Origin of the sequence: Achromobacter sp. ACM05 (genome assembly GCF_019218915.1) — a bacterium.
Lineage (GTDB): Bacteria > Pseudomonadota > Gammaproteobacteria > Burkholderiales > Burkholderiaceae_B > Achromobacter > Achromobacter animicus.
Genome location: NZ_JAHUWQ010000002.1, coordinates 226787 through 457472, shown reverse-complemented (window position 1 = coordinate 457472; position 230686 = coordinate 226787). Strand labels below are relative to the sequence as shown.

The window sequence follows — 230686 nt, the reverse complement described above, 5'->3', positions numbered from 1 at the left end:
CCTTGCCCTGCTCGCGCAGTACCCCGAAGCGGCCCCGGCCGTGCAGGGACGCGCGCCGCTGTGGAGCGCCGACGCGCAGGGCGGACAGCAGGCGGGCGGTGCGGCTCCCGGCGGCCAACCCGCCCCGGCCCAATCGGGTCAGCCCGCGCAGGCAGGTCAGCCCGGCCAGCCCGCCGCGTCGACGACCACCCCGCTTCCGGCTTCGACCACCCTGCCGGCTGGCGCCCCTGCCGCCGCGCCGTCGGCCACCGCAACCGCAGACGCCGCCAACGCCAAGCCGGGCGCCGGGCACGCGGCGGGCCAGGCCGGTGGCGCGAAAGGGGCCGAAGCCGCAACGCATGCCTCGCTGGCCGCAGGCGGCCCGTCCGCCCGCGCGCTGGGCCAGGCGTTGCGCACTGCCCTGCAGACCAGCGGGCTCTTTTACGAATCGCACCTGACCGACATGGTCTTCGGTCGCAAGAACCCGGCCACACTGGAAAGCGAACCCCAGGCCAGGATGTCGCGCGACACCGCCGCGCACGCCAGCACCCAGGCACGCAGCCGCGGCGAAGCCGCCGGCGCCGGCCGCTCCGGCGCCGGCGCGGATGCACCCTCGGCCTCGGGAACGTCGTCTTCATCATCCACGCCCGGCGCGCCGATCACCGGCATCCATCAGGATCTGACCGTGCTGGTGCGCCAGCAACTGGACGTGCTGGCCAACCAGACTTTGAACTGGCAAGGCGAAGCCTGGCCCGGCACCCCGATGGAGTGGGAAGTCGAGCGCGACCCGTACGGCGAGGACCGCGAATCGGCCGTGCCGACCTGGGCCACGCGCGTGAAGCTGGACCTGCCGCGCCTGGGCCTGGTCGACGCCCGCCTGAACCTGGCCGGAGACCAGATCGTGCTGCAGCTGATTGCGCCGCACAGCGCGGCCGAGATCAACGATTCGTCGGACATGCTACGCTCGCGCCTGTTGGCCGCCGGGCTGACCCTGAGCAATCTGACCGTGAACGTGGTTGAACCCCGTCTCGTCATCCCCAACGATTTCTGATGAACACCCCTCCCTCCCCCGCGGACGCCGGCCCGAACGCCAACCGCAACGCGGCGGTCGCCATCTCGTACGACGAAAGCGACGGCGCGCCGCGCGTGGTCGCCAAGGGCTATGGCCAGCTGGCGGACACGATTGTCCGGGCGGCCGAGGAAAACGGGCTGTACGTGCACGAATCGCGCGAACTGGTTGGACTGCTCATGCAGGTCGACCTGGATGCACATATTCCTCCCCAACTCTATGTCGCGGTGGCAGAATTGCTCGCCTGGCTGTACCGCCTGGAATCGCGCGACATCCCCCAGGCCGCGCGGCCCGAAATCTCTACCTAAGGACGATCACCGTGTTGGATGCCGCCGATCCGGAATTCCTGCTGACCCGGCCGGAAGACATGCGCTCAGCGCTCTTCGAGCTGACGCACCCCGACAGCCACATCCTGGTGCGCGACGCCGCGGACCGGGAGATCGCCGTGCTGATCCTGGGGGCCGACAAGCAGACCCGCCAGTTCTTCTGGCGGCCGCGCGACTACGACGGCGCGGACTTTGAACAGTCCGACAGCATGGGGCTGCTCAGCGGCACGACCTTCCACTTCAATGCCACTGCCTATGGCGGCGTGCAGATCCGCTTCCGCATCCAGCGCCCCGAAGTCATCCATTTCGATGACGGCAGCGCGGCGCTGATGTCGCCCTTTCCCGATCGTCTTGCCCGCATCCAGCGCCGCAAGATGTTCCGCGCCTCGATGATCTCCAGCGCCAGCCGCTGTCTGGCCACGTGGCAACCGGCGCCCGCGGACAAGCCCGTGGGCTTTACCGTGCGCGACATCTCGGTGGACGGCGTGGGCTTGCGCGTGGGCCTGGCGGTGGGCGAACTGCCCGAGCGCGGCGCGGTGATGGAAGACGTTGAGCTGGATTTCGGCGAACTCGGCAAACTGAGCGCCGACCTGGAAGTGCGCAACATCTATCCGGTATCGGGGCAGCCGATGGCCTCGGCCGAAGGCAGCAGCGACGGCGAAGCGCCCAAGCACGTGTCGCTGACGGGCGAGCCGCCGGTCAGCCATGTGGGCGCGCTGTTCATGAACCTGAACGCGCGCCAGGAGAACTGGCTGCAGCAAGTGGTGTGGCGCCTGGAGAAAGGCGCGCAGCGCAACTGACGGCGCGCTGCCGGAAGGCGCAACCCAAAGGACGCGACTGAAACGCAAAAGGCCTTCCCGCGGGAAGGCCTTTGTACAAGTCGTGGGTCTTACACGGCCATCGACGAGATTTCCTTGTAGGCCGCCACCAGCTTGTTGCGCACCTGGACCGCCGTCTGGAAGCCGAGGCTCGCCTTCTGCAGGTCGATCATGACGTCGTTCAAGGAAATATCGGGAGCGCCCAGCTCGAAGGCCTTGGCCTGATTGCTGGCCGCGTTCTGCGCGGCGGTCACGCGACGGATGGAGCGCTGCAGTTCCGCGGCAAAACCGTCGGGTTGCGCCACGGCGTCGCCGGCGCCCAGATTACCGGTCTCCGCCTTGCTCACGACCGCGCGCATCTGCTGGAGCATGCCTTCGATGCCGGACAAGCCTGATACAGCCATTACCTATTCCTTGCTGGTGGGGGATTACGCCAAAGTGCACACGCAGCGTAACGCCGATCGGACCGGTCCATAGCCGACAAGAACCGCCAAAAAACCCGACATTTCAACGAATGCGGACACCCCTTGCCGGGGATACGGCCCCGCTTTGCGCCTCGTCATCGACATAGGGCTTAAGTAACGCCAAAAAACGGCTGTTTTCATCGATTGGGATTGCTGTCTCAGGGGCAATAATCCACGCTCTCCCCAGACCAGAAGCACGTTGCATGTGTAATCGGCCCTACCCAGACATGAAGTCATTTTCCCTGCTCCGCGAAGCCAGCGGGAGCCGTCAATGAATCAGCAGGCTACCCTGAGCTCGTCGCTTCTGGCCAAGTTCCCCGTGCTGGAACGGGTCCGTGCGCTTCCCAAGCCCGTCCTGATCGGCGCCGCCGCAGCCCTCGTCGCGGTGATCGTCGCCGTGGCTATGTGGAGCAGCGAACCGAAATACAAGGTGCTGTTCTCGAACCTGGACGACCGCGATGGCGGCGCCATCGTGACCGCCCTGGGCTCGATGAACGTGCCCTACCGCTACAACGAAAACGGCACTGCGCTGCTCGTGCCGGCCGACCGCGTCTATGACGCCCGGCTGCAGCTTGCGTCGCAAGGCCTGCCGCGCGGCGGTTCCGTCGGCTTCGAGCTGATGGACAACGCCCGCTTCGGCGCCAGCCAGTTTGCCGAACAGATCAACTACCAGCGCGGTCTGGAGGGCGAGCTGGCCCGTTCGATCGAAGCCATGCACACCGTGCAGCACGCCCGCGTCCACCTGGCCATGCCGCGCCAGTCGCTGTTCGTGCGCGAGCGCCAGGCGCCCACCGCCTCCGTGCTGCTGAACCTGTACCCGGGCCGCAGCCTGAGCGACGCCCAGGTCTCCGCGATCTCGTGGCTGGTGGCTTCCAGCGTGCCGGAACTGACCGCCGAAAGCGTGTCCATCGTCGACCAGAACGGCCGCCTGCTGTCCTCCCCGTTGGGTGAAGGCCGCGGCATGGACGCCGATCAGCTTCGCTTCGTGCGCGAGATCGAGCAGCGTACCGTCGAACGCATCCTCACCATCCTGAATCCCCTGGTCGGCCCCGGCAACGTGCACGCCCAGGCCACGGCAGACGTCGACTTCTCGCGCCGCGAGGAAACGTCCGAGGTCTATCGTCCCAACCAGGAACCTGGCCAGGCCGCCGTGCGCAGCCAGCAGACCAGCGATTCCACGCAGCGCGGCGTCGGCCCCGCTCAGGGCGTGCCCGGCGCGCTGTCGAACCAGGCCCCCGCCAACGCGCAGGCGCCCATCGCCAATCCGCCGCAGCAACAGCCGCCGCGTCCCGGCCAGCCGCCGCAGGCCAACGCGCAGCAGCAGCAACAACAACAGCAGCAGACCGGCACCCAGGCTGCCGCCGCCAACCTGAACGAACGCCGTGACGCGACGACGAACTACGAAGTCGACCGCACCATCAGCCACATCAAGCAGCCGACGGGCAACCTCAAGCGCATGTCGGTGGCCGTGGTCGTGAACTACGTGCGCGACAAGGACGGCGAACTGCAGGCCCTGCCGCCCGAGGAACTGAACAAGCTGACCAACCTGGTGCGCGAAGCCATGGGCTATTCCGAAGGCCGCGGCGACTCGCTCAACCTGGTCAACAGCCAGTTCAACGACGGCCCGCCGCCGCTGCCGATGTGGCGCGATCCGGAAATGATCTCGCTGTTCAAGACGATCCTGCTCTGGCTGGTCGGTGGCGTCCTGGCCCTGTGGCTGTACCGCAAGATTCGCCGCTCGGTCACAGAGTACCTGTACCCGCCGGTGGATCCGGAGCAGGCCGAAGCCGAGCGCGCCGAAGCCGCCCGCGAAGCGCAGGACCTGGCCCGCGCCAAGGAAACCGACCGCTATCAGGACAACCTTGAGCGCGCACGCACCATGGCCAACAAGGATCCGCGCGCTGTCGCGATGGTCCTGCGCACCTGGATGACCAAAGATGAAAAATGATTCCCTGCCGATGGACGGCATGACGCGCAGCGCCGTCCTGATGATGTCGCTGGGCGAAGACGCCGCGGCTGAAGTGTTCAAGTACCTGAGCGCCCGAGAAGTCCAGCAGGTCGGCGCCGCGATGGCCAGCCTGAAACAGGTCACGCGCAACGACGTCGCCGTCGTGCTGGAGGAGTTCCGCCTGGAAGCCGACCAGTTCATGGCCGTGACGCTGGGCTCGGACGACTACATCCGCAGCGTGCTGACCAAGGCGCTGGGCAGCGATCGCGCCGCCGGCCTGATCGAAGACATTCTGGAAGCCGGCGACGGCGGCAGCGGCATCGATGCGCTGAACTGGCTGGATCCGAACACCGTGGCCGAACTGATCGGCGACGAGCACCCGCAGATCATCGCGACCATCCTGGTTCACCTGGAGCGCGACCGCGCGGCCGGCGTGCTGGCCCTGCTGACCGACCGCCTGCGCAACGACGTGATGCTGCGTATCGCCACGTTCGGCGGCGTGCAGCCGGCGGCGCTATCCGAGCTGACGGAAGTGCTGAATTCCGTGCTGGCCGGCCAGGGCGCCAAGCGCAGCAAGATGGGCGGCGTGCGCACCGCGGCCGAAATCCTGAACATGATGAACTCGACGCAGGAAGAGACCGTGGTCGCCAGCCTGCGCGAACGCGACAACGACCTGGCGCAGAAGATCATCGACGAGATGTTCGTCTTCGACAACCTGCTCGACGTCGAGGACCGCGCCATCCAGCTCATCCTCAAGGAAATCGACAACGACACGCTCATGGTCGCGCTCAAGGGCGCCCAGGAAGAGCTGCGCGCCAAGTTCCTGCGCAACATGTCCAGCCGTGCGGCCGAAATGCTGCGCGAGGACCTGGAAGCCCAGGGCCCGATCCGCATGTCGAAGGTCGAGACCGAACAGAAGAAGATCCTGCAGATCGCGCGCCGCCTGGCGGAAAGCGGCCAGATCGTGCTGGGCAATTCCGGAGACGACGCGTATGTCTGAAGCGGACAACGGCGCGGCGACGCTCATCTCGCGCAGCGCCGCCTGGCGTCGCTGGCAGATGCTGTCGTTCGACGAGCCGGCGCCCGTCGAAGTCGAACCCGAGCCCGAACCCGATCCGGGTCCCGATCCTGCCGTGGTGATGGCGCAGTTGCGCGCCCAGGCCATCGCGGAAGGTCACGAAGAAGGCTTGGGGCGCGGTCACGCCGCGGGCATGGAAGCCGGCCAGCAGGCGGGCTACGAGGCCGGCCTTGCCGCCGGCCGCGAAGCCGGTCATGCGGAAGGCCTGGCCCAGGGCCGCGAACAGGGCGCCGCCGAAGCGCAACGCCTGCACACGCTGGTCGAAGCCTGCGCGGTGTCGATTGGCGCGCTGGAAGAAAAGATGGGCCAGAGCCTCTTGACGCTGGCCCTGGACATCGCCCAGCAAGTGGTCCGCACCACCCTCGCGGAACAGCCCGAGACAGTGGTGAACGCGGTTCGCGACGTTCTGCACATCAATCCGACGGCCGGCGGCCAGATGCGCCTGTGGGCCAATCCGGAGGATATCGAACTGATCCGCCTGCACCTGGCCGACGAACTGAAAGAAGGCCATTGGCGCGTGCTGGCCGATGAATCCATCCTGCGCGGCGGCTGCCGCGCCGAGACGCCTTTCGGCGACATCGACGCCACCCTGCAGACCCGCTGGCGCCGCGTGGCCGCCTCGCTCGGCCGCAACGCAACCTGGGAGGAGCCGGTGTGAACGGCAATCCGGCCTCCGAGCAATCCGGCCAGGCGCCCCTCGCGGGCGCCGCAGCCGCTTCCGCGGCGGCCAAGCCGACCGCGCCCGTGCTCGACCGCTGGCAGACGCAGCTTGAGATCGGCTCGATCCGCGCGGCGTCCACCGATCCGTGGCTGGTCAGCGGCAAGATCACGCGGGCCACGGGCCTGGTGCTGCACGCCACCGGCCTGCGCCTGCCCGTCGGCGCCGCCGCCCGCATCGAGATCGCGCGCGGCCACGACCATTGGGCCGACGCCGAAGTCGTGGGCTTTGACGGCCACACGCTGTACCTGATGCCGCAGGCCGATATTTCCGGCCTGCCGCCCGGCGCACGCGTCGTGCCCGGCGAACCGCCCGTGCAGCGCCAGATTCCGCTGCCGCGCAAGGCCGAACTGAACGGCAACGCCAAGCCGCAACTTGGCCGCCATCTGCCGGTCGGCAACGCCCTGCTCGGCCGCGTGCTGGACGGCGCGGGCCGTCCGCTCGACGGCCTGGGTCCGCTGACTGGCGCCGAACTGGCGCCCCTGTCTGCCCAACCGATCAACCCGCTGTCGCGCGCTCCCATCGATACGGTGCTGGACACCGGCGTGCGCGCCATCAACGGTCTGCTGACCGTCGGCCGCGGCCAGCGCATGGGTTTGTTCGCAGGGTCCGGCGTGGGTAAATCGGTGCTGCTGGGCATGATGGCCCGCTACACCAAGGCCGACGTCATCGTCGTCGGACTGATCGGCGAGCGGGGCCGCGAAGTCAAGGAATTCATCGAGCACAACCTGGGTCCCGAAGGCCTGGCGCGCTCGGTCGTGGTGGCAGCACCAGCTGACGTGTCGGCGCTGCTGCGCCTGCAGGGCGCCGCCTATGCGACGCGCCTGGCCGAGCATTTCCGCGACCAGGGCCTGGACGTGCTGCTGATCATGGACTCGCTGACCCGCTACGCAATGGCGCAACGGGAAATCGCGCTGGCCATCGGCGAACCGCCCGCCACCAAAGGCTATCCGCCGTCGGTGTTTGCCAAGCTGCCCACGCTGGTGGAACGCGCGGGCATGGGCGCGCCCGGTCCGTCCGGCAAGGCCGGGTCCATCACGGCGTTCTATACCGTGCTGGCCGAAGGCGACGACCAGCAGGACCCGATCGCCGACTCGGCGCGCGCCATTCTGGACGGTCACGTCGTGCTGTCGCGGCACCTGGCCGAATCGGGTCACTACCCCGCCATCGACATCGAAGCGTCGATCTCGCGGGCAATGACTTCGCTCATCACGCCGCAGCAGTTCTCGATCGTGCGCCGCTTCAAGCAAAGCCTGTCGCGCTACCAGCGCAATCGCGACCTCATCGCCGTCGGCGCCTACGCCGCCGGCAACGACCCGCAGCTGGACGACGCCATCGCGCGCTACCCGCGCCTGGAAGCCTTCCTGCAGCAGGACATCGGCGAGAACGTCGGCTACGAAGACGCCGTCAATCAATTGCGAGCCAGTTTCGAATCACGGGACACCTATGCCTAGCCAACTGCCTCTGGACATGCTGATCAACCTGGCCAAGGAGAGCACGGACGAAGCCGCGCGCCTGCTGGGCCGGCTGACCGCCGAACGCAGCAATGCGCAGCGCCAGCTTTCCATGCTGCACGACTACCGCCAGGACTACCTCGAGCGCCTTCAGACGGCGATGACGAGCGGCATGGCGGCCAGCGACTGCCACAACTATCAGCGCTTCATCGGCACGCTGGACGACGCGATCGGCCAGCAGCAAGGCGTGTTGCGCCAGGCCGAGGAAAACCTGTCCAAGGGCCAGCTCTACTGGCAGCAGGAAAAGCGCAAGCTCAACTCCTACGATGCCCTGGCGCAGCGCGAGCAGCGCGCCCAGGCCCTCGTGGAATCGCGCCGCGAACAGCGCGCCAACGACGAATACTCCGCCCGCCTGGTCCAGCGCCAGGCCAGCGGCATGCATTAAGCAGTTCCTCACAGGAAGCCCCAGATGACCGCTCCCCTGCCCTTGACCTTGCTCGCACCGGCCGCCCCGACGTCGCCCAACGGCGCGCTCGGCGCCAAACCGGCTGCCGCGGACAAGAAAGATAAAGGCCCCTCGTTTTCGGACGTGCTGGCGCAAAAGCGTCCGGCGCAGCAGCAGCCCAGCCAGTCCGCCGACGCACGTCCCGCGAATGGCAACAGCAAGACGCCGTCCAAGGACGGCAAAGCCAGCGATCCGGCCAGCACGGCCGAAGGCGCAGCCGCCGGCGCCATCAATGATGCGGTGCAGACCGCCGCCCAGGCCGAAGCCGGCGCGCTCGCCGTCGCCGCGCAGCAGCCGGTGGCCGCCTCTGACCTGCCGCAACAGGCACTGGAGATTGCGGCCCAGGCCGCCGAGCAGGTGCAGCTCGCGCGCGGCAATGCCGCTGCCACCGCCACCGCCATGAATCAGGGCGCCGCCGTGCTGACGGCCGCGCTGAACGCCGCCGACACGCTGGTGCCGCAGGCCGCTCAGCAGACACCGGCAGCCGCGACCGCCGGTCAAGCGCAGGCTGCCGCCGCGCAGATCGCCCGCGAAGCGCAAGCCGCGCTGCCGGTCGTCACTGCCGCCGTCAAGCCGGGCTCCGCGCCGGTTGCCCAGGCGCCCGTCGACGCCAAGGCAACGGTCAAGGCCGACGCCCCGAAGGCCGCCCTGGCCCTGCCGCTGCCGCGCGTCGCGCGCGACGTGCCCGCCGACCAGAAGGAAGCCGCTCCGGCGCTGCCCGCCCACGTTGCCGACGAAGAGCAGCCCGACCTGCTGGCCGGCTCGGCCCCGCAATTCCAGGCGCCGCAGCATGGCGCCAATCCGCAGGAAGCGCTGGCCCACGCGCTGGCCGCCGCCACGCAACGCCAGGCGCTGCCGGTCGTCAACCAGGCCGCCATCGCGCAGCCCATCGTTCCCGTCGTCATGCAAGTGGCCACGCCGGTCGGCGCCACGCACTGGGGCACCGAACTTGGCCAGCAGATGGTCATGATGAGCAACAACGTGCGCCAGGGCATGCAGACCGCCGAACTGCGGCTGGATCCGCCGGACCTCGGTCCGCTGCGCGTCAGCCTGAACCTGGCGGACGGCGTGGCTAGCGCCTCGTTCGTGTCGGCGCATGCGTCGGTACGCCAGGCGATCGAAGTCGCCATTCCGCAGTTGCAGCAGGCGCTTGCCCAGGCCGGCATCTCGCTGGGCCAGACCAGCGTCGGTGAACAAGCCGCGCAGCAGGAATTCGCGCAACAGAACGGCAATGGCTCGCAGCGTCAGCAAGGCGGCGGCGTCGCCGTGGCGGACAGCGGGGCAGATGCCGCGCAGCCCGCAGTGACGGCGTCGCGCAACGCCAACGCATTGGTCGACACGTTCGCGTAATGATCCGGCGGCCCGTGTCCGGCAACGGATGCGGGCAGTGCAGCAATAGCTTGAGATACGCGGCTTTCGCCCTGTTTTTCGCCTCCAAGCGGCGGCATGAATTCGGGCAGAATGCTTTCATCCACTAAGAATCCGTTTTCACCAGCGGCAAACACGCATCGAACTCCAGATGGCGACAATCAAACCCATTCCCGCGCCAGCGCGCGACGCGAAGTCCTCCGGCGGCATTGGCCGCATCCTTCGGCCGCTGCTGGCGATCCTGGTGCTGCTGCTGGTTGCCGCGGCCAGCGCCGGCGCGACCTGGTTCATCACGCAGCGTCTGCAGCAACCGCAAGGCGGCGCTCCGGTGCAGCTTGGCGTGGGCCAGGTGCCTGGCGGCCAACCCGGCCAGCCGGGTCAGCCCGGCCAGGCCGGCGGCGTGCAAGGCCAGCCCGGCCAAGGCCCGCAGGCCACGCCGACGACCTTCGTCGCGCCGTCTGCCACCCCGATCGCCGTGCCCGCGCCGATCTTCGTGCCGATCGAAGCCTTCACCGTCACGCTGCAGAACGCGGACACGGAACGCATCATGCACGTCGGCCTGACCCTGCGCGTGAGCGACGAACAGACCCGCACGCGCCTGGAAAAGTACATGCCCGAAGTGCGCAGCCGCATCCTGATGGTGCTGTCGTCGCAATCGCCCACCGCGGTGCAGACGCAGCAAGGCAAGACCGACATGATCACGGCCATCAAGCAGGCGGTGAACCGCCCCTTCTCGCCCCTGCCTGACGGCCAGTACGTGACCGACGTGCTGTTCACGGCGTTCGTGGTGCAATAAGCATGGCCTACGAGGCATTTCTTTCGCAGGACGAAGTCGATGCGCTGCTAGCCGGCGTCACCGGCGAGAGCGATAGTAAAAAGGAATCCGACGGCCAGAACGGCGGTGCGCGTGCCTACGACCTGAGCTCGCCAGAGCGTGTCGTGCGCCGCCGCATGCAGACGCTGGAGCTCATCAACGAGCGGTTTGCGCGCAACATGCGCAACGTGCTGCTGAACTTCATGCGCCGCAGCGCCGACATCACCGTCGGCTCGATCAAGATCCAGAAGTACGCGGACTTCGAACGCAACCTGCCGGTTCCCAGCAATCTGAACATGATTCAGATGAAGCCGCTGCGCGGCACGGCGCTTTTTACGTACGACCCGAACCTGGTGTTCCTAGTCATCGACAGCCTGTTCGGCGGCGATGGCCGCTACCACACGCGCGTCGAAGGCCGGGACTTCACCACCACCGAACAGCGCATCATCCGGCGCCTGCTCAACCTGACCTTGGAAAGCTACGGCAAGTCCTGGGATCCCGTCTACCCGATCGAGTTCGAATACGTCCGCTCGGAGATGCACACCAAGTTCGCCAGCATTACCGGCAACAACGAAGTGGTGGTGGTCTCCTCGTTCCACATCGAGTTCGGCGCGACCGGCGGCGACCTGAACATCTGCCTGCCCTACTCCATGATCGAGCCGGTGCGCGATCTGCTGACGCGCCCGCTGCAGGAAACGACGCTCGAAGAAGTGGATCAGCGCTGGTCGCAGCAGCTTTCCCGCCAGGTGCGCAGCGCGGACATCGACGTGGTCGCGGAATTTGCCCGCATCCCGTCGTCGATCCGCGAACTGATGACCCTGAAGGTCGGCGACGTCCTTCCGGTCGACGTGCCTGAAACCGTCATCGCCCACGTCGACGGCGTGCCGCTGATGGAATGCGGCTACGGCGTCTTCAACGGCCAATACGCCCTGCGCGTACAAAACCTGTTTACCCACGATACAGAACCCAACGAGGCCTCTGACCATGACTGACAAGAACGAGCCCGGCACTGGCTCGTCCCCGGCCGACGACTGGGCCGACGCGCTCGCCGAACAATCCCGCGCCAACCCGCCCACGCAAGCCGACGGTCTGAAGCCACAGGACGACTGGGCCGCCGCGATGGCCGAACAGGCTGCCGCGCCCGCTGCGCCCGCTGCCGCGGCGCCCGCCGCCGCTCCTGCCCCGGCCACGGCGCCGGCCGCCACGGCCTCTGCCGCCGCGTCCGTGTTCAAGCCGCTGGCCGGCGCCACGTCTGGCCAAGGCACCGACATCGACCTGATCATGGACGTTCCCGTCCAGCTGACGGTTGAGCTTGGCCGCACCCGCCTGACCATCAAGAACCTGCTCCAGCTGGGCCAGGGCTCGGTGGTCGAACTGGACGGCCTGGCCGGCGAACCGATGGACATCTTCGTCAACGGCTACCTGATCGCCCAGGGCGAAGTCGTGGTCGTCGAAGAAAAGTACGGCATCCGCCTGACCGACATCATCACCCCGTCCGAGCGGATCAACCGCTTGAACAACCGTCGTTGACCCCTGGCGCCATGACCGAACCTGCCCTGCTGCGCGTCATCATCGGCCTTGTGCTGGTGGTGGCCGCCATCCTGGCCGCGGCGTGGCTTGCCAAGCGCGCCGGACTGGTCCAGCGCGGCGGCGGCAACGTGCTGCGCCAGGTTGCCAGCATGCCGGTCGGTCCGCGCCAAAGCGTCGTCGTCGTCGAGATCGAAGACACCTGGCTGGTGGTGGGCGTTGGCCCGAACCAGCTCACCACCCTGCATACCCTGCCCGCCGGCCAGTTGCCGGAGGGTTCGCCTCTGCCCTCGGCCGCCTTCGCGGCCAAGCTGGGCCAGGCACTCAAGCGCCGCTAGGGCTCAACGCCCCGGCGCGAATCAAGCGATACCCATGAGTTTGCCTACCCGCACGACTACCGCCCGCGCCGCCCAGCGCGCGCTGCCCATGCTGGCCGCCGCCGCGGTGCTGGGCCTGGCCTTTTTCCCGGCCGGCGTGGTGGCGCAGGCCACGCTGCCCGCGCTGACGGCCACGCCGGGCGCGAATGGCTCGCAGACCTACTCGCTCAGCATGCAGACCATGCTGCTGATGACGTCGCTGTCGTTCCTGCCGGCGGCGCTGCTGATGATGACGGGCTTCACGCGCATCATCATCGTGCTGGGCCTGTTGCGCAGCGCGATGGGCACGGCCATGTCGCCGCCCAACCACGTGCTGATCGGCCTGGCGCTGTTCCTGACCTTCTATACGATGTCGCCGGTGTTCGACAAGATCTACACCGACGCCTACAAGCCCTTGTCCGAAGGCACGATCCAGTTCGAGGCCGCGGTCGAACGCGCCGCGAATCCGCTGCGCACCTTCATGCTGCACCAGACGCGCGAGAACGACCTGGCGCTTTTTGCCAACCTGGCCAAGCAGCCCGCGCTGGAAGACCCCTCGCAGGTGCCGATGCGCATCCTGGTGCCGGCCTTCATCACCAGCGAACTGAAGACCGCCTTCCAGATCGGCTTCACGATCTTCATTCCCTTCCTCATCATCGACCTGGTGGTTGCCAGCGTCCTGATGGCGCTGGGCATGATGATGGTGCCGCCCGTCACCGTGGCGCTGCCCTTCAAGCTGATGCTGTTCGTACTGGCCGACGGCTGGAACCTGCTCATGGGCTCGCTGGCCCAGAGCTTTTACCAGTAACGCCGCAAGGAGATCGCCATGACCGCTGAAACCGTCATGACCATGACCTACCAGGCGATGAAGATCGTCCTGGCGATGGCCGGTCCCCTTCTGCTCGTCACGCTGGTCGTGGGTCTGGTCATCAGCATCTTCCAGGCCGCCACGCAGATCAACGAAATGACGTTGTCGTTCATTCCGAAGCTGCTGGCCATGTGCGGCGTGCTGGTGCTGCTGGGCCCCTGGCTGATCGGCGTCATGGTCGACTACATCCGGCAGCTCATCGGCCAGATCCCCATGCTGGTGTCCTGAGCGGCGCCGGCCGCCGGACACGGGTTACGACGCCATGTTCTCTTTTACGCTCGAGCAGCTGAACGGCTGGGTCGGCCAGTTCCTCTGGCCGTTCGTGCGTATTCTCGCGCTCGTGGGCACCGCGCCGCTCTTCTCCGAATCGCTGATCCCCGTCAAGGTCAAGGTGGGACTGTCGTTCGTCCTGGCCGTGGCGATCAGCCCGGCCCTGGATCCCATGCCACCCGTCGCACCCGGTTCCTACGCCGGCCTCTGGATGGTGATGCAGCAGGTGCTGATCGGCATCGCCATGGGGTTCACCATGCGCATCGTATTCGCAGCGGTGCAGACGGCTGGTGAATTCGTGGGCCTGCAGATGGGCCTGTCGTTCGCCTCGTTCTTCGACCCCAGCTCGGGCGCCAACACCGCCGTGCTGTCGCGCATTTTCAACATCGTCGCGATGCTGACCTTCCTGGCGCTGGATGGGCATCTGCTGGTGCTGGCGGCGCTTGTGCGGTCATTCGACACCCTGCCCATCGCGATGATCCAGCTGCACCAGAACGGCTGGGGCGCAGTCGTGGAATGGGGCAAGACGATCTTCGTGTCTGGGCTGTTGCTGGCGCTGCCGCTGATTTGCGCCCTGCTCACCATCAACCTGGCCATGGGCATCCTGAACCGCGCCGCCCAGCAGCTTTCCGTGTTTGCGGTGGGCTTTCCCGTCACGCTCATCGTCGGCGTGACGATCCTGGCGATCGTGCTGCCCCACGCCGGGCCGTTCCTGGAGTCGTTGTTCGAATCGGGGCTGACGGCGATGAGCCGTGTGGTGGATGCGCTGGCTGGGCGGTAACCGCCCGCCGCCAGCAGGCCTGCAATCGGGCGTGACCGCGGGCCCCGGCCCCGCCGCCCTCCGCCCGCAACTCGATCAGTGCTGTCCCACCACGCGGAAGACGCGGATGGTCTCGCGCAGCGCGCCCGACTGATTGCCCAGCTGCGTCACCGCGCCGCCCAGTTCCTGCACGAGTGCCGTGTTCTGCACGGTCATCACGTCCATTTGCGAGACCGCGGTATCCACCTGTTCGATGCCGGTTGACTGTTCCTGCGAGGCGCGCGAGATCTCGCCGATGATGTCCGTGACGCGGTGAACGGCATCCACGATCTCCTGCATGGTCGCGCCAGCCTGCTCCGCCTGCGCCGAGCCTTCGGTCACGCGGTCCACCGAGTCCTCGATCAGCGTCTTCACTTCCTTGGCGGCCTGGGCGCTCTTTTGCGCCAGGCTGCGCACTTCGCCCGCGACCACCGCGAAGCCCTTGCCGGACTCGCCGGCCCGGGCGGCTTCCACCGCGGCGTTCAGCGCCAGGATGTTGGTCTGGAAGGCGATGCCTTCGATGATGGTGACGATGTCGGCGATCTTGCGCGAGCTGTCCGAGATGCCGTGCATGGTGTTGACCACCTGTCCGACGGCCACGCCGCCGCGCCGCGCCACGTCCATGCTGCTGGCGGCCAGATCGTTGGCCTGCCGCGCATTGTCGGCGTTCTGGCGCACGGTGGACGTCAGTTGCTGCATGCTGGCGGCCGTCTGCTGCAGCGACGCCGCCTGCCCTTCCGTGCGCCCGGCCAGTTCCTGGTTGCCCCGGGCGATGTCCACCGCGGCGTGCGTCGTGCCCTCGATGCCGCGATAGACGTCTTGGGCAATGCCGATCAGGCTCTTGCGCATGACCTCCAGCGAAAACTTCAGGCTGCCCACCTCGTCATCCGATTCCGGCACGATCTGCGTGGTCAGGTTGCCCGCAGCGACCTGCCGTGCCATGTTCGCCGCGTCTCGCATCGGGTCCAGCAGCGAACGCGAGAGGCTCCAGCCCATCGCGTAGATGGCGACGATGCCCAGCCCGATCGCGCCACAACCCAGCGCCGCGCCCAACGGGCTCAGGCCGGCCCAATTGGCATGCAGGCCATACGCGCCCGCGGCGCCGACGATGGCCGACGACAGCGTGGCGTGGCGCAGCATGCGGCTGCGCACGCCAGGCCGAAACGGGAACGCCAGCAGGTCCAGGCCGCTGCGCCAGCCGGCGCGCACGGGCCGGCCGTGCAGGATGCGCACGCCCTTGGCCGTGCCCTCGCGCATGCGCGCGTACAGCGCTTCGGCCATCTCGATCTGTTCTTCCGACGGCTGCACGCGCACGGACGAATAGGCCACGACTTCGCCGTTCTCGACGATGGGCGTGGCATTGGCCAGCACCCAGTAGTAGCCGCCATCCTTGCGGCGGTTCTTGACCACGCCGAGCCAGGATTCCCCGGCTTCCAGGGTCTCCCAGAGATCCGCGTAGGCCTCCGGCGGCATGTCGGGATGGCGCACGATGTTGTGCGCCTTGCCGATGAGCTCTTCGCGGGTGAAGCCGCTGACCTCGACGAAGGCCGGGTTGGCGTAGACGATGCGGCCCTTGGTGTCTGTGCGCGAGATCAGGTACTGGTCCTCGCGCAGCTTGGTTTCCACATTGGTGACGGGTAGATTGACACGCATGGTTTGTCTCCAGCTGGCGTCCGATCCCCCGGCCACCGTTGATTACTCTGTTTTCGTCCTGAAAATTCAGGCGTTGACATTATTTACGGTCATAAAGCGGAAAACTTAACGTGCTTATGATTTCCATCAACGCACGCATAACCGTCCGATATGAAACAAGCACATCCGCGGATCGCTGGCCTACAAAAAAGCCGCGCCCGATCCCGCATCTGCAGGATCGGGCGCGGCCCGGGATAACGTCGATCAGTTCAGCGACGGCGCGGCATACCCGCCCAGTTGATGCGCCGGCACTTCAATCACTTCGCCGGCATTGATCTTGAACACGGCAACCGCTTCGGCCAGGCGCTGCGCCTGTTCCTGCAGCGAGCCGGCGGCGGCCGCAGCCTCTTCCACCAGCGCCGCGTTCTGCTGCGTCACTTCGTCCATCTGCGACACGGCGCGGTTGACCTGGTCGATACCGCTGGACTGCTCCTCGGACGCCGCCGAGATCTCACCCATGATGTCGGTCACGCGCTTCACCGAGGCAACGATCTCCTGCATCGTCGCGCCGGCGCGTTGCACCTGCTGCGAACCCGCGCCGACCTTGGACACTGAATCCTCGATCAGGCCCTTGATCTCCTTGGCGGCCTGGGCGCTGCGCTGCGCCAGCGAGCGCACTTCGCCCGCCACCACCGCAAAGCCCTTGCCCTGCTCGCCCGCACGTGCGGCTTCCACCGCGGCGTTCAGCGCCAGGATGTTGGTCTGGAACGCGATGCCGTCAATGACCGACACGATTTCCGAGATCTTGCGCGAGCTGGCCGAAATGCCTTCCATGGTGTTGACCACTTCCGACACCGCCGAACCGCCGCGCTCGGCCACATCCGACGCGCTGGCCGCCAGCTGGTTGGCCTGGCGGGCGTTGTCCGCGTTCTGCTTGACGGTCGAGGCCAGCTCTTCCATCGAGGCAGCGGTCTCTTCGAGCGACGCGGCCTGCTCTTCCGTGCGGCTGGACAGGTCCGTGTTGCCGGCCGAGATTTCACGCGAACCGACGGTGATCTCGTCCACGCCACGGCGCACCGTCGACACGGTGCGCGTCAGGCTTTCCTGCATGCGCTTGAGCGCGGCGAACAGCTGGCCGATTTCGTTGTGCGAACGCACTTCCACGCGGCCCGTCAGGTCGCCTGCGGCAATCTTGTCAAAGTGCTGACCGGCTTCGACCAAGGGGCGCACCACCAGGCGGCCGAACAGGATGCGGGCAAGCACCATCAGCAGCAGCGCCAGCGCAACCGCAATGCCGACGGCGATCATGGCCAGGTTGAAATTGGCCTCGGCCTGTTCGATCGTTTCACGCTGCTGGTCGGCGATGTACTTGTCGAACTGGCTGATCGCCTCGATGAAGGCGGCGCTGCGAGGCGTGCCGTATTCGTTGTTCACCATGTAGAACGTCGAATAGTCTTCGCTGCGCAGGGCTTCGACCATCGTGTCCACGCCGTCGTCGATGTACGAGCGATAGCGGCGCACAAGGTTCATCGACAACTGGCGGCCAGTGTCGTCCTCGAGCATGTTCTTCTGGAAATCGGCGAAGCGGCTGCGCACACCCGTCAACAGGTCCGTCGCGCCCTTGAGCGAAGCGGCCGCGTCACGCGCGGAGTTCTCGCCGCTGCCCCAGCCGGATTCCTGCAGGTGGCGCGCGGCCACCATCAGGCTCACGCGGGCGCGCAGCATGTCGCTGTTGATGATTTCGACCTGCTTGGCCCGCGCCGTCAGCGCGTTGACCTCGCGGATCGATTCATAGTTGCTCTGCAGGAAGTACGCGGCCAGGCCGCCCACCGCCGCGATCAGCAACGCGAAAAACGCCATCACCCACAGCAGCATCGTGCCAACGCGCGCATCGCGCAGCCTCAGTTTGCGCTTGACCTTGGGTGCGCGCGCGGCTTTTTTCTTGCCGGCCTTGCCGGCTTTACCACCGGATTCGAGACTCGCTTCCATTTATTTCCCCATCCCTCAGGAACTGCTCTGACCAAATGAAAAACCACCCTGTGGACATGCCCTGTTACACAGGGGATGCACTCAGGGCGACGAACACCGGGCATGTGACGCCCGATGTCTTCTGCCGAACTGCAGGGCTACTTGCCCTGCGGCGCCAGACCGGCCGGTTCACCCGGGCCCGGAATGTAGATCGTTTGCACCTCGGGTTCCATCGCAGGTTGTGCCCAGTCCTGCGTCAAGGCAGGCGCGGGGGCAGGCCCCAGCAACTTCTGGCGTTCCCAAGGTTCCAGCAGAATATTGGTGCTGTCGACGAGCCGCATCAGCCGGCCGTCGGGGCCGAACTGCAGCAGCGCTTCCTTACGGCTGTACAGGCCGTCGGTGACAAAGGTGATTTTGTGGAACCAGAGCGCCAGCACTGTGCCGTCGCTCTGTTTGAATTGTTGGGCAGGCGGGGCGGTCAGCGCGCGCGCGGCCTCTTCCATGGTCGTCTGCCCGGGCGTCAGGGTCGACAGCTTGCTCGGGTCGAAGTTGTGACCCGTTGCCGCACAGCCAGCGACAAGGGCCGCAATCGCGGCCGCTGCCAGAAGATGTAGATAACCTCGCATACCCTGCCTATTTGCCGGCGGCGCCGGCGTCAGAAAGATTCCCAATCGTCGTCCGAAGGCGCCTGCCGCCGGCTTGCAGCCGGTGCTGGCGCGGGCTTCGAAACGTCCTTTGCCGCGGGCGCCGGACGCGCCGCCGCGGGCTTGCGCGGCGGGCGCGTTGCCGAGGCGCCGGCGGCCGGTTCCGGCTTGGCGCGGGCGGTGTGTGTCAGGCGCACGGCGGCGGCGGGCTTGGCGGCCGGCGCGGCGGGTGGCGGCGCCACCTCGGGCTCGGGCGCCGGTGCGGCAACGCGGGCAGCCGGCCGATGCTGCTGCGCCAACTGGCGCGCCGGCACTTCGATGACTTCGCCTGCATTGATCTTGAACACGGCCACCGCTTCGGCCAGGCGCTGCGCCTGATCCTGCAGCGAGCCCGCCGCGGCCGCAGCCTCTTCCACCAGCGCCGCGTTCTGCTGCGTCACTTCGTCCATCTGCGCGACGGCGCGGTTGACCTGGTCGATGCCGCTGGACTGCTCGTCGGAGGCCGCCGAGATCTCGCCCATGATGTCCGTCACGCGTTTCACGGAAGCAACGATCTCCTGCATCGTCGCGCCGGCGCGTTCGACCTGCTGCGAACCGGCGCCGACCTTGGACACCGAATCCTCGATCAGGCTCTTGATTTCCTTGGCGGCCTGGGCGCTGCGCTGCGCCAGCGAGCGCACTTCACCCGCCACCACCGCAAAGCCCTTGCCCTGCTCGCCCGCACGTGCGGCTTCCACCGCGGCGTTCAGCGCCAGGATGTTGGTTTGGAACGCAATGCCGTCGATGACCGACACGATTTCCGAGATCTTGCGCGAGCTGGCCGAAATGCCTTCCATGGTGTTGACCACTTCCGACACCGCCGAACCACCGCGCTCGGCCACGTCCGACGCACTGGCCGCCAGCTGATTGGCCTGGCGCGCATTGTCCGCATTCTGCTTCACGGTCGAGGCCAGCTGCTCCATCGACGCGGCGGTCTCTTCCAGCGAAGCGGCCTGCTCTTCGGTGCGGCTGGACAGGTCCGTGTTGCCCGCCGAGATTTCACGCGAACCGACGTTGATTTCATCCACGCCGCGGCGCACCGCCGACACGGTGCGCGCCAGGCTTTCCTGCATGCGCTTGACGGCGGCCATCAGGGCGCCGATTTCGTTCGTGGAGTTGACGTCCACGCGTACGGTCAGGTCCCCCGCAGCGATCTTGTCGAAGCTTTCGCCCACGGCGCGCAGCGGACGCAGCACGACCCGATTCATGAACAGGAACGCGCCCAGCGACACTACCAGGATCAGCACGGCCAGGCCGATGTAGACGAAGGTCATCGTCGACGCCTCTGCACGCGACGACTTCACCAACGCTTCGCTGAAATTGTTGATGTTGGCGGCAAAGTCCGTGAGCTGCTTGAAGAAGAGGCCGCTGGCGGCGCCCGCCTTCGTGTTCTTGAGCGACAGGTAGGTCGCGGCGTCGCCCTTGTCCAGGGCGGCCATCATGCCTTCCAGGGAGTCGGCAAAGCCGCTGAAAGCGGACAGCAGGTCGCCTTCGGACTTCCGGCCGATCTCGGTCGTCTTCGGAATCGCCTTGAAGGTCTCCATCTTCTTCTTGGCGTCCGCGATCAGTTGCTGAACGATGCGGGAGTTTTCGGCGGCGCCGCTCGCGTCGCCTGCGGCGCGCTGAGCGGCGGCGATGTCGGCGCGCACGGTGGCGCGCAGCATCTGCGTGTACGAGTCCTTGATCAGATTGCTCTGCTGGACGCTAAGGGAATCCAAGGTGTTGATCGCCCGGGCATTGGACTGCATGCTGTTCCAACCCAGCACAATGGCAACGAGCGCGGCCAAGGCGACTGCCAATTGGGCCAGCATCAAGCCGGTGCGCACCTTCAGATTGCTAAACATTTACGTAGTTCCGGTAATCGTGCTGGCGGCGCGTTCCTGGCCGTCAGCACGTAAAAGGGATTTTCTCTACTGCCTGTTCAATGCACTGGCGGAACGGATCCGTCAGAAGGACTCCCAATCGTCATCCGAGGGTGGCGGACGGCGCGAGGCGGGCTTGGGCGCCGCCGCGGCAACGTCCGCGGCATCCGCGGCGCGCGTGGCCGGCCGGCGCAGCGGGCGCGCGGCGGTCGCGCCCGCCGGCTTGGGCCGGGCAACCTGGGTCAGACGGGGTGCGGGCGCGGGCGCGGCCTTGGCGGCGGGCTCGGGCTGCGCGGCGGGCGCGGCGGCAGCTTCTTGCGCGGGCTTGGGCGCGGACACCAGCGGCGCGCTGCGTTGCTGCGCCAGCTGGCGCGCGGGCACTTCGATGACTTCGCCGGCGTTGATCTTGAACACCGACACCGCTTCGGCCAGGCGCTGCGCCTGCTCCTGCAGCGAGCCGGCGGCGGCCGCAGCCTCTTCCACCAGCGCCGCGTTTTGCTGCGTCACTTCGTCCATCTGCGACACGGCGCGGTTCACCTGATCGATGCCGCTGGATTGCTCCTCCGACGCCGCCGAGATCTCGCCCATGATGTCCGTCACGCGCTTCACCGAGGACACGATTTCCTGCATCGTGGAACCGGCGCGTTCGACCTGCTGCGAACCCGCGCCGACCTTGGAGACCGAGTCCTCGATCAGGCCCTTGATTTCCTTGGCGGCCTGGGCGCTGCGCTGCGCCAGCGAGCGCACTTCGCCTGCCACCACGGCAAAGCCCTTGCCCTGTTCGCCGGCACGTGCAGCTTCCACCGCCGCGTTCAGCGCCAGAATGTTGGTCTGGAACGCAATGCCGTCGATGACAGACACGATCTCCGAGATCTTGCGCGAGCTGGCCGAGATCTCCTGCATCGTGTTGACCACTTCCGACACGGCCGAACCACCGCGCTCGGCCACGTCAGACGCGCTCGCCGCCAACTGATTGGCCTGGCGGGCGTTGTCCGCGTTCTGCTTCACGGTCGAGGCCAGCTCTTCCATCGAGGCCGCGGTCTCTTCCAGCGAAGCAGCCTGCTGCTCCGTGCGGCTGGACAGGTCCGTGTTGCCCGCGGAAATTTCACGCGCGCCCAGATTGATTTCTTCCACGCCACGGCGCACCGAGGCCACCGTGCGGGTCAGGCTTTCCTGCATGCGCTTGATGGCGCCGAACAGGTGACCGATTTCGTTGGTGCTGCGCACTTCGATACGGCCGGTGAAATCGCCAGCGGAAATCTTCTCGAAGTGGTCGCCCGCTTCATGCAGCGGACGCAACACGGTGCGGTTGATGAAGATCCAGCAGCCCAGCGCCAACACCAGAGCGATGGCCAGCATCACAATGGTCACCATGCGCGAAATGTTGTGATCGGCTTCCGCCTGCGCGATGAGCTCGTCGGTGCGCGTGTCCGTGAACTGCAGCACGTTGTTGACGGCCTCGCGGAACGCGGTGTTGGCAGCGCCGCCGGCGTCGTTCAGATCCAGGTAGTCCTGGATGGCCAGGTTCGCCAGCGCGGCGGCCTGGCGGCGGTAGACATCGTCGAATTGCTTGTAGGCGGCGTCCAGCTTGGCCACAAGATCTTCCGAGCCTGCCATGCGCGGCGCCTTGCGGAACCCGTCGAACAACTGGAGGCCTTCAGCCATGAGCGCATCGGCACGCTTGGCTTGCGACGTCGATTGTTCGGTCTTGCCCTGCTGCATGTCCATCAGCGAATTGGCAAGCAACAGACGGCCGCGCAGGAAGGTGCTGTAGGCACGCTGCAGTTGCGTCGCCTGATTGGCATAGGCCTCGTTGACCTGCGCCAGCTTGTCGCTGCCGGAATTCAACCCCATCCACGCCACACCGTTCGAAATGAACATGGCGCCCGTGAAGAGCAACAGCACCAGGATGATGCAGGTGCGAACTTTTAAATTACCAAGCATGAAATATCCGAGCGTTAAGCAACGAAAAACGACACAACCTACCCTACACGCACTACGGACGCCCCGGCCCCGGGCCGGCAGCGTCCGAAAAGTGCGCCACCCGCGGCGCGCGCAAACGGCGCCGCGCAGATAACTACCGCATCACTTGCGGCTGAACAGGCTGGAACCCTGGATGGTCATGAACGCGGCCGAGGCCGCCTGCAATGCCACCTGGCGCAGCGCGAGCTGGCTGGCGCCGGCGTAGTAGTCCAGGTCTTCCAGATCCGACAGCGACTTCGAATACGACAGGCCCTTTTGCGTGCCGGTGGCGTCCAGCGCCTCCAGCTCGTTCAGACGCGCGCCCACGGAAGCGCCCACGGTCAGCACGTTGTCGTACGTGGTGGCCAGCTTCTTGTTCGCCGTCGCCAGTTCGTTGTTCAGACGGGCCAGCGCCTTCTCGTCACCGGCGATGGGCGAATCTAGCACCTTGATGAGGTTGTCCAGCGTGTTGAACATGTCCACATCGGCCGACTGGATGCTCTCGACGTTGATGACGTCGCCGTTCTGCGGCGTGCCCTTGACCACGACGGCGACGCCGCCGAAGTCGATGCTGGCGCCTTCCTTGTATTCCGTGGGACCGGCCGGCGGCGCGGGGGTGGTCACCGGCGGCACGGGCGGGTTGGCGTTCGGGTCGGTCGTGATGACGCGATAGCCCATGTTGCCCGTCGCGGGATCCGCTTCGAACTGCAAGCTGAAGTTCTTGCCGATGTTGGGGCTGCCCGGCGTGACCGAAACGGTGCCGAACTGCGCGGTGCCGCCGTTAGCCGGCGCGGCGGTGCTCACGTACGCGGTCGAACCCGGGTTGGCGCGGTTGAAGATGTCGCTACCCAGGTCGCTGGTGGACAGCTGGCGCGATTGGTCGACCTGCACGGTGCGTTCGCCGGTGGCGCCGCTGTAGACGATCTTGCCGGTGGCGTCCTGGGCGTAAGGCACCACGCCGCCTTCGTAACCCGAAAACAGGTACTGGCCGTTGCCGTCGGTGCTGTTCGCAAGACCCAGCAGCGCGTCGCGGGCGCTCTTGAGCGCCGTCGACAGGGCCTGGCGATCGCTGTCGGCGAACGTGCCGTTACCGGCCTGGACGACGCGCGTGCGCACGTCCTGCAGCGCGGTGGTGATCGAATCCAGAACGTTGGCTTCCTGGCCGAGGTTGGTCTTTGCCGTGTTGCGGTTCAGGCCATACGTCGTGTTCATGCTCTGCGTCTGCGCGACGCCGATCGACAGGGAAGCCGACAGCGGATCGTCCGCGGGGGTCAGGAACTTGCGGCCGCTGCCAACCTGTTCGACCAGGCGATTCATGTCGGATTCCTGAGCGAGAACGCCGCTCAGTCCGTTCGAGTACATCATCGTGGTGCTCAGACGCATGGTGCAGCTCCGTAATGCTTTCTAGTATTCACAGTCAACGTTCTGATCAGCCGCGCAGGCCCAACAGCGTGTCAAAAATGGTGCTTGCCACATCGATGATGCGGGCGCTGGCCTGGTACTGCTCCTGGTACAGCGACAGGCTTACGTATTCTTCGTTCAGGTTCACGCCCGACACTGCCTGTTGGGCAGCGGTCGTCTGCTTGACCAGGTTGACCTGCGCCGTGGCGGCCGTCTTGATCTGCTGCGTCTGCACGCCGACCGTGTTCACGACCTGCGCGAACATGTCGTTGATGCTCATCGTGCCGTGGCCCAGCACCTTGCTGGTCTGCAGCTGCGCCAGCTTCAGGGCGTTCTTGCCGTTGGCGTCGCCGCCTTCCAGGTCCGCCGCGGCAACCTTGTCCGGATCCGTGATCAGGACGTTGATGTCGCGGGCGGCATCGCGCGTGGGCGACAGCGACCACTTGTCGCCGGCCTGGGGCGGCGCATTGATGGTCAGCGTCAGACCCATCTCGCTTTCGAGGTTCAGCGTGGCCGTGGGCGGCGTGCCGGTGGCCGGGCCGTTGTAGACCTGCGAGCCTTCCGGCATGCGCACCACCTGGTAGTTGGTGCCGTCGAACGAGATCTCGTAGTCCTTGGCATTGATGTTTGCCAGGTTGGTGAATTCGCCCGAGATCTGCGCGTTGCTCTTGTTCGTCGTGTTCGGCACGCCCTGGGGCGAACCGATGCCGAAGAAGTCCGTGCCCGGATTGCCGCCCTGGTCCAGGCCCTGCTTGTGCTGCTCGTTGAACGACAGCGCCAGGCCAACGGCCATCTGGCCGAGCTGATTCTGCATGACGTCCAGCGACGAGGCGCGGAACTGCAGCAGGCCGCCCAGCTTGCCGCCGGAGATTTCCGTGTCCTTCATTTCCACCGCGATGGTCTTGCCGGTGCCCGCGGGCAGCGTGTAGGCAATGACCGTGCGGCCGGCGTCCGCGGAGGACGGCACGGCTTGCAGCGGGTAGATCGTGTTGCCCGACAGCAGCGACTGGCCGCCCTTCGTGAGCGAGATGCTGATCTTGTCGCCCTGCTCGTACGTCGTGACGCCGATGAGCTGGTTCAGTTCCATGACGGCCTGATCGCGCTGGTCGAGCAGGTCGTTGGGGGGGCTGCCGCCGGCCTTGCCGGCCGCCAGGGAAATCTGCTGGTTCAGGTCGTCGATGCGGGTCAGGTAGCTGTTGACCTGGTCGACCGTGGTGCTGATCTGCGTGTTCAGGCCTTCACGCTGCTTCTGCATTTCCGAGTAGGCCGAGCGGATCTGCGTCGTCAGGCTGTTGGCCTGGCCGAGCAGGTCGGCGCGCGCGGCGGGGTCCGCCGGCTTGCTGGCCACCGTGTTCATGCTGGTGAAGAAGTTGGTCAGGCCAGGGGCGATGCCAACCGTGCGGTCGGAGAACAGGTTGTTGATCTGCGAAACCTGGTCGAGCTGAGCCTGGAGCTGGGCGCCGCTGCCGGTCGCGCCGACGAGCTGCTTGTACAGGAAGCTGTCGTAGCTGCGCACGACGGTGTCGACCTGGACGCCGCGGCCGATGTAGCCGTTGGCGGTCGCTTGCGCGCCCGCCGTCGAGGTCATGACGCGCTGACGGTTGTAGCCGACCGTGGTGGCATTGTTGATGTTGTGGCCGGTGGTTGCCAGGCCGGCTTGCGCCGCGTTCAACCCGCCCAGTGCCGTTTTGTACAAATTCATGCTGACAATGCCCCGTATGTAACCGCAGCTGTTATCTCTGGATACCCCGTTTACGGCAGGAGATCACCCAAATTTAGAGTCCTTCCAACATCCGCCGTGAATTTTCCACGTTGGATGCCGCGCCCCGCAGCTGCCCCATGATGCCGATGAGCTTCTGGGCATAGCGCGGGTCGGTCGCGTAGCCCGCGTCCTGGATCCGGCGGGCCGCCTCGATCTCGTTGCGGGCCGTCGTCACGCTCTCGTACCGCGGGCTGTTGCCGATCAGGCGGGCGTAGTCGGCAAACGATTCCTCGTACGACGCGTAGGCCCGGAACGGCTGCGTCACCTTGCGGGCGACGCCGTCTTCGTATTCGGTGGTCAGCACGTTGACGACCTTGCCCTTCCAGCTCGAACCTGCCTTGATGCCGAACAGGTTGAAGCTGGTGCTGCCGTCCTCATGCTTGATTTCGCGCTTGCCCCAGCCGGATTCCAGCGCCGCCTGGCCCATGATGAGACGGGCCGGCACGCCGCTCTGCTGCGACGCCAGATTGGCCGCGCGCGACATCTTGGACACGAAGTCGACCACGTGCTCGGGTGCGCCTTCGGCAGCGGCCAGCGCGCGGTCGGCCGGCCGGTTGTTGCGCATGACGTTCAATAGCGCCGACACCTCACGCGAGCCGCCGGTCTGGAAGTCCAGATCGCCGCCCTGCCCGATGCGTTTGATCGCTTCGTCCGGGATCTCGCCGGGTTTGCCCTGCTGCATCTGCGCCAGGATCGCCTGCGACAGGCCGATGCCGGGCGAGGCCAGGTGCAGGGCCAGTTGCTCGTCCGCCATGGACTGCAGCATCTGCGTCTGCTGGGAATCGAACAGCCCTTCCTTGGGCGTGGCCTCGCGCATGCGCTTGACCATCATCTGCAGGAACAGCGCTTCGAACTGCTTGGCGACCTGCTTCTGCTGCTCGGTGCCGGCGGGATCCTTCTTGACGTCACGCTTCAGGTCCGACAGGCGGCCCATGTCGAAGACCGAATCCTGCCGGGCGCTGCCGCGTGCCGCGTCGTTGGTGTAAGCCATGGCCGTCAGATGATCTCAAGTTCGGCGCGCAAGGCGCCCGCGGTCTTCATCGCCTGCAGGATGGCCAGCAGGTCCTGCGGGGTGGCGCCCAGGGCGTTCAGGCCCTTGACCACGTCGGCCAGGTTGGCGCTGGTGCTCACGCGCTGCAGCGAGCCGTTGTCCTGCCGCACTTCGATCTGGGTATTGGGCACCACCACCGTCTGGCCCTGCGTGAACGGCGTGTCCGGCTGGACGACCTCGTTCTGGCGGTTGATGATGACCGACAGGTTGCCGTGCGCCACGGCGGCCTCTTCGATCATGACCGTGCGGTTCATGACGACCGAACCGGTGCGGGCGTTGATGATGACTTTGGCGACCGTCGGCGCGCGCGTGACCTGCAGGTCTTCCATCTGCGACAGGAAGCGGGCCTGCGAGCCCTGTTCCATGGGCGTGCGCACCTGGATGACGCGGCCGTCCAGCGCCGTGGCCGTGCCCTGTCCGAACTGGCGGTTCAGGGCCGTCGCCACGTTCTGCGCGGTGCCGAAGTCGGTATTGTTCAGTTCGACATGCACGTAGCCGTCGCGGGCAAACGTGGTCGGCACGCCGCGCTCGACGATGGCGCCCGCGCTGATGCGGCCGCCGTTCAACTGGTTGATCTGCACGCTGGAACCGCCCGCGGACGCGCCGGCGCCGCCGACCAGGATGTTGCCCTGGGCAATGGCGTAGACCTGGCTGTCCGCGCCCTTGAGCGGCGTCATCAGCAGCGTGCCGCCGCGCAGGCTCTTGGCGTTACCCATGGACGAGACCACCACGTCCAGCGTCTGGCCGGGCCGCGCGAATGCCGGCAAGGTGGTCGTGACCATGACGGCGGCCACGTTCTTCAATTGCATGTTGCTGCCGGCGGGCACCGTGATGCCCAGCTGCGACAGCATGTTGGTCAGGCTCTGCTGCGTGAATGGCGTCTGGCGCACCTGGTCGCCGCTGCCGTCCAGGCCCACGACCAGGCCGTAGCCGATGAGCTGGTTGCCCCGGACGCCCTGGATGCTGGCCAGATCCTTGAGCCGTTCGGCGTGCGCCGCACCGGCGCCCGCGGCCAGCCCGACGGCCACGCACACCCGCGCCATCAGGGACAGCAAGGTGGATATCGGAGTCTGTTGTTTCATGATTTAGAACGGCGAAGCGATCAGGAAGAAGCGTTGCAGCCAGCCCATGGTCTGGACTTCGTCCATGACGCCCTTGCTGCGGTATTCGATGCGCGCGTCGGCCACTTGCGTGGACGAGACGGTGTTCGTGCCCGTGATGGAGCGCGGATCGACCACGCCGGCAAAGCGCACGTACTCGCTGCCGCGGTTGATGGCGATCTGCTTTTCCCCGGCGACCTGCAGGTTGCCGTTGGACATCACGCCCACCACCGTGGTCGTGATGGTGCCGGTGAAGGCATTGTTGGCGCTGCTGTCGCCCTTGCCCTGCGACACATTCCCGCCATTGGCTTCGGTGTTCAGGTTGGCGTTCGCCCAGCTGTCCATGAAGGACGGCGCCGCGGCGATGCCCAACGTGGCCGAGCCGCTGCGATTGGTATTCGTCGCCACGTTCTTGGACGCATTGGTGCGCTCGTTCAGCACGATCGTGACGATGTCGCCGACATTGCGGGGCCGGCGGTCTTCGAACAGCGGGTAATTGCCGTAAGTCGTGGGCTGGTAGATGGAGCCCGTGGGCTGCGCCATGGGCATCGGCGGCGGCGGCGGGGCGGCCGTCGTCGGCCCGGTCACGATGGGTTCGGGCGGGATCATGGCGCAACCAGCCGCCAGCAGAGCCAGCGCAGACGCAAGTACCAGGCGCAGGACAGACATGAGCATCACAGTTGGGTCAGGCGGGCCAGCATTTCGTCCGACGTCTTGACGGCCTTGCTGTTCATTTCGTAGGCGCGCTGCGTCGTGATCATGTTGACCAGCTCTTCAGCGACGTTGACGTTGGAGGTTTCGACGTACTTCTGCATGATCGAGCCCGCGCCGTCCACGCCGGGCTGCAGCAGGTTCGCCGGACCCGACGAGTCGGTTTCCAGGTACAGGTTTTCGCCGATGCTTTGCAGGCCGGTCGGGTTGATGAAGGTGGCGATCTGCAGCTGGCCGATCTGCACGTTGACGCCGGCCGCGCCGGGTTGCGTCACGGAGACCATGCCGTCGTTGCCGATGGTGATGGACAGCGCGTTGTCCGGCACGTTGATCGGCGGCTGGATGACGTAGCCGCTGACCGTGACGAGCTGGCCGTTCTGGTCGCGCTGCAGCGCGCCGTCACGCGTGTAGGCCTGCGTGCCGTCGGGCAGTTCGACCGGCAGGAAGCCGCGGCCGTTGATCGCCACGTCCATTTCGCTGCCGGTGTTGTTCAGGTTGCCGTCCGAGTGGATGCGCTCGGTGGCGGCCACGCGCGCGCCGGTGCCCAGCTGCAGGCCGGACGGCAGTTGCGTGGCGTCGCCCACCTGGGCGCCAGGCTGGCGCAGCGTCTGATACATCAGGTCCTGGAACACGGCACGGCCGCGCTTGAACCCGTTGGTGGAGACGTTGGCCAAGTTGTTGGAAATCACGTCCATGGAGGTCTGCTGACCTTCCAGGCCCGTCTTGGCGATCCACAGCGAACGCATCATGATGAAAGACTCCGGTTCCGCGGCCTGGCCGCGAACTAAATGTTATTTAAATCAGGCGCTTACGGACAGAATGCCGTTGGCGCGTTCCGCATTGCGGTCCGACTGCTGAATCACCTGCATCTGCTGCTCGAAGCGGCGGGCGTTTTCGATCATGCCCACCATCGATGCCATCGGATTGGTGTTGCTGCCTTCCAGCACGCCCGTCAGCACGCGCAGTGCGGGGTCGGCGGGCACCGGCGCCGCGGGCTGGCCGTTGACCGGCGCCATGCGGAAGACGCCGTCGTCGCCGTGCACCAACTGCTTGTTGTCCGGGTTGACCAGCTTCAGGCGGCCCAGGTTCAGGATGTTGTTCGGCGCGTCGCCGGCGCCCAGCGCCGTGATCGTGCCGTCCGACGTGATGGTCAGCGCGGCCTGGTCGGGCACGTCGATGGGACCGCCCTGGTCCGACAGCACCGGCTGGCCCAGCGACGTCTGCAGCAGGCCGTTGATGCCGACCTGCAGGCTGCCGGCGCGGGTATACGCTTCGCCTTGCGGCGTCTGCACCGCGATCCAGCCGTTTTCGCTGGCCAGCGCCACGTCCAGGCTGCGGCCCGTGGTCTGCATGGTGCCCATCTGGAAGCTGTTGCCGGGCGTGGACGCCACCGTCGAAACACGCGTAGGCAGGCTCACCCCGTCCGTCACGGGAACCGAGCGGTACAGCGCGATCTGCTCGCGAAAGCCCGCCGTGTTCACGTTGGCCATATTGTTGGAGAGCGCGGCCTGATGCTCCGTGATCCGCGCTGCGCCGTTCATGGCGGTGTAGATGATTCTGTCCATTGCCTATTCCGTCGGTGTCGTCGGTTGCCCAGCGGGCATTACTTCAGGTTCATCAGGACTTGCATGATCTCGTCCTGGGTCTTGATGGTCTGCGAATTGGCCTGGTAGGTGCGCTGGGCAATGATCATGTTGACCAGCTCCTTGCTCATGTCCACGTTGGAGGCTTCGGTCGCCTGGCCCACCACCGTCGACATGCTGTTGGTGCCGGGCTGGCCCAGGATCGGCTGGCCGGAAGCCGCCGTTTCCTTCCAGGCGTTGTTGCCCACGGGCTGCAGGCCTTGCAGGTTCGAGAAATCGGCCAGCACGAGCGTGCCGACGACCTGGGTTTCGCCGTTGGTGTAGCTGGCGACCAGGCTGCCGTCGCTGCTGATGTTGATGCCGCTGAACTCACCGGACGTGTAGCCGTCGGGCTTGGCAACCAGCTTGTAGTTGCTGCCGTACTGGGTCGTGCCGGTGTAGTTGATCGCGATGTTCAGCGGATCGGCCGGGGTGGCGGTGCCGCCGGGCTGGGCGAACGACAGATTCACGATCGGCGCGCTGGTCAGCGTGCCGGCGTTGTTGAACGTGAACTGCTGGGGGTTGCCCCACACGCCGCCGGCTTCCGTCGTGGGCGCCATGGCCTGGCCGTCCATCGTGTAGTACACGTCGTACACGCTGGTGCCGCCGGTCGCTTCACGCTTGACGAAGTACTGCATGACCTGGTGCGAGTTGCCCAGGGAGTCGAACACCGTCATGGGCGAGGCGTTCGTGTAGGTGCTGGAGATCTTGGGATCGAACGGCTTGCCGATTTCGGTGACCGCAGCGGTGTAGTCCACGTAGCCGGGAATGCTTTCCAGCGTGCCCGCGGTGACCTGGCCCGTGCCGTCGATCGTGACGGTGTTCGGGGCCGTGCCGTACGTGGCGGCCGGCGGGTTGCCCGGGGTCCACGTCAGCGCGCCGCCGGCGGCCTTCGTGAACGTGTAGGCCGTGCCGCCCAGGGTGACCGAGCCGGGAACGGCGGGCGCCGTCACGGTGTCGACCTGATAGATGACCTTGGCGTTGGCGTCCAGGTTGGCCACGGTGGTGGCGGTGCTGGTGGCCTGCGGCGCGACGTTGGCCGTCGGCAGTTGCAGTTCGATGGGGTTTGCGCCGATGGCGCCGGCCGGGTAGCCGGTCAGGCGGTAGCCCTGGGCGTTCACGATGAAGTTGTTCTTGTCGACGAGGAATTCGCCGTTGCGCGTGTACATGACCGAGCCGCTCTGGTCGGTCACGCGGAACATGCCCTTGGCGCCGTCGATGGCGATGTCGTATTCGCCGCCGCCGCCCGTCACCGCGCCCACCGTGAAGCGCTGGTTGATGGCCGCGACCTTGACGCCCAGGCCCACGCGCGAGCTGGCGTAGACGTCAGCGAACGATGCGGTTGCCGACTTGAAGCCGACGGTGCCCGAGTTGGCGATGTTGTTGCCGATGACGTCCAGGTTCTGCGCAGCGGCGTTCAAGCCGCTCAATCCTTGTCCGAAGCCCATGTTTACTCTCGCTAATCTTTAGTGGAAAAGCCGTCGCCCGTGCGCCGGCACCAATTCATATCCGCCCGTTCAGGCGCCGATCACCTTGCGCACGTCCAGCATGCTGGTCTGGCCGTCCAGGCCCAGATCCAGACGCAGGCCGTTGGTGGAGTACGCCACGCTCTTCACGTTGCCGTAGCTCAATACTTCCGAGTTCACCTTCGCGCCCTCGGCGTCGGTCGCCAGCACGGACACGTTGTATGCGCCCGGTTCCAGCGCCACGCCGGCGTCGTTCTTGCCATCCCATTCCAGCGTGTACACGCCGTTCTTCTGCTCGCCCAGTTCGATGGTGCGCACAACTGCACCGTTCGAATCCGAGATGCGGACCTGGACCTTGGCGGCGTCGCCCTGCAGATCCAGACCGTAGGGCGTGACCACGCGGTCCGCGGGGTTGGCGCTGTCGACACCGACCTTGACCTTCGTGCCCGGGATCAGGACGCCCTTGCCGATCATCGACACGGCGTTCATCGACTGGGACACGTCGATCTGGCCGCTGATGGCCAGCATGGTGTTCTTCAGGTTGGTGATGCCTTCCACCGTGGAGATCTGCGCCAGTTGCGACGTCAGTTCCGCGTTCTGCATCGGGTTCAGCGGGTCCTGGTTCTTGAGCTGCGTGACCAGCAGCTTCAGGAACTGGTCCTGCAGGCCTTGCGCGGTGCTGGCGCTGGTGGCGCCGGTTTGCGCCAGGCCCATGGCCGTGGTGCTCGTGTTTTGATCGACGGTGGTCATGGATGGACTCTGGCTGGAAATTAGGATTGACCGATGGTCAGCGTCTTCTGCATCAACGCCTTGGCGGTGTTGAGGACCTCGACGTTGGCCTGGTAGGACCGCGATGCCGCGATCATGTTGACCGTTTCGGCCACCGGATCGACGTTGGGCATGCTGATGTAGCCCTGCGCGTCAGCCAGGGGGTGCTTGGGGTCATAGACCATCTTCAGGGGCGACTGGTCCTGGACCACGCCGGCCACGCGAACGCCGCCGATCTCCTGGCCCAAAGCCTGGCCTGCGGCCGGGTTGACCTGGAACACGACCTGGCGGGCGCGGTAAGGCTGGCCATCCGGGCCGACCACACTGTCGGCATTGGCCATGTTGCTGGCCGCCACGTTCATGCGCTGCGACTGCGCGCTCAACGCCGAACCGGCGATATCGAAAATGCTCAACAAGGACATTGCCTGTTGCTCCCTTTAAAGATCAATCCTGGATGGCGGTCTGCAGCCCGCGGATACGGTTGGAGATCAGCTGCATCGTGCTCTGGTAATGCAGGGTGTTGTCGGCGAACTGCACGCGCTCGATGTCCATGTCCACCGTGTTGCCGTCCATGCTGGGCTGGTACGGCAGGCGGTACAGCAGATCCGTTGGACCCTGCGACACGGCCTTGGCCGGAATGTGGCGGGCCGACGTCAGCTTGAGCGACGTGTCGGGCAGGCGCATCGTGCCTTCCATGGCGCTTTGCATCGCGGCCTTGAAGTCGATGTCGCGCGCCTTGTAGTTGGGCGTGTCGGCGTTGGCGATGTTCGAGGAAAGCACTTCCTGGCGCTGCGCGCGCAGTGCCAAAGCCTGCTGGTAGAACCGGAAATCTTCGTTGAGCCTGTCGAGCATCGTGGCGCCTTGAATTCGTTGCAGATCAGATAAAGCGAGGGACGCCGGACGCACCGTTATCCCATTGGATGACGGCATGATAGGGGCCGGACCTGTAACACAATCAGCCAAACAACCCGTCATTTCTCATCCAATTCACGTATTGCCGAAAGCCGCCCACTTCTACAATTCATCCATCATGAAAATCTCCGCAAGACTCCTTCTCGCGCGCGCCGGCATCGCCGCCCTGCTCCTGGCCTCGGCAAGCGCCGTCCAGGCACAGGCCGCGGCCACCCAGGCCCCGGAAGCGATCATCATTGCGGCGCAGACCTATCTGCAGGAACAACTGGCCTCCCTGCCCGGCGAGGCGTCCATCGCCATCGACCCGCCGCGCACCGACCGCCTGACGCCGTGCGATGACCTGACCCCCTTCCTGCCGTCCGGCATGAAGCTGCGGTCCCGCATGACTGTCGGCGTGCGCTGCAACTCGGCCAAAGGCTGGACCGCCTACGTGCAGGCCTCCGTCAGCGTGGCCGGCCACTATTACGTCGCCTCGCGCCTGATCGCCGCCGGCCAGGCCCTGACCCCGGCGGATCTGTACGCCCGCGAGGGCGATCTGGTCTCCCTGCCCCCCAACGCCATCACCGACCCGCAGGCGGTCGCCGGCATGACCGCCGCCTTCCGCATCAACGCCGGCCAGCCGATCCGCAGCTCGTCGCTGCGCAACGCCCAGTCGGTGCAGCGCGGCACGAACGTGCGGATCAACGCGCGCGGCAACGGTTTCATGGTCAGCAGCGAAGGCGAAGCCATGGGCAACGCGGCCCCCGGCGCCGTCGTCCAGGTGCGCACCGCGGGCGGCCAGGTGGTCAGCGGCGTCGTCCGGAACGCCACGCTGGTGGAAATTCAGCTATAGACCTGTTACAAATCGCGTTGCGCCTGGCTCGCATATACCCTAAAGTTCCTCCGGCCCTTGTCGTTACAGAGACATAAGTAGGCGGATCCGTCGCAAACCGACCCAGGACGCCCTGCGGAGAAAACCTTGAAAATCAATTCGACCACCAACCGGCCCCTCGCGGCCGACGCCGTCGGTGCCCGCGCCGAGTCCGCGGTCAGTCAAGCGTATGGCGCCGGCAGCGCCACCGGATCGAGCAGCTCGCAAGTCGCGCTGAGCTCGGCGTCGCGCAAGATGCTGGCCATGCAGGACGGCTCGAACGACATCAACGTCGAGCGTGTCGCCGCCATTCGCGCCGCGATCGCCTCCGGGCAGCTCAAGATCGACACCGGCCGCATCGCCGACAGCCTGATCGCCAGCGCCCGAGACCTGCTGAAATAGCCCGTCCCTTCCCTCTATTGAGCCGTCTGTCATGAGCCTCGTCGATTCCCTGCAATCCTGCATGAAGCAGGAAGACACCCTGATCTCCGAGTTCTCCTCGATCCTCGAGGAAGAAACCGAGGTCCTGGTCAGCCAGGGCAGTGTCGAGACGCTGAACCAGATCACCGAGCGCAAGCGCGGCATCGCGCAGCAACTGGTCGATCTGAGCCAGACGCGCGACAACCTGCTCAACGAAATCGGCCTGCCCGCGGGCCACGTCGGCACCGAACAGGCCGCCGCGCAGTATCCGCAGTTGTCCGGCGTGTGGCAGGCCCTGCTGACCAAGTCGGCTTCCGCCAGCGAAATCAACATGCGCAATGGCGCCCTGATCGACGTGCATCTGCGCTACACCCAGCAATCGCTGGACGCCCTGCGCAATGTCGGCGTCGGCAGCGCCTCGACGTACGACGCGCAAGGCCGCGGCGCCCGCAGCGCCCCGGGCCGCCGGCCGATCGTCGCGGGCTGACGCTTTTCCGATCTCCTGCGGCATAAAAAAACGGCGTGCATGGCACGCCGTTTTTTGTTTCCGCGAGACGGGTTCGCGGCCTTACGCCCCACCCGTCATCTCCAGCAGCGCGAACATCTTCAGCAGCGCCACCGGCAGCATCTTGCCCGACAGCTTGCGCTCGGTGCCCACGATGCCCGACAACGGACCACGCACCACGTCTGCCGCCGGCGAATGCGCCAGCTGCCAGCATGCCGCGCCAAGCTGCCCGGCCATCAGCGACTGTCGCGCCAGCGTATGGGCGCCATCGACGGCGGGCAGCGCCTGCCAGGCATTGGACATGTAACGGAACGCCGCCTTGGCCTCTTCCTGCAGGACGAGCCAGCGCGCGATCGTCGCGGCGTCCGCCTGCGACGCCGGCAGGTTCGTCGCGCCGAACAACTGGCCCGCGACCTCGCCGGAGACTGTGTCGATCAGCCGCGCGCAGATGAGGCGGACGCTGGCGCCCTGCCCCTTGCCCGGCAGCACGACTTCGGTGCCGGACGCCCACAGCGCCAGCGGCGCGGTCTTGGCGCCCGGCGCCGGGCGCAGGCCCGGCATGTCGCCGGGCTGGCCGACGGGCAGGTAACCCACGCTCTTGCCCACGGCGTTCAGGTTGGTCGGGCATTCGTCCTGGATCACGCGCGTGCCACCTGCGCAACGCGCTACCCAGGACACGCCCTGCTCGCTCAACGGCTGCCATAGCGCAACGGTGCCGGCCTCGAGCATGTGGACCAGCGGCAAGGACGACAGGCGTTCGCCCAACCACTGCACGCGAGCCTGCAAGGCCGCCGCCGGGTCCGGCTGGGCCGGCGCGGCGGGCGCAAACGAGCTCAACATGCCGTGCGGCAGCGCGAGCTGCTGCGCGGGCGCGGCCAGTGCGGCGCCGCGGTCGCTCATCAACAGCGCGCCCATCAGCGCGCCGCCGGGCAAGGCCTCGCCCTTCATGGCGGTCTTGCCGTGCATCACGAGCAGGTTGCGGCTGCACGCAGCGGAAAATTCGCGGCGCACCATCGCCAGTGGCTCATCGCCCAGCGCGGCCAGGCTGGCGCCCGCGCCGTCGCCGACGTACTCGCGCCAGGCGGTGCGCGATTGCAGGCACGCCGGGTCGCTGCCCAGCCACGAAATGGTGTCGTCCAGGTTCTGTGCTGCTGCGATCGACGCCGCACCGCCCTGCTGCGGCAGGATGGCCGAGGCCAGCAACTGGCGGCGGCGCGCCGGGTCCACGGCGTCCGGTTCGCGCGACGACGACACCAGCGACGCCAGGTCGGCCTCGCTCGGGGTGTACAGCGCGCGGGCGCGATCGACCATCGAGAACGCGCGGTCGATCAGCACGTCCGCGCGGGCCAGTTCCATGTGCTCGGGCACCTTCTGGCCGACGGACATGTAATGGATCGGCAGGCGGTGGCGGATGGCGGTGTCGAGCGCAGCGCCCAGGCGGGTGGCTTCGTCCAGCTTGGTGATGATGCAGCCGGCCACATCCTCGCCCACGCCATTGCGATAGGCGTGCGCCACCTCGTCGAGCGTGTCGCCCTGGCTGGCGGCGTTGAGCACCAACAGCCGGCGAACGGGCTTGCCGGCGTTGCACAGCATCGACGCCTGCTCGGCCACCAGGCGGTCGCGCTGGCTGATGCCGGTGGTGTCGATCAGCACGATCTTGCGGTTGCCCAGTTCGGCCAGAATGCGGCGCAGCTCGCCGGCATCGCGCACTGAGTGCGCCGGCACGCCCATCAGGCGGCCGTAGATCTGCAATTGTTCCAGCGCGCCGATCCGGAACAGGTCGGTCGTCAGCATGGCGACCTGCTCCCGGCCTTCGCGGGCCACGCAGCGGGCGGCCAGCTTGGCCAGCGTCGTGGTCTTGCCCACGCCCGTGGGGCCGACCAGCGCATACACGCCGCCGGCCAGGAATTCGTCTTCGGAACGCACCACCGGCAGGTGGGTCACCAGTTCATTGCGTGCCCAGCTCTGCGCAGCCTCGGTGGAGAGACCTTGCGGCAGGCGCTCGACCAGCGTGCGGACCAGCTTGGTGCTGAAGCCGGCGTCCAGCAGGCTGCGGAACAGCGCGGCGCCCGCGGGCTCGCGCCCCGGACCTTGGCGGCCGCCCCACAGCAGCCCGTCCATGCGGGTTTCCAGCGCGCCGCGCAAGGCGCTGATGGCGTCCTGCAGACCGGCGGCCGTATCGGCCGGCAGATTCGCGGGCGGCAAACCCTGCGGCGGACGCACCGGGGCATCGGGCATGCGGCCCATGGGCGGCGCGGCATGCAGCATGGCCGGTTGCGGCGGCGCTGCCGGCGCCATGACGGGCGCCTGCACGGGTGCGGGCGGCGCGGCGTAGTCTTGGGGCGCGTGATAGGCGGTGGCGGGCGCAGCGGCCATGGCGGCTGCGGGCGCGGCGGTGGCCATGCGCTCGGGCATGGCGGGAGCCGGCGGTGTCATGCGGACTGCCGGCGCAAGCGGCGGCAGCTCGACGCGTACCGGTGCGGCCGGCTGAGGTGCGACCGGCTGAGGTGCGGCCGGCTGAGGTGCGACCGGCTGAGGTGCGACAGCCGTCGGTGCAACCGAAACCGGCTGCGGTGCAGCGGGTACGAATTCTGCCGGCGACGGTTCAATCTCCGGCTGCGCCGACGCCGCATACGCGGACTGGTAAGCGGCAATGGATCGCGCCGGCGGCGCGTACCCGGCTGGCGGCGCGGGCGGCATGGCAAACGGCGCAACCTGCGGTCGCGCCATCCCGGCCGGTGCGCCGAACGACGGCGCCGCGGGCTGACGTTCCTGCGCCGGCGGCGCATAGGCCGGCGCTTCGCGCGGCGGCGTCTGCTGCTGCGGCGCGTCGTCAAAGGCGCCATCAACGGTGGCCAGGACCTCGATCCCGCCCTCGACGCTGCGGTTCGACACGATCAGCGCGTCAGGCCCCAAGGCCTCGCGCACCTGACGCATCACGTCACGGGTGTTTGCCCCGTAAAAGCGGCTGATCTTCATTGCCCATTGCTCCCGCCGATCAGCGCCGTCACGCGGACGATGCGCTCATCGGGAATTTCCGTGTTCGACAACACGCCAAGCTGCGGCAGATGATGCCGCAGGAAGCGCGACAGCGGCGCGCGCAGCACCGGCGACACCAGCAGCACCGGCGCATTGCCCTGCGATTCCTGCCGTTCGACCGCCGCCTGCGCCTCGCGCAGCAGCGTGTCGGCCAGCCCCGGCTCCAGGCCGCCGCTGGTCGTCATGGCCTGCGACAGCACGCGTTCCAGCTTCACGTCCAGGCCAATCACGCGCAGCTCGCCCTCGCCGGGGAACCATTGCTGCGTGATGGCGCGGCCAAGCGCGCGGCGCGTCAGCGCGATCAGCTCGTTGATGTCCGGCTGGCCGCCCGACCCGGCGGCCATCGCCGCCAGACGCGGGCCATGCTCGGACAGCGTATCGATGATGGTGCGCATGTCGCGGATCGGCACTTCTTCCGACAGCAGACCCTGCAGCACCTTCTGCAGCGCGGTGAGCGACAGCGTCTTGGGCACCAGGTCCTCGACCAGCTTCGGCGCGTCGCGGCCGATGCGATCCAGCAGCTGTTGCACTTCCTGGCGGCCCAACAGGTTCGAGCCGTGGCGATGCATCAGGTGATTCAGGTGCGTGGCCACCACCGTGCCCGCATCCACCACTGTGTAACCGGCCACCTGCGCCTGATCGCGCAGCGAGCTGTCGATCCACAGCGCCGGCAGGCCGAACGCCGGATCGGTCGTCGGCGTGCCCTTGATCTGCATGGTCACGCCGCCCGGGTCGATGGCCAGCCACTGGCCCGGCATCGCGACCCCCGTGCCCACTTCCACGCCGGACAGCAGGATGCGGTAATCGTTGGGCTTGAGTTCCAGGTTGTCGCGGATGTGCACGACCGGCGGCAAAAACCCCACGTCCTGCGCAAACTTCTTGCGCAGGCTGCGGATGCGGTGAAGCAGCTCGCCGTTCTGCGCGTGGTCCACCAGCGGAATCAGGCGGTAGCCCACTTCCAGCCCCAGCTGGTCCACCATCGACACGTCTTCCCAGCTTGCCTCGGCAGCCGCGGCCTGCGCCTGGGTGATCGCCTGCGGCGGTATCTCCTCGGCGGCCACGGCAGCGGCTTTCTTGCGTTTGAGCAGCGCCCAGCCGCCCCAGCCCAGCGCGGCGGCCAGCGTCAGGAACGCGATGTGGGGCATGTTGGGGATGAGGCCCATGATGCCGATGATGCCGGCGGTCAGGAACAGCACGCTCGGGTTGGAGAACAGCTGGCTGATGATCTGCTGGCCGATGTCCTGGTCGGTCGACACGCGCGACACGACCACGCCGGCGGCGGTGGAGATCACCAGCGCGGGGATCTGGGCAACCAGGCCGTCACCGATGGTCAGCAGCGTGTAGACGCGGCCGGCTTCGCCCATGGACATGTCGTGCTGCGCCACGCCGACGACCAGGCCGCCGATGATGTTGATCGCCATGATCAAGAGGCCGGCGATGGCGTCGCCGCGCACGAACTTGGAGGCGCCGTCCATCGAGCCGAAGAAGTCCGATTCCTGCGAGACTTCCGACCGGCGCTTGCGCGCCTCGTCTTCGCCGATCAGGCCGGCGTTCAGGTCCGCGTCGATCGCCATCTGCTTGCCGGGCATGGCGTCCAGGGTGAAGCGCGCGCCCACTTCCGCGATACGGCCCGCACCCTTGGTGATGACGATGAAGTTGATGATGGTCAGGATGATGAAGACGATGATCCCGACCGCGAAGTTGCCGCCCACCAGAAAGTGCCCGAAGGCCTCGATCACCTTGCCCGCGGCGTCCGGGCCCGTGTGACCGTGCAGCAGCACGACCCGGGTGGACGCGACGTTCAGCGACAGGCGCAGCAGCGTCGCGAACAGCAGGACGGCCGGGAACGCGGCAAAGTCCAGCGGCTTGCGCGTGAACATGGCCACCAGCAGGATCATCACGGACAACGCGATGTTGAAGGTGAACAGCAAGTCCAGCAGGAACGTGGGCAGGGGCAGCACCATCATGCCCAGCACCATCACGATCAGGATGGGACCCGCCAGCAGCCGCGCGTGCGTGCCGCCGTTATTCTTCAACATGGTGAGCAGAGCGCTCATTCCTTAAACTCCTTGTGCTGCGGTTTTTGCCTGCGGGTCCAGTTCGGCTGGCACGTTCAACTTCGTGGGGGCCGGGGGTTCAAGCCCCCAACCCGAGCGCCAGGATCGTAGCTGGAATACCCATGCCAGCACTTCCGCCACCGCGGTATACAGCTCGGCCGGGATTTCTTGTCCCAGCTCGACGTGTTGATGCAATGCGCGCGCCAACGGCGGCGCTTCCAACGTGGGAATCTTGTTTTCGGCGGCCAGCTCGCGGATCTTCGCGGCGATCAGGCCCGTGCCCTTGGCCAGCACGCGCGGCGCGCCGCCCTTCGATTCGTCGTACTTCAGCGCCACCGCATAGTGCGTCGGGTTGGTCACCACGACGTCGGCCTTCGGCACCTCGGACATCATGCGCCGGCGGGCCGCCTGACGCTGCTGCTGCCGGATGCGCGCCTTCACATGCGGATCGCCTTCGCTTTCCTTGTGCTCCTGGCGCACGTCTTCCTTGGACATCCGCAGCTTCTTCAGATGGCTCCAGATCTGCCAGGGCACGTCCAGCATGACGATGATGAGCAGCGACGCCACGATGAAGGCGCAGCACATTGCCACCAGGGTCAGCGCCTTGGTCAGCGCGGCCGACGGCGCCACGTGCATCAGCCCCATCATGTCGTCGTGATAGCGCCAGATGACCCAGACCGCTACGCCGCCGACCAGCAGCGCCTTGGCCAGCGCCTTGATGAGCTCCACCACCGTCTGCGACGAGAACATGCGCTTCAAGCCGGCCAGCGGGCTGAGCTTCGAAAAATTGGGCGTCAGGGGCTTGGTCGAAATCACCAGGCCGCCCAGCACCACGCTCGACAGCACTGCAACCACCGCGAGCAGGCCGAATATCGGCAGCAGCACCAGCAGCGCATGGCCGAAACCGCTTACCGCCTGCTCGACCATGACGCCGGGATCCAACGCGACGCGCTGATCGAAGGCCAGCCCGTTGCGCAGCACCCCGCTCAGGCCCCTGTAAAGCGACCCGCCGCCCGCCCAGATCGCGGCGACACCGACGGCCAGCATCATGAACGTGCCCAGTTCCCGGGAACGCGCAATCTGCCCCTCCTCGCGCGCCTTTTCCAGGCGCCTGGGAGAGGCGGCTTCGGTTTTCTCGAGGTCGCTTTCTTCGGACATGCTCTACGGGATCGTTGCGGCTCGCTGACGTGGAATGCAAGCCGCCCGCCGAGATTCTAGGAGGCGCGGGGGGTTGGCGATATGCCAAGAAACGGGGGGAAAGCGGCGCTATTCCCGGATGCGCCGCCGGCTGCCGGTCAGCCCCCCTGGGCGTGCGCCTTCAGCCCGCCGCTTCAACTTGCCACATCAAGCCGCCCCATCAAGCCGCCCCATCAAGCCGCAACATGAACGCCCGCGTGACGCCACCCCGTCAACCCGCCACCGGCGCCGCCCGTCCCCCGGCGCCCTGCCCGTCCACGATCGCCTGGAAACGCGCGTAATCCAGCCCGATGCGCACGGCGCCCCAGTGTTCCGGCCCCAGATAAATGGGAAGGGAAATGTCGTTGACGATCTCGCCGGTATCCCGCGAATACGTCTGGAACAACTGCGCGCCCGTGTTGGCAGCCAGCCGGGCGCCCACGGGATCGTCAAAGATCCGCTTGTTGCGCACCCGGACGATGTCGACCTTCGGATCGCCGGTCGGCGCCAGCGAGAACCGGCTGTTGTGCGCCGGTGCGTAACCCCGGTTGTCCACCAGGATCGTGTAGATCGCGCCGGGCACCGCCTGCAGCACACTGTCGAGCAGGCGCGTCAGCGGCTCGTCGATGGCCCGGTCATACGCCGTGTGATACCGCGGCGGCTCGCTGCCGGGAATGCGCTGGTAATGGCGGTCGAACACGTCGACACCCCGCCGCCGGGCATCGTGCAGCAGTCCGGCCGCCGCGTCCGCAAACGCCTCCAGCGACGCCGACAGGCTGTCGAACGCGGTATCGCCGGTGCGCATGTCGGCCAGCACCTCCTGCACGCTTTCGGTCTGGCGGCGGATGCGGTCGATCTCGCCCGACATGCTTCCCACCCGTTCCAGCACGTCCGCGCTCAGTGCCGCGATGCGCCCCACCTCCTGGCTCATGCCGTGATTGGTGGCGTCGACCTCGCCAATCGCCTGGACCACTTCACCCACCTGCCGGTTCATGCTGTCAAAGTCGCGCACGAAGCGCTCGAACCCGTCACAGGTGCGGTTCAGCACCGCGCCCGACGCGTCCACATCCTCGCGCAGCGTGCCGGTCTGGCGCTGGGTGGATTCGACCAGGCCCAGCATCTCTGAGGTATGGCGGCCGATGTCGCCGGTGGCGGTATTGACCCGTTCGGCCAGACGGCCGACCTCGCTGGCCACCACCGCAAAGCCTCGGCCCGCGTCCCCTGCCCTGGCCGCCTCGACGCCCGCATTCAGCGCGAGCAACTGGGTCTGCAGCGCAATGCCTTTGATTGCCTGGCTGATGTCGCCCACGGATTTCGCGCGGGCGGCCAATTGCCCCACCACTTCGGTAAAAGCCGCCATCTCTTGCGTCATGCGGTCGACGCGCGTCTTGACCTCGGTCAGCTCGGCCAGCGCCTGCTCTGCTGCATGCAGGTTCTGGCCGGACACGGCGGCGATTTCGCGGGCATGCGTGGAGGTGGATGCCGACAGGTCAGCGATCTGCGCGCCGCTGGCTGCAAGCGCGTCGGCGGCCCTGGCCTGCTCGCGCGCCAGCAGCGAACAGCGCCCCGCCTGGAACTGCGTGCGCGCCGCGTTCAGCGCGATCTCGATGCTGGACTGGCGCACCGTCATCACCCGCACGCGGATCTGCGCCAGAAAACGGTACAGCGGCCAGGCGGCCGGACTGAAAGACAGGGCGCGCTCCGACAGCATCGCGTCGCCACGATTGAGCCGACGCAACAAACCCCACATGCCGCCCAGGCGGAATACGGATCTGGCCATGATGAACCTCCTCTCCCTGGCCCGGACCGCCTGCTTTGGGCATCCGTGGCCTGACGCGCAAAGCGCGCCTTGTCTCGCGCTGCAAGGCCCCGATTATTGTTGGCAGGAGTCTATCGGGAGGGTCGCGTTTGCGCTCTTAGGGAATACGTCATGCGGACGAGGCGGCAAAGACGGTCAAGTGCAGCAGGCAGCCGCAAGGACGCAGCCGCGCGCGGGTGTCAGACACCAGGGCCATGCGGGGGTCTGACACCGGGACGATGTCCGGGAGCGAACATCGCCCGAGGGCCGGGCTTAGAAGCCCAGGCTGGCCAGCAGGTCGTCGACCTGATCCTGGCTGGTGACCACGTCGGTCTTGCCTTGCGGGTTGATCTGCGGACCGTTGAGCAGGCTGTTGGCTTCATCGCGGCGCTCTTGCGGCACGTTGTCCAGCAGCACCTGCAGCAGTTCGCGTTCGATCGCGCCCACCACGTCCATCATGCGCATGATGACCTGGCCCGTGAGGTCCTGGAAATCCTGCGCCATGATGATTTCCATCAGCTTGGACTGCGTCTGCTGCGTCTGCTTGGGCACGTCGGCCAGGAAGGCGCGCGTGTCCTGCACCAGTTCGCGCGCTTCCGGCATCTCCAGCGGCTGGTCATACCATTGCTGCCAGCGGCTATCCAGCGCCTGGGCCGAACGCGACATGTTGTCCTGGATCGGACCGGCCTGCTCGGTGGCGTTGAGCACCCGGTTGGCGGCCTGCTCGGTCATCTGCGCCACGTACCGCAGGCGGTCGCGCGCATCGGGGATTGCATTGGCGGCGTCCTTGATCGCTTGATCCAGGCCCAGTTCGCGCATGCTGTCGCGCAGCATGCGGGTGAGCGAGGCGATGCGATGGATCAGGTCGGGCGACTCTGCCGGGTCAACTGTTTCCGTTGAGCTCATCGCACACCTCACCCGCCAATTTTCTCGAAGATCTTGTTCAGCTTTTCCTCCAGCGTTGCCGCGGTGAAAGGCTTGACCACATAACCGTTGGCGCCGGCCTGGGCTGCGGCAACGATGTTTTCCTTCTTGGCTTCCGCCGTCACCATCAGCACCGGCAGCGAAGCCAGCGATGCGTCGGCGCGGATCTGCTTGAGCATCTCCAGACCGTCCAGGTTGGGCATGTTCCAGTCGGACACCACGAACTGGAAGCCGCCGTTGCGCAGCTTCTCCAGGCCAATAGCGCCGTCCTCGGCCTCATCCACGTTTTCGAAACCCAGCTCCTTGAGCAGGTTGCGGATGATCCGCCGCATGGTGGGGAAGTCATCCACCACCAGAATCTTCAGGCCCTTGTCTACCATCTTTCACTCCAGAAAAAATTTGCTTGAGACCGATCGTGGCGTCTGTCCGCGTTAAACGCGGTGCCCACGGTCGCCCAGGCGAGTCAGAATGCGTTCGCTCATCGCCGACAACGGCACCACTTCACTTGCAGCCCCGATGGCAATGGCCTCGCGAGGCATGCCAAAGACCACGCAGCTTGCTTCGTCCTGCGCGATCGTGTGCGCGCCCGCCCGGTGCATGGCCAGCATGCCGGTGGCGCCATCCTTGCCCATGCCCGTCAGGATCACGCCGATGGCGTTCTTGCCCGCCGCCACGGCCGCGGAATTGAACAGCACGTCCACGGACGGACGGTGGCGGTTGACCGGTTCGCTGGCTTCCAGCTCGATGACGTAGTTGGCGCCACTGCGGCCCAACCGCATGTGCATCTCGCCGCCCGGCGCCAGGTACACGTGGCCCGGCAGCACGCGCTCGCCGTGCACGGCCTCGCGCACGGTCACGGCGCACAGCGCGTCCAGGCGCTGCGCGAACGACCGCGTGAAGCCGGCCGGCATGTGCTGCGTGATCAGGATCGCGGGGCTGTCCGGCGGCAGCGGCTGCAGGACTTCGCGGATGGCTTCGGTGCCGCCGGTGGACGCGCCCACGATGACCAGCTTTTCCGAGCTGGACAGCGGACGGCGCAGCATGGGCGCCGGCGCGGCTGCCGCCGCATGGGGCGTGGGCGCGCGCAGCTTGGCGCGCGACGCGGCGCGGATCTTGTCGGCAATGAGTTCCGTGTATTCGAGCAGGCCGTCGCGAATGCCCAGTTTGGGCTTGGTCACGAAGTCGATGGCGCCCAGTTCCAGCGCGCGCAGCGTGATTTCGCCGCCACGCTCGGTCAGCGACGACACCATCACGACCGGCATCGGACGCAGGCGCATCAGCTTTTCCAGGAAATCCAGCCCGTCCATGCGGGGCATTTCCACGTCCAGCGTCAGCACGTCGGGGTTGTGACGCTTGATCAGATCGCGCGCGACCAGCGGATCGGGTGCGGTCGCAACCACTTCCATATCCGGCTGGCTATTGATGATTTCGGTCATCAAGCCGCGCACAAGCGCGGAGTCATCCACACACAAAACGCTTATTTTCTTCATCTTGTTTGCTGCCCTGGCCCGTTCAGGCCTTATTTGCGCATTCGTAGACTGTCTGCCCGCGCAGACGGAAATCCCGGCTGATGTACGTGAAGTTCTCGGAGTGGCCGGCAAACAGCAGGCCGCCCGGCTTCATGAGGGGCACGAACCGCTCCAGAATCTTGGCCTGGGTCGGCTTGTCGAAATAGATCATGATGTTGCGGCAGAAGATCACGTCGAACTTTTCGGTGATCCCCCACGACGGCGACAAGAGGTTCAGCGTCTCGTAGCGCACCATCTCGGCGATCTCGGGCCGCACCCGCACATGCCCTTCGTTCGCGCCGCGGCCTTTCAGGAAGAAGCGGCGCAGGCGCTCGCTTTCCATCTTCGCGACGCGTTCGTTCGGATAGACGCCCGTGCGCGCGCGGTTCAGCACGCTGGTGTCGATGTCGGTAGCCAGCACGGTCGAGCCGGCGGCCCGCGGGCCCAGGGCTTCGGTCAGCGTAATGGCGATCGAGTACGGCTCTTCGCCCGTCGAGGCTGCACAACACCACACCGAAACGGGTCCCCCGCGCTTCTTCGCGAAGTCCGCCAGGATCGGAAAGTGATGCGATTCACGGAAAAACGCGGTCAGGTTCGTCGTGAGCGCGTTGATGAAGTCTTCCCACTCCGCGGCGTCGGGCTCGTTTTCCAGGCTGTCCAGATAACTGCCGAAATCCTGCCCGCCCAACGCCCGCAGGCGGCGCGCAAGGCGGCTGTAGACCATCTCGCGCTTGTGCGTGCCGAGCGAAATGCCGGCCCGCGCGTGGATCATCTTGCGGACGCGGGAAAAGTCCGCGTCACGGAAATCAAACTGGCGGTCCACCGAAATGGACGGGGCCGTATTCGCCGAAGTTGCCACGCGTATCCTCAGCGTCCCAGAGCAGGCGCATCGGGCGCATGCAGGCGGGCGTCATCATAGGTGGCGTGCACCGATGAGAGCCGATGCGCCGGCACTTCAATGACCTCGCCCGTATTGATCTTGAACACGGCCACCGCTTCGGCCAGGCGCTGCGCCTGTTCCTGCAGCGAGCCCGCGGCGGCAGCCGCCTCTTCCACCAGCGCCGCGTTCTGTTGCGTCACTTCGTCCATCTGCGACACGGCGCGGTTCACCTGGTCGATGCCGCTGGATTGTTCTTCGGACGCTGCCGAGATCTCGCCCATGATGTCCGTCACGCGCTTCACCGAGGCCACGATTTCCTGCATCGTGGAGCCGGCGCGTTCGACCTGCTGAGAACCCGCGCCCACCTTGGTCACGGAGTCTTCGATCAGGCCCTTGATTTCCTTGGCAGCTTGGGCGCTGCGCTGCGCCAGCGAACGCACTTCGCCCGCCACCACCGCAAAGCCCTTGCCCTGCTCACCGGCGCGCGCGGCTTCCACCGCCGCGTTCAGCGCCAGGATGTTCGTCTGGAATGCGATGCCGTCGATCACCGACACGATTTCCGAGATCTTGCGCGAGCTGGCCGAGATGCCTTCCATGGTGTGCACCACTTCCGACACCGCCGCGCCGCCGCGTTCGGCCACGTCAGACGCGCTGGCGGCCAACTGGTTGGCCTGGCGGGCGTTGTCCGCGTTCTGCTTGACGGTCGACGCCAGCTCTTCCATCGAGGCGGCGGTCTCTTCCAGCGAAGCGGCCTGTTGCTCCGTGCGGCTGGACAGGTCCGTGTTGCCCGCCGCGATCTCATGCGAGCCCACGTTGATTTCATCGACGCCGCGGCGCACCGAGGCCACCGTGCGCGTCAGGCTTTCCTGCATGCGCTTGAGCGCGGCGAAAAGCTGGCCGATCTCATTGGTGTTGCTGGCTTCCACGCGCGCCGTCAGGTCGCCGCCGGCAATGCGGTCGAAATGGTGGCCGGCTTCCTTCAGCGGCTGCAGCACGCGGCGGCGCAGGAAGACGTAGGTGGCAAACACCAGCAGCGCCGCGATGATGCCGCCGGCGCTGACGGCCATCAGCACAAACTGGTAGCGCACTTGCGCTACTTCGAACGCGTCCGTCATCTTGCTGGCGCGCCAGAAATCAAAGCCTTCGACGGCGCGCGCAAAGCGGCCTTCCAGGGCGTCCTGCACCTTCTGGATCTGCGTCTGGTAAGCCGGCATGTCGGCCTTTTCCAGCGCGGCGACCAACGGTGCGACACCCTGCTGCACCAACGCCGCATAGGAGTCGTCGATCTCCTTCAGGGCCTCGGCGGCTTCGGCCGGCCGTGGCAGGGTCTTGAAGAAATCGAACTCGGCCTGGCCCTTGTTCAGCGACGCCTTGGCACGTTCCAGCAGGCCGGCGGCCTCGCTGGACAGACCTTGCGCCAGCAGGGTCGGCTGGCCGACGCTGCGCACGATGTCCGCATAGTTCAGGGTCGCGGCACGGGCCAGGCCGTTCAGCGTGTCCTTGTGGCTCAGCACGACGCGGTTGACGGCGTCGTTCAATTCCTGCGATTGCTTGATCTCGGCCAGCGTCCCATTGCTGATGCGCAACGACAACACGCCCAGCGCGGCACCAATCACCAACATGAATGAGAAGAACGCCAGCACCCACAACAGGCTGCTGCGTATCGTCATGTTCGCGAAAAACTTGCGCATCACAAGAACCATCCCTTGACTGCAATCGTTAAAGGAAAGCGCCACATCGCGATCAATATGGCGCCTTTACCCCGCATTCCGGCCAGACTCCGATCAGGAGGCGACCTTCTCCACCAGCGCCATTTCGTCGCTGGTCATCAGCTTTTCGATGTCTACCAGGATCAGCATGCGCTCATCCACGGTGCCCAGGCCCGTCAGGTACTCGGTGGACAGCGTGGCGCCGAATTCGGGCGCCGGACGAACCTGGCCCGAGTTGAGCATCAGCACGTCCGACACGCCGTCCACCACGATGCCGACGACGCGGCGGTCGAGGTTGAGGATGATGACGACGGTCTGCTCGTTGTAGTCGACGCGGCCCAGGTTGAACTTGATGCGCAGGTCGACGATCGGCACGATGATGCCGCGCAGGTTCGTCACGCCCTTGATGAACGGCGGGACGTTTGCGATGCGGGTGACCGTGTCGGCGTCGTAGCCGCGGATTTCCTGCACCTTCAGGATGTCGATCCCGTATTCCTCGTCGCCCAGCGTGAAGACCAGGAACTCGCTGCCGACATCTTCATTGCGCGCGGCTTGCGCTTGCGGTTTGGCTGCCATGATTTTTTAGTGCTCCATCAATTCAGAACGGCTTCGGGCTGCGACCAGCGCTCCCGGTTGGCGCGCGCGAGCGCAAATACGTCGACAATCAGGGCCACGCTGCCATCGCCAAGAATGGTGGCGGCGGAAATGCCCGGGACCTTGCGGTAATTCGATTCCAGATTCTTGACCACCACCTGATGCTGTCCGATCAGGTGATCGACCAGCAGCGCAAAGCGCCGGTCCTCGGCCTGCATGATGACGGCGATCGCCTGCGTGGGGTCGGTCTGGGCCTCGCCCACCGAGAACACGCGATGCATCTCGACCAGCGGCAGGTATTCGCCACGCACGTGCATGACGCGCTCGTTGCCGGCAACCGAGTAGATCTGGTCGTTGGTGGGCTGCAGCGATTCGGTGACGTGGTTCAGCGGCAGGATGAAGGTTTCTTCACCGACGCGCACCGACATGCCGTCCAGAATGGCCAGGGTCAGCGGCAGCACGATGCGGGTCGTGGTGCCGTTGCCCGGCTCGCACGACAGCTGCACGTGGCCGCCCATGTCCTGGATGTTCCGGCGCACGACGTCCATGCCCACGCCGCGGCCGGAAATGTCCGTGACCTTTTCGGCCGTGGAGAAACCGGGCGCGAAAATCAGCTGCCAGATCTCGTCGTCGGGCGAGTTTTCGTTGACGGCCAGGCCTTGCGCCATAGCCTTCTTCAGAATCTTTTCGCGGCTCAGGCCACCACCGTCGTCGCTGACTTCGATGACGATGTTGCCGCCGTTGTGCTGCGCGGACAGCACCAGCTGGCCAACCGGATCCTTGCCGGCGGCGATACGCTTTTCGGGCGTTTCGATGCCGTGGTCCAGGCTGTTGCGCACCAGGTGGGTCAGCGGGTCGATGATGCGTTCGATCAGGCTCTTGTCCAGCTCGGTCGCGCGGCCGTATGTTTGCAGTTCGATCTGCTTGCCCATCTTGCCGGCGATATCGCGCACCAGGCGCGGGAAGCGGCTGAACACGTAATCCATCGGCATCATGCGGATCGACATGACGGCTTCCTGCAGATCGCGCGCATTGCGCTCCAACTGCTCCATGCCGTTCAGCAGGCGATCGTGCAGCACCGGATCCAGCGTGGAGGCGGTCTGCGCCAGCATGGCTTGCGTGATGACCAGCTCGCCCACCAGGTTGATGACCTGGTCGACTTTTTCAACGCCGACGCGGATCGAGGTCGATTCCTTGTCTGCATGGGCGGCGGCGGAAGCGGCCGGACGCGCGGCGGCACGGGCGGCCGGCGCACCAGCGTCGGCGGCCACTGCCACCTCGGCGGCGGGCGCTTCGGGCGCAGACGGGGCAGCGACCGGCGCGGCAACCGGCGCGGCGGGCGCCGCTTCGGCCGCCACGGGCGCGGCGTCGCCGCTTGCCGGCACTGCCTCGCGGGCGATGTTCAGTTGGTCGCCGTCGACGATGAAGCAGCACACGGCCTCGATGTCTTCCGGCGTGCAGGTGCTATCCACCCAGACCGTCAGCACGCCATTGGCGCGTTCGCTCGCCTTGACGGTGCCCAGGTTGCCCATCTCTTCGAGCAGGGACGCGGCATCCTTGTCGGAAACCTTGGTGATGCGCACACGCAGCGGCAGGCCGCCGGCTTGCTCGCTGGTGGCGGCGGCCGGCGCGGCGGCTTCGACCGGCGCGGCGGGCGCGGGCGCCTGCTGCACGGGTGCGGGCGCCGGGGCCGCGACCGGCGCGGCAGCGGGTGCAGGCGCAGCGGGCGCGGGCGCGGCGGCCGCGGCGGGATCCTTATGCTCCAGCGCAAGCTGCCTCAATACGGCGCAAATACGCTCAAACACGGCATCATCGGGCTCTTCGGAGGCCCGATAGGCATCCAGTTGGCTTTTGAGCACGTCTTTCGTTTCCAAGAAAATATCAATCATGTCCGTGCGCAGCGCCATTTCGCCACGCCGGATCGCGTCCAGAAGGTTCTCAAGCAGATGGGTCGTGCCCGCCAGCTGGTTGAAACAGCCGAACGTCGCCGCACCGCCCTTGATCGAATGCGCCGCGCGGAAAATGGCGTTGAGCTGCTCGATGTCGGGCGCGCCCACATCGAGCTCGAGCAACAGCTGCTCCATTTGCGCGAGCAGCTCGTCCGCCTCGTCGAAAAAGGTCTCGTAAAACTGACTGAGGTCCAAACCAGAACTCATGACCCGTACGCCTTTCTAAATGAACCTGCTACGCGCCGGCCTGCTCGTCGAGCAGCTCGGTCGCCAATTCCACCAGCACATCGGGATCCACCGGCTTGGAAAGCCAGCCGCAAACACCCAGATCCCGGGCTGCCATCTTGCTGTCCACGTCGTCCTCGGTGGTCAGCACCAGCACCGGCACATCCATGTACCGGTCCTCTTCGCGCAACCCCTGGATCAACTCCAGACCGCCCTTCACCGGCATGTTCCAGTCGCTGACGACCAGATCCACCGGGTTGGCCATCGCCACTTCCAGCGCTTCCTGGCCGTTGCAAGCCGTCAACACGTTCCAGCCTGCGCCGGTCAGCGTCGCCTGCACGATCATCCGCATGGTCGTGGAATCATCCGCCACGAGTATCGTTGCCGTCATTGTTGTCGAACCCCTTCAGCGGGCGGGGTGTTCTCCGCCTCGCTCTGCTTGGTTGCCGTTGCGGCCTGGCTGGCGGCTTGCACCGCCTGCACGGCCGTCCCCACCTCGCGCGCATCCTTGGCGCTCAAATCCGCGGCTGCGGCGTTCTCGCTTTCGATGCGCTTCTGGGTGCTTTGGTTGAGCACCACCAGGCTGATGCGTCTATTAACGGCTGCATACGGATCATCTTTAACCAGACTCATGCTGGAAGACAGACCCTGGATGCGCATGACCTTGCTTTCGTTCATGCCGCCCGCCACCAATTCCTGGCGCGAGGCGTTTGCGCGGTCGGCCGACAGCTCCCAGTTGCTATAGGCGCGTTCGCCGCGCGCATACTGCGACGCGTCGGTATGACCCGAGATGCTGACCTTGTTGGGCAGTTCGTTCAGCACCGGCCCCAGCTCGCGCAGGATGTCGCGCATGTACGGCTGCACTTCGGCGCGGCCGGTCGCGAACATCGGGCGGTTCTGGTTGTCGATGATCTGAATGCGCAGGCCTTCGGTCGTCAGATCGATCAGGAGCTGCGGCCGGAAGGATTTCAGGACCGGGCTCGTCTCGATGACGTTTTCGAGGCGCTTCTTGAGGTTTTCGAGGCGATGCTGCTCGCGGCGCTCGGCGTCGCCCATCGGCTGGGACTCGACCCGGTTGCCCTGGCCGCGGCGCACGTCGCCCTCGCTGCGCAGCGGGTCCTGCCCGCCGCCCGGCACGGCGCTCGTTTCCGCCGAACTGCTGGGCCCGCCCGTGATGGCGACGCGCAGCGGCATGCGGAAATATTCCGCGATGCCCTTCAGTTCTTCCTTCGGCACGATGCTGACCAGCCACATCACCAGGAAGAACGCCATCATTGCCGTGATGAAGTCGGCGTACGCGATCTTCCAGCTGCCCCCGTGGTGCCCGCCGCCCTTGACCTTCTTGCGGCGGATCACCACACGGTGATTATTTACCGTGCTCATGGCCCGCTCCGTCAGGCCTTGCCGGTCGACTTGGTCTGGCGGACGTGCTCTTCCAGCTCACCGAAGGTGGGCCGGACCGCCGAGAACAGCACCTTGCGGCCGAATTCCACCGCGAGCTGGGGCGGGTAACCGTTCATGCTGGCCAGCAGCGTGGTCTTGATGCATTCGAGCACCTTCATGGCTTCATCGGTGCGGCGCTCCACGCGGGAGGCCAGCGGACCCACAAAGCCGTACGCCAGCAAAATACCCAGGAACGTGCCGACCATCGCCTTGGAGATCAGGTCACCCAGAATGGCGGGCGGCTGATCCACGGCGGCCAGCGCCTTGATCACGCCCAGCACCGCGGCCACGATACCGAAAGCAGGCAGGCCGTCGGCCATCTGCTGCAGCGCATGCGCCGGCACTTCGCGCTCGTGGCGGTAGGTTTCGATTTCCTCGTCCATGAGCGTTTCGATTTCGAACGAGCTCATGTTGCCGCTGATCATGATGCGCAGGTAGTCCGTGATGAACTCCATGAGCTTCTCGTCTTTGGCGATACGGGGATACTCGCTGAAGATCGGGCTGGAGCCCGGATCCTCGATATGCGATTCGATGGCCATCAGGCCTTCACGGCGCGCCTTGTTCAGCAGCACATACAGGAGCGCCATCAGCTCCATGTACACGTCCTTGCCGTAGCGCGAGCTCTTGAGCGCGTCGGGAAGCGCCTTCTTGACCAGCATCAGCGACTTCTTGCTGTTGCCCGCCAGGAAAGCCCCGAACGCCGCGCCGAAGATCAGCGTCAGCTCGAAGGGCTGGTAAAGCGCGCCCATGTGTCCGCCCAGCGCCATGAAGCTGCCGACGACCGACACGATCACCACAAGAAAACCGATAACAATCAACACAACGGGCCCCTGCCAACGAAGTCTATAACTTGCGTCAATGATCCCCTGTCCCCCCTGCCCCAAAAAGGCGGGTTAGGGGGTGTTTTCCAGGGCTTTTGATGTATTTGGACGCCCGATCAGGTCGGAGCGGCGGTCGCAATGGGGGCTGAACGGCTGCCGGCGCGTGCTTTGGCCGCCGCGCGGGTCTTGCCGGCGCGAGGTGGCGGACGGCAGATGGCGCACACGAAATCGGACTGCGGATCGTGGGCGTGGGCGATGAAATGGCCGCCGCATTGCCGGCACGCAGAGAGCTGCAACATGCCGCTATCGAAGAATCGCACCAGCATCCACGCCCGGGTAAAGCTCAGGACGGGCTCGGCATCCGCGGTTTCCTGCCCCGCGTTTTCGAGATACAGGCGATACGCATCGATGGTGGCGCGTATGCCCTTGCTGGTGGTGCGCGTATTCAGGAACGAATACACGTTATAGAAGAGAGAGGAATGAATATTCGGCAGCCAGGTCATGAACCAGTCAACCGAAAAAGGCAGCATGCCCTTGGGTGGCGAGCAGCCGCGGATTTCGCGATACAGGCGGGCGAGGCGATCATGGCTGAGGCTTGTTTCAGCCTCAAGCACCTGAAGGCGCGCGCCCAGCGTAATCATGGAGCTAGCAAGCAGAATGTCGTCCGCTTCCTGGGAAACGCTCTTGGAGGCCATTACACGTGTATCCGAGTGGAATTCGCGAGGCCGTCAGGCCAGTTCTTCGACAGGCTGCTTGGCGAGCAGGATGGTTGCATGCGCTTGTTGCAGCGCACCACCCAGAACGTCGTGAGTCAGCGCGGACAGCAGGCTGTAATCATCAAAGCGGAAACGGCACAGCAGCGAGCTGGAGCTGGCCAGTTTCACCAATTGCGCCGGCGAAAGGCGCATGAGAATGTCAGCGACTTCGTTGCTGAAACCCAGGCGGAACATCGATGCGGCGAAATCGTCCCGCAACATACGCTGAGCCAGTAACAGATATGACAGATTCACTTCGCGAATGTCTGCCAGCAAAGAATTTTCGACTTGTTGCACGCCGTACTCCCTATCCCTATCCCACCCGAGGGGCTTGATTACTCATAGCGCAGGCAACGATTGTTACCTGACTGCTTGCTGCATCCTGTTTTTATGCGAAATGTATCATTTGTTCGCAAATTAAGTAAAATTTACCACAGGTGATGTCATTTTCTATGACTTATATGACAAATCTTTGTTGATGTTGCGCAACGTGCCTTTCTAGACACACCTTGACATACAAGTTCGTGACAAATTTTCGCCAATTTGCCAAATAAGCATTCAAAACGTTGCGTACTTCCTGAAATGAACGGCGCCCCATTGCCGACAATGCCAACTTAGCGACTCTTAAGATTCGCCCGCCTTACCGTAGCCGCGCTTGTCGACAATGTCGCAAATTGGCAACACGACCGCGCTTCACGATGGACTCCGCCAGAATTCCCGCAATGCCCCACGCAGATGACAGCCTGGTCGAATACGCGCCGCTAGTTCGGAAGCTGGCTTTGCAATTGCTCGCCCGGCTTCCCGCCAGCGTCGAACTCGACGACTTGATACAAGCCGGCATGATCGGCCTGCTCGATGCCGTCCGCCGCTATCAGGAAACCGCAGACGCGCAATTCGAGACCTACGCCACGACGCGTATCCGTGGCGCGATGCTCGACGAGCTTCGCGGGCAGGACTGGCTGCCGCGCAGCGTGCGCACGAAGGCCCGCAAGATCGAACAGGCGATCCAGTTTCTGGAACAGCGTTTGATGCGCGCGCCGACTGAGGCCGAGATCGCCGCGCAGCTTGAACTGCCGCTGGATGAGTACCAGTCGCTGCTGCACGACGCGCAAGGCGTGCAGATCGTGCATTACGAAGACTTCACCACCGAACCTGATTCGGCGTCGGGGCAGGCGGATTGGTCTGCGACGTTGAATCATGGGGCGCCGAGCGGGAATCCGCTGGATTCGCTGCTGGCCGGGGATTTCCGGCAGGCGCTGGTGCATGCGATTGACGCCCTGCCCGATCGGGAGAAGCTGTTGCTGTCGTTGTGTTACGAGCAGGGGCTGAATCTGAAGGAAATCGGCGCGATCATGAATGTAACCGAGGCGCGGGTGTGCCAGCTGCGGTCGCAGGCGACGGCGCGGATCCGGGCTCGGTTGAAGGATCAGGCTTGGCAGGAGTTGCCGCAGGAAGGGCAGATCGCGCAGATTATTTGACGACGCTGTACTGGGAACCGGCTGGTTTGCACTTTGCGAAATTGAGGCCGGCATACCCGAATGCGGATTGAATGCGGCACGAGTGCTTGAAGTCTGCTGCGCAGCTCGTCAATCTTTGCGGTTCGCAACAGCCCATCCCAGCGCGCAAATCGTCGACGTCGAGTTGTCGGCTTAGCCGATCAATATGGGTAGCGCGCGTCCGCAGCCGTTGGCGGAAGAAATCTCGGCTCGCACGCTATGAATCTCACGGCTGTCACTCCAGAGTTCGATGCGTTCGACAACATCATTGCAGTCTCTGCGTTGCTGCACTTTGCCCAAGCGCTGCACGACCATAACGCGACCACTATCAGGGTCACAAATATCCGGTAGCCGTCAACAAGTGCTGTAGTTTTTTGCAGTTCCAGACGCGCGGCAGACTCACCTAGCCTATTAGGCGAATGCCGACTCGCGTTCACAGCTTCTTTTCACGTACCGTTCGCTAGTGGTGCTGGGTCTGACCGAGCTGGCGAGCGCGAACCTAGTCGGTCACCAGAGACGTCTGGATTCCTCACTACTTGAACGGCTTCGCATTGCGCGTCTGAACTGCCCCCCCCTCCGCCGGCCGCTCCAGAGGCAATCCGCAGTGAAACCTGCCGCCCATCGGCCAATTTCACGATTGTCGAAAAAAAAACCTAAAGATTGATTTTTGACTGCCGTAATCCTGGCAACGGAGAAATTCGAAGACACAAGTCAAAGAATTCTTCCCGTTACAAAGATGGGCGGCCCCGCTGCCCGGTTTGAAGAAGCCTTTCTCTCTTGGGAGCCTAAACATGGCTGCAGTCATCAATACCAACTACTTGTCGCTCGTTGCTCAGAACAACCTGAACAAGTCGCAATCCTCCCTGGGCACCGCCATCGAGCGCCTGTCGTCGGGCCTGCGCATCAACAGCGCCAAGGACGACGCCGCCGGTATGGCCATTGCCAACCGCTTCACCGCGAACGTCAAGGGCCTGACCCAAGCCGCTCGTAACGCCAACGACGGCATCTCGCTGGCTCAGACGACCGAAGGCGCCGCCTCGGAAGTCAACACCCACCTGCAACGCGTTCGCGAACTGTCGGTGCAAGCTTCGAACGGCAGCTACTCGCAAGAACAGCTGAACTCGATGCAAGATGAAATCAACCAACGTCTGTCGGACATCGACCGCATCTCGCAACAAACCGACTTCAACGGCGTTAAGGTTCTGTCGGATTCGGCCAAGCCCCTGACGCTGCAAGTCGGCGCCAACGACGGCGAAACGATCACCCTGAACCTGACCGAAATCAGCGTCAAGACCCTGGGTCTGGACGGCTTCAACGTCAACGGCTCGGGCGTGACCCAGAACCGTTCGGCCACCGTGTCGGATCTGCAAGCTGCTGGCGGTGTGACCACCGGCGCCAACGAGTGGACCGTGACCACGACGCACGCTGCGATCAAGGCTGACGACATCTTCGGTCGCCTGGAAAACGGCAACACCGTCCGTGTCAGCGTCGCCGCCGGCAACGACAACACGTACACCTACGACGCCGCGAACAACAACTTCACGTTCACGAACAACAGCGCTTCGAACTCGACCGCCATCAATAACCTGGCCGCTTCGATCAAGCCGGGCACGGGCACCACCACTGGCACGTACAACAACGGCACGTCCGGCTCGACCGAGTTCACCGTTGACGCCAACGGCGACATCACCATCGACGGCCAAGCTGCTTTCGTTGACGCTTCCGGCAACCTGACCACCAACAACGCCAGCGGCACCGCTGCGAAGCTGGATCTGGTCATGCGTACGGCTGCCAGCTCGCCTGTTGGCACCGCCTCTGTCGACATCGGCGGCAAGGTCTACAAGAACAGCACGGCAGGTCAGCTGTCGTTCACCGACACCATCAGCAAGGACGCTCTGCTGGCTGCATTCAAGGCCAACGCAGCTGCTGGCGGCAACACCGTGAACCTGGGCAGCGGCATCACGGCTGCCACGGTCTCCTTCACCGGCGACACCTCCGCTGGCGCCAACATCGCCTACGTGGACGGCAAGGGCACCGTTACTCGCACCCTGAACTACACGACCGTCTACAACGTCGACCCCAACACGGGCAAGACCACGGTCAAGGGCGGCACGGGCACGGGCGACTACGCTCCGAAGATCGGCGCCGAAGCCAAGGTCAGCAGCACCGGTAAGCTGACGACGGAAGACACCAGCAAGGGTACGAAGACCACCGATCCGATGAAGACGCTTGACGCCGCCTTCACGAAGCTGGACAAGCTGACCGGCGAACTGGGTGCTGTGCAGAACCGTCTGGAATCGACGATCGCCAACCTGAACAACGTGGTCAACAACCTCTCCAACGCTCGTTCGCGTATTCAAGACGCCGACTACGCCACGGAAGTGTCGAACATGTCCAAGGCTCAGATCCTGCAACAAGCTGGTACCTCGGTTCTGGCGCAAGCCAACCAAGTGCCGCAAACCGTTCTGTCCCTGCTGCGTTAATTCTCAGCACAAGCAGAACCGGGAACGGGCAACCGCTCCCGGCTCTGTGACCCGGTCCTTCGCGCCGGGCCACAGAGCCGCAGTACCAAGCCTCCCGATAGGGAGGCTTTTTCGTTTCTGGAAGATCGCACGCGCTGCCTGGACATAAAGATGCCGGAAGACGGGCGCAACCCCTGATGCCCCGGAACTGGAGGCGAATTCGGACGCTGCTTGGCGAAATGACCCGAACGTCTGCTTCATAGAATCTGGGTCATTATCCCGAAGCCTCAATTGTTACGCGCCCCATGTCGATTCCGGCCCCCATGCAACCCTGCCAGCGGGCAGACAACCCAGGGACTCTGGCTCCCAGCCACTCACCGCTGCATCTGCGAGCAGTCGCCCATCTATATGGTGTGGAAACGGCTCCGCTGCACCGAGCGCGCGTGCTGGTCTTGGAATGCGGTTCGGCCGAGGGGCTGTTTCCTTTCGCTCTGGCCTACCCGGATGCCGTCGTAGTCGGGCTCGACAGGCGTGCGAACCTTATTGAAATAGCGCGCGGCCGGGCGGAGCAACTCGGACTCAAGAACGTCGATCTGGCCACCGCCGGCATCTCCGATCTGCCGGCTCATACGCCGCCGTTCGACTATATCGTTGCCACCGGCTCTTACGACAGCCTGCCTGAAGAGCAGGCTCAGGAGCTGCTCGAGCGAGGCCAAGCGCTTCTTTCGCCCTTCGGCCTGCTCTACGTCGACTACCGGATCTATCCGGGCGCCAAGAGTCTCGAGGTGATGCGCGATGCCATATTGCTGCACACGCACTCCGCCAAGACCGAAGACGAGGTAAAGGGCGCGGCTCGCGCCGCATTGACGCTTTTCCAAGAAGGCATTGCGCCATCGAATCCCCTGAGCGCCTCCGTCGGCACGCTGGTCGATCAATTCTCTCGTGGACTGGACTCCGACGAGGCCGCACGTCTATTGGCGTGCACGCCCACGTATTTTGTCGAGTTTGCGGGCAAGGCGGCCCAGGCGGGACTGGCCTACGTCGGGGATGCTGATCCCTTAAGCGAAATCCCGCTGCAATTTGGCCAGAATGTGTCGCTGTCCCACAGCTTACTGAGCATGGGGCAACCGGCTGCCATGCGACAGCAGTACCTCGACTTTGCGACCGGACGAGGATTGCGTCAGAGCCTGCTGATTGCGCAACACCGCCAGCCGGAAATCCTGAGCGCCCCCGACCTTACGCGCCTCACCGATCTGAATTGGGCCAGCGGGCTGATCAGGCTCGCGGCCAGGGGGCAGGACAACGTTGTTTCCTACGCTACGCACCTCGGGCGCGGACTGGTCACCACGGACCCGCTGATGGTCGATCTGCTCAGGATCTTCGGGCGCGCTTGGCCGAGCACGCTTCCCTACTCAACACTGTTCAATGAATTGAAGCGCGGCACGTCCAAGGACGATGCAAGTTTGCGAAGCGGATTGGATAAGTGCCTCCGGACGCTTTTGGAAGCCGATCTGGCGCATGTCAGCCTGGGACCCGGCCCCTATGACGATGCCGCGAGCGACTTTCGACCTCTTCGAAGCATTGACGCGTCGGGACCGGATGCGCCATTGTTCAACCTGTGGCATGAGCCTCTGCGGCTGGTCTTCAATGAGACGCAACGCGCGCTGCTAAATGCTCTTTCCTCTGGGCAGTCGTTGCACGGGGCATTGCTTGCGGTGTCCGCGGACGCAGCTCACTCCCATGTGGGCACCTCGGAATTGAACGAGGTCCTGTCACTGGTCAAGCGTTTCGCGCTCGCGGAGGGTTCGGCGCAATCCTGGCACGCGATGCTCGAGAGCGGGCTGATAGATAGTGAAGGCGAAGGCCACTACGCAGGACATTACGTGGACGCGCTTGCGCGTCTCGGCCTGACCGGTCGGCTGCCCTCTCAGCGATCCTTGGCGCCTCCGCCTTCCATCGTGGCCCAGGCGCAGCGGCTGAACCAGGCAATGATGCGCAACGCCTATAGCGAAACAGAACCCCTCGCCCGCACGATCACCAAGCTTGCCCCGCGCTTCTTCGATGGATGGGAAGCGCTTGCCATCACGCTGTGCAACACGCGGCGTCCCGCGCAAGCGATGGTGGCAACGTTGAAAATGCTCGAACTCGAGCCCAACCACTCTCAAAGCTATATCACCTTGACCGTCTGCCTCAGCCAGCTGGAGCGGACTGCCGAGGCGATCAGCGCCGGCCGGCGCGCCGTCGAGCTGGCCCCTGGCGATGCCCATGCTCATGCGGCACTTGCTGATGCGCTAAATGCCGAAAGGCGTTATCAGGAAGCCAAACAATCCTGCGTGCGCGCCCTGGAAATAGATCCGAACCTGCAAAAAGCGCTCGCGAACCTGAGCAAGATACTCATCGACAGTGGGGACGCTGAGGGTGCGATTGCGGCAGCAAGAAACGCCGTCGCGCGTGCGCCGAAGTCGCTCGCCGCGAACAACAATCTTTTGTTCGCGTTGAACTATGCACCAACCGTGAGCCCGGAAGAGGTCTTTCAGGCCTACCAGACCTACGATCAGACCTATTGCGAACCGCTGCGCAGTACGTGGAGACCGCACAAGAACTCGCGCCAGGTGCAACGCAAGCTGAAGATAGGCTTTACGTCGCCCGACTTCCGCCAGCACTCGGGCAATTACTTTATTGAACCCGTCCTTGCTCACCTCTCCCGAGATTCCTTCGAGCTGACCGCCTATGCGGAGTTGGCGACGGAAGATGATACGACCAAGCGGTTCAAGACGTACTTCGATCATTGGGTTCCGACTTCCCCGCTCTCCGATGCTCAACTCGCGGAGCGGATTCGAGCGGACCAGATCGATATCCTGATCGACGTTGCCGGACATACAGCAGGCAATCGGCTTGCAACCTTTGCTCGCAAGCCTGCCCCGGTGTCGATGACCTGGCTCGGATACGGCTACACCACTGGGTTGACGGCTATCGACTATATCCTTACGGACGAAGCGATGGCGCCCCAGGGATGCGAGAGTCTGTTCTCAGAGACGCCATGGCGGCTCCCTGATACGAACTTCATCTATCGACCGGCAACCAGCATGGGCCAGGAAGGCCCCCTGCCGGCTATTGCCAATGAATTTGTGACGTTAGGCAGCCTGACGCGCGCCATTCGCATGAATGACCGTACCGTCAGCGTATGGGCGCAGATCATGCACCGGCTGCCCAATGCGCGCCTCATCGTCGATAGCAGTAGCTATCGCGACCAAGCAATGCAAGATGCCTTGATTGCGCGCTTCGAGAAGTATGGCGTCAATCGTACTCGGCTCGCTATCGGATGCCACAGCCCCCCCTGGGATACGCTCCGAAGCATGGATATCGGCCTTGATTGCTTCCCGCACAACTCTGGCGTCACGTTGGTGGAATCGCTTTACATGGGCGTGCCGTACATCACGCTCGCGGACCGCCCCAGCGTGGGCCGCATCGGGTCGTCTATTCTCCACGGCGTTGGCCGACCCGAATGGATTGCGCAGACGGAATCGGAGTACATCGACAAGGTCGTCGCACTGGCCAGCGACATCCCCGCCCTCGCCAAGATCCGCGCCGGCCTGCGCGACGAAATGCACGCCAGCCCCCTCATGAACGAACCCGCCTTTGCGCGCAAGTTCGAAGGTGCGCTGCGCGAAATGTTCAAGAACTGGTGCGAAACCCAAGCATGAAAGCAATCATCCTGGCCGGCGGCCTCGGCACCCGGATTTCCGAAGAGACCCACACGCGCCCCAAGCCGATGATCGAAATCGGCGGGCGGCCCATCCTGTGGCACATCATGAAGACCTATTCCGCCCACGGCGTAAACGACTTCGTCATTTGCTGCGGATACAAGGGCTACATGATCAAGGAGTACTTCGCCAACTACTTCCTGCACATGTCCGACGTCACGTTCGACATGGCCGACAACCGCATGGAAGTGCATCAGCGCAAGGCCGAACCCTGGCGCGTGACGCTGGTGGACACCGGCGAAAACACGATGACCGGCGGGCGCCTGAAGCGCGTGGCGGACTATGTGAAGGAAGACGAGGCGTTCTGCTTTACGTATGGCGACGGCGTGGCCGATATCGACATCACCGCCCTGCTCGCCTTTCACCGCAAGCACGGCAAGGCCGCCACCGTGACAGCCGTGCAACCCCCGGGCCGTTATGGCGCGCTGCGCCGCGACGGCGATCAGGTCACCGGCTTTGCGGAAAAGCCGCGCGGCGACGGCGGTCTGATCAACGGCGGCTTCTTCGTGCTGTCGCCCAGCGTACTCAAGCTGATCGAAGACGACGATTGCACGTGGGAACTCGGACCGCTGGAAGCGCTGAGCCGCGACGGCCAGCTCCACGCCTATGAACATCTGGGCTTCTGGCAGCCCATGGACACGCTGCGCGAAAAGAATCTGCTGGAATCCCTCTGGAGCACGGGCAAGGCGCCATGGAAAGTCTGGTAACGCCGAATGCCGGTTTCTGGCGCGGCAAGCGCGTCCTCCTTACCGGTCACACCGGCTTCAAGGGCGGCTGGCTGGCGATCTGGCTGCAGCGCCTGGGCGCAAAGGTGACGGGCGTGGCCCTGCCGCCGTGCACGGAGCCCAGTCTGTTTCAGGCCGCCCGCGTCGGCGCGCTGATCGACAGCCATTATTGCGACATCCGCGACGCTGCCGCGCTGCGCGAACGGGTGCAGAGCGCCCGTCCCGAAATCGTGTTGCACCTGGCCGCCCAGGCGCTGGTGCGGTCGAGCTACGCGCAGCCGGTCGAGACCTTCGCCGCCAACATCATGGGCACGGCGCACCTGCTGGATGCCCTGCGCGTCACGCCGTCGGCCCGGGTCGCGGTCATGGTCACGACCGACAAGGTCTACCGCAACAACGAATGGCCCTACCCGTACCGTGAGAGCGACGCGCTGGGCGGGCATGACCCCTACAGCGCCAGCAAGGCCGCCAGCGAACTGGTCATCGCATCCTATCGCGACGCCTTCCTGCGCGAACAAGGCCTGGCAGTCGCCAGCGCGCGTGCCGGCAATGTGATCGGCGGCGGCGACTGGTCGGCGGACCGCCTGCTGCCTGACGCCGTGCGCGCCTGGCGGAGCGGCGACGATCTGCATGTGCGGCGCCCGCAGTCGGTTCGCCCGTGGCAGCACGTCCTGGAGCCGCTTGCGGGTTACATGACCCTGGCCGAAAAGCTGTGGGAAGCGCCCGCGTTGGCCGACGCCTACAACTTCGGCCCGGATGCGGCCGAAGCGGCGCCCGTGCGCACCGTGGTGGACCTGGCCCTGTCCGCTTACGGCAAGGGCCGCGTGGCCTATGCCGAACAGATCGAAGGCCCGCATGAAGCCGGCCTGCTCACCCTGGATACGTCCAAGGCGCGCGCCGTGTTGAACGTGGCGCCCCGCTGGGCGCTGTCGCAGGCGGTGACGCACAGCATGCACTGGTACCGGCGGTTCGACGCCGGCGAAGATGCGCAGGCGCTGTGCCATGCCGACATCGACCGCTACGAGACGCGCGCATGAGCCTCGCCGTCCTCGATACCCCGATCGCTGGCTTGAAGGTCGTGCAGCGCCATCCGCGCGGCGACACGCGTGGCTTTCTGGCGCGGCTGTTCGATGCTACCGAAATGGCCGCATGCGGCTGGACCGGCCCGGTCGCGCAGGTCAACCATACCTATACGGCGCAAGCCGGCACGGTTCGCGGCATGCACTACCAGTTACCGCCCTTTGCGGAAATGAAGCTGGTGAGCTGCATCCGCGGTGTGGTTTGGGATGTCGCCATCGATCTGCGGCAGGGCTCGCCCACGTTCCTGCAATGGCATGCCGAACGCCTGTCGGCGGACAACGGCCGCGCGCTGCTGATTCCCGAAGGCTTCGCCCACGGGTTCCAGACGCTGACGGACGACGTGGAAATGCTGTATTGCCATTCCGCCTCCTACGCCCCGCAGGCAGAAGCCGGCCTGCATTACCAGGAGGCCCGCGTCGGCATCTCCTGGCCCGCCCCCCCTACCCTGGTGTCCGAGCGCGATCAGCAACATCCGCGCCTGGACGCTGCCTATTCTGGAGTTGCACTGTGAAGTGCCGCCATTGCCAGGCCGAACTGCGCCTGCCCTTTCTCGATCTGGGCCATGCCCCGCCGTCCAACGCCTACCTGACCGAAGCGGCACTGCGCGGTCCGGAGACCTGGTTCCCGCTGCGCATCCTCGTGTGTGAGTCCTGCTGGCTGGTCCAGACGGAAGACCACGCGGGCCGGGAAGCTCTGTTCACCGACGACTACGCCTACTTCAGCTCATTCTCGTCGTCGTGGCTGGCGCATTCGCGCCGCTACGTGGATGCGATGATCGGCCGCTTTGGCCTGGGCAAGGACAGCATGGTCGCAGAGATCGCGGCCAACGACGGCTACCTGCTGCAGTACGTCAAGGAAGCGGGCATTGCCTGCTACGGCGTGGAGCCCACCGCCAGCACGGCACAAGCCGCTCGCGACCGTGGCATCGACATCGTGCAGCGCTTCTTTGGCGTGGAACTGGGCGACGAGCTGACTGAAGCCGGACGCGCCGCGGACTTGATTGCCGCGAATAACGTGCTGGCGCATGTTCCGGACATCAACGATTTCGTTTCGGGCTTCGCCGCCCTGCTCAAGCCTCAAGGCGTAGCGACGTTCGAGTTCCCTCACCTGCTGCGCATGGTGCAGGAAGGCCAGTTCGACACCGTCTATCACGAGCACTATTCGTACCTGTCGCTAACGGCGGTATCGCGCATCTTCGCGGCCAATGGCCTGTCCGTGTTCGATGTCGAGCACCTGGGCACGCACGGCGGCAGCCTGCGCGTCTTCGCGCAGCGCCTGGACACCGGCAAGCATAAAGTTGGCGCCGAAGTGGCGCGCACACTGGACGAAGAGCAGCGCGCCGGCGTCGCTGGAACTGATTTCTACGCGCGATTTCAGCAGCAGGCCGAACGCGTCAAGAATGACCTTCTGGCGTTCCTGGTGGAACTGCGCCGCGGCGGCAAGCGCATCGCCGCTTACGGTGCCGCAGCCAAGGGCAACACGCTGCTGAACTTTGCCGGCGTGCGTCCGGACCTGCTGCCGTATGTGGTGGACCTGAACCCCGCCAAGCAGGACAAGTACCTGCCGGGCAGCCACATTCCGATCGTGGCGGAAGCCCGGCTGCGCGAGGACCGGCCCGAGTACATCCTGATCCTGCCGTGGAATCTGAAGACCGAGGTGACGGAGCAGCTTGCCTACGCGCGCCATGAATGGGGCGCCAAGCTGGTTACCGCAATCCCTTCGCTTTCCATTGACAGCGGGCCGCACGCATGAATGGCCGGCCGGTCACCGTTCTGGGCGCCTCGGGCTTCATCGGCCGCCATCTAGTCGCGCGCCTGCGCGCCGATGGCATCGCCTGTGACGCCCCGCCGCGCCAGGACACGGACCTGTTGCGCCGCCCGCTGGGGCACGTGATCTACGCGATCGGCCTGACCTCGGACTTTCGCAGCCGTCCGCTCGACACCGTGGAAGCCCACGTATGCCTGCTGCGCAGACTGCTTGCCCAGGGTGATTTCGACGCCCTGACCTACCTGTCCAGCACACGCGTGTATTCGGGCGTGAACGACACGCGTGAAAGCGCGACGCTGCGCGTCAATCCTAACGACGCGAGCGACCTGTACAACCTGTCCAAACTCATGGGTGAGTCGCTGTGCCTACACGGCGGACGGTCCGCCAAGGTTGTGCGCCTGTCCAACATCGTAGGTCTGCGCGACGCGCCGGACAGCTTTATTGACCAGTTGCTGGAGGAAGGCGCGCGCGATGGCCGTATCACGCTGCGAACCGCGCTGGCCTCCCGCAAGGACTATCTGCACATCGACGACGCGGTCTCGCAGATTCTTGCCATCGCTCTGTCCGACGCCACCGGCATCTTCAACGTCGCGCACGGCGTGGGCATTGAGAATCGCGAGGTCGCAGCACACCTGCAGGACGTCATGGGCTATCCGGTATCCGTCGCGCCCGACGCCCCGGAATGGGCCTTCAACGACATTGACGTGACCCGCACGCAGGCGCTGTGCCGCCAGCCCCTGCGTCCGTTTTCCGAATTTTTCCCGAATTTTCTAGCGCAGTACCGTCTGCACAAAGGAATCTGAATGTCCTACCTTGAAACCACGCCCGACGCGCATCCGGAATACCGCCAGGAGAAGGAAGCCCGCATTGCCGGCTTTGCCAAAGACCAGGAGTTCCGCGAGCTCTCCATCGCCTGGCGCCAGATGGCGCTGGAACGCAAGTACATGAACAACTTCTCGTGGGCAGGCCGGCCGCTCATCCAGCTGCCCATGGACGCCATGGCCATGCAGGAACTGATCTGGGCCGTGAAGCCGGACCTGATCATCGAGACGGGCATCGCCCACGGCGGCTCGCTGATGCTGTCGGCCTCGATGCTGCAGCTGCTGGGCGCGGGCGACGTGGTTGGCGTGGACATCGAAATCCGCGAGCACAACCGCAAGGCCATCGAGTCCCATCCGCTGGCCAAGCGCATCCATCTGATCGAAGGCTCCAGCATCGACCCCGCGACGATCGCGCAGGTGCGCGCACATGCCGAGGGCAAGAAGAACATCATGGTGTGCCTGGACTCCAACCACACGCACGACCATGTGCTGGCCGAATTGAACGCCTATGCGGATCTCGTCAGCGTGGGCAGCTATTGCGTCGTCTTCGACACCTTCGTCGAAGACATGCCGGCCGACTATGAGTGGCCGGGCCGCCACTGGGGCAAGGGCAACAACCCCAAAACGGCCGTGTGGGAATGGATCAAGCAGCACCCCGAGTTCGAGATCGACCGCTCGGTCGAAGACCGCCTGCTCGTGACGTCCGCGCCGGACGGCTTCCTGCGCCGCAAGGCCTGATCGCGGTACGGGCGGCAGCATGATCCAGATCGATTCCACCGCGCGGGTGTCAGCGCTGGCAGACATCGAGGACTCGACGCGCGGCACGCGCATCGTGGTCGGCCCGCGCGCGGTGATCGACTCGTTTGTGAAGATCAAACCCGCGGGGGGCTCGGGCGATGTCGAGATCGGACCGGATTGCGTCATCAATTCCGGCTGCGTGCTCTACACCGGCAATGGCATCCGCATGGGCGCGCGCGTGGCGGTTGCAGCGAACTGCACCTTTGCGCCGGCCAACCATGAGTTCCGCCGCCGCGATTTGCAAATCCGCGAACAGGGCTTCCGGCCCAGCAAGGGCGGGATCGTGATCGAGGACGACGTCTGGATCGGCGCCAACTGCGTGCTGCTGGACGGTGCGGTGCTGCGCGAAGGCTGCGTCATCGCGGCCGGCAGCGTGGTGCGGGGCGAAGTCGAGGCGTATTCGATACAGGGCGGCAATCCGATGAAGCTGCTGGGACGGCGGGAAGCGACGGGGGACTGACGCGGCGGGTTGGATGCGTGACGGAAACTTGGGCCAAGCGGCCGATTTTCGGTCCTATTCCCCGGTTGGCCCCTGCGGACATGCCTCATAATTGCGTCCGCAGCTTTTGTATCTATATCTTTCACGACATGACCGCCACGCCTCCCGATCCCCTCGCTACGCAGCACGACGGCACTCCGGATCAAGATGACCAGGGGTCGGGAGACACGCAGACCCTGCGCCTGCGCGAAGAAAACCGCGCCCTGCGCGAGCTTCTGGCTGCGCAGGTACAGGCGTCGCTACCGCGTCAGGAGCCGGGCTGGTTCAAGCGCCTGTGCTGGTGGCTGATCTCGGCGCCGGGCGCGGCGCTGGTCGGCTGGCGCAGCCTGTTCGGCCGCGAGGACGGCGAACCCATAACGCGCCGCAATGTGGGCCGCGCGACGATGACCGTGATCTACACGCTGGCCATCTATGGCGCACTGGTGCTCCTCGTGGTGTCGTGGAATTCCCCCAACATTGCACCATCGGGCGCGACATCCGCAAGCCCGGTGCGCGTGCCGTTGACGCCGCTGCCTTCCGTGACGCCAGAGTCGGACAAGGCGGGCACGCCATCTTCCGATCGCGGGCACGAAGCAACAGGTTCTGGATCGGCATCGCCGGCTGCGGGCTCGTCGTCTGGGACACCGATTGGAGCGGATCGGACCGACGCATCGCCCGCAACGGCTGAAACGGAACCAGGCACATCCACGCCCTCTGTGCCCGCCCCTGCCGTGTCATCTCGCGCTGCACCGGTGGCCTCCTCGACCGGGCTGGAGCGCTCGACACCAGCAGCGTCCTCCAACGAACCCGCCGCGCCGCAATCAACGCTGCGCATCACCGAAATTCCCGCGCCGGATCCGATGGCATGGGTCGCCACGCTCGATGAAGCACTCGTTCAATGCGCGGAACTCGGTTTCTTTGAGCGCCCCGAATGCGCATGGGCCGCACGCAAGCAATATTGCGAACCGAATCAGGGTTGGGGCAAAGTGAAGGAATGTCCTGCGCAGCCTTAGTGCGCCACTCGGTGAAGGTGTCCATCGCCGTACAGCGCCGACGCGAAACGCTGCGCATGTCACATGCCCGCCACGAACCCCCGCCACAATACATTGCCGTCCACGATCATTGCGAAATGTTTTGCATCATTCGATTGGCGTGCCCCATAATGCGACTTGCTTCGGCCATTGATCCGGCCTCACATCACCAGGACACCTAGACCATGGATGCTTCCGTCAACAACACCGTCAATTCCGCCCTGGCCTTGCGCGACGCGAACCTCATGATGGAAGTGCAGGCATCGGTGACGAAGAAGGCGATCAACGCGCAAGCCGACTCGGTCGCCACGCTGCTGCAATCGCTGCCGGTGCTGGCAATCGACGGCACGCTGGGTTCGCGCATCAACACCCACGCCTGAATTCAAACCGCGCGGCGACCGGCCGCAACGGGATGCAAGGCAGATAAGCCGCCCACGGGCGGCTTTTTCAATTGGACGGCTGTTCGACGGGTCAGGACAACATCTGACGCGCACCGCGCGAGGGATGCCGGCCTCTGTATGGCTTGCGAAGCCTGCGCCGGAGCCGCTGCCCGCTCAATCCGCCGGCTTACGCTCCAACCCCACAATCATCTTCGCCAGCAATCCATCCAGCTGCGCCTGTTCCTTTTGCGTCAACGACGCCATCGCCTGCTGTTCATTCGCCACATGCAGCGGCAGCAGCTTGTCGATGAGCGCCAGGCCCGCTGGCGTAAGCCGCACCAGCGTGCTGCGCCGGTCGTTCGGAGACGGCACACGTTCGATGAGGCCTTTGCGTTCGAGGCGATCCAGCCGGCTCGTCATCGCGCCTGACGACAGCATCAGGCCCTCGTGCAGATCAGTGGGTGTCATGGCGTACGGATTGCCTGACCGCCTCAACGTGGCGATGACGTCGAACTCGCCTTGGTGCAATTCGAACTGCGCGGCCAGCGGCAGGAACCAGTTGCGCTCCAGCAGATGCGTGGCTTGCAGCAGTCGCCCGACCAGCGCCATCACGTTGGCGTCGATGTCAGGACGTTCGCGCTGCCACTCTTCCTGCGCGCGCCGTGCACGGTCATTCATGGTTGTCTCTACATGAAGCTATTTACATTGGCAGCCATGATATCCCGTTGCCGAACCCACCGCCCCGTCTATATACTTCGACATCAAATAACTTGATGTCGAGATATCCATGACGCGCGTGAGGTTACGCCCTTTGTTTGCCATCGTCGCCATCGTGGCCGTGGCGTTGAATCTGCGGCCCGCGCTGGCGGCCATCGGGCCGTTGCTGGACATGATCCAGGCGGCCACCGGCGCGACCAATACGCAGGCCAGCCTGCTGACGACCTTGCCCGTGTTCGTCATGGGGATCTGCGCGCTCGCGGGCGGGCGCCTCAACAAATACCTGAATGAACGCACCGGGATCGCACTGGGCGTGGCGCTGGTGGCCCTTGCTTGCGCCGCGCGCTATGCCGGGACGCAGACCTACGGGTTGCTGTTGACGGCGGTGTTGGCGGGCGTCGGCATTGCGCTGGTGCAGACCTTGCTGCCCGCCTTTATCAAGCGCAATTTCGCGCATGACATGGGACGCGTGTTTGGCTTGTACACCACCGGCATCATGGCGGGCGCGGCCGTCGCGGCGGCCAGCGCTGCGGGGCTTGCGGGTAGTTTCGGGTGGCCCGCCGCATTGGCATTCTGGAGCGTGCCCGCGCTGCTGGCGCTGCCGTTGTGGCTCAACGCAGCGCAAGATCGCGCCGACGCATCATCGCCCCTGCACCGCACCGCGCGCACGGCACCACGCAGCTTCTGGCGCAATCTGCGGGCATGGGAGCTGATGCTGTTCTTTGGCATCGGCACCGGCGCCTACACGCTGGTGCTGGCGTGGTTGCCGCCGTTCTACACCGGTCTCGGGTGGGAACCTTCCGCCGCCGGTTTTCTGCTGGGCGGCCTGACGCTTGCCGAGGTGATGGCGGGTCTGGCCGTGTCGGCGTGGATCGGCCGCTTTCCGGATCGCCGCAAGCCGCTGGCCGCCGTGCTGACCATTCTGATCTGCGGACTGACATGCCTGATCCTTGCCCCGCTCAAGTTGGCGCTGCTGGCGTGCCTGCTGCTCGGCATCGGAATCGGCGCGCTGTTTCCGTTGTCGCTGATCGTGGCGATGGACCACCTGGACGATCCGGCACAAGCGGGCATGCTGGCGGCGTTCGTGCAAGGCGGCGGCTACTTGATTGCGAGCTTCATGCCATTGCTGGCGGGCATCCTGCGCGACCGGTTTTCCAGCCTGACCGAGGCCTGGATCGTGATGCTGGCCGGCGCCGTCATGCTGCTGGCGCTGGCCCTGCGGTTTTCGCCCGCTTCGTATCGACGGATCGACGCCTGAGCGCGCGCCCCTGCCCCGCCCATACATAGGCAGCCGCCCCGCAAACAGCCTACGCACAGCGCTGGCACGTACAGCGTCTGCACAGACAGCCCTCGCATAAGAAACGCCTGGGCAAACAGCACACACATCCACAACGCCCGCGCATAAAAAAGCGCCGCCCCCTCAAAAAGGGGCGGCGCTTTTTGTTGCAACCGCGGCAAGCCTTGATGCGTTACTTCTTCTTCATCGGCGGCAAGTCGGTGCAGACGCCTTCGGCGACTTCCGCGGCCATGCCCACCGATTCACCCAGTGTCGGGTGCGGGTGGATGGTCTTGGCGATGTCGACGACGTCGGCGCCCATTTCCACGGCCAGCGCCAGTTCGCTGATCAGGTCGCCCGCATGGGTGCCCACGATGCTGCCGCCCAGGATGCGATGCGTCTCGGCGTCGAAGATGAGCTTGGTGAAGCCTTCGTCGCGGCCGTTGGCGATGGCGCGGCCCGAGGCTGCCCACGGGAACACGCCCTTCTCGATCTTGATGCCCTGCTTCTTGGCTTCTTCTTCGGTCAGGCCCACCCACGCCACTTCCGGATCGGTGTAGGCCACCGACGGGATGACGCGCGCGTCAAAGAAGGACTTCTGGCCGGCGGCGGCTTCGGCGGCGACGTGGCCTTCATGCACGGCCTTGTGGGCGAGCATGGGTTGACCGACGATGTCACCGATGGCGTAGATGTGCGGCACGTTGGTGCGCATCTGGCGGTCGACCTCGATGAAACCGCGGTCGGTGACGGCGATGCCCGCCTTGTCGGCGCCGATCTTCTTGCCGTTGGGGCTGCGGCCGACAGCCTGCAGCACCAGGTCGTAGCGTTGCGGTTCCTTGGGTGCGCCCTCGCCTTCGAAGGTGACGTAGATGCCGTCCTTCTTGGCTTCGGCGCCCACCGTCTTTGTCTTCAACATGATGTTGTCGAAGCGGTAGGCGTTCTTCTTCTGCCACACCTTAACCAGGTCGCGGTCGGCGCCCTGCATCAGGCCGTCCAGCATTTCCACGACATCCAGGCGCGCGCCCAGCGTCGAGTACACCGTGCCCATTTCCAGGCCGATGATGCCGCCGCCAATGATCAGCATCTTCTTGGGCACTTCACGCAGCAGCAAGGCGCCGGTGGAGTCGACGATGCGATCGTCCTGGGGCAGGAACGGCAGCTTCACCGACTGGCTGCCGGCGGCGATGATGGCCTGCTTGAAACGCAGGGTCTGCGACTTGCCGTCGGCGCCCTTGACGGTCAGGTGGTTGGCGTCGGCGAATTCGCCCACGCCCGTCACCACGGTGACCTTGCGCGCCTTGGCCATGCCGGCCAGGCCGCCGGTCAGCTTGGCGACCACGCTGTCCTTGTAGCCGCGCAGCTTGTCCAGGTCGATCTTGGGCTCGCCGAAACTGATGCCGTGGGCAGCCAGTTCGCGGGCTTCGTCGATGATGGCGGCGTTGTGCAGCAGCGCCTTGGACGGGATGCAGCCCACGTTCAGGCAGACGCCGCCCAGCGTGCTGTAGCGTTCGACCAGGACCACGGACAGGCCCAGGTCGGCGGCGCGGAAGGCGGCGGAGTAGCCGCCGGGGCCCGCGCCCAGCACCAGCATGTCGTATTCGCCATCGGCCGAACCGCTGTAGGTGGCGGCGGCAGGCGCGGCGGCCTTGGCCGCTTCGGCCTTGGGCGCTTCAGACTTGGCAGCCGGCTTAGGATCGGCATTGGACCCAGCTTTGGGAGCCGCTTCCTTGGCGGCGCCAGCGTCAGCACCCGAGGCAGCTTCCACTTCCAGCACGACCGCGCCTTCAGCAACCTTGTCGCCGACCTTCACGGCGATGGACTTGACCACGCCGCCTTGCGACGCGGGGATTTCCATCGAGGCCTTGTCGGATTCAACGGTGATCAGGCTCTGTTCCGCCTTGATCGTGTCGCCCACCGCAACCAGCACTTCGATGACTTCCACTTCCTTGAAGTCGCCGATGTCCGGCACTTTGATTTGAACGGTATTGCTCATAGGGCTCCCCGTTTACAGCGCGATGCGGCGGAAGTCGGCCAGCAGCGCACCCAGATAGGCGTTGAAGCGCGCGGCCGCGGCGCCGTCGATGACGCGGTGGTCGTAGGACAGCGACAGCGGCACGATCAGGCGCGGCACGAACTGCTTGCCGTCCCACACGGGCTTGTGCGACGAGCGCGACACACCCAGTATCGCGACTTCAGGCGCGTTGATGATGGGCGTGAACGAGGTGCCGCCGATGCCGCCGAGCGACGAGATCGAGAAGCAGCCGCCCTGCATTTCGGCGGGCGAGATCTTGCCGTCGCGCGCCTTCTTGGACAGGTCGGTCATTTCCTGGGCGATCTGCAGGATGCCTTTCTTGTCGGCATCGCGGATCACCGGCACCACCAGCCCGTTGGGCGTGTCGGCGGCAAAACCGATGTGGTAGTACTGCTTGAGCACCAGGTTGTCGCCGTCCAGCGAGGCGTTGAACTCGGGGAATTTCTTCAGGGCCGCAACCACGGCCTTGATCAGGAAGGCCAGCATCGTGACCTTGATGCCCGACTTCTCGTTTTCCTTGTTCAGCGTGACGCGCAGCGCTTCCAGGTCGGTGATGTCCGCTTCGTCGTTGTTGGTGACGTGCGGAATCATGACCCAGTTGCGGTGCAGGTTCGCGCCCGAGATCTTCTTGATGCGCGACAGCGGCTTGGCTTCGATCGGGCCGAACTTGGTGAAGTCGACCTTCGGCCACGGCAAGAGGCCCAGCGCGGCGCCATCGGCCGAACCGCCGGCAGCAGCGGCCGCCGGCGCAGCCGACAGGGCCTGCTTGACGAAACCGCGCACGTCGTCGGCGGTAATGCGTTCCTTGGGACCCGTGCCCTTGACCTTGGACAGGTTCACGCCCAGTTCGCGCGCAAACTTGCGCACGGACGGCGACGCGTGCGGCAGCTGGCCGGGCTTGAGGTTGGCGTCTTCCAGCGCGGCGGCGGGGGCCGGACGCGAGGCGGGCGCGGCGGCCTGCGCGGGCGCCGATTCTGCCTTGGCTTCCGGCTTGGCAGCCGGGGCCGGCGCAGCTTCGGACTTCGCGGCCGGGGCGGCAGCGGCTTGCGCGCCGCCTTCCACCACTACCACGATCGAGCCCTTGGCGACCTTGTCGCCAACCTTGACCTTCACTTCCTTGACCACGCCGCCTTGCGAGGCCGGGATCTCCATCGAGGCCTTGTCGGATTCGACGGTGATCAGGCTTTGCTCGGCCTTGATGGTGTCGCCGACCGCGACCATGACTTCGATGACTTCGACTTCCTTGAAGTCGCCGATGTCCGGCACTTCGATCTCGACCGGGCCGCTGGAGGCAGCCGGCGCGGGCGCCGAGGCCTCGGCCTTGGGCGCGGCGGCGGCGGCCTGCTTGGGTTCTTCCTTGGCGGCCGGTTTGGATTCAGCCTTGGGGGCCTCTTCCTTGGCGGCGCCAGCGTCGGCCGCTTCCACTTCCAGCACGACCGCGCCTTCGGCGACCTTGTCGCCGACCTTCACGGCGATGGACTTGACCACGCCGCCTTGCGACGCGGGGATTTCCATCGAGGCCTTGTCGGATTCGACCGTGATCAGGCTTTGTTCCGCCTTGATCGTGTCGCCCACGGCAACCAGCACTTCAATGACTTCCACTTCCTTGAAGTCGCCGATGTCGGGAACCTTGATTTGCACGATGTTGCTCATGTCTCTTTACCCTCAGGCGTATTGCGGGTTGGCTTTGTTCGGATTGATGCCGTACTTCTTGATGGCCTCGGCCACCTTGGCAACCGGCACCTTGCCTTCGTCGGCCAGCGCCCGCAGGGCGGCGACGACGACGAAGTGGCGATCCACTTCGAAGTGCTCGCGCAGCTTGGCGCGGAAATCCGAGCGGCCGAAACCATCGGTGCCCAGCACCTTGTATTCGCGGCCCTTGGGCACGAACGGACGGATCTGGTCCGCAAAGAGCTTCATGTAGTCGGTCGACGCGATGATCGGGCCTTCCGTCTTGGCCAGCTGTTCCGTGACGTAAGCGACCTGCGGCTTCTTCTCGTCGGGATGCAGCATGTTGTGGCGTTCTGCGTCCAGGCCGTTGCGGCGCAGCTCGGTGAAGCTGGTGACGCTCCAGAGGTCGGAAGCGACATCCCAGTCGGCAGCCAGCAGTTCCTGCGCGGCCATGACTTCGCGCAGGATGGTGCCCGAACCCATGAGCTGCACGCGGTTCTTGCCCTTGCCGTGCGACTTGAGCTTGTACATGCCCTTGATGATGCCTTCCTCGTCGCCCTTGGTCAGACCGGGCTGCGGGTAGTTTTCGTTCATCACCGTCAGGTAGTAGTAGACGTTTTCCTGGTCTTCCACCATGCGCTTCAGACCGTGCTGGATGATCACGGCGAGCTCATGACCGAACGTCGGGTCGTACGACACGCAGTTCGGGATGGTCGAGGCCAGGATGTGGCTGTGGCCGTCTTCGTGCTGCAGGCCTTCGCCGTTCAGCGTCGTGCGGCCGGCAGTGCCGCCCAGCAGGAAGCCGCGCGCCTGCATGTCGCCGGCGGCCCAGGCCAGGTCGCCGATACGCTGGAACCCGAACATCGAGTAGTAGATGAAGAACGGGATCATGATGCGGTTGTTCGAGGAGTACGACGTGGCCGCCGCAATCCACGAGCTCATCGCGCCCGCTTCGTTGATGCCTTCCTGCAGAAGCTGGCCGTCAGCCGCTTCCTTGTAGTACATGACCTGGTCCTTGTCGACCGGGGTGTACTTCTGGCCTTCCGGCGCGTAGATGCCGATCTGGCGGAACAGGCCTTCCATGCCGAAGGTGCGCGATTCGTCAGCCAGGATCGGCACGACGCGCGGACCCAGTTCCTTGTCGCGCAGCACCTGGTTCAGGATGCGCACGAAGGCTTGGGTGGTCGAGATTTCGCGGCCTTCCGCGGTGGGTTCCAGCACGGCCTTGAAGGCGTCCAGCGCGGGGGCCTTCAGTTGCTCGTCGGCCTTGGCGCGGCGGCGCGGCAGGTAGCCGCCCAGCGCGGCGCGGCGCTCGTGCAGGTACTTCATTTCGGGCGAATCTTCGGCCGGCTTGAAGTACGGCAGATCAGCCAACTTGTCGTCCGGGATCGGGATGCCGAAGCGGTCGCGGAATTCGCGGATGGAATCCAGTTCCAGCTTCTTTTGCTGGTGGGTCGGGTTCTTGGCCTGGCCGACGTGGCCCATGCCGTAGCCCTTGATGGTCTTGGCCAGGATGACGGTCGGCTGGCCGGTGTGGTCGGTGGCCGACTTGAAGGCCGCGTACACCTTGTGGGGGTCATGGCCGCCACGGTTCAGGCGCCAGATGTCCTCGTCGCTCATGCGCGACACGGCTTCCAGCAGCTTGGGGTGCTTGCCAAAGAAATGTTCGCGGACGAACTTGCCGTCGTTGGCCTTGTACGCCTGGTACTCGCCGTCGACGGTTTCTTCCATGATCTGGCGCAGGATGCCTTCCTTGTCGTGCGCAAGCAGCGGATCCCAGTAGCCGCCCCAGATCAGCTTGATGACGTTCCAGCCCGAACCGCGGAAGTCGCCTTCCAGTTCCTGGATGATCTTGCCGTTGCCGCGCACCGGACCGTCCAGGCGCTGCAGGTTGCAGTTGATGACGAAGATCAGGTTGTCGAGCTTTTCGCGCGCCGCCAGGGCGATGGCGCCCAGCGACTCGGGTTCGTCCATTTCGCCGTCGCCGCAGAACACCCAGACCTTGCGGTTGCTGGTGTCGGCGATGCCGCGGGCGTGCAGGTACTTCAGGAAGCGGGCCTGGTAGATGGCCATCAGCGGGCCCAGGCCCATCGACACCGTCGGGAACTGCCAGAAGTCCGGCATCAGCTTCGGATGCGGGTACGAGGACAGGCCCTTGCCGTCCACTTCCTGGCGGAAGTGGTTCAGCTGGTCTTCGGTCAGGCGGCCTTCAAGGTAGGCGCGGCCGTACATGCCGGGCGAGGTGTGGCCCTGGAAATAGACCAGGTCGCCGCCGTGACCTTCGTCTTCGGCGTGCCAGAAGTGGTTCTGGCCGCAGCCGATCATGGTGGCCAGCGAGGCGAACGACGCGATGTGGCCGCCCAGGTCGCCGCCATCGGGCGGGTTGTGCTTGTTGGCCTTGACCACCATGGCCATGGCGTTCCAGCGCACGTACGAGCGGATGCGCGTTTCCAGTTCCAGGTTGCCCGGGTGCGCCGGCTCCAGGCCGGGGGGAATCGTGTTGACGTAAGCGGTATTGGGCGAGAACGGGATGTGAGCGCCGGAGCGACGGGCTTCGTCGATCAGGCGTTCCAGCAGGTAATGGGCGCGCTGCGGTCCTTCGCGATCAAGGACGGCTGCCAGGGCTTCGAGCCACTCCTGGGTTTCAAGGGTGTCTTCGTCGTTGGCGGCCTGTACGGCGCCAGCCTGGGCGTTAGAGGACATCGTGTGTCTCCTGTTGGGGTTCGTCGTGACCACACACCCGCTTATTGATCTACTCGCGGACATTGCATGGTAGCCGGGATCATCCGGGCTACCATGCAATGCATGGGGTCGGGGTGTTCAAAGGACCTGCCAGGGGCGGGTTTCCTGTCAGGCGGCATTCTAAGAAAGAAGATTAACCGGTCGCAAGGAAAATTTCATGTTGCGGTACGGCATTTCATAATGCGGAAAGTTGAACGGAAGCTGAATCGCTGAACGCCATACTTTTTACGGTCTAGGCCGAATGGTGGACTTGATTCCCGGCAATTCCCTCCCAACACGCACTAAAATGCGCGGTCTACCGGCCCCGAATTCCATGTCCAGCGCGCCCAAGTCCAACATACCCACGCCTTTCCACGACCACGCCCGCACCCGGCGGCGCGGGGTGTACTGGGTCACGCCCGCCATGGTGCTGATCCTCTATATCTGTGTGATGGCGGTGTTCTTCTGGCTGCAGCGCATCCATGACGATAGCGTCATGTTTGTCACGATAGACCAGGAGCTGCGTCAGCAACGCCTGATATGGGTCGTGCTGGCGCTGTCCTGCGTCATCGTCATCAGCCTGCTCATGCTGTGGCGCTACACCCGCTTCCGGTCCACCGCCGAGGCCGCGCTCATTGCCGAAACGGGTTTTCGGCGCGCCATGGAAAACTCCATGTCCACGGGCATGCGCGTGCTCGACATGGAAGGCCGCATCGCCTATGTGAACCCGGCGTTCTGCCGGATGATCGGCTGGAACGAGGCCGACCTGATCGGCCGCAGCCCGCCCTTCCCGTATTGGGTGCCGGGCCGCCACGAACAACACCAGCACACGCTGGACGTGCTGATGTCGGGCAAGACCCCCAGCAGCGGCCTGGAAGTCGAGGCGCAACGGCGCGACGGCTCGCGCTTCACGGCGCGTATGTATGTGTCCCCGTTGCTGGACCCCAACGGCAACCAGATCGGCTGGATGACGTCCATGACGGACATCACCGAGCCCAAGCGCATCCGCGAGGCCCTGACCGCCGCGCACGAGCGCTTCATGACCGTGCTGGAAGGCCTGGACGACGCCATCTCGGTCACGGCCGACACGCACGACGGGCTGGAACTGCTGTTCGCCAACCGCACGTACCGCCGTGTGTTCGGCGCGCAGACGGGTGGCCACGACGAACTGCTGGCCGGCCGCCGCGGCCGCTTCACCGACGAATCGGTCGAGGTCTTTGCGCCGTCGGTGCAGCGCTGGTTTGAAGTGCACCACCGCATGCTGGCCTGGACGGACGGCCGCCGCGTGCGCATGCAGGTGGCGCGCGACATCACCGAGCGTCGCGGCCACGAGGAAGCGTCGCGCGTGCAGCAGGAAAAGATTCAGCTCACCAGCCGCCTGACCACGATGGGCGAAATGGCCTCGTCGCTGGCGCATGAGCTGAACCAGCCGCTGACGGCCATCGCCAACTACAGCATGGGCGCGGTGGCGCTGGTCAAGGCCGGCCACACCAGTCCCAACATGCTGCTGCCCGCGCTGGAAAAGGCCGCGTCCCAAGCCGAGCGCGCCGGCAAGATCATCAGCCGCATCCGCGAATTCGTGAAGCGCAGCGAGCCGCGCCGCCAGCGCGTCGCCATCGGCCGCATCGTCGACAACGCCATCGGCTTTGCCGAAATCGACGCCCGCAAGCGCCGCATCCGCATCGATAGCTTCGTGCCGTCCAACGCGCCCGACGTCCTGGCCGACCCCATCCTGATCGAACAGGTGTTGCTGAACCTGCTCAAGAACGGCCTGGAAGCCATGGAAAAGAGCGAGTCCGACGAGCTTAAGGTTGCCGTAATTCTTCACGAGCAGCATATCGAGGTGGCCGTGGTGGACCGCGGCCACGGCCTTGCCGAACCCGAGCGCCTGTTCGAACCGTTCTTCAGCACCAAGTCGCAGGGCCTGGGCATGGGGCTGAACATCTGCCGTACCATTATCGAATCGCATCACGGCCGCCTGTGGGCTGACCCCAATCCCGCCGGCGGTACTATCTTCCGCTTCACCCTGCCCTGCGCTGCCACCCAGACGCAGGCCCAGAACGATCAGTCCGAGGAGTTGCACGCATGAACACGCCCCACCTGTCGAGCACGGTATTCATTGTCGATGACGACGAAGCGGTCCGCGATTCGCTGCGCTGGCTGCTGGAAGCCAATGGATACCGCGTTCGCGCCTACGCCAGCGGCGAGTCCTTCCTGGAAGACTACGACGCCAGCCAGATCGGCGTGCTGATCGCCGACGTGCGCATGCCCGGCATGAGCGGCCTGGAGCTGCAGGAACAGCTCATCATCCGCAATGCGCCGCTGCCCATCGTGTTCATCACGGGCCACGGCGACGTGCCGATGGCGGTGTCCACCATGAAGAAAGGCGCCGTCGACTTCCTGGAAAAGCCGTTCAACGAATCCGACCTGCGCGAAATCGTGGCGCGCATGCTGGAGCAGGCCACGCAGCGCGTGAGCAAGCACCAGGCCCAGAAGGACCACGAAGCCATGCTGGCCCGCCTGACCGCGCGCGAGCAACAGGTGCTGGAGCGCATCGTCGCCGGCCGCTTGAACAAGCAGATCGCCGACGACCTGGGCATCAGCATCAAGACCGTCGAAGCGCACCGCGCCAACATTATGGAAAAACTTGAAGTGACCACCGTTGCAGATTTGATGAAAGTGGCCTTGGCCAAACCCGAGGCACACGCATGACCGCAAGGATTATTGACGGCGCGGCCCTTTCGCAGCGCATTCGCGAAGAAGTCGCCCAGCGTGTTTCGGCTTTGGCCGAAAAAGGCACCCGCCCCGGCCTGGCCGTCGTGCTGGTCGGCGCGGACCCCGCCTCGCAGGTGTATGTGCGCAACAAGGTCGCGGCCTGCGAGAAGGCCGGACTGCATTCCGTGAAAGAGCAATACCCGGCCGAGATGACCGAGGCCGAACTGCTGGCCCGCATCGACGTGCTGAACCAGGATCCCAGCATCCACGGCATTCTGGTGCAGTTGCCCCTGCCCAAGCACATGGATGCCCACAAGGTCATCGAGGCCATCGCGGCCGAGAAGGACGTTGACGGCTTCCATATCAGCAACGCGGGCCTGCTCATGACCGGGCAGCCGCTGTTCCGTCCCTGCACGCCGTACGGCGTGATGAAGATGCTGGAATCGGAAGGCGTGACGCTGCGCGGCGCTGAGGCCGTCATCGTCGGCGCCAGCAACATCGTGGGCAAGCCCATGGCCATGCTGCTGCTGCAGGCCGGCGCCACCATCACGATCTGCAACTCCAAGACGCGCGACCTGGCGGCCCAGACCCGCCGCGCCGACGTGCTGGTCGTCGCCACCGGCAAGCCCGGCATGATCGACGGTTCGATGATCAAGCCCGGCGCCGTCGTCATCGACGTGGGCATCAACCGCGGCGCCGACGGCAAGCTGTGCGGCGACGTGGACTTTGCTTCCGCCAAGGAAGTGGCCGGCGCGATCACGCCCGTGCCGGGCGGCGTGGGTCCGATGACCATCGCCATGCTGCTGGTCAATACGGTCGAAGCGGCCGAACGCGCTGCCGGGTAAAGCGTAGACCTCGGTGTCTGACACCCGTGTGAGATGCACTTCAGCTTGGACGGGTGCCTCAGGGGTGTCAGACACCTGCCGCGAATTGGTGACGAACACCATCCGATCCTCTGCGACCGCCGGGCATGGCGCCATCCTCTGTCAGGCCTTGCGTTCAGGCCGATCGCCCTCACCTGATCCTTATCGCCTTCGCCGGCGCGCCTGACGCGCCGCCTGCCACTCATAAGCCGGTAACACCATGACCCAGAACCCCCTGCTCGCTCCCGTGTCCGAACTGGTCGATTACGCGGCCGTCAAACCCGCGCACATCGTGCCCGCCGTCGAGGAACTGCTGGGCATTGCCCGCAAGGCCGTCGACCACGCCGCCGACCCCGCGCTCGCGCCCACCTGGGAAGCCGTGGCCGAGCCCCTGGACACCGCGTCCGAGCGCCTGTGGCGCGCCTGGTCGGTGGCTGGCCACCTGAATGCCGTGGTCAACACGCCCGAACTGCGCGAGGCCTATAACGCCGCCCTGCCGCTGGTCACCGAGTTTTCGACCTGGGTCGGCCTGCACGAAGGCCTGTACAAGCAATACCAGCGGCTGGCTGCCGCACCCGACTTCGCGTCTTGGTCGCCGGTGCGCCGCCGCATCGTCGAAATGGCCTTGCGCGATTTCCGCCTGAGCGGCGTCGAACTGCAAGGCGCCGACCGCGAACGCTATGCCGCGATTTCCGACCGCGAGGCCCAGGCGTCGCAGAAGTTTTCTGAAAACGTGCTGGATTCCATCGATGCGTGGTCGCTGATCGTTGAAGACGAAAGCCGCCTGGCCGGCGTTCCGGCGGACGTGATTGCCGCCGCGCGCGCCGCGGCCGAGGAAGACGGCAAGGCCGGCTGGAAGCTCACGCTGAAGATGCCCTGCTACCTGCCCGTCATGCAGTACGCGAAGGACCGCTCGCTGCGCGAGGCGCTGTACCGTGGCTACGGCACGGTCGCGTCCGAACAGGGCGATGCCAAGTTCGACAACTCCCCGCTGATCGAAGAACTGCTGGCGCTGCGCGCCGAGGAATCGGGCCTGCTGGGTCTGGGCACCTTCGCCGCGCTGCGCCTGCAGACGCGCATGGCCCGCGACGCCAAGGAAGTCACCGTGTTCCTGCGCGATCTGGCCGCCCGCGCCAAACCGTACGCGCAGCGCGATCTGGCGGAACTTACCGCCTACGCCACCGGCGAGCTGGGGCTGGACAGCCTGCAGCCTTGGGACGTGGCCTACGCCTCGGAACGCCTGCGTGAATCGCGCTACGCGTATTCCGAAGACGAGGTGAAGCAATACTTCACCGAACCGCGCGTGCTGGCGGGCCTGTTTGACGTCATCCAGACCCTGTTCGGCGTGCGCCTGACCGAAACGCCCGTGTCGTCCTGGCACGGCGACGTGCGCGGCGTGCGGGTCGAAAGCCCCGAAGGCGCGCTGATCGGCCACCTTTATCTGGACCTGTACGCGCGCGCCGGCAAGCAGAACGGCGCCTGGGTCGACAGCGAGCGCACGCGCCGCGTCGTGGCCGGCAAGGTGCAGACGCCGATCGCGTACCTGACCTGCAATTTCTCGCGTCCCAACGGCGACCGTCCGGCCGTGCTGACGCACGACGACGTCATCACCCTCTTCCACGAAACCGGCCACGCGCTGCACGCGCTGCTGTCCGAAGTCGACGAGCCCGGCGCCGCGGCGTTTGCCAGCGTGGAATGGGACGCCATCGAACTGCCCTCGCAGTTCATGGAGAACTTCTGCTGGGAATGGGCCGTGGTGCAGAAGCTGTCGGCGCACGTGGACACCGGCGAGCCGCTGCCGCGCGCGCTCTACGACCGCCTGGTCGCCGCCCGCAATTACCAGAGCGGCATGCAGACCGTGCGCCAGATTGAATTCGCGCTGTTCGACATGCTGATGCACGATCGCAGCAAGGGCGCGTCGATTTCCGAGGTGCTGGCGCTGTTGCAGGAAGTGCGCAAGGAAGTTGCCGTGCTGTTCCCGCCCGAATGGCATCGCCTGCCGCACGCCTTCTCGCACCTGTTCGCGGGCGGCTACGGCGCGGGCTACTACAGCTACAAGTGGGCCGAAGTGCTGTCGGCGGATGCCTACGAGGCCTTCGAGGAAGCCGCGGCCAAGCAGGCCGGCAACGCGCTGGGCACGCTGGATCCGGAGACGGGTGCGCGCTTCCGCCGCGAAGTGCTGGCCGTCGGCGGCTCGCGCCCGGCGGCCGAATCGTTCGCCGCATTCCGCGGCCGCGCGCCGCGCATTGACGCGCTGCTGCGTCATAGCGGGATGACGGCGAGCTGATGGCGATGTCAGACACCTGACGCCTGTCGCACGCCGCGCCTGCCAAGACGGCCCGCCATCGCGCGGGCCGTTTTTTTGCTCCGGACTTGCGCGGGCACAAGGCATGGCGGCCGTATGCCACTCTCTTCAGATCCTGCAGGTAGAATCCGAAAGGTTTACCCCCTTCCGGCTACTGGACCCATGCGACACCTGATTACCGGCCGCTTCTTTCGCGGACTGCTGTTGAGCTTGTGTGTGTTTCTTGCCGCCTGCGGCGACAGGAACGTGGACTGGACGCTTTACAACGTCAAGGGCCACCTGCCCGACCTGAAGTTCTCGCTGCCCGGCGCGGGCGGCAAGACGGTCAGCAGCGACGACCTGAAGGGCAAGACGGTGCTGCTGTTTTTTGGCTACGCCAGTTGCCCGGACATCTGCCCGACGACCATGGCGCAGCTGACCGCGGTGCTGCAGAACCTGGGCGACAAGGCCAAGGACGTGCGCATCCTGTTCGTCAGCGTGGACCCGCACCGCGACACGCCGGACATCCTGCAGGCCTACGTCAACGCCTTCAACAACAACGCCATTGGCGTGACGGGCAACGAACGGCAGGTGGCTGACCTGGCGCGCCGCTATCGCGTGGCCTACCAGATCGAAAAGCCCCGGCCGGGTGACGACGCCGACATGTACGAGGTGACGCACAGCCGCGGCGTGTACATCTTCGACAAGGACGGCAAGGCGCGCCTGCTGGCCTCAGACACCGACAGCATCGAGACGCTGACCAAGGACGTGCGCCAGCTCATCGACCTGACCTCCTGACGCGGCGCGCTGGTCCGCACACCAGTTGTTACAACGGTGGCGTACGGGGTGCGGGTATCCGTGGGTATCATCAATCCACTTCGCCCCCTTTTCCCTAGTAAGGAGTACGCGCATGAGCATCATCATCATGATCATCGTCGGGTTCATCGTGGGTCTGATCGCCCGCGCCATCATGCCCGGGGACCAGAACATGGGGATCATCATGACCACCATTCTGGGCATCATCGGCGCCGTCGTTGCCGGCTTCCTCGGCCAGTCGCTGGGGTGGTACCAGCCCGGCGAACCCGCTGGCTGGATCGGATCCGTGGTCGGCGCGATCATCGTGCTGTTCGTGGTGGGCCTGATCGCCAAGAAGCGCACCTGACGTCTGCGTCCTGCATGCAAAGAAAAACGGGCCGATCGCGAGATCGGCCCGTTTTGCATTGCAGGCGCCAGGAATGGCCCTATAAGCAGCCCATAAGCGGCGCCAAGCGCGCCGCTCCTGGTAGCGTCAGCCCGCCGGCGTGACCGGCGCAGCAGGCGCCGCCGCCGTACGTTCTGTCCACCCGCCGCCCAGCACCTTGTACAGCGTGACCAGATTGGTCAGACGCGCCAGACGCGTGTCGACCAGCGCCTGCTGCGAGGTATAGAGCGAGCGCTGCGAATCCAGCACGCTCAGGTAGTCGTCGATGCCCTGCCGGAAACGTTGCTCCGACGCGTCATACGCGCGCTGATTGGCGTCCACCAGCAGGCGTTGGGCCTGGATCTGCTCGTCCAGCGTGCCGCGGCCGGCCAGCGCATCCGCGACTTCGCGGAAACCCGTCTGGATCGACTTTTCGTACTGGGCCACCTGGATGTTCTTCTGCACTTTCGCCAGGTCCAGCCCCGCCAGCAGCGAGCCGCCCGCGAAGATCGGCACGGTGATCTGGGGCACGAAGCTCCACGCCCCCGAACCGCCGTCGAACAAGCCGCCCAGGCTGGCGCTGGCGGTGCCGGCCGAACCCGTCAGGCTGATGGTCGGGAAGAATGCCGCACGCGCCGCGCCGATGTTGGCGTTGGCGCCCTTGAGCTGATGCTCTGCCGCGCGGATGTCCGGGCGGCGGGTCAGCAGGTCGGACGGCAGGCCGGCGGGCAGCGTGGTCGGCAGCATGCTGTCGTCCAGCTTGACTGCGTTGTCCAACGCCGTGGCCATCTGCGGCGACAGCGGCTGACCGACCAGCAGCACGAGCGCATTGCGGTCCTGCGCGGCCTGGCGCGTGTATTGCGACAGGTTGCGTTGGGCCGTGCGCAGCGAGACTTCGGCCTGGCTCAGGTCCAGCGCCGTGGACAGGCCCTGGTCGTAGCTCTGCTTGGTCAGGTTGTAGGAATCTTCCTGGCTCTTGAGCGTGTCGCGCGTCAGGCTGAGCAGCTCCTGATCCGCGCGCAGCGTCAGGTAAGCATTCGCCACCTCGGCGATCAGCGTGAGCTGCGTCGCCGTGCGCGTCTCGTCCAGCGCCAGGTAGGATTCCAGCGCCTGATCGCTCAGGCTGCGGATGCGGCCGAAGAGGTCCAGTTCCCAGGCGGACATGGCAGCGCCAACCTGATAGCTGTGGCTGGTGGTGGCCTGGCCGCTGGGCGACAGGTCGGCCGGCGTGCGCTGGGCAGAGCCCTGCCCCGCCACGCCGATGCTGGGCGCCAGGTCGGCGCGCTGGATGCGGTACTGCGCGCGCGCGGCCTCGACGTTCAGCGCCGCCACCCGCAGGTCGCGGTTGTTGACGAGCGACTGCTCGATCAGCTGTTGCAGCAGCGGATCGCCGAAAAAGTCGCGCCAGCCGATGTCGGCCACGGCCATGCCGCCCGGCGCGGCCGCCTGGGCCGCGTTGTAGGCGGCGCCCGTGGGATACGCGGCGTCGATGGGCGCATCGGGACGCTCGTACGTGGGGGCCAGCGAGCAGCCCGCCAGGGCCGCCGCCAGGGATACAGACAGCAAGGTTCTCATCTGGAGTTTCATTACGGTTGACCCTCCGCCGGCACGTCGTGCGGCCCCTTGGCGCTGGTGTCGTGTTTGTCGACGTTTTCGCTCATGCGCTTGACCTTGAACACGCGCAGCATGATGACGAAGAAGGCCGGGACGAAGAAGATGGCCAGGAACGTGCCGGTCAGCATGCCGCCGATCACGCCCGTGCCGATGGCGTTCTGGCTGCCCGAGCCCGCACCGCTGGAAATCGCCAGCGGGGTCACGCCCAGGATGAACGCCAGGGACGTCATCAGGATGGGACGCAGACGCTGACGGGCGGCGTGGATGGCCGACTCGGTCAGGCTGGCGCCCGCTTCATAGTGCTCCTTCGCGAACTCCACGATCAGGATGGCGTTTTTGGCCGCCAGCCCGATTGTCGTCAAGAGACCCACCTGGAAGAACACGTCGTTGGACAGACCACGCAGCAGCGTCGCCAGCAGCGCGCCGATGATCCCCAGCGGCACCACCAGCATGACCGCGGACGGAATGGTCCAGCTTTCATAGAGCGCCGCCAGGCACAGGAACACCACGATGAGCGAGATCGCGTACAGCGCGGGCGCCTGGGCGCCGGACAGGCGTTCTTCGAACGACAGGCCGGTCCATTCGAAACCGACGCCGACCGGCAACTTGGCCGCCAGGCGTTCCATTTCTTCCATGGCTGCGCCCGAGCTGTAGCCCGGCGCCGCCTGGCCCTGGATGTTGTACGACGGCACACCGTTGTAGCGGTTCAGCTTCTGCGGACCGAAGCTCCACGTTGCGCTGGAGAACGCCGAGAACGGGACCATGTCGCCATCCTTGTTGCGCACGTACCATTTGTTCAGGTCTTCCGGCAGCATGCGCGAGGATGCCTCGCCCTGCGCGAACACCTTCTTGACGCGGCCACGGTCGATGAAGTCGTTGACGTACGACGAACCCCATGCGGTGGCGAGCGTGCTGTTGATGTCCGACACGGCCACGCCCAGGGCGCGGGCCTTTTCGCGGTCGATGTCCAGCTGGTACTGCGGCGCGTCTTCGATGCCGTTGGGACGCACGCCCGCCAGCACCGGGCTCTTGCCGGCCTCGCCCAGCAACTGGTTGCGCGCGGCAAGCAGCTTCTCGTGGCCCACGCCGGCACGGTCCATCAGCTGGAAGTCAAAGCCGGTGACGTTGCCCAGTTCCATGACGGAAGGCGGCGGCACGACGAACAGTTGCGCGCGGCGTTCCGTCTTGGCGAAGTGCGCGTTGGCGCGTCCTGCCACGGCGGCGGCCTTCAGGCTGGCGTCGCCGCGTTCTTCCCAGTCGCGCAGCTTGATGAACAGGATGGACGCGTTCTGGCCGCGGCCGCCGAAGTTGAAGCCGTTGACCGCGAACACCGAGGTGACGGCGTCCTTTTCTTCGGTCAGCAGGTACTTGGTGGCGTCGTCGATGACGGCCTTGGTGGCTTCAGCGGTGGCGCCGGCCGGCGTCTGGATCTGGGCGAACAGGATGCCCTGGTCTTCGGCCGGCAGGAACGCGGTCGGGATGCGGGTGAACATCCAGCCCATCGCGATGACCAGCGCCAGGTAGACGACCATCAGGCGCTTGGTGCGGTTCAGGCCGCGGGCGACGGTATTGGCGTAACCGTTGCTGCTGCGCTCGAACGTGCGGTTGAACCAGCCGAAAAAGCCCTTCTTGGCGCCGTGATGGCCCTTCGGAATGGGCTTGAGCAGCGTCGCGCAAAGCGCCGGCGTGAACACGATGGCGACGATCACGGACAGCACCATCGAGGACACGATCGTGATCGAGAACTGACGGTAGATCACGCCCGTGGAGCCGCCGAAGAACGCCATCGGCACGAACACGGCCGCCAGCACCATCGCGATGCCGATCAGAGCGCCGGTGATCTGGCTCATGGATTTGCGGGTGGCCTGCTTGGGCGTGAGGCCCTCTTCGGCCATCACCCGCTCGACGTTTTCGACCACCACGATGGCGTCGTCAACGAGCAGGCCGATGGCCAGCACCATCCCGAACATCGTCAAGGTGTTGATGGAATAGCCGAACGCCGCCAGCACGCCGAACGTGCCCAGCAGCACCACCGGCACGGCCAGCGTGGGAATGATGGTGGCGCGGAAGTTCTGCAGGAAGAGATACATCACCAGGAACACCAGGATGATGGCTTCGACCAGCGTCTTGAACACTTCATGGATCGACAGGCTGACGAACGGCGTCGTGTCGTACGGATAGACGACGTCCATGCCCGGCGGGAAATACGGCTTGAGGTTGTTGATGGTGTCGCGCACCGCCTGCGCCGTGTCCAGCGCGTTGGCGCCCGGCGCCAGCTTGATGGCCAGGCCGGAAGCGGGATTGCCGTTGTAGAAGCTGTCGATGGCGTAGGTCTGGCCGCCCAGTTCGATGCGCGAGACATCACGCAGGCGCACCTGCGAACCGTCGGAGTTGACCTTCAGCAGGATCTGGCCGAAGTCCTCGGCCGTCTGCAGGCGCGACGGTCCGATGATGGTGGCGTTGAGCTGCTGGCCGCGCACGGACGGCAGGCCGCCCAATTGCCCGGACGAGACCTGGACGTTCTGTTCCTTGATGGCGGTGGTGACGTCGACCGTGGTCAGCCCGTAATTGACGAGCTTGGCCGGGTCCAGCCAGATCCGCATCGCGTACTGCGAGCCGAAAAGCTGGAAGTCGCCCACGCCCTGCGTACGGCTGATGGGATCCTGGACGTACGACGCGACGTAATCGGCCAGGTCGTCCTTGGTCATCGTGCCGTCGGTGGACACGAAGCCGGCCACGATCAGGAAGTTCTTCGTGGCCTTGGTGACGCGGATCCCCTGCTGCTGCACTTCCTGCGGCAGAAGCGGCTGCGCCAGCGCCAGCTTGTTCTGGACCTGCACCTGCGCGGTGTCGGGGTTGGTGCCCTGCTTGAAGGTCAGCGTGATGGACATGCTGCCGTCGGAGTTGCTTTCCGACGAGATGTACTGCAGGCCATCAAGACCGTTCATCTGCTGCTCGATCACCTGCACCACGGTGTCCTGCACGGTCTGCGCGGACGCGCCCGGGTAGGTCACCGCGATGCCGATGGCGGGCGGCGCGATGTTGGGGTACTGGGCGACCGGAAGCTGCAGGATGGACAGCGCGCCGGCCAGCATCAGCACGATCGCGATCACCCAGGCAAAAACCGGCCTGTCGATAAAAAACTTTGCCATGCGTGGCTCCTGATTACTGCTTGGCCGGCGCGGCGGGGGCAGCGGCCCCCTGCGCATTGGCCGCTTGCGGCTGGGCCTTGGCGCCGGCTTCAGTGGCGACCACTTCAACGCCGGGGCGGACCATCTGCAGGCCTTCCACGATCACGCGGTCGCCGGCGGCCAGGCCGTCGGTGACGAGCCACTTGTCGCCAATGGCGCGGTCGGTCTTCAGGTCGCGGAGTTCAACCTGGTTCTTGGCGTTGACGACAAGCGCCGTCGGCTGGCCGCGCTGATTGCGCGTCACGCCGCGTTGCGGCACCAGCAGGCCGTCGGCGGCCACGCCGTCAGCCAGGCGCGCACGCACGAACATGCCGGGCAACAGACGGCGGTCGGGGTTGGGGAACACGGCGCGCAGCGTGATCGAGCCGGTGCCAGGGTCCACGGTCACTTCGGAGAACTGCAGCTTGCCGGACTCTTTGTATTGCGAGCCGTCTTCCAGCGTCAGCGTGACCTGCGCGGCCTGCTCGCCGTCCAGCTTCTTGAGCTGGCCGGTGGCCAGCGCGTCCTGCAGGCGCAGGAGCTGCACGCTGGACTGCGTGACGTCGACGTAGATGGGGTCGATCTGCTGCACCGCGGCAAGTGCGCTGGTCTGGTTGGCGGTCACGAGCGCGCCTTCGGTCACGGCCGAGCGGCCGATGATGCCGTCGATCGGCGACAAGACCTTGGTGTAGACGAGATTGATGCGGGCCGTGTCCAGCGCCGCCTTGGCCGACAGCACGTCGGCGGCGGCCTGATCGCGCGAGGCGACGGCGTTGTCGTAGGTCTGCTGACTGACCGCGCGGGTGGCGACCAGCGGCTTGTAGCGCTCGGCCAGCAGGGCGGCGGTCTTTTGCTGCGCCTGGGCGCGAGCCAGCGCGGCCTTCTGGCTGTCGACGTTGGCTTGGTAAAGAGCGGGATCGATCTGATAGAGCTGTTCGCCCGCCTTGACCTCGCCGCCCTCGGTAAAGAGGCGCTTCTGGACGATGCCGTTGACCTGCGGGCGGACCTCGGCGACGCGGAACGCAGAGGTGCGGCCGGGCAGTTCGGTAGTCAGGGAAACGGGCTGCGTCGCCAATGTGACGACCGTCACTTGCGGCTTGCCGCCCTGAGGCGCCTCTTGCTTCTTGCCGCAGGCGGCCAGTGTGAGGGCCGATGCCGTCAGCGCGACAACGGCCGCACCGCGCCACATAGCGCTTTTCTTATTCATAGATTGCATTCCCGATTTCAATAAAGGTAGCCCCACGCCGCGCATGCGCCGCGTGCCTGATAGCCGTGAAAGGCCGTTTTGCCTGGGGCGATTCTGCGAAGAACATCAGCCCGTCGGACCGTCTTGGCGCGGTCCGTGGCGTTCGACCTGGGTGGATTCGCGTAGAACACGCAAGACTGGACATTTATCGCATTGCTGCATTGCAGAACTCGCATTCTGAGTTATCCCGCTTTAGAAACAAAGGGGCATGTTGAGAAAACATCATTCCATTTATGGGACAATCGTGCGATCCGCACTGTGACAAAATCGCGCCATGAAACGCCTACAGGGAATGGAACTCTTCGTCGAGGTCGCCAAAACGCACAGTTTTAGCCGCGCTGCGGCAACGCTGGGCGTCCCCAAGTCGACCTTGTCTCGCCAGGTGGCCGAATTGGAGCGGTCCGTGGGGTTGCGGCTGCTCAGCCGCACCACGCGCAAGGTGGAACTGACCGATGCCGGCCGGCTGTATTTCGAACGCTGCCAGCGCATCGTGGCCGAAGCGCAGATCGCCCATGAAGAATTGCAGAAGCTGGTCGACACGCCCACCGGGCCGCTGCGGGTCAACATGCCCGCGGATTTCGGCACGGATTTCCTGGCTGAGTCGTTCATGGAGTTCTCCCGGCGCTATCCCGATGTGACGTTTTTCCTGGACCTCGCGAACCCGGACCACGCGTCTCGCGTGTTCCAGACCTGCGACGTGTCGATCGAAATCGGCGACCTGCCCGATTCGACCCAGATTGCAAGACTGCTGGGCATGCTGCCTGCCTACCTGTATGCCTCGCGCGATTACCTGGAAAAGCACGGTGAACCGAGGCATCCCAGCGACCTGACCCGGCACGAGTGCATCGAGTTCCGCGCGGAAGGCGCAGGCCGCGTGACGCGCTGGCCGCTTACGAACGGCGAGCAGCACATCGAGTTCACGCCGGGCAACCGGTTTTCCGTCAACGGCGTCGCCATGGCCCGGCGCCTGGCCATGCTGGGCGCGGGCATTGCGGTGCTGGTGGGCGGTCAGATGTCGGAACAGCAGTCAGGCCAGTTGCAGCGCGTGCTGCCCGATTGGCAGTTGGGACCGTTTCCGGTGCATGCGGTCACGGAGACGCGGCTGCTGCCCGCCAAAACGCGGATCTTCATCGAATTCCTGATGGAGCGCCTGGGCAGCCACTGGCAAGCGAAGGATACGCCCGGTTTCATGAAATCCCGCTGAGATCGAAACCGACTGAAAAACCCTTCGGACGCTGACAAGTGTTGTCGAGTCAGGTGACCAATGCTGCGAGCGGTGTCTCGCTGTCGGTGTCAGACACCAACTCAGAACGATTCGTCGTCGCGCAAGTAACGCCATTGCCCCAGCGGCAGATCGCCCAGCGCCACGCGGCCAATGCGTACGCGTTTCAGGCCGATCACCTTCAGGCCCACCAGTTCGCACATGCGGCGGATCTGGCGTTTTTTGCCTTCGCGCAGCACGAAACGCAGTTGATCGTGGTTCTGCCAGCGCACCTGCGCGCGCTTGAGCGGTTTGCCGTCCAGCGATAGTCCGTGGTTCAGCAGGGCCAGCCCGTTGTCGGACAGCTCGCCCTGAACGCGGACCAGATATTCCTTGTCGACCGTGGAGTCTTCGCCGATCAGCTGCTTGGCGACGCGGCCGTCCTGCGTGAGGACGAGGAGTCCTTGCGAATCGATGTCCAGGCGGCCAGCGACCGCCAGGCCTTCGAGGTGCGCGCGTTCGAAGCGCTGCGGGGCGCGGTCGTTGGCGAAGCGGGAGCGGGAATCGATCAGGGCGACGGCCGGCGTGTAGCCTTTTTCGGCCTGGCCGGAGACATAGCCCACGGGCTTGTTGATGAGGATGGTGACGCGGGAAGTCTGGCGCGCATGCGCCGCGCGCTCCAGCGTGATTTCCTGGTCCGGATAGGCCCGCGCGCCCAATTCGGACACGACGACGCCGTCGACGCGGACCCAGCCGCGCTCGATATAGCTGTCCGCCTCGCGGCGGGAACAGAGTCCGCGCTCGGACATGAGCTTGGAGATACGTACTTTTTCCATGGGCGGTATTGTATGCGGGTCGGCCGGTGCGGATCTCCAGTGCAGAGGCCCAGTGCAGTCGGCCGGTGCGGCCGTCCAGCGCGGAACGGCCAGCGTGCCCTGCCCTGCGGCATTGCGACGCAGACGGCCTTCGGGTGGGGCTTGGCATAATACGCAGCCATGACGAAGCAACCCGCAGCCCATCGCCCCCCTCTCGCCGCTGGCTGGCTGGCGCAAGCCCCGGCCATTCTGTCCCCCGCCCAACGCCACTGGCTGTTCCGGCCGGGCGCGCTTACCGCTGGTCTCCGCCAGGTCGGGCAGGTGCGTCTGCGGGTGTTGGCCGAGTACGCCGACGGCGCGCCGGCTGACGAGGCGCGTGCGATGCGCATTGCGCCGGGCTCTCCGGTGTGGATCCGCGAGGTGTTGATGTCCGTGAACGGCGTGGACAGCGTGCCGGCGCGCAGCCTGACGCCGCTGACCGCGTCGCACGGCGCCTGGCAAGGGATGCGGCGCCTGTTGACCCGGCCGTTGGCCGACATGCTGTATCACGACAGTACGGTCATCCGGTCACCGTTCGCGTGCCGCCGCCTGGCCTCGCCCGTGCCGTTCCATGCCACCGCCTCGGACGTTCTTCCGCCGGAGGCACGCGCGCTGCAGGCCGGCCGGATCTGGGCGCGGCGCTCGGTGTTCTGGCGCCAGGGCCAGCCGCTGCTCGTGGCCGAGTGCTTCCTGCCGGACTTCTGGGATTTGATCGCCGGCCAGCCCGTGCCGCCGCTCGTGCCGCACCAGCGCACGCCGCGTTAAGGCGGGCTTGCTGAATTCGGGCCGTTGCGTAGACGTTCAGTCCACGCGGCGACCCGCTACTGCCGCACCCGCTCGCACCGTCCCGATACCGGAATCCTGCCCCGGCAGCCAGCGGGTTCAGCCCTCGTACCGCCGCCCCTGCTCCAGCAGTTCCGGCGTGCCGATCACGTCATTCAATCCATCGAAATCCAGCATCCTGTCCTTCCACGGCCCCGTCGTTCCGTGCTCGCGCAGGCTGCCGTAGTAGCCCTGCAGCGTGTGCGCGACCGCGCGCGCCGTGCCGCCCGGGAAGATGACGATGCGAAATCCCGCTGCGGCGAGCGCGCCCGCGTCCTGCACCGGGGTCTTGCCGCCCTCCACCATGTTCGCCAGCAGCGGCACACGCGCTGCGAAGCGGTCGCACGCGGCGCGCATCTGTTCCGGCGTGCGCAGCGCCTCGATGAAGAGCGCGTCCGCGCCGGCTTCAAGATAGGCCTCGGCGCGGTCCAGCGCCGCGTCCAGGCCTTCAGAGGCCAGCGCGTCGGTGCGCGCCAGGATCAGCGTGGATGCGTTGACCCGCGCATCAACGGCGGCGCGCAGCTTGCCGCACATCTCAGCGGCGGGAATCACGCTCTTGCCGTCCAGGTGGCCGCAGCGCTTGGGAAAGGTCTGGTCCTCAAGCTGGATCATCGCGGCGCCCGCGCGCTCGAAGCCACGCACGGTGCGCTGGGTGTTCAGCGCGTTGCCGAAGCCCGTGTCCGCGTCCACGATCACCGCGGCCGACACGCGTTCGGCGATACGGGCTAGCGTGTCTTCGACTTCGGTATAGGTGGTCAGACCGATGTCCGAGCGGCCGAGCCGCGTGTAGGCGATGGACGCGCCCGACAGGTACAGCGCGGTAAAGCCCGCCTGCTCGGCCACCAGCGCCGACAAAGCGTCGTAGACGCCGGGGGCCAGCACCGTGCCGGCCGCCAATTGCGCTTTCAAGTTCTGTGTTTGCATCTGGGGTTTCCTAATCCAGGCGGCGCCCGAGCAGCGCCGCCGCGGTGTCCGCGGCGATATGGCCGCCGGCCACCGCGCTGAGCAAGCCGTTGCCGGACAGATAGCCCGACACGTCGTTGCCCGATACGCCACGGGCGGCCCCGCCCGCAGCCAGCAGGTTGGGCAGCGCCCGGCCTGCGTTGTCCAGGACGCGGCATTGCGCGTCGATGTCCAATCCGCCTTGTGTGTGAAAGAGCGCGCCCGTCACCTTGATCGCGTGGTACGGCGCCTGCAGCGTGCGCTCGAAGCGTCGTCCCTGCGGGTCCGGCGCGCCGGGACGGACCGCGTCCAGCGTCTGGCCCAGCACGTCCGGATCGCAACCGATCAGCGCGGCCAGCGCCGCCACGTCGCCGCACGTCTTCAATGCCTGGCCTTGCTCGGCCTGCACGAAGTCGGGAAAGCTGCGCGCCAGGGCGAGTGTGCGGTCGTCAAAGACATTCCAGGCCACCGAATCCGGCTGCGCCAGCACGTGGACCGCGGCCTCGGAATAACCGTGCGTCTCGTCGTGAAAGCGGCGGCCCTCGCGATTGATCTGCACGCCGCCGTCCATCATCACCGCCCAGGAAATCAGCGCGCCCTGCGGCGTGGCCCAGGAGCCGTGGCCCTGGTAGCCGCCCAGGTCCGCAAGGCGCGCGCCCAGTTGCGTGCCCCACTGGATGGCGCTGCCGTCGTTGCCGACGTGGCCGCCATAGACGGCCTCGCGCATCGCGGGCAGGTACTCGCCGACCATCGCGGCGTTGCCGCCAAAGCCGTTGCAGGCCAGCAGCAGGACATCGCAGCCGATCACGTCGACCGAGCCGTCCGGGCGTTCGCAGCCGACGGCGGTCACGCGGCCGGCGTCGTCCGTCCAGATCTCGCGCGCCAGCGCGCGGGTCAGCAGATAGGCGCCGGCCTCGGTGGCGGCGCGTTCCAGGGCCGCGACCAGCGCCGCGCCGGTGCGCTCGGGCAGCGTGTGCATGCGCCGCGCGGTGTGGCCGGGGTACAGGAACCCGTCCAGCACTTCGAAACGCAGGCCATGCGAGGCAAGCCCGTCCATGGCCGCGGCGGCCGCGCCGGCGTAGGCAGCCACCAATTCAGGTGAGGCCGTGCCGTGCGCCTTGGCCTGGATGTCGGCGGCAAAGCGCGCCGCGTCATCCTCGATGCCCGCTGCCCGCTGCACGGCAGAACCGGCCGCGGGAATGAAGCCCGACGACAGCGCAGTGGATCCGCTGGGCACGGCATCGCGTTCGATCAGCACCGTCTCGATCCCGGCGCTGGCCAGGCGCAGCGCGGCGGTCAGGCCGCAGGCGCCCGCGCCGATGATGGCGACCGGCACGTGCATGGCGTCTGCGCCGGGCGTAACGCCCCGTCTGACGATTGGCGCACTCACGACTTCAGCCTGTCCAGCACGTCCTGGCACGTCACCACGTCGGCCACCGTGCGCAGATCCGCCAGCGCAGCTTCGTGCATCGCAGGCGTGGGCGCGGCGCAGCCGTCGGCCAGCACCGTCACGTGATAGTCGCGCATGTGGGCGTCGCGCACCGTGCTGGCAACGCCGCCGTTGGTGACGATGCCCGCCACCACCACGCTGGAAATGCCCGCGCGCCGCAGCACCCAGTCCAGCTGCGTGTTGAAGAAAGCCGAATACGCGACCTTCCAGACCGACACGTCGACCAGCCCGTCCAGCTCGGCCACGTTGGCCTGCCCTGTTGAACCGGCCACGAAGTCGCCGCGGCGCAGGAACGGGCGCAATTGCTTGAGATGCGGCGAGATCATGGGCTCGCCGTGCGCGTCGGGCCACAGCGTGAACTGGCTGGCGGCCACGAAGCCGCCCTGCCCTTTCAGCGCGCGGGCCACGGGCGCCACGCGCGCCGGCAGGGCTCTGGCCTGCGGGCTGACCGCGCCGCCGCGGTCATAGGCGCCGCCCGGCGCCAGGAAGTCGTTCTGCAGGTCGATGATGACCAGCGCGGTCGTGCGGGGATCGAAGGCGTGCATGGCGGGCTCCTACGATGCGGTGCGGACGATGAGCATGTTGCCCAGGGAATCGACCCGGCCCGCGAAGCCGGGCTCGATCCAGATGGTGGTGTCGGGCTGCTCGAGGATGGCGGGTCCCGCCACCTCGGCGCCGACCGGCAGGTCCAGGCGCGCGTAGCGCACGGCGTTGTGCCATTGCCCGGCGTGAAAGACCCGCTGGGTGCCCAGTGCCTCGGGCATGGCCGTGCTGGTCGGCGCCAGCAAGGCCAGATCGAACTTGGGCCGCTGGCCGATGCGGGCATAGCGCAGATTCAGGATGCGGACCGGAATGCCGGTCAGGCTGCGGCCGAAGGCGGCCTGGTAGGCGCGGTCGAATGCGGCCGCGATGCCGTCGCGGGAGAGGTCCGCGCGGCCCACTTCCACGCGCACGGTGTGGCTCTGGCCTACATACAGCATGTCCAGTTCGATGCTTTCGCGGATGCCCTCGAAGGACACGCCCGCCGAATCCAGACGCGCCTGGCACGCGTCCGCCAGCCCGTCGATGCGGGCCAGCAGGTCGGCCGCATCCAGCGCGTTCAGCGCTACGTTCAGGGTCTGGACGCCGTCGTGGCGCATGTCGGCCATGACGCAGCCCAGCGCCGAGGTCACGCCCGGATAACGCGGAACGATCCCGTGGGCGGCGTCCACCTCGTTCATCATGGCGCACACATGCAGCGCGCCGCCGCCGCCGAACGGCATGTAGGCGAACTTGCGCGGATCGTGGCCGCGTTCGATGGAGACGACGCGGATCGCGCCCGCCATCTTGGCGTTGGCCACGGTCAGGATGGCCTCCGCCGCGGCGTGGACGTCCAAGCCCAGCGGGCGCGCGACGTGCTCGTCAATGGCGGCGCGCGCCAGCTCGACGTCCATCTTGGCCAGGAGGCCGCCACCCAGCGGACGTTCCGCGGCGATGCGGCCCAGCAGCACATTGGCGTCGGTAACCGTGGGGCGGGTGTTGCCGCGGCCGTAGCAGGCAGGACCGGGAATGCTGCCCGCGGACTCGGGGCCCACCTGCAGCAGGCCACCAGCGTCCACGCTGGCGATCGAGCCGCCGCCCGCACCGATGGTTTCGATCTGGATCATCGGGGCGCGCACGACCATGCCGAAGTCGATGGCGGTCTGCGCCGACAGCGAGGCCTCGCCCTCGGCCACCAGCGACACGTCGAACGAGGTGCCGCCCATGTCGCCCGTGACCACGTTGGGAAAGCCCGCGGCGCGCGCGATGGCCGCGCAGGCGATGACGCCGGCCGCCGGACCGGACAACGCCGTGCGCACGGGCACGTCGCACGCCGTCTGGCGCGACATGACGCCGCCATTGCTCTGCACCACCAGCAGCTCGCCTTCGAAGCCGTGCTGCTGCAGGTCCGATTCCAATCGCGTCAGGTAGCTGCCCACCACGGGCTGCAGCGCCGCGTTCAGCACGGCCGTCGAGCAGCGCTCGAATTCGCGGATCTCGGGCAGCACCTCGGTCGCGGCGGTGACGTTGCCGTTGGGCCAGATGGACCGCACGCGAGCCGCGGCCTGGGCCTCATTCACCGGATTGGCGTAGGCATTGACGAAGAAGACGCAGACCGCGTCGCAGCCCGCCTCCAGCAGCGCGCGCGCCGCGGCCTCGACCTGGTCCAGATCGACGGGCGTGTGCAACGCGCCATCGGCCAGCACGCGCTCGCGCACTTCCAGCCGCAGATCGCGCGGCACCACGGGTTCATAGTTGCCGCGCAGGCCCCATGTTTGCGGCCGGTCGCGCCGGCGCATTTCCAGCACGTCGCGAAAACCTTCGGTCGTGATGATGCCGGTGCGCGCCACCTTGCGCTCGAGCAGCGCATTGGTGCCCACGGTGGTGCCGTGCACGATGGTCGCGATGTCGCCGGCGCCGTCAGCCACCCGCGCAATGCCGTTCATGAAGCCGCGCGCTTCCTCGCCGCGCGTGGACGGCACCTTGACCACGCGGGCGCTGCCGCCTGCCTCGTCCAGCACGAACAGATCCGTGAACGTGCCGCCCACGTCCACGCCCACCACCAAACCTTGCGCCGCGCTCATGCCGACTGCTCCTTCTGAATGTCGCTCACATAGCCCATCTTGCGGTCGTGCTCGCGCGCCGCGGCATCGCGCCGCGCGGGCTCGCCGTAGCCGCCGCCGCCCGGGGTTTCCAGGCGCACGCGGTCGCCGCGTTGCAGCCGGATGCCCAGCATCTTCGAGCTCATGGGCGGGGACTGCCACTGGCCGTCCTGCTGATAGCGGAAGACGTTCAGCGCGGCCTGGCCGCCGCCCGCGATGCCCTTGGGCGCGCTGCGGCCGCGTTCGCCGAAGATGAAGGCTTCGGCGCTGTCTTCCAGCAATTCGATTTCATAGATGGCGCCCAGGCCGCCCCGGTGCGCGCCGTCGCCCGCCGAGTCCGGCCGCAGCGCCCATTGCGTGAAACGCACGGGATACGCGGCTTCCAGGATTTCCAGCGGCGGAATGGTGGCGGTGGAGATCGGCGCGTTGCCGTGGCTCAGGCCGTCGCCGTCCGAATGACCGCCGTGGCCGCCGCCGAAGAAGCTGAACATGACCCAGCGCTGACCCTTGCGGGCGGCGTCGCTGCGATAGCCCGCGATCGACAGCGCATTGATCGTGCCGTAGGCCTGCGCCATGGCGCGCTCCGGCGCGGCCTGGGCCATGGCGCAGAAGATCACGTCGATCATGCGCAGGATGGTTTCGGTGTAGCCGCCAACGGGACGCGGGCGGTCGGCCGAGATCACCAGGCCGTCTGGCAGCGTCACGTCCACTGCGTCCAGCACGCCGGCGTTGGCCGGCACGTCCGGGAACAGGTGCTTGAGCGCCACATAGCAGGCCGCGATGGCCGTGGCGCGCGAGATATTGACCGGACCCGCGCACGCCGGCGACGTGCCGGTGAAGTCCAGCCCCAGCCGGTCGCCGGCGATGGTGAGCTTGAGCGCAATGCGCAGCGGCGCGTCGCGCACGCCGTCGTTGTCCAGCATGTCCTCAAACGCATACTCGCCATCCGGCAGGCGGGCGATGTGGTCACGCATCAGGCGGCGCGCGCGTTCGCGCAGCGTGTCCAGGGACTCCAGCACCGTGGCGTCGCCGTATTCGTCGAGCAGGCCGTCCAGACGGCGCGCACCCAGTTCCAGCGCGGCCAGCTGGCCGTTCAGGTCGCCCCACAGGCTGTCGGGCAGACGCGTGTTCGCCTTCAGGATGGCCAGCACGTCCTGGTCCAGCACGCCGGCGCGCACGATCCGCACGGGCGGGATCTGCACGGCTTCCTGCCAGCACTCGGTGGCGGCCGGGTTGTAGTTGCCGGGCACCGCGCCGCCCACGTCGTGCCAGTGGGCCGCCGACGCCAGAAAGCAGAACAGCTTGCCGCCGCGAAACACCGGCTTGACCAGCTTGAAGTCGTTGGCGTGCGTGCCGCCCTCGTACGGATCGTTGAACAGCCACACGTCGCCGTCCGTCATGCCGCCGCGCTCGGCCGCAGTCTTGGCCGCCGCCTTCACGGCGAACGCCATCGCGCCCACGAAGACGGGCAGGCCCGACTTGCCCTGGATCAGCGTGGCGCCGGTGGCGGCGTCGTACATGCCGTGGCAGGCGTCATGGGCCTCGGCAATGATGGGGTTGAACGCGCTGCGGTACAGCGTCGCGTCCATTTCGTCGGCGATCTGTTCCAGGCGGCCCTTCAGGACCGCCAGGGTAACGGGGTCAAGCATGATGTTGTTCCTAAGAGGTTTGACGCTGTTTCAGCAGATTCAGCAGTCCGCCGGCCTGCACCATGTCAAGCAGAAAGCCGGGCACGGTCTCGCAGTGCAATTCGGCGGGCGTGCCCCCGGGGCGTTGGATGCGGCCGGCGACGGGGTCGAACGTGATGCCCTCGCCCTCGGCCAGGGTCTCGGCCTGGCTGCACGTCAGCAGCAGCAGCCCGACGTTAAAAGCGTTGCGGAAATACAGCCCGTTGAAGGACGGCGCGATCACGGCAGCCACGCCCAGGCGCACCAGGGCGGCTGCGGCCTGCTCGCGCGACGAGCCGATGCCGAAGTTGGGGCCCGCCACCAGCACGTCGCCCGGCTGCACCTGCCCGGCAAAGTCCGGCCGGACGCGTTGCAGGCAGTGGCGCGCGATTTCGTCGATGCCGAATTTCATGTAGGCGCCCGGCGCCAGCGCATCGGTGTCGATGTCCGCGCCCACGCGCCAGACGCGGTGCGTCGTGGTGTCTGCATTCATGCCAGGAACTCCCGGGGGTCGGCCACGCGCCCCGCCACGGCCGAGGCCGCCACCGTGTAGGGCGAGGCGAGGTAGACCTGCGCGGTCTCCGACCCCATGCGCCCCTTGAAATTGCGCGCGGTGGTGGCGATGACGCTGGCGCCGTCCGGAATGGACCCGCCATAGCCCGCACAGGCGCCGCACGACGTGGCCAACACCTGGGCGCCGGCGTCGCGCAGCACCTGCATGACGCCTTCGCGGTCGGCCTGATCCTGGTCCTGCCGGCTGGCCGGCGCGACCATCAGCTGCATGCCGTCCGCCAGACGGCGGCCGCGCAGCACGGTGGCTGCGGCGCGCAGGTCTTCCAGCTTGGCGCCGGTGCATGCGCCGATGTAGGCCACCTGCACCGGCACGTCGCTATAGGTGTCCACGCCGCGCGCGTTGGCCGGGCTGTGCGGCGCGGCAACCTGCGGGGCCAGCGCGGCGGCATCGAACTCGTGCCACTCGGCATCGGCGTTGCGGTCGCTCTGCCAGCGGGACAGATCCAGTTCCTCGGTCACGCCCGCCTCCCGCAGCCAGGCTGCGGTGGTCTCGTCCGGCGCGATGAGCCCCACTTGCGAACCGAGTTCCGCGCTCATGTTCGACAGCGTCATGCGCTCCTGCATGGACAGCGCGCGCACGGCCTCGCCGCAGAACTCCACCGCCTGATAGCGCCCGCCGTTCATGCCGTAGCGGCCGATCATGTGCAGCATCATGTCCTTGGCCGTGACGCCGTCGGCCAGCCGGCCGCGCCAATGCATCATCAGGGTCTTGGGCACCTTGACCCAGATCTGGCCGGTGACCGCCACGCCCAGCATCTCGGTGCTGCCGATGCCGAACATGTAGGCCCCGAACGCGCCGCCGGTGGGCGAATGCGAATCGCCGCCCACGCAGAACATGCCGGGCCGGATGTGTCCGTGCTGCGGCACCACCACGTGGCAGATGCCGACGGAGTCATACACGTTGGGCAGTTGCTGCTCCGCGGCCCAGTCGCGTGCAATGCGCACGATGCGGCGCGATTCGTCATCGGATTCCGGCACGTAGTGATCAATGACCAGCACGATCCGCGACGGGTCCCACAGCGTGGCGCCCAGCTCTTCCAGCATGGGCTTCAAGCGCCGCGGACCGCTGGAATCGTGGAACATCGCCAGATCAACCGCACAGGTCACGATTTCGCCCTCGGCCACCGTCTCACGCCCGCAGGCGGCGGCGATCAGCTTCTGGGCCAGGGTTTGAGGCTGGGCCATGATTACATCCCCAGATAGGCGCGGCGCACGTCGTCGCTGGCCAGCAGGTCGGGACAGCTGCCGCTGTACCGCACGGCGCCGTTTTCCAGCACATAGGCCCGCTGTCCCGTTTCCAGGGACTGACCCACGTTCTGCTCGACCAGCAGAATCGCCAGTCCGTCGCCGTGCAACCGCTTGATGAGGCCGAACAATTCCTCGACCATCAGCGGCGACAGGCCAAGCGAGGGTTCGTCGAGGATCAACAGGCGCGGCTCGGCCATGAGGCCGCGGCCGATTGCCAGCATTTGTTGTTCCCCGCCCGACATCGTGCCGGCCAACTGGTCCAGGCGCTCCCGCAGGCGCGGGAAAATGTCGAGAACCTTGTCCAGATTCTGCGCGCGGCGCTCGCGCGCCCGGGTGAAGGAGCCCAACTCCAGGTTTTCGCGCACGCTCAGGTTCGGAAAAACGCGGCGGCCTTCGGGCACCTGGATCAGGCCGGCCTGCACCACCTGCCGGTAGTGGCGGCCGGTCAGATCCTGGCCTTCGAAGCGCACCGTACCGCCCCACGGCCTGCACAGGCCGCATACCGTGTTGTTCAGCGTGGATTTGCCCGCGCCGTTGCTGCCCAGCAGCACCACGATCTCGCCCGCCTGCACGTCCAGGTCCACGCCGCGCAGCACCTCCATGCGACCGTAGCCCGCCCGCAGGCCCTTGACCTCCAGCAGCGCGCTCATGCCGGGGCTCCTTGCGCGGCCAACCGGGCCGCCGCGCCGTGGCCCAGATAGGCCTCGACCACCTTGGGATCCCGTGTGACCTCGCCGGGTGTGCCCGCCGCGATCAACCGGCCCTGCGCCAGCACCCACACGTGCTCGGCCAGGCTCATCACGGCGCGCATCACGTGTTCGATCATCAATACGGTGACGCCATCGTCCACCAGTTTCTTCACCACCGGAATCATCTCGTCGATCTCACTGGGATTCAGGCCCGCCAGCACCTCGTCCAGCAGCAAGAGGCGCGGCCGGGTGGCCAGCGCGCGCGCCAGTTCCAGGCGCTTGCGTCCGGCCACCGTCAGGTCGGCCGCCGGCTTGTCCAGCGAGGCCTGCAGGTTGACGCGCGCGGCCACGGCCTCGGCTGCGGCCAGCGCCTCGTCGCGATCCGCCAGACGCAGGTGGGCGCCCACGGCAATGTTCTGGCGCACCGTCTGCGCGCCGAACGGCTGCACGATCTGGAAGGTGCGGGTCAGGCCAAGCCGCGCGGATTCGTGCGGCGCCTGGCCCGTGATGTCCTGCCCGGCAAAGTGCACGGAGCCGGAACCGGGTTTCAGAAAGCCCGACAGCAGGCCGAACAGCGTGGTCTTGCCCGCGCCGTTGGGCCCGACCAGCGCGGTGAGCGAGCCTTGCGGCACGTCCAGGCTGACGTCCCGCACGGCCTTCAGGCCGCCGAAGGTGATGGAGAGGTTGCGCGCTTGCAGCAGGATCTCAGACACGGGCGCGCTCCTTCATTTTGAACAGGCGGCCCAGCGACTGACCGCCGCCGGTAATGCCGCGCGGCATGAACATCACGATGAGGATCAGCACCACGCCGTAGATGACCATGCTGATGCCCGGCAGCTCGCCGAACAGGTTGCGGGTCAGGTCGGCCAGCGCATGCAGCGTCACCGCGCCCAGCAATGGGCCCCACAGCGTGCCCATGCCCCCGACGATGGCGCCGACCAGCGCCTCCACCGACACGGCCGAGCCGAAAGCAATGCCCGGATCGATGTATTGGAAAACTTGCACATAGACGGCGCCCGCGACACTCATGAAAGCGGCCGACAGCGCGATGCCGCCCAGCTTCACGCGCAGCGGATTCACGCCGATGGCGCGCGCCGCGTCCTCGTTGTCGCGCACGGCCTGCAAGTAGGCCCCGAAGCGCGAATGGCGCAGCCACGCGGTCACCAGCAGCGCCAGCAGCACGAAGGCGAGCAGCAGATAGATGTAGCCGCGGCGCGAACCGAACTGCATGTTGGCCACGCCTTCCTGCAGCGGCACCATCAGTCCCACGCCGCCGCCCGTGAACGACGCCGACAGCGCCAGAATGCGGAAGACTTCAGCGAATGCCAGCGTGACCAGCGCGAAGTACGAGCCCTTCAGCCCGTAACGGAACGTCAGCCCGCCCACCGCCACGCCGACCAGCGCGCCCAGCGCGATGGCCCCGGGCAGCACCAGCCACGGATTCAGGCCCAGGTTGAGCTGGCCCAGCGCCTGCGCATAGGCGCCGACACCGAAGAACAGCGCATGGCCGAACGACAACTGACCGCCATACCCGCCCAGAATGTTCCAGGCCTGCGACAGCAGGGCCGCGTACAGCGACATCATCACGAACGTCAGCAGCACGCCCGATTGGGACAGCGCGGCAACGGCCACCAGCACCACCCCGAACAGCGCGATTGCGCAAAGATCCCGTTTCATCGTCAGCCCCTCGCCCCGAACAGCCCCTGCGGGCGAAACAGCAGCACCGCGATGAAGATCGCGAAGATGCCCATCTGGCCCAGCGAGTCGCCCAGGAACAGGCCTCCGATGGACTCCACCACGCCGATCAGCAGTCCGCCCACCAGCGCGCCCACGAAACTGCCCATGCCGCCCAGCACCACGATGGTGAAGGCGACCAGCACGAAACCGCTGCCCACCTGCGGATTGACGTAGTACGCGGGCAAGAGGAAACACGCCGCCGCGCCCAGGCACGCCATGCCGATGCCGAACGACAGGGCGTAGACCTTTTCAACGTCGATGCCCATGAGCTTGGCGCCCTGCTTTTCCCGGGCGACGGCGCGGATCGCGCGGCCCAGGTCGGTGCTGCGAATGATCCAGAACAGCACCGCCGCCACCGCCAGCGCGCCGCAGAACGCGATGACCTTGGGCAGCGCAATCATGGCCGGGCCGATCTCTACCGTGGACAGCGTGTACGCCGTGTCGATGCTGCGCGTGTCGGACTTGAACCAGACCAGCGCCAGGTTCTCCAGCACGATCGCCAGGCCCAGCGTGACCAGCAGGATGTTCTCGTCCTTGCCGTGGCTGGCGCGATTGATGACGAGGCGCTGCAAGGCGTAGCCCAGCACGAACATGCCGGCCACCACCAGCGGCAAGGCGGCGTAGGGGTCGATGCCCAGCCGGTCCTTGAGCAGGTAGACGGCGTACAGCGCCACCATGAGCGCCGCGCCGTGGGCGAAGTTGATGATGTGCAGCACCCCGTAGATCAGGGTCAGGCCCAGCGCGATGAGCGCGTAGACCGCGCCCGTCGTCAGGCCGTTCAGCACCGAGGAAAAGAGGATGGCGGGATCGAGCATGGGTCTGGTCAGGCCTTCAGCGGAAACACGGCGTCGGCCTGGCGGTATTCGGCCGGGAAGATCACCTTGATGTCGCCCCCGATCACCTGCGTGAGCAGCGGCTGCGCGCCGGTGTTCTGGCCGTTGACGAACTTGGTCGGGCCGTAGGGCATCAGGTTGTCCTGGAAGGTGCTGGCCGCCAGCGCGTCGATGATCGCGGCGCGGTCGGCGGACTTGGCACGCTCCAGCGCGTCGGCCAGCAGCAGCATCGCGGTGTAGGTCATGAAGACCTCGTAGCTGAAGTACGCGCCCTTCTCTTCCACGCGGGCCTTCAGCGGCGCAACGCGCGCGTCCTTCGGGTTGAACCAGTGGTTGCAGTCGATGATGCCGTTGGCAATGTCCGGGAATTCCTTCAGGAACTTGTAGCTGGACGCCGCGCCGCCCAGCACGGAATAGATGGCCTTGGGCTGCACTTTCTGCTGCTTCATGGCGCGCAGCAGCAAGGCGTATTCGTTGTAGTAGTTGGCCGGAATCACGATGTCCGGGTTCACCGAGCGCATGCGCAGCACGATGTTGTTGAAGTCGCGCGTGGGGTTCGGGTGCTTGACGATCTCCTTGACCTCGAAGCCGTGCTGCGGCAGCGACTTGGCCAGCAGCGCCGCCGTGCCCGTGCCGAACAGCGAGTCTTCGTGCACGATCATCACGGTCTTGGCCGGCTTGCCGGCGGCGTCGTTCAGTGCGGCCAGGTCCAGGATGGCGCGTTCGCTACAGGCGCGATAGCCCGGTCCGAAACGGAACGTGTTCTTCAGGCCGCGCTCGACAATCTGGTCGGCCACGCCCACGTCCACCACGTGCGGCAGGTTGTACTTGGCCGCGGTCTGCGTCGTCGCCAGACAGATCGCCGAGGCGTAGGCGCCCACGATGGCCGACACGCCCGCCTCGTTCATCTTTTCCACTTCGGCCGAACCCGCCTCGGGACGCGACTGCGCATCGCCCAGCACTGCCTGCAGCGGCGCGCCGCCCAGCGACTTGATGCCGCCCGCCTTGTTGATGTCCTCGATGGCCAGCAGCGCGCCCAGGCGGCATTGTTGGCCCGAATACGCCAGCGCACCGGTCACCGGATGCAGCACGCCGACCTTGATGGGCGTGGCGCCCTGCGACCGGGCCACCCACGGGGCGGATACGAGGGCCGCGGCGGCGGCGGATTGGTAGAGGAAAGTGCGGCGCGAATTCATGGGCGAATCTCCGAAGGGTTCAATGGAATTGGGCCGACAGCTCTTCGCTGACCCAGACCTTGGCGTCGATGCTGCCGACGCGCGATAGCTGCAACTGATATTGGTAGCGATCGGGCCGGTACAGGCCCTGCAGCAATTGCACGGGCCGGTCGCCGACGTCGCGCACCAGGCGCGTCACCGCCAGCAAGGCCGAGCCCACCGACACGTCCAGATGGCGCGCGACCTGCGCATCTGCCAGGCGTGCGGAAATGGTCTGCGTGGCGCCGCCGAACTCCACGCCGGCCGCTTCCAGCAGCATCAGCAGCGGCTCGCGCTCGAGGTCTTCACGCGTGAAATCGGCCACGGACTGCGGCACGTAGGTGGTGATGTGGGACAGCGGCCCCGCGTCGGTGCTGCGCACCCGCAGGCTCTTGTGCACGGGCGTGCCGGACGGAATGTGCAGCGCCTCGGCCACCGTGGGCGGCGCAAACACCAGCGTGCTGTCCAGCACCTGCACGGACGTGCGCAGGCCCATGTTGACGATGTTTTCCAGAAGGCCGGTCAGGTGCGCCTTCTGTTGCGCGCTGGGGGCCGCCGCGGCGTGGGCGCTGGGTGCGCCGCGCAGGGGCCAGGTGCCCAGGCCGGGCCGGCGCGTAACCAGCCCGTCTGCGACCAGCATCTCCATTGCCTTGCGGATGGTGATGCGCGCCACGTCGAACTGGTCCGCCAGCGCATGCTCTCCGGGCACGCCGTCCTGATCGAACCGCCCCTCCTGCAATTGCTCGCGCAGGACGAGATAGATCTGGTGGTACTTCGGAAGTGGTAATGAGGTTCCCATGACGGGAACTCTAGGGGTGTCCTAATGTACGGTCAATGGAACAAATGGCTGGACGGGTTGTTCTATCGGGAAAACACCGACTCGATCCGATCGCGTCCCCGCTGCTTGGCGTAATACAGCGCGCGGTCGCTGCGGCTGAGCGCCAGCTCGGCGTCGTCGTCCTTGGTGTGGAGGGCGGAAATCCCGATGCTGACGGTCAGCGGAATGTGCCGCCCTTCCGACAGATAGGGCGTATCGGCGATGCGGCGCTGCACGTTGCGGGCAAAGACGCGGGCGCGTTCGATGTCGGTATCGGGCAGCACAACGGCGAATTCTTCTCCGCCGATGCGCCCCACCAGGTCGATCTCGCGCAACTGCGTACGCAGCATGCTCGCAAAATGCTGCAGCACACCATCGCCGATGGCGTGACCCCAGGTGTCGTTGATGTGCTTGAAATGATCCAGGTCGCACATCAGTACGGCCGATCCCAGCCCGCCGTGACCCTTGATCCGCGCCAGCTCCGCGGCGATGCGCGACATGAAATGGCGGCGGTTGGGCAGGGTTGTCAGCGCATCGGTCGCGGCCAGCTCGCGCAGTTCGAGTTCGGCCCGCTTGCGGTCGGTGATGTCGGTGACGAAGCCGTGCCAGACCACGCCGCTGTCTGCGTCCCGCCTTGGACTCGCGTCGCCCTGCCGCCAGCGCACGCCCTGCAGCGGCAGGCACACGCGGAACTCCACATGCCAGGGGGTTCGCGCCGCCGCCGCGGCCTGCAGGGATGTGCGGTAGACAGGCAAGTCTTCCGGATGGATCCGCTGTTCGACGGCGGTCGTGCTGGCCCGCACGTCGTCTGCGGTGAGTTCGAACATGTCCCAGATGCCCGCGCTAACGTACGAGAAACGCGATCCGCCCTCGGGCAACGGCCGGCATTGGAAGACCAGACCGGGCACCGCGTCAGTCAGGTTGACGACAAGGTCCGCCGTGCGCTGGAGCCTTTCGGACATGGCGCGCACGGCGCTGATGTCGGTCGTGGTGCCCATCATGCGCAGCGCCCTGCCCGATTCGTCGCGGCTGACCACCTTGCCGCGGCTGCAGATCCATTTGTAGCTGCCATCCTTGCACCGGATGCGGTGTTCGACTTCGTAGCTGTCGGTCTTGCCGTCGAAGTGATCCTGCATCGCGGCCCGCACATAGACCAGGTCGTCCGGGTGCAAGCGGGTGTAGGCGTCCTCGATGCGTGTGGTGAGTTCGGATTCGCCATAGCCCAGCAAAGCCTTCCAGCCGGGCGAATAAGTGATCTCCCCGGTCACCACATTGCGGTCCCACACCCCCGTACCGCTGCCCGCGATAGCCAGCGACAGCTTGCGGGCCTCATCGCGCCAGGTGTCTTCGTCGGCGCGTTCGCACGCCAGCGCGTGGCGCTTTTCGACGGCCGTGGCCGCCAGGCTGGCTAGGTCCTGCAGAGCCTTGCGGTCTTCATCTGAGAATTCGCGCGCCTGCCCGTGCCCGAGACGAAAGACGCCGAGGAGGCGGCCATCTGCAGCGCGCACCGGAAGCTCGAAGGACCAGGGACATCGGGCACCGGCGCAGGCCGGGCCGGCTGCCGCCTGCCACACGCCATCCGCATCGGTGCAAACGATGGCGGCCAGATCCACGTCAAACATCCGGCAGGCCAGGCGCGCCAGCTTGTCCAGCGGGCCGTCCGGATCGCGCGGCGCGACGCCGGCGGCATCGACCGGCGATGGGATTGGGGACACATCACCGGTAGCGGGCATGTCAGAACCTGATCAATACGACATTCATCGGTACAGCCTGGCGCAACGTGGCTGACATTCTGTCACGGTTCGCACCAAAAATGCATCATTTCGGCAGATATGATCGCGGGCCTATGAGACCCCTTATTTCCGTAACGTTGCCGTGCTGGCGGCCTCGCTGGAAGGCCGCGCTGACGTATCCGCTATGGCTTGCCGCCGCAGCGGCGCTGATGGCTTTCCAGTCCGCCATCGCGGCTGCGCAGCCCTTCGATCGCCACGCGGAAAACGTGCGCTACCAGCAATGGCTGAGCGAATTCCGGGAAGATCTGCGCCGGCTTCGGCCATCCGCAGGCGGGCAGCCGGGGGACATCGACGCCCTGTTTGCCGGAACGGTCGTGCCCGGCTCGCGCGCCGCGGCGTTGCTGGAAAAACTGGCGGCAGCCCAGCCGGGCGGCACATCCGGCGAAATCCATTTCGTGGGCATCCGGCGCGTCTTCCTGGCCGCGCTGTCCGATGCCGTCGTGGCGGGCGACGGCGGGATCTATCCCGAAACGCAACCGGCGTTTCAGCACCCTGCGCTACGCGTGCGGTACGTACATGTGGACGGTGGCGGGCGTCTGGAACGCTACTTCAACGACCCCGAGGTCTTCAAGCCCTACCGGCTGCCGGCACCGGGCGTATTCGCCCGCAACGCGTATCCGTTCCTGCTGTTCGAGGAACGCGATGGAAAACTGCGCCTGGGCGGCGTATCCAGGGAATTCTGGGATCTCGTGACATTCATGGACGCGCTGCAATATGCGTGATCGTCTTGGCCGCATCGCATTTGGCGCGGCGTTGGCCTCGGCCTCGGTGATGCACGCCGACCCGGCCCTGGCGGCCTGCGGTCCTGCGGACGCGGGGTTTTCCGAATCCGGCGCTTTGACGGCGGTTCGCGTTTCCGTCGATGTGACGCAATCGCGCGTCCTGCTGGGCCGCCAGGGCGAACGCGTCGCCACGCAGCCGCAACCGGTCTGGCTGACCGCGTCCGGCGATCCGCACCCGCGCACCTGGATGGACAAGGTGGACTGGACCGCCTATCGCGTGGGCGACGGCGAGGGCGCGGCCCACGCGCAACTGCTTTTCGACGCCGACGGCCGGCTTTGCCGGGTCCAGCACCTGGACCCGCGGGCTTTGGGGACGCCGACGGTATCCGGCGGCCATGCGTTCGAGTACGGCGCTGACGGGTCCCTGTTGCGCGTGGCCGAGTACACGCGCACGCAGGGCGCGGCCTACACGCTCGTCGGCCAGGTCTGCCTGCGGCGCGATGCGCACGGCGCGCTGCAGGCATTTATCGCCGGGCCCTGCGGCGAGGCGATGGACGCGGCGCCCGGGCGGCGCTACGTACGCGATGCAGCCGGCAGGCTGCTGCGTGTCATCGACGCCGCCGCCAACGAGCCCGTCGCGGTGCAAACCTACGATGAACAAGGCCGGCCCGCCGCGCGCTATGTGCGGCGGCAGTCTCCATTCACGTCGCCGGATGGCCACGACGATCCCGGGGCGTATGCGGAACCCGTGGCCCTGCGGGACCGTCTGCACGTGATCGAGCGCGACGCGCTGTCGCGGTTGTCGACCGACGTGGCCGGCAATGCATGGCGCATCGTGCGCCTTCAGGAAGACATCGCTTTGGACGACGATGACATGGTGTCTTGGGATCCAGGCAGCCAGACGGTGCTGGCCGAGGGCGTGACCGGCGACCAAGGTCAATGCGCCCTTGATTCCGCCGCGCAGCAAAAGGTCTGGAAGGCCATGCAGGACGAGCCCGGGCGGATTCTCTGGTACACCGACCCGATGAGCCGGTTGGTGCTGGTGCCGGCCATGCCGGCCGCGACGTGGCGGGCATGCACGGACCCCGCGAACGTGTCGCGGAACGCCTGCCTGTAAACCGCAGGCGCGGAGCGTCCGTCACGGAACGCTGGCCGCGCCTGCCTGGCGCCATCGCGCGTTACGCGGGCCTGGGCCGGGTATCCACCGGCAGGCACAGCAGCGCCGTCAACAGCGCCAGCCCCACGTGCGCGGTGTAGATCGGCGAGAAATCCGCGTGACTGGCGACGCCGTGCCCCAGCAGCAGCACCGTGATCGCCACGCCCAGCACGCCGCCCACCTGGCGCGTCGCCTGGTTCACCGCGCTGCCCACCGCGTAATGCTGCGCCGGCAGCCGGTTCACCGCCGCCCCCGACAGCGACGGCAGCACCATGCCCACGCCGATGCCGCTCAGCAGCAGACCCGGCAGCCATTCAGTCAGATAGGCGGGCTCCGCGCCCGGCACCAGCAGAAACCACAACCCGCTTGCCGCGTACACCAGCGCGCCGCCCACCAGAAAGGGCCGATGCCCCATCCGCGCCGCCAGCCGGCCGGTGATGATCGCCGTCGGCATCACGAGCAGCGGGCCCGGCGTCACCGCCAGCCCCGCGCGCGGCAGGCTGTAATGCCACACGCCCGTCATGTAGAAGAAGAACGCGAAGAACATCATGGCAAAGGCAATGCCGAAGCTCAGCGTCGCCAGGTTCACGTAGCGGTAGGTCCGGTGCTTGAACAAGGCCAGATCCACCAGCGGATGCGGCGTCACGCGCGCCCAGGCCACGAAAGCGATCAGCGCCATCACACCCACCGCCGCCGCGATCGCCAGTTCGCTGCGCTGCCACGTCGGCGATTCCGATTGCACGATGGCCAGCGCCACCGCCCCCACGCCCACCATCAGCAGCGCCATGCCCACGCCGTCCACCCGGCGGCGCGCGTCCGGTTTCACCGACTCCTTCAGCATCCCCGCGCCGAACCACAGCGACACCGCGCCCAGCGGCAGGTTGATGTAGAACGCCCACGGCCAACCCGCCACGTCCACCACGAACGCGCCCAGGCTGGGACCCACCGCCGCCGCCAATCCGCCCACCGCGCCCCACAGGCTGACCGCGACCGACCGCTTCGACGCCGGAAAGGCTGCCAACACGATCGACAGCGACGCCGGCGTCAAGAGTGCCGCGCCCACCGCCTGCAGCACCCGCGCGGCGATCAGCCACTGTTCCGTCGCCGCCAGCCCGCAAGCCGCCGACGCCGCCAGAAACAGCAGCACCCCGCCCATGAACATGCGCTTGCGGCCATGCGTGTCGGCCAGTCCGCCCGACGGGATCAGCATGGCGGCAAAGACCACCGTGTAGGCATTGAGCACCCAGGACATGTCCGCGGCCGAGGCCGCCGGGAATCCTTCGCGCAGCGCGCCGAACGCCGCGAACAGCATCGTGCTGTCCAGCGACACCAGGAAGACGGCGATGCTGGCGATCCAGAAAATGGGCCAGGGGGATGCGTGCGGGGCGCTGGCGGCGTGCCCGGGCGCGGCCGCCGGGCCGGGGCCGGTTGCGGCGTGGCCGGACGCGGTCGCCGCGGCGGGGCCGGTTGCGGCGTGCCCGGGCGCGGTCGCCGGGACGGGGCCGGTTGCGGCAGCCGCGCCGGCGTTAACGGCGTCAGCTCGCAAGGCTGCACCGCCCAATGCGGCGCCCGAGCCTGCTTCGGAAGCGCCGGCTGATGTGGAGTGGTTACGCATGTCGGCCTGGCCCTCGCGCTTACAGATAGACCGCCGGGGTGGCGGTCAGCCCCTGCTTGACCTGGCGGGTCCGCTCGTCGGCCAGCACTTCCTGCTCGCCGGCTTCCAGCGCATCAAACGCCTGGCTCACGATGGCCTGCGGCGTGGACTTGGGCGCATCGATGCCCTTGGTCAGGTCGGTGTCCACGAACCCCATGTGCAGTCCAAGCACCTGCGTGTTCTGACCCCGCAGCTCCTGGCGCAGCCCGTTCGTCAGCGCCCAGGCCGCGGACTTGCTCATCCCGTACACCCCCAGCACCGGGTTGTTCACCCAGCTCGCGATCGACAGAACATTCAGGATCGCCCCGCCGCCATTCGCGGCCAGCGCCGGTGCAAACGCCTGCGACACCAGCAGCGGCCCAAACAGATTCACGTCCAGATGCCGGCGCGCCGACTCCACGCTGCCCGGCGTCAGAAACCCGCCGAAGTCCGCGATACCCGCGTTGTTGATCACCAGCGTCACGTCCTTCGCCAACTCCGCCGCAGCCGCCACGTCTTGCGCGCGCGTCACGTCCAGCTTGACCGGCACCACGCCTTCCAGCGTGATCGAAGACGGATCACGCGCGGCGGCGTACACCTTGCGGGCCCCGCGGGCCAGCGCCTCGCGGGCAAAAGTCAGACCCAGGCCGCGATTGGCCCCGGTGATGAAAACAACGGCGTTCTTGAGTTCCATGATCGGTATTCCTAAAAGTGATGTGTGGGTATGAGCCAGCGTCGGCACGACTAAATATGATGACCATCATATTTAAGGACAGCAAAATGGCCGCGCAACGCGGCCAGAAAAATCATTCAGTGGGAGACTGCGGCGCCCTCGTGGTCGTACTGCGCCAGAACGGCGTGACGGGCAGACGCCAGGACTGCGCGACCGCTCGGGTTATCGCCCAACGCCCGGGCCAGCTGCAACGCGCCCACGAGCGTACTGAGCACCGCCGCCGCCGCGTGTTCATCCACCTGAGCCGGCAGCACCTGTTGCACCGCTTCCAGCAACCGCTGCACCCGGCCGGCGGCCGCCTCGCGCACGTCGTCCGACTGGCGGGGAATCTCTGACGCCAACGCCGCCACCGGGCACCCCCGTTCGCAGCCGGTCAGATGCGCATCGCTGAGATAGGCTTCCACCCAGGCGCGCAACGGACTGGCGCCCTCGGCGCGGCGCCGCGCCATGCTCTGAGACAACCGCGCCGCGCCATCCTGCCCCGCACGCTCCATCGCCGCCGCCAGCAACGCGTCGCGCGACGGGAAATGCGCATAGAAGCCGCCGTGCGTCAGCCCGGCTTCTTTCATGACGTCCGCGACGCCCACCCCCGAATACCCCGCGCGCCGGATTGCGCGGGCGGCTGCATCAACGATGCGTTCGTGGGATTGTTCCTTGCGGGAGGCGGACATGATCGCAACACCGAAATATGATGATCGTCATATTACGCCCGCAATATTCCAGCTTGCAAGCCCCGGCCCCGTTTTTAGCGCCAGCCCTGCGGCGAAATGGTCACGTCGCGTTTTAGCGCCCCGTCTACGGGCCAATGGTCCCGTCGCGGTTTCAGCGGCCGCTCTACGGCTCGACAGTCACTTTGCGTTTTCAGCGCCAAGCTTCCGGCTCGATGGTCACTTCGCCCTTTTCCGCCGAGAAATACACCACGCCGTCCGAGATATTGGCGTTCAGCTGCATCGTGCGCTCGGCCAGCTTGCCCAACGCCTTCGACTGCTCCGAAGGCAGATTCACCACCTTCAGATTGCGCGTGCGCTCCAGCTTATTGCGCACCCCGTCCCACCAGATCTTGCTGGCCGACCCGCCATAGCAATACACGATCACCTCATCGGCGCGGCCACAGGCACGCAGAATCCGGCGCTCTTCAGGCTGGCCCACTTCGATCCACAGCTTGATCTCCCCGGTCAGATCCTTCACCCAAAGATCCGGCTCATCCGTCTCGCTCAGCCCCTTCGTGAACGCCAGTTCCTCCTGCGCGTGCATCGCAAACGCCAAGAGCCGCACCATCATGCGCTCGTCCGTCTCGGACGGATGACGCGCCACGGTAAGCCCGTGGCTGCCGTAATAGTGGCGATCGGTATCGGCGACGTTCAGGTCGGCCTTGTAGATGGTGGCGCGCAGGGCCATGGCGTAAGTCCGTTCAAAAGCGAATTGCAGGAAGGCCGCCATGATAACCGGGCGGTGCGGGCGTCAAGGCGGCTGTGCCGAGTCGGCATCCCCCCCACCTCATGGCAGTCAGGCACCGAGACCGGCGTTACACTTGCCGGGCGCCCGCAACCCCAGCCGGCAACGCCCTCAAGACCCGCCCTCCATGACCGCCACAGCCGCCCTCCTAGCCTTCACCCTGGCCGCCGCCATCCTGACCATCACCCCCGGCCTGGACAACGCCCTGGTGCTACGCACCGCCGCCGTCGAAGGCAGCCGCCGCGCCCTCATGGCCGGATTGGGCATCAGCGCCAGCTGCCTGCTATGGGGCGCCATCGCGGCATTCGGCCTCGGCTCGCTGCTGGCCGTGTCCACGTTGGCTTACGACACCTTGCGCATCTGCGCTGCGATCTACCTGTTCTATCTGGGCGTCAAGCTGCTGTGGAGCACCCGCTCCCGCCGCAAAGCCGCGACGGCGTCGCCCTCCGGCATCCTGGCCACCCCCGCCCGCCCCAGCACATCCGCCACCGGCTGGTTCGTGCGCGGCTGCCTTACCAACGCCCTGAACCCCAAGGTCGGCGTCTTCTACATCACGTTCCTGCCGCAATTCATCCCCGCCGGCGCCGACGTCCTTCGCTTCAGCCTGCTGCTCGCCACGGTCCACGCGATCGTCGGCATGCTGTGGTTCGTCCTTCTGGTAGCCGCCACCCGGCCTCTGGCGCGCTGGCTTTCCCGCCCCGCAGTCACCCGCGGCCTGGACCGTGTGACCGGGGCGGTGTTCATTGCGTTTGGGTTGAGGTTGGCGCTGGAGAAGCGCTGATTCAAAGGCTTGAAGCGACGCTGGCGCTTCGATGGGTGTCAGACACCCGGGAAGGCCAGCTGCAATACCACACACCATCTCGTAGGGGTGTCAGACACCTGAGAGCGGCGCGGGAGACACCCGGGAAGGCCAGCTGCAATACCACGCCCATCTCGTAGGGGTGTCAGACACCTGAGAGCGGCGCGGGCGCGCACAGGCGTCTAACGACAAACACCCCGCCACCAGCGCGCAGCGTCATCACCACGACGCAAGACACCCCAACGCCAAATAAGGCCGCCCGCGCGGCCGATTTTGGCGGCCCCGCAAGACCTTCGCCCCACCCCGCCCGAGGCAAAAACGCAAGAACTCCACCCGCCCCGCCACCCAACGCCGGCAACTCACGGAGCGGCTGGTGACGGGCCGGGTGCGAGCGAGGGGCGTCGATGCGCCCAAGGGAATCCGAAGGCAGGCGCCGAAGGGCGCCAACGAGGATGACGCAGGGGCCGTCCGGAGCGAAGGCTCCGGACCGCAATCGTGGCCCCTCGCTCGCACCCGGCCCGGCGCCGGCCGCGTCTCAAGAACCCCGACCGCCGCAAGCAGCAACAGCAATAACAGCAGCAGCAGCAGCAGCAGCAGCAGCAGCAGCAGCAGCAGCAGCAGCAGCAAAAACCGCCGCCTCAATAAACCCCAATCGCATGCCGAGCCACAAAATGCCCATCCCCCACGGCAACCAACGGCTCCACCAGCGGCTCATCCCCCACCCGACGCATCGGACTGGGAATCTCATCCACCAGCAGCGACCGCTCCCGATGCCGCCGCTGCGGATCCGCGATCGGCACCGCCGCCATCAGCTTCTTCGTATAGGGATGCTGCGGATTTTCAAAGATAGCCCGCCGAGGCCCGATCTCAACGATCTGCCCCAGATACATCACCGCGACCCGATGGCTGACCCGCTCCACCACCGCCATGTCATGCGAGATAAACAAAAACGAAACACCCAACTCACGCTGCAAATCCAGCAGCAGATTCACGATCTGCGCCTGAATCGACACATCCAGCGCCGACACCGACTCATCCGCAATCACCACCTTCGGATTCAACGCCAACGCCCGCGCGATGCAGATCCGCTGACGCTGCCCGCCCGAGAACTCGTGCGGATAGCGATCGATCATCTCAGGCAGCAGCCCGCATTTATCCATCAGCCAGCGCACCCGCTCCTGCGCCTCTTTACCGCGCGCCACCTTGTGGATCAGCAACGGCTCCATGATCGAATAGCCCACCGTCATCCGCGGATCCAGAGACGCAAACGGATCCTGGAAGATGAACTGGATGTGCTGGCGCAGCGTCTGCATCGCACTGCCCCGCAACGCCCCGATATTCTTGCCGTCGAATTCAATGGACCCGCTCTTGCTCTTGACCAGCTGTAGCAAAGAACGGCCAGTCGTCGTCTTCCCGCACCCAGACTCGCCCACCAGCGACAGCGTCTCGCCCGGATACAGGTCGAAGCTGACCTTCTCGACCGCATGCACCCGCTTCTGCACCCGGCCCAGAATGCCGCCGGTAATGTCAAAGCTGGTCGTCAGATCCCGCACCTTCAGCACAGGACCATTCTCGCGCCGCACCGTAGACGGCGCCGCCACCGGCGTGTCCACCAGCCGCGCCGGATCCGGCACCCGCACCGCCTCGTCCACCTTCAACAGCGGAAACGGCGCCGGCTCGTCCGTGCCCTGCATCGCCCCCAGCCGCGGCACCGCCGACAGCAGCGCTCGCGTGTAGGCATGCTGCGGACGCGCAAAGATCTCGTCCGAACCGCCCTCTTCCACCTTGTCGCCCCGGTACATCACCAGCACCCGGTCCGCCACTTCCGCCACCACGCCCATGTCGTGCGTGATGAAGATCACGCCCATGTCCATTTCTTCCTGGAGCTGGCGGATCAGTTGCAGGATCTGAGCCTGGATGGTGACGTCGAGCGCGGTCGTCGGCTCGTCGGCGATCAGCAGTTGCGGCTTGCACGACAGCGCCATCGCGATCATCACGCGCTGGCGCATCCCGCCCGACAACTGGTGCGGATAGCGGTCCAGAATGGCGCGCGCCTCAGGGATGCGCACCCGTTCCAGCATGCGCAGCGTTTCCGCCCGCGCCGCCGCCGCGTCCAGCCCCTGGTGCAGCTGCAGGGCCTCGGCGATCTGATTGCCCGCCGTAAAGCTGGGGTTCAGCGACGTCATCGGCTCCTGGAAGATCATCGCCACGTCCGCGCCGCGCACGCGCTGCAGCGTCGAATCGGGCGCGCTGACCAGATCCAGCACCTCGCCGCTACGCCGGCGCAGCAGCATTCCGCCATTGGCGATGTGCCCGCCGCCATACTCGACCAGCCGCATCAGCGCCAGCGACGTCACCGACTTGCCGGAGCCCGACTCGCCCACGATGGCCAGCGTCTCGCCGCGGTTCACGTGAAAGGAAACATTGCGCACCGCTTCCACGGTGCGTTCGGGCGTTTTGAACCGCACCGTCAGGTCATTGACCTGTACGACACGGTTGGAATCCATGGTTGCCATATCGATTACTTTTCCTGACGCGGATCGAGCGCGTCACGCAGCCCGTCACCCAGCAGATTGAAGCCCAGCACCACCAGGAAAATGGCCGATCCGGGGAAGATCGACATCCAGGGCGCCTGGGTCATGAAGTTCTTGGCCGTGTTCAGCATCGAGCCCCACGACGGCGTCGGCGGCTGCAGGCCCAGGCCCAGGAAGGACAGGCTGGCCTCGGCGATGATGGCCGTGGCGATCGTGATGGTGGCCTGCACGATCAGCGGCGGCATCACGTTGGGGAACACGTGCCGGCCGATGATGCGCAGGTCAGACGCGCCCAGCGCGCGGGCGCTCTGCACGTAGTCCTCGTTCTTGACCGCCAGCACCTGCCCGCGCGTCAGCCGGATGAACTTGGGCGCGGCGGACACGCCGATGGCGATCATCGCGTTGGTCAGGCTGGGTCCCAAAAAGGCGGCCAGCGCAATCGCCAGGATCAGGAAGGGAATGGCCAGGAGCGCCTCGGTGGCGCGCGAGATGAAGCTGTCCGTCCAGCCGCCGAAGTAGCCCGCGGCCAGGCCGAACGGCACGCCCACGATCAGTGCGATCAGCACCGACACCAGGCCCGCCATCAGCGAGGCGCGCGCGCCGTACACCATGCGGCTGTAGATGTCCCGGCCCAGCTCGTCCGTACCCAGCCAATGCGCCGCGGACGGCGCCTTGCGGATGGTGGTGAAGCTGGTCTGCAGGGGATCCTGGCTGACGATGAACGGTGCCAGGATGGCCACCAGCACGAAGAACAGCACGATGCCCAGGCCGAGCATCGCGATGCGGTTGCGTTTGAATTTGGCCCACGCGCGATTGCGGCTGCGGGGCGGCGTGACGGCTGCGGCCGTTGCAGGAATTGCGCTCATGAGTGCCTCAGGCGGGGATTGACCAGGATGTACAGAATGTCGGCCAGCAGGTTCATCAGGATGAAGCCCACCGCCACGCAGAGCACCACGCCCTGCACCACCGCGTAGTCGCGGGTGAACACCGCATCGACCACCAGCTTGCCGAAGCCCGGAATCGTGAAGACCTGCTCGGTCAGCACGGCGCCCGCCAGCAGTTCGCCGAACAGCAGCGTCACCAGCGTGACGATCGGCATCAGCGCATTGCGCAGCGCATGGCGCAGCACCACACTGCGCGGCGACACGCCCTTGGCGCGGGCGGTGCGCACGTAATCCGCCGACAGCGCTTCCAACATGGAAGACCGCGTATGCCGCATCAGATACGCCGCGATCGCCGTGGACAGCACCAGCGACGGCATCAGCATCGTCTTGATCGACAGCCAGAAGTCTTCAGACGGCGACACGTAGCCCGAGGCGGGCAGCAGCTTCCACTGCACCGACACCACCATGATGAGGATGATGCCCAGCCAGAAGTTGGGAATGGACATGCCGGATAACGCCGCGATGTTGGCGCCCATTTCGACGGGCTTGCCTTTACGCACCGCGGCGATGATGCCCATGGGGATGCCCACCAGCAGCGCGAAGAACATCGCCATGGCCGCCAGTTGCAGCGTGACGGGCAGCTTTTGCGCGATCAGCGTCGTGACGGGCACGTCGGTGCGCAGGGACTTGCCCAGATCGCCTTGCAGAACCTGCCCGGCCCAGGCCGCGTACTGCATCGGCAACGGGTCGTTCAGGCGGTATTTGTCGCGCAGGTAGTCCAGGACGGCCGGGTCGCGCTCTTCGCCGGCCAGGGTCAGCACCGGATCGCCGGGCAGGATTTTCTGCAGCATGAACACGATCATCGACACCAGTATCAGTGTCGGGATCGCGACGATCACGCGGCGCAAGATGAGTTTAAGCATGTGGGAAACCGTAAGACAGGAACGACGGACGGCGCCGGCCGGACAGGGCCCGATGCGCGTCCGCCGCAAACGACAACCGGACGCGCAAGGCGCGTCCGGCGGGCGCGGCGGGCATTCGCCGCCCCAACATTACTTCTGCGCGAACGTCACGCCCTTGAGCCGGATCATACCGTCCGGATAGGGCGTGAAGCCCTGGACCTTCTTGCCCATCACGAAGGGCCACGGCTGGTAGTAGTTGTACACGCCGGGCAGTTCGTCCTGGATGATGGCCTGCGCCTGGTCGTAAATGGCCTTGCGCTTGGCTTCGTCCGGCACCGTGCGGGCCTGGTTCAGCAGCTTGTCGACTTCCGGATTGCAGTAGTGGCCGTCGTTCAGTGCGCCCTTGCAGGTGACGAACGCGTGGATGTTGCCGTCGGGATCGACCCGGCCGGACCACCCCAGCATCACGATCTGGAAGTTGCCGCCCGAGGCTTCCTTTTGGAGCGCCGCGTATTCGGTCGGGCGCAGCGACAGGTCAAAGCCCGCCTCGGCAGCCATCGCCTGGACGATTTCCGCGATGGACGAGGTGGTGGTGTTGTTGCCAAACACCAGCTCGGCCTTCACGCGGTCAACGCCCGCCTGCTTGAGCAGGCTCTTGGCCTTGGCCACGTCGCGCTGGGTGACTGGGAACTTGTCGCTGTGATAGGGGCTGGCGGGCGGGAACGGCTGCTGCGCGGGTTCGAAGATGCCGCCGCCGGCCACTTCGTTGATGGCGTTGCGATCGATGGCGTACTGGAACGCCTGGCGCACCAGCTTGTTCTTGAACGGGTTGTCTTCGGCGCGCTTGCCATTGCCCACGTTGAACATGAACTGCTGGAAGCCCAGGCCCGCAACCGGCGCGAACGTCAGGCTGGCGTCGTTCTTGACCTGCGGCGCGTCGGACGGATTCAGGCGTTCGAGCATGTCCAGGTCGCCGGCGCGCAGGTTGGACAGGCGCACGGTGGTGTCCGGGATGGGCAGGAAGGTCACGCGCTTGAACGCGTAGTCCTTGGCGCCGTAGTACTGGTCGAATTTTTCCAGGACGATGCGGTCGTTCTGGATGCGTTCGACGAATTTGTACGGGCCCGAGCAGATGGGCTTGCGGCCCACGGCGGCGACGTCGTCCGAGAAGGTCTTGGGCGACAGCATCATGCCGGCGCGGTCGGACAGTTGCGCGAGCAGCGTGGCGTCCGGTTCCTTCAGGGTCAGCACCAGCGTGGTGGCGTCGGGCGCGTCAACCTTGGCCACCGAGCGCAGTTCGCCCTTGCGCAGGCTGTCCGGCAGGCTCATGGCGCGGTCCAGGTTGGCCTTGGCCGCGGCCGCGTCGAACTTGGTGCCGTCGTGGAACAGCGCGTCGTCGCGCAGCTTGAAGGTCAGCACCTTGTTGTCGTCGCTGAACGACCACGAGGTGGCCAGTTGCGGCACGAAGTGCAGTTTGGGATCGATGTCCACCAGCTTGTCGCACAGCGACGTGAACACGATGCGGCCCACGTAGGTGCGGGCGCGGTGCGGATCCAGGACATCGGGATCTTCCTGCAGGCCGATCCGGATGTTCTGGGCGCTGGCGGCGCCGGCGGCCAGCGCCAGCAGGCTGGCGCCGAAGGTCATGGTCAAGCGTTTCATTGTGTTTATTCCCCTTGTTGCTGCATTTGCCGGTATCAGGAACCGCTTTAGAAACCCACCGCCTGGCCGTCGCGACGGCTGTCGCTGGCGGCGACGTAGCCCAGTTCGTTGTCGCTTTCGGCCATGCGCCAGATGAACTGGCCAGCGCCGAAGTCCATGTAGGGATCGTCAACGGATTTCAGAGCATGGCCCAGATCCTTCAGACCTGCAATCGTCGAGGCCTTCATATTGGTCTCGATATCCAGCGTGAAGTCGCGGTTGACCTTCCAGCGCGGGGCGCAGCAGGCGGCTTGCGGGTTCTGGTGGTAGTCGATCATGCGGACGACCGTCTGCATGTGGCCCTGGGGCTGCATGTCGCCGCCCATGACGCCAAAGCTCATGACCGGCTTGCCGCCGCGCGTGAGGAAGCCCGGGATGATGGTGTGGAACGGGCGCTTGCCGCCTTCGACCACGTTGGCCGACTTGGGATCCATCGAGAAACCCACGCCGCGGTTCTGCATGCTGATGCCGGTGCCCGGCACGACCACGCCCGATCCGAAGCCCATGTAGTTGGACTGGATGAACGAGATCATCATGCCGTTTTCGTCGGCGGCGGTCAGGTAGATGGTGCCGCCCGCGTGCGGACGGCCGGCTTCGAAATGGGTGGCCTGGTCCAGACGGATCAGCTTGGCGCGGCTGTCCAGGTAGGCGTCCGACAGCATCTGTTCGGGCGTGACCTGCATGGCGCGCGGGTCGGCCACGTACTTGTACAGATCGGCGAAGGCCAGCTTCATGGCTTCGATCTGGATGTGCTGCGATTGCACCGAATCCACGGGAATGTCGGCCATGTCGAAGCGTTCGACGATGCCCAGCGCGATCAGCGCGGCGATGCCCTGCCCGTTCGGCGGGATTTCATGCAGCTCGTAGCCACGGTACGACTTGGAAATGGGCTTGACCCATTCCGGGCGGTAGCCGCGCAGGTCTTCCAGCGTCATCGCGCCGCCGCATTCCTTGCTGAAGGCGGCGATGCGCTCGGCCAGCTCGCCTTCGTAGAAGTCGCGGCCCTTGGATTCGGCGATGCGGCGCAGCGTGTTGGCGGCGTCGGGGAAACGGAAGTGCTCGCCGACCTTGGGCGCGCGGCCTTCGGGCAGGAAGGCCTGGGCGTAGCCGGGCTGCGACTTCAGTTCTTCGGCGGCGGCGGCCCACTTGTGCGCCACCACGGGCGGCACGGCGTAGCCGCGCTCGGCGATCTCGATGGCGGGTTCAAACAGCTGTTCGAACGGCAGCTTGCCCAGCTTTTCATGCAGCGCGGCCCAGCCGGCCACCACGCCGGGGACCGTGACCGAGTCCCAGCCGCGCTTGGGCTGGATGGCCAGGCCGTTGTCGCCGGTGCCGTACTTGCGCTTGAAGTATTCGGTGTTCCAGGCGGCAGGCGCGACGCCCGACGAGTTCAGGCCGTGCAGCTCCTTGCCGTCCCACACGATGGCAAAGCAATCGCCGCCCAGGCCGCAGGAGACCGGTTCGACCAGGACGATCGTGGCCGCGGCCGCGATGGCGGCGTCCACGGCGTTGCCGCCCTTGAGCAGCATGCGCAGCCCCGCCTGGGCCGCCAGCGGGTGCGACGTGGAGACCACGTTGCGGGCGAACAGCGGGATGCGAACGGAAGGATACGGGTTGGCCCAGTCGAAGGTTTTCATGTGGCGGGTCTCTTAACGGTTAAGCGGGCGAAGTTACTCTCGTGCTTTAATTAAATCAATTTGATTTTTTGTTCCGTCATAAAAGAAATTTTTATGAGTACGATCCGATTTCTACGCACATTCCTGGCGGTCGCGCACCACGGTTCCTTCTCCGAGGCCGCCGAGCAGGTCGCCCTTACGCAGGCGGCCGTGAGCTTTCAAATGCGGTCGCTTGAAGCCGAGCTGGGACGAGAACTTTTCGACCGCAGCGGGCGCCTGGCCATCCTGAACGCGGCCGGGCGCGAATTGCTGCCCGAAATCAAGCACTTGCTGGATTTATACGACAGACTCAGGCGTCCGAGCACCGCGCCCGGCGAATTGGCCGGATCGGTGTCGGTAGGCAGCATCGTGTCCTGCATGGGCACGCTGTCCAAGGTCATCTCGGGGCTGAAGAAGGCCCATCCCAAGCTGGACGTGCGCATCCTGTCGGGCAAGGCCAGCGAACTGGCGGGCAAGGTGGAGGACGGCGAGCTGGACGCCGCGTTCCTGGTGGAAGCCGGCCGCAAGATGGCCAGCACGCGCTGGACGCCGCTGTATGAAGAACAGATGGTGGTGATCGCGCCGCGGTCTGCAGCCGGCCAGGACGCACGCGAGGTGTTGGCAGGCAATCCCTTCCTGCGCTTTGACCGGACCCAGCGCACCGGGCTGCAGATCGACCGCCTGCTGCGCCGCATGGCGGTGCCGGTCAACGACTTCCTGGAACTGAACGCCATTGAGACGCTGGTGGAATTGGTGCGCCAGGAGGTCGGCGTGACGCTGCTGCCGCTGATCAACGGCGCGAACTGGCAGCACAGCCCGGAACTGCGGATTTTTTATCTGCCCGAGGACCTGGGGCCCCTGTCGCGCTCCATCGGGATGCTGGAACGCCGCGAGCATGCACGCCAGGGCATCACGGCGGCGATCTGCGAAGCGTGCGCGCAGGCTTTCCGCGCACGCGACCCGCAAACCGCCGCGTGAGGCTTACTCGGCCATGGCCGGGTCGGTCACGGACGCCTTGCCCGTTTCGATGCGGCCGGCAAAGCGGCGCAGCCACGACGGATCCTCGGCCAATCGCACCGTGAAGTCGTACCAGGCATGGCTGCCGGCCAGCGCCCAGTGCTGCTCGACCTGCCCGCCCTCCGGGACCGTGAACGTCCAGCGTTCGTGGTTGGCGTAATAGGCGTTGGGCGTCACCTCGAACGTGCAAGGCGTCTTGCCGGCGTTGATGAAACTGACGTAGACGTCGCCGTTGGCGATGTCGTAGCAGACGCGGATCTCGGCATCCTGCTGCGCCGTGCGGTCATGCGCCAGGTCGCCCGCGAAATGGCGGTGCCAGCCGTTGGGGCCCAACACCCACAGGTCGTACTTGCCGCCATCGGCGGCCGTGTCCCAGCTGCCCTCCAACTGCTTGTCAGGCTCCACGGTGTAGCGGCGCGGCAGGCGATCCAGATGCAGGCGGTCGTAGACGTGGAACACCGCGGCCTGCTTTCCCGTGTTCGAGAACACCAGCCACATGTTGCCGGTGCCCGGCTGGCTGCGGCCGCTGGTGTGCAGTTCGTACGGCAAGGCGCGGGAGTTGCGCACGCCCTTTTCCTGGATGCCCTTGGCCTGCGTGGACGGATCCGGCAGCGGCACAGCCGTCAACGCCTGCTGGGCGGCGCGCTCCTGGTCTGCCTCCGAGCGGGTCAGGATGTCGAGGCCCGACGGCTTCTCGTCGTTCGGCGTCGCGAAGTTGAAAGCCGAGGTCAGGTCGCCCAGCACGGCGCGGCGCCACGGGCTGATGTTCTCTTCCTTGACGCCGAAGCGGGCTTCCAGAAAGCGCAGCACCGAGGTGTGGTCGAACGCCTGGGAATTGACCCAGCCGCCGCGGCTCCACGGCGACACCACATACATCGGCACGCGCGGGCCGGGGCCGTAGACGCGATTGTCGGCAGCGTCCTGGGCGGACGCGTGCGTGTGGCGTTCCAGGTCGGTGTTGACGGTGGAAGCGCCGGCCATCGAGCCGTCGGCGTTCAGCGACGGCGCAGCGGGCGGCGGCACGTGGTCGAAGTAGCCGTCGTTCTCGTCAAAGTTGATGAGCAGGACGGTCTTGCTCCAGACATCCGGATTGGCGGTCAGCGCGTCCAGCGTTTCCTGGATGTACCAGGCGCCCTGCACGGGGCTGGACGGGCCGGGGTGTTCTGAATAATTGGCGGGCGCGACGATCCAGGAGACCTGCGGCAGCGTGCCGTTCAGGGCGTCATCGCGCAGGGCCTGCAGGAAGCCGCCGTCGGGCATGGTGTTGGCCGTGCCCTTGTAGAGCGGGTTGGCCGCGTCCATGCTGGGCGTCCAGGCCGGGTACGGCGCACCGTTGCTGCCGTTGCCGGCCAGTTCGTTGGCGCGGCGGTACTGCTGAAAACCTGCCAGGGGGTTGTCGCCGAAGTTTTCGGGCAGGTTCTGGTAGACCTTCCAGGTGACGCCGTTTTCCTGCAGGCGTTCGGGATACGTCTTCCATGTCCAGCCGATGTTCGAGGCGCCCAGGCTGTCCCACTGGTTGCGGGTGGACGGGCCATTGCCCTGCGCCAGCGGGTCGTTGGTGCCGGTCCAGTGGAACAGGCGGTTGGTGTTGGTGCCGCCGTGCGTCGAACAGTGGTAGGCATCGCACAGGGTGAAGGCGTCGGCCAGCGCGAACTGGAACTCCACTTCCTTTTCGCGGTAGTAGCCCATGGACTGGTTCTGCTTGTAGCGCGGCCATTGGTCCATGCGGCCGCCGTCCCAGGCCATCTGGGCGTCGACGTAGTCGTGCGGCGTGCCGGCCACGCGCTGGGCGTTGCCCTGGGTGCTGTCCAGGTGATACGGCATGACGACGCGCGTGCCGTTGGTCTGTTCCCAGACGGAGCGGTTCTGCGGCAGCGGAATGGTGATGCGGTCACCAAAGCCGCGCACGCCCTTGAACGTGCCGAAGTACATGTCGAACGAGCGGTTTTCCTGCATGAGGATGACCACGTGCTCGACGTCGTTGATGGTGCCGGTGCGGTTGTTGGCGGGGATGGCCAGCGCGCGGCGGATGGCGGGCGGGAACATCGACAGCGCGGTCAGCCCGGCAGTGGAGGCGGCGGCGTTGCGCAGGAACCGGCGCTTGCCGGCGTGGATCGTGTCTTTATCGGACTTCACGGATGCTTTTCCTATGGGTCTACAAGAAGCGCGGCTCAGGGCGCGCAACGCAGTTCGGGCTTGGCGGGCGGCGGCGGCGCGGGCGTCTCGGGCTGGGTGGGAGTGCCCGGGTCGGTGGGGGTGCCGGCGTCGTCATCGTCGTCGCCGCCGCCGCAGGCGGCCAGGGTGGCGGTCAGCATCAGCACCGCGCCGGCGCGCAGGAAACCGCGCAAAATCATGGACTTGCTCATGGGGTATCTATCCTTGGGACATCAGGGAAACAGTTCGGAGACGGACTTGCCGGACAGGGCGAGGGATTTCACTTCTTCCTCGGTCAACGCGCGCGACCAGAAGGCGAGGTCGTCAAAAATCATGGTGTACGGGCCCTTGGTGCCGGCGCAGCAGATGCCGTAGGTGCCCTTGCCGTCTTCGTTCAGGCCGATATGCGGCCCGAAGATGCCGGCGATCTGGGTCAGGTCGACACCCGGGTTGGCGGTGGACGTGACGTTGCGCACGAAACCCAGTTCGCTGTCGTAGCGATAGGCGGTCATCGTGCGGGCCGTCTTGTCGATGGTCATGGCGATGTAGACGGGCTTGTTGGCCGTGAACTTGACGCCGTTGATGTCGGCGCGTTTGCCGCCGCCGGCGACGTTGAAGCGCAGCTCGGGGCCGGCCCATTGGGCGATGGTGATGCCGGGGTTGCCGCCGGAGTTGTAGTCTTTGTTGCCTACGATGGATCGGTCGTTGGCGGTGCCGTCGGACTGATACCAGAAGCCGATGGTGAAGGCCTGGACGCTGTCCATGAGGCCTGCGGGGTAGTCGAGCTTGAAGGCGCCCAGGGCCGCCGTGCCGCGTTCGTTCCGGAAGCTTTTGCCGTACACGCCGGGGTCGGCGTAGGCCGGGGCCTGCGCACCGTCGAACGGGGTGATTGCGCCGCCGCCCGCGGCCTTGTCGGTCACGTCGCCTTCGAAGGGGAAGAACATGGTCAGGCCAGTGCGCAGCGAGGCGAGCAGTGGGACCGGTTTGGCGTAGACGACCGAGGCGCGCGCGGCGCTGACAGCGCGGCCGGCGGAGACGCTGTATGCCAGCTCGTGCAGGCCTTCGGTGTCGAAGGTGAAGCCGGTGTCGACGTATTCGGTGGCGGTGCCGGGCAGACGCGCGACTTCTTTGCCGTCGCGGCTGACGACGATGTCGCCGGCGGGTTCGCCGACGCGCACCCAACTGACGGTGACGCTCTTGTTGTCCATGGCGGTGCGGGTGGCGACGCGGCGCAGCGCTAGCGGTTCGGAGAGCGCGGTGCCGGCCATGTCGTAGGCGTCCGCTTGGGGCAATGCAGCCAGGTGCGAGAGGACGGTGGGCGCGACGTCGGCGGCGCTGGGCAGCGCGTACCAATTGGTGTCCCACACGCCGTCAAACGAAGCGTCATCGGCGCTGCCGCCGAGCAGGGACGGTTGATTGGCGGCTAGGAGGATGGTTTTGTTGGAGGAGAACGGCAGGCCGTCGCTGCCGCCGGTCTTGTCGAGGCCGTGGCTGGACGCGACGACCATGAGCCAGTTTTCGTTGGGATGGGCGGCGCGGCGGTCGGCCAGTTGCTTGGTCAGGACACCCAGGGCGGCGTCGGTCTGGCGGATGACGGCTTCGTAGGTGGTGCCGAAGCCGTTTTCGGCGGCGGCGCGTTCGGGCGCGGCGAATTGGGCGACGACGAGGTCGTAGCCTTCGGCGATGCGGTCGCGGGTTTGGGAGGCGACGCAGTCGTCTTGGCCGGCGCAGTCGGTCAGCGTCTGGACGTAGCCGGCGTCGCGGTCGGTGCTTAAGAGGCCGGCCAGCAGCGGCGAGTTGAAGGCGCCGGCGGTGCGCGCTTCTGGCTGCGCGGTCTTGATGCGTTGGAAGAGGCTGGGGGCTTTCATGCCCTGGCCTTGCGCGTTGGAGCGGACGCCGTGGACGTCGGCCCATTGCCCGGTGAGCAAGGTGGCCCAGCCGGGCGCGGTTAGCGTGGGCTGTTGGGTCACGGTGCCGGTGACGCCGCCGGTCCAGGCGCGGGTGACGGTCAGTTGGCTCAGGTTGGGGAGCGTGTTGTCGGCGGCGCCGCGACGCAGCGCGTCGTAGGTGAGGCCGTCTACGCCGACGAACAGCACTTTGTCGACGCGCGCCTCGCCGGGCGTTGTCACGGGGGGCTGGGTCGGAGGTTCCACTGGGGCCTCGTCGTCATCGTCATCGCCGCCTCCACAGCCGGCCAATACGCTGGTCGCCAGCAACATGGCGCACCATCTTCTCCAATTCAATGTCTGCATTGCTTCTCTTCTCTTTTTCATGAAGGGGGTCTTACGCTGGGCGACATGGTGGCGATCGAACGTGAAAGACCCGTGAAGCAAAGGAGAGAAACGTTGATTGCTGAATCAGGATTCTTTTGCGTATGGGGCAATGCTGGGGGGCTTTTTGGATGGGTCGGTTGCTTGTTGGGCAAGGGAGGGATTGGTGGAGGTTGCGGTTCTTGAGGCGTCCGGCACGGTGGCGGCCTGGGCGTTGAGTTCTTGAGGCGTCCGGCACGGTGGCGGCCCGGGCGTTGAGTTCTTGAGGCGTCCGGCACGGTGGCGGCCCGGGCGTTGAGTTCTTGAGGCGTCCGGCACGGTGGCGGCCCGGGGCGCGCGGGGCCACGATTGCGGTCCGGAGCCTTCGCTCCGGACTTCCCCGTCGTCATCGTCGTTGTCGCCTTCGGCGCCTGCCTTCCGATTCCCTCGGGCTTATCGACGCCCCGCGCACCCCGGGCCGCCACCGCACCGGACTCGAGCAATTGAAGCTTGCCGGGCGGCGGGACGGTCAGCGTGCTTGGCGTTCTGTTGGAGATGTGCCCGGGTTAGAAGCGGCTTGCGGGGCCCGTCCCAGTTCGGCCGCGCGGGCGGCCTCCGGGGACTTACGCTGCGTCTTGCGTCGTGGCGATGACGCTTCGCGTGTGGCGGGAGATTCACGGGTGTCTGGCGAAGTTGGCGGTGATCACCGCGCCTGGTGTCTGACACCCGCTGACCCGCTGAGACGTCGCGGCATACCGACGAAGCTCTCCCCTGGGTGTCTGACACCGTCGTATTGCTACCGTCTGGTTGCTGCTATTGCATAGCTGTCATGAAACGCCGCTATAGTCGGCCGCGTCTTGTTGCCCTTGTCTGAATGCCATGCCTTTGTCCTTGCGCCTGCCCCTGCCCTCCGCGCCAGCCGCGCTGCGCGTCCTCGCCGTGCTGGCCTTTGCCGCGGGGCTTGGGGTGTGGGCGTCGATCCTGCTTGCGCCGCAGCCCGGCCCCCTGCCCCCGGCCGTCTCCGCGGCTGCGCCGCGCGCGGCCGACAACACGCCGGTGGCGTTGTGGTTCGGCAAGGATGAGGCTATGCGTACTCAGATCACCGTGCTGGGCGTGATCGCGGCCGGCCCTGACGGCGCGGCGGTGTTGAGCGTGGACGGCGGACCGCCGCTGGCTTGGCGGGCCGGCGCGGAAGTGGCGCCGGGGATCGTGCTGCGCGACATTGCGGCGGATGCCGTGACGGTCGAACAGTCGGGCCGCGCAAGCCGACTGGCGGCGCCGGTGGCCCAGGATGCGCCGGGCGGGATCACGCGGGAGAAGTAGGCGCGGGATGGGGCCGCGACGCATGAGCCAATGGCAGACGGCAGGCTGGCAACGTTGCGCGTCCTGACGAAGGATCAATGAAATCGGCGGCTCGTAAACCTGCATCTCGTGAACTACCAGCTCGAAAACTAGCAGCTCGTGAATTTTCGGCTCGCGACTTAGCAGCTTGTGACTCAGCAGCACGTGAATCAGCATCTAGTAATTCAGTTGCTAGTGACAAAGCCGCGGAAGGACGGACCGGGCGATCTCCCGGCGTGCGCATTACTGTCATATTTCATGTCCACAATCCCGGGCTTCAACAGATAGACCGGAGTTGCAAAGTGCGTCAGTTACCGCGCGGGCTTGCCCGCCAGCAGGGCTTCACCCTCATCGAGATCATGGTGGTGATTGTGATCATGGGGATTCTGGCCGCGCTGGTGGTGCCGCGTGTGCTCGATCGCCCCGACCAGGCGCGCCAGGCCGCTGCCCGTCAGGACATCGGCGGCATCATGCAGGCGCTGAAGTTGTATCGCCTGGACAATGGCCGCTATCCCACCACTGCGCAGGGCCTGCGGGCGCTGGCGCAAAAGCCTGATGGCGTGGCCAACTGGCGCGGCTATCTGGACAAGCTGCCCAACGATCCGTGGGGCCACCCCTATCAATACCTGAGCCCCGGCGTCAAAGGCGACGTCGACGTCTTCTCGTTTGGCGCCGACAACAAGCCCGGCGGAGAAAGCGGCGATGCCGACATCGGTTCCTGGGACCTCTGAGCGCGGTTTCACGCTGGTCGAAGTTTTGGTAGTGCTGGTGATCGTGGCCATTGCCGCGAGCATGGTGAGCCTGTCTGTCGGCCGGGGCGACAACCGCTTGCGGGCTGATGCCGAGCGTCTGGCCGATGCGTTTACTGTGGCGCAGAGCGAAGCGCGCAGCGATGGACGCAACATACGCTGGCTGGCGAACGGCCAGGGCTGGTCGTTCGAGCGCGCGGGCCGTTCCGCGGGCCCCACGGCGCAGGACGATATTCCCGTGCCTGTCGACCGATTGGAAAGCGATGAGGTGCTGCGGCCGCAGTCGTGGTCGGCCGCGCCGGTGCAATGGCGGTTGGATCCGGACCGCCCGCTGATCTTCAATACCGAATGGGTTGCCGCGCCGATGACGCTGACGCTGAGCGCGGCGGATGCGCACGTGACGCTGCAACGCGACGCTGCGGGGCGCTATGAGATTCGCTGAGATGGCTTCCGAGGTGGCCGCGGATGAAGTCGTCAATGAGGCTGTTGATGATGCTGTCGATGAAACTTTCGGTGTGCCTGTCGATGAAGCCGTCGATGACGCCGTCGACAAAGCCAGCAATGCCGCCACCGGTGACGCACGCCACGGCAACGCCGGGGACTCTGCCCCAGGCGCCAGCGGCCAGGCTCACCCGAGCGCGGCGGGCGCCGCGTTTCCCCGTCCGCGCAACCGCGAGCGCGGTTTCACGCTGATCGAAGTGCTGGTCGCGCTGGCGATCATCGCCGTGGCGATGGGCGCGGCGCTGCGCGCTACCGGCGTGATGGCGGCAAACAATCGTGCTTTGCAGGACAAGACGCTGGCGTTGCTGGCCGCGCAGAACGCGCTGACGCAATTGCGACTGGAGCAGGCCTTGCCGCGCGCCGGCACGCAGATGGTGCCGTGTCCGCAGGGCGGGCTGGCGTTGCAATGCGAACTGGTGTTCACCAACTCCATGAACCGAAGCTTCCGGCAGGTAGCGGTGAAGGTCCACGACGCCGCGTCTTCGCGCGAGGGCGCGATCCTGCTGCAGCTCGACGGCCTGCTGTCCAGCCTGCGATGACGATGCGCCGTTCTCCCCAATCGCAGGCCGGCTTCACGCTGATCGAGGTGCTGGTCGCCCTGGCGCTGATGGCGCTGGTCAGCCTGATGGCCTGGCGCGGATTGGCCAGCGTGTCGGGTGCGCGCGATCTGATTGCCGCGCAGGCCGAGGATACGGATGCCATCGTGCGCACGTTGGGGCAGATGGCGCGGGACGTCGAGTTGTCGTACACGGGGCCGGCCTTTGATTCGCCGGGACTGGACGCGGTGGCGTTCACGACGGGCTTGCGCCTGCTCCCGCGCGCGGCGGGCGGGCAGACGCTGGAGATTTTGCGTCCCGATCCGGATGGCAACGGATTGTGGCAGCGCATTCAATGGCAGGTGCGCCGCGACGGTTTGTGGCGGGTGGGCGGACCGTCCGCGCAGCGCAGCCCGTTGCCTGCGGCGAATGACGGCGTGCTGTTGCTGCCGGGCGTGCGGTCGCTCGCGCTGCGCGCTTGGGTGCCGGGCGTGGGCTGGGCGGACGCCAACGCCTCGTTTGCCGCCGCGCCTAGCGGTCTGGAGATCGCGTTCGAACGCGGGGTGCCGGGCGACCTGCGGCGCTATACGCGCGTCCTGGAGCTGCCATGAGCCGGGTGGTCATTCATGGAACTGGCAGAGGTGGCGCGCGCGGCGCAAGGGGCGCAATGGGCGCAATTGGCGCAATTGGCGCATCTGGCGCATCTGGCGCATCTGCTGCATCTGCTGCATCTGCTGCATCTGCTGCATCTGCTGCATCTGCTGCATCCGCTACATCTGCTGCATCCGCGGCATCTGCTGCATCTGCCGCATCTGCTACATCTGCTGCCTCTGCTGCATCTGGCGTACGCAACGGACAAGACACAGCCGCCGTGCACTACACCCCCACCGCGCTCCGCCAACGCGGCGCGGCGGTCGTCAGCGCGCTCATCGTCGTCGCAATCGTGGCTGCGCTGACGACCAGCTTGTTTCAGCGGCAGACTGCCAGCACCCGCCGCGTGGAAAATGAACTGGCGCGGGTGCAGGCGCGCGCGATGCTGGCGGGCGGGATCGACTGGGCGCGGCTGGTCGTGCGAGACCACGGCCGGCGCGAGCCCACCACCCGCGGCGACCAGATCTGGGCCACGCCGGTGCTGGACACCCGCATCGAACGTCCGGGCGACGATCGCGTGGCGGTGTTTTCTGGCGGTGTGCAGGACGAACAGGGTAAGTACAACCTCTACAACCTGGCGCGCAACGGCGTGCCGCAACCGGAGCAGGAAGAAGTCCTGCGGCGTCTGCTGGGCACGCTGGAACTGCCCGATACGCTGGCCGCGCGGATCGTCGACATCGTCGCGTCGGCGCAGCCGCCCGCGCTGGCGGCGAACGCCTCGAACACCGGCCCTAACGCCACCCCTAACGCCACCCCAGACACCGCCCCGAACACCGCCGCGCGGCCCGGCCCGCAGGCGCGCGCGCCGCTGCCGCGCGGGGTCGACGAAGTGGCCGCCCTGCTGGGGCTGGAGCCGCCGATGCGCAATGCGCTGCGGCGCACGATGACGCTGCTGCCTTCGGCCACCACGGTCAACGTCAACACCGCGCCCGCCGAGGTTATCGCGGCGCTGGTGCCGGGGCTGTCGCTGGCGCAGGCGCGCGCGATGGCGGGCGAGCGCGATCGCGGCAACTGGTTCAACAACACGGGCGATTTCGCCAATCGGCTGGCGGGCACGGGCGTGAAGACGCCCGCCCCGTCGGTCTCCACCAACAGCGGCTGGTTCCTGGCCAGCGGCACCGTGGTCTACGAACGGGCGCGCGTCTCCATGCAGGCGCTGATGCGCAGCGCCCCGCCGGCCGCGCCCGAAACCATCTGGACGAGAGAAACACCTTGAAGAACACCCTGCGCATCGCCCTGCCCGCGCTGGAGGAATTTGGCGCCGATTCGCCGCTGCCCTACGCGTGGTTCGACCGGCGCGGCCGCTGCGTGCGGCAAGGCGAGCTGGCGCTGCGCGCGCTCGGGAACGCCTGGCCGCAGGCCATGTGCGAAGCCGTGCTGCACCCTGCCGACGTCATCGCCGCGACGGTGCAGATCCCTGCGGTAGCGCGCGCGCATTTTGGCGCGGCCGTGCGCGGTGCGCTGGAACCGCTGGTGCTGAGCGATCTGGATAGTCTGGCGATCGGGTACGGCTCGCGTGCCACGGACGGCTCCGTGCCGCTGGCGTGGTCGCCGCGTGAACCGGTCAGGCGCGCGTGGAGCCTGCTTAGCCAGCAAGGGCTGCGCGTGCGCGCGCTGATCGCGCCGCAGGCGCTGGCGCCGGCCACGGATGCGCCGTTGCGCGATCCCGCGGATCCGCGCTGGCACGCGCCCTCGCCCGCATGGTCGCTGGCGATGCCGCAGCTTGCCCCGGTCAGCGTGTCGCGCTGGCAGCCGGTGTGGCGCTGGGGCGCGCTGGCCGCCGTGGTGTGGATTGCGGGATTGAATATCTACGCGGCGCAGTTGCGCGGCGAGGCCGACGCCTTGCAGCGCGGCATGCACGATCAGGTGCTGGCGGCCTTTCCCAACGTGCCGGTCGTGCTGGACCCGGCGCGTCAGGCGCAGCAAGGGCTGGACGCGTTGCAGGCCAACCGCGGCGCCGCCAGCGCGGGCGACTTCCTGCCGCTGGCGCGCGCCGCCGCGCAGGCCCTGCCCTTTGCGGCCGACAAGGTCGCGCACCTGACCTACGCCGATCAGGCGCTGACGTTGCAGTTGGCGGACGCCGGTCCGCAGGCGCAACGCGTCGCCGAGACCCCCGCACTGATCCAGCAGGCCGCCGCTTTGGGGCTGAAGCTGGAGCGCGGCGACACCGACAACACCTGGCGCATCGTGCGCAGCCAACCATGAAACCGCTTTACCAACTTCAAACCGCGTGGCAGGCCGCGCGCAAACCCGTGGACCCGGCGCTCGCGCGCGCCCGCCAGCGCTATCAGGCGCTGGCCCCGCGCGAACGGCGCCTTGTCACCGGAGCCGCCTTGCTGCTTGGCGCGGCGATCGGCTTCGTCACCCTGATCGAACCCGCCCTGAACACGGTACGCAAGCTGCAGACGGAGCTGCCGGGACTACGCGCCCAGGCCGCCACCGTGGCCGACCTGACAGCGCAAGCCGCCGCCCTGCGCCAGCGCAGCGCCGCGCCCACGGGTGGGATGCCCAGCACGGCGGAATTGTCGGCCAGCCTGGAACGCGCCGGCCTGCCCGCGGGGCAATGGAAGCTGGCGGATGCGGAAGGCGGTGGCGTGGAACTGTCGCTGGACCAGGCGCCGTCGTCCGCGCTGATGCGCTGGCTGGACGGTGCGGGACGCGACTGGGGGCTGGCCATCTCCAAGGTGGACCTGTCACGCGCCGCGAACGCCAATGGACGTCCGCTGCCGGGCCTGGTCAACGGCAAGGTCGTGCTGCTGCCGCCGCAGGCGGCGGGGAGCCGGTGATGGTCGTGAAGATTCTCTTTGACCGCGCGGCAGGCCCGCGGATGGTTGGCACGGTGTGCGCTGCGTTCGGGAGCTACTCATGCCTGTGAAGCTTCCCTCGCGCCGCGTCGCAGGACTGTGGATCGCCGGCTTCCTATGCGCCGCCGCCGCAGGCGCCGCTGTGCTGCCCGCGCGCTGGGTGTTGACGCTGTTGCCGGACGACGCGCCGGTCACACTGGCCGACGCCAGCGGAACGCTGTGGCGCGGCAGCGCCTGGGTCGCACTGGGCGCCCAAGGGGCGCGCCGCGTGCTGCCGCAACCGGTGCAGTGGCAATGGCGCTGGGACACGCTGGCGCTCGACATCTCGCATCCCTGGCTGCAGGGCACCTTACGCGCGCGCCCCGGGTGGAACGGCCTGGCGCTGCCTGCGTCGTCCCTGCGCGTGCCCGCGACGATCCTGCCCGCGCTCGGCGCGCCTTGGAATACGTTGTCGCCGCAAGGCATGCTGGAAATCAGCTGGCAGCCCCTGCGCCTGGGCGCCCCACTCCCCCCCGGCCCGGCCGTCGATTTGCGCTGGCGCAATGCCGCGACTGCGCTCTCGCCTATCACGCCGGTGGGCACCTACTTGTTGCGCGCGCAAGGCGGAAAGAGCGGCGCGACGCTGGTCCTGAGCACGGAAAGCGGCCTGCTCGACGTGAAGGGCCAGGGCGGCACCGGCCCCCGCGGCTTGAACTTTCAGGGTGAGGTCACGTTCGCTCACACGGCCAGCGAAGCCGACCGCGCCGCGCTGGACGGCCTGATGTCGACACTGGGCCGCCGCTCGGGCGACACGGTTACGTTCAGCGTGGGGAAATCGGCGCGTTAAGTGTCGAAGTTCATTTGAGGCGGAAGCTCGACGCCATGGATGTCAACGACTTAATGAAGTATGGTTCATTTGCTCTGTCCGCAATGGTTCGTTGAACTTGGCATTCTTCCCCAGAAAGTTCATTGAACTTGGTAGCGGATCGAGTCCATCACATCACGATGCTCCCCAATCCCAGCCCCCCTTGCGCACCCTAAAACGGCGGTGAGCCAGACCTGGGCGACCAACGACCACGACTGGCCAGGAGCGGTCCTTGATCGCACCGCTTTACATACCGAGTTCCTAAGGTCTGTCCGTTCACTTAGCGATACATCGCTTGGAGGGAGGTGTTCGACACGCACAATCACCGCGCATGCTGCGCCGGTAAGTCTACCGACGTCCGTGCGAATGACTCGGCATATTTTGCCGTCTGCGGGATTTTCCATGCCTGTGCTCCTGGGCGTCGAAAGCACGGATTCGTACCACCACCGCTGAATGTCCAGCAAGCCGCCGGCTCGCGAGCCTAGGCTGCACTTCAAACCAAGTGCCTTCAATTTAATGGTTCGAGGTCCGGCAGTCGGCATTCAATCGCGAGGAGTGCTGTCCCGTCCGGCAACCGGTAATTGTTATCACCGAGCCATGTGACGGGCTCGCCGTCCCGCAAGCAACAGTAGTAATTAGCCCAGGCCCCGTCGTGGTTTGGAGCAGCCCTGTAGCGACGTTGGATGATGTACGTAATCCCGTTGGCGTCCACCGCTACTATCTCAGTGGCGCGTTTGGTATGGTCTAGTGTCATGACGCGGCCTCTATCTGAGGGGTAGTGCTCACCTCGTGCGGTAAGAGCCTCTCCGCCCGTTGTGCTGACGTGGACGATCCCCGGCGCATGCCCGACGCACAAGCGAAGACGTCCAGAGCCGACTGCACTGGGTACACTTCAAGGTACGCACTTAACCGGCGTAGTGATAGTTGTCCGGCGTCCAAGGGTCATCAATCAGGGGGGTTGCTGCCTTGGGCACGACGGATTGAGCGTTGTGGTTTGACTGTAGCGCCGGAAGTGCGGCGCCCTTCGGTGAAAGATGTTTCTCGGCTATCTGATGCAGACTTGTGACGAGCTGATTGATAAAGGGGAAGGGCATTTAGGTTCCATGGTGTCTGCGGCAGACGAAGCCCGGCAGTATTCATAGCGATTCAATCCTGGGCATGTGCCACAGGTTGTTGTGGCCGACGCCACCCCTTCAGAGTACGCTCGCCACCCCTGATAACCTAAGCCTGAATTGAAACAAACCAATCCCCCGTGAATCGCGAGCTTCACTCTTTCTTTGAGCGCGCGCATGCGAAAACGCACTCGAGTAGAGTGCTAAGGTGCGCGGGCTTCGCGAGCCTGTCATCAACGCCATGAGATTCCGCTCCGAGGTCCGAGGTCGCGATCTCGCTGGATCCCGATTGGCTGAAGTGGCGCCGCGCACGCATCGAGGCCCCGGGGGAAGGATTTCAGAGGAAGTCATCGGAATCTGCGCGGAATTGCGCGGTAATTGGCTTGAAAATCAGGTCGGTGGGGACGGCTCAACCTAAGCGGTGGGGCGATCCATTTTGTGTGTCATTGTGAAACGCTCATATCTTTGTGACCGCCAATCACCCATAGTGGGTGCAGGGATACTTTTCCCTGGAAAATCTAGGACATACATTGAAGATTGAAACTGGTATTGTGAAGTGGTTCAACAACGACAAGGGCTTCGGCTTTATCATGCCGGAGCTCGGCGGTAAGGACCTCTTCGCGCACTACTCTGAGATTCAGGGTAGCGGGCACAAATCTCTCGAAGAGAACCAGCGCGTGACGTTCGTCGCCGGCCAAGGGCAAAAAGGTCCTCAGGCGACAATGATCAAACCGATTTAAGAAACTGGCTGGCTTGTCTGAAGGCAAGCCGTCTGGCACCTAGCAAGTGGGGCCGAATCCTTTGAAACAGGGGATTCGGCCCTTTGGCTTTGGACGACAGCATAGCTACCTGAACTGTCCAGATTAAACAGTCGATGCCTATGGCGACACCCTGCTGTGTTATGTCTCATTGCTAGCCATAAAAACTTCTCCAGACGGCCACTCCTGGACCTTCCTGAGGACGTTGCATTACGTGCAACTGGCCGCGCTTTGCCATACCTCTCGTGCCGAAATCAAGTTAGTTCCCCCCTCGAAATCAGAAACCTTATCCGGAACGATTTACCGGGTGTTTTCTACTTATATCGTCTTGTTGGCGATTTCGATAAAGTGTCGTTTCCATGACCAGTACTTTTCGTGCGGGCGTCGGAAAGCTCGCTCTGACAGGTGAGGCGCTCAATGACCACAAGACGAGAGTTTCTAGGCTCCAGTGCACTTGTAGCGCTCACTGGCACGACGCTTGGTCCGGGCCGGGTACGGGCACAGGCAAGCGCGGATCGCCCTGGGTTCTTCGGGGCGAAGGACATCGCGGAGGCTGGGTTCATTTACGGCCTGCCTATCGTGATGAACTACGCCGTCATGCATGAGTACGCGGTGGATCGCGGCTCGGGGCAATTCAAGGCGCCTTTCAACCACATCAAGAACGAACCCAACGTATTCACCTACAAAGACACGGCGATTGTCACGCCCAATAGCGACACGCCGTATTCCTTCGTGTGGATGGACTTGCGGGCAGAGCCGGTAGTGCTTTCAGTGCCGGCGATCGACCCGAAGCGCTATTACTCGGTCATGCTCTGCGACGGCAACACCTACAATTACGGCTACATCGGCACTCGCACCACCGGAAACGAGGCTGGCGACTACATGGTGGTCGGACCCGAATGGAAAGGTGCCGTCCCGGCGGGCATCAAGCGGGTGTTTCGGTCCAGCACACAGTTTTCGCTCGCCGGCTACCGCACCCAACTTTTTGGTCCAGACGATCTCGACAGCGTGAAGGCGGTCCAGGCTGGATACCAGGTGCGAATGCTCTCGGCGTACCTGAATCAGGCGCCGCCACCGGCTGCAACAGCCATCAGCTTTCCCATGATCAACAAAGAGTTGGCGAAGACCAACTTCTTCGAGTTTCTGGACTTTGCATTGCAGTTCGCGCCTCCACAAGCCAACGAGCTACCAGTCCGCGCGGAACTCGCGCGCATCGGCGTGGGGGCAGGCAAGACTTTCAACTTCAGAGATTTGCCGCTGGACCAAAAACTGGAGATCGGCCTTGGCATGAAAGAAGGCCAGCGCAAAGTGGACGAAGCCGTCGCCAGCACCGGAAAGGCGATCAATGGCTGGCGGCTAAGCGGACTGCCCGGTAACAGCGAACACTACAACGGCGACTGGCTCAAGCGCGCCGTCGCGGCTCAGGCAGGCATATATGGAAATGACCCGGACGAGGCGACTTACCCGTTCACCCGCGTAGACGCAAATGGTCAGACGCTGGACTGCAGCAAGCACAATTACACCCTCACGTTTCCGGCCGGCGCGTTGCCGCCGGTCAATTCGTTCTGGTCGCTGACTATGTACCACGGCAAGTCGCAGCTACTGGTCAGGAACCCGATCGACCGCTACCTAATCAACTCGCCCATGCTGCCCGCGATGAAGGTTAACGCGGACGGGTCATTGACACTCTACATCCAGCACAAGACGCCGGGCGGCGACAGGCAAGCCAACTGGCTCCCCGCTCCCGATGGGCCGGTCTACCTCGTAATGCGGCTGTACTGGCCGAAGATCACACCGCCCTCGGTCCTGCCAGCCGGGGAAGGGACGTGGCAGCCGCCAGGGGTGGAACGTGTCGTATAGGTTCTGGAGAAGAAAGGCCAAGTTCGGTGAACCAAATCTCAAGTTGGATGAACTTCGACATCAAGGGCGGCGACGGGCAGGAGACGGTGTCACGAGAAGGTGTCAGACACCGGGCAGAGTTTGTAGAACGAAGTGAGGTGTCCGACGCCAAGCAACTGCCAGCGTTACGCGTCCCGCGTCACCCGCAAAATTTCCTCCGGCGACGTCTGCCCCGCGTCCACCCACCGCTGTCCGTCCTCGCGCATGCTGCGCATCCCCGACGCGGCCGCGGCGCGGCGCAGTTCGCGTTCGTCGCGGCCTTCGTGAATCAAACGGCGGGCCTCGTCGTCCACCGTGAACAGCTCGTGGATGCCCGAACGGCCGCTGTAGCCGGTATGGTTGCAGGCCTCGCAGCCGACGGGGTGGAACACCTGCACGCCGTCCAGCATCGACGGCGCCTTGCACGCGGGGCATAGCTTGCGCACCAGGCGTTGCGCCAGCACGCCCAGCAACGACGACGCCAGCAGGAAAGGCTCGACCCCCATGTCCGTCAGGCGGGTGACCGCCGAGACGGAGTCGTTGGTGTGCAGCGTGGCGAGCACCAGGTGGCCCGTCAGCGACGCCTGCACCGCGATCTGCGCGGTTTCCAGGTCGCGGATTTCGCCGATCATGATGACGTCCGGGTCCTGGCGCAGGATGGCGCGTAGGGCCAGCGCGAAGCTCATGTCGATCTTGGCGTTGACCTGCGTCTGGCTGATGCCGGCCAGGTCGTATTCGATGGGGTCTTCCACCGTCAGGATGTTGCTGGTGGAAGCGTCCAGGCGGCTCAGCGCCGCGTACAGCGTGGTGGTCTTGCCGCTGCCGGTCGGGCCGGTCACCAGCACGATGCCGTGCGGCTGGCGGATCAGGCGGTCCAGCTGTGACAGCACACCGGGGCTCATGCCCAGCTTTTCCAGTTGCAGGCGTCCCGCTTCCTTGTCCAGCAGACGCAGCACGGCGCGTTCGCCATGGCCGGTCGGCAGCGTGGACACGCGCACGTCGATCGGCCGGCCGCCCACGCGCAGCGCTATTCGGCCGTCCTGCGGCAGGCGTTTTTCGGCGATGTCCAGGTGCGCCATGATCTTGATGCGCGAAATCAGCGCGGCGTGCAGCGCCTTGCGCGGCGACACCACGTCGCGCAGCGTGCCGTCCACGCGATAGCGCACCACCGAATGCGTTTCGAAGGGTTCGATGTGGATGTCGCTGGCGCCGTCGCGCGCGGCCTGCGCGAACAGCGCGTTGATCATGCGGATCACGGGCGCGTCGTCCTGCGCTTCGAGCAGGTCTGCCACTTCGGGCATGTCCTGCATCAGGCGATCGAGGTCGATCTCGTTCTCCGCCACGCCCATGACCGACGCCGCGTCTTCCGAGTGGCTGTAGGCCGCGGTCAGCAGCGTCTCCAGCGCTTCGTCGTCGATCTGCGTGAGGCCGATATCGCCGTGGCAGCGCCGGATTTCGCGCACGGCCCATTCGGGCGTGCGCGGACTGACCGTCAGTTGCGCCTGCCCACCGCGCAGCGAGAGCACCGCGCGCTGAGCGCGGGCCCAGGCGTAGGGCAAGGGGTGCGCGCTCATAGCAGCTTCTCGGGGTCCACCGCCACCGTCATCATGACCGGCCGCGGCGCGCGGATGGGCTGCTGCGCGGGCGCGGGCGGCGCGCCGGGATACTGGCGCACCGCAAAGGTCTCCACCGTGGTGGGCGGCGGGCGGCGCAGCGTTTGCGCCTGCTGTTCAGGGCGAAGATCGTAGGCGTTGTTCGACACCGACGGCGCGGAACCCGGCAGCGGCAGGATCGGCGCCTGCATGTCCGGCAGCGCCCAATGATCGCGCGGCTGCACGGCGCCCTGCGCGCGGCGCATGTAGTCGTAGCGGTCCATCGTGACGCTGGCGCTGCGGTTGGCGTCGCGCACCACGTAGGGACGCAGGAACACCATCAGATTGGTCTTCGTGCGCTTGCGCGTGTCGTAGCGGAACAGCGAACCGATCACGGGCAGCGAGTCGAGCCCCGGCACGCTATTGGACGTCAGCGTCACGTTGTCTTCCAGCAGGCCGCCCAGCACGATGATCTGGCCGTCGTCGATCAGCACGCTGGTGTCGATGGCGCGTTTGTTGGTGACGATGCCGGTCGTGGGGGTCGAGCGGCTTTCGTCGATGCTGCTGACTTCCTGGTAGATGTCGAGCTTGACCGCGCCGCCTTCGGAGATCTGCGGTCGGATGTTGAGCTTGAGGCCCACGTCCTCGCGTTCGATCGTCTGGAACGGGTTCGAGCTGCCGTTGCTGCCCGAGGTCACGTACTGCCCCGTCACGAACGGCACCGTCTTGCCCACCAGGATGCTGGCCGACTGGTTATCCAGCGTCAGCAGGTTGGGCGTAGACAGGATGTTGGCTTCGCCGGTGTTCTGCATGGCGCGCGCCAGCACGCCCAGGTTGATGACTTCGTTGCCCAGCACATCCACAGTCCCCTTCACCACGCCCAGGCTCAGACCGCCGCCCAGCGCGTCGATGGACGTCGGGCCGTTGCCGGTGATGCCGCTGCCGCCCAGGTTCGTGCCGCCGATGAAGCTGGTGCCGTTGCCGTTGATGTTGCCCGCGCCGGTCATCCACTGGATGCCGAATTCCGCGGCCTTTTCCTCGCTGACTTCCACGATCAGGCTTTCCACCAGCACCTGTGCGCGGCGCTGGTCAAGCTGGTCGATCACTTCACGCAGGCTGCGGTACAGCGGCTCGGGCGCGGAGATGATGAGCGAGTTGGTGGCGGGGTCCGCCTGGATGGTGGCGCCGCCCGCGGAATACGACACGGCTTGCGACGAGTTGTCTTCGCGCGCGATGCGCTCCTGTTCGCCGGACAGGCCGCCGCGGGATGAGCCCGACTGGCTGGACATGCCCAGCCCGGCCTGGTTGGACGTGCTGCTGGCGGTGTTCTGCGTGCGCGCGCCGCCCTGCGTGCCGCCGGTGCTGCTGCTGGCGCCGGGGGCCGCGCCGGGCGCGGAATTGGCCTGGCCCGTCAGCAGTCCGCCCAGCACCTCGGCGATGCGCGTGGCCTGCGCGTTGCGCATGTAGACCACGTGCAGGTTGCCCGCGCGGTTCTGCTGCGCATCCAGCTTCTGGATCAGCTCGCGCGCAAGACGTGTGCGGGCCGGGCTGCCCGAGCGCACCAGCACGCTGTTGCTGCGCGGATCCGCCACGATCGCGATGCGCTGCGTCGGATCGCTGCTCTGCGTGTCCAGCAACTGCGAAGCCAGGATGGCGATGTCGGTGGCGATGGCCGACTGCACCGGCACGACGTCGGTGTCCATCGAACTGGGCACGTCGATGCGCGCGATGACGGCGGCGATGCGTTCCAGGTTGTCGGCGTAGTCCGTCACGACCAGCGTGTTGTTGCCGGGGTACGCGTTGATCGGGTTGTTGGGCGGCACCATGGGGCGCAGCACCGGCACCAGGTTCGCGGCGTTCTCATACTTCAGCGGAAACACGCGCGTCAGCATTTCGCCGCTGTTGCCGCCGCTTTTGGCAAAGGCTGACACGGGCACGGGCGCCCTGCCGCCCGCAGCGGTCGCGGCGCCCGCCGGACGGGCACCGCCCACGCCCGGGCCACCCACGACAGCGCTGCCTTGCAGCTTGGCGTCGGCCTCGGGCACCACGCGCGTCACGCCGTCAACATCGACGATGGCAAAGCCCTGCAACCGCAGCGCGCCCGTCAGCATGGAGAGCGCCTGCGCGCTATCCACGGGCCGGTCCGAAACCAGCGTGAGCTTGCCCTTGACGCGAGGGTCCACCAGGAAGTTGCGCTGCGTGAACAGGGACAGCGCGCGCAACACTGCGGGGATGTCCGTGTCGACGAAGTTCAGGCTGACGCGGTTGTCCGCCTGTTGTGCATGAGCCGTGCTGGCGGCGGGTCCGAGTTGGCTTGCGGCAAGCAGGAAAGCGAGGCTGAATTGCGCGATGTGACGCATGACGAAATAGTTGCCCGAGACGTGAAATCGTTTGAGAAAACGTGAAAGCGCGTCGGAGTATACGGGGTGTGACTGCAACACTACGGTCATATTTCCAAGGCAAGGTAACGGGCTGGAAACCCTTTAAATTCGGGGCTCTTGGCGAATTCGGCAGGTGCTTCCGCTTTATTACAGTCATGCCTTCCTTTCGCTATGAAGCCACCGACGCGCTCGGCAAAATCGTGCGCGGCACGATCGACGCCGACTCCGAGCGCGGCGCCCGCAACCAGTTGCGCGGGCGTGGTCTGTTGCCGCTGTCGACCGCGCTGGCGGCGCGCGCCGAAGGCATGGGCGCGGCGCTGCGCACGCGCCTGTCGGACGCCGACCTTGCGTGGCTGACGCGCCAGCTCGCCAGCCTGCTGGCCGCGCGGCTGCCGCTGGATGCGGCGCTCAGCGCCACGCTCGAACAGGCCGAAAAAAAGCACATCGCCGCCACGCTGGGCGGCGTGCGCGACGACGTGCGCGCCGGCCATCGCCTGTCGGCCGCGTTGGCCTCGCGGCCGCGCGACTTTCCCGAGATCTACCGCGCGCTGATCGGCGCGGGCGAAGAATCGGGCGATCTGGCGCAGGTGATGGAAAAGCTGGCCGACTACATCGAGGAACGCAACACCCTGCGCAGCAAGGTCATGACGGCGTTCATCTACCCGGCGGTGGTGGCCAGCGTGTCGGTGGTCATCGTCATCTTCCTGCTGGGCTATGTGGTGCCGCAGGTGGTGTCGGCCTTCAGCCAGGCCAAGCAGGAACTGCCGATGCTGACGCGCGTGATGCTGGGCCTGTCGGACTATGTGCGCAAATGGGGCGCGGTGACCGGCATCGCCATCGTCGCGGTCATCGCGTTGTGGCGCTACACGCTGCGCGCGCCGGCCGCGCGGCGGGCCTGGCATGCGCGCGTGTTGCGACTGCCGCTGGCCGGTCGATTCGTGCTGGGGGTGAATGCCGCGCGCTTCGCGTCCACGCTTGCCATCCTGTCGGGCAGCGGCGTGGCCCTGCTGACCGCGTTGGAGGCGGCGCGCCGCACGCTCAGCAACGATGTGCTGCGCCTGGCGGTGGACGAAGCCGCCGCGCGGGTGCGCGAAGGCGCGGCGCTGTCGTCATCGCTCGGCGCGCAGAAGGTCTTTCCGTCGCTGCTGGTGCACCTGATCGCCAGCGGCGAAAAGACCGGCCGCCTGCCCGAGCTGTTGGACCGGGGCGCGCAGAACCTGTCGCGCGACCTGGAACGGCGCGCGATGGCGATGACGGCGCTGTTGGAGCCGGCGCTGATATTGCTGATGGGGGGATTTGTCCTGCTGATCGTGCTGGCGGTGATGATGCCGATCCTGGAGATGAACCAGTTGATCAGGTAGGGATGCGGGCCGCGGAAGTACCGGCGGCAGGGGTACGGGTCAAATCGATGCGACCCGAATGGATACGGGCCGCACCATGGCGCGGCCCGCGAAATACAGGAATCAGAGCGCCTCTTCGTCGCTCTCGCCGGTGCGGATGCGGATGGCCTGCTCCACCGGGGTCACGAAGATTTTGCCGTCGCCGATCTTGCCGGTGCGCGCGGCCTTGACGACGGCTTCGATGGCGGCTTCGACCTGGTCGTCCGGGAGGACGACTTCAACGCGGATCTTGGGCAGGAAGTCGACCACGTATTCGGCGCCGCGATAGAGTTCGGTGTGGCCCTTCTGGCGGCCGAAACCCTTGACTTCGGTGACGGTCAGCCCGCTGACGCCGACTTCCGCCAGCGCCTCGCGGACTTCGTCGAGCTTGAAGGGTTTGATGATGGCGGTGACTTGTTTCACGTTGGTCGTCCTGGGTTTTTGATGTGTTGCGTCGCCCTGCCGCGCTGCCGATCGTCTTGTCGGGCGGGCGCCGGGCGCAATGGTTAAGAGAATAACACCGGGCAGGCGCGGCTGCGGCTCCGGGGAAACGCGCGCTGGCCCTGCCCCGCAGCGCGCCCCGCTTGCCGCCGCCCCAACTTGGTGCGCGGCGACGCCGTCAGCCCTTGGGCGTCTCGTCGGGAATGGTGTCGGCCTCGCGCATCCAGACCACCGATTCCGAGTCGCTGGGCGCGCGCCAGTCGCCCCGCGGCGACAGCGAACCGCCGGAACCCACCTTCGGCGCGTTCGGGATGCAGGTGCGCTTGAACTGGCTGGTCCGGAAGAATTTGTCCAGGAAGATCTTCAGGTTGCGCTTGATGGCGGCCAGATCGTACTGGTTGCGGGCGACGTGCCCGGCTTCGGGCCAGGCGCCGGCATCGCGGTCGCGCCAGGCCGTCCACGACAGGAACGCGACCTTGGTCGGCGCAAAGCCGTAGCGCAGCGTGTAGTACAGGTTGAAATCCTGCAATTCATAAGGACCGATGGACGCTTCGCTCTTTTGCTCGGGCTTGTCATCCGCGCCCCCCGGCACCAGCTCGGGGCTGACGTCCGTGCCCAGCACGTCCAGCAGCACCTGCGCGCCGTCGTCGCCCAGACGACCCGATTCGGCGACCCAGCGCACCAGGTGCGTGATCAGCGTCTTGGGCACGCTGGCGTTCACGCTGTAGTGCGACATGTGATCGCCCACGCCGTACGTGCACCAACCCAGGGCAAGCTCGCTGAGATCGCCGGTGCCAATAACGATGGCGTTGCTGAAGTTGGCCAGGCGGAACAGGTGGTTGGTGCGCTCGCCCGCCTGCACGTTTTCGAACGTGATGTCGTAGACCGGTTCGCCGTTGGCATAGGGATGGCCCAGGTCCTTGAGCATCTGCAGGCAGCTGGGGCGGATATCGATTTCGGACGCCGTGCAGCCCACCACCGCCATCAGGCGGCGCGCCTGTTGCAGCGTGCGGGTGCTGGTGGCAAAGCCCGGCATCGTGACGGCCAGGATGTTTGAGCGCGGCAGGTCCAGCGCGTCCATCGCCTTGGCGCAGACCAGCAGCGCGTGCGTGGAATCCAGTCCGCCCGAAATGCCGATGACCACCTTCTTCATGCCGCTGGCGGACAGCCGCTGCGCCAGCGCCTGCACCTGGATGTTGTAGACCTCCTGGCAGCGCGCGTCGCGGCGCTGGGGGTCGGCCGGCACGTAGGGGAAGCGCGCCACGCGGCGTTCGAGCGGCAGTTCGGTGTCTTCCAGCGGCGGATTCACCGGCACCGCCACGCGGCGGAACTTGCGCACCTCGTCCTGATGGCGTCGCACCGACTGGCCGAAGGTGCTCTGGCGCATGCGTTCGCGCGACAGGCGTTCCAGGTCGACGTCCGAGAACAGCAGATGGGAATGGTTCAGGAAGCGTTCGGATTCGGCCAGCAGTTCGCCGTTTTCATAGATGAGCGCCTGGCCGTCCCACGCCAGATCCGTCGAGGATTCGCCCCGCCCGGCCGACGTGTACATATAGGCCGACAGGCAGCGCGCCGACTGCTGCGACACCAACTGGTGGCGGTATGCGGACTTGCCGACGACGATGTTGGAGGCCGACAGGTTGACCAGCACCGTGGCGCCGGCCAGCGCGGCAAACGACGACGGGGGAATCGGCACCCAGACGTCTTCGCAGATTTCGACGTGAAACTGGAACAGCGGCAGCTTTTCCAACTGGAACAGCAGTTCGGCCCCAAAAGGGACCGTCTGGCCCAGCAGGTCGATCTGCGCGTCGATGGCGCAATCGGCGGCGCTGAACTGGCGGGCTTCGTAGAACTCGCCGTAATTGGGCAGATAGGTCTTGGGCACCACCCCGAGAATGCGTCCGCCGGCCGCCACCACGGCGCAGTTGAACAACTGGTGGGCAACCCGCAACGGCGCGCCGACGACGATGGCGATATCCAGATCGGCCGTGGCTTCGACCACTTGCGCCAGCGCGGCTTCGCAGGCGTCCAGCAGGGCCTTCTGGTGAAAGAGGTCGTCGCAGGTGTAGGCCGACAGGCCCAGTTCGGGAAACGCCGCCAGCACCGCGCCGCCCTGGGCGGCCTGCTGCGCCAGCGCGATGGTCTGCGCGGCATTGAAGGCGGGATCGGCGACCCGGCACTCGGGCACGCCGACCGCGACCCGGGCGAAGCCGTGGGAATACAGGTTGAAGAACGGGTTCGACATCGGGGATTTCGCCTGGAGTTTCGCTGGGGGTTTTGCCTGGGGCCCTGGAGTTCGTAGGCCCTGGAAACAACCGCCGGATTATCTCACGGCCCTCTGGCGGCGGCGTGCCTTCGCACCCTTGTCCCTAGCGCGGCATCTTGCCGTCCCTCAGCCCCCGCTCGAACGGCAGGGCCGCGTCGCCGTCCACGACAGGCCCCTGCCGGTCGCGCTCGGCGGACAGCGCCGCCTGGATGGCGCTATCGCGCAGGTAACTGCCCATCGCGCCGATGTCCGCGCCGGACGGCTGCTGGTACAGGCGCAGGCCCAGTTCCGGCAGGATCGCCAGGAGATGGTCGAAGACGTCGCCCTGGATGCGTTCGTATTCGACCCAGGCCGTCACGGCGGTAAAGCAATAGACCTCTACCGGAATGCCCTCGGACGTGGGCTCCATCATGCGCACCATCATCGCCATGTCCTGGCGGATCTCGGGATTCTGCTTCAGGTAAGCCAGCGCGTAGGCGCGCAGCGTGCCGATGTTGGTCAGCCGGCGCCGGTTGGCCGGCACGCTGGCCAGTTCACCCAGCGTCTGGTTGGCCTGGACGATGTCCTGGGTCTTGGTCTGCAGGTAGTCGTGCAGCAACCGGAACTTCATCAGGCGCTGCGGCTCGTCGTCGGCCAGGAATCGCACGCTGGCGGCGTCGATGCGGATGGTGCGCTTGATGCGCCGGCCGCCCGATTCGAACATATGCCGGTAGTTGCGGTAGCTTTCCGAGAACAGCTTGTAGGTCGGCACCGTGGTGACGGTGTTGTCCCAGTTCTGCACCTTGACGGTATGCAGGGCGATGTCCTTGACGAAGCCGTCGGCGTTGCATTGCGGCATCTCGATCCAGTCGCCGATGCGCAGCATGTCGTTGCTGGTGAGCTGCGTGCTGGCCACCAGCGACAGCAGCGTGTCCTTGAACACCAGCAGCAGCACCGCGGACAGCGCGCCCAGGCCCGAGATCATCCACAACGGCGACCGGTCGATCAGGATGGAAAGCACCAGAACGGTGCATACCGCCGCAAGAATCAGCTTGCCAATCTGGATGTAGCCCTTGATGGAGCGGGTCTGCGCGCGGGTCGTGGCCGAATAGGTGTCCTGCCAGGCGCTCAGCACGCCCGAAAACGCAATGAACACGCAGATCCAGGCGCCCGCGTGCGCCAGCCGGCCGACGATGCTGACCGCCCGTTCGGCATGGGGCACCAGGTCGATGCCCACGGACACCACTGCAAACGGCACGGCGTACCAAAGGTTCTGATACGCCCGGCGGCGCTGCAGCGCCTTGTCCCAGTCGACGCGGCCGCTGGCGACCAGCAGCCGGTGGGCCAGCAAGAGGACGACGCGGGCGACGACCCACTGCACGAACAACGCGGTCAGGATAAGCACGCCGATCCCGATCAGCGTCTGCGCCCAGATCTCCCGCGGCATGTGGGTATCAAGTTGGGTGACTAGCTCTTCCCATTCCAGGGGCATGGATCCGTACTCGCTTTTCAGGTCTTGAAACTAACCGGGGATTATCCGACAACTCGTCCTGTCCGCGGGTTCCGGCCCCGCATATCCGGCCCCGGCATTACCCGGCGCGGCGCGAGGCCCTATAATCCCGGCCATCATGGCAAAGACTCCCTCCCCCGATCAAAACCAGTTCGCCAACAAGGCGCAGGCCTGGTCCGCCCGGTTCTCCGAGCCGGTTTCCGAACTCGTCAAACGCTACACGGCGTCCGTGGATTTCGACAAGCGCCTGGCGCGCCACGACATTCAGGGCTCGCTCGCGCACGCGGACATGCTGGCCGCCCAGGGCATCATCGGCGCCCAGGATCTGGCCGACATCCAGCGCGGCATGACCCAGATCCTGTCCGAAATCGACGCCGGCTCGTTCCACTGGCTGCTCGACCTGGAAGACGTCCATCTGAACATCGAAAAGCGCCTGGTGGAACTGGTGGGCGATGCGGGCAAGCGCCTGCACACCGGCCGTTCGCGCAACGACCAGGTCGCCACCGACATCCGTCTGTGGCTCCGTGACGAAATCGACACGCTGCAGGTCCTGCTGCGCCAGCTGCGCCACGCGCTGGCCACGGTCGCGCTGGAAAACGCCGGCACCATCATGCCGGGCTTCACGCACCTGCAAGTGGCCCAGCCCGTCACCTTCGGCCATCACCTGCTGGCGTACGCCGAAATGTTCGGCCGTGACGCCGAGCGCCTGGCCGATTGCCGCCGCCGCGTGAACCGCCTGCCGCTGGGCGCCGCCGCCCTGGCCGGCACGTCGTTCCCCATCGACCGCGAACGCGTCGCCAAGACCCTGGGTTTTGAAGGCGTGTGCCGCAATTCGCTGGACGCCGTCTCCGACCGCGACTTCGCCATCGAATTCTGCGCCGCCGGCGCGCTGATCATGACGCACGTCTCGCGCCTGTCCGAAGAGCTGGTGCTCTGGATGAGCCCGCGCGTGGGCTTCATCGACCTGGCCGACCGCTTCTGCACCGGCAGCTCGATCATGCCGCAGAAAAAGAACCCCGACGTGCCTGAACTTGCCCGCGGCAAGACCGGCCGCGTCAACGGCAATCTGGTCGCCCTGCTGACCCTGATGAAGGGCCAGCCCCTGGCCTACAACAAGGACAACCAGGAAGACAAGGAAGGCCTGTTCGACACCGCCGACACGCTGCGCGACACGCTGACGATCTTCGCGGACATGGCCGGCGGCATCAAGGTCAAGGCCGACAACATGCGGGCCGCTGCGCTGCAAGGCTTTGCCACCGCCACCGATCTGGCCGACTACCTGGTCAAGCGCGGCGTGCCTTTCCGCGACGCCCACGAGGTCGTGGCCCACGCCGTGCGCGATTGCGAACAGCGCGGCTGCGATCTGGCCGACCTGTCCACCGCCGAACTCACGGCCTACCACCCCAGCATCACCGAAGACGTGCATCAGGTGCTGACGCTGGAAGGTTCGGTTGCCGCGCGCAAGCATGTGGGCGGCACCGCTCCGGAGCGCGTGGCTGAAGAAGCCCAGCGCGTTCTGGCGGAAACGGCGGAAGGCTGATTGCCGCTGCGGGTGATGGTTTGACTACAAGGCCCCCATTGGGGGCCTTGTTGCATTCAGCGCCGACCGATGCCGTGACTCAAAGCGGCGATGTTCAGGTTCCAACCCGCCGAGTCAGCTAGACCATGGACACGTCCAGCCTTCGGCCCAACTGACCAAGCGCCGCCTCGACCTGTTCGATCCGCGACCCGTGCCGCAGATTCAGCAATCGATCCACTTGCGGCGTATGAACGCCAAGCCTGCGAGCCATCTCGGCTTTGCGCACGCCTTGGCGAATCATTTCATTCGACAGAAACACCTTGCTGGTAACGACCGCCGGCAAGGTGACCGCATACGGCGATGACGTTTTCTCCGACGGCATCGGGATCAAGCGACGTTCATCGAAATAGATCTCCAATGCCGCCTCAAGCGCTTCCAGCGCGTTCACCTGCGCATCTTGCTCATCCTCGCCGACGCTCGTCGCTTCCGGAAAATCCGGAAACAGCACCAGAAAGGTGCCGTTCGTATCGGGAGTCAACGTGTAGGGATAGGTCAGCATGGCAGCCTCACTTCAAGCCCAGTTGCTTCATGATTTGGTTTTCAAGGTTCTTTCCCATTTCCTTGGCGCCATGAAATGGAAAAATGGTGCTCACGCCATTCAGCGTCACTCGGTAATGGCTACTGCCTGCGCGATGCGGCACGAAGATGGCGCCCTGCTTTTCTAGCCACCTTTTGAATTCGCTGTACTTCATGATTTCGAATGCAGCGACGCGGAGTAGATTACAACACAAATGTTTTATACAACAACATTAATGTTGTTTTCATATCGCTGGCTCCTCCCGCCCTGAGGATATGCCGCCCACCACACGGCACCGCGCCGTCCCATGCGAAACCAGACGAACTTACGTCGAGCCCAAACTCGTGGGACGTGGCACCAAGATGGCGCGTCCCCAATAACGTTGGATATGATTGCGGCTTCCCGTAGCTCCACCATCCCCCCATGTCCACCTTGAGTGCGCCATCGAAGCACTTCCGGCATTCCCGCGTAACCCGGATCGTCCTGACTGCGGTCTGCGTGCTCGGAATCGCGGCCATTGATGCAGCCCACGCCCAAACCGCCCGCAAACCCTCCCCCTACGAAAACGGCCGCCCCCTTCGCCCCGACGAGGTCGAGGCGCGCAAGGCGGAGGACGCGCGATGGGGCGGCCCGCGGTTTCTGGAGAAGATCCAGACCCGGGGCGAATTCGATCAACTGGCGCGGGTCTACAACGCCGGCACGCCGCTCGAAATTCCGCATGTGCTGTTCGTGATCGACCGCCAGCGCAAGGACCGCATCTACTACCTGCACACGCCCCGCTACGGCCTGCACGAAACCTTTGCGCGCGAGCGGCGTCTGCTGTCGGGCGACAAGGCCAAGCTGATCGCGCAGTACAAGGATCCGAACCGGCGTCTGCTGTTCGGCACGCTGAGCTGGCAGAACGGCCTGCCGGGCTACACGTTTGAATTCTGGGAAGGCGATCTGCTGACGCCGGAACTGCTGACCCTGACCGCGCAGCGGCTGGCGGCCACGTTCTACGAACCGCTGCGTTTCAAGAGCAACTCCACCTTGCAGGAGCAGACGGCGCAGCGCGCCGGGATGGATGTTGTCACGCAAGAGGCGCTGCTGCGCGAGCAGACCTTCCTGCCGCTGAATACGGGGCGCGCTCAGGGCCGGCTGCGCATCGTCAAATCCGTGGACGAGACGCCTGACCTGTCGCCCACCGACATCGTGGTGCTGGACGAGGTGCCCGTCGCGCTGACGCCCGTGGCCGGACTGCTCACACAGCGCCCGTCCACCCTGCTCTCGCACGTGAACCTGCTGGCCAAGGGCTGGCGCATTCCCAATGCCTATGTGCGGGACGCCGTGGCGGCGTTGCGCGAGCATGACGGCCAGTGGGTCGAGCTGATTGTCGAAAGCAACGGCTATCGGGTGCAACGCATTGCACAGCCTGCGGTCAATGCCAACCAAGCGGCAACGACGCCCGCAAAAGCCGCCACGCCGCTGCCCAAACCCGATCTGTCGGTGCCCGCCGCCAAGCCGCTGTCCGGCATGACCACGCGCGACAGCCGCTACTGCGGCGTCAAGGCGGCGAACCTGGGCGCGTTGAAGGCCGTGCTGCCGCCCGCGGCCAGCGTGCCGGACGGTTTTTGCATTCCATTTGCCCAGTACGCGGCGTTCATGCACAAGCTGGGCGTGCCTGCCCGCTTGGCGGCGCTGGAACAACGGGCCGACTTCGCGTCCGACGCCAATGTGCGGCGCGCCGAACTGGCCAAGCTGCGCCAGGACATCGCCGACGCACCGCCCGACGCCCTGTCGGCCGACTGGCTCGCCCGCTGGAAAAAACAGCTGGGCGGCCGCGGCGTCTTTGTGCGCAGCTCGTCCAATTCCGAAGACCTGCCCGGCTTCAGCGGCGCGGGCTTGTACACCACTGTGCCGAACGTCACGCAGGCCGACGCGCTGGCCCGGGCCGTGCAGACAGTGTGGGCGTCGGTCTACAACTTCGAGGCCTACGAAGCGCGCCGCGCCGCGGGCTTCAACCAGGACGCGGTGGTCATGGCCGTGCTGGTGCAACTGGCCGCGGCATCGGACAGTTCGGGCGTCATGATCACGCGCGATCCCTTCGACGCCTCGCGCCGCCATGTCACGTATTTGTCCGCCAAGCGCGGGCTGGGCATCAAGGTGGTGGAAGGCAAGCGCCAGGCTGAGCAGGTCATGTATTCAAGCTGGTCCAAGGCGGTGCAGGTGTTGAGCCGGTCGGCCGAGGACACGGAGCTCGTGGCCGCCGCGGGCGGCGGCGTGCGCGAAGTGCCCATCGAGGGCGGCCGGCAGGTGCTCAATGACGCGCTGGTCGCGCGCCTGGCCGCCGTGGGACGGCAGGTGAAGAAGCGGCTGGGAAATGCGGACCAGGACATCGAATGGGCCGTCCAAGGCGACGAGATCCTGATCCTGCAGGCGCGGCCGTACATCGACGGAAGCCGCTGACAGCAATCGCGCGGGGCGGTAGGCGGCTTGCCCAGCCCGGACTGCATGAACCGCGTCGCCAAAGGCCGGCCGGATCGCGCATGTTGCATCGGGCGCAGCACATCGGCGCGGTAGAACCGGCAAAGCAACAGAGACCCGGCGCGGACATTGCATCCGCGCCGGGTCCCGCCTTCAGATATGCAACGCGTGCCCCAGCGCCTTGAGCGCGGCCTCCTGCACTGCCTCGCCCAACGTGGGATGCGCGTGGATCGTGCCCGCCACGTCTTCCAGCGTCGCGCCCATTTCCAGCGACTGCCCGAACGCCGTCGACAGCTCCGACACCGCGCGCCCCACCGCCTGCCACCCCACGATCAGATGGTTGTCGCGCCGGGCCACCACGCGCACGAAGCCGTCGGTGGATTCCAGCGTCATGGCACGGCCGTTGGCGGCAAAGGGGAATGCCGCCGTCACGCAATCCAGCCCTGCGCTTTCGGCGTCCTGCGGCGACAGGCCTGCGACCACGACCTCGGGGTCCGTGAAGCACACGGCAGGAATGGACGCCGGCTGGAAGTGGCGGCGCTTGCCCGCCACCAGTTCGGCCACCATCTCGCCCTGCGCCATCGCGCGGTGCGCCAGCATGGGCTCGCCTGCGATGTCGCCAATGGCCCAGACATCTCGCATCGACGTGCGGCACTGGTCGTCGATGCGCAACGCGTTGCCTTTGCGATCGAGCTGCAGGCTTTCCAGTCCCCAGCCTTGCGTGCGCGGGCGGCGTCCCACCGAGATCAGCACGCGGTCGGCGGGCAGCAGCGTTTCGGCGCCGCTGGCGTCCTGCACGCGCACCGCGTCGCCCTTGCCGTTCAGTCCCAGCACCTTGCGACCCAGATGCAGCGCCACGCCCATCTTGCCCAGCGCGGCCGCGACAGGCTTGGTGAGTTCGGCGTCGTAGGTCGGCAGGATGCGGTCCTGCGCCTCGACGACGGCGACTTCTGCGCCCAGCTTGCGGTACACGGTGCCGAGTTCCAGCCCAATATAGCCGCCGCCCACCACGACCAGTTGCTTCGGGATGCTGGTGGGCGACAGGGCCTCGGTGGATGACACCACCATTCCGCCGAATGGCATGGACGGCAGCGGCGTGGGTTCGGATCCCGCCGCCAGCAGCAGGTGTTCGCACTGGATGCGGAAGCGGCCCGCATCAGGCGTTTCGACTTCGGCCGTCTTGCCATCCAGCAGCGTGGCCCAGCCGCGCACGACTTCCACGCCGTTCTTCTTGAGCAGCGCGCCGACGCCGCCCGTCAGCTTGCCGACGATGCCGTCTTTCCAGGCCACGGTCTTGGCGATGTCGATACGCGGCGCGTCGACCGCGATGCCCAGCGCCGATTCGCCGGCGTAGTGACGCGCCTTGTCGAATTCCTCGGCTGCGTGGATAAGCGCCTTGGACGGGATGCAGCCGATGTTCAGGCACGTGCCGCCCAATTGCGCGCCCTCGACCAGGATGGTCGGCACGCCCAGTTGCCCGGCGCGGATGGCGGCCACGTAGCCGCCGGGACCGCCGCCGATCACCAGCAATGTCGTTGTCTTTGTGATCTGGCTCATGCTTACTCCACGAAAAGCAGCGCGGGTTGTTCCAGCAGCGCGCGCACGGCCTGTATGAAGCGTGCCGCGTCCATGCCGTCCACTACGCGGTGATCGAAGGACGACGACAGGTTCATCAGCTTGCGCGCCACCACAGCGCCGTTGCGGAAGGCCGGGCGTTCGACGATGCGGTTCACGCCCACGATGCCGACCTCGGGATGATTGATCACCGGCGTGGTGACGATGCCGCCCAAGGGACCGAGGCTGGTGATGGTGATGGTCGAGCCGGACAGTTCGTCGCGCCCGGCCGAGCCGCTGCGCACCGCCTGCGCCAGCCGCGTGATCTCGGCCGCCATGGACCAGAGATCGCGCGCCTCGGCATGACGCATCACCGGCACCATCAGGCCGCCGTCGCTTTGCGTGGCGATGCCGATGTGCACCGCGCCGTAGCGCGTCACGACGCCGGCCTCGTCGTCGTAGCGCGCGTTGATCTGCGGAAAATCGCGCAGCGCCACCACCATTGCGCGAGCCAGAAGCGGCAGCAGCGTCAGTTTGCCGCGCTGCTCGCCCCATTTGGCGTTGAGCTGCACGCGCAGGTCTTCGAGCTCGGTCACGTCGATTTCCTCGACGTAGCTGAAGTGCGGGATGCGGCGCTTGGATTCGGCCATCTTCTGCGCGATCTTCCTGCGCAGCCCGATGACGGGCACGGCGTCTTCGTCGTTGCGTTCGGCGTAGGCGGAGCCGGCGCGGGCGTTGCTGGCCGAGCCCTGCCCTTGCAGCCAGGCGTCCAGGTCTTCGTGCAGGATGCGGCCGGCCGGGCCGCTGCCTTGCACGTAGCGCAGTTCGACGCCCAGATCCCACGCGCGCTTGCGCACGGCGGGTGAGGCCAGCGGCTTTTCGCCGGGCTGACGGACTGCGGCGGGCGCGCCGCCGGATTGGCGCCCGGCCGGCGACTTGGCCGACACCGGCGCGGGACCGGATGCGGATGCCGAGGTTGACGACTTGGCCGGCGTGGAAGGTGCGGGCGTCGATGCGCCGGGCGTCGATGCGCCGGACGTCGCTACGCCAGACGCCGAAGCGCCGCTCTCCACCAGACTCGGCCCACCAGCCCGCTGCGCCCCGTCGGCAGCAATCCCCTCACCCGCAGACACCGCCGCCTTCGCCGCCGGCGCCGCCGGCGCCGCCGCAGCGCCCGCCTTCACATTGCCTTCGCCTTCGACTTCGAGCCGGATCAATTCACCGCCCACGGCCATCACCTGGCCAACATCCCCGCCCAGGGAAATCACCTTGCCGACCACCGGCGACGGAATCTCGACCGTGGCCTTGTCCGTCATGACGTCGGCCAGCGGCTGGTCCTCGGCGACGGTGTCGCCCACCTTGACGTGCCAGCCCACCAGCTCGACCTCTGCGATGCCTTCGCCGATGTCGGGCATCTTGATGATATGAATCCCCATGTCATGCCTCCATCGCGCGTTTGAACGCTTCGCCGACCCGGCGCGGGCCGGGGAAGTACGCCCATTCCTGCGCGTGCGGATAGGGAGTGTCCCAACCGGTCACGCGCTCGACGGGCGCCTCCAGATGATGGAAGCAGTGTTCTTGCACCAGGGAAATCAGTTCCGCGCCAAAGCCGCAGGTGCGCGTGGCTTCGTGCACGACCACGCAGCGCCCGGTCTTCTTGACGGAGTTGACGATGGCGTCCAGATCCAAGGGCCAGAGGCTGCGCAGGTCGATGACCTCGGCGTCGATGCCGGTCTCTTCGGCCGCGGTCAGCGACACGTGCACGGTGGTGCCGTAGGTCAGCACCGTCAGTTCCGAACCCGGACGCACGATGGCGGCCGATTCCAGCGGCACGGTGTAGTAGCCGGTGGGCACGACGCTGCCCGGGCGGCCGGTCCACGGCGTAACCGGGCGGTCATGGTGACCGTCAAACGGGCCGTTATAGAGGCGCTTGGGTTCCAGAAAGATCACCGGATCGTCGTTCTCGATGGCGGCGATCAGCAGGCCTTTCGCGTCGTAAGGATTGGACGGCATCACCGTGCGCAGCCCGCAGACCTGCGTGAACATGGCCTCGGGGCTCTGGCTGTGCGTTTGCCCGCCATAGATGCCGCCGCCGCAAGGCATGCGGATGGTCATGGGCGCAATGAACTCGCCCACCGAGCGGTAGCGCAGGCGCGCGGCTTCAGACACGATCTGGTCCGAGGCCGGATAGAAGTAGTCGGCGAACTGGATCTCGCACACGGGCCGCAACCCGTACGCGCCCATGCCCACCGCCACGCCGACGATGCCGCCTTCGGAGATGGGGGTGTCGAACACGCGCGAGCTGCCGTACTTGGCCTGCAGGCCTTCGGTGCAGCGGAACACGCCGCCAAAGTAGCCCACGTCCTGCCCGAACACGACGACGTTGTTGTCGCGCTCGAGCATGACATCCATGGCCGAGCGCAAAGCCTGGATCATGGTCATCGGCGCCGAGGCCGGACCAGCGTTGTTATCGATTGCCATGGTCAGACTCCGAGCTGCTGGCGCTGCCGGCGCAGATGCTCCGGCATGTCCTTGTACACGTCTTCAAAAATGCTGGCGGCGCTGGGGACGTGGCCGTCCACCAAAGTGCCGTAGCTCTCCGCTTCCTTCTGGGCCGCCAGGATCTCGGCGTCGAGTTCGGCGCGGACCGCGTCGTGCTCGGCGTCGGACCAGATGCCCAACAGGATGAGGTGTTTCTTGAAGCGCTCGATCGGGTCGCCGAGGGGGAAGTGGCTCCAGTCGTCGCCGGGACGGTACTTGGTGGGGTCGTCAGAGGTGGAGTGCGGACCGGCGCGGTACGTGACCCACTCGATCAGCGTCGGGCCCAGGTTGCGGCGCGCGCGTTCGGCGGCCCAGATCGACGCGGAATAGACCGCCAGGAAATCGTTGCCGTCCACCCGCAGCGACGCAATGCCGCAGCCCACGCCGCGGCCCGCGAAGGTCGCGCCCTCGCCGCCGGCGATCGCCTGGAAGGTCGAGATGGCCCACTGGTTGTTGACGACGTTCAGGATGACAGGCGCGCGGTAGACGTGCGCGAAGGTCAGCGCGGTATGGAAGTCGGCTTCGGCGGTGGCGCCGTCGCCAATCCAGGCCGAGGCAATGCGGGTATCGCCCTTGATGGCCGACGCCATGGCCCAGCCCACCGCCTGGATGAACTGCGTGGCCAGGTTGCCCGAAATCGTGAAGAAGCCGTTTTCGCGGTCGGAATACATGACCGGGAGCTGGCGGCCCTTGAGCGGGTCGCGCTCGTTGGACATGAGCTGGCACATCATCGTCACCAGCGACACATCGCGCGACAAAAGAATGCTTTGCTGGCGATAGGTGGGAAAGCACATATCCCCCTTTTCCAGCGCCATGGCGTGGGCAGTGCCGATGGCCTCTTCGCCCAGGCTCTGCATGTAGAACGAGATCTTCTTCTTGCGCTGCGCGGTCAGCATGCGCCCGTCGAAGATGCGCGTCTTGAGCATTGCCCGCATGCCGGCGCGCAGCTGGTCGTGGCTGATCTCAGGCGCCCACGGGCCGACGGCGCGGCCGTGCTCGTCGATGACGCGGACCAGGCTGTAGGCCAGTGGACCGGTGTCGACCGCGGCAACATCAATGGGGGGTTTGGGCACCTCGCCGGGTGGCGAAAGATGCAGATAGGAGAAGTCTGTCTTGCAACCCGGTCGCCCTGTCGGCTCGGGGACGTGCAACTTCAGCGGCCCATATTGGCTCATGTATTGTCTCCACGCTTGATCGTGTCATGCGTTTTCTTCCTACCAAGGCGTTGCCAGAGGCGTGTGACCTCGGACGCTGCCGTCGACGGCTTGCGCCCGGGGATACTTGGGCAAAGCCGTTGACGAGATTAGCACAGGGGACAGGGCCGATGAGCGGGCCGCGCGGCCTTTTGGGGCCGCATTGGACTGAGGGTTTTCCTCAGGCGGCGCCGGTCCATTCCGTGACGAATTCACGGTAGTCCGGACGCTTGGCGGGCGGCACCGCGCACGCGGGCGTGCCGATGGCCAAAAAGCCCAGGAAGCGGTAATCCAGCGAGTCCAGGCCCAGCGCGTCCTGCACGTCTTCAACGTACGTGCCCAGGCCGGTGCTCCAGAACGCGGCGTAGCCCAGCATGTGGACGGCGTTCAGGATGTTCATCACCGAGCAGCCGGCGGCCAGCAGTTGTTCCTGTTCAGGGATCTTGGTGTTGCCGTGGGCAATCTTCTGGGCCACGGCGATGAACAGCGGCACGCTGGCCATCCATTCGCGGACCGACTTTTCCTTTTCGGGCGTCATGCGCGGGTCGCCGCTGCGCTTGACGGCGTCAAGCGCCATGTCCGCCAGCTTGCCGATGGCCTCGCCCTGGATCACGACATAGCGCCACGGACGCAGCGCGCCGTGATCGGGCGCAGACATGGCGGCCTGCAGGATCTGTTCGAGTTCGTCGGGTTTGGGCGCCGGCGCCCGCAGGAACTTGAAGGAGCGGCGCGAGGTCAGGGCGTGGAGCGGCGTGGCGGTCTGGTTTACGGTCATTGATCGATGCGCAAATGGGAAAGAAACAGATTCTCATAGTACGCGATGACGTCTGACCGGTCGCTGATCCCCCGGACTGCAACAAGGACATCCGGGCAGTGCGCTCAGCCCAGGTGGGTGTGCCGCTCCTGCCGCTCTTCGACCTGCATTTCGCTCAGCCCGTGCAGGATGCCGCAATCGTCCGAGTCGGGCCGCGCCGACACGCAGCGCTGGCGCAAGTCGCTCAATTGGGCTTTCAGCTGCATCAGTTCGGCGATGCGCTCGTCGACATGCGAGATGTGCTCGTCGAACAGCTTGTTGATGGGGCCGCAACCGGTGCGATGGTTGTCGGCCACGGACAGGATGGCGCGGATTTCGTCCTGCGTCATGTCCAGCGCGCGGCAGTTGCGAATGAGGCGGAGGCGCTCCAGATGCGTCTGGCCATAGGTGCGGTAGTTGTTCAACCCGCGCTCCGGGGCGGGCAGCAGCCCCTCTTTTTCGTAATACCTGACGGTTTCGACCGTGGTGCCGGCCGCCGTGGCCAATTCGCCGATACGCATCGCTGCCTCCCGGATCCGATCCGATGATTAGGGGTTGACCCTATAGTAACTCCAAGGTGTGGAATTGCGTCATCAGCTTATTTGAAGGGTCAAGCGGATGTCTTTACCTCCGGTCAAAGAACACAAACATCAGTCGGGCAAGCACGGCAGCGCCTGCTGCGGTGGCGGACACTCGCCTGCGCCGGTCGCCGTCGCGCGCGTTGAGACGCCAGGCGATGCCGCCTGCTGCGGCCACGAACATCCGAAGGCGGCGGGCGAGGCCCCCGGCCGTGGGCATGATGCGCACGCGGGTCACGATCACAGCCACGGGCACGATGCCCACACCGGCCACGATTACCATCACCGCCACGGCCATGACAGCGAACATGGCGCCGACACCTGCTGCGCGCCCGCTGCCACAGCCCCGGCTGCCCAGGACGATTCCTGCTGCGGCCACGCGCATGGCGATGCGGTTCTGCAGCCGGCCGCCGCCGCGACGCTCACCGCCGGCCCCGGCCAGCTGCTTGCGCGCCTGCGCATCGGCCAGATGGATTGCCCCACCGAGGAAACGCTGATCCGCAAGAAGCTCGCCGGCGTGGACGGCGTGCATGCGCTGGACTTCAACCTGATGCAGCGCATCCTGACCGTGGTTCACGCCGACGGCGCGCTGGACCGCATCATCGCAGCCATCAAATCGCTGGACATGACGCCCGAGCCCCTGGCCGACGGCGCGGCGGCCGCGCCCGCCCCCGCCGCCAAGGCGGTGAACTGGTGGCTGATCGGCGGCGCGGGCGTGCTGGCGGCGCTGTCCGAGTTCTCGCATTTTGCCGGCGGCCCGTTGCTGCTGACCGCGGCACTGGCCGTGGCCGCCATCCTGGCCTGCGGGGTCAGCACCTATCGCAAGGGCTGGATTGCCGTGCGCAACGGCAACCTGAACATCAACGCGCTGATGAGCATCGCCGTCACCGGCGCCGTGCTGATCGGCCAATGGCCCGAAGCGGCCATGGTGATGTTCCTGTTCAACGTGGCCGAACTGATCGAAGCCCGCTCGCTGGACCGCGCGCGCAACGCCGTGCGCGGCCTCCTGGATCTGGCGCCCGACACCGCTACCTTGCGCCAGCCGGACGGCACTTGGGCAGAAGTGCCCGCCGCATCGCTGCAGCCGGGCGGCATCGTGCGCGTGCGGCCGGGCGAGCGCATCGCCGCGGACGGCATCGTCGTGAACGGCGCGTCGGCTGTGGACCAGTCGCCCATCACGGGTGAAAGCCTGCCCGTCGAAAAAGCCCAGGACGATCCGGTGTTCGCAGCCACCATCAACACCTCCGGTTCCTTTGAATACCGCGTGACCGCCGCGGCCGGCAACACGACGCTGGCGCGCATCATCCACGCGGTGGAACAGGCGCAGGGCGCGCGCGCGCCCACGCAGCGCTTCATCGACCGGTTCTCGCGCATCTACACGCCTGCCGTCGTGGCCGTCGCGGCGGCCGTGGCCGTGCTGCCTCCGCTGCTGTGGGGCCAGCCGTGGTTCGACGCCATCTACCGCGCGCTGGCGCTGTTGATCATCGCCTGCCCATGCGCGCTGGTGATTTCCACACCCGTCAGCATCGTCAGCGGCCTGACCGCCGCCTCGCGCCGCGGCATCCTCATCAAGGGCGGCGTCTATCTTGAAGAAGGGCGCAACCTGAAATGGCTGGCGCTGGACAAGACCGGCACGCTGACGCACGGCAAGCCGGTGCAGACCGATCTGCAGGACTGGGACGCCCCGGCGCAGAATCCCCACCCCGCCGCCCTGATCGCCGCCAGCCTGGCCGCCCGCTCCGACCACCCCGTGTCGCTGGCAGTGGCCAATGCTGCGCGCGACGCCGGCAGCGCGCTGCTCGAGGTCGACGCCTTCACCGCCCTGCCCGGCCGCGGCGTCAGCGGTCAGGTCGACGGCCAGACATATCACCTGGGCAACCGCCGCCTGATGCGCGAGCTGGGCGTTTCCAGCGATGCGCTCGATGCCCGCTTTGATGAACTGGAAAGCCAGGGCAAGAGCGTCATCGCGCTGTCCGACGGCAGCCGCGTGCTGGCGCTGGCGGCCGTGGCCGATACGGTCAAGCCCACGAGCGCCCAGGCCATCGCCGACCTGCACGGGCTGGGCGTGCGCACGCTGATGCTGACGGGCGACAACACGCCAACTGCGGAGGCCATCGCGCGCCAAGTCGGCATCGACGAAGCGCGCGGCGACCAGCTGCCCGAGGACAAGCTGACCGCCATTGAAGGCAAGCTTGCGCCGGACGTGCGGGTCGGCATGGTGGGCGACGGCATCAACGACGCGCCCGCGCTGGCCCGCGCCGACATCGGCTTTGCAATGGGCGCGGCCGGCACCGGCACGGCCATCGAGACCGCCGACGTGGCGCTGATGGACGACGACTTGCGCAAGATCGGCACCTTCCTGCGCCTGTCTCGTGCCACGCATCGCGTGCTGGTTCAGAACATCGCGCTGGCGCTGGGCATCAAGGTGGTGTTCCTGGCGCTGGCCGTGACAGGCCACGCGACGCTGTGGATGGCGGTGTTTGCCGACGTAGGCGCGAGCCTGCTGGTGGTGGCCAACGGCCTGCGGCTGCTGCGCGCCGCGCCGGCCAGCCGCTGAACGGAACGGCGGGCGGCGCCGAGGCCGGCCAACGCGCTGGCTGCGGCGGGCGGCGCCGAACTGGCACCGCCGCGCCGCAGCCCCCGCCGCGATTGCCCGTATGATGGCGAAAAACAGAGCCGCCCCGCGCGCCATCAAGGAGACTCCCGCTTGTCCGCAGGTTCGCATTCGCCCATCCCGGAAACGTTTCCCACCTTTGAATCATCGGATTTCTCGGGAGAGGGATCCTTTTATTTCGACCTCGTGCGCCTGCAGGATCACGACGACATTCCGCGCGGCTTCCTGCACCGGCACCGCTATTACCATCTGCTGTGGATGACCGAGGCGCAGGGCACGCATCTGCTGGACTTCGAGCAGCACGCGGTGCGCGACCACTCGGTCTTCTTCCTGTCCCCGGGCCAGATTCACGCGTGGACGTCGTCGGTGAAACCCAGCGGCTACGTCATGAACATCAGCACCGAATTCTTCGCGCAGATGTTCCCGCGGGCGGACGACATCGCCAAGTTTCCGTTCTTTCACCTGGCGGGCGGCCCGCCCGTGATCTACCTGACCCGCGAGCAGCACGACGCCATGCTGCCGCTGCTGGCCGAGATCGAACGCGAAACGCGCGACCGGCAGACGGGCCGCTTTGACGTGGTGCGCTCGTACCTGCTGATCCTCCTGACGCAGCTTCGCCGCCTGTATCCGGCCGACGAACGCGAGACCGCCGCCGGTCCCAGTTATTCGCTGGCCAAGCGCTTCACCATGCTGATCGAAGAGCATTACCTGGACTTCTCGGCTATCCGCCAGTACGCCGACGCCCTGTGCGTCAGCGAGCGCCAGCTCAACGACGCGGTCAAGCGCAGCGTGGGGCGCACCGCCAGCCAGCTCGTGCAGGAGCGCATTGCGCTGGAGGCCAAGCGGCTGCTGTGCAACACGGAGTTGAGCATCGCCGAGATCGGATTCCAGCTGCACATCGAGGACCCGGCTTACTTCACGCGCTTTTTCAAGAAGCACACGGCCTGCACCCCGGGCGACTTCCGCAAGAAGTACTACCGCCCCATCGAATGACGGCCCCGTCGGATGGCGGCCGTAATGAATGACGGCGCCGTCGGATGACGGCCATACCGCATGGCGGCCGCGTCGCCCGCCCCGCAAAAAAGTGCAAAACAAGCTCTGATCTGTCCTAACGCGCCCTGACCCGGGCTGCGTAAAGTTCATCCGGACTCAACCCGCCGCGCTGCGGCCAGATTGAAACTGCGATGAATGACACTTCGACATTGATGACGGGCGGCCAGCATGTGGTGCGGGCCTTGCTGGAGCACGGCGTGGACACCGTATTCGGCGTGCCCGGCGAGAGCTACCTGGACGTCCTGGACGCGCTATATGCGCACCGCGAGCAGATCCGGCTGGTGTCCTGCCGGCACGAAGGCGCGGCGGCATTCATGGCCGAAGCGCACGGCAAGCTGACCGGCCGGCCCGGCATCTGCATGGTGACGCGCGGCCCCGGCGCCACCAACGCCAGCATCGGCGTGCAGACCGCGTTCCAGGATTCCACCCCGATGATCGTGCTGGTGGGCCAGGTCGGCAACGACATGGTCGAGCGCGAGGCCTTCCAGGAAATCGACTACCGCCGCATGTTCGGCCAGTTCACGAAGTGGGTGGCGCAGATCGACAGCGCCGCGCGCGTCACCGAATACCTGAACCGCGCCTATTCCGTCGCCACGTCCGGCCGCCCCGGCCCGGTGGTGCTGGCGCTGCCCGAGGACATGCTGACGGACGTGGCCCCGGCCCTGTCTTGCGGCGCGATCCAGGTGCCGCAGGCCTACCCGGCGCCCGACGCGATGGCCGGCATGCGCACGCTGCTTGCCAACGCGCAGCGTCCCCTGCTGATCGCCGGCGGTTCCGGCTGGACGGACGCGGGGCTGGCAAGCCTGACCCGCTTTGCCGAACTGAACGGCCTGCCGGTCGCGTGCTCGTTCCGCCGCCAGGACCTTTTTGACAACCACCACGCGCAGTACGTCGGCGAAGTCGGCATCGGCGTGAACCCGGAACTGGCCGAGGCCGTGCGCCAGGCCGACGTCATCCTGGCCGTGGGCGCGCGGCTGGGCGAGATGGTGACGGGCGGCTATACCCTGCTGCAATCGCCGGTGCCCAGCCAGACGCTGATCCATGTGCTGGCCAGCGCCGAAGAGCTGGGCCGCGTGTATCAACCCGCGCTGAAGATCCAGTCCGGCATGGACGCCTTTGCGGCGTCGGCGGCGGAACTGACGCCCGTGGATGCGACGCCGTGGCGCGACTGGACGCAGACGCTGCGCGGCAACTACCTGCGCTACACCGAGCTGCCCGCCGCGCGCGGAGACATGGACCCGGCGCGCGTCATTGCCACGCTGCGCGACCAGCTCGACCCGAGCGCCATTCTGACCAACGGCGCGGGCAACTACAGCGCCTGGGCGCATCGCTACTACCGCTTCAGCCAACCGCGCACGCAATTGGCGCCCACCAGCGGCGCCATGGGTTACGGCGTGCCCGCGGCCATCGCGGCCAAGCTACGACACCCCGAGCGCCAGGTGATCTGCCTGGCGGGCGACGGCTGCTTCCTGATGACCTCGCAGGAACTGGCCACCGTGAAGCAGCACCAGCTGGGCATCGTCTTCATCGTGTTCAACAACGGCATGTACGGCACGATCCGCATGCACCAGGAGGTGCACTACCCCGGCCGCACCATCGGCACGGACCTGTGCAACCCGGACTTCGTGGCCTACGCCCAATCGTTCGGCGTGACGGCCGAACGCGTGGACACCCATGAAGCGTTCGGCCCCGCGTTGGCGCGTGCGCTGGACAGCGGTTCCCCCTATCTGATCGAACTCAGTCTGGACCCCGAGGTGATCACGCCCCGGGCCACGTTGACGAGCCTGCGCGAAAAGGCGCGCACCGCCGGCGCCTGACAGATCAGGCACGGCGTTTACATAAAAAAATCCAACACTGGAGAGAGACATGACCACAACCCTGACCCCGCGCCGCCTGGCGGCCGCCTTCCTGATGACTGCCGCCTCGCTGGGCGCGGCAGCAACGGCTGCCGCGGCTGATTTCCCCGAGCGCCCCCTGCGCATCATCGTGCCGTTCGCCGCAGGCGGCGCCACCGACGTCATCGCCCGCACCGTGGCGCAGTCCATGTCCACCCGGCTGGGCCAGCCCGTCGTGGTGGAAAACAAGGCCGGCGCCAACGGCAACATCGGCGCCGTCATGGCGGCCCGTTCCGAAGCCGACGGCTACACGCTGCTGATGGCCACATCCAGCCACGCCATCAACGCCTCGCTCTATCACAAGCTGGACTACAACCTGACGCGTGACTTCGCCGGCCTGTCGAACCTGGCCTCGGTGCCGCTGGTGCTGGTGGTGAACCCGTCCGTGCCGGCCAAGACGCCGCAGGAACTGGCCGACTACGCCAAGGCCAACGGCAACCGCGTGAACTACGCGTCCGGCGGCACCGGCACGGCTTCGCACCTGGCGGGCGCGCAATTCAATTCGCTGGCCGGCGCGCAGATGACGCACGTGCCGTACAAGGGCGGCGCGCAGGCGCTCAACGACCTCATGGGCGGACAGGTCCAGATCATGTTCGCCAACCTGCCCGAGGTGCTGTCGCAGGTGCAGGCAGGCCGCCTCACCCCCATCGCCGTTACCGGCACGCAGCGCCACGCCGCCCTGCCCAACGTGCCCGCGTTTTCCGAGACGGCCTATACGGCCATGAACGCGCGCTCGTGGTTCGGCCTGTTCGTGCCGGCCGCCACGCCCGCGCCCGTGGTGGAAAAACTGTCCAAGGCCATCACCGACGGCATCGCCGACCCGGCGGTGCAGGACAAGCTCAAGGGACTGGGCGCCGACCCGGTGGGCGATGGTCACACCGCCTTCCAGAAATACGTCAACACGGAAGTGGAACGCTGGAGCGTGCTGGTCAAGCAGTCCGGCGCCACCGCCGACTGACACCCGTTTTTGCAACCGCCATCAAGGATTCATCATGCTTTACGACGTACGTACCTACACCTGCCGCGCCGGCACCATCAAGAAGCACCTGGCGCTGTATGCCGAACACGGCTACGAGGTGCAGAGCCGCCATCTGGGCAAGCCGCTCGCCTACATGCAGACCGAGACGGGCAACGTCAACAGCTACATGCACATCTGGGTCTATGACAGCGCCGCCGACCGCGAAGCCAAGCGCCAGGCGCTGCAGAAGGATCCGGCCTGGGCGACCTATCTGACCAAAAGCGCCGAGGCCGGCTACCTGATCAGCCAGGAAAACCGCCTGATGACGCCGACGGCATTCTTCAAGCCCTGATGTAAAACGCCGCCTCGCGCATGAAGCGCAGGGCGGCGCGATGGTTCAAAATTCATTCGGCGAAGGCCGCGGCGTGTGATGCTGCGGCCTTCGCCTTTGCAGGCGGCGTCAGCCCGCCTGGTCTTCCTGCGGCCAGTCCCGCAGCACGGGCGCGTCCGGCGCGCCCGGTCCCACGTCGCGCAGATGGTCGTGCTGCAACAGCGCCATCCGATAGGCATCGCGGTACGCGCCGTTGGAAAAGAACTCTTCCTTGAGCAGGCCTTCGATCTGGAAGCCGCAGCGCTCGTACACGTGGACGGCAGCGGTATTGTCCTTGTCCACCACCAGATACACCTTGTGCAGGTTCAGCACGCGGAACGCGTAGCCCACCGCAATGCGCGTGGCGGCCTTGGCGTAGCCGCGGCCCTGGTAGCTGGGCGCGATGATGATCTGGAATTCGGCGCGGCGGTGGATGTAGTCGATCTCGACCAGTTCGACCAGCCCGGCCGGCTGCCCGGTGTCGTGCTCGATGATGAAACGCCGCTCGTTCTGGTCATGCAGGTGGCGGTCGTACAGAGCCACGAGTTCGTCATAGGCCTCGTAAGGCTCTTCGAACCAGTAGCGCATGATGACGTCGTTATTGTTGATCTTGTGCACAAAGTGCAGGTCGCCGCGTTCGAGCGGGCGTAGTTTGATATCGGATGCGACCGACATAGATACCTCGAAATGACCGCTGGGGTGCGGCCATTCTATGTCAAGGCCACGGGTCCTGGGTTCAGGAAACCGTTGCCGGGTTGCGAGCACATAAGTATCTCTAGGAAATACCTAAGAATCTTTATAAAATCCCTGATTCCCCCGCCCGCCGCGGACGCCCACCGCCCACTTTTCTGCGAATCCCATGAGCCGTCCCGACCCTCTCTTCGTTCAATCCCTGGCCAAAGGCTTCGAACTGCTGGAAGCCTTTGCCCAACGCCCGTCCACCATGAGCATGAACGAACTCATGGAAATCACGGGATTCGACCGCAGCACCACGCAGCGCATGACGCACACGCTGGTCACGCTGGGGTATCTGGAACGCGGCGCCGGTGGCAAGGGCTATACGCCGGGCAAGAAGATCCTGCAGCGCAGCTTCGACTACATGCGCAGCGTGCCGCTGCTGGAACGCGCCACCCCGCTCATCGCCGAGATGCAGCGCGAAACCAATGAGCGCGTGGAACTGAGCCTGTTCGACGACCTGTACATCATTTTTGCGCTGCGCCGCCAGACCAAGCGCCAGACCTTCAGCAGCACGCTGGCCGGCCGCGCCCTGCCGATGGTGCAGACGGCCGGGGGCCGGGCCATCATGTCCCACCTGCCCGAAGAGGAAGTCGAGGACATCCTGGCGCGGTCCAAGGACATGCCGCTTGCCACGATTCCAAGCACGCCAAAGACCGACAACGATCCGGACCGCATCCGGGGCCTGGTTCAGCAGGCGCGCCAGGACGGCTATGCGACGGCCATCGAGGAAAGCATGCTGGGCGAGCTCAACCTGGCCGCCGCCATCCTGGATCATCGCCACCGGCCGGTGGCAGCCATCCAGATCGCGGGGCTGGTGTCCGAATGGGCCTCGCCGGCGGAATTTGCGCGGCGTTATTCGCCGCTGCTGCTGACAGCGGCGCGGGGGCTGAGCGGCAAGGTCGGGTTGTCATGACCGCCCTGCCCGCCGCCCCAACCCGTTACTTGCCCCGCCAGAACAACGGCAACGGCGCGGCCACCATGCCGTCGAACTTCTTGTCGTAGGCCTTGAACTCCGAATAGCCGCCCAGCGGCACGAACATCACCTGTTCATAGGCGCGCTGCTGGATCTCGGCGGCGACACGCTTTTGCGCATCCAATCCCGTCACCGACTCGAACTCGGCGCGCAGGCGCTGGATGGTGTCGTCCCGGGTCCAGCCCGGATAACCGCCCTCGCCCCGCCCATCCAGATTGGCGTTCACGATGGGGTTGAGCAGGTCCATGCTGGTCAGGCTGGAATGGAAGATGCTCCAGCCGCCGTCGGCCAGCGGCGCGTCCTTGCTGCGCCGCGACAGCAGCGTGGCCCAGTCCATCGACTGCACTTCCACGTTCATGCCGATACTGCGCAGGGCCTGCGCGGTGACGGGCGCCAGCGTGGACAGGCTGCGCACGTCGGTGGGATGCAGGACGACGACCTTCTCGCCGGCATAGCCGCTGTCCTTCAGCAACGCGCGCGCCTGCGCCAGATTGGCGGGTTTGGTCTGCGTGGCGCCGGCTTCGGTCTGGTAGGCCGAGATGCAGCTCAACATGGCGCCGCACAGCTTGTAATAGGCGGGATCCCCCAGCGACGCATCCAGGTAGTCGGCCTGGTACAGCGCGGCCAGCACGGCGCGTCGCACCTTCACGTTGTCCAGCGGCGGCTGCTTCCAGTTCATGCGCAGCGTGTAGGTTTCCGAAGCGTCGCCATAGCTTTGCACCGTCAGGGTCTTCACGCCATCCAGTTGCGGCAGCAGGTCAGGCGCCACGTTCTCGACAAAGTCGATTTCGCCCTGGCGCAGCGCGTTCACCGCGGTCTGCGCGTCCGGCACGTTGACGACGTCGATCCGGTCGAACATGGCGACCTTGCCCCCGGCGAAGCGGCTGGCGGGCTCCTTGCGCGGCACGTAGTCCGCGTTTTTCACATACGCGGCCTTCACGCCCGCCTGGAACTCGGCCTGCACGAACTTGTAGGGTCCCGAGCCCACGGTTTCCTTGATGGCCTCGGACGGCGGCGTGGCCGCGATGCGCCGCGGCATGATGAACGGCACCGGCGAACCCGGTTTGGCCAACGCGTCCAGCAGCAGTCCGTACGGCTTGGTGAGCACGATACGGAAGGTGTCGGCGGACGGGCTGTCCATGCTTTGGGTGACGGCGGACAGGCGCGAACCGATGGGATCGCGCTGCGCCCAGCGCTTGAGCGACGCCACCACGTCTTCGCCAGTGACCGGCGCGCCGTCGTGGAACTTCAGGCCTGGCCGAAGCGTGAAGACGTACGTCAGCTGGTCGGGCGACACCGTCCACGATTCGACCATCTGCGGCTGCGGGCGCGAGGCCGCGTCCAGCGAAAACAGCGTGTCGTACACCATGTACCCGTGATTGCGCGTGATGTACGCATTGGTCAGGACGGGGTCCAGCACACGCAACGGCGCGTGCATGACCACCTTGGCATTGACCGGCTCGGCCTGGGCCGGGCAAAGGGGAACCGCCGCCGCGAGGACGGCCAGGGCGGCCGCCGCAAAACCACGTTGTCTCATCGTCTTATCCCGTTTCAAGGTGAAGAAGAAATGGCGGCCGCGTCCGGGCCGCGTCTGAAAGCCGTTTCTAGGTTTCGTACCAGTCTTGCGTTTCAGTCTGGCGTTTCAGTCTGGTGTTTCAGTCGTGCGATTCCGTCCTGCGCTTCAGTCTTGCGATTCACTCCTGCAGCGCCTTCACGGCCCCCTGCAGCGCCCCGTCGCCCACGGGAATCCCGCACGCCCGCAGCGCGGCATCTACCCCGCCCAGCGCGCCCAGGATCATGGCGGGATGCACGTCGCCCAGGTGACCGATGCGGAACATCCGTCCTGCAAGCGGCCCCAGCCCGCCCGCCACCGCAACGTGGAAGCGTTCGCGCGCAACGGTCCGCATCGCCTCGACGCCCACGCCGTCGGCGACCGAAATGGTCGTGACCGACACCGCGCGCGCCGCGGGGTCTTCAACGAACAGCTTCAACGCGCCGCCTTGCGACCACGCATTCACCGCCGCATGCACCGCATTCGCCACGCGCCGATGCCGGGCAAACACGGCCTCCTCGCCTTCGGCCGCAATCAGATCCAGCGCGGCCCGCATGCCTGCCAGCAAACTTTGCGGCGGCGTGCCGCAAAACTTGCGGTAGAGCAGATCGCTCTTGCGCCTGGCCCAGTCCCAATAGGCGCGCGGCGTGGGATTGGCCTGCGCGGCCTGCATCGCGCGCGCGTCCACTGCGGTGAAGGACAGCCCCGGCGGTCCCATCAGCGCCTTCTGCGACGCGCCGATCGCCACGTTGACGCCCCACTCGTCCATGCGGAACGGCGTGGCGCCCAAGGATGCGATCACATCGGCCACCAGCAGCGCCGGATGGCCGCTGGCGTCCATGGCCCGGCGCACCGCCGCAATGTCGCTGGTCACGCCGCTGGCCGTGTCGGTGTGCACGGCAAAGACGGCGGCAATGCGGTGCGCCGTGTCGGCGCGCAGCGCCGCCTCGATCGCGGCCGGATCCAGCGCCTGACCCGGACGGGTCGGCGTGCGCAGGGCCGTGGCGCCCATTGCCTCGGCATGCACGGCCCACGCTTCCGCGAAATGACCGCTCCCCGCCACCAGCACCTGCGCGCCGGGCGCGACCAGATTGGCAATGGTGGCTTCCCAGGCGCCGTGGCCGTTGGCGGCATACATCAGGACGTCCGCGTGCCGGGTGCCCAGCAGGCGGGCAAGGCCCGCCTCGCAATCCGCGATCAGATCGGCCAGCCGCGGATCGGACAGATCCATGCATTGGCGGCCCATGGCCTCGCGCACCGCATCGGGCACATGCGTCGGGCCGGGCGTATGCAGGAATTGCGGACCGGCCAATGCGGCGCGGGGTGTCGTCAGGCTGTCTTTCATTCGATTGTCTCCAGGTCCGGCTCCAGCAGGCGCCGCGCGGCGGTCCATACCCGCTGCGTGTAGATCGGGGCGGTGGGCCGTTCAAACTGGCTCGCGGTGCGTTCGCACACCGCCTCCGACGGGAATACCAGCGGCGCGCCGGCCGATTGGGCCTTGACCTGCGCCTGGCAGGCGCGCTCCAGGTAATAGATGTTGACGAAGGCCTCCGCCACCGACGATCCGGCCGCGAGCAGGCCGTGGTTGCGCAGGATCATGGCCTTGTGCCTGCCAAGGCTGGCGACCAGGCTCTCGCGCTCTTCCAGGTCCAGCGCGATGCCCTGGTAATCGTGATAGCCCAACCGGTTGTAGAAGCGCAGCGCATGCTGCGTGATCGGCAACAGGCCATCGCGCTGGCACGCCACGGCGATGCCGTCGGCGGTATGCGTATGCACCACGCACGCCAGATCGTGGCGCGCGGCATGCACCGCCGAATGAATGGTGAAGCCGGCCGCGTTGACCAGCTGGCTGTCGGCGTCGCCGGGATCGACCGGATTGCCGTCCAGGTCGATCTTCACCAGGTCCTGCGGGCGCATTTCGTGAAACAGCACGCCGTAGCGGTTGATGAGGAAATGGTGTTTGGTGCCCGGCACCCGCGCGCTGATGTGGGTGTCGATCAGATCGGTCATGCGAAAGTGCGCGACCAGACGGTACAGGGCCGCCAGTTCGACGCGCACGCGGGCTTCGGTAGGTTCTTGCATGATGAGGCTCCGGTTTCTTCAGGCGTTGTTCGGCGCGTGACCGGCGACGTGGGTCGCCACATCAGCCGGCAAATCCGATGCGAGATCCGACGCAAGATCCGCCGCAAGACCAGCCGCAAGACCAGCCGCAAGATCGGGCTGCGCGCGAATCAACCGGGCTATCGCCACGCTCCCCGCGTCGCCGCGCCGTTCCAGCTGGCGGATCACGCCCACGCGGTCGGCCACCGACTTGTCCTGGTTCAGCTTCATCTTTCCTTCCAGCCCAGCAATCGGAATCTCCAGCGCCGCGATCGCCTTCAGGCGCGGCGCCGTCAGGGTCTCGGGCATGTCCGGAAAGCGCCACGCGCCGCCCAGCGGCGTGTCGTAGCACGCCACCGTCTCCGTCAGCACCGCGCGGATGGCCTCGGGCGCTTCGATCAGCCGCGGCGTGCCGCGCGCGTGAACGGCGGTGTAGTTCCACGTCGGGAAGGTCTGCTGGTTGACATACCAGCTGGGCGAAATGAACGCGTGCGGGCCCTGGAACAGCACCAGCGCTTGCGCGCCGTCCTGCAGGTCGCGCCACTGCGGATTCGCGCGCGCCAGATGGGTGACCAGCGTTCCGCGCCCGCCATCGTCGCGCAGCAGGAACGGCAGGTGCGTGGCGTTCGCGCCGGCCGCGCCCACAGTCACCAGGGTGGCGAAACTGTGCGCGCGCATGAACGCGTGCAGGACGCCGATATCGGCTTCGGCATAGGCCGGCGGGGTATACATGTTGCCCCCTAGGCCTTGGCGTGCAGCCAGCGCGCCGTGTCGTCGAAGGCTTCGCCCGCGACCGCGGCAATGGAGACGGCCTCCAGGAAGCTGTGCGCGGTGCCGGGATACACCTTTGACGCGACGTCCACGCCGGCCTCGCGCAGCTTGCGCTCCAGTTCGATGCTGTCGTCATGCAGCGGATCGCATTCGGTCACCACCAGCCAAGCCGGCGGCAGGCCTTTCAGGTCGGCGCGCAGAATGTCCACGCGCGGATCGAAGAAGTCCTTGCCGTGGCGGATGTGCATGCCGCGGAACCAGATCATCATGTGCAGCGACAGGCCGTATTCGCCGGCGCCGTAGCGCACGACCGAATTGCGGAACAGGTTGCTGCCAAAGCCGCCGTAGTTCAGCACCAGCCCCTTGATCAGCGGCAAGCCTTCATCGCGCAGCGTCAGCGCCGTGCCCATGGACAGGTTGGCGCCGGCCGAATCGCCGCCCACGAAGATCTGGCCGGCATCGATGTCCAGCTCGCCCGCCGACGCGGCAACCCAGCGCAGCACGTCCACGCATTCTTCCAGCGGCTGCGGGAACTTGGCTTCGGGCGCGCGGGTGTAGTCCACCCCCACCACCACGACCCCGGCGCGTTCGGCGTATTCGCGCATCACGCGGTCATGCGTGTCGATGCTGAACAGCACGAAGCCGCCGCCGTGGATGTACATGAACGCGCCCGGCAGCCGGCGCTGCGCGGGGTAATAGACCCGCACGCGCACGGGCCCGTGACGCGTGGCCACCTGATGTTCCACCGTGCGCGCCATCTGCGGGCCACCCTGGGCCCACGGCAGGCGCACCTTCTCGGCATTGGCGCGGCCCTGTTCGATGGACAGGGTGTCGCGGCGCGGATACTGCGACGCGTCCGCCGCCATGCGCCGCAGGAATTCGGCGATCTGCGGGTCCAGAGGCGCAGGCGTGCCGGTCGGAATGGTGAACGCGGGATCTTCGAAATGCATGGAATGTCTCGTCTTGGGTTGGCAATCGGAAAACGGGGTATCGCGGCGTCAATAACCGCGCGACAGGTCGACTGTGTGGGCCAGGGACTCGCCCTGCCCCAGCCGGCGGATGTTGGCCACGACCTGCTCGGCCACGGTGCCAGGCGACGGCATGGTCGCCATGTGCGGGGTGACGATCACGCCGGGCGTGGACCACAGCGGATCAGCGGGATCCAGCGGTTCCTGCGCGAACACGTCAAGCACGGCCCCGCGCAGTTGCCCGCGCGCCAGGGCGTCGATCAGGTCGGCCGCGACCAGGTGTTCGCCCCGGCCGCAATTGACCACCGCCGCGCCTTGCGGCAGCGCGTCGAAGGTGCGGCGGTTCAGGATGCCGCGCGTAGCGTCGGTCAGCGGCACCAGGCACACCAGCACGTCGGTGTTGGCCAGGAATTCGTCAAAGGCGTCCTCGCCGGCATAGACGCGCACGCCATCGATATTGCGCGGCGTGCGCGACCAGCCGTTGACCGGATAGCCCATTCCGGGCAGCACGGCGGCAATGGCGCCGCCCAGTTCGCCCAGCCCCATCAGGCCGATCCGGCACTGCGACGCCGGCGTCTGCGGCGGCCGGCTCCAGCGCGCTGCACGCTGGTTGGACAACGCCAGGTCCAGCTTGCGATGAAACGTCAGCACGCACCACAGCACGTACTGCAGCATGCCTTGGGCCAACTGCGGATCGACCACGCGGCAGACCGGCAGCCCGCGCGTGCGCTGGCCGTCCAGCAGGTTGTCCACGCCGGCGGCGATGCTGTGGATCAGTTTCAGGTTGGGCATGTCGTCGTACACGCCCACGGGCGGGTTCCAGCAGACCGCCACGTCGGCATGCAGGCTGCGCGGGTCCGGCCAGACGGCGACGTCCAGCTCGGGCGCCAGGCCCTGCAACAAAGGCTGAAAGTAGGAAAGATTGGCCGATCGGCTCAACAAGGCAACGCGTGTCATCGGGGTTTCCTTCAAGCGCCGGCCAATGCCAGTCCGGCCGGGGGCCGGCTGCCCAACCCGTCCTTGCCGGGAATGGCGGCCAGCAGTTCCTGGGTGTAGCTGCTGCCGGGCCGCGTGAAGATCTGCTCGGCAGGGCCGATCTCCATGACGCGGCCACGCTGCATGACGGCGATGCGATGGCACAGCCGGGCGGCCACGCGCAGGTCGTGGGTGATGAAGATCATGCTCAGGTTCAGTTGCGCGCGGATCCGCTCCAGCAAGTCCAGGATCTGCGCCTGCACGGACACGTCCAGCGCCGACACCGCCTCGTCCGCGATCAGGATCTCCGGCTCCATCATCAGCGCCCGCGCGATCGAAATCCGCTGGCGCTGCCCGCCGGAAAACTCATGCGGATAGCGCTTGAGCGCGCTGGCATCGATGCTGACCAGTGCCAGCATGTCGCGCATCCGCGCCTGCACGCGGGCCGGGTCTTCGCCGTAGTTCAGCGGCCCTTCGGACAGCGTGGCCTCGATGGTCAGGCGCGGGTTGAAGGACCGATAAGGGTCCTGGAACACCATCTGAATCCGCTTGCACCACTGGCGCCACGCCGCGCGCGACAGGTTCGACACGTCCTCGCCATTCATGACGATGCGGCCCGACGTGGGACGCGCGAAGTGCGCCAGGCACCGGCCCAGCGTCGTCTTGCCCGAACCGGATTCGCCCACGATGCCCAGCGTTTCGCCGCGCGCCAGCGACAGCGACACGCCGTCCAGTGCGTTGACCTCGCGCCGCTTGGACCGGAACAGGCTGGACGTCACGAAGCGCATGCCCAGGTTTTCGACCGAAATGACCGGGTCGCCCTCGGCCAGCGGCGCACCGGCGCCGAACTTGCCCTTGGGCACCGCGTCGATCAGCTTGCGGGTATAGGGATGCTGCGGATTCGCCAGCACGTCGGCGGCGGCGCCGGCCTCCACGATGCGGCCGTGCTGCATCACGATCACGCGGTCCGCGATCTCGGCCACCACGTCGAAGTCGTGCGTGATGAACAGGATGCCGGTGTCGTGGCGCTCGCGCAGGCCGTGCAGCAGCCGCAGCACCTGCGCCTGCGACGTCACGTCCAGCGCGGTGGTCGGCTCGTCGGCGATGATCAGCGCCGGCTCCATCGCCAGCGCCATCGCGATCATCACCCGCTGGCGCTGCCCACCCGACAACTGGTGCGGAAAGGCGTGGCGCAGGGTTTCGGGAGAAGGCAGCCGCATGTCGGTCAGCAGCGCCAGCACGCGCTGGTCGACCTCGCGGCGCGACAGCGACGGGCCGTGGAACTGGAAGATCTCGGCGATCTGATCGCCTACCCGCATCAGCGGGTTCAGGGCCGTCATGGGCTCCTGAAAGATCATGGCCATCCGGTCGCCGCGCAGCGCGCGCAGCTCGGCCAACGAGGCGTGCGTAATGTCGCGGCCGGACAGCAGAATCTGCCCGCTCTCCAGCTTGAGCACGTTCTTGGGCAAGAGGCCCATCACCGCGCTGGCCGTGACGGACTTGCCTGAGCCCGATTCGCCGACGATGCACACGATTTCGCGCGGGCTGACGGTGAGCGCGATGCCCTCGGCGGCGTAACGCCGGTCGCCGGCGCCGGGCAGGCTGACCTTCAGGTCGCGGATTTCCAGAATGGGAGGTGAGGACATCGGCTTCAACCCTTGCGTTGGCGCGCCATGCGCGGGTCCAGGCGATCACGCAGCGCGTCGCCGAACAGGTTCACGGACAGGATCAGCAGCGCCAGGAAGACGCCCGGAAACAGGACGATCCACGGCGCGCGCTGGAAGAACGGGCGGCCCTCGGAAATGATGCTGCCCAGGCTGGGGATCTCGGGCGGAAAGCCCAGGCCCAGGAAGCCCAGCACGGCTTCGATCAGGATGGCCGAGGCGCAGATGAACGTGGTCTGCACCACCAGCGGGTTGATCGTGCTGGGCAGGACATGGCGCCACAGCACGCGCCAGGTCGCCGTGCCCATGCCCAGCGACGCTTCGACGTAAGGTTCTTCGCGCACCGACAGCACCACGCTGCGCACCAGCCGCGCCACACGCGGAATCTCGGGGATCGCGATGGCCGTCACCATCGTAGGAATGGTCGCGCCGCCCAGCGCCACCATGGCGATGGCCAGCAGCAGGCCTGGGATGGCCATGATGCCGTCGATGATGCGCATCACCACCGCGTCCAGCTGGCGGAAATAGCCTGCCAGAAGGCCCAGCAGCAGCCCGGCGCACACCGAGATCACGCTGACCAGCGCCGCCAGCGTGATCGACAGCCGTCCGCCGTACAGCACGCGCGAAAACAGGTCGCGGCCCAGCGAATCGGTGCCCAGCCAGTATTCGGCGCTGACCGGTTTGAGCCGCATGCGGGGCGCCAGCGCGGCGGGGTCATGCCAGGTGATCAGCGGCGCCAGCATGGCCAGCCCCACCAGCGCCACCAGCAGCGCCAACCCGGTGAACATCATGGGATCGCGCGTCAGCGCGGGCCAGAAGGAACGGGGACGATCCAGAGCAGTTGTGGTCATGTCCGGCCTCAGTAGCGGATGCGCGGATCGAGCACGACATACAGCAGGTCGATCGCCAGGTTGATGAAGACATACACGAACGAGAAGAACAGGATCGTGCCCTGCACCACCGGATAGTCGCGCGCCAGCACGGCGTCGACGATCAGGCGGCCCACGCCGGGGATGTTGAAGATGGTCTCGGTGACGACCACCCCGCTGATCAGCGTGGTGAGCGCCAGTCCGATGACGGTGACGATGGGCACCGCGGCGTTGCGCAGGGCGTGGCGGTACAGCACGTAACGTTCGGGCACGCCCTTGGCGCGTGCCGTGCGCACGAAGTCTTCGCCCAGCACTTCCAGCATGCTGCCCCGCGTGATGCGGGTGATCAGCGCCACGAACACCGTTGCCAGCGTGATGGTGGGCAGCGCCATGTGGTACAGAAACGTCCCGAACCCCGACGCCAGCCCCGCGTAGCCCTGCACCGGAAACCAGTTCAGCTTCACCGAGAACGCCAGGATCAGCAGATAGCCCACCACGAACGCCGGCACCGAAAACGCCAGCACCGTGACCGCCAACGTCACGCGGTCGAACAGCCCCTTGTGCCACCACGCCGAAAACACGCCCAGCGGAATCGCGGCAAAGATGGTGAGCAGGATCGCGCAGATGGCCAGCGCCATCGTCGGCCCCAGCCGCTGGCCGATCAGCGTGGTCACCGGGTCCTTCGAAATGATCGAGGAGCCCAGGTCGCCTTGGAGCAGCGCGCTCATCGCCAGGGCGTATTGCGTGGGCAGCGGGCGGTCCAGGCCCATCTCGGCGCGGACCTGCGCCACGGCTTCCTCGCTGGCCATGTCGCCGGCGATGACGCGGGCGGGGTCGCCCGGCGCCAGCCGCAACAGCAGGAACACCACGGTAGCCACCACCAGCATCACGGGGATGGCGGCCAGCACGCGTTTGAAGATCAGATTGAGCATGATGGAGATCCCTTCCCGCTACTTGGGCGAGGTCCAGAAGAGCGGAATCGGCGCGTCAACCATATCCGCGAACTTGGCGTTGTAGCCCTTGAACTTGGAGTACCCGCCCAGCGGCACATACATCACCTGTTCATAGTTGCGGCGCTGGATGGCCTGGGCCAGTTCGCGGCGTTCGTCCTCGGTGCGCGCGGCGGCGAAGCGGCTGCGCAGCTCGTCCATGACGGCGTCGTGCGTCCAGCCGGGGTACGTGGAATCCGCGCGCCCGTCCAGGTTGGGATTGCCCACCGCCGAGATCAGATCCAGGCTGGACATGTTGGACTGGAAGATGCTCCAGCCGCCCTGATCCACGCCCTCTTTCTTGCTGCGGCGGCTGAGCAGCGTGGCCCAGTCCATCGACTGGATCTCGACGTTCATACCGATGCTGCGCAGCGCCTGCGCCGTGACGGGCGCGATGTTGGCGAAGATGGGCAGGTCGGTCGGATGCAGCACCACGACCTTTTCGCCGGCGTAGCCGCTTTCCTTCAGCAGCTTGCGGGCGTTTGCCAGGTCCGGCGGGTTGATCTGCGTGGCGCCTTCTTCGGACGCGTAGGGCGACACGCAGGTCAGCACCGCCCCGCACACCTGGTAGACGTCCGGATCGCCGATCTGCGCGTCCAGGTAGTCCGCTTCATACAGGGCGGCCAGCGCCGCGCGGCGCACCTTCACGTTATTGAACGGCGCCTGCAGCCAGTTCATCCGCAAGGTGAACATGTTGGAGTTCTTGCCGTAGGACTTGAGCGCGATGCCCTTGGCGTCCTTCAACTGCGGCATCAGGTCGGGCGGCACGTCCTCCAGGAAGTCGATCTCGCCGTTGCGCAGCGCGTTCACCGCGGTCTGGCTGTCGGGGATGTTCAGGAGTTCCAGCCGGTCCACCGTGACGACCTTGCCGCCCGCGAACGCACTGGCCGGCTCTTTGCGCGGCACGTAGCCGTCGAACTTTATATAGGTGGCTTTCACGCCGGCCTGGAAATCAGCCTGCACGAACTTGTAGGGGCCCGATCCGATCGTCTCGCTGATCGCCTGCGAGGCCGGCGCGGAGGCGATGCGCTTGGGCATGATGAACGGCACCGGCGAGCTTTCCTTGGCCAGCGATTCCAGCACCAGTCCGTAGGGCGCCTTGAGCTTGAGCGTGAAGGTGTCGGCGCCCGTCGCGGCGAGTTCGGCGGTGGCGTTCTTCAGGCGGTTGCCGATCGTCGCGTCGCCCGCCTGCCAGCGCTGCAGGGACGCGACCACGTCTTCAGCCGTGACCGGCGCGCCGTCATGGAACACCAGTCCGGGGCGCAATTTGAAGACATAGTTCATGCCGTCTTCGGACACCGTCCACGACTCCACCATCTGCGGCTGCGGACGGCCTGACGCGTCCATCGAGAACAACGTGTCGTAGACCAGATAGCCGTGGTTGCGGGTGACGTAGGCCGACGTGAGGATCGGGTCCAGCACGCGCAGCGGCGCGTGCATCACGAACCTGGCGGTGGTCTCGGCCTGGCTGGCGGCGGGCACGGCGGCCAGCGGCGCGGCTGCGGCCAGGAACAGTGCTGCGGAAAACAGAAAGGATCGCTTCATTACTTCCCCTTTATGGTTTGGTCCGGCGCCGGCGGCGTGCCGGCGGGCCTTGATGCGGATCAGGGCAGCAGGATCTGCCGCCCCGTCCAGGGCGCGGCGCGTTCCAGCTCGGCCGCCAGGCGCAGGATCTGGTCCTCGCGTCCGAAGTGCCCGATGAGCTGGCTGGCCACCGGCACCCCTGATTCCGTCCAGTCCAGCGGCAGGCTGGCCGCCGGCTGGCCCGAGGCGTTGATCACCGCCAGGAAGGTCGCATAGCGCGACACCTTTTCGCGGAACGCCCAGAACTCGCCTTCCAGCGCCAGGTCGCCCAGCTTGGCAGGCAGTTGCGCCAGCGTGGGCGTCAGCACCAGATCGACGTCCGTCATGGCCGACTCGATGGCGCGGCCGATCGCATGGAAGCGGTTGATCGAATCCACGTATTGCGTGGCGGTCAGTTCGCGGCCCACCGACAGGCCGTCGCGGATGACCGGCTCCAGGTCGTCGTCGCGCAGCTCGCGGCCGCGGATTGCCAGGCGCGCCTGCACGGCCAGCACGATGTTCGTGGCCAGCACGGTGCCGTGGGCGCGGACGAATCCCGAATAGTCCAGGTCCGGCAACGGCGCGTCGACGACCTCGTGTCCCAGTTCCCGGCACAGGCGGGCCGTGCGCTCCACGGCGGCCAGGCATTCCGGCGCGACGGGGATGCCGTTCCAGGCCTGGCGCCACACGGCGATGCGCAGGGGCTCGCGGCGTTGCTCGCGCACCGAATCCAGATACGAGCCCGGCGCGGGCGGCGCGGCGTAGGGCGAACCCGGCGCATAGCCGCTGATCCCGTCCATCGCCGCCGCGGTATCGCGCACGCTGCGCGTCAGCACGCCTTCGCAGGCCATGCCGCCCCATCCTTCGCCGCGCGCCGGACCCATCGGCACGCGGCCACGGCTGGGCTTTAAGCCAAACACGCCGCAGCAGGCAGCCGGGATGCGGATCGACCCGCCGCCATCGCTGCCGTGTGCCACCGGCACGATGCCTGCCGCCACTGCAACCGCGGCGCCGCCGCTCGAACCGCCGACCGACCGGTCCAGCGCCCGCGGGTTCAGCGTGGCGCCGCCGTTGCGGCGCGCCTCGGTGGACGGTCCCATGCACAGCTCCGATACCGTGGTCCGTGCGAATGGGATCAGTCCCGACGCTTCGAAGCGCTGGGCCAACGTCGCGTCGAACGCGTATTCCGTGTCGTCGAACAGCGCCGAACCCAGGCTGGACGGAAAGCGCACGCTCGGCAGACCCGAATCCTTGAGCAGAAACGGGATGCCGCGGAACAGGCCGCGCTCGGTCCAGCCGCCGGCCAATTTACGGCCCGTTTCAGGCTGCACGTAGGTCAGCGCGTTCAATGGCGCGCCGCGTTCTTCAGCCAACTGCAATGCGCATTCCATCAGCTCGGCCGGCGTCACCTGTCCGCGCGCCAGCAGCCCCGCCAACGCCAATCCGTCCTGCCCTTCGTACTCGTCTGTCCGCATGACTTCCCTGCAACCTTGATGCGCCTGGGTGGCCGGCGCGATAGCCCGCATCCGATTCGATGCCCTGCTTTTGCCGCCTACTTTTTAGGTATTGTTTAGCAATACCGATGTAGTTCATAAAAATATTCTAAGCGAGCAACTTCGGGGCACGCAACGCGCGATGCATCAGGGATTTCCCGCGATGGCGGGCTTGTCGAGACGTTGGCGCGATGTGCCGCGGACATCGGTATTGCCGATCGCAGCGCCGCCCCCAATAATTTCCGCACGCTCGAATTCCCCTCCTCTCATCGGCAAGGAAATACGCTCATGCACATCCTGGTTGCTGGCTTCCAGCACGAGACCAACACCTTCGCGCCCTCCAAGGCGGGCTACGACAACTTCGTGCGCGGCGAAGGATTTCCCGCGATGGTGCGGGGCGCGGACATGCTGGCGCTGCGCGAGGTCAACATTCCGGCCGGCGGCTTTATCAACGAGGTGGCCGCGGAAGGCCACACCGTGCAGACCGTGATCTGGGCAGGCGCCAGCCCGTCTGCCCATGTGACGCGCGACGCTTACGAACGCATCGCCGGCGAGATCCTGGACGCGGTGCGGGCGGGCGGCTTTGACGCCATCTATCTGGACCTGCACGGCGCCATGGTTACGGAACATCTGGACGATGGCGAAGGCGAACTGCTTGCCCGCGTGCGCGAGATCGTGGGATCGGACGTGCCGGTGGTCGCCAGCCTGGATCTGCACGCGAATGTCACCGCGCAGATGCTGCAAAGCGCCGACGGCCTGGTGGCGTTTCGCACGTATCCGCACGTGGACATGGCCGACACCGGCGTGCTGGCCGCGCGGCTGCTCATGGCGCGCATGCAGGCCGGCGGCAAATGGACCCGCAGCGAACGCCGCCTGCCCTTCCTGATTCCCATCAACGGCATGTGCACGATGCTCGAACCCTCGCAGGGCGTGTATGCCTTACTGGGTGAACTGGAACAGACGCCCGGCGTCGCCTCCGTCTCCTTCGCGCCGGGCTTTCCCGCCGCGGATTTCCCGGAGTGCGGGCCGGTAGTGTGGGCCTACGGCACGGACGCCGCCGCGGTCGAGCAGGTCACGGAATCGCTGTATGCGCGCGTGCTGGCGCTGGAACCCGAGTGGTCGCCGGACTTTCTGGAACCGGCCGAGGCGGTGCGCCGCGCGCAGGCCCTGGCCGCGGAAGCGACGCGGCCCATCGTCATTGCGGACACGCAGGACAACCCCGGCGCGGGCGGTGACGCCAACACCACCGGCATGCTGCGCGCGCTGGTGGAAGCGGACGCGCAGAACGCGGCACTGGGCTTGCTGTACGACCCCGACGTGGTGCGTCAGGCAACAGCGGCAGGCGTCGGCGCGACCGTCGCGCTCAAGCTGGGCGGTCAGTCCGGCGTCACGGGCGACGCGGCCTTTGAAGGCGAATTCGTGGTCGAGGCGCTATCGGACGGCAAGCTGCGCTTTGACGGACCGATGATGAACGGCATGGACGTCGACCTGGGCGGGACGGCCACGCTGCGGATCGGCGGCGTGCGGGTGGTGGTCAGCGCCGGCAAGGCGCAGATGCTGGACCGCAATCTGTTCCGCGTCGGCGGCGTGCAGCCCGAGGAAATGGGGATATTGGTGGTGAAAAGCTCGGTGCATTTCCGGGCCGACTTCCAACCCATCGCGCACGAGGTGCTGGTGGCCAAGGCGCCCGGCCCGATGCAGGCCGATCCCGCGGATCTGCCATGGACGCGTCTGGCGCCCGGGATGCGGGTGCGGCCGCAGGGGCGGCCGTTTGCGGCAGCGTGAAAACGACATGGCCGGCGCAAAGGCGCCGGCCATGTTGACTAAGGCGGCCATCGTGGCCGCTATCAATCGGTATTACTTCAGCTTGCCCTGCGGGCTGACGAAGTCTTCCAGCGTCAGTCCCTTTTCCTTCAGGATCGCCTCCAGCAGCGGTTGCAGCTTGCCCAGGCTTTCCTGAACGGTCTCGCGCACGGTGTCGACGATGACCTGCGTGCTGCGCTCGATCTCGATGTTGACCGCGTCGCCCACCTGCTTGTCCTCGAAGACCGTCATGCGGCGCGTCTCGGGAATCAGCCAGACCTCGAACCAGCCTTCGGCGCGGTTCACTTCCGACACGGTCAGGCTGGCGCCGTTGATGGCGATATAGCCCTTGGCGAACACGTATTTGCGGAAGGCCTCGGGAATGCTGAAGCGCATCAGGCGATTGGTGTCCGAGGACTTCACCATCAGCACCTGCGACGTGAAGTCCACGTGACCCGACAACGGATGGCCGCCGATCTCGGCGCCGTCCTTGGCCGCGCGCTCTACATTCGCGCTGTCGCCCTCGCCATAACTGCCCAGCGTGGTGATCGCCAGGCTTTGCAGCATGACGTCGAACGTGGCTTGGTTTTCGGACAGGATTTCCGTGACGGTCAGGCAGACGCCGTCCGTCGACACGCTGGCGCCGATGGCCAGGTCAGTGCAGAAACCAGGGGGGAAATCCAGCGTGAAGGTGCGCAGGCCTTCGCGATCCGCGATCTTTGCGATCTTCGCGGTGCCTTGAACAATACCGGTGAACATACGGATCCTGAATGCGGGGCGGCAGGCCCCGGAAGCAAAACATCAACGTTAACCGATATTTTGTCCGGGTCCTTGCTGGGGGCCGCTGCCCGGGCCATTGCCCGGGTCATTGCGCGAACGCGCCGCCCGCCGCGCCGGGATCAGTGGCGGATCGCGATGGTCTTCAGGCTGGTGAAGCCGTACAGCGCCTCAAAGCCCTTCTCGCGGCCGTAGCCCGACTGGCGCGAACCGCCGAACGGCAGTTCCACGCCGCCGCCCGCGCCGTAGTTGTTGACGAACACCTGGCCGGCGCGCAGCTTGCGCGCGAGGCGCATCTGGCGGCCGCCGTCGCGCGTCCACACGCCCGCCACCAGCCCATACAGCGTGCCGTTGGCGATTTCCAGGGCTTCTTCCTCGGTGTCGAACACCATGGCGGCCAGCACCGGCCCGAAGACTTCTTCCTGCGCCAGGCGGCTGTCGGGCGGCACATCGCGGAACAGGACGGGCGTCTGATAGAAGCCGGCCTCGGGCGTGCCGTCCTTCAGCTTGCCGCGCGCGGCGACCTTCATGCCTTGCGCCTCGGCCTCGGCCAGGAAGCCGCGCACGCGGTCCTGCTGGCGCGCGTTGATCAGCGGACCGACATCCAGGTCCGCCGCCGCCGGTCCGGTCACCGTCGCGGAAAACGCGTCCGACAGGCGCTTGAGCACGGTTTCGTACACGCCGCGCTGGATCAGCACGCGGCTGCCGGCCGAGCACGTCTGGCCGGCGTTCTGGATGATGGCGCCCAGCAGCACCGGCATCGCGGCGTCCAGGTCGGCGTCGTCGAACACGATCTGCGGCGACTTGCCGCCCAGTTCCAGCGTGACGGGCACGTGGTTCTCGGCAGCGGCGTGCGCGACCATCTTGCCGGTCTGCGGCGAGCCCGTGAACGAGATGTGGTCGATGCCCGGATGCGCGGACAGCGCAGCGCCGGCCTCATGGCCGTAGCCCGTGACGATGTTCAGCGCGCCGGCGGGCAGGCCGACTTCGGCGGCGATCTCGGCCAGCTTCAGGAGCGACAGGCAGGCGTCTTCGGCGGGCTTGACCACGCACGCGTTGCCCGCCGCCAGCGCCGCGCCGACGCTGCGGCCGAAGATCTGCAGGGGGTAGTTCCACGGCACGATGTGGCCGGTGACGCCATGCGGCTCGCGCACCGTCAGCACGGTAAAGCCCGGGGTGTAGGGAATGGTCTCGCCATGCAGCTTGTCGACCGCGCCGGCATAGAACTCGAAATAGCGCGCCACGGCGGCGGCATCGGCGCGCGCCTGCTTGATGGGCTTGCCCGTGTCGGCCGATTCCAGCTGCGCCAGTTCCTCCTGGCGGTCCAGCAGCGCAAAGGCAATCTTCATCAGCAGGCGGCTGCGGACGGCGGGCGCCATCTGGCCCCACTCGCCTTCGAACGCCTGGCGCGCGGCCTGCACGGCACGGTCCACGTCGGCCTCGTTCGAGCGGGCCAGTTCCTCGAAAGGCTTGCCATCGGACGGGTTCAGGACGGGAATGGTTTCACCGGTGGCCGCGGCCACCCATTGGTTGGCGATAAAGTTCTTCTGAGTCACGATGTGCGGAGTAAAGTAGCGGCCGAACGGCCGGTTGGGGGAAGCTGCATGTCTCGGTGCGCTTGCCGGCAGCTGGGCCGGCCGCGCCGCCGGCGCGTCGTGCGCGCGGGCGTTGTGGTTTGAATGGCAAGGTACGGGAGGCCTCCGCAACTTGTCAATTGAAATGACAGCTTTAATCCCAACCTTCAGGATATTTTTCTGGATGATCGGGTTATCCCTAATATTTCAGGGGCTTAGCGGCCCGCCGGTTAGTCATGCCGCATGACAACCTGTCCCTACTTGAAGGAGCGCCCGATGAGCAACGTACGTGACCCGCAGCTTGAATCGCTGCTGGCCGCGGCCACCCGCCCCCGTCCCGAACTGGACGTGCTGGCCGAGGTGGCGTCAGGCCTGGGCTATGTCCGCGCCGAGCGCTTTGCCGAGCGCGTCTACGAAAGCCTGTTCTACGCGATCGCCACCGGCAAGATCGCCCCCGGCAACAAGCTGCCGACCGAATTGGAACTGGCCGCGCTCTTTGAAGTGTCGCGGCCCGTCGTGCGCCAGGCGCTGGACCGGCTGCGTGAAGACCAGCTTGTGGACTCGATCCGCGGTTCGGGCTCCTACGTGAAGTCCAAACCGGACCTGATGGGCGGCATGCCCGCCGTGGACCCCGCGCGCCGCGTGGGCCACATCCTGGAAGGCCTGGAACTGCGCATGGTGATCGAGCCCGAATGCGCGCACCTGGCCGCACTGCGCCGCACACCCGAAGACCTGCAGGAAATGGACCGCATGTTGACCGGCTACGAAGAGGCCGACGCGTCCGGCGCCATCGCGCACCATCACGACTATGGCTTTCACCGCGCCATTGCCACGGCCACGGGCAACCAGCGCTTCGTGCAGGTGCTCAAGTCCCTGGAATACGACGTGAGCCACGCCGTGAACGTCATGCGCCATCTGGTCCACAGCGAACCCTGGAAGCGCACGCGCGCCGCCATCGACGAACACCGCCACATCTACAAACTGATCCGCGATCAGGATGCCGAGGGCGCGCGCAACGTCATGCGCGCCCATATCGAAAAAGCCCGCAGCCGCATGCTCAATAGCGGCTCGGAACATTGAGCAGGAAGCCGTACCCCATGTCATCGCAACGCCCGCAACTGAACCTGAACCAGCAACTCGTCATCGTCACCGGCGCCAGCCGCGGCCTGGGCGCCGCCATCGCGCAGGCCTTCCTGCGTGAAGGCGCCAAAGTCGTCATCAACTATCTGAACAGCGCAGAGCGCGCCGAGGCTCTGGCGGCTTCCGCCCCGGACCGCGCCCTGGCCGTGCAGGCCGACGTGCGCGACCCCGCCGCCGTCGCCGCCCTGGTCGCCCGCGCCAGCCAGCACTTTGGCCAGCCGGTCAGCACCATCGTCAACAACGCCCTGCCCGCTTTCCAGTTCAATGGCGACGCCCGCCCCCACGCCGACACGCTGGACTGGGCGCAGATGAACGCCCAGATCGAAGGCAGCGTGCGCGCGGCGCTCAACACCACGCAGGCCGCCCTGCCCGGCATGCGCGCCGCGGGCGGCGGCCGCATCATCAACGTCGGCACCAACCTGGTCCAGAACCCGGTCGTGCCGTACCACGACTACACCGCTGCCAAGGCCGCACTGCTCGCCTTCACCCGCACCCTGTCCCACGAACTGGGCGCGGACGGCATCACCGTCAACATGGTGTCCGGCGGCCTGCTGCGCACCACCGACGCCTCGGCCGCCACCCCCGACGCCGTCTTCGACATGATCGCCGCCGGCACCCCGCTGCGCGAAGTCACCACGCCAGAGCAATTTGCGGATGCCGTGCTGTTCTTCGCCAGCCCCTGGTCGCGTGCGGTGACCGGGCAGAACCTGATTGTCGACGGCGGACTGGTGAAGGGTTGATCGCCGCATCCGGGAAGCCCCCCGGATGACGCTGATGCGTCGTGTGTTACGGTGGACCGGCAAATCCACCGCAACCCAGGAGGCAAGATGAAGACACAGATCAGTTATCGAAAGCTCGACGGCAGCGACGGCGTGGCGCTGGTCAATGGCGGGATTTCCGACAGCCAGCAGGCGAAGCAGGAACTGGCGAATTGGCTGGACCTGCCGGCGGCGGACGCGGCGGGCGGAAATCCGGACGATGTCGACGGCCGGCTGCGGCGCGGCGGAATCGAGCCGGGATCGGTTGAGTTCAATCACATCAGCGAATAGCAAAAGCCAAAACCCCGATTCGCAGGAAACGGGGTTTTTTCTTGTGGGTGTCAGACACCCAATATGCGCAGGCCGGGCAAAAAAACACGTCATGGCGGCGCGGTATCATTCCGCATCTGCATGGGGCGGCCTCGCCCCCCCGAATTGCTCTCGTTTCAACGACACCATCGAAGCCGGATTTGAAGCCATCGGCCCGTCACGCCGACGCGATGCCCCGAGAGCCGCGTAAACAAACATCTGAACAAAACATGAAACTCGCAACTTGGAACGTCAACTCCCTGAATGTGCGCCTGCAACAGGTCCTCGACTGGCTCGCCGCCAATCCCGTCGACGTGCTGTGCATCCAGGAGCTCAAGCTCACCGACGACAAGTTCCCCGAGGCAGCCTTCAAGGAAGCCGGCTACCACGCTGTGTGGGCCGGCCAGAAAACCTATAACGGCGTCGCCATCATTTCCCGCGTGCCCGGCACGACGATGGTGCGCAACATCCCCGGCTACGAAGACCCGCAGCAGCGCGTCCTGGCCCTGACCTTCCCCAGCCCCGAAGGCGACGTGCGCGTCGTGTGCGCCTATTGCCCCAATGGCCAGTCGGTCGGGTCCGACAAGTACGCGTACAAGCTGGAATGGTTTGAAGCCATGCGCAAATGGCTGGCTGAAGAGATCAAGCAATTCCCCCGCCTGGCCGTGCTGGGCGACTACAACGTCGCGCCCGCCGACGAAGACGTGCACAACCCCGAAAAGTGGGAAGGCCAGGTCCTGGTGTCCGAACCGGAACGCCAGGCCTTGCGCTCGCTGATCGACGTGGGCCTGACCGACTCGTTCCGCCTGTTCGAGCAGCCGGAAAAGTCGTTCACGTGGTGGGACTACCGCCAATTCGCGTTCCGCCGCAACGCCGGCCTGCGCATCGACCACGTGCTGCTGTCCGCCCCCCTGGTCAAGCGCTGCACCGCCTGCGTGATCGACAAGGAACCCCGCCGCAACGAGCAACCGTCGGACCACGCGCCGGTCATCGCCACGCTCGCATTTGTCTGAAAAATATCGGCGCCGGCGCGTGTTGCGCAGCCGGGGGGAATTCCTGTATATTTCTGGTCTTGCTTGATTTGGGGCGGTAGCTCAGCTGGGAGAGCGTCGCGTTCGCAATGCGAAGGTCGGGAGTTCGATCCTCCTCCGCTCCACCAAATTCCAGACGGAAAAGCCTTGGGACACTTTTGTGTGCCAAGGCTTTTTTGTTTCTGCAGGCTGGATGTCTACGGCCCGTAGGTGGAACCTACAGCCCGCCTATGGAACGGCAATATTTGTACGGCAAGCGCGACGGCGCTAGGCCGTTTCACCGGCAAGGCTTCAACGTGTGCAGATCCAGCAGCGTGAACCGCCCCCCGTCCTGCCAACCTCCCGTGTCGATGTAATACACATTGCCCAACTGCGCCGGCTTGCGCAGCGTCATGTGCCCGTGGACCACCGCACGGACGTTTCGGACAGGTTTGGCATATTGCATTCGATAGCGGTCGATGGACCACAGGCACGCGTCTTCATCGTCCAGACTGAAGCCGGCGCCATGAATGGCTTGCCAATCGTCATAGGGAAAGTCGGCATGCACCAGACCGACGACACCGCCCGGCGTTTCCACCTCGATGGCCAACGGCAAGGCATTCAGGCATGTAGCGATGCGGACCTGGGTGTCGCCATCGCAGGCGTCCAGCCATTCGCCGCCATGGAGGCGATGATCCACGTCGGGAATGGGGTTGTTCATGGCGCGCCGCCACGTCATGAGGTCGTGATTCCCGCAGATCGCGTGAAACCAGGGGCGCTCCAGCCAAGCCAGCACCTCGTGCGGACTCTGGCCCGCGATCGACGAGATCGCCGACGGCGAACAAGCGGTCATGCTCGGGGGAAAACCGGGCTGCGGCAAGCGCGGCTTCAAGCCGGCCGAAATGGCCGTGTATGTCGCCAACGGCGAGATCGCGGCCTTTGGTGTTTAGACCAAAGCGCTCTACACGCAGATTTCCGGACCTTTGAGCTGCTTCCACCCGACGTCCCCCGAATCATCCTTATAAGTTGAGGGCTGTCCGAAATTTGTAGGCAAATTTCGGACAATATGCGAGTTTACGCGGCTCTGCCTGCCCCCCCCCCTCAAACCGTCTCCTTATCCAACCGCCGCACCGCCGCGCTCAGCGTCGAGAAATCAAACTCCTCCCGTCCGCGCATCACCAGCCGGATCAGCACCGTCGTCACCACCGGCACAAACGCCGCCAGCAGGAACGATTCCAGCAGGAAAGTCGGCTTGTCCCCCGGCGCGGGGAAGAAGAACAGGCCGGCGATCAGCCCCGTGATGGTGGCCGCGGTCGCCGTGAATCCATCGTGCTTGCGGCTGAAAAGCCCGTAAAACACCGGGAAGGCGGCGGCCGAGCACAGCAGGTCGGCCAGCAGGAACAGGTACAGCACGCTGTAGCCTTGCGACGCCACGATCATCACGGGGATCGCCATCAGTAGCACCAGCCACCGCGCCAGGCGTTTCATGGTGGCGCCGCCGGCGTTGGGCATCAGGCGGCGCAGGTCGACCGCGATGATGCTGGACACCGCGCTGATGGCGGTGTCGGCGGTGCTCATGACCAGGGACAGGCCCAGCGGAATCAGGGCGATGACGAACCACGCCGGGGCGTGCGGCATGATGACGCTGAACAGTGCGATCGAGCTGTCGCCTTCGGGCGCCAAACCGACGAACGCCAGGCCGAAAAGGCCCATCAAAAAGATGAACGGCGCCACCAGCACGCCGCCCAGCAGAAAGCCGTTGCGCATCGTGCGGGTGTCGCGGGCGGCGTAGATGCGTTGCCAATTGCCCTGGTGGAAGATGCCGGTCAGCAAAATGGCGACAAAGAAGGTCAGCCCCGCCTTCACGCCCACCGGGTCGGTCAGGTCCAGCAGTTGCGGCGCCTTGGCCTGGAGGGCTTCGATGGTGGGCAATGCGCCACCGGCCGCCTGCCAGCCGACGACGCACAGCACGACCAGCAGCGGCACGATGATCATCATCTGCACCTGATCGGTGAAGATGGACGAGCGCAGGCCGCCGTAGGTGGTGTAGAGCAAGGTCGTCCCCATCACGATGGCGGCGGTGGCCCACAGCGGCACGGGCGCCAGCATCGCGACCAGCTTGGCAATGGCGGTAACCTCGGCCGACAGCGCGATGAACAGGTAGAACAGCATGATGAAAAGCGCCAGGCCGTACATGGGCCGGCCGTAGCGCGCCATCAGGAATTCGGTCAGCGTGTGACCGTGCGGGATCAGTTCGCGCATGCGCCGGCCCAGCGGAATCATGACCAGGCGCGGCGACATCGACCCGAGCGCGTAGCCGATCACGGCGGCCAGCCCGCCCCAGGTTGCGGCCTGCGCCGGCGAAAAGAGAATCCATGCGCCCAGCGTGGACGCCATCAGCGTCAGGATCGTGCCAAACGACCCCTGGCTGTTGCGCGCGACGATGTAGTCTTCCAGGGTGCCGCGCTTGCGCCGGGTGTACAGCACGCTGGCCACGGCGAAGCCGCCCGAGAACAGCAGCAGCCATACCAGGGCAGTGGTTTGGGTCAACATGAAGGTCGGTCCTCCCGCGGGCGGCCTGAGGCCGGACGCGTAACGCGGCGGCCCGCCGTCAGGGAGGCCGCAAGATGAATGGAATCAGGGAGGGCGCGCGAGAGACTTGCGGAGTCCTTCCCTTCGCCGGCATTACCCGGATCAGGTTCAAAGGGTTACCGCATAGACGCGGAATCTCAGCCCATACAGGGCTCCCCCAGGAATTGCCGCAAGGTTAGGAGAGCGGCGCGGCGATGTCAACGCGCGGCGTGAGAAACGTTGCGCCGGGTATGCCGGGCAGGCGCCGCGGCCGCGCAAGCCCCGCCGACCGCAACGGCGCCCGCCCGCCGTTTTATGCTAAGTTCGCCCGCTTGCGGCACCCGCGGGCGTGCCGGACGCGGCAATCAATGACGCAATCAATGACGCAATTGATGACGCAACTGATGAAGCAACTGATGAAGCAATCGACGAGCTGATCGCCATGATGCACCTGAACCTGTTCATTTTCGGCTGCGGCCACCATCGCGCGGCCTGGCGCCACCCGGACTCGGCGGCCGAGCGGCTGGGCGACATCAGCTACTACGAAAGCCTGGCCCGCACGGCCGAGCGCGGCAAGCTCGACGCCATTTTCTTTGCCGACGGCCAGTCGATGGACAACATCGGCGACGGGCCGCGCTGGTATCTCGAACCGCTCACCACGATGGCCGCGATCGCCCGCGCCACCACCCGCATCGGCCTGATCAGCACGGTGTCCAGCACGTTCTTCACGCCCTTTCATGCGGCGCGCATGGTGGCCTCGCTGGATCACATTTCGGGCGGTCGCATGGGCTGGAACGTGGTGACCTCGATGTTCGACGCCGAGGCGCGCAATCACGGTTACGAAGCCATGCCCGGCCACGACTGGCGCTACGCGCGCGCCGAGGAATTTGTCGACGTTGCGCTGAGGCTGTTCGACTCGTGGGACGACGACGCGCTGGTCATCGACCGCAACGGCCACTTCGGCGTGCCGGACCGCCTGCACAAGATAGATCACCACGGCGAACACTTTCTGGTGGACGGCCCGCTTACCGTGCCGCGACCGCCGCAGGGGCATCCGGTGCTGTTCCAGGCGGGCGCCTCGGATCAGGGCCGCGATCTGGCGGCGCGCCGCGCGGAAGCCATCTATGCCGTGGCTTACGACTTGCCCGCCGCGCAGTCCTATTACCGCGACATCAAGCAACGTGTCCGGGCAGCTGGCCGCGACGCGTTCGTGCCCATCATGCCGGGCCTCGTGACCTATGTCGGCTCGACCGAAGCCGAGGCCCGCGCCAAGCGGCGCGAATTGGACGAACTCCTGCCCGCGGACGCCTCATTGCGCCAACTTGGGACGTTCGTCCTGCAGGATTGTTCGGGCTGGGAACTGGACGCGCCCGTGCCGCCCCTGCCCCCGCTGTCCGAGTTCACCGGCCCCAAAGGCCGTTACGGCACCATCCTGCGCATCATCGAAACCGAGCAGCCCACCGTGCGCCAGTTGCTTGGCCGGCTGGCCGCGGGCGGCGGGCACTGCACGATGGTGGGCACGCCGGAGCAGATCGCGGACCGGATGGAACATTGGTTCAGGAACGAAGGCGCCGACGGCTTCAACCTGATGCCCCCGTCACTGCCGGGCGGCATCGACGACTTTGTGGAGCAGGTGGTGCCGGTGCTGCAACAGCGCGGACTGTTCCGTAAGGACTACGAACACGCCACGCTGCGCGGGCATCTGGGCCTAAAACGACCGGGCCGCTGAGAGGGCAGACGCCGGACCGAAACGCGTGGCGATCAGCTTGTCTGGGTCAATGGTCCGCGTTCGGTTTCGGGGACACGCCGCCGGGCAGCCGGCTGCGGCCGGCGCGCGCGGGTGGCGATCCAGTCGTAAAGGCGAACGCCTGGCTCGCGCATCAAGGCGGTGACTACGCCGCTGACCACCAGCCCCAACACGATCAAGGGTAGCCAGGCCATCATGACGCACGCTTGCAGATTGCGGCGGCCGTTCCGCAAGAGCTTGATCGGCACTTCGGCGCGCCAACCGCGATGGATTCGCGGGCTACCGCGCACTGCCTGATCTTGTCTTCAATGATGTTGCACATACAAAAACTGCCGTCGCGGGCAAGCATGACTGCCCACGGCGAAAAATCAAAAATGTAATGTAGCGTAGATTATGTTTCTACAAGCTTCACGAAACGGGGTGAAATCAAAATCCGCGTGACTTTATGGACTGCCCGGCGCAGCGCAGGCATGCACGGACGGACCGCCTGACGCTATGCCCGCTACACGTTGGGAAACTTCTCCACGATCTCCAACACGCCGTTGATGACGAACTGCACGCCCATGCAGACCAGCAGGAATCCCATCACGCGTGAGATCGCCTCGACACCGCTCTTGCCGATGACGGCGACGATGCGGCCCGCGAAATGCAGGCAGACCCAGAACAAGAGCCCCAGCAGCGCAAACACGATGACCGGGGCCACGCCCACCACCCAGCGCGCATAGTCCGGTGCAATGGCCGAATCGACCGACGATGCGCCGCTGATGATCATGGCGATCGTGCCGGGTCCCGCCGTGCCGGGCAGGGCGAGGGGCACGAATGCGATGTTGGGGCTCTGGCGCTCCTGCGCGTCGGCCGCGGCCTCGGCTTCCAGGGCGCGCGGCTGGTCCGACGGAAACAGCATGCTGAAGCCGATGCTGACCACGATCAGTCCGCCCGCAATGCGCAGGCCGGGGATGGAAATGCCGAAGGTGTGCATCAGCAGCGCGCCGGCGTAGTAGGTCACCAGCATGATCCCGACCACGTAGAACGCCGCCTGGGTCACCTGCTTCTGCCGTTCCTTGAACGGTATCTGCTGGCCAAGCGACAGCAGCAGCGTCATGGACGTCAGCGGATTGGCCAGCGGCAGCATCAGCGCCAGACCCAGGCTGACGAGCTTGCCCAGTTGAATCAGTTCATCAATCATGTCCGCTCGCTAGAGTGTGCGCGCCGTCTACTCTACCTCACGCGGCCCAGCAACTCGGTCCACGGGCCGCGGCTGACCAGCGCGACCCAGAACGCGGCTCACCGTGACCACGCCGCGGCCATCGCCATGAGCATCGGCGCGGCTAATCATCAGCATCCATTAAACTGATGCAATTCCCGCAGCGGGCCGTGCTGCCTAGCATACAAGCGCCCGTTGCCTGCGGCTCTGCCGCGGCGCATTGCCATTGCCACCCGGAGTTTCCTCTTGACCGACCTCTTTCAATTCAGCCGCGGCACCGCCCCGCTGCTGATCTCCATTCCCCACCTCGGCAGCCAGATTCCCGACGCGCAGCGTCCGCACATGACGGACGTCGCCCTGCAATCCGGCGACACCGACTGGCATCTGGACACCCTGTATCAGTTCGCCCAGGCGTTGGGCGCGTCCGTGCTGGGCGCGCGCTATTCCCGTTACGTGGTCGACCTGAACCGCCCGCCCAACGACGAAAGCCTGTATCCCGGGCAGACCAAGACCGGCCTGTGCCCCACCCAGGCCTTTCGCGGCGATGCGCTTTACCAGAACGATGCTGTGCTGACCGACGCGGAACGCGCCCAGCGCCTGGAGGCGTACTGGAAGCCGTATCACGCCAAGCTGCAAGAAGAGATTGACCGCATCAAGGCCGAGCACGGCACGGTGCTGCTGTGGGAAGCGCACTCGATCGCCAGCGTGCTGCCGCGCCTTTTCGAGGGCAAGCTGCCCGACCTGAACATCGGCACGTCCGACGGCGCCTCCTGCGCGCCCGACATCCTGGCCGCCGTGCAAGAGCAGTTGAACGGCTGCAAGGATTACACCTGGGCCGTCAATGGCCGTTTCAAGGGCGGCTACATCACGCGCCACTACGGTTCGCCGGCTGACAACGTGCACGCCATCCAGCTCGAGATGTGCCAGTCCACCTACATGGACGAAACATACCCGTACGGCTATCGCCCCGATCTGGCCGACAAGGTCATTCCGGTGGTCGAAGGCATGGTGACTGCCGCGCTGCGCCAGACCACCGCGCGCCAGCGCTAAGCTCTGTTGAATCGCCGCCGGACGCCCACGCCATGAACCGCTTTTCGTTCACCAGCACGGAAAACTATCCGGAATGGAGCCTGCTGCTGACGTGGGTGGCGGTGGTGGAAGCGGCGTCGGTCTCGGGCGCGGCGCGGCTGTTGGGTTTTTCGCAGGCGGCCGTGTCGCAGCGGATCAAGCAGCTTGAAGCCGCCATGTCGACCGAACTGCTGGACCGCAGCACCCGCCCTGCCCGGCCCACGCCGGCTGGCGAACTGCTGTTCGAACACGCCGCGCGGCTGCTGGCGCAGGCCGGCGACATGACGGAAAGCGTGCGCAACCTTAGCCGGGCCAAGCGCAACATCGTGCGCTTCGGCTGCGTGGACTCGTTTGCCGGCACGCTGGGACCGACCCTGATCCACGGCCTGTCCGGCGCGTCGCGCCAGATCCGGCTGTGGTCGGGCATCACGCCCGTGCTGGACAAGCAGCTGGAAGACCGGCAGCTCGACCTCGTCGTCACCACCAGCGCATCGGCAGGCAAGCCCACCATCCGCAAGTACAGTCTGTTCAGCGAACCCTACGTGCTGATCGTGCCGCGCTCGATGAGCATGGACAGGATCGACACACTGAAGGAGCTGGGCCAGCGCGCCCAGTTCATCCGCTACAGCGCACGTTCGTTCATCGGCGCCGAGATCGACCGGCTGGTCGAGTCGCACGGCGTGATGATCGAGCGCACCTACGAATTCGACAATACCGATCCGCTGCTCAGCCTGGTCACGGCCGGGCTGGGCTTTGGCATCAGCACGCCGCTGTGCATCTGGCAGTCGCGCCATTTTTTGGACCAGTTGCGCGTGCTGCCGCTGGCGCCCTTCCTGGGCGCGGCGCGGGCCGACGATCCCGCCCTGTCGCGCACGCTGTATCTGGCCGCGCGCCAGCAGGAGGTGGGCAAGCTGCCCGCCGAGGCGCGCGACGTGATCCTGATGGCGATGGAGCGCCTGATCCAGAAGGAACTGGCCCCGGCGCTGGGGCTGCCGCCGGCCACGCTGTGGCGCAGCCTGCGGCGTTGACCTAAAGCCCGCGGCGCCCCGAACGCGGGGTTCGGCAGCGAAGGGCTGCCTGCGGCGTTGGCGCGTTCTGCGGCGCCAACGCCGCTTCCTTCACGGCAGCGAGGACGTCAGCGCCGGCACGGCTTCGAACAGGTCGCCCACCAGCCCGTAATCCGCCACGCCGAAGATCGGCGCGTCGCCGTCCTTGTTGATGGCGACGATGACCTTGGAATCCTTCATGCCCGCCAGATGCTGGATCGCGCCCGAAATCCCGACGGCCACGTACAGGTCCGGCGCGACGATCTTGCCGGTCTGGCCGACCTGCCAGTCGTTCGGCGCATAACCCGCGTCGACGGCCGCGCGCGACGCGCCCAGCGCCGCGCCCAGTTTTTCGGCCAGGGGATCCAGCAGCTTGAAGTTCTCGGCGCTACCCAGGCCGCGTCCGCCCGACACCACGGCGCGCGCGCCGCCCAGGTCGGGGCGTTCTGACACCGCGATCTCGCGGCTGATGAATCGTGACAAGCCCGCCGCCGTCACGGCCTCGACCGCCTCCACCGTGGCGCTGCCGCCGTCGCCAGACACCGGATCAAATGCCGTGGGACGGATCGTGGCCACGACCACCGGATAACCGCTCTTGACCGTCGCGATCGCGTTGCCGGCGTAGATCGGACGCTTGAACGTATCGGGCGCCAGCACTTCGATGACGTCCGACACCTGCGCCACATCGAGCAACGCGGCAATGCGCGGCGCCACGCTCTTGCCCTGCGCCGTCGCGGCCAGGAAGACGTGCGAGTAGCCGGCGGCCGCCGCCACGGCCTGCGCGGCCACGGCTTCCGGCAGGCCATCGGCAAGCTGCGGCGCCTGCGCCAGCAGCACCTTTGCCACCCCGGCGACCCGTGCAGCCGCCTCGGCCACCGGCTGCGCGCCATCGCCCGCGACCAGTACGTGGACCGGCATGTCCAGCCTGCCCGCGGCAGAAATGGCGTTGAGCGTGGCGCCATTCAGCGCCCGATTATCGTGTTCGGCAATAACAAGGACAGTCATCAGATCACCTTGGCTTCGTTCTTCAGTTTGTCGACCAGCGCGGCCACGTCGGCAACCTTGATGCCGGGTGCGCGCGCCGCCGGCTCTTCGACGCGCAGCGTCTGCAGGCGGGACACCGGGTCCACGCCCAGCGCTTCCGGCGTTTCCACATCCAGCGGCTTCTTCTTGGCCTTCATGATGTTGGGCAACGTGACATAGCGCGGCTCGTTCAGGCGCAGGTCTGCCGTCACAATGGCAGGCAGCGTCAGTTCCACCACTTCCAGGCCGCCGTCCACCTCGCGCGTCACGCGCGCCGCGCCGTCGCCGATGGCGATGGCGCTGGCATTGGTGGCCTGCGGCCAGCCCAGCAGGGCCGCCAGCATCTGGCCGGTCTGGCACGCGTCGTCATCGATGGCCTGCTTGCCCAGGATCACCAGCGCGGGCGCTTCCTTGACCACGACGGCGCGCAGCAGCTTGGCGACTTCCAGCGGCTGCAAGGCGGCATCCGTCTGCACCAGCACGCCGCGGTCGGCGCCGATGGCCAGCGCGGTGCGCAACGTCTCCTGCGACTGCGCCGTGCCGCACGACACGGCCACGACTTCAGCCGCCGCGCCCTGCTCTTTCAGGCGCACAGCCGCCTCGACGGCGATTTCATCGAACGGGTTCATCGACATCTTCACGTTGCCGATGTCCACGCCGCTCTGGTCGGCCTTGACGCGCACGTTGACGTTGTAGTCAACCACGCGCTTGACCGCGGCAAGTACCTTCATGGAAACACTCCTGAGTGAAAGGAATCAACGGACGCCCCGGGTTGTGACTGGGACGGCTGTAGTTTGGTCAGTCCGGGAAGCTTTTCTGGACCGTGATGTCCAGGATCACGGTGAAGTCGGTTTGCGTGGCTAGGGCGCCGGGGGTGGCGACGCCCGGCGTATCGACGCCCGGCATTTCCACGCCGCGCGTCATCTCGTATGCCCCCGCCGTCACCCGCACCCGCGTAACCTCGAGTCCGTCCGAGCCGGCCGGCAACGCGCCGACCTCGCAGCAACCGGACGCCGACCCCGAACAGGTCACCGACGCCATCGCACCGCCTCGCAAGACAAAGAGATTCAGCACCTGCACCGGTCCGTCCACCAACGTGGATTGCAGCAACGCATCGCCGCCAAACACCGCCGGTTCACGCAGCCGCAACGGCACGGCCACACCCTCGCCTTGCAGCATCACGCCCTCTCCCGCCAGCACGACCGACACGCGGTCATAGCCGGGAAAGCGTGAATACGGACCGTCGCGTTCGATATCGGCGATGCTGACGCGCCAGCGCCCGGCCGGATCAGCTGCCAGCGTGCGCGTGACACCCCCGCCGTTCTTCCACGGCTCGGGCGGCAGCGCCAACCAGCTGGCTTGCACCGGACCGCGCGGATCAGGAGACTGCGCCAAGGCCGTACTTCCCGGTCAACAGCGCGCCGCGCTGAAAGCGCCCCAACTCGTAGGGCGTGAGCGACACGTCGGTCGCCAGACCCAGCGCTTCTTGGGCCAGCACGCGACCCACGGTGGGCGACAGCTTGAAGCCGTGGCCCGAAAACCCAAAGCCCACGATCAGCCCTTGAATGCCCGGCACGCGGCCCAGCACGGGGTTCCAGTCGGGCGTCACGTCGTAGACGCCGGTCCACGACGACGCCAGCCCGGCGGTCTCATAGGCGGGGAAGCGGTCCGCCACCTGCGCGCCCACCTCGGCCACGTAGTCCAACGGAATATCGCCCTGCTCGGCGTCGCTCTTTTGCAGCGCCTCGCCGACGACGCCTTCGCTGACCAGCATCTGGTTGCCGCCGTAGCTGCGGCAATACAGCATGCCGGGCGAGGCCAGGTCCTTGAAGACCGGCATCGAATACGTATAGGGCGCCGCCTCGCATTCCAGCGCCAGCACGGCATGCCGCTCCGGCACGACGGGCATGGCAACACCGGTCCAGCCGGCAAGTTCCGGCGTCCAGATGTTCTGCGTGCTGATGACGAGCGGCGCGCTGTAGTCGCCTTCGGAGGTCACCACGCCCGTCACGCGGCCGTTGTCGATGATCAGGCGCTGGACGTTGACGTTCTCGCGGATGGTGACGCCACGGCGGCGCGCGCCGCGGGCAAAGCTGGTGGCCACCAGATACGCGTCCGCAAAGCCCGCCTCGGGCTCATAGCCGATCAGCGCGGCGTTGTCGAAGGACGCAATGGGCAGCAGCTCGCGCGCCTGCGCGGCATTCAGCAATTCCAGCGCGATGCCCTGCGCGTGCTGCTGCGCCAGCGCGCCGCGCAGCGGTTCCAGCTTGTCGTCGTCGGCGGCGGTGATCAGGTAGCCGCACTTGACCAGGCCGCACGAGGCCTCTTCGTCGCCCAGATAGCTGGCGAAATTGTTGAACACGCTCCACGAACGCTGGGCCAGCTCCACGTTCTCGCGCACGGAATAGTGCGTGCGCAGGATGCCGGACGACTGCGACGTGGTGCCCGCGCCGATGGTCTCGCGGTCCAGCACCAGCACGTTCTTCGCGCCGAGTTCGGCCAGGTGAAACGCCACCGAACTGCCGATCACGCCGGCACCAATCACGATCACGTCAAAACTTTTCACGACAAGGCTCCAAGGACAAGTGCGGCGAGTGTGGACCCGCCGTTTCGGAGCTGCAGAAATTTAAGCGCCGCTGATGTTGACCATCGCCGCTCCTTATATTCATGCCGCCGCCAGGCGCTCGGGCGAAAGTCTCGTCTGCCGCACCCCAGAGTGCCGGCGACATGGAATCTATCGGTCAATCTACATTCAAGTAGGGGAAAAATATGAACATGAATCGCCGCGCCATGCTGGTGCGCACCGCTGCACTTGCGGGCGCAAGCGCCCTGGGCTTTCCGATGATCGGCCGCGCCGCCGGCGCGTCCTACACCTATGGCGGCTCGGCCTGGCTGGGCCATTACTCCGCCTACATCGCGATGAAGACGGGGCTGTTCGCCAAGCAGGGTCTGGACATCAAGTGGCAGAGCTTTGCCACGTCGTCGGACCGCATGAGCGCGGTGATGGCGGGCAATGTGGACCTGGCGGGCACGGGCGTGGTGTCGTCGCTGGCGCTGATGGCCGCGGGCGCGCGCCAGTTCCAGGTCATCGCCACCCCCAACAACTTCGGCCGTGCCGAAGGCGTGCTCGTGCGCGACAACGTCAAATCCGTTGCCGAGCTGAAGGGCAAGAAGATCGGCGTCACGTACGCCTCCAGCGCCCACGTGCTGCTGCTGGACGTTCTGCGCCAGGCCGGCCTGAATCCCGATCGCGATGTCTCGATCATCAATTTGCCCGCGACCAACCTGCTGTCTGCCTACCAGGGCAACCAGATCGACGCGGCCGTGGCCTGGACGCCGGCGTTTGACCGCATCAAGGCCGTGCCGGGCACGCACGTGCTGCTGGACGACACCGCGTTCTCGCTCTACAAGCAATACGCCATCACGCCCGGACCCGACGTACTGCTGACGCACGCCAAGGTGGGCAAGGAAAATCCGGACGCCGTGCGCAAGTTCCTGCAGGCGGTGTTCCAGGCCAACGCCATGCTGACGAACCAGCCCGAGGAAGCGGCCGGCGTGCTGCTGGAGCTGACCGGGCTGTCCAAGGACGAGCAGCTGGCCGTCATCAAGCAGACGCAGTGGTATTCGGCTGAAGACCAAAAGGCGCTGATGATCGAGCCCGGCAACTTCGTGAACGGCATGCAGCAACTGGCCGAGATGCTGGTGTCGCTCAAGCAGATCGACCGCGCGCCCACCGTCAAGGACTGGGTCCAGTCCTCGTACCTCTAAACCCAGGACAGTCTGCCTATGTCCACACGTTCGTCATCCCGCGAAACGCGCCTGCTCTGGGTCAGCGTGTTTTCGCTGCTGGGTTTTCTGCTGATGTGGGAAGGCCTGTGCCGTGCCGGCGCGGTCGACCCCATCTTCCTGCCCGCGCCGTCCCAGGTCCTGGCGCGCGCGCTTTCCATGTCCGACCAGGGCACGCTGTTCTACAACGTGCTGGCCTCCACGCGCCGCGTCATGGTGGGCTTTCTGGCTGCTGTGATCGTGGCGATTCCGCTGGGCATCCTGCTGGGCACGTCCAAGGTGGCGCGCGCTGTCTTCGACCCCATCATCTCGTTCCTGCGCCCACTGCCGTCCATGAGCTGGATTCCGCTGTCGCTGCTGTGGTTCGGGATCACCGAAACGCAGAAGTACAGCATCGTGTTCATGGGGTCCTTCGTGCCCGCGTTGCTGTACGTGATGGAGGCCTCGCGCAGCATCGACCCCGTGCTGGTGCGCGCCGCGCGCAACCTGGGCGCTAACCGCTGGCAGGTCATGCGCGAGGTGCTGTTTCCGGGCTGTCTGCCGCAGATCCTGTCGGGCATGAAGATCATCCTGGGCCTGTCCTGGACCTGCGTGATCTCGGCCGAACTGGTGGCGTCCAAGGAAGGCCTGGGCTTCATGATCATGAACGGCAAGGAATTCTTCCAGACCGACACCGTGGTGCTGGGCATGGTGCTGATCAGTTTCACCGTGCTGGTGACCGATCTGTGTTTGCGGCTTCTTGAACGATGGGTGCTGGCATGGCAGCGATGAACGACACGATGATCCGGCTGACGGACGTCTCCAAGGCCTACGGCGAAGTGCCGGTGCTGGACAAGGTCAACCTGGAGGTCAAGCGCGGAGAATTCCTGGTGCTGCTGGGCGCCTCCGGCTGCGGCAAATCGACACTGCTGAACCTGATGGCGGGCTTCATCACGCCCAACACCGGGTCGGTGGAGATCAACGGCAAAAAGGTCACCGACGTGACCGCCGCCTGCGGCATGGTGTTCCAGCAGTACGCGCTGTTTCCGTGGCGCACGGTGCAGGAGAACGTGGAGTTCGGCCTGAAGATGCGCGGCATGTCGCGCCAGGAGCGCGCGCCGATCGCCCGCAAGTTCATCGAGATGGTGGGCCTGAAGCACGCGGCGGACAAGTACCCGCACGCGCTGTCGGGCGGGATGAAGCAGCGCGTGTCGATTGCGCGCGTGCTGGCCAACGACCCGGACGTGATGCTGTTCGACGAGCCGTTCGCGGCGCTTGATGCGATGACCCGGCAGGTGCTGCAGGACCAATTGCTGTCGATCTACGAGCAGAGCGGCAAGACCATCGTCTTCATCACGCACTCCATCGACGAGGCGCTGACCCTGTCGACGCGCATGGCCGTCATGGGTTCCAAGCCCGGCCGCATCGTGCAGGACATCCAGAACGACCTGCCGCATCCGCGCAGCGCGGACGTGCAATTGTCGCCGCGATTCGTGGAACTGAAGCGGGCGATCTGGGAGCGCGTGCAGGAGGAAGTGACGCGCAGCATGGAGTTGACGGCCGATTAACCGCGCTGCGTGCGCGATCCGACTGGACGATCTTGATGCTCGGCGTCAACGTCATGCGGGGCAAGGCTGCCGAATACGCCGTCGGGGCTTTGCCACGCGCCTGTGCTGCGGCCTTCCTCGGCCAGAAACTCCACCAGCGCGGGCAATGACGGATCCATCGGCCGGTTGGCGTGGATGCGCATGACATAGCCCCACGAGCCCGGCATGCGCAGATGCGGCATCAGCGGCACCAGCCGGCCGCTCGCCAGGTCTTCGTCGATCAGCGGCGCGCGGCCTAGCGCGATGCCCACCCCGGCGGCCGCGGCGGCCACCACGGTGCTCAAGCCGCTCAGCACCATCGGATCCTGCCAGTCATCCGGCGCGATCCCCAGCCGGGGTCCCCACGTGCGCCAATCGGTCTCGGGGCTGTCGATGTGCTTTTCTTCCAGCCAGCGGTGGCGCAGGAACACGCGCGGGTCATTGCGGTCGGCCTCGGGCACCAGCGCCGGACTGCATACCGGCACCACGGTCTCGGTCATGAGCGGAATGTCGCCCGGCGCCGCAATGTGCGGCCCCATCGCCCGAACGTGCAGGAAGGCCAGGTCGATGTCCTGGGTTTTCCAGGCCGGGTCCTGGCTGGCGTGCAGATACACCTGGATATCGATGTCCGGATGCAATTCAATGAAGCGGCCGATGCGCGGCGCCAGCCACAGCGCGGCCAGCGACGGGTTGGCGGACACGTTCAGGGTGTAGCGCCGCTTGCCGCGGGCGCTAGCCCGGACATTGCGGCAGGCGGTCTCCAATAGGGTCAAGGCCTGTTGTACGGAAGCCAGCAGCGCAGCACCCGCCTCGGTGGTTTCGGCGCGCCGCACGGTGCCGCCCCGGCGCAGCAGCGAGGTTCCCAGGTCGGCTTCCAGCGCCCGCAACTGATGGCTGACGGCGCTTTTCGTGACGTTGAGCTCGGCAGCGGCGCGGCTCAGGCTCCCTAGACGGGCCACGGCTTCGAAGGCGCGCAACGCGGCCAGCGGCGGCGTGCGGGTAGAGGAATCGGACATCGGTTGAGTTTATCTCAACCCTTGATTGAAAATTCATCGCTTTCGCGCGCGCGCCGGATCGGGGACGATGCAGGCTCTGGATGGAGTAATGCTATGTATTTCGATTCGAGGCTGTGGCGTCTGACCGAGGGTCTGCGTGCCGGCATGGCGGGCGGCATCTTTCTGGGCCTGTTGGCGCTGGCGGCCGGGATTGCGCGGTACGTGTTCCTGGGGCAGTTGCTCGCACGCGTTTTCGACGGGGCGCCGTGGCAGGAATGGGCAATGCCGGCGCTATGCGTGGCGGCCATGGTGCTGCTGCGGGCGTTGCTGGACGACTGGCGCACGGTGCAGGCCAACCGCACATCCGCTGCCATCCAGCACACGCTGCGCGCGAAGCTGTATGACCGCATCGTCGCGTTGGGACCGGCATGGTTCGCCAACCAGCGCACGGGCGGCGTCATGCTGACCGTGGTGGACGGCGTCGAACAGTTGCAGACCTTCTTCGGACAGTATCTGCCGCAGGTCGCCATCGCGGCGGCCGCACCCTTTGCCATCTTTGCCGTCATTGCGTTCTGGGACGTGCCGACCGCCCTCGTCTTCCTGGCCGCCGCCCTCTTCGCATTGTTCGGGCCGATGGCGGTGCACATGCTGGACCGCCGTGCCAGCCTGGCGCGCAGCCGGTCGCTCAACGAATTCGGTGAAGAGTTCCTGGACGCGGTCCAGGGCCTGCCCACGCTCAAGTCGTATGGCCAGGGCAAGGCGTGGGGCGAACGGCTTGCCGCCCGCGCGCGCAGTCTGTCCGACAACACATTCTGGGTGCTGTCCGTCAGCCTGCTGACGCGCGGCATCAGCGACCTGGGCGTGGCGCTGGGCGCCGCGCTGGCGCTGACGCTGGGCGCCTGGCGCGTGACCACCGGCGACATGAGCGTCGAGGCGCTCTTGATCGTGCTGATGGCCGGCACCGAGATTTTCCGCCCGCTGCGCGATCTGCGCGCGGTGCTGCACCGGGGCATGCTGGGCCAGTCGGCTGCCGCCAGCATTCACGCGCTGATGGACGCACAGCCACTGACGCCAGCCCCCGACGCGCGCGCCGCGCAAGCGGGCCCTGCGCGCCTGGCGCCGACCATCGAGTTCGACGACGTCGCCTTTTCGTACACGCCCGAACGCGCCGCCCACCGGGGCCTGGCGTTCCGCATTGCGGCGGGCGAACGGGTCGGCGTGGTCGGCCCCAGCGGCGCGGGCAAATCCACCATCGTGCGGCTGCTGCTGCGCGAATGCGTGCCGCAATCCGGCGCGGTCCGCGTGGGCGGGCACGACGTCAACGCGCTGGACACGCAGTTCCTCTTGTCACACATCGCGCTGGTCAGCCAGGACATCACCCTGTTTCACGGCACCATCGACGACAACCTGCGTCTGGGCCGCCCCGACGCAACGCTTGATGAGGTGCGCGCCGCCGCCCGTGCCGCCAACATCGACGACTTCATCATGGCGCTGCCGGACGGCTACGCCACGCGCATTGGCGAGCGCGGCCTGCAATTGTCGGGCGGCCAGCGCCAGCGCGTGGCGATCGCCCGCGCCCTGCTGCGCGACGCGCCCATCCTGATCCTGGACGAGGCGCTTTCGTCGGTCGACACCGAGAACGAGGCGCTGATCCAGCAGGCGCTGGACCGCCTCATGTCCGGCCGCACGACGCTGATCCTGGCGCACCGGCTGGCCAGCGTGATCGGCGCGGACCGCATCCTGGTGCTGGACCAGGGCCGCGTGGCCGAAGCCGGACCGCATGCCGACCTGATGCGCGAGAAAGGGCTGTACTACCGCCTGATGCACGAACAGGCGGCCGCGCACCGCAACCCGGCCGCAGGCGTATTGCCCTCGGCGCAGCAGGCGGCGGGCAATCCCGCCGCTGAGCCCGACGACGGCAACGCGCCCGGTCCGGCCCTGCGGTCGCTGGACGCGGATGCCGATCACGTCGGCTGGCGCGCCACACTGGGCACCCTGCTGTCGGTGGTGCGCCCATGGCGCGGCACGCTCATCGCGACCATCCTTCTGGGCGTGGCGCGTGTCGCCGCCTTCATCGGCGTGGGCGTGTTCAGCGCCCTGATCGTGGCCGCCATCCGCGACGGCGGCGATACCACCGCGCTGATCGTCGGCCTGCTGATCGCCGCGCCGCTGGCCGCCCTGTTCCATTGGCTGGAATCGTGGCTGGCGCATGCGATGGCTTATCAGCTTCTGGCCGACATGCGCGTCAAGCTCTACGACAAGCTGGAACGGCTGGCGCCCGCATACCTGCTGCAACGCCGCTCGGGCGATCTGGTCGCGCTGGCCACACAGGACGTGGAGATGGTCGAGTATTTCTACGCGCACACCATCGCGCCGGCCATCGTGTCCGTGCTGGTGCCGTTGTCCGTGCTGGGTTTCCTGGGGTTCTACAGTTGGCCGGTGGCGCTGGCGCTGCTGCCGTTCCTGGCCTATGCGCTGGTCTCTCCCGTGCGCGGCCGGCGCCGCGTCGATGCGTTGGGCGACAAGGCGCGCGAGGCGCTGGGTGAAATGAGCGCTCACACCACCGACACCATCCAGGGCCTGGCCGACCTGACCGCCTTCCAGGCGACGGGCCGGCGCCGCGATCAGTTCTTGAAGGTCGCCGATCACTATCGGGCGCGGCGCTTGGCCATCCTGCGCGACCTGTCCCGCCAGACGGCCTGGTTTGAAATCGCGATGGGCTTGGGCGGACTTGCGGTGGCTGTCGTGGGCGCGCTGCAGATGCAGGCCGGTACGCTGGCGGCCGGCATGCTGCCGCTGCTGGTGCTGATCGCGCTGGCGACGTTCCTGCCGGTGTCCGAGATCTCGCAGGTCAGCCGGCAACTGGCCGACACCATCGCCGCCACGCGCCGCCTGCACGTGGTGGCCAACGAACCCGAACCGGTCGTGGATGGCCCCCTGCCCGCGCCGGTGGCGCCGCATGGCCTGTCGCTCGCGTTCGAGCGCGTCAGCTTCGCCTACCCCGGCAAGCGCCAGGACACGCTGCGGCAGCTTAGCTTCACCGCGCCCGCCGGCGCCACGGTGGCGATCGTCGGCGCCTCGGGCGCGGGCAAGAGCACGGTGGCGAGCCTGTTGCTGCGCTTCTGGGATCCCCGCGAAGGCGCAGTCAAGCTGGACGGCGTGGACGTGCGCCAACTCCAGCTCGACGGCCTGCGCGAGCGCGTGGCGCTGGTCACGCAGGACACCTATCTGTTCAACGACACGCTCGAAGGCAACATCCGGCTGGCGCGTCCCGAGGCCAGCCGCGAAGATCTGATGCGTGCGCTGGAACAGGCGGCGCTGGCCGACTTCGTGCAGCGTCTGCCCGAGGGGCTGGCGACGCGCGTCGGCGAACGCGGCATGCAGTTGTCGGGCGGTCAGCGGCAGCGCATCTCGATTGCGCGCGCCTTCTTGAAGAACGCACCAGTGCTGATTCTGGACGAAGCCACGTCGCATCTGGACACGCTGTCGGAAATGCAGGTCCGCGGCGCGCTCGACGTGCTGATGCGCCACCGCACGACGCTGGTGATTGCGCATCGCCTGTCCACCATTCGCGACGCCGACCTGATCCTGGTGCTGGACCGCGGCACGCTGGCCGAGTCCGGCACGCACGACCAACTGCTGCGCAAGCAAGGCGTGTATGCGCGGCTGGCAAGCCATCAGGGCGGGTATACCGCTGCGGGCGCGGCGTCGCTGCCCGGTTAGCGCGGCGGTTGCGCCGCTCGTTGTGCCCGCTGATCCGCTGCGATCGTCTTGATCGCAGCGTTTGCGACGCATGCGGCGTCGGGCGCATTTGCCGCATCCGCCGCGTTGAAAAAAACCGACATCGCATTCTGTCCCCACGCGCGGCCCGTTGATTCGCCTACATCACTTGGATAGAATCGGCAATTCGGGCCTCGCGCCCATTTCCTTTTTTCCCCTCACCCACCGACAGGGAGGCCGCATGATGTACCCCATGCCGAACGCCGTCCCGCGCGTGTCCCCGCGACGCCATTAAGTCGTCGCCCGCGCGGCACCATCGCCAGTTCCGTACTTGGCGACCGGTCCGCCGTGCCCATTTAAACCCTTAACGCAGTTGCCAGCGCCCCTTCCGGCGCACGGCGTGTTTTTCCTCTTTCCTTACAAGGAACCTGGCGTGTTTACTGCCGCCAGGCCATGGCAATGGCTAGAAAAAAAATCGATTTTCGAGGACAAGCCTTCAAGGATGTCCTGGGCTTTACCTTCCGCTATTGGGGCCGGCAGCCGCTGCGCATCGTCGTGATCGTGGCGCTGGCGCTGCTGTCCGCCGTGGCCGACGTGCTGACCCCGATGTACGCCGGCCGCCTGGTCGACGCCGTGGCCTCGGGCGCGGCCGGCGACCAGGTTGCCTGGACCGCCGCCATCACCGCCTTCTGGCTGCTGGTTGCGCTAGGCGTGGGCGGGACGCTGCTGCGCCAGGCGGTGTTCCAGAACATCATCACCTTCACGCTGAAGATGATGAACGGCATCGCCTCGAATGCCTTCTATCGCGTACAGCGCTTTTCGACCGACTGGCATGCCAACAGCTTCGCGGGCTCGACAGTGCGCAAGATCACTCGCGGCATGTGGGCGGTGGACCTGCTCAATGACACGCTGCTGGTGGCGCTGCTGCCGTCGGTCGTCATGCTGGTGGGCGCCACCGCGCTGCTGGGCGCGCATTGGCCGCTGATGGGGCTGGTCGTGGGCCTGGGTTCGGTGCTCTACATCGCCGTCACCGCCACGCTGTCGCTGGCGTACGTGGCGCCCGCCGCGCGCCTGGGCAATGCCTGGGATACGCGCATGGGCGGCGCGCTGGCCGATGCGGTCAGCTGCAACGCCGTGGTCAAAGCCTTTGGCGCGGAGACGCGTGAAGAAGCGCGGCTGGACCGCGTCATCGACAAGTGGCGCCGCCGCACGCGCCGCACCTGGATCCGCGCCACGTTCAACGGCGGCATCCAGGGCGCGATGCTCGTCGCCATGCAGGCCTCGATCCTGGGCGCATCGCTGCTGCTGTGGTCGCGCAACCAGGCCAGCGTGGGCGACATCACCTTCACGCTGACCATGTTCTTTGTGCTCCAAGGCTATCTGCGGGACGTGGGCATGCACATCCGCAACCTGCAGCGCTCGGTCAACGACATGGAGGAACTGGTGTCGCTGGAGAAGCAGCCGCTGGGCGTGGAAGACCGGCCGGGCGCGGGCGACATTGCGGTGACGGCAGGCGAGATCCGCTTCGAAGACGTGACGTTCCGCTATGGCGCGCACAACGTCGCGCTGTACGACCGGTTCTCGGTGCGCATCGCGCCGGGCGAACGGGTGGGCCTGGTCGGCCACTCGGGTTCGGGCAAGACGACTTTCATCAAGCTGATCCAGCGCTTGTACGACGTGAACGGCGGCCGCATCACCATCGACGGGCAGGACATCGCCCAGGTGAAGCAGGCGTCGCTGCGCGGGCAGATCGCGATCGTGCAGCAGGAGCCCGTGCTGTTTCACCGGACGCTGGCGGAAAACATCGCCTATGCCCGCCCCGGCGCGTCGCAAGCCGACATCGAGCAGGCTGCCCGGCTGGCCAGTGCGCATGACTTCATCATGGCGCTGCCCAAGGGCTACGAGACGCTCGTCGGTGAACGCGGCGTGAAGCTGTCCGGCGGCGAACGCCAGCGTGTGGCGATTGCGCGGGCGTTCCTGGCGGACGCGCCGATCCTGATCCTGGACGAAGCCACGTCCAGCCTGGACAGCGAAAGCGAGGTGCTGATCCAGCGCGCGATGGACCGCCTGATGGAAGGCCGCACGACGCTGGTCGTAGCGCACCGCCTGTCGACAGTCCGGGCCCTGGACCGCCTGCTGGTGATGGACCATGGCCGCGTGATTGAAGAAGGCAGCCACGACGCGCTGATCCGCCTGAAGGGCGGCCTGTACCGGCGCCTGTTCGAGCGTCAGGCGCTGGAGCTGACCAAGGGACTGGATCCCGCGGAACTGCTGGAAGACGGCGCCGTCCCGCCGCCCGCCAAGGCTGACGAGGTCGACGCAGCGTCGTTCGCCTTCGGCAAGTAACGCAGGTGCGGTGCTAAGCAATAAGGCCCGGGGCGATTGCGCGCCGGGCCTTATTTTGTTGCGGATTTCGACGCATAGGGCCGGTGTCTGACACCTCATTTGGTCCTACGAAATCCCGGGTGTCTGACACTTCATTCGGTCCTACGAAATCCCGGGTGTCTGACACTTCATTTGGTCCTACAAAAGCCCGGGTATTCATGGGTGTCTGACACCTCATCTGGTCTTACAAAACCATGGATGTCCGACTCCCAACAAGTTGCCGCGCACCTCAGGCCGGGCGGTTGGCGAAGGTAAGGCGCAGGCCGAAGCCGATCAGGGCGGTGCCGAAGACCAGGCTCTGGATCTTTTGTGCGCGCGGGCTGGCGGACATCCAGCGGCCTACCGCGCCGCCCGCCAGCGCGCACAGCACGTCGAACGTCAGGCCCATTCCGACGAGGATGACGCCCAGCACGGCAAACTGCTGGCCAATCGGGCCGCGCTCCGGCGACACGAACTGCGGCAGGAGCACCGAGCAGAACAGCAAGGCCTTGGGGTTGAGCACATTGGTGAGCACGCCGCTCATCAGCGCGGGTCCCCAGCCTGCATGTCGCGGCGCGGCCTCCCCGTCCAAGGGCGGAACGGCAAGCGGCGCGCGCAAGAGACGGATCCCCAGCCAAACCAGATAGCAGCCGCCCACCGTGCGCGCCGCGTCGAACGCCCAGGGGTGCGTCTTGAACAAAGCCGCCAGACCCAGCGCGGCCAGTGTCACGTGCGCCGCACGAGCAATCGCCAAGCCCGCCGCCACGGCCAGCGCCTGCCCGCGACCGCGCAGCAGACCGGTTTCCAGCAGAAGGATCATGTCCGGCCCGGGCACCACGTACACAATCAGCAAGGCTCCCAGAAACAACGCCATATCGGTCATGACCGCGCTCCACCGCAAGATTTCAATGGCGAGATTCTAGAAAAAAGGGGCTGGCATGTGCTTGCCATTCTTGCCAAGTCGGATACCATTCCTGGCACAACCCACCAACCCAAGCCTGAATTCCACACATCCATGCCAAAACGCCAACTCGACGCCTACGACCGCCGGATTCTGGAGGCGCTGCAGAAGAACGGCCGGCTCACTAACGTGGAGCTGGCGGACCAGATCGGCCTGTCGCCCTCGCCCTGCTTGCGGCGCGTACGGATGATGGAAGACGCCGGCGTCATCCAGGGCTACGAAGCGCGGCTGGATCCGCACGAGGTCGGATTGGGATTGACGGTATTCGTGGGCGTGAAGGTCGAACGCCACCATGAGCGCGACGCCGAAATGTTCCGCAACGAGGTCAGCGCGCTGCCGGAAGTGATCGCCGCGCATCTGGTGTCCGGCGAGTCCGACTTCCTGTTGCAGGTCGTGGTGCCCGACCTGCGCGGGTACGAGCAGTTCCTGCTACATACCTTGCTGAAACTGCCCGGCGTCAAGGACATCCGCAGCAACTTCGCGATCCAGACGGTCAAGCCGCAGAGCCCGCTGCCGCTGGACCATCTGGGGCGGTGAGCGGCGCAGCGATAAAGGCTGTGCTACCCCTCTTCAGAGGCAGGGGCACCGCTGTGACGGCATGAACTTCGCCGCCAAGGCATCGCCATCGTCGCGCCACGTCACCCCCGCGGCATGGCCGCCGCCGACACGGCCGAATCGCCGCCCTCTTGCCATGGTCACCGCCTCACCGCATGGCCGCCGCCGCCCGATCCACCGCCGCGCTGCGTCGCTCGAATCGCGCCTGCGACATCGCCAGATAGCGCTCCACAATCGCCGGCTCGGACGTCTTGGGCGTGCCGCCCGGAAACGGCGGCTTCGGATCGTATTCGATCTGCAACTGGATCAGCTTGGCGACATCCTCGCCGCACAGCGACGCCACCACCTTCAGCCCCATGTCGATCCCCGACGTCACGCCGCCGGCCGTGAACACATTGCCGTCCACACACAGGCGCTCGTCGCTCGGCGTGGCTCCAAAGCGCGCCAGCAGTTCCCGCGCCCGCCAGTGGCTCGACGCCCGCTTACCCCGCAGCAGCCCGGCCGCGCCCAGCAGCAGCGATCCCGTGCAGATACCGAACAGGTATTTGGCGCCCTGCCCCTGCCTGCGGGTGAAATCCACCCACGCCGGATCGACGATGGCGTCGTCCGTGCCCGGACCGCCCGGCACGACCAGCAGGTCGCAAGGCGGCGCCGAGTCGATCGTTTGCGTAGGTACGAAGCGCAACCCCCGGTCGCAGCGCACCGGCTCCATCGTTTTTGCGACAAAATCCACGGTAAATCCCGGCGCGTTCGCCAGCACTTCGTACGGCCCGGTCATATCCAGCTGGGTCAGCCCTTCGAACAAAACGATATTCACCTTCATGACGTTGCTCCCATGAAAACGCCAGAACCCAGCATAGGCGAACGCGCGCCGCGCGGTGCGCCAGAAAACGCGCCAATCGCGCCACAGCGCGTGCTGTTCGTGCTGTACGACGGTTTCCAGCCGCTGGACCTGGCCGGACCGTGGCAGGCGTTCAGCTCGGCCAACGAAGAATCGGGCCGCCAGCTATATGCCTTGAACACGATCGCGGCATCGCCGGTGGTAACCACCTGGGAACAAGGGCTGCGCATGCAAGTGGACGGCACCTTCGAAGCGGACGACGACGCGCCCATCGACATGCTGCTGGTGCCCGGCGGCCCCGGCGTGGATCGCGCCGCGGCGCACGGTGAAACGCGCGCCTGGCTACGCCGCCGCGACGCCGGCACACGCCGCACCAGCAGCGTCTGCACGGGCGCATTCATCCTGGCCGCCGCCGGCCTGCTCGATGGCCGCGCCGTCACCACGCACTGGCGCTCCGCCGACCGGCTGCGCAAGCTTTATCCGGGCCTGCGCGTCGATGACGATCGCATCTTCATCGAAAGCGGCAAATACTGGACCTCCGCGGGCGTCACCGCCGGCATCGACCTGGCGCTGGCGCTGATCGAACGCGACTTCGGCGCCGCGCTGTCCCAGCAGGTCGCGCGGCGGCTGGTGGTCTTCATGCGCCGCAACGGGGACCAACGCCAGTACAGCCAGACGCTGCGGCTGCAGGACCGCGTGGCCGCCCCATTCCGCGAACTGGTCGAAAAAATGGAAGCACGCCTGTCGGCCCGCTGGTCGGTGGACGACATGGCCGACGCCTGCGGCATGTCGCGGCGCACCTTCCAGCGCAAGTTCGTAGCACACTTCGGCGTCGCGCCGACCGAAGTGCTGCGGCGTCTGCGCGAAGAGCGCGCCGGTGCCTTGGAGGGCGCGGGGAAGATGACGAGGAAGGCCGTCGAGCAACACGTAGGTCCGGTGTACAAGCGTTCGCGGCAGTAGCCGTGAGGCGGTGTCAGGGGCGATAACAGCAGGCTGGGTCGGCGGCGATAACGGCAAGGCTGCGTCAGAGCTTCGTAGGTCGCCCGACGCCGCGGTCCCGGTGGGCACGAGCGCCCACGATTGCGGTCCGGAGCCTTCGCTCCGGACTGCCCCGTCGTCATCTTCGTCCGCCTTCGGCTCCCTTCAGATTCCCTCGGGCGCATCGACGGCGCTCGTGCCCACCGGGACCGCGACGCCGTGCTGCGAGGGTCTTTGGTTTGGGGCGCTTCAAGACCTGTGGTCAGGGCAGGAGATCTGCGGGGCCGCCGGGTTGCTGCCGCCCGGACGGCGGCAACCCGGCATTGGGCCGGTGGGACGTCGTGGCGGTGTGCGCTTGCGCGCTGGTGGGGGTTGGTTTGCTAGCGGCTCGTCGTCACGGCGGGAGGGGCTGTGATGGGCGGCGCCGCTTGAAGTAGCGAGACTGTCCGCCGCTGCCGGCGTCTGACGCAGAAGCGGAAGCAGCCACACGCGAAGCGTCATCGGTTTGACGCAAGACAGCGCGTAAGCCCACGAAGGCCGCCCGCGCGGCCGCCCGGGGGCGGGCACCGCAAGACGCTTCTCTTCCACACCAGTGCGTGCCAAAACCTCAAGAACCCAACTCGCCCCAGCGCCCGTGAAGATCAGGCAACCAGAGCCCGGTGTGGCGTGGGCCTGGGGTGGGCGGGGCGTTTAGATGCGCCCGAGGGAATCTGAAGGGAGCCGAAGGCGGACGAAGATGACGAAGGGGCAGTCCGGAGCGAAGGCTCCGGACCGCAATCGGAGCCCCGCCCGCCCCAGGCCCACGCCGCGCCGGGCGTCTAAAGAACACCTACGATGGCCAGCAACGGCACTCAACCTACCCCCCCAACCCCACCGACATCCCCCCGCAAACATAAAGCACCTGCCCAGTCACAAACCCCGCCCGCGGGTCCAGAAACATAGCCACGGTATGCGCCACCTCATCCGGCCGCCCCACGCGCCCCACGGGAATCGCCGCCTCCAGCGCCAGCGTCTTCGGTGCCCCTGGCGGATTGGACTGATTGAACAGCTCGGTAGCAACCGGCCCAGGCGCCACGGTGTTCACCGTAATGCCATCGCCCGCCAGCTCCAAAGCCCAGGTCCGCGTCATACCCGCCAGCCCCGCCTTCGACGCGCCATACACCGACCGCCCGCCCTTGCCCAGCGCCGCCCGGCTGCCGATATTCACGACACGCCCATACTTCGCCTGCCGCATCCCCGGCAATAGCGCCTGCATCAGCAGAATCGGCGCAGTCAGATTCAACGCCATCGTCCGCGCCAGTTCCTCCTGCGTAATGTCCTCGATGTTCGCAACCTGGATCATCCCCGCGTTGTTGACCAGATGCAGCACCGGTTCCTGTGCCGCCAACTCACGGCCCGCAGCGATAGTCGCCGCCGCGTCGCACAGGTCCACCGACCGGAAGGTCTCGCCCGGCAACAGTGTCTCAGGCGACGTACGGCTGAAATTGACGACCTGAAAGCCGTCTTCGATCAGCCGCGCCACGATGGCGCGGCCGATTCCCCGGCTTGCGCCGGTCACGAGAGCGATGGGTGAATTCATTGCGCCTTGATTCCCTGGTCCTTGATGAGTCCGCCCCACTTCTTGCGTTCGGCGGATTCGAACGCGGCCAGATCCTTGCCGAACAGCGTGCCCGGCTTCGCGCCCATCGTGGCGAAGTTGGCAGCGATGGCCGGCGTCGCCAAGCCGCTGCGGGCGGCGGCAATCAGTTGTTCAACGACCGGCGCGGGGGTATTGCGCGGCGCATACAACGCAAACCACGCCGTCACGTCAAACCCAGGCAATCCAGACTCGGCAACCGTCGGCAAGTCTGGCACCGACGGATCACGCGCCGCAGAAGTCACCGCCACCCCGCGCACCAGAGTCCCGTCCTTGATCTGCGCCAGCGCGCCCGGCAGATTGTCGAACAGAAGGTCCACCTGCCCGCCCGCCACCGCCGGCAGCGACGCCGACGTGCCCTTGAACGGCACGTGCAGCATCGTCACCCCGGCCATGGCCTCGAAGTACGCCCCCGTCAGGTGCACCGACGAACCGATGCCCGGTGACGCATAGGTCAGCTTCTTGTCCGTCGACTGCTTGGCCGCCTTGATCACGTCCGCCACCGTCTTGTAGGGCGACTTCGCGCTGACCGCGATCACGTTCGGCGTCGTGGACACCAGCGCGATCGGCACCAGGTCGCGCTCGGGATCGAACGGCATGTTGCTGTAGAGAAACTGGTTGATCGTCTGCGTGCCGATCGTGCCCAGCCCCAGCGTGTAGCCGTCCGCCTTCGCCCGAGCGACGTAAGCCATGCCGATATTGCCGCCCGCGCCCGGCTTGTTCTCGACCAGCACCGTCTGCTTCAGGCCCGGCTGCAGTGCGTTGGCGATGGCGCGGCCAAAGAGGTCCGCGCCGCCGCCCGGCGGATACGGTACGACGACGGTCACAGGGTGCTCGGGATAGCCCGCGGCGTGGACCGCAGGCAGCGCCAGAACGGCCAGCGCGGCAAGGGCGATGCGCCATCCGGCGCGCGGATGCTGCAATTGCGTCATGGTCTCGTCTCCTAACGAACCCGCTGATTGCGGATTTCTTTTTAAAGTACGTAAATACGTACTATATTCATAAGAACATGAAAAACCGACAGGAGACAAGCAGATGAAACGCTGGACGCAACGCCCCGAAGGTTCCACCTGGGGCGACTTCGGCCCGGATGACGAACTGGGCCGCCTGAACCTGCTGACCGAAGAAAAGGTGCTGCAGGCGGTGCGCGAAGTCCGTGCCGGCAAGGTCTTCTGCCTGTCGCTGCCGCTGGATCTGCCCGGCGGCAACGTGCTCAATCCGCGCCGCCACGCGCCCACCCTCAAGCCCACCTTCCGCGAAGGCACGCCCTATCTGAACTTTGCGATGTCGCAGGTACAGCCCGAAGCCATTGACGTGCTGTCGGACGATCAGGTCACGCTGTCGATGCAGTATTCGACGCAGTGGGACGGCCTGTGCCACGTGGGCGCCATGTTCGACATCCAGGGCGACGGCCAGGCGCGCCGCGTCTATTACAACGGTTACGCCGCCGGCGTGGACGTGTTTGGCGGCGCCGATCCCGACAACTCGGAAGCCGCCTGCTGCCCGCCGGGCGGCTCGTATGCGCGCAAGCTCAGCGTCAGCCGCTATGCCGAAAAAGGCATGCAGGGCCGCGGCGTGCTGGTGGACTTGGCGCGTGCCTTTGGCCCGGGCCGCACGATCGTCGGCCACGAGCAGCTTCAAGCCGCCATGCGCGAGCAGGACGCCCAGCCCGAGCCCGGCGACATGCTGGTGCTGCGCACCGGTTTCGCGGAAGCCGTCGTGGCCATGAATGGCCACCCCGATCCGCACACACTGGAGCAGACGGGCGCGGTGCTGGACGGCGCCGACCCCGCGCTGCTGGACTGGATCACGCATTCCGGCATCGCCGCCATCTGCGCCGACAACTACGCCGTCGAATCGTATCCGGCGCGCACATCCGGCCCCGGCCATTCGATCCTGCCGCTGCATCACCATTGCCTCTTCAAGCTGGGCGTGCCGCTGGCCGAGCTGTGGTATCTGAAGGACCTGGCCGAATGGCTCGATGCAAACGGCCGCAGCCGGTTCCTGCTGACCGCCCCGCCCCTGCGCATGCCCGGCGCCGTCGGCTCGCCTGTGACGCCTATTGCCACGGTGTAAGCCATGCCCCTGCCGTACTCGACCTTCTCCGACCATCTGGACGCGCTGGCCGCCCGGCAACCCGATGCCGTTGCGCTCATCGATCGTGATCAGCCGCTCAGTTTCGCGGCCCTGCGCACGCGCAGCCTCGCGCTGGCGGCGGGCCTGTCCCGCATCGGCGTACAGCCCGGGCACCGCGTCGCCGTCTGGCTGCCCAACTGCGCGGCCTGGGTCGAGTCCTTTCTTGCGTGCGCCCATCTGGGCGCGCTGGTGCTGGCCGTCAACACGCGCTTCCGCTCGGTCGAAGTGGCCGACATCCTGGGCCGCGGCCGCGCCGACTGGCTGGTGTATTGGCCCGACTTCAAAGGCATCGACTTCCAGGGCATCCTGGATGGCGTCGCGCCAGTGGATGTGGATCAGTTGCAGGGCGCGGTCGCGCTGGCTGGGCCCGACGAACTTCCTCCGGCATCGCTTCACGGCAAACCGGTGCACCGGTACGACGCGCTGCTGGCCTGCGCCGACCCCGCACCCGTCGCGCAAGCCAATGCCGGCGTGTTGTGCTTCACCACATCCGGCACCACGTCCAAACCCAAGTTCGTGCTGCACGATCAAAAGACCTTGTTGCGCCACGGCGCGATGGTGGCGCGGGCGTTCGGCTACGACGACCGGGCCCGCGTGCTGGCCAGCGCGCCGTTCTGCGGCGCATTCGGTTTTGCGACATTGGCCGGCGGCCTGGCGCGCGGCGTGCCCGTCGTCTGCGCCCCTGTGTTCGACGCGGCCCAATCCGCGCAGGCCATCGCCCGGCACGCCGTCACCCACACCTACGCCAACAACGAGGCGCTGGTCGGCATGATGCAGGCCGCCGCGCCCGGCGCGTTTGCGTCCGTGCAGCTATTCGGCTTTGCCAGCTTCACCCCCGCGCTGGACAACATGCTGGACCTGGCCCGCGCGGCTGGCGTGCCGCTCACGGGCCTGTACGGCTCCAGCGAACTGATCGCGCTGGTGGCCGGCCAGCCCCGCGACCCCGCCGACGGCGACGTGTCGGCCCGCCACCAGCCCGGCGGCACGCTCATCTACCCCAACGCCCGTGTGCGCGCCCGCGATCCCGAGTCCGGCCAGGTGCTGCCGCACGGCCGGTCCGGCGAAATCGAAATCCTGTCGCCCAGCCTGATGCAGGGCTACCTGGACAACCCGGACGCCACCCGCGCGGCCGTGACGGATGACGGCTACTTCAAGACCGGCGACCTGGGCTACACGCTGACCGACCGCCAGTTCGTGTTCCAGACCCGGATGGGCGACTCGCTGCGGCTGTCCGGCTTCCTGGTCAATCCGGTGGAGATCGAACAGGTCGTCGAGACCCTGCCGGGCGTGCGGGCCTGCCAGGTGGTGGGCGCAACGCGCAACGGCAAGATCGTGCCGTACGCCTTCGTGCTGCTGCAGGAAGGCGCGCAGGCCGACCCGGCCGGTTGGACCGCGGCGTGCAAGGCGGCCATGGCGGGTTTCAAGGCACCGGCGGGCTTTACCGTGCTGGACGCCTTCCCGTCAGTGGAGAGCGCCAACTCGGTCAAGATCCAGAAGCACCGGCTGCGCGAGATGGCGGACGCTATGCTCTCGGCTTCCGCTTCATAGCCCTTCATCCCGCCATGCCCGCCCGCAAGCTTTTTTCGCGCAGTCCCCAGCCGCTTTACCTGCAGGCCGCCGCGCTGTTCCGCAGCCACATCCAGAACCGGACGTGGCGGCCCGGACAGCAGATCCCGCCGTTGGAATCGCTGATGGAGACCTACGGCATCTCGCGCGCGACCATCCGCCAGGCGTTCGGCCTGCTGGAAGAAGACGGCCTGATCCGGCGCTCGCGCGGCTCCGGCACCTTCGTCAACGCCGAACTGCCCGAAACGCCCACACTGCTCATTCCCAAGACCTGGGCCGAAACGGTCGAGCTGAGCAACCAGCTCGGCACGGTGTCGCTGGTGGAGTCCAGCGCCGACTCGCCGCTGCCCGACACGCTGGGCATGCCGTGCGGCGCCGACCGCAGCGGCAGCTTCCAGTACCTGCGGCGCATTCATACGACGGATGCCGGCCCCTTCTGCTACAGCGAGGTCTTTCTGGACAGCGGCCTCTTCCGTAAGCACCGCGCCCGCATCCAGAGAAGCACTGTCGCCCCGGTGCTGGACCAGTTTTACGGCGCGCGCATCTCTGAAGCCCGCCAGGTCCTGAATGTGATCGAAGCGGGGCAGGAATCCGCCGAGTCGCTGCAGATACCCGTGTCTTCCCCGGTGGCCGAGCTGCGCCGCTATGCCTGCATCGACGGCCGCGTGGTGTATTTCGCGCGGCTGGAGTTTCCATTCCGCAAGGTGCGGATGGAGTTCGACCTGCTCACCAGCCGCTGAGCGTTTCACCCAACCTGCCTCAGGAGAAAACCGCCCCCCATCAACGACCGCCGCCGTCCGAACACACTGGGTGCAGCAGCAAACAAAACCTACATGCGCGCCCGCCATATCCGAAAAGAATCCGGCATACAGGGAGACAACCATGAGACATGCCGACAGGACCCGGATTTCAATGCAGTGCCGCAGCACGATTGTTCGCTTGTTCGCCACGACCGCCTTTGCCGCGGCCGCGCTTGCCGCCGCCAGCGCACAGGCACAGACGCCCGCCCCCGCCGTCTCCGACGACGTGGTGCGGCTGGGCCTGATCCTGGACATGAGCGGCGTCTATGCCGACGTGACCGGCAAGGGCAGCGCCACCGCCGCCGAGATGGCGATTGCCGACTTCGGCGGCACCGTGCTGGGCAAGAAGGTGGACCTGCTGGTGGTGGACCACCAGAACAAGGCCGACATCGCCGCCGCCAAGGCGCGCGAGTGGTACGACGTCCAGAAGGTCGACGCCATCATGGACGTCGCCGGCTCCGCGCCCGCGCTGGCCGTGCTGGAAGTGGCGCGTGAAAAGAAAAAGATTGTCGTCTTCAGCGGGCCGGGCACCGAGCGCATCACCAACGACCTGTGCTCTCCCTATTCCGTCCACTACACCTACGACACCTGGTCGCTCGCCAACACCACCGCACGCGCCACCGTGGAGCAAGGCGGCAAGAGCTGGTACTTCCTGACGGCGGACTACGCGTTCGGCCACACGCTGCAGGCGTCGGCCACCGACGTCGTGAAGGCCAATGGCGGCACGGTGCTGGGCGCCTCGCGCCACCCGCTCGGCTCCAGCGACTTCGCCTCTTATCTGCTGCAGGCGCAGGCCAGCAAGGCGCAGATCGTGGGCCTGGCCAACGCGGGCGGCGACACCGTCAACGCCATCAAGGCGGCCAGCGAGTTCGGGCTGACCAAGGGCGGGCAGAAGATGGCGGGCCTGCTGCTCTACATCAACGACATCCACGCCATCGGCCTGGACGCGGCCGCCGGCCTGACGCTGACCGAAGCCTTCTACTGGGACATGAACGACCAGACCCGCGCGTGGTCGCAGCGCTATTACGACAAGCTCAAGAAGATGCCCAACATGAGCCAGGCTGGCACGTATTCGTCGGTCATGCACTATCTGAAAGCGGTGCAGGCGGCGGGCACGGACGAACCCACGGCGGTGATGAAGCAGATGAAGGCCACGCCCATCAACGACTTCTTCGCCACCAACGGCCGCATCCGCGAAGATGGCCGCATGGTGCACGACATGTACCTGTTCGAGGTCAAGAAGCCGTCGGAATCCAAGCGGCCGTGGGACTACTACAAACTGGTGGCCACGCTGCCGGGCGATCAGGCCTTCATGCCGCTGTCGCGGTCGACCTGCCCGCTGGTCAAGAAGTAGTACGGCGGGGCGTCCTCGGCGGGAGCTGCGGCGGATGGCATCGGCGGCGGGAGACGCCCGCCGCGGGGACGCCCGCCGCGGGGTCGCCCGCCGCCGAGTACGTCCGCCGCGTTATCCTTGCGGCTTTGCCTCGGCCGCTCCAACATGCCGCAACGCGCACCCCGCATCATCGAGGGAACCATCGACCAGATCCGGGTCGCAACGCCGGTGCGGCGAAACGATGTCTTCCTGCGGGTCGGTGCGGAGACGATCTGGGGTTCCGCGCTGGACCCCTCGCACATCGCCCTGCTGCGCGCCTTCCACAATAAAGGTACTGCCGTGCGCATTGGCGTGCTGGAAGCCGAGCATGGCCTGAACCGCTTTTGCTGGGCCGTGCCCGCGCAAGGCGAACCCATTGCGCCGCTCACCTACCAGACCGCCCAACGGCGCAGCGGACGCGAGGCCGCCATCTGCAGCGCCGTGGGCGTGGCCGCCCTGGGCGCGGCGTGGCTGGCCGGGATCTCGACGTTGCCGCGCATGTTCATGATGGTGTTCGCGCTGGTGATCGCGCTGATGGCGCTGGTGCTTGCCGCGAGCGCCTTGCACGCCCTCTGGCACAACCGCCGCGAGCGGCCGCGCATCCTTGCCAGCGAGGCTCTGTTCGATCCCGCGAAGCGCCCAGCGGCCATGAACGCTGCGCCAGCCCCCTCACCGCTTCAGCAGGAACCGGCTGCGCTGACGCAGGAGGGCGATCCGCCTCTCCTCCTGATCCGCGGGCAGCTGGACGGCATCACGCATGAAACGCGGCATGTGCATAAGGGCCCGACTTACGGCCACTATCGCTTTTCGGTTCAGGGCCGGCAGTTCCTGATGACGGTCGATGAATCACTGGGAAGCTGGCAGCCGTTCCTGGCGCAGGACGACTACGTCGAGATGGCCGTCAATGCCCAACCGGCGCCAGACGAGCCGCACGCGGTGTATGCCCTGCGCAACCTTGAGGACGGGCGCACCTATATGTGTCATCTGCGATTCCGCGCCTTTCCCGGCAGGGACACGCCGGTCGGCGTCGGCATGAATCAGCGCGCGCCGCTGCTCAAGGCCATCGGCGGGTTGATGCTTGCGGTCTGGCTGTTCCTCATTGGCCTGACTTGGTTCATGGATCCCGAGGCGTTGCAGGGCGACTTTCCGGAACTCGCGTTGTTCATCCTGGGCATGTTCCTGCTGGTGTGGCTGTGCTTCGCTCTGCCGCTCCTCTGGCTCGACGTGCGGTGGCGCATGGGCAAGCCGACGCGGCGCCAGCGCATCACCGAACGCATCTATGCGCTGCTCGACCTGGGCACGCCGTTCGCGCCCAAGCGACGCATCGAAGAGGTATGAACGGACGGGGCGTATCCTTGGCAGACGCCTGACTGCCGCTGGAGATCCGCATGACCACCCCCGCCCCGCGCCCCATCGCTGCCACCATCGCCGCCGTCGTGCGCGACGGCCGCGTGCTGCTGGTGCGCCGCGCCAACCCGCCCGATCAGGATCGCTGGGCGTTTCCGGGCGGCAAGATCGACGCGGGCGAACGGCTGGCTGACGCGGCCGCGCGCGAATTACTGGAAGAGACCGGCGTCACTGCCGAGCCGCTGCACGTCTTTGACGCCGTCGACGTCTTCGACCGCGACGACACCGGCGCCCTGCGCCGCCACTTCATCCTGATCGCCGTGCTGTGCCGCTGGGTGTCCGGTGAGCCGGTAGCGGGGGACGATGCCCGAGATGCGCGCTGGGTGTCCCTGGCTGACCTTGATGCCCACGCGCTGGCCACGAGCTTCGGGGTGGCGGAGCTGGCGCACAAGGCGGCAGATCTGATGGCAGCGCGCTAAACGCCCGATACGTTAAGGTGTAGCCCCACACCCCTTGTCTCTTCATTCCTGGAGTACCGAATGACCGGATTGTTCATCGTGGTGGCGGCGCTGGCGTTTCTGATGCTGGCGGCGTATCGAGGTTATAGCGTCATCCTGTGCGCGCCCATCGCAGCCATGGGCGCGGTGCTTCTGACAGACGCGTCAGCGCTGGCGCCCGTGTTCTCGGGCATCTTCATGGAGCGCATGGCCGGTTTTGCCAAGCTCTATTTCCCCGTGTTCCTCTTGGGCGCCGTGTTCGGCAAACTCATCGAACTGTCGGGCTTTTCACGCGCCATCGTGCAGGCGGTGCTGCGGCTGATCGGCGCCGAGCGCGCCATCGTGGCCATCGTGCTGGTGTGTGCGGTGCTGACGTACGGCGGCGTATCGCTGTTCGTGGTGGTGTTCGCGGTCTACCCGTTTGCCGCCGAGATGTTCCGCCAGGGCGGCATCCCCAAGCGCCTGATGCCCGGCGCGATCGCGCTGGGCGCCTTCACCTTCACCATGACGGCGCTGCCCGGCACGCCGCAGATCCAGAACATCATCCCCACCACGTTCTTCGAGACCACGACATGGGCCGCGCCCTGGCTCGGTCTCATCGGCGCCGCGTTCACGCTGACCGCCGGCATCGCCTACCTGGAATGGCGCCGCAAGCGCGCGGCAGCGGCTGGCGAGACCTACGGCACGGACCTGCGCAACGAACCCGCGGCGCCCACCGGTGAGCGCAATCATCATCCGCTGATCGCGCTGTTGCCGCTGGTGGTGGTTGGCGTCATGAACTTCCTGCTGACGCGCTGGATCCCGGGCTGGTATCCGGCCGGTTCCGAAGTCGACCTGCCCGGCCTGGCCAAACCCCTGCCCGTCAACGCCCAGGAGCAGGTGGCGCTATGGGCCGTGATGGGCGCGCTGATCGCGGGCATCGTCACCATCCTGCTGTTCTCGTTCCGCGCCATCAAGTCGCACTTTGCCGAAGGCAGCAAGAGTGCCGTGTCGGGCGCGCTGCTGGCGTCGATGAACACCGCGGCCGAATACGGGTTTGGCGGCGTCATTGCCGCGCTGCCGGGCTTTCTGCTGGTCGCGCAGGCCTTGAAGGCCATTCCCGATCCGCTGGTGGGCGAAGCGGTCGCGGTGACGACGCTGGCCGGCATCACGGGCTCGGCCTCGGGCGGCATGAGCATCGCGCTGGCCGCAATGTCCCAAACCTTCATCGACGGCGCGCTGGCGGCAGGCATTCCCATGGAGGTGCTGCACCGGGTCGCCGCCATGGCCAGCGGCGGCATGGACACGCTGCCGCACAACGGCGCGGTCATCACGCTGCTGGCCGTCACGGGTCTCACGCACCGCCAATCCTATGGCGACATCTTCGCCATCACGCTGATATCGACGCTGTCGGTGTTCCTGGTGATCGGCGTGTTCTACCTGACCGGCATCGTCTGATCAAAGGCGGCGGCGAACACGCCCGCCAGCCACTGCGTGAACACGCGCACCCGCGCCGGCACCTGCCGGTTCTGCGGCGTCAGCACGGAAACCGGCATAGGCGCGGGCGGCGCGTGGGGCAGCACGATCTTCAGGTGCCCCGCCGCCAGTTCGCGCTCCACGCGGTAGCGCGGGACCTGCACCAATCCCAGGCCCGCGAGCGCCGCACTGGTGTAGAGTTCGGCCCCGCTCACGCTGACGACCGCACGCGGGCGCACCTGGACGATGCGCCCGTCCACCCGAAAATCCAGCGGCACGGCGCGGCCCGTCACGCTGGACACGTAATCCACGGCTATGTGATGTTCCAGCGCCTGCACGCTGTCCGGCACGCCGTGGCGCGACAGATAGGCGGGGCTGGCGACCGTCACCTGCGGCATCTGGGCGATCACTCTCCCGACCAGCGTCGAGTCCTGCGGCACGCCCGCGCGCAGCACGCAGTCGACGCCTTCACGCACCAGATCCACCAGCCGGTCGTCTTCGCCCAGATGCAGGGCGATGTCGGGATAGCGCTGCAGGAAATCCGGCAGGCCCGGCATCACGAAGAACCGCGCAAGCGTGCCCTGCGCGTTGACTCGCAACAGCCCCTTGGGCGCCGTGTCCAGGAAAGCGCCGTCGGCCTCCTCCAGGTCGGCCAGAAGCCGCACGCAGCGCTGGTAGTGGGCCTCCCCGTCGTGCGTCAGCCGGACCTGCCGCGTGGTGCGGTCAAGCAACCGCGCGCCTAACCGGGCCTCCATGCGCTTGATCAGGTTGGTGACCGTGGCGCGCGGGATGCGCAGGTCGTCCGACGCCTTGGTGAAACTGCCTCGTTCGGCGATGCGCACGAACACCTGCATTTCCTGGAAACGATCCATGCCCCTGCCCCGCCTATTGTTAAAGCAAATGAAATTATCTTAGCAAAGCAGGCGTAATTATCTTTGGATCGGAATAGTCGATCATACGTCTCACCCACTCATCCAAGGAGAAAAAACCCATGAACGACCAAGCTTCCCCGCGCGTTGCCCTCGTCACCGGCGGATCCCGCGGCATCGGCGCCGCCATCGTGCGCCGCCTGGCAGACGACGGCTTTGCCGTCGCCATCAATTACGCCTCGAGCGCGGCAGAAGCCGACGCCCTGGCCGGCGAAGTCCGCCAAGCCGGTGGTCGCGCCCTGGCCGTGCGCGCCGATGTCGCCAAACCCGATGACGTGCGCGCGATGTTCGATGCCATCCAGACCGAATTCGGCCGGATCGACGTGCTGGTCAACAGCGCGGGCGTGCTGCAGGTGCAGCCGCTAGCGGAAACCAGCGACGACCTGTACGACCGGACGTTCGACATCAACACCCGCGGCACCTTCAACACGCTGCGCGAGGCCGCCGCACGTCTGGCCGATGGCGGCAGCATCATCAACGTGTCCAGCACCACCGTCGCGCTCAACCTGCCCGGCTACTCGGTCTACATCGCCAGCAAGGCCGCCGTCGAAAGCCTGACGCAGGTCTTCGCCAAGGAACTGCGCGGACGCCAGATCAGGGTGAACGCCGTCGCCCCCGGCCCTGTCGCCACCGAGCTGTTCTTCAAGGGCAAGAGCCCCGAATTGATCGAGCACTACGCCAAGATGCCGCCGCTGGAACGCCTGGGCCAACCGGATGACATCGCGGGCATCGTCTCGTTCCTGGCGGGACCGGACAGTGGATGGGTGAACGGGCAGATCGTGCGTGCGAATGGCGGCGTGGCCTGAAAATTTCTCGCACGCGCCAGCGCCCCTTGAACGCGCGCACTCATCCCAACGCACGAGCCCGGCCCTTCGGCCGGGCTTTTCTTTCACGGCGCTGAATGCCGCATATTTGCTGATGTCCTCATCCGAACTACCCATGCGCGCCTCGCCCGATGGGCCGAGGCAATTTCAGCGGTTTTCAAATTTTCAGTTTGCGCGCTCCGGACTTTGATTTACGGAAAAGTCTGGCCAGTTGGACGAGGTTTGCATGAGACGGAGTCCTTAAGCCGTGGTTTAGCCTGACCCGGCAGTACTCCGACTCACCTTGATCGATTGGACGAAAGCAATGAATCAACTCATTCATCCGGACTGCCACCCCTTTACCGCCGCAGGCAATCTGAAGCAGATCTCCGCGTATTACGAGGAAGGTCGCCGTGTCATGTGGATGATGCTGCGCGCGCAACCGCGCCCGTGCTTTAACCATGAACTCATCGACGAGATCATGACCCTGGCGCGTGCCGCCAAGGACTCCGGCCTGCCCATCGACTTCTGGGTCACGGGCTCGCTGGTGCCGCAGATCTACAACGTCGGCGGCGACCTGAACTTTTTTGCCGAGGCCATCCGCACCGGCAAGCGCGAGGCGCTGCGGGCCTATGCCCGTGCATGCGTTGATTGCGTGCACGCCGCCACGCGCGGTTTTGACACTGGCGCCATCTCGCTGGCCATGATCGAGGGCACCGCGCTGGGCGGCGGCTTCGAGGCCGCGCTGGCCCACCACTTCGTGCTCGCGCAAAACAATGCGCGCATGGGCTTCCCTGAGATGGCATTCAACCTTTTCCCCGGCATGGGCGGCTATTCGCTGGTCGCGCGCCGTTCGGGCATGAAGCTGGCCGAGGAGCTGATCAGCACCGGCGAATCGCACACGGCCGAGTGGTACCACGGCCGCGGCCTGGTGGACGTGCTGTTCGAGCCGGGCGAGGCCTTCAAGGCCACGCGCACCTTCATCGACGTGATGCGGCCCAAGCTCAATGGCATGCGCGCCATGCTGCGCGCGCGCCAGCGCGTGCTGGCTCTGCCGCGCGCCGAGCTGATGGACATTACCGAGGATTGGGTCGAAGCCGCCTTCTCCATCGATCCGAAGGACCGCGCCTACATGGAGCGGCTGGTGATGGCGCAGAACCGGCGCACGGCGAGCAATTCGGAGGCCACCGAAGTGGCCACCATGCACTGATCCGGCGGCGCGCCGCCGGTTGCGTCATGCAATGAGATGCAGCCGGCGGCGCTGCGCCAGCCAGGCGGTGAGCTCCGCCGCGGGCATGGGCTTGGCGTACAGGTAGCCCTGCTTGGCGTCCACGCCCAGGGTGTCCAGGAAGACGGTTTCTTCCTGGGTTTCCACGCCTTCGGCAATGACCTGGAGTTCGAGCGTGCGCGCCACGGCAACGATGGCGCGCGCGAGCGCCTGCGAGACCGGATTTTCGTTGACGCCCCGCACGAAGCTGGCGTCAAGCTTGATTGCGTCCAGCGGAATCCGCGCCAGCTGCGACAGCGACGAATAACCCGTGCCGAAATCGTCCAGATGCACACGCGCACCCAGTTGCCGGAACTGCTTGATAAGTTCGATGGCGGCGTCTTCATCATCGATCAGGCAGCTTTCCGTGAGCTCGATGTCGACCAGGCAGGGGTTGAGATTCGCGTCGTTGATGGCGCGCATGAATTCGCTGACCACGCCCTTGTCGTCCAGCTGACGGGCCGACATGTTGATGGCGATGCGCAGATTCAGGCCCTCGCGCTTCCAGGCCGCCGCCTGCCGGGCTGCTTCGCGCATCACCCAGACGCCCAGCGGCGAGATGAGCCCCGATTCCTCGGCGTAGGGAATGAAGGTGTCCGGACCCACCATGCCGCGTTCCGGCGAACGCCAGCGCACCAGCGCTTCCACGCCGTCGACCTCGCCTGTGCGGCCGACCAGCTTGGGCTGGTAGTACAGCATCAGGTGGTTCTCGGCCAGTGCCTTGCGAAGGTTCGTGTCCAGCCACACATAGTCCGCGTTGCGGCGGTCCATGTCCGGCTGGAACACGCGATACGTATGGCGGCCCGCTTCCTTGGCCACGTACATGGCGATATCCGCGCTGCGCACCACGCTGTCCAGGTCGGCGCCGTGATCGGGGTACATCGCGATGCCGATGGAGCAGCTGGTGTAGACCTCGATGAGGCCCTGGCGGAACGGTTCGCGCAGCCGCTCGATGATGCGCTGCGCGGTGGCCTCCAGTTGCCAGGCCTGCGCCTCTTCCTGCAGGACGATGAACTCGTCGCCGCCCAGGCGGGCCAGCGTCTGGCCATCGGACAAGCAGTTCGAGATGGCGACCGACACCGCTTTCAGCAGCCGGTCGCCGAAACCGTGGCCGTAGTGGTCGTTGATGCGCTTGAAGTTGTCCAGGTCCAGGAACAACACGCCGCCCCGCCCTTCGCGGCCCGCCGCCAGCGCCGCCTTCAGCCGCGACGTGATCGCGTGGCGGTTGGGCAGGTTGGTCAGCATGTCGGTGTTGGCCAGCACCCGCAGGCGCTCCTGCGCCTGGCGTTCTTCGGTGATGTCGGTGCCCGAGCAGATCAGGTAGACCCGCTTTTCGCCGCTGCCGCTGGTGACGAACTTGTTGCGGAACAGGAAAAGGCGCGGCCCCTTGACGGTGTTGATCGTGCGCTCGACCTCGTACGACTGGCCGCGTTTGTAGAACTCGGCGATATTGCGGCGCGAGGCAATGGCTTCCTCGCGCGTCATGAACATGTCGAAGACGCTGCGGCCCACGATGTCCTGTTCGCGCTTGCCGGTGTATTCCTCGCTGAGCTTGTTGAAGCGCTGCACGCGGCCGTTCTGGTCGACGATCACGATGACCGAATTGGCTTCGGACACTACCGTTTCGGCGAACGACAGACCTTCGACGAGGTCCTTGGCGACGGATTCGGTATCGGTGTGGGCCGATGCGGTGCCGGCCCATTCGTTGGGATTGATCTTGCGGCCAACCAGGTGCAGGTGAAGCAGATCGCCATACAGCATGATGTCGATCCGCACGCTGGACGTGATGCCCGTCAGGCCGCGCACGGCCTCGGCCTGATCCGGGCGCAAGGCCATGGCGATATTGGTTGCGCCCTTGACTGCGGCGAGTTCAATCGCATCGCTATCGGCGGACAACCGCCAATATGGGCTATGCGTACCGAAATGCGTGTGCAGGATCGACTTTTCGTCCTGGTTCTCAGTCATTGGTATCCCCCCGCCGTCCTAAGGCCCGCGAAACACATTACGGGCTACTGAATTTGGGGTCAACCACCTTGTCGGGCCCCAAAACCGCTTTATTGCGGTTTATTGCATAGCCGTTCGCAGCGTCAGTGCAATTCTCTGAAATACAGCGTCTTTCCCAGCGCAGCGCACAAGGCGGCGGAAGCGATTATTTCGGTTCCTTTCAGAAGCCGCAAAAACGAGAACGCCGGAAATTCGTGGCGAATTTCCGGCGTAGGGAGCAATGAGGCGCGGCGCGCCGTCAGAAGGGGCTTACTCGCCCTTCACGCCCGCCTCGTCGATCACCTTGGTCCAGCGTGCGACTTCAGCCGACACACGCGCGCTGGCGTCAGCAGGCGACGTCCACGTCGCAATCGCGCCCTGGTTCAAGAGCGACGCCTTGACCTCGGGCTTGGCCAGGATCTTCTTGAGCTCGGCATTCAGGCGGTCGATGACCGGCGCAGGCGTGTTGGCCGGGGCCACGATGCCGAACATCGAGCTGACCTCGAAGTCCTTCAGGCCGGCTTCGGCGGCGGTAGGCACGTCGGGCAGCGCATCGACGCGTTGCGGCGAGGTCACCGCCAGCGCGCGCAGCTTGCCCGCCTTGATGTTGCCCTGCGCGGCAGGCACCGTTTCGATCATGCTGAGCACCTGGCCGCCCATCAGGTCGGTCATGGCCGGGCCGCTGCCCTTGTAGGGCACGTGCAGGATGTCGGCGCCGGCGGTGCGCTTGAACATTTCGCCGGCCAGATGCTGGGGCGAGCCGTTGCCGGCGGATGCCATGGTCATGTAGCCGGGCTTGGACTTGGCCAGTGCGATGAACTCGGGCAGCGTCTTGGCCGGCACCGACGGGTTCACCACGAACACCAGGGGCACCGTGCCCACGATGGCGACGGGCGCGAAGCTCTTTTCCACGTCGTACGTGACGCGGCCGCGGTAGAGCGCGGCGTTGATGGAGTGGCTGGTCAGCGCGCCCATCAGCAGCGTGTAGCCGTCAGGCTGGGCCTTGGCGACCTGGTCCGCACCGATGTTGCCGGCGGCGCCCGCGCGGTTTTCCACCACCACGGTCTGGCCCAGCGCGCCCGTCAGTTCCTGCGCAAGCACGCGGCCGATCACGTCGGTGGCGCCGCCGGGCGGGTAAGGCACGATCATGCGGATCGGCTTGTCGGGATAGGCGTCGGCCGAGAATGCCGGGGCGGTGACACCGGCGCACAGCGCCAGCAGGGAAAACAGCACGGCGCGGCGCGGCCGCAGACGCAGGTCTGACATGTGGTCTCTCCAGCCGGGATGGGTATAGGAATGAACGGACGCCCGGTTCGTCAACGGCGCCAGTGTAGGGGGCCACCCTTGATTGAAGA

The 230686-nt window shown here is 66.3% G+C and carries 199 protein-coding genes, 1 tRNA gene, 2 pseudogenes and 1 riboswitch (1 of these 203 only partly in view); of the genes and pseudogenes, 90 read left to right on the top strand and 112 right to left on the bottom strand.

Features of this window, described 5'->3' with window-relative positions; translation table 11 throughout:
- The 3 genes in view from KW836_RS12960 to KW836_RS12950 are tightly spaced (at most 14 nt apart) and all read left to right on the top strand, a layout consistent with a single transcriptional unit that may run on beyond the window.
- Positions 1-1030, top strand: partial view of a flagellar hook-length control protein FliK gene (locus KW836_RS12960; RefSeq protein ID WP_218343545.1) — the 3' portion only. Its footprint begins 338 nt before the window's first position; the window shows 1030 of its 1368 coding nt (coding positions 339-1368); the start codon falls outside the window, past its left edge; the stop codon is at positions 1028-1030.
- Positions 1030-1356, top strand: coding sequence for an EscU/YscU/HrcU family type III secretion system export apparatus switch protein (locus KW836_RS12955; protein WP_175126254.1), 327 nt, complete (start codon positions 1030-1032; stop codon positions 1354-1356). The genes KW836_RS12960 and KW836_RS12955 overlap by 1 nt, the downstream gene beginning before the upstream one ends.
- A 14-nt stretch (positions 1357-1370) precedes the next feature.
- Positions 1371-2174, top strand: a complete 804-nt coding sequence (locus tag KW836_RS12950) for a flagellar brake protein (protein ID WP_175139215.1) — start codon at positions 1371-1373, stop codon at positions 2172-2174.
- Positions 2175-2263: 89 nt separating this feature from the next.
- Here KW836_RS12950 and fliE read toward each other — a convergent pair whose 3' ends face one another.
- Positions 2264-2596 carry a flagellar hook-basal body complex protein FliE gene (fliE, locus tag KW836_RS12945; RefSeq protein WP_175126255.1) on the bottom strand — a complete coding sequence of 111 codons (333 nt, stop codon included), beginning with the start codon at positions 2594-2596 and terminating at the stop codon, positions 2264-2266.
- Positions 2597-2927: 331 nt separating this feature from the next.
- On the opposite strand from fliE, the gene fliF reads away from it, so the two are divergent.
- The 13 genes from fliF (at position 2928) to fliR (ending at position 14343) form a co-directional block, all read left to right on the top strand.
- The gene (fliF, locus tag KW836_RS12940) at positions 2928-4604 is read left to right on the top strand and encodes a flagellar basal-body MS-ring/collar protein FliF (protein WP_175126256.1); all 1677 of its coding nucleotides are present in this window, start codon (positions 2928-2930) and stop codon (positions 4602-4604) included.
- Complete coding sequence (gene fliG, locus KW836_RS12935; protein WP_175126257.1) at positions 4594-5604, top strand: flagellar motor switch protein FliG; 1011 nt, start codon at positions 4594-4596, stop codon at positions 5602-5604. The genes fliF and fliG overlap by 11 nt, the downstream gene beginning before the upstream one ends.
- The gene (gene fliH / locus KW836_RS12930; protein ID WP_218343544.1) at positions 5597-6340 is read left to right on the top strand and encodes a flagellar assembly protein FliH; all 744 of its coding nucleotides are present in this window, start codon (positions 5597-5599) and stop codon (positions 6338-6340) included. Before fliG ends, fliH begins: the two co-directional genes overlap by 8 nt.
- An 86-nt stretch (positions 6341-6426) precedes the next feature.
- Positions 6427-7854 carry a flagellar protein export ATPase FliI gene (gene fliI, locus KW836_RS12925; protein ID WP_056318674.1) on the top strand — a complete coding sequence of 476 codons (1428 nt, stop codon included), beginning with the start codon at positions 6427-6429 and terminating at the stop codon, positions 7852-7854.
- Positions 7847-8299 (top strand): flagellar export protein FliJ, encoded by a 453-nt coding sequence (gene fliJ, locus KW836_RS12920; protein WP_175126259.1) that lies wholly within the window; start codon positions 7847-7849, stop codon positions 8297-8299. Before fliI ends, fliJ begins: the two co-directional genes overlap by 8 nt.
- Before the next feature lie 24 nt (positions 8300-8323).
- On the top strand, positions 8324-9709 hold the full coding sequence (locus tag KW836_RS12915; protein WP_218343543.1) for a flagellar hook-length control protein FliK: 1386 nt from the start codon (positions 8324-8326) through the stop codon (positions 9707-9709).
- A gap of 169 nt (positions 9710-9878) precedes the next feature.
- Positions 9879-10523 carry a flagellar basal body-associated protein FliL gene (fliL, locus tag KW836_RS12910; RefSeq protein WP_175126261.1) on the top strand — a complete coding sequence of 215 codons (645 nt, stop codon included), beginning with the start codon at positions 9879-9881 and terminating at the stop codon, positions 10521-10523.
- 2 nt (positions 10524-10525) lie between these two features.
- A complete protein-coding gene (gene fliM, locus KW836_RS12905) occupies positions 10526-11533 on the top strand; it encodes a flagellar motor switch protein FliM (RefSeq protein WP_218343541.1) in 1008 nt (335 codons plus the stop codon).
- A complete protein-coding gene (gene fliN, locus KW836_RS12900) occupies positions 11526-12071 on the top strand; it encodes a flagellar motor switch protein FliN (protein ID WP_218343540.1) in 546 nt (181 codons plus the stop codon). The genes fliM and fliN overlap by 8 nt, the downstream gene beginning before the upstream one ends.
- Before the next feature lie 11 nt (positions 12072-12082).
- Positions 12083-12406, top strand: a complete 324-nt coding sequence (gene fliO, locus KW836_RS12895; RefSeq protein WP_218343539.1) for a flagellar biosynthetic protein FliO — start codon at positions 12083-12085, stop codon at positions 12404-12406.
- 34 nt (positions 12407-12440) lie between these two features.
- Positions 12441-13232, top strand: coding sequence for a flagellar type III secretion system pore protein FliP (fliP, locus tag KW836_RS12890; RefSeq protein WP_370633024.1), 792 nt, complete (start codon positions 12441-12443; stop codon positions 13230-13232).
- Between the two features lie 18 nt (positions 13233-13250).
- Positions 13251-13520: a flagellar biosynthesis protein FliQ gene (gene fliQ, locus KW836_RS12885; protein WP_008163193.1), complete on the top strand. Its 270-nt coding sequence runs from the start codon at positions 13251-13253 to the stop codon at positions 13518-13520.
- A gap of 34 nt (positions 13521-13554) precedes the next feature.
- Complete coding sequence (gene fliR, locus KW836_RS12880; protein WP_175126266.1) at positions 13555-14343, top strand: flagellar biosynthetic protein FliR; 789 nt, start codon at positions 13555-13557, stop codon at positions 14341-14343.
- A 75-nt stretch (positions 14344-14418) separates the two neighbouring features.
- Here fliR and KW836_RS12875 read toward each other — a convergent pair whose 3' ends face one another.
- The 16 genes from KW836_RS12875 to flgB all read right to left on the bottom strand — a co-directional run bounded on the left by KW836_RS12875 (position 14419) and on the right by flgB (position 33201).
- Positions 14419-16014: a PAS domain-containing methyl-accepting chemotaxis protein gene (locus KW836_RS12875; protein WP_218343538.1), complete on the bottom strand. Its 1596-nt coding sequence runs from the start codon at positions 16012-16014 to the stop codon at positions 14419-14421.
- 243 nt (positions 16015-16257) lie between these two features.
- A complete protein-coding gene (locus tag KW836_RS12870; RefSeq protein WP_191578093.1) occupies positions 16258-17982 on the bottom strand; it encodes a methyl-accepting chemotaxis protein in 1725 nt (574 codons plus the stop codon).
- A gap of 137 nt (positions 17983-18119) precedes the next feature.
- Positions 18120-18587: a hypothetical protein gene (locus tag KW836_RS12865; RefSeq protein ID WP_175139214.1), complete on the bottom strand. Its 468-nt coding sequence runs from the start codon at positions 18585-18587 to the stop codon at positions 18120-18122.
- A 29-nt stretch (positions 18588-18616) separates the two neighbouring features.
- On the bottom strand, positions 18617-20488 hold the full coding sequence (locus tag KW836_RS12860) for a methyl-accepting chemotaxis protein (protein ID WP_218343537.1): 1872 nt from the start codon (positions 20486-20488) through the stop codon (positions 18617-18619).
- Between the two features lie 102 nt (positions 20489-20590).
- Positions 20591-22450, bottom strand: coding sequence for a methyl-accepting chemotaxis protein (locus KW836_RS12855; RefSeq protein WP_218343536.1), 1860 nt, complete (start codon positions 22448-22450; stop codon positions 20591-20593).
- 141 nt (positions 22451-22591) lie between these two features.
- Positions 22592-23851 (bottom strand): flagellar hook-associated protein FlgL, encoded by a 1260-nt coding sequence (gene flgL, locus KW836_RS12850; protein ID WP_218343535.1) that lies wholly within the window; start codon positions 23849-23851, stop codon positions 22592-22594.
- A gap of 46 nt (positions 23852-23897) precedes the next feature.
- Positions 23898-25571 (bottom strand): flagellar hook-associated protein FlgK, encoded by a 1674-nt coding sequence (flgK, locus tag KW836_RS12845; RefSeq protein ID WP_218343534.1) that lies wholly within the window; start codon positions 25569-25571, stop codon positions 23898-23900.
- Between the two features lie 73 nt (positions 25572-25644).
- Positions 25645-26622, bottom strand: coding sequence for a flagellar assembly peptidoglycan hydrolase FlgJ (gene flgJ, locus KW836_RS12840; protein WP_191578098.1), 978 nt, complete (start codon positions 26620-26622; stop codon positions 25645-25647).
- A 5-nt stretch (positions 26623-26627) separates the two neighbouring features.
- Positions 26628-27764 carry a flagellar basal body P-ring protein FlgI gene (locus KW836_RS12835; protein ID WP_279975072.1) on the bottom strand — a complete coding sequence of 379 codons (1137 nt, stop codon included), beginning with the start codon at positions 27762-27764 and terminating at the stop codon, positions 26628-26630.
- A 3-nt stretch (positions 27765-27767) separates the two neighbouring features.
- On the bottom strand, positions 27768-28457 hold the full coding sequence (locus KW836_RS12830; protein WP_191578099.1) for a flagellar basal body L-ring protein FlgH: 690 nt from the start codon (positions 28455-28457) through the stop codon (positions 27768-27770).
- On the bottom strand, positions 28457-29242 hold the full coding sequence (flgG, locus tag KW836_RS12825; RefSeq protein ID WP_056570201.1) for a flagellar basal-body rod protein FlgG: 786 nt from the start codon (positions 29240-29242) through the stop codon (positions 28457-28459). Before flgG ends, KW836_RS12830 begins: the two co-directional genes overlap by 1 nt.
- A gap of 51 nt (positions 29243-29293) precedes the next feature.
- On the bottom strand, positions 29294-30058 hold the full coding sequence (locus KW836_RS12820) for a flagellar basal body rod protein FlgF (RefSeq protein WP_218343533.1): 765 nt from the start codon (positions 30056-30058) through the stop codon (positions 29294-29296).
- A 38-nt stretch (positions 30059-30096) separates the two neighbouring features.
- On the bottom strand, positions 30097-31563 hold the full coding sequence (locus KW836_RS12815; RefSeq protein ID WP_218343532.1) for a flagellar hook-basal body complex protein: 1467 nt from the start codon (positions 31561-31563) through the stop codon (positions 30097-30099).
- A 69-nt stretch (positions 31564-31632) separates the two neighbouring features.
- Positions 31633-32331, bottom strand: coding sequence for a flagellar hook capping FlgD N-terminal domain-containing protein (locus KW836_RS12810; protein WP_218343531.1), 699 nt, complete (start codon positions 32329-32331; stop codon positions 31633-31635).
- A 20-nt stretch (positions 32332-32351) separates the two neighbouring features.
- Positions 32352-32771: a flagellar basal body rod protein FlgC gene (gene flgC / locus KW836_RS12805; protein ID WP_105238489.1), complete on the bottom strand. Its 420-nt coding sequence runs from the start codon at positions 32769-32771 to the stop codon at positions 32352-32354.
- Between the two features lie 22 nt (positions 32772-32793).
- Positions 32794-33201 (bottom strand): flagellar basal body rod protein FlgB, encoded by a 408-nt coding sequence (gene flgB / locus KW836_RS12800; RefSeq protein WP_175126215.1) that lies wholly within the window; start codon positions 33199-33201, stop codon positions 32794-32796.
- A gap of 178 nt (positions 33202-33379) precedes the next feature.
- Here flgB and flgA point away from each other — a divergent pair, with 178 nt between their 5' ends.
- The 3 genes from flgA (at position 33380) to KW836_RS12785 (ending at position 35018) form a co-directional block, all read left to right on the top strand.
- The gene (gene flgA, locus KW836_RS12795; RefSeq protein ID WP_218343530.1) at positions 33380-34093 is read left to right on the top strand and encodes a flagellar basal body P-ring formation chaperone FlgA; all 714 of its coding nucleotides are present in this window, start codon (positions 33380-33382) and stop codon (positions 34091-34093) included.
- Positions 34094-34219: 126 nt separating this feature from the next.
- Positions 34220-34513, top strand: a complete 294-nt coding sequence (gene flgM / locus KW836_RS12790; RefSeq protein ID WP_056570190.1) for a flagellar biosynthesis anti-sigma factor FlgM — start codon at positions 34220-34222, stop codon at positions 34511-34513.
- A gap of 31 nt (positions 34514-34544) precedes the next feature.
- Positions 34545-35018, top strand: a complete 474-nt coding sequence (locus KW836_RS12785; RefSeq protein ID WP_175139611.1) for a flagella synthesis protein FlgN — start codon at positions 34545-34547, stop codon at positions 35016-35018.
- An 81-nt stretch (positions 35019-35099) separates the two neighbouring features.
- Here the strand turns inward: KW836_RS12785 and flhF are convergent, their stop codons facing one another.
- The 16 genes from flhF to flhD form a co-directional block, all read right to left on the bottom strand.
- Positions 35100-38015 carry a flagellar biosynthesis protein FlhF gene (gene flhF, locus KW836_RS12780; RefSeq protein WP_218343529.1) on the bottom strand — a complete coding sequence of 972 codons (2916 nt, stop codon included), beginning with the start codon at positions 38013-38015 and terminating at the stop codon, positions 35100-35102.
- The gene (gene flhA, locus KW836_RS12775; protein WP_175126219.1) at positions 38012-40132 is read right to left on the bottom strand and encodes a flagellar biosynthesis protein FlhA; all 2121 of its coding nucleotides are present in this window, start codon (positions 40130-40132) and stop codon (positions 38012-38014) included. Before flhA ends, flhF begins: the two co-directional genes overlap by 4 nt.
- Positions 40133-40135: 3 nt before the next feature.
- Complete coding sequence (gene flhB / locus KW836_RS12770) at positions 40136-41290, bottom strand: flagellar biosynthesis protein FlhB (RefSeq protein WP_175126220.1); 1155 nt, start codon at positions 41288-41290, stop codon at positions 40136-40138.
- Positions 41291-41540: 250 nt separating this feature from the next.
- A complete protein-coding gene (locus tag KW836_RS12765) occupies positions 41541-43088 on the bottom strand; it encodes a methyl-accepting chemotaxis protein (protein ID WP_254595078.1) in 1548 nt (515 codons plus the stop codon).
- 291 nt (positions 43089-43379) lie between these two features.
- Complete coding sequence (gene cheZ, locus KW836_RS12760) at positions 43380-44012, bottom strand: protein phosphatase CheZ (protein ID WP_056570181.1); 633 nt, start codon at positions 44010-44012, stop codon at positions 43380-43382.
- Between the two features lie 8 nt (positions 44013-44020).
- Positions 44021-44410 carry a chemotaxis response regulator CheY gene (gene cheY, locus KW836_RS12755; protein ID WP_056316584.1) on the bottom strand — a complete coding sequence of 130 codons (390 nt, stop codon included), beginning with the start codon at positions 44408-44410 and terminating at the stop codon, positions 44021-44023.
- Between the two features lie 51 nt (positions 44411-44461).
- Positions 44462-45520, bottom strand: a complete 1059-nt coding sequence (locus tag KW836_RS12750) for a chemotaxis response regulator protein-glutamate methylesterase (protein WP_175126221.1) — start codon at positions 45518-45520, stop codon at positions 44462-44464.
- A gap of 22 nt (positions 45521-45542) precedes the next feature.
- A complete protein-coding gene (locus KW836_RS12745; RefSeq protein ID WP_175139609.1) occupies positions 45543-46397 on the bottom strand; it encodes a CheR family methyltransferase in 855 nt (284 codons plus the stop codon).
- Positions 46398-46405: 8 nt separating this feature from the next.
- Complete coding sequence (locus KW836_RS12740) at positions 46406-48109, bottom strand: methyl-accepting chemotaxis protein (protein ID WP_175139608.1); 1704 nt, start codon at positions 48107-48109, stop codon at positions 46406-46408.
- A 93-nt stretch (positions 48110-48202) separates the two neighbouring features.
- Positions 48203-48703 (bottom strand): chemotaxis protein CheW, encoded by a 501-nt coding sequence (gene cheW, locus KW836_RS12735; RefSeq protein ID WP_129247084.1) that lies wholly within the window; start codon positions 48701-48703, stop codon positions 48203-48205.
- Between the two features lie 17 nt (positions 48704-48720).
- Positions 48721-50877 carry a chemotaxis protein CheA gene (cheA, locus tag KW836_RS12730; protein WP_218343528.1) on the bottom strand — a complete coding sequence of 719 codons (2157 nt, stop codon included), beginning with the start codon at positions 50875-50877 and terminating at the stop codon, positions 48721-48723.
- A gap of 28 nt (positions 50878-50905) precedes the next feature.
- A complete protein-coding gene (locus tag KW836_RS12725; protein ID WP_175126093.1) occupies positions 50906-51286 on the bottom strand; it encodes a response regulator in 381 nt (126 codons plus the stop codon).
- A complete protein-coding gene (gene motB / locus KW836_RS12720; protein ID WP_218343527.1) occupies positions 51283-52278 on the bottom strand; it encodes a flagellar motor protein MotB in 996 nt (331 codons plus the stop codon). The genes KW836_RS12725 and motB overlap by 4 nt, the downstream gene beginning before the upstream one ends.
- A gap of 11 nt (positions 52279-52289) precedes the next feature.
- Complete coding sequence (gene motA / locus KW836_RS12715) at positions 52290-53159, bottom strand: flagellar motor stator protein MotA (RefSeq protein WP_056570169.1); 870 nt, start codon at positions 53157-53159, stop codon at positions 52290-52292.
- A gap of 116 nt (positions 53160-53275) precedes the next feature.
- Positions 53276-53854, bottom strand: coding sequence for a flagellar transcriptional regulator FlhC (gene flhC / locus KW836_RS12710; RefSeq protein ID WP_175126091.1), 579 nt, complete (start codon positions 53852-53854; stop codon positions 53276-53278).
- A gap of 33 nt (positions 53855-53887) precedes the next feature.
- Positions 53888-54211 (bottom strand): flagellar transcriptional regulator FlhD, encoded by a 324-nt coding sequence (gene flhD / locus KW836_RS12705; RefSeq protein ID WP_046806433.1) that lies wholly within the window; start codon positions 54209-54211, stop codon positions 53888-53890.
- Between the two features lie 425 nt (positions 54212-54636).
- Between flhD and KW836_RS12700 the strand changes: the two genes are divergently transcribed.
- From KW836_RS12700 to KW836_RS12645, 12 genes are all read left to right on the top strand, one after another.
- On the top strand, positions 54637-55392 hold the full coding sequence (locus KW836_RS12700; protein WP_175186085.1) for an RNA polymerase sigma factor FliA: 756 nt from the start codon (positions 54637-54639) through the stop codon (positions 55390-55392).
- An 809-nt stretch (positions 55393-56201) separates the two neighbouring features.
- A complete protein-coding gene (locus KW836_RS12695; RefSeq protein WP_218343526.1) occupies positions 56202-57893 on the top strand; it encodes a flagellin in 1692 nt (563 codons plus the stop codon).
- Between the two features lie 422 nt (positions 57894-58315).
- Complete coding sequence (locus tag KW836_RS12690) at positions 58316-61576, top strand: methyltransferase regulatory domain-containing protein (protein WP_370633023.1); 3261 nt, start codon at positions 58316-58318, stop codon at positions 61574-61576.
- Positions 61573-62343: a glucose-1-phosphate cytidylyltransferase gene (gene rfbF / locus KW836_RS12685; RefSeq protein WP_218343524.1), complete on the top strand. Its 771-nt coding sequence runs from the start codon at positions 61573-61575 to the stop codon at positions 62341-62343. The genes KW836_RS12690 and rfbF overlap by 4 nt, the downstream gene beginning before the upstream one ends.
- A complete protein-coding gene (rfbG, locus tag KW836_RS12680) occupies positions 62328-63398 on the top strand; it encodes a CDP-glucose 4,6-dehydratase (RefSeq protein WP_218343523.1) in 1071 nt (356 codons plus the stop codon). The genes rfbF and rfbG overlap by 16 nt, the downstream gene beginning before the upstream one ends.
- A complete protein-coding gene (locus KW836_RS12675; protein WP_218343522.1) occupies positions 63395-63952 on the top strand; it encodes a dTDP-4-dehydrorhamnose 3,5-epimerase family protein in 558 nt (185 codons plus the stop codon). The genes rfbG and KW836_RS12675 overlap by 4 nt, the downstream gene beginning before the upstream one ends.
- Complete coding sequence (locus KW836_RS12670) at positions 63949-65193, top strand: class I SAM-dependent methyltransferase (RefSeq protein ID WP_218343521.1); 1245 nt, start codon at positions 63949-63951, stop codon at positions 65191-65193. The genes KW836_RS12675 and KW836_RS12670 overlap by 4 nt, the downstream gene beginning before the upstream one ends.
- Positions 65190-66011, top strand: a complete 822-nt coding sequence (locus KW836_RS12665) for an NAD(P)-dependent oxidoreductase (RefSeq protein ID WP_218343520.1) — start codon at positions 65190-65192, stop codon at positions 66009-66011. Before KW836_RS12670 ends, KW836_RS12665 begins: the two co-directional genes overlap by 4 nt.
- Positions 66012-66767, top strand: coding sequence for a cephalosporin hydroxylase family protein (locus KW836_RS12660; protein ID WP_218343519.1), 756 nt, complete (start codon positions 66012-66014; stop codon positions 66765-66767).
- A 19-nt stretch (positions 66768-66786) separates the two neighbouring features.
- The gene (locus KW836_RS12655) at positions 66787-67287 is read left to right on the top strand and encodes a DapH/DapD/GlmU-related protein (RefSeq protein WP_218343518.1); all 501 of its coding nucleotides are present in this window, start codon (positions 66787-66789) and stop codon (positions 67285-67287) included.
- Positions 67288-67304: 17 nt separating this feature from the next.
- Positions 67305-68318 carry a hypothetical protein gene (locus KW836_RS12650; protein WP_370633022.1) on the top strand — a complete coding sequence of 338 codons (1014 nt, stop codon included), beginning with the start codon at positions 67305-67307 and terminating at the stop codon, positions 68316-68318.
- A 203-nt stretch (positions 68319-68521) separates the two neighbouring features.
- On the top strand, positions 68522-68716 hold the full coding sequence (locus KW836_RS12645) for a putative motility protein (RefSeq protein ID WP_056316520.1): 195 nt from the start codon (positions 68522-68524) through the stop codon (positions 68714-68716).
- Between the two features lie 174 nt (positions 68717-68890).
- Here KW836_RS12645 and KW836_RS12640 read toward each other — a convergent pair whose 3' ends face one another.
- Positions 68891-69394, bottom strand: a complete 504-nt coding sequence (locus tag KW836_RS12640; RefSeq protein ID WP_218343517.1) for a MarR family winged helix-turn-helix transcriptional regulator — start codon at positions 69392-69394, stop codon at positions 68891-68893.
- Between the two features lie 109 nt (positions 69395-69503).
- Between KW836_RS12640 and KW836_RS12635 the strand changes: the two genes are divergently transcribed.
- Positions 69504-70691: an MFS transporter gene (locus KW836_RS12635; protein WP_218343516.1), complete on the top strand. Its 1188-nt coding sequence runs from the start codon at positions 69504-69506 to the stop codon at positions 70689-70691.
- Positions 70692-70902: 211 nt separating this feature from the next.
- Here the strand turns inward: KW836_RS12635 and lpdA (KW836_RS12630) are convergent, their stop codons facing one another.
- From lpdA (KW836_RS12630) to aceE, 3 genes are read right to left on the bottom strand one after another with little or no spacing between them, the layout of a single operon-like run.
- Positions 70903-72702, bottom strand: a complete 1800-nt coding sequence (gene lpdA / locus KW836_RS12630) for a dihydrolipoyl dehydrogenase (protein WP_218343515.1) — start codon at positions 72700-72702, stop codon at positions 70903-70905.
- A gap of 12 nt (positions 72703-72714) precedes the next feature.
- The gene (gene aceF, locus KW836_RS12625; RefSeq protein WP_218343514.1) at positions 72715-74394 is read right to left on the bottom strand and encodes a dihydrolipoyllysine-residue acetyltransferase; all 1680 of its coding nucleotides are present in this window, start codon (positions 74392-74394) and stop codon (positions 72715-72717) included.
- Positions 74395-74406: 12 nt separating this feature from the next.
- Positions 74407-77115 carry a pyruvate dehydrogenase (acetyl-transferring), homodimeric type gene (gene aceE, locus KW836_RS12620; RefSeq protein ID WP_175138964.1) on the bottom strand — a complete coding sequence of 903 codons (2709 nt, stop codon included), beginning with the start codon at positions 77113-77115 and terminating at the stop codon, positions 74407-74409.
- Between the two features lie 352 nt (positions 77116-77467).
- Between aceE and KW836_RS12615 the strand changes: the two genes are divergently transcribed.
- The 6 genes from KW836_RS12615 to KW836_RS12590 all read left to right on the top strand — a co-directional run bounded on the left by KW836_RS12615 (position 77468) and on the right by KW836_RS12590 (position 84157).
- Positions 77468-79222, top strand: coding sequence for a PAS domain S-box protein (locus KW836_RS12615; protein ID WP_105238467.1), 1755 nt, complete (start codon positions 77468-77470; stop codon positions 79220-79222).
- Positions 79219-79845: a response regulator transcription factor gene (locus KW836_RS12610; RefSeq protein ID WP_056570132.1), complete on the top strand. Its 627-nt coding sequence runs from the start codon at positions 79219-79221 to the stop codon at positions 79843-79845. The genes KW836_RS12615 and KW836_RS12610 overlap by 4 nt, the downstream gene beginning before the upstream one ends.
- The gene (gene folD, locus KW836_RS12605; protein ID WP_175126081.1) at positions 79842-80693 is read left to right on the top strand and encodes a bifunctional methylenetetrahydrofolate dehydrogenase/methenyltetrahydrofolate cyclohydrolase FolD; all 852 of its coding nucleotides are present in this window, start codon (positions 79842-79844) and stop codon (positions 80691-80693) included. The genes KW836_RS12610 and folD overlap by 4 nt, the downstream gene beginning before the upstream one ends.
- A gap of 238 nt (positions 80694-80931) precedes the next feature.
- Positions 80932-82998, top strand: coding sequence for a M3 family metallopeptidase (locus tag KW836_RS12600; protein ID WP_218343513.1), 2067 nt, complete (start codon positions 80932-80934; stop codon positions 82996-82998).
- Between the two features lie 180 nt (positions 82999-83178).
- The gene (locus KW836_RS12595) at positions 83179-83793 is read left to right on the top strand and encodes an SCO family protein (protein WP_175126079.1); all 615 of its coding nucleotides are present in this window, start codon (positions 83179-83181) and stop codon (positions 83791-83793) included.
- Positions 83794-83905: 112 nt separating this feature from the next.
- The gene (locus tag KW836_RS12590; protein ID WP_008158223.1) at positions 83906-84157 is read left to right on the top strand and encodes a GlsB/YeaQ/YmgE family stress response membrane protein; all 252 of its coding nucleotides are present in this window, start codon (positions 83906-83908) and stop codon (positions 84155-84157) included.
- Between the two features lie 126 nt (positions 84158-84283).
- On the opposite strand, the gene adeC is transcribed toward KW836_RS12590, so the two are convergent.
- The 3 genes from adeC to KW836_RS12575 are packed head-to-tail and all read right to left on the bottom strand — an operon-like array spanning position 84284 to position 90148.
- Positions 84284-85762 (bottom strand): AdeC/AdeK/OprM family multidrug efflux complex outer membrane factor, encoded by a 1479-nt coding sequence (adeC, locus tag KW836_RS12585; RefSeq protein WP_218343512.1) that lies wholly within the window; start codon positions 85760-85762, stop codon positions 84284-84286.
- Positions 85762-88941, bottom strand: a complete 3180-nt coding sequence (locus KW836_RS12580) for an efflux RND transporter permease subunit (RefSeq protein ID WP_175185178.1) — start codon at positions 88939-88941, stop codon at positions 85762-85764. Before KW836_RS12580 ends, adeC begins: the two co-directional genes overlap by 1 nt.
- 13 nt (positions 88942-88954) lie before the next feature.
- Positions 88955-90148, bottom strand: a complete 1194-nt coding sequence (locus tag KW836_RS12575) for an efflux RND transporter periplasmic adaptor subunit (RefSeq protein ID WP_175185213.1) — start codon at positions 90146-90148, stop codon at positions 88955-88957.
- Between the two features lie 349 nt (positions 90149-90497).
- On the opposite strand from KW836_RS12575, the gene KW836_RS12570 reads away from it, so the two are divergent.
- Positions 90498-91409: a LysR family transcriptional regulator gene (locus KW836_RS12570; protein ID WP_175126096.1), complete on the top strand. Its 912-nt coding sequence runs from the start codon at positions 90498-90500 to the stop codon at positions 91407-91409.
- Positions 91410-91510: 101 nt separating this feature from the next.
- On the opposite strand, the gene KW836_RS12565 is transcribed toward KW836_RS12570, so the two are convergent.
- Positions 91511-92242 (bottom strand): pseudouridine synthase, encoded by a 732-nt coding sequence (locus tag KW836_RS12565; RefSeq protein WP_175126076.1) that lies wholly within the window; start codon positions 92240-92242, stop codon positions 91511-91513.
- Between the two features lie 159 nt (positions 92243-92401).
- Here KW836_RS12565 and KW836_RS12560 point away from each other — a divergent pair, with 159 nt between their 5' ends.
- Positions 92402-93025, top strand: coding sequence for a chorismate lyase (locus tag KW836_RS12560; RefSeq protein ID WP_175138961.1), 624 nt, complete (start codon positions 92402-92404; stop codon positions 93023-93025).
- A 117-nt stretch (positions 93026-93142) separates the two neighbouring features.
- On the opposite strand, the gene KW836_RS12555 is transcribed toward KW836_RS12560, so the two are convergent.
- From KW836_RS12555 to KW836_RS12490, 14 genes are all read right to left on the bottom strand, one after another.
- On the bottom strand, positions 93143-94006 hold the full coding sequence (locus KW836_RS12555) for an oxaloacetate decarboxylase (protein ID WP_218343511.1): 864 nt from the start codon (positions 94004-94006) through the stop codon (positions 93143-93145).
- A gap of 10 nt (positions 94007-94016) precedes the next feature.
- Complete coding sequence (locus KW836_RS12550) at positions 94017-95366, bottom strand: FAD-dependent oxidoreductase (protein ID WP_255595444.1); 1350 nt, start codon at positions 95364-95366, stop codon at positions 94017-94019.
- Positions 95367-95410: 44 nt separating this feature from the next.
- On the bottom strand, positions 95411-96019 hold the full coding sequence (locus tag KW836_RS12545; protein ID WP_175138958.1) for a cysteine hydrolase family protein: 609 nt from the start codon (positions 96017-96019) through the stop codon (positions 95411-95413).
- Between the two features lie 9 nt (positions 96020-96028).
- The gene (locus tag KW836_RS12540; RefSeq protein ID WP_218343509.1) at positions 96029-98077 is read right to left on the bottom strand and encodes a hydantoinase/oxoprolinase family protein; all 2049 of its coding nucleotides are present in this window, start codon (positions 98075-98077) and stop codon (positions 96029-96031) included.
- Positions 98074-99744: a hydantoinase B/oxoprolinase family protein gene (locus KW836_RS12535; RefSeq protein WP_218343508.1), complete on the bottom strand. Its 1671-nt coding sequence runs from the start codon at positions 99742-99744 to the stop codon at positions 98074-98076. Before KW836_RS12535 ends, KW836_RS12540 begins: the two co-directional genes overlap by 4 nt.
- 10 nt (positions 99745-99754) lie before the next feature.
- Positions 99755-100255 carry a 3-isopropylmalate dehydratase gene (locus tag KW836_RS12530; RefSeq protein WP_175138955.1) on the bottom strand — a complete coding sequence of 167 codons (501 nt, stop codon included), beginning with the start codon at positions 100253-100255 and terminating at the stop codon, positions 99755-99757.
- Positions 100252-101520 carry a 3-isopropylmalate dehydratase large subunit gene (locus tag KW836_RS12525; RefSeq protein ID WP_218343507.1) on the bottom strand — a complete coding sequence of 423 codons (1269 nt, stop codon included), beginning with the start codon at positions 101518-101520 and terminating at the stop codon, positions 100252-100254. Before KW836_RS12525 ends, KW836_RS12530 begins: the two co-directional genes overlap by 4 nt.
- A 2-nt stretch (positions 101521-101522) precedes the next feature.
- Positions 101523-102233 carry an ABC transporter ATP-binding protein gene (locus tag KW836_RS12520; RefSeq protein WP_175126067.1) on the bottom strand — a complete coding sequence of 237 codons (711 nt, stop codon included), beginning with the start codon at positions 102231-102233 and terminating at the stop codon, positions 101523-101525.
- Entirely contained in the window at positions 102230-102985 is a 756-nt protein-coding gene (locus KW836_RS12515; RefSeq protein WP_218343506.1) for an ABC transporter ATP-binding protein, read from the bottom strand. Before KW836_RS12515 ends, KW836_RS12520 begins: the two co-directional genes overlap by 4 nt.
- Positions 102978-103949 (bottom strand): branched-chain amino acid ABC transporter permease, encoded by a 972-nt coding sequence (locus KW836_RS12510; RefSeq protein WP_218343505.1) that lies wholly within the window; start codon positions 103947-103949, stop codon positions 102978-102980. The genes KW836_RS12515 and KW836_RS12510 overlap by 8 nt, the downstream gene beginning before the upstream one ends.
- 2 nt (positions 103950-103951) lie before the next feature.
- A complete protein-coding gene (locus KW836_RS12505; protein ID WP_175138953.1) occupies positions 103952-104824 on the bottom strand; it encodes a branched-chain amino acid ABC transporter permease in 873 nt (290 codons plus the stop codon).
- Between the two features lie 8 nt (positions 104825-104832).
- Positions 104833-106038 (bottom strand): ABC transporter substrate-binding protein, encoded by a 1206-nt coding sequence (locus KW836_RS12500; protein ID WP_218343504.1) that lies wholly within the window; start codon positions 106036-106038, stop codon positions 104833-104835.
- Positions 106039-106057: 19 nt separating this feature from the next.
- Positions 106058-106855, bottom strand: coding sequence for a GntR family transcriptional regulator (locus KW836_RS12495; RefSeq protein WP_175126063.1), 798 nt, complete (start codon positions 106853-106855; stop codon positions 106058-106060).
- Between the two features lie 62 nt (positions 106856-106917).
- Positions 106918-108606, bottom strand: a complete 1689-nt coding sequence (locus tag KW836_RS12490; protein WP_218343503.1) for a diguanylate cyclase — start codon at positions 108604-108606, stop codon at positions 106918-106920.
- Between the two features lie 113 nt (positions 108607-108719).
- On the opposite strand from KW836_RS12490, the gene KW836_RS12485 reads away from it, so the two are divergent.
- Together KW836_RS12485 and KW836_RS12480 are read left to right on the top strand one after the other, a co-directional pair.
- Entirely contained in the window at positions 108720-109388 is a 669-nt protein-coding gene (locus KW836_RS12485; RefSeq protein WP_255595438.1) for a hypothetical protein, read from the top strand.
- Positions 109381-110505 (top strand): hypothetical protein, encoded by a 1125-nt coding sequence (locus KW836_RS12480; RefSeq protein WP_218343502.1) that lies wholly within the window; start codon positions 109381-109383, stop codon positions 110503-110505. The genes KW836_RS12485 and KW836_RS12480 overlap by 8 nt, the downstream gene beginning before the upstream one ends.
- Positions 110506-110566: 61 nt before the next feature.
- Here the strand turns inward: KW836_RS12480 and KW836_RS12475 are convergent, their stop codons facing one another.
- The 4 genes from KW836_RS12475 to KW836_RS12460 all read right to left on the bottom strand — a co-directional run bounded on the left by KW836_RS12475 (position 110567) and on the right by KW836_RS12460 (position 114308).
- The gene (locus KW836_RS12475) at positions 110567-112159 is read right to left on the bottom strand and encodes a DHA2 family efflux MFS transporter permease subunit (protein ID WP_255595435.1); all 1593 of its coding nucleotides are present in this window, start codon (positions 112157-112159) and stop codon (positions 110567-110569) included.
- Positions 112160-112178: 19 nt separating this feature from the next.
- Positions 112179-112871, bottom strand: a complete 693-nt coding sequence (locus KW836_RS12470; RefSeq protein WP_175126135.1) for an SDR family oxidoreductase — start codon at positions 112869-112871, stop codon at positions 112179-112181.
- A 116-nt stretch (positions 112872-112987) separates the two neighbouring features.
- Positions 112988-113581 carry a TetR/AcrR family transcriptional regulator gene (locus KW836_RS12465; protein WP_175138947.1) on the bottom strand — a complete coding sequence of 198 codons (594 nt, stop codon included), beginning with the start codon at positions 113579-113581 and terminating at the stop codon, positions 112988-112990.
- Positions 113582-113771: 190 nt separating this feature from the next.
- Positions 113772-114308 carry a YaeQ family protein gene (locus KW836_RS12460; protein WP_175126133.1) on the bottom strand — a complete coding sequence of 179 codons (537 nt, stop codon included), beginning with the start codon at positions 114306-114308 and terminating at the stop codon, positions 113772-113774.
- A 184-nt stretch (positions 114309-114492) separates the two neighbouring features.
- Here KW836_RS12460 and KW836_RS12455 point away from each other — a divergent pair, with 184 nt between their 5' ends.
- Positions 114493-115146 (top strand): LysE family translocator, encoded by a 654-nt coding sequence (locus KW836_RS12455; RefSeq protein WP_218343501.1) that lies wholly within the window; start codon positions 114493-114495, stop codon positions 115144-115146.
- A 656-nt stretch (positions 115147-115802) separates the two neighbouring features.
- Here KW836_RS12455 and KW836_RS12450 read toward each other — a convergent pair.
- The 5 genes from KW836_RS12450 to ggt all read right to left on the bottom strand — a co-directional run bounded on the left by KW836_RS12450 (position 115803) and on the right by ggt (position 122822).
- Positions 115803-117671 carry a dipeptide ABC transporter ATP-binding protein gene (locus KW836_RS12450; RefSeq protein ID WP_175185165.1) on the bottom strand — a complete coding sequence of 623 codons (1869 nt, stop codon included), beginning with the start codon at positions 117669-117671 and terminating at the stop codon, positions 115803-115805.
- Between the two features lie 14 nt (positions 117672-117685).
- Positions 117686-118564, bottom strand: a complete 879-nt coding sequence (locus KW836_RS12445) for an ABC transporter permease (RefSeq protein WP_218343500.1) — start codon at positions 118562-118564, stop codon at positions 117686-117688.
- Positions 118561-119505, bottom strand: coding sequence for an ABC transporter permease (locus tag KW836_RS12440; protein ID WP_056316436.1), 945 nt, complete (start codon positions 119503-119505; stop codon positions 118561-118563). Before KW836_RS12440 ends, KW836_RS12445 begins: the two co-directional genes overlap by 4 nt.
- 129 nt (positions 119506-119634) lie before the next feature.
- Positions 119635-121146, bottom strand: coding sequence for an ABC transporter substrate-binding protein (locus KW836_RS12435; RefSeq protein WP_175126130.1), 1512 nt, complete (start codon positions 121144-121146; stop codon positions 119635-119637).
- 47 nt (positions 121147-121193) lie between these two features.
- The gene (gene ggt / locus KW836_RS12430) at positions 121194-122822 is read right to left on the bottom strand and encodes a gamma-glutamyltransferase (protein WP_175126129.1); all 1629 of its coding nucleotides are present in this window, start codon (positions 122820-122822) and stop codon (positions 121194-121196) included.
- Between the two features lie 93 nt (positions 122823-122915).
- Here ggt and KW836_RS12425 point away from each other — a divergent pair, with 93 nt between their 5' ends.
- Positions 122916-123818 carry a LysR family transcriptional regulator gene (locus KW836_RS12425; protein WP_218343499.1) on the top strand — a complete coding sequence of 301 codons (903 nt, stop codon included), beginning with the start codon at positions 122916-122918 and terminating at the stop codon, positions 123816-123818.
- Between the two features lie 3 nt (positions 123819-123821).
- Here the strand turns inward: KW836_RS12425 and KW836_RS12420 are convergent, their stop codons facing one another.
- Genes KW836_RS12420 through KW836_RS12410 form a run of 3 tightly spaced genes read right to left on the bottom strand, consistent with a single transcriptional unit; the run spans position 123822 to position 128230 of the window.
- Positions 123822-125993, bottom strand: a complete 2172-nt coding sequence (locus KW836_RS12420; protein ID WP_218343498.1) for a phosphocholine-specific phospholipase C — start codon at positions 125991-125993, stop codon at positions 123822-123824.
- Between the two features lie 35 nt (positions 125994-126028).
- Positions 126029-126223, bottom strand: a complete 195-nt coding sequence (locus KW836_RS12415) for a hypothetical protein (RefSeq protein WP_175126126.1) — start codon at positions 126221-126223, stop codon at positions 126029-126031.
- 21 nt (positions 126224-126244) lie between these two features.
- On the bottom strand, positions 126245-128230 hold the full coding sequence (locus KW836_RS12410) for an alkaline phosphatase family protein (RefSeq protein ID WP_218343497.1): 1986 nt from the start codon (positions 128228-128230) through the stop codon (positions 126245-126247).
- A gap of 909 nt (positions 128231-129139) precedes the next feature.
- Between KW836_RS12410 and KW836_RS12405 the strand changes: the two genes are divergently transcribed.
- The 12 genes and pseudogenes from KW836_RS12405 (at position 129140) to KW836_RS12350 (ending at position 139416) form a co-directional block, all read left to right on the top strand.
- Complete coding sequence (locus KW836_RS12405) at positions 129140-129583, top strand: general secretion pathway protein GspC (RefSeq protein WP_218343496.1); 444 nt, start codon at positions 129140-129142, stop codon at positions 129581-129583.
- A gap of 320 nt (positions 129584-129903) precedes the next feature.
- A complete protein-coding gene (gene gspG / locus KW836_RS12400) occupies positions 129904-130332 on the top strand; it encodes a type II secretion system major pseudopilin GspG (protein WP_175126123.1) in 429 nt (142 codons plus the stop codon).
- Positions 130304-130792, top strand: coding sequence for a type II secretion system minor pseudopilin GspH (gspH, locus tag KW836_RS12395; protein ID WP_175126122.1), 489 nt, complete (start codon positions 130304-130306; stop codon positions 130790-130792). Before gspG ends, gspH begins: the two co-directional genes overlap by 29 nt.
- A gap of 208 nt (positions 130793-131000) precedes the next feature.
- Positions 131001-131390, top strand: a pseudogene (gene gspI, locus KW836_RS12390) (type II secretion system minor pseudopilin GspI); the annotation flags it as partial.
- A gap of 2 nt (positions 131391-131392) precedes the next feature.
- Positions 131393-131998: a prepilin-type N-terminal cleavage/methylation domain-containing protein gene (locus KW836_RS12385; RefSeq protein ID WP_191579435.1), complete on the top strand. Its 606-nt coding sequence runs from the start codon at positions 131393-131395 to the stop codon at positions 131996-131998.
- 15 nt (positions 131999-132013) lie between these two features.
- Positions 132014-132343: a hypothetical protein gene (locus KW836_RS12380; protein ID WP_218343495.1), complete on the top strand. Its 330-nt coding sequence runs from the start codon at positions 132014-132016 to the stop codon at positions 132341-132343.
- Positions 132259-133254, top strand: a complete 996-nt coding sequence (gene gspK, locus KW836_RS12375; protein WP_218343494.1) for a type II secretion system minor pseudopilin GspK — start codon at positions 132259-132261, stop codon at positions 133252-133254. Before KW836_RS12380 ends, gspK begins: the two co-directional genes overlap by 85 nt.
- Positions 133251-134243, top strand: a complete 993-nt coding sequence (gene gspL / locus KW836_RS12370) for a type II secretion system protein GspL (protein WP_175126120.1) — start codon at positions 133251-133253, stop codon at positions 134241-134243. The genes gspK and gspL overlap by 4 nt, the downstream gene beginning before the upstream one ends.
- On the top strand, positions 134240-134824 hold the full coding sequence (gene gspM / locus KW836_RS12365) for a type II secretion system protein GspM (protein ID WP_218343493.1): 585 nt from the start codon (positions 134240-134242) through the stop codon (positions 134822-134824). Before gspL ends, gspM begins: the two co-directional genes overlap by 4 nt.
- A 79-nt stretch (positions 134825-134903) precedes the next feature.
- Positions 134904-135668, top strand: a complete 765-nt coding sequence (gene gspN / locus KW836_RS12360) for a type II secretion system protein N (protein WP_218343492.1) — start codon at positions 134904-134906, stop codon at positions 135666-135668.
- A gap of 1660 nt (positions 135669-137328) precedes the next feature.
- The gene (locus tag KW836_RS12355) at positions 137329-137538 is read left to right on the top strand and encodes a cold-shock protein (RefSeq protein ID WP_062842107.1); all 210 of its coding nucleotides are present in this window, start codon (positions 137329-137331) and stop codon (positions 137536-137538) included.
- A 435-nt stretch (positions 137539-137973) separates the two neighbouring features.
- Positions 137974-139416, top strand: a complete 1443-nt coding sequence (locus tag KW836_RS12350; RefSeq protein ID WP_218343491.1) for a DUF1254 domain-containing protein — start codon at positions 137974-137976, stop codon at positions 139414-139416.
- A gap of 164 nt (positions 139417-139580) precedes the next feature.
- Here KW836_RS12350 and gspE read toward each other — a convergent pair whose 3' ends face one another.
- Both gspE and gspD read right to left on the bottom strand, forming a co-directional pair.
- The gene (gene gspE / locus KW836_RS12345) at positions 139581-141008 is read right to left on the bottom strand and encodes a type II secretion system ATPase GspE (protein WP_175126115.1); all 1428 of its coding nucleotides are present in this window, start codon (positions 141006-141008) and stop codon (positions 139581-139583) included.
- Positions 141005-143386 carry a type II secretion system secretin GspD gene (gspD, locus tag KW836_RS12340; protein WP_218343490.1) on the bottom strand — a complete coding sequence of 794 codons (2382 nt, stop codon included), beginning with the start codon at positions 143384-143386 and terminating at the stop codon, positions 141005-141007. Before gspD ends, gspE begins: the two co-directional genes overlap by 4 nt.
- Positions 143387-143562: 176 nt before the next feature.
- Here gspD and gspF point away from each other — a divergent pair, with 176 nt between their 5' ends.
- Positions 143563-144768, top strand: coding sequence for a type II secretion system inner membrane protein GspF (gene gspF / locus KW836_RS12335; protein ID WP_218343489.1), 1206 nt, complete (start codon positions 143563-143565; stop codon positions 144766-144768).
- Positions 144769-144870: 102 nt separating this feature from the next.
- Here the strand turns inward: gspF and KW836_RS12330 are convergent, their stop codons facing one another.
- The 3 genes from KW836_RS12330 to KW836_RS12320 form a co-directional block, all read right to left on the bottom strand.
- A complete protein-coding gene (locus KW836_RS12330; protein ID WP_006386376.1) occupies positions 144871-145209 on the bottom strand; it encodes a P-II family nitrogen regulator in 339 nt (112 codons plus the stop codon).
- Positions 145210-145405: 196 nt separating this feature from the next.
- On the bottom strand, positions 145406-147472 hold the full coding sequence (locus KW836_RS12325) for an NAD(+) synthase (protein WP_218343488.1): 2067 nt from the start codon (positions 147470-147472) through the stop codon (positions 145406-145408).
- Positions 147473-147596: 124 nt separating this feature from the next.
- Positions 147597-148964, bottom strand: a complete 1368-nt coding sequence (locus KW836_RS12320) for a mechanosensitive ion channel family protein (RefSeq protein WP_218343487.1) — start codon at positions 148962-148964, stop codon at positions 147597-147599.
- A gap of 136 nt (positions 148965-149100) precedes the next feature.
- Between KW836_RS12320 and argH the strand changes: the two genes are divergently transcribed.
- Positions 149101-150522 carry an argininosuccinate lyase gene (gene argH / locus KW836_RS12315; protein WP_218343486.1) on the top strand — a complete coding sequence of 474 codons (1422 nt, stop codon included), beginning with the start codon at positions 149101-149103 and terminating at the stop codon, positions 150520-150522.
- Positions 150523-150640: 118 nt separating this feature from the next.
- On the opposite strand, the gene KW836_RS12310 is transcribed toward argH, so the two are convergent.
- Together KW836_RS12310 and KW836_RS12305 are read right to left on the bottom strand one after the other, a co-directional pair.
- The gene (locus tag KW836_RS12310; RefSeq protein ID WP_218343485.1) at positions 150641-151060 is read right to left on the bottom strand and encodes a type II toxin-antitoxin system HicB family antitoxin; all 420 of its coding nucleotides are present in this window, start codon (positions 151058-151060) and stop codon (positions 150641-150643) included.
- Between the two features lie 7 nt (positions 151061-151067).
- Entirely contained in the window at positions 151068-151253 is a 186-nt protein-coding gene (locus KW836_RS12305) for a type II toxin-antitoxin system HicA family toxin (RefSeq protein ID WP_218343484.1), read from the bottom strand.
- Positions 151254-151501: 248 nt separating this feature from the next.
- On the opposite strand from KW836_RS12305, the gene KW836_RS12300 reads away from it, so the two are divergent.
- On the top strand, positions 151502-153523 hold the full coding sequence (locus KW836_RS12300) for a PEP/pyruvate-binding domain-containing protein (protein ID WP_218343483.1): 2022 nt from the start codon (positions 151502-151504) through the stop codon (positions 153521-153523).
- Between the two features lie 171 nt (positions 153524-153694).
- On the opposite strand, the gene lpdA (KW836_RS12295) is transcribed toward KW836_RS12300, so the two are convergent.
- The 7 genes from lpdA (KW836_RS12295) to KW836_RS27900 form a co-directional block, all read right to left on the bottom strand.
- On the bottom strand, positions 153695-155098 hold the full coding sequence (gene lpdA, locus KW836_RS12295; protein ID WP_175138924.1) for a dihydrolipoyl dehydrogenase: 1404 nt from the start codon (positions 155096-155098) through the stop codon (positions 153695-153697).
- 2 nt (positions 155099-155100) lie between these two features.
- Positions 155101-156531 (bottom strand): dihydrolipoamide acetyltransferase family protein, encoded by a 1431-nt coding sequence (locus KW836_RS12290; RefSeq protein WP_218343482.1) that lies wholly within the window; start codon positions 156529-156531, stop codon positions 155101-155103.
- Position 156532: 1 nt separating this feature from the next.
- Positions 156533-157576, bottom strand: a complete 1044-nt coding sequence (locus KW836_RS12285; RefSeq protein ID WP_175126103.1) for an alpha-ketoacid dehydrogenase subunit beta — start codon at positions 157574-157576, stop codon at positions 156533-156535.
- A gap of 2 nt (positions 157577-157578) precedes the next feature.
- Positions 157579-158811 carry a 3-methyl-2-oxobutanoate dehydrogenase (2-methylpropanoyl-transferring) subunit alpha gene (locus tag KW836_RS12280; RefSeq protein WP_175126102.1) on the bottom strand — a complete coding sequence of 411 codons (1233 nt, stop codon included), beginning with the start codon at positions 158809-158811 and terminating at the stop codon, positions 157579-157581.
- 199 nt (positions 158812-159010) lie between these two features.
- Positions 159011-159604: a nitroreductase gene (locus KW836_RS12275; protein WP_218343481.1), complete on the bottom strand. Its 594-nt coding sequence runs from the start codon at positions 159602-159604 to the stop codon at positions 159011-159013.
- Between the two features lie 104 nt (positions 159605-159708).
- The gene (cadR, locus tag KW836_RS12270; protein WP_175126100.1) at positions 159709-160143 is read right to left on the bottom strand and encodes a Cd(II)/Pb(II)-responsive transcriptional regulator; all 435 of its coding nucleotides are present in this window, start codon (positions 160141-160143) and stop codon (positions 159709-159711) included.
- 103 nt (positions 160144-160246) lie between these two features.
- On the bottom strand, positions 160247-160732 hold the full coding sequence (locus tag KW836_RS27900; protein ID WP_255595937.1) for a hypothetical protein: 486 nt from the start codon (positions 160730-160732) through the stop codon (positions 160247-160249).
- On the opposite strand from KW836_RS27900, the gene KW836_RS12265 reads away from it, so the two are divergent.
- The 5 genes from KW836_RS12265 to KW836_RS12245 all read left to right on the top strand — a co-directional run bounded on the left by KW836_RS12265 (position 160670) and on the right by KW836_RS12245 (position 167072).
- On the top strand, positions 160670-162757 hold the full coding sequence (locus KW836_RS12265; RefSeq protein WP_370633021.1) for a heavy metal translocating P-type ATPase: 2088 nt from the start codon (positions 160670-160672) through the stop codon (positions 162755-162757). The genes KW836_RS27900 and KW836_RS12265 overlap by 63 nt on opposite strands.
- Positions 162758-162907: 150 nt before the next feature.
- The gene (locus KW836_RS12260) at positions 162908-163807 is read left to right on the top strand and encodes a helix-turn-helix domain-containing protein (protein ID WP_218343480.1); all 900 of its coding nucleotides are present in this window, start codon (positions 162908-162910) and stop codon (positions 163805-163807) included.
- 191 nt (positions 163808-163998) lie between these two features.
- Complete coding sequence (locus KW836_RS12255) at positions 163999-165684, top strand: thiamine pyrophosphate-binding protein (RefSeq protein WP_218343479.1); 1686 nt, start codon at positions 163999-164001, stop codon at positions 165682-165684.
- A 49-nt stretch (positions 165685-165733) separates the two neighbouring features.
- Positions 165734-166720 carry a tripartite tricarboxylate transporter substrate binding protein gene (locus tag KW836_RS12250; RefSeq protein WP_175124182.1) on the top strand — a complete coding sequence of 329 codons (987 nt, stop codon included), beginning with the start codon at positions 165734-165736 and terminating at the stop codon, positions 166718-166720.
- Between the two features lie 34 nt (positions 166721-166754).
- On the top strand, positions 166755-167072 hold the full coding sequence (locus tag KW836_RS12245) for an NIPSNAP family protein (RefSeq protein WP_105238410.1): 318 nt from the start codon (positions 166755-166757) through the stop codon (positions 167070-167072).
- Positions 167073-167180: 108 nt separating this feature from the next.
- On the opposite strand, the gene speG is transcribed toward KW836_RS12245, so the two are convergent.
- Positions 167181-167765 carry a spermidine N1-acetyltransferase gene (speG, locus tag KW836_RS12240; RefSeq protein WP_175124181.1) on the bottom strand — a complete coding sequence of 195 codons (585 nt, stop codon included), beginning with the start codon at positions 167763-167765 and terminating at the stop codon, positions 167181-167183.
- 184 nt (positions 167766-167949) lie between these two features.
- Between speG and KW836_RS12235 the strand changes: the two genes are divergently transcribed.
- A complete protein-coding gene (locus KW836_RS12235; RefSeq protein ID WP_175124180.1) occupies positions 167950-168741 on the top strand; it encodes an IclR family transcriptional regulator in 792 nt (263 codons plus the stop codon).
- 25 nt (positions 168742-168766) lie between these two features.
- Here the strand turns inward: KW836_RS12235 and KW836_RS12230 are convergent, their stop codons facing one another.
- From KW836_RS12230 to KW836_RS12180, 11 genes are all read right to left on the bottom strand, one after another.
- On the bottom strand, positions 168767-170338 hold the full coding sequence (locus KW836_RS12230) for an ABC transporter substrate-binding protein (RefSeq protein ID WP_218343478.1): 1572 nt from the start codon (positions 170336-170338) through the stop codon (positions 168767-168769).
- A 157-nt stretch (positions 170339-170495) separates the two neighbouring features.
- Entirely contained in the window at positions 170496-171698 is a 1203-nt protein-coding gene (locus tag KW836_RS12225) for an alanine--glyoxylate aminotransferase family protein (protein WP_255595419.1), read from the bottom strand.
- Entirely contained in the window at positions 171695-172435 is a 741-nt protein-coding gene (locus KW836_RS12220; protein ID WP_218343477.1) for a class II aldolase/adducin family protein, read from the bottom strand. The genes KW836_RS12225 and KW836_RS12220 overlap by 4 nt, the downstream gene beginning before the upstream one ends.
- Positions 172436-172453: 18 nt before the next feature.
- Positions 172454-173185 (bottom strand): FMN-binding negative transcriptional regulator, encoded by a 732-nt coding sequence (locus KW836_RS12215; protein WP_218343476.1) that lies wholly within the window; start codon positions 173183-173185, stop codon positions 172454-172456.
- A gap of 8 nt (positions 173186-173193) precedes the next feature.
- The gene (locus KW836_RS12210; RefSeq protein WP_218343475.1) at positions 173194-174174 is read right to left on the bottom strand and encodes an alpha/beta hydrolase fold domain-containing protein; all 981 of its coding nucleotides are present in this window, start codon (positions 174172-174174) and stop codon (positions 173194-173196) included.
- A 48-nt stretch (positions 174175-174222) separates the two neighbouring features.
- Positions 174223-175149: a glyoxylate/hydroxypyruvate reductase A gene (locus KW836_RS12205; protein WP_218343474.1), complete on the bottom strand. Its 927-nt coding sequence runs from the start codon at positions 175147-175149 to the stop codon at positions 174223-174225.
- Positions 175150-175160: 11 nt separating this feature from the next.
- Complete coding sequence (locus KW836_RS12200; protein WP_218343473.1) at positions 175161-176813, bottom strand: ABC transporter ATP-binding protein; 1653 nt, start codon at positions 176811-176813, stop codon at positions 175161-175163.
- Between the two features lie 5 nt (positions 176814-176818).
- Entirely contained in the window at positions 176819-177682 is an 864-nt protein-coding gene (locus tag KW836_RS12195) for an ABC transporter permease (protein ID WP_218343472.1), read from the bottom strand.
- An 8-nt stretch (positions 177683-177690) separates the two neighbouring features.
- The gene (locus KW836_RS12190) at positions 177691-178632 is read right to left on the bottom strand and encodes an ABC transporter permease (RefSeq protein WP_218343471.1); all 942 of its coding nucleotides are present in this window, start codon (positions 178630-178632) and stop codon (positions 177691-177693) included.
- Positions 178633-178650: 18 nt separating this feature from the next.
- Entirely contained in the window at positions 178651-180234 is a 1584-nt protein-coding gene (locus tag KW836_RS12185; protein WP_175138913.1) for an ABC transporter substrate-binding protein, read from the bottom strand.
- Positions 180235-180293: 59 nt separating this feature from the next.
- Positions 180294-181727, bottom strand: coding sequence for an amidase (locus KW836_RS12180; protein ID WP_218343470.1), 1434 nt, complete (start codon positions 181725-181727; stop codon positions 180294-180296).
- 306 nt (positions 181728-182033) lie between these two features.
- On the opposite strand from KW836_RS12180, the gene KW836_RS12175 reads away from it, so the two are divergent.
- Positions 182034-183530 (top strand): M81 family metallopeptidase, encoded by a 1497-nt coding sequence (locus KW836_RS12175; RefSeq protein ID WP_218343469.1) that lies wholly within the window; start codon positions 182034-182036, stop codon positions 183528-183530.
- Between the two features lie 72 nt (positions 183531-183602).
- Here the strand turns inward: KW836_RS12175 and KW836_RS12170 are convergent, their stop codons facing one another.
- Positions 183603-184307 (bottom strand): riboflavin synthase, encoded by a 705-nt coding sequence (locus tag KW836_RS12170; protein WP_056569982.1) that lies wholly within the window; start codon positions 184305-184307, stop codon positions 183603-183605.
- A 140-nt stretch (positions 184308-184447) separates the two neighbouring features.
- Positions 184448-185884, bottom strand: coding sequence for an aldehyde dehydrogenase family protein (locus KW836_RS12165; protein ID WP_175138979.1), 1437 nt, complete (start codon positions 185882-185884; stop codon positions 184448-184450).
- Between the two features lie 291 nt (positions 185885-186175).
- On the opposite strand from KW836_RS12165, the gene KW836_RS12160 reads away from it, so the two are divergent.
- From KW836_RS12160 to KW836_RS12140, 5 genes are all read left to right on the top strand, one after another.
- Positions 186176-186979, top strand: a complete 804-nt coding sequence (locus tag KW836_RS12160; protein WP_175185135.1) for a FadR/GntR family transcriptional regulator — start codon at positions 186176-186178, stop codon at positions 186977-186979.
- A 17-nt stretch (positions 186980-186996) separates the two neighbouring features.
- Positions 186997-187779 carry a 3-oxoacyl-ACP reductase gene (locus KW836_RS12155; RefSeq protein WP_175138908.1) on the top strand — a complete coding sequence of 261 codons (783 nt, stop codon included), beginning with the start codon at positions 186997-186999 and terminating at the stop codon, positions 187777-187779.
- Positions 187780-187866: 87 nt separating this feature from the next.
- Entirely contained in the window at positions 187867-188088 is a 222-nt protein-coding gene (locus KW836_RS12150) for a hypothetical protein (protein WP_063952506.1), read from the top strand.
- A gap of 248 nt (positions 188089-188336) precedes the next feature.
- Positions 188337-189119 carry an exodeoxyribonuclease III gene (gene xth / locus KW836_RS12145; protein WP_175124165.1) on the top strand — a complete coding sequence of 261 codons (783 nt, stop codon included), beginning with the start codon at positions 188337-188339 and terminating at the stop codon, positions 189117-189119.
- A gap of 70 nt (positions 189120-189189) precedes the next feature.
- Positions 189190-189265, top strand: a tRNA-Ala gene (locus KW836_RS12140).
- Between the two features lie 149 nt (positions 189266-189414).
- Here KW836_RS12140 and KW836_RS12135 read toward each other — a convergent pair.
- The 3 genes and pseudogenes from KW836_RS12135 to KW836_RS12130 form a co-directional block, all read right to left on the bottom strand.
- Positions 189415-189969 (bottom strand): serine/threonine protein phosphatase, encoded by a 555-nt coding sequence (locus tag KW836_RS12135; protein ID WP_255595936.1) that lies wholly within the window; start codon positions 189967-189969, stop codon positions 189415-189417.
- A gap of 7 nt (positions 189970-189976) precedes the next feature.
- A pseudogene (locus KW836_RS27895) lies at positions 189977-190114 on the bottom strand (hypothetical protein); the annotation flags it as partial.
- A gap of 103 nt (positions 190115-190217) precedes the next feature.
- Complete coding sequence (locus KW836_RS12130) at positions 190218-191669, bottom strand: sodium:solute symporter family protein (protein ID WP_218343468.1); 1452 nt, start codon at positions 191667-191669, stop codon at positions 190218-190220.
- A gap of 101 nt (positions 191670-191770) precedes the next feature.
- Positions 191771-191877, bottom strand: a riboswitch (TPP riboswitch).
- 252 nt (positions 191878-192129) lie between these two features.
- Between KW836_RS12130 and KW836_RS12125 the strand changes: the two genes are divergently transcribed.
- Positions 192130-193416 carry an LLM class flavin-dependent oxidoreductase gene (locus KW836_RS12125; RefSeq protein ID WP_218343467.1) on the top strand — a complete coding sequence of 429 codons (1287 nt, stop codon included), beginning with the start codon at positions 192130-192132 and terminating at the stop codon, positions 193414-193416.
- Between the two features lie 32 nt (positions 193417-193448).
- On the opposite strand, the gene KW836_RS12120 is transcribed toward KW836_RS12125, so the two are convergent.
- Together KW836_RS12120 and KW836_RS12115 are read right to left on the bottom strand one after the other, a co-directional pair.
- Positions 193449-193631, bottom strand: a complete 183-nt coding sequence (locus KW836_RS12120) for a hypothetical protein (RefSeq protein ID WP_218343466.1) — start codon at positions 193629-193631, stop codon at positions 193449-193451.
- A gap of 305 nt (positions 193632-193936) precedes the next feature.
- Entirely contained in the window at positions 193937-194620 is a 684-nt protein-coding gene (locus KW836_RS12115; RefSeq protein ID WP_279975433.1) for a MarC family NAAT transporter, read from the bottom strand.
- Between the two features lie 264 nt (positions 194621-194884).
- Between KW836_RS12115 and hutG the strand changes: the two genes are divergently transcribed.
- Both hutG and KW836_RS12105 read left to right on the top strand, forming a co-directional pair.
- Positions 194885-195688: an N-formylglutamate deformylase gene (hutG, locus tag KW836_RS12110; protein ID WP_218343465.1), complete on the top strand. Its 804-nt coding sequence runs from the start codon at positions 194885-194887 to the stop codon at positions 195686-195688.
- A gap of 32 nt (positions 195689-195720) precedes the next feature.
- The gene (locus KW836_RS12105) at positions 195721-196734 is read left to right on the top strand and encodes a LysR family transcriptional regulator (protein WP_218343464.1); all 1014 of its coding nucleotides are present in this window, start codon (positions 195721-195723) and stop codon (positions 196732-196734) included.
- A 90-nt stretch (positions 196735-196824) separates the two neighbouring features.
- Here KW836_RS12105 and KW836_RS12100 read toward each other — a convergent pair whose 3' ends face one another.
- The 4 genes from KW836_RS12100 to KW836_RS12085 form a co-directional block, all read right to left on the bottom strand.
- Entirely contained in the window at positions 196825-197757 is a 933-nt protein-coding gene (locus KW836_RS12100; RefSeq protein WP_218343463.1) for an electron transfer flavoprotein subunit alpha/FixB family protein, read from the bottom strand.
- A complete protein-coding gene (locus tag KW836_RS12095) occupies positions 197757-198506 on the bottom strand; it encodes an electron transfer flavoprotein subunit beta/FixA family protein (RefSeq protein ID WP_218343462.1) in 750 nt (249 codons plus the stop codon). Before KW836_RS12095 ends, KW836_RS12100 begins: the two co-directional genes overlap by 1 nt.
- 67 nt (positions 198507-198573) lie before the next feature.
- Positions 198574-199170 (bottom strand): HutD family protein, encoded by a 597-nt coding sequence (locus KW836_RS12090; protein WP_218343461.1) that lies wholly within the window; start codon positions 199168-199170, stop codon positions 198574-198576.
- On the bottom strand, positions 199154-200341 hold the full coding sequence (locus KW836_RS12085) for an FAD-binding oxidoreductase (RefSeq protein WP_218343460.1): 1188 nt from the start codon (positions 200339-200341) through the stop codon (positions 199154-199156). Before KW836_RS12085 ends, KW836_RS12090 begins: the two co-directional genes overlap by 17 nt.
- 203 nt (positions 200342-200544) lie before the next feature.
- Here KW836_RS12085 and KW836_RS12080 point away from each other — a divergent pair, with 203 nt between their 5' ends.
- The 3 genes from KW836_RS12080 to KW836_RS12070 are packed head-to-tail and all read left to right on the top strand — an operon-like array spanning position 200545 to position 203108.
- The gene (locus KW836_RS12080) at positions 200545-201543 is read left to right on the top strand and encodes an ABC transporter substrate-binding protein (protein ID WP_218343459.1); all 999 of its coding nucleotides are present in this window, start codon (positions 200545-200547) and stop codon (positions 201541-201543) included.
- An 18-nt stretch (positions 201544-201561) separates the two neighbouring features.
- Complete coding sequence (locus tag KW836_RS12075) at positions 201562-202332, top strand: ABC transporter permease (RefSeq protein ID WP_175124152.1); 771 nt, start codon at positions 201562-201564, stop codon at positions 202330-202332.
- A complete protein-coding gene (locus KW836_RS12070) occupies positions 202320-203108 on the top strand; it encodes an ABC transporter ATP-binding protein (RefSeq protein ID WP_191577345.1) in 789 nt (262 codons plus the stop codon). The genes KW836_RS12075 and KW836_RS12070 overlap by 13 nt, the downstream gene beginning before the upstream one ends.
- On the opposite strand, the gene KW836_RS12065 is transcribed toward KW836_RS12070, so the two are convergent.
- Positions 203105-204142: a LysR substrate-binding domain-containing protein gene (locus KW836_RS12065; RefSeq protein ID WP_255595415.1), complete on the bottom strand. Its 1038-nt coding sequence runs from the start codon at positions 204140-204142 to the stop codon at positions 203105-203107. The two genes, KW836_RS12070 and KW836_RS12065, sit on opposite strands and share 4 nt — an antisense overlap.
- Before the next feature lie 93 nt (positions 204143-204235).
- On the opposite strand from KW836_RS12065, the gene cydC reads away from it, so the two are divergent.
- Complete coding sequence (cydC, locus tag KW836_RS12060) at positions 204236-207844, top strand: thiol reductant ABC exporter subunit CydC (RefSeq protein WP_218343458.1); 3609 nt, start codon at positions 204236-204238, stop codon at positions 207842-207844.
- A gap of 456 nt (positions 207845-208300) precedes the next feature.
- Positions 208301-210187, top strand: coding sequence for an ABC transporter ATP-binding protein (locus KW836_RS12055; RefSeq protein ID WP_218343457.1), 1887 nt, complete (start codon positions 208301-208303; stop codon positions 210185-210187).
- A gap of 268 nt (positions 210188-210455) precedes the next feature.
- Here KW836_RS12055 and KW836_RS12050 read toward each other — a convergent pair whose 3' ends face one another.
- Positions 210456-211088, bottom strand: a complete 633-nt coding sequence (locus KW836_RS12050) for a LysE family translocator (RefSeq protein ID WP_255595414.1) — start codon at positions 211086-211088, stop codon at positions 210456-210458.
- A gap of 132 nt (positions 211089-211220) precedes the next feature.
- Here KW836_RS12050 and KW836_RS12045 point away from each other — a divergent pair, with 132 nt between their 5' ends.
- On the top strand, positions 211221-211703 hold the full coding sequence (locus KW836_RS12045; RefSeq protein ID WP_218343456.1) for an Lrp/AsnC family transcriptional regulator: 483 nt from the start codon (positions 211221-211223) through the stop codon (positions 211701-211703).
- Between the two features lie 166 nt (positions 211704-211869).
- Here KW836_RS12045 and KW836_RS12040 read toward each other — a convergent pair whose 3' ends face one another.
- Positions 211870-212544: a DJ-1/PfpI family protein gene (locus KW836_RS12040; protein ID WP_218343455.1), complete on the bottom strand. Its 675-nt coding sequence runs from the start codon at positions 212542-212544 to the stop codon at positions 211870-211872.
- Between the two features lie 90 nt (positions 212545-212634).
- On the opposite strand from KW836_RS12040, the gene KW836_RS12035 reads away from it, so the two are divergent.
- Complete coding sequence (locus KW836_RS12035) at positions 212635-213522, top strand: DJ-1/PfpI family protein (protein WP_218344265.1); 888 nt, start codon at positions 212635-212637, stop codon at positions 213520-213522.
- Between the two features lie 874 nt (positions 213523-214396).
- Here KW836_RS12035 and KW836_RS12030 read toward each other — a convergent pair.
- Positions 214397-215119: an SDR family oxidoreductase gene (locus tag KW836_RS12030; RefSeq protein ID WP_218343454.1), complete on the bottom strand. Its 723-nt coding sequence runs from the start codon at positions 215117-215119 to the stop codon at positions 214397-214399.
- Positions 215116-216108: a tripartite tricarboxylate transporter substrate binding protein gene (locus KW836_RS12025; protein WP_218343453.1), complete on the bottom strand. Its 993-nt coding sequence runs from the start codon at positions 216106-216108 to the stop codon at positions 215116-215118. Before KW836_RS12025 ends, KW836_RS12030 begins: the two co-directional genes overlap by 4 nt.
- Positions 216109-216211: 103 nt before the next feature.
- Here KW836_RS12025 and KW836_RS12020 point away from each other — a divergent pair, with 103 nt between their 5' ends.
- The 7 genes from KW836_RS12020 to KW836_RS11990 all read left to right on the top strand — a co-directional run bounded on the left by KW836_RS12020 (position 216212) and on the right by KW836_RS11990 (position 224331).
- Positions 216212-217252, top strand: coding sequence for a cyclase family protein (locus KW836_RS12020; protein ID WP_218343452.1), 1041 nt, complete (start codon positions 216212-216214; stop codon positions 217250-217252).
- Between the two features lie 3 nt (positions 217253-217255).
- Positions 217256-218860: an AMP-binding protein gene (locus KW836_RS12015; protein WP_218343451.1), complete on the top strand. Its 1605-nt coding sequence runs from the start codon at positions 217256-217258 to the stop codon at positions 218858-218860.
- Positions 218861-218874: 14 nt separating this feature from the next.
- Complete coding sequence (locus tag KW836_RS12010; RefSeq protein WP_218343450.1) at positions 218875-219618, top strand: GntR family transcriptional regulator; 744 nt, start codon at positions 218875-218877, stop codon at positions 219616-219618.
- Positions 219619-219790: 172 nt separating this feature from the next.
- A complete protein-coding gene (locus tag KW836_RS12005; RefSeq protein WP_175138572.1) occupies positions 219791-221032 on the top strand; it encodes an ABC transporter substrate-binding protein in 1242 nt (413 codons plus the stop codon).
- Positions 221033-221176: 144 nt separating this feature from the next.
- Positions 221177-222388, top strand: a complete 1212-nt coding sequence (locus KW836_RS12000) for a hypothetical protein (protein WP_218343449.1) — start codon at positions 221177-221179, stop codon at positions 222386-222388.
- A 50-nt stretch (positions 222389-222438) separates the two neighbouring features.
- Positions 222439-222876: an NUDIX hydrolase gene (locus KW836_RS11995; protein ID WP_218343448.1), complete on the top strand. Its 438-nt coding sequence runs from the start codon at positions 222439-222441 to the stop codon at positions 222874-222876.
- A gap of 60 nt (positions 222877-222936) precedes the next feature.
- Complete coding sequence (locus KW836_RS11990) at positions 222937-224331, top strand: GntP family permease (RefSeq protein WP_218343447.1); 1395 nt, start codon at positions 222937-222939, stop codon at positions 224329-224331.
- On the opposite strand, the gene KW836_RS11985 is transcribed toward KW836_RS11990, so the two are convergent.
- Positions 224310-225221: a LysR family transcriptional regulator gene (locus KW836_RS11985; protein ID WP_218343446.1), complete on the bottom strand. Its 912-nt coding sequence runs from the start codon at positions 225219-225221 to the stop codon at positions 224310-224312. The genes KW836_RS11990 and KW836_RS11985 overlap by 22 nt on opposite strands.
- A 119-nt stretch (positions 225222-225340) precedes the next feature.
- On the opposite strand from KW836_RS11985, the gene KW836_RS11980 reads away from it, so the two are divergent.
- On the top strand, positions 225341-226084 hold the full coding sequence (locus KW836_RS11980) for an SDR family oxidoreductase (RefSeq protein ID WP_218343445.1): 744 nt from the start codon (positions 225341-225343) through the stop codon (positions 226082-226084).
- A gap of 322 nt (positions 226085-226406) precedes the next feature.
- Positions 226407-227291 carry a crotonase/enoyl-CoA hydratase family protein gene (locus KW836_RS11975; protein ID WP_175124135.1) on the top strand — a complete coding sequence of 295 codons (885 nt, stop codon included), beginning with the start codon at positions 226407-226409 and terminating at the stop codon, positions 227289-227291.
- A 24-nt stretch (positions 227292-227315) separates the two neighbouring features.
- Here the strand turns inward: KW836_RS11975 and pdeR are convergent, their stop codons facing one another.
- Positions 227316-229313: a cyclic di-GMP phosphodiesterase gene (gene pdeR, locus KW836_RS11970; protein WP_175124134.1), complete on the bottom strand. Its 1998-nt coding sequence runs from the start codon at positions 229311-229313 to the stop codon at positions 227316-227318.
- A 288-nt stretch (positions 229314-229601) separates the two neighbouring features.
- Positions 229602-230597, bottom strand: a complete 996-nt coding sequence (locus KW836_RS11965) for a tripartite tricarboxylate transporter substrate binding protein (RefSeq protein ID WP_218343444.1) — start codon at positions 230595-230597, stop codon at positions 229602-229604.
- Positions 230598-230686: the final 89 nt, after the last annotated feature.

What these genes read in the sequence shown, in the direction of transcription:
- KW836_RS12955 (WP_175126254.1), top strand. Translation starts at nt 1,030, where the DNA reads ATGAACACCCCTCCCTCCCCCGCGGACGCCGGCCCGAACGCCAACCGC.
- fliE (WP_175126255.1), bottom strand. Translation starts at nt 2,596, where the DNA reads ATGGCTGTATCAGGCTTGTCCGGCATCGAAGGCATGCTCCAGCAGATG.
- fliF (WP_175126256.1), top strand. Translation starts at nt 2,928, where the DNA reads ATGAATCAGCAGGCTACCCTGAGCTCGTCGCTTCTGGCCAAGTTCCCC.
- fliG (WP_175126257.1), top strand. Translation starts at nt 4,594, where the DNA reads ATGAAAAATGATTCCCTGCCGATGGACGGCATGACGCGCAGCGCCGTC.
- fliH (WP_218343544.1), top strand. Translation starts at nt 5,597, where the DNA reads ATGTCTGAAGCGGACAACGGCGCGGCGACGCTCATCTCGCGCAGCGCC.
- fliJ (WP_175126259.1), top strand. Translation starts at nt 7,847, where the DNA reads ATGCCTAGCCAACTGCCTCTGGACATGCTGATCAACCTGGCCAAGGAG.
- KW836_RS12915 (WP_218343543.1), top strand. Translation starts at nt 8,324, where the DNA reads ATGACCGCTCCCCTGCCCTTGACCTTGCTCGCACCGGCCGCCCCGACG.
- fliL (WP_175126261.1), top strand. Translation starts at nt 9,879, where the DNA reads ATGGCGACAATCAAACCCATTCCCGCGCCAGCGCGCGACGCGAAGTCC.
- fliM (WP_218343541.1), top strand. Translation starts at nt 10,526, where the DNA reads ATGGCCTACGAGGCATTTCTTTCGCAGGACGAAGTCGATGCGCTGCTA.
- fliN (WP_218343540.1), top strand. Translation starts at nt 11,526, where the DNA reads ATGACTGACAAGAACGAGCCCGGCACTGGCTCGTCCCCGGCCGACGAC.
- fliO (WP_218343539.1), top strand. Translation starts at nt 12,083, where the DNA reads ATGACCGAACCTGCCCTGCTGCGCGTCATCATCGGCCTTGTGCTGGTG.
- fliP (WP_370633024.1), top strand. Translation starts at nt 12,441, where the DNA reads ATGAGTTTGCCTACCCGCACGACTACCGCCCGCGCCGCCCAGCGCGCG.
- fliQ (WP_008163193.1), top strand. Translation starts at nt 13,251, where the DNA reads ATGACCGCTGAAACCGTCATGACCATGACCTACCAGGCGATGAAGATC.
- fliR (WP_175126266.1), top strand. Translation starts at nt 13,555, where the DNA reads ATGTTCTCTTTTACGCTCGAGCAGCTGAACGGCTGGGTCGGCCAGTTC.
- KW836_RS12875 (WP_218343538.1), bottom strand. Translation starts at nt 16,014, where the DNA reads ATGCGTGTCAATCTACCCGTCACCAATGTGGAAACCAAGCTGCGCGAG.
- KW836_RS12870 (WP_191578093.1), bottom strand. Translation starts at nt 17,982, where the DNA reads ATGGAAGCGAGTCTCGAATCCGGTGGTAAAGCCGGCAAGGCCGGCAAG.
- KW836_RS12865 (WP_175139214.1), bottom strand. Translation starts at nt 18,587, where the DNA reads ATGCGAGGTTATCTACATCTTCTGGCAGCGGCCGCGATTGCGGCCCTT.
- KW836_RS12860 (WP_218343537.1), bottom strand. Translation starts at nt 20,488, where the DNA reads ATGTTTAGCAATCTGAAGGTGCGCACCGGCTTGATGCTGGCCCAATTG.
- KW836_RS12855 (WP_218343536.1), bottom strand. Translation starts at nt 22,450, where the DNA reads ATGCTTGGTAATTTAAAAGTTCGCACCTGCATCATCCTGGTGCTGTTG.
- flgL (WP_218343535.1), bottom strand. Translation starts at nt 23,851, where the DNA reads ATGCGTCTGAGCACCACGATGATGTACTCGAACGGACTGAGCGGCGTT.
- flgK (WP_218343534.1), bottom strand. Translation starts at nt 25,571, where the DNA reads ATGAATTTGTACAAAACGGCACTGGGCGGGTTGAACGCGGCGCAAGCC.
- flgJ (WP_191578098.1), bottom strand. Translation starts at nt 26,622, where the DNA reads ATGGCTTACACCAACGACGCGGCACGCGGCAGCGCCCGGCAGGATTCG.
- KW836_RS12835 (WP_279975072.1), bottom strand. Translation starts at nt 27,764, where the DNA reads ATGAAACAACAGACTCCGATATCCACCTTGCTGTCCCTGATGGCGCGG.
- KW836_RS12830 (WP_191578099.1), bottom strand. Translation starts at nt 28,457, where the DNA reads ATGCTCATGTCTGTCCTGCGCCTGGTACTTGCGTCTGCGCTGGCTCTG.
- flgG (WP_056570201.1), bottom strand. Translation starts at nt 29,242, where the DNA reads ATGATGCGTTCGCTGTGGATCGCCAAGACGGGCCTGGAAGGTCAGCAG.
- KW836_RS12820 (WP_218343533.1), bottom strand. Translation starts at nt 30,058, where the DNA reads ATGGACAGAATCATCTACACCGCCATGAACGGCGCAGCGCGGATCACG.
- KW836_RS12815 (WP_218343532.1), bottom strand. Translation starts at nt 31,563, where the DNA reads ATGGGCTTCGGACAAGGATTGAGCGGCTTGAACGCCGCTGCGCAGAAC.
- KW836_RS12810 (WP_218343531.1), bottom strand. Translation starts at nt 32,331, where the DNA reads ATGACCACCGTCGATCAAAACACGAGCACCACGGCCATGGGCCTGGCG.
- flgC (WP_105238489.1), bottom strand. Translation starts at nt 32,771, where the DNA reads ATGTCCTTGTTGAGCATTTTCGATATCGCCGGTTCGGCGTTGAGCGCG.
- flgB (WP_175126215.1), bottom strand. Translation starts at nt 33,201, where the DNA reads ATGCTCGACAGGCTCAACGAAGATTTCCGGTTCTACCAGCAGGCTTTG.
- flgA (WP_218343530.1), top strand. Translation starts at nt 33,380, where the DNA reads ATGAAAATCTCCGCAAGACTCCTTCTCGCGCGCGCCGGCATCGCCGCC.
- KW836_RS12785 (WP_175139611.1), top strand. Translation starts at nt 34,545, where the DNA reads ATGAGCCTCGTCGATTCCCTGCAATCCTGCATGAAGCAGGAAGACACC.
- flhF (WP_218343529.1), bottom strand. Translation starts at nt 38,015, where the DNA reads ATGAAGATCAGCCGCTTTTACGGGGCAAACACCCGTGACGTGATGCGT.
- flhA (WP_175126219.1), bottom strand. Translation starts at nt 40,132, where the DNA reads ATGAGCGCTCTGCTCACCATGTTGAAGAATAACGGCGGCACGCACGCG.
- flhB (WP_175126220.1), bottom strand. Translation starts at nt 41,290, where the DNA reads ATGTCCGAAGAAAGCGACCTCGAGAAAACCGAAGCCGCCTCTCCCAGG.
- KW836_RS12765 (WP_254595078.1), bottom strand. Translation starts at nt 43,088, where the DNA reads ATGGCCAGATCCGTATTCCGCCTGGGCGGCATGTGGGGTTTGTTGCGT.
- cheZ (WP_056570181.1), bottom strand. Translation starts at nt 44,012, where the DNA reads ATGAGCTCAACGGAAACAGTTGACCCGGCAGAGTCGCCCGACCTGATC.
- cheY (WP_056316584.1), bottom strand. Translation starts at nt 44,410, where the DNA reads ATGGTAGACAAGGGCCTGAAGATTCTGGTGGTGGATGACTTCCCCACC.
- KW836_RS12750 (WP_175126221.1), bottom strand. Translation starts at nt 45,520, where the DNA reads ATGAAGAAAATAAGCGTTTTGTGTGTGGATGACTCCGCGCTTGTGCGC.
- KW836_RS12740 (WP_175139608.1), bottom strand. Translation starts at nt 48,109, where the DNA reads ATGCGCAAGTTTTTCGCGAACATGACGATACGCAGCAGCCTGTTGTGG.
- cheW (WP_129247084.1), bottom strand. Translation starts at nt 48,703, where the DNA reads ATGGCAGCCAAACCGCAAGCGCAAGCCGCGCGCAATGAAGATGTCGGC.
- cheA (WP_218343528.1), bottom strand. Translation starts at nt 50,877, where the DNA reads ATGAGTTCTGGTTTGGACCTCAGTCAGTTTTACGAGACCTTTTTCGAC.
- KW836_RS12725 (WP_175126093.1), bottom strand. Translation starts at nt 51,286, where the DNA reads ATGACGGCAACGATACTCGTGGCGGATGATTCCACGACCATGCGGATG.
- motB (WP_218343527.1), bottom strand. Translation starts at nt 52,278, where the DNA reads ATGAGCACGGTAAATAATCACCGTGTGGTGATCCGCCGCAAGAAGGTC.
- flhC (WP_175126091.1), bottom strand. Translation starts at nt 53,854, where the DNA reads ATGGCCTCCAAGAGCGTTTCCCAGGAAGCGGACGACATTCTGCTTGCT.
- KW836_RS12700 (WP_175186085.1), top strand. Translation starts at nt 54,637, where the DNA reads ATGCCCCACGCAGATGACAGCCTGGTCGAATACGCGCCGCTAGTTCGG.
- KW836_RS12695 (WP_218343526.1), top strand. Translation starts at nt 56,202, where the DNA reads ATGGCTGCAGTCATCAATACCAACTACTTGTCGCTCGTTGCTCAGAAC.
- rfbF (WP_218343524.1), top strand. Translation starts at nt 61,573, where the DNA reads ATGAAAGCAATCATCCTGGCCGGCGGCCTCGGCACCCGGATTTCCGAA.
- rfbG (WP_218343523.1), top strand. Translation starts at nt 62,328, where the DNA reads ATGGAAAGTCTGGTAACGCCGAATGCCGGTTTCTGGCGCGGCAAGCGC.
- KW836_RS12675 (WP_218343522.1), top strand. Translation starts at nt 63,395, where the DNA reads ATGAGCCTCGCCGTCCTCGATACCCCGATCGCTGGCTTGAAGGTCGTG.
- KW836_RS12665 (WP_218343520.1), top strand. Translation starts at nt 65,190, where the DNA reads ATGAATGGCCGGCCGGTCACCGTTCTGGGCGCCTCGGGCTTCATCGGC.
- KW836_RS12660 (WP_218343519.1), top strand. Translation starts at nt 66,012, where the DNA reads ATGTCCTACCTTGAAACCACGCCCGACGCGCATCCGGAATACCGCCAG.
- KW836_RS12655 (WP_218343518.1), top strand. Translation starts at nt 66,787, where the DNA reads ATGATCCAGATCGATTCCACCGCGCGGGTGTCAGCGCTGGCAGACATC.
- KW836_RS12645 (WP_056316520.1), top strand. Translation starts at nt 68,522, where the DNA reads ATGGATGCTTCCGTCAACAACACCGTCAATTCCGCCCTGGCCTTGCGC.
- KW836_RS12640 (WP_218343517.1), bottom strand. Translation starts at nt 69,394, where the DNA reads ATGAATGACCGTGCACGGCGCGCGCAGGAAGAGTGGCAGCGCGAACGT.
- KW836_RS12635 (WP_218343516.1), top strand. Translation starts at nt 69,504, where the DNA reads ATGACGCGCGTGAGGTTACGCCCTTTGTTTGCCATCGTCGCCATCGTG.
- lpdA (WP_218343515.1), bottom strand. Translation starts at nt 72,702, where the DNA reads ATGAGCAATACCGTTCAAATCAAAGTGCCGGACATCGGCGACTTCAAG.
- aceF (WP_218343514.1), bottom strand. Translation starts at nt 74,394, where the DNA reads ATGAGCAACATCGTGCAAATCAAGGTTCCCGACATCGGCGACTTCAAG.
- aceE (WP_175138964.1), bottom strand. Translation starts at nt 77,115, where the DNA reads ATGTCCTCTAACGCCCAGGCTGGCGCCGTACAGGCCGCCAACGACGAA.
- KW836_RS12615 (WP_105238467.1), top strand. Translation starts at nt 77,468, where the DNA reads ATGTCCAGCGCGCCCAAGTCCAACATACCCACGCCTTTCCACGACCAC.
- KW836_RS12610 (WP_056570132.1), top strand. Translation starts at nt 79,219, where the DNA reads ATGAACACGCCCCACCTGTCGAGCACGGTATTCATTGTCGATGACGAC.
- folD (WP_175126081.1), top strand. Translation starts at nt 79,842, where the DNA reads ATGACCGCAAGGATTATTGACGGCGCGGCCCTTTCGCAGCGCATTCGC.
- KW836_RS12600 (WP_218343513.1), top strand. Translation starts at nt 80,932, where the DNA reads ATGACCCAGAACCCCCTGCTCGCTCCCGTGTCCGAACTGGTCGATTAC.
- KW836_RS12595 (WP_175126079.1), top strand. Translation starts at nt 83,179, where the DNA reads ATGCGACACCTGATTACCGGCCGCTTCTTTCGCGGACTGCTGTTGAGC.
- KW836_RS12590 (WP_008158223.1), top strand. Translation starts at nt 83,906, where the DNA reads ATGAGCATCATCATCATGATCATCGTCGGGTTCATCGTGGGTCTGATC.
- adeC (WP_218343512.1), bottom strand. Translation starts at nt 85,762, where the DNA reads ATGAAACTCCAGATGAGAACCTTGCTGTCTGTATCCCTGGCGGCGGCC.
- KW836_RS12580 (WP_175185178.1), bottom strand. Translation starts at nt 88,941, where the DNA reads ATGGCAAAGTTTTTTATCGACAGGCCGGTTTTTGCCTGGGTGATCGCG.
- KW836_RS12575 (WP_175185213.1), bottom strand. Translation starts at nt 90,148, where the DNA reads ATGTGGCGCGGTGCGGCCGTTGTCGCGCTGACGGCATCGGCCCTCACA.
- KW836_RS12570 (WP_175126096.1), top strand. Translation starts at nt 90,498, where the DNA reads ATGGAACTCTTCGTCGAGGTCGCCAAAACGCACAGTTTTAGCCGCGCT.
- KW836_RS12565 (WP_175126076.1), bottom strand. Translation starts at nt 92,242, where the DNA reads ATGGAAAAAGTACGTATCTCCAAGCTCATGTCCGAGCGCGGACTCTGT.
- KW836_RS12560 (WP_175138961.1), top strand. Translation starts at nt 92,402, where the DNA reads ATGACGAAGCAACCCGCAGCCCATCGCCCCCCTCTCGCCGCTGGCTGG.
- KW836_RS12555 (WP_218343511.1), bottom strand. Translation starts at nt 94,006, where the DNA reads ATGCAAACACAGAACTTGAAAGCGCAATTGGCGGCCGGCACGGTGCTG.
- KW836_RS12550 (WP_255595444.1), bottom strand. Translation starts at nt 95,366, where the DNA reads ATGCACGTGCCGGTCGCCATCATCGGCGCGGGCGCCTGCGGCCTGACC.
- KW836_RS12545 (WP_175138958.1), bottom strand. Translation starts at nt 96,019, where the DNA reads ATGCACGCCTTCGATCCCCGCACGACCGCGCTGGTCATCATCGACCTG.
- KW836_RS12540 (WP_218343509.1), bottom strand. Translation starts at nt 98,077, where the DNA reads ATGAGCGCGGCGCAAGGTTTGGTGGTGGGCGTGGACGTGGGCGGCACG.
- KW836_RS12535 (WP_218343508.1), bottom strand. Translation starts at nt 99,744, where the DNA reads ATGCTTGACCCCGTTACCCTGGCGGTCCTGAAGGGCCGCCTGGAACAG.
- KW836_RS12530 (WP_175138955.1), bottom strand. Translation starts at nt 100,255, where the DNA reads ATGAATGCAGACACCACGACGCACCGCGTCTGGCGCGTGGGCGCGGAC.
- KW836_RS12525 (WP_218343507.1), bottom strand. Translation starts at nt 101,520, where the DNA reads ATGGCCCAGCCTCAAACCCTGGCCCAGAAGCTGATCGCCGCCGCCTGC.
- KW836_RS12520 (WP_175126067.1), bottom strand. Translation starts at nt 102,233, where the DNA reads ATGAGCGCGCTGCTGGAGGTCAAGGGCCTGCGGGCGGGCTACGGTCGC.
- KW836_RS12510 (WP_218343505.1), bottom strand. Translation starts at nt 103,949, where the DNA reads ATGAAACGGGATCTTTGCGCAATCGCGCTGTTCGGGGTGGTGCTGGTG.
- KW836_RS12505 (WP_175138953.1), bottom strand. Translation starts at nt 104,824, where the DNA reads ATGCTCGATCCCGCCATCCTCTTTTCCTCGGTGCTGAACGGCCTGACG.
- KW836_RS12500 (WP_218343504.1), bottom strand. Translation starts at nt 106,038, where the DNA reads ATGAATTCGCGCCGCACTTTCCTCTACCAATCCGCCGCCGCCGCGGCC.
- KW836_RS12495 (WP_175126063.1), bottom strand. Translation starts at nt 106,855, where the DNA reads ATGGGAACCTCATTACCACTTCCGAAGTACCACCAGATCTATCTCGTC.
- KW836_RS12490 (WP_218343503.1), bottom strand. Translation starts at nt 108,606, where the DNA reads ATGCCCGCTACCGGTGATGTGTCCCCAATCCCATCGCCGGTCGATGCC.
- KW836_RS12485 (WP_255595438.1), top strand. Translation starts at nt 108,720, where the DNA reads ATGAGACCCCTTATTTCCGTAACGTTGCCGTGCTGGCGGCCTCGCTGG.
- KW836_RS12480 (WP_218343502.1), top strand. Translation starts at nt 109,381, where the DNA reads ATGCGTGATCGTCTTGGCCGCATCGCATTTGGCGCGGCGTTGGCCTCG.
- KW836_RS12475 (WP_255595435.1), bottom strand. Translation starts at nt 112,159, where the DNA reads ATGCGTAACCACTCCACATCAGCCGGCGCTTCCGAAGCAGGCTCGGGC.
- KW836_RS12470 (WP_175126135.1), bottom strand. Translation starts at nt 112,871, where the DNA reads ATGGAACTCAAGAACGCCGTTGTTTTCATCACCGGGGCCAATCGCGGC.
- KW836_RS12465 (WP_175138947.1), bottom strand. Translation starts at nt 113,581, where the DNA reads ATGTCCGCCTCCCGCAAGGAACAATCCCACGAACGCATCGTTGATGCA.
- KW836_RS12460 (WP_175126133.1), bottom strand. Translation starts at nt 114,308, where the DNA reads ATGGCCCTGCGCGCCACCATCTACAAGGCCGACCTGAACGTCGCCGAT.
- KW836_RS12455 (WP_218343501.1), top strand. Translation starts at nt 114,493, where the DNA reads ATGACCGCCACAGCCGCCCTCCTAGCCTTCACCCTGGCCGCCGCCATC.
- KW836_RS12450 (WP_175185165.1), bottom strand. Translation starts at nt 117,671, where the DNA reads ATGGATTCCAACCGTGTCGTACAGGTCAATGACCTGACGGTGCGGTTC.
- KW836_RS12445 (WP_218343500.1), bottom strand. Translation starts at nt 118,564, where the DNA reads ATGAGCGCAATTCCTGCAACGGCCGCAGCCGTCACGCCGCCCCGCAGC.
- KW836_RS12440 (WP_056316436.1), bottom strand. Translation starts at nt 119,505, where the DNA reads ATGCTTAAACTCATCTTGCGCCGCGTGATCGTCGCGATCCCGACACTG.
- KW836_RS12435 (WP_175126130.1), bottom strand. Translation starts at nt 121,146, where the DNA reads ATGAAACGCTTGACCATGACCTTCGGCGCCAGCCTGCTGGCGCTGGCC.
- ggt (WP_175126129.1), bottom strand. Translation starts at nt 122,822, where the DNA reads ATGAAAACCTTCGACTGGGCCAACCCGTATCCTTCCGTTCGCATCCCG.
- KW836_RS12425 (WP_218343499.1), top strand. Translation starts at nt 122,916, where the DNA reads ATGAGTACGATCCGATTTCTACGCACATTCCTGGCGGTCGCGCACCAC.
- KW836_RS12415 (WP_175126126.1), bottom strand. Translation starts at nt 126,223, where the DNA reads ATGAGCAAGTCCATGATTTTGCGCGGTTTCCTGCGCGCCGGCGCGGTG.
- KW836_RS12410 (WP_218343497.1), bottom strand. Translation starts at nt 128,230, where the DNA reads ATGTTGCTGGCGACCAGCGTATTGGCCGGCTGTGGAGGCGGCGATGAC.
- KW836_RS12405 (WP_218343496.1), top strand. Translation starts at nt 129,140, where the DNA reads ATGCCTTTGTCCTTGCGCCTGCCCCTGCCCTCCGCGCCAGCCGCGCTG.
- gspH (WP_175126122.1), top strand. Translation starts at nt 130,304, where the DNA reads ATGCCGACATCGGTTCCTGGGACCTCTGAGCGCGGTTTCACGCTGGTC.
- KW836_RS12385 (WP_191579435.1), top strand. Translation starts at nt 131,393, where the DNA reads ATGCGCCGTTCTCCCCAATCGCAGGCCGGCTTCACGCTGATCGAGGTG.
- KW836_RS12380 (WP_218343495.1), top strand. Translation starts at nt 132,014, where the DNA reads ATGGAACTGGCAGAGGTGGCGCGCGCGGCGCAAGGGGCGCAATGGGCG.
- gspM (WP_218343493.1), top strand. Translation starts at nt 134,240, where the DNA reads ATGAAACCGCTTTACCAACTTCAAACCGCGTGGCAGGCCGCGCGCAAA.
- gspN (WP_218343492.1), top strand. Translation starts at nt 134,904, where the DNA reads ATGCCTGTGAAGCTTCCCTCGCGCCGCGTCGCAGGACTGTGGATCGCC.
- KW836_RS12350 (WP_218343491.1), top strand. Translation starts at nt 137,974, where the DNA reads ATGACCACAAGACGAGAGTTTCTAGGCTCCAGTGCACTTGTAGCGCTC.
- gspE (WP_175126115.1), bottom strand. Translation starts at nt 141,008, where the DNA reads ATGAGCGCGCACCCCTTGCCCTACGCCTGGGCCCGCGCTCAGCGCGCG.
- gspD (WP_218343490.1), bottom strand. Translation starts at nt 143,386, where the DNA reads ATGCGTCACATCGCGCAATTCAGCCTCGCTTTCCTGCTTGCCGCAAGC.
- gspF (WP_218343489.1), top strand. Translation starts at nt 143,563, where the DNA reads ATGCCTTCCTTTCGCTATGAAGCCACCGACGCGCTCGGCAAAATCGTG.
- KW836_RS12325 (WP_218343488.1), bottom strand. Translation starts at nt 147,472, where the DNA reads ATGTCGAACCCGTTCTTCAACCTGTATTCCCACGGCTTCGCCCGGGTC.
- KW836_RS12320 (WP_218343487.1), bottom strand. Translation starts at nt 148,964, where the DNA reads ATGCCCCTGGAATGGGAAGAGCTAGTCACCCAACTTGATACCCACATG.
- argH (WP_218343486.1), top strand. Translation starts at nt 149,101, where the DNA reads ATGGCAAAGACTCCCTCCCCCGATCAAAACCAGTTCGCCAACAAGGCG.
- KW836_RS12310 (WP_218343485.1), bottom strand. Translation starts at nt 151,060, where the DNA reads ATGCTGACCTATCCCTACACGTTGACTCCCGATACGAACGGCACCTTT.
- KW836_RS12305 (WP_218343484.1), bottom strand. Translation starts at nt 151,253, where the DNA reads ATGAAGTACAGCGAATTCAAAAGGTGGCTAGAAAAGCAGGGCGCCATC.
- KW836_RS12300 (WP_218343483.1), top strand. Translation starts at nt 151,502, where the DNA reads ATGTCCACCTTGAGTGCGCCATCGAAGCACTTCCGGCATTCCCGCGTA.
- lpdA (WP_175138924.1), bottom strand. Translation starts at nt 155,098, where the DNA reads ATGAGCCAGATCACAAAGACAACGACATTGCTGGTGATCGGCGGCGGT.
- KW836_RS12290 (WP_218343482.1), bottom strand. Translation starts at nt 156,531, where the DNA reads ATGGGGATTCATATCATCAAGATGCCCGACATCGGCGAAGGCATCGCA.
- KW836_RS12285 (WP_175126103.1), bottom strand. Translation starts at nt 157,576, where the DNA reads ATGGCAATCGATAACAACGCTGGTCCGGCCTCGGCGCCGATGACCATG.
- KW836_RS12280 (WP_175126102.1), bottom strand. Translation starts at nt 158,811, where the DNA reads ATGAGCCAATATGGGCCGCTGAAGTTGCACGTCCCCGAGCCGACAGGG.
- KW836_RS12275 (WP_218343481.1), bottom strand. Translation starts at nt 159,604, where the DNA reads ATGACCGTAAACCAGACCGCCACGCCGCTCCACGCCCTGACCTCGCGC.
- cadR (WP_175126100.1), bottom strand. Translation starts at nt 160,143, where the DNA reads ATGCGTATCGGCGAATTGGCCACGGCGGCCGGCACCACGGTCGAAACC.
- KW836_RS12265 (WP_370633021.1), top strand. Translation starts at nt 160,670, where the DNA reads ATGGATTGCCCCACCGAGGAAACGCTGATCCGCAAGAAGCTCGCCGGC.
- KW836_RS27900 (WP_255595937.1), bottom strand. Translation starts at nt 160,732, where the DNA reads ATGCACGCCGTCCACGCCGGCGAGCTTCTTGCGGATCAGCGTTTCCTC.
- KW836_RS12255 (WP_218343479.1), top strand. Translation starts at nt 163,999, where the DNA reads ATGAATGACACTTCGACATTGATGACGGGCGGCCAGCATGTGGTGCGG.
- KW836_RS12250 (WP_175124182.1), top strand. Translation starts at nt 165,734, where the DNA reads ATGACCACAACCCTGACCCCGCGCCGCCTGGCGGCCGCCTTCCTGATG.
- KW836_RS12245 (WP_105238410.1), top strand. Translation starts at nt 166,755, where the DNA reads ATGCTTTACGACGTACGTACCTACACCTGCCGCGCCGGCACCATCAAG.
- speG (WP_175124181.1), bottom strand. Translation starts at nt 167,765, where the DNA reads ATGTCGGTCGCATCCGATATCAAACTACGCCCGCTCGAACGCGGCGAC.
- KW836_RS12235 (WP_175124180.1), top strand. Translation starts at nt 167,950, where the DNA reads ATGAGCCGTCCCGACCCTCTCTTCGTTCAATCCCTGGCCAAAGGCTTC.
- KW836_RS12230 (WP_218343478.1), bottom strand. Translation starts at nt 170,338, where the DNA reads ATGAGACAACGTGGTTTTGCGGCGGCCGCCCTGGCCGTCCTCGCGGCG.
- KW836_RS12225 (WP_255595419.1), bottom strand. Translation starts at nt 171,698, where the DNA reads ATGAAAGACAGCCTGACGACACCCCGCGCCGCATTGGCCGGTCCGCAA.
- KW836_RS12220 (WP_218343477.1), bottom strand. Translation starts at nt 172,435, where the DNA reads ATGCAAGAACCTACCGAAGCCCGCGTGCGCGTCGAACTGGCGGCCCTG.
- KW836_RS12215 (WP_218343476.1), bottom strand. Translation starts at nt 173,185, where the DNA reads ATGTATACCCCGCCGGCCTATGCCGAAGCCGATATCGGCGTCCTGCAC.
- KW836_RS12210 (WP_218343475.1), bottom strand. Translation starts at nt 174,174, where the DNA reads ATGCATTTCGAAGATCCCGCGTTCACCATTCCGACCGGCACGCCTGCG.
- KW836_RS12205 (WP_218343474.1), bottom strand. Translation starts at nt 175,149, where the DNA reads ATGACACGCGTTGCCTTGTTGAGCCGATCGGCCAATCTTTCCTACTTT.
- KW836_RS12200 (WP_218343473.1), bottom strand. Translation starts at nt 176,813, where the DNA reads ATGTCCTCACCTCCCATTCTGGAAATCCGCGACCTGAAGGTCAGCCTG.
- KW836_RS12195 (WP_218343472.1), bottom strand. Translation starts at nt 177,682, where the DNA reads ATGACCACAACTGCTCTGGATCGTCCCCGTTCCTTCTGGCCCGCGCTG.
- KW836_RS12190 (WP_218343471.1), bottom strand. Translation starts at nt 178,632, where the DNA reads ATGCTCAATCTGATCTTCAAACGCGTGCTGGCCGCCATCCCCGTGATG.
- KW836_RS12185 (WP_175138913.1), bottom strand. Translation starts at nt 180,234, where the DNA reads ATGAAGCGATCCTTTCTGTTTTCCGCAGCACTGTTCCTGGCCGCAGCC.
- KW836_RS12180 (WP_218343470.1), bottom strand. Translation starts at nt 181,727, where the DNA reads ATGCGGACAGACGAGTACGAAGGGCAGGACGGATTGGCGTTGGCGGGG.
- KW836_RS12175 (WP_218343469.1), top strand. Translation starts at nt 182,034, where the DNA reads ATGCACATCCTGGTTGCTGGCTTCCAGCACGAGACCAACACCTTCGCG.
- KW836_RS12170 (WP_056569982.1), bottom strand. Translation starts at nt 184,307, where the DNA reads ATGTTCACCGGTATTGTTCAAGGCACCGCGAAGATCGCAAAGATCGCG.
- KW836_RS12160 (WP_175185135.1), top strand. Translation starts at nt 186,176, where the DNA reads ATGAGCAACGTACGTGACCCGCAGCTTGAATCGCTGCTGGCCGCGGCC.
- KW836_RS12155 (WP_175138908.1), top strand. Translation starts at nt 186,997, where the DNA reads ATGTCATCGCAACGCCCGCAACTGAACCTGAACCAGCAACTCGTCATC.
- KW836_RS12150 (WP_063952506.1), top strand. Translation starts at nt 187,867, where the DNA reads ATGAAGACACAGATCAGTTATCGAAAGCTCGACGGCAGCGACGGCGTG.
- xth (WP_175124165.1), top strand. Translation starts at nt 188,337, where the DNA reads ATGAAACTCGCAACTTGGAACGTCAACTCCCTGAATGTGCGCCTGCAA.
- KW836_RS12135 (WP_255595936.1), bottom strand. Translation starts at nt 189,969, where the DNA reads ATGACCGCTTGTTCGCCGTCGGCGATCTCGTCGATCGCGGGCCAGAGT.
- KW836_RS12130 (WP_218343468.1), bottom strand. Translation starts at nt 191,669, where the DNA reads ATGTTGACCCAAACCACTGCCCTGGTATGGCTGCTGCTGTTCTCGGGC.
- KW836_RS12125 (WP_218343467.1), top strand. Translation starts at nt 192,130, where the DNA reads ATGATGCACCTGAACCTGTTCATTTTCGGCTGCGGCCACCATCGCGCG.
- KW836_RS12120 (WP_218343466.1), bottom strand. Translation starts at nt 193,631, where the DNA reads ATGATGGCCTGGCTACCCTTGATCGTGTTGGGGCTGGTGGTCAGCGGC.
- KW836_RS12115 (WP_279975433.1), bottom strand. Translation starts at nt 194,620, where the DNA reads ATGATTGATGAACTGATTCAACTGGGCAAGCTCGTCAGCCTGGGTCTG.
- KW836_RS12105 (WP_218343464.1), top strand. Translation starts at nt 195,721, where the DNA reads ATGAACCGCTTTTCGTTCACCAGCACGGAAAACTATCCGGAATGGAGC.
- KW836_RS12100 (WP_218343463.1), bottom strand. Translation starts at nt 197,757, where the DNA reads ATGACTGTCCTTGTTATTGCCGAACACGATAATCGGGCGCTGAATGGC.
- KW836_RS12095 (WP_218343462.1), bottom strand. Translation starts at nt 198,506, where the DNA reads ATGAAGGTACTTGCCGCGGTCAAGCGCGTGGTTGACTACAACGTCAAC.
- KW836_RS12080 (WP_218343459.1), top strand. Translation starts at nt 200,545, where the DNA reads ATGAACATGAATCGCCGCGCCATGCTGGTGCGCACCGCTGCACTTGCG.
- KW836_RS12075 (WP_175124152.1), top strand. Translation starts at nt 201,562, where the DNA reads ATGTCCACACGTTCGTCATCCCGCGAAACGCGCCTGCTCTGGGTCAGC.
- KW836_RS12070 (WP_191577345.1), top strand. Translation starts at nt 202,320, where the DNA reads ATGGCAGCGATGAACGACACGATGATCCGGCTGACGGACGTCTCCAAG.
- KW836_RS12065 (WP_255595415.1), bottom strand. Translation starts at nt 204,142, where the DNA reads ATGTCCGATTCCTCTACCCGCACGCCGCCGCTGGCCGCGTTGCGCGCC.
- cydC (WP_218343458.1), top strand. Translation starts at nt 204,236, where the DNA reads ATGTATTTCGATTCGAGGCTGTGGCGTCTGACCGAGGGTCTGCGTGCC.
- KW836_RS12055 (WP_218343457.1), top strand. Translation starts at nt 208,301, where the DNA reads ATGGCTAGAAAAAAAATCGATTTTCGAGGACAAGCCTTCAAGGATGTC.
- KW836_RS12050 (WP_255595414.1), bottom strand. Translation starts at nt 211,088, where the DNA reads ATGACCGATATGGCGTTGTTTCTGGGAGCCTTGCTGATTGTGTACGTG.
- KW836_RS12045 (WP_218343456.1), top strand. Translation starts at nt 211,221, where the DNA reads ATGCCAAAACGCCAACTCGACGCCTACGACCGCCGGATTCTGGAGGCG.
- KW836_RS12040 (WP_218343455.1), bottom strand. Translation starts at nt 212,544, where the DNA reads ATGAAGGTGAATATCGTTTTGTTCGAAGGGCTGACCCAGCTGGATATG.
- KW836_RS12030 (WP_218343454.1), bottom strand. Translation starts at nt 215,119, where the DNA reads ATGAATTCACCCATCGCTCTCGTGACCGGCGCAAGCCGGGGAATCGGC.
- KW836_RS12025 (WP_218343453.1), bottom strand. Translation starts at nt 216,108, where the DNA reads ATGACGCAATTGCAGCATCCGCGCGCCGGATGGCGCATCGCCCTTGCC.
- KW836_RS12020 (WP_218343452.1), top strand. Translation starts at nt 216,212, where the DNA reads ATGAAACGCTGGACGCAACGCCCCGAAGGTTCCACCTGGGGCGACTTC.
- KW836_RS12015 (WP_218343451.1), top strand. Translation starts at nt 217,256, where the DNA reads ATGCCCCTGCCGTACTCGACCTTCTCCGACCATCTGGACGCGCTGGCC.
- KW836_RS12010 (WP_218343450.1), top strand. Translation starts at nt 218,875, where the DNA reads ATGCCCGCCCGCAAGCTTTTTTCGCGCAGTCCCCAGCCGCTTTACCTG.
- KW836_RS12005 (WP_175138572.1), top strand. Translation starts at nt 219,791, where the DNA reads ATGCAGTGCCGCAGCACGATTGTTCGCTTGTTCGCCACGACCGCCTTT.
- KW836_RS12000 (WP_218343449.1), top strand. Translation starts at nt 221,177, where the DNA reads ATGCCGCAACGCGCACCCCGCATCATCGAGGGAACCATCGACCAGATC.
- KW836_RS11995 (WP_218343448.1), top strand. Translation starts at nt 222,439, where the DNA reads ATGACCACCCCCGCCCCGCGCCCCATCGCTGCCACCATCGCCGCCGTC.
- KW836_RS11990 (WP_218343447.1), top strand. Translation starts at nt 222,937, where the DNA reads ATGACCGGATTGTTCATCGTGGTGGCGGCGCTGGCGTTTCTGATGCTG.
- KW836_RS11985 (WP_218343446.1), bottom strand. Translation starts at nt 225,221, where the DNA reads ATGGATCGTTTCCAGGAAATGCAGGTGTTCGTGCGCATCGCCGAACGA.
- KW836_RS11980 (WP_218343445.1), top strand. Translation starts at nt 225,341, where the DNA reads ATGAACGACCAAGCTTCCCCGCGCGTTGCCCTCGTCACCGGCGGATCC.
- KW836_RS11975 (WP_175124135.1), top strand. Translation starts at nt 226,407, where the DNA reads ATGAATCAACTCATTCATCCGGACTGCCACCCCTTTACCGCCGCAGGC.
- pdeR (WP_175124134.1), bottom strand. Translation starts at nt 229,313, where the DNA reads ATGACTGAGAACCAGGACGAAAAGTCGATCCTGCACACGCATTTCGGT.
- KW836_RS11965 (WP_218343444.1), bottom strand. Translation starts at nt 230,597, where the DNA reads ATGTCAGACCTGCGTCTGCGGCCGCGCCGCGCCGTGCTGTTTTCCCTG.